Origin of the sequence: Pseudomonas sp. FP2309, from assembly GCF_030687575.1 — a bacterium.
In the GTDB taxonomy this organism is placed as follows: domain Bacteria; phylum Pseudomonadota; class Gammaproteobacteria; order Pseudomonadales; family Pseudomonadaceae; genus Aquipseudomonas.
This window is the reverse complement of record NZ_CP117439.1, coordinates 230,686-461,371: the sequence shown is the minus strand read 5'-3', so window position 1 is coordinate 461,371 and position 230,686 is coordinate 230,686. Positions and strand designations below refer to the sequence as shown.

The window sequence follows — 230,686 nt, the reverse complement described above, 5'->3', positions numbered from 1 at the left end:
TACTTGCCCTGGAGCAAATGCCCAGCGGCCGACAGGTGCGATGGTCGTTGGATGTAGACCCGGTAGATTTGTATTAAGCCTGGCCGCAGGTCCCGCGAAGGTTGGCAAGCCCGCCCTCGCCACGGATAATGCCCAGTTTTTCCACCTGCGCATCGCGCGCCGCCGCTTGCGGTCGAAAGAGAACACCATGAAAGACACCATTCGCCAGCTGATCCAACAAGCCCTCACCCAACTCGTCAACGAAGGTGTGTTGCCTGAAGGCCTGACGCCGGCGATCCAGGTGGAGAACACCCGCGACAAGACCCACGGTGACTTCGCCAGCAACATCGCGATGATGCTCTCCAAACCTGCCGGCATGAAACCGCGCGACCTGGCGGAAAAAATCATCGCCGCGCTGCCGGCCGACGAGAGCATCACCAAGGCTGAAATCGCCGGCCCCGGCTTTATCAACTTCTTCCAGAACACCCAGGCCCTGGCCTCGCGCCTGGACGCCGCCCTGGCCGATGCCAGGATCGGTGCACGCAAAGCAGGGGCTGCTCAGCGCGTGGTCGTCGACCTGTCGGCACCGAACCTGGCCAAAGAGATGCACGTGGGTCACCTGCGCTCGACCATCATCGGCGACGGCGTGGCGCGGGTGCTGGAGTTCCTCGGCGACACCGTGATCCGTCAGAACCACGTGGGCGACTGGGGCACGCAGTTCGGCATGTTGATGGCCTACCTGCAAGAGAACCCGATCACCAGCAACGAGCTGTCGGACCTGGAAAATTTCTACCGCGCCGCCAAAAAGCGTTTCGACGAGTCCGAAGCATTCGCCGATCGCGCCCGTGGCCTGGTGGTCAAGCTGCAGGCAGGCGATGCCGAATGCCTGGCGCTGTGGAACCGTTTCCGCGATATCTCGCTGTCCCACTGCCAGGAAATCTACGAGCTGCTCAACGTCAAGTTGACCATGGCTGACGTGATGGGCGAAAGCGCCTACAACGACGACCTGATCAACGTGGTCAACGACCTCAAGGCCAAGGGCCTGCTGGTGGAGAGCAACGGCGCCCAGTGCGTGTTCCTCGAAGAATTCAAGACCGCCGACGGCGAGCCGCTGCCGGTGATCATCGTCAAGGCCGATGGCGGCTACCTCTACGCCACCACCGACCTGGCCGCCGTGCGCTACCGCAGCGGCGTGCTCAAGGCTGACCGTGCGCTGTACTTCGTCGACCAGCGCCAGGCGCTGCACTTCCAGCAGGTGTTCGAAGTGGCGCATCGTGCAGGCTTCGTGACTCACCCGATGCACATGGAACACATGGGCTTCGGCACCATGAACGGCGCTGACGGCCGCCCGTTCAAGACCCGCGACGGCGGCACGGTCAAACTGATCGACCTGCTCAACGAAGCCCAGGAACGTGCCTACAACCTGGTGAAGGAAAAGAACCCGGAACTGGCCGAGGCCGACTTGCGCAACATTGCCCGCGTGGTCGGTATTGGCGCGGTGAAATACGCCGATCTGTCCAAGCATCGCACCAGCGACTACAGCTTCAACTTCGAACTGATGCTCAACTTCGAAGGCAACACCGCGCCGTACCTGCTGTACGCGTACACCCGCGTGGCCGGCGTGTTCCGCAAACTGGGCAAGGACTTCAACGAAGTCGAAGGCCGGATCATGCTGGACGCGCCCCATGAACAGGAACTGGCGGCCAAACTGGCCCAATTTGGCGAAGTGCTGAACAGCGTCGGCGAAAAGGGCACGCCGCACATCCTGTGCACCTACCTGTATGAAGTCGCCGGCCTGTTCTCCAGCTTCTACGAGAACTGCCCGATCCTCACCGCCGACGACGAAGCGCAGAAGCAAAGTCGCCTGCGCCTTGCCGCACTGGCTGGACGGACCCTCAAGCAAGGCCTGGAACTGTTGGGCCTGGAAACTCTGGAGCGTATGTAAGTTGGCTGCCAAGAAAAAACCTGCACCCAAGCGCGGCGCCAGCCGCTACCAGGCCCCGGCGAAGAAGCCGATTCCGGGCTGGTTGTGGATGGCCATCGGTCTTTCCGTCGGCGCGTTTATCGTGTTCTTGATGAAGCTGGATCCAGGCCAGGGTGATGACGTCAAACGGGTCAAACAGGAACAGCAGAAGGCCAGCAAAATCGCTGAAGCCAACAAGACTGCGCCGAGCCCGACCGCACCGGTGAAGCCGAAGTACGACTTCTACACCTTGCTGCCGGAATCGGAAGTGATCGTGCCGCCCGACGCCGTGCCGGAAAAAACCCTGCCGACCCCACAAGTGCCGACCACCCCGGTGACGCCGGCAGAAGCGGCGAAAATCGACACCGCGCGCGCCCAGGCGGCGCTGGCCGGGATTACCCCACCGCCGGCACCGCCCGTGGCCGAAACCAAAGCGGCGCCTGTGACCAAGTTCTTCCTGCAAGCGGGCTCGTTCCCGAAACAGGCGGATGCGGACCGTGTGCGGGCGCAGATCATCCTGTTGGGCCAGTCGGTGACGGTGGAGTCCGGTACGGTCAAGGACGCGACCTGGTATCGCGTGCTGGTCGGACCGTTCAGCAACCGTGAACAGCTGACCGTGGCCCAGAAACAATTGGCCGGCGCCGGGTTTAGCAACCTGTTGTTACAACAACGCCAGAGCCGCTGACCCCAGGCAACACCGGTCAAAGTGTCTGAGGGCGCTTGTGGTGGTGAGCGGGCTCGCCCCGCGCGGGTGCAAACCCGCTCATCACCGCAAGCCTGCTCAGCACATGTCCTACGCTTGAAATCACCCCCACCACCCCCATATCAGTTTCCATCAGGGCATTTTCGCCCCGCTGCGTGGAGACTCTCCCCTTGACCACCATCGTTTCAGTACGTCGCCACGGCAAAGTCGTCATGGGCGGCGACGGCCAGGTTTCCCTGGGTAATACCGTGATGAAAGGCAACGCCAAAAAAGTGCGTCGCCTGTACCACGGCCAGGTACTCGCCGGTTTCGCAGGCGCCACCGCCGACGCTTTCACCCTCTTTGAGCGTTTCGAAGGCCAACTGGAAAAACACCAGGGCCACCTCGTGCGCGCCGCCGTCGAGCTCGCCAAAGAATGGCGCACCGACCGCTCCCTGAGCCGCCTGGAAGCCATGCTGGCTGTTGCTAACAAAGACGCGTCCCTGATCATCACCGGTAACGGTGACGTGGTTGAGCCAGAGCATGGCCTGATCGCCATGGGTTCCGGCGGTGGCTACGCCCAAGCGGCGGCCAGCGCACTGCTGAAGAAAACCGATCTGTCGGCCCGTGAAATCGTCGAGACCGCCCTGGGTATCGCAGGCGATATCTGCGTGTTTACCAACCACAACCAGACCATTGAGGAGCAGGACCTCGCAGAGTAAGCCGTAGGCTTATTCCCGCTTGAGGCCGCCAAACACTATGTCCATGACTCCCCGCGAAATCGTCCACGAACTCAACCGCCATATCATCGGCCAGGACGATGCCAAGCGCGCCGTTGCCATCGCCCTGCGTAACCGCTGGCGCCGCATGCAACTGCCCGCCGAACTGCGCGTTGAAGTAACGCCCAAGAACATCCTGATGATCGGTCCGACCGGTGTCGGTAAAACCGAGATCGCCCGTCGCCTGGCCAAACTCGCCAATGCACCGTTCATCAAGGTCGAAGCGACCAAGTTCACCGAAGTCGGCTATGTGGGCCGCGATGTGGAGTCGATCATCCGTGATCTGGCCGACGCCGCCCTGAAGATGCTGCGCGAACAGGAAGTGACCAAGGTCAGCCACCGCGCCGAAGACGCCGCCGAAGAACGCATCCTCGACGCCCTTCTGCCACCGGCACGCATGGGCTTCAACGAAGACGCCGCGCCGTCGTCGGATTCCAATACCCGCCAGCTGTTCCGCAAGCGCCTGCGCGAAGGCCAGTTGGACGACAAGGAAATCGAGATCGAAGTCGCCGAAGTGTCTGGCGTAGACATCTCTGCCCCGCCTGGCATGGAAGAAATGACCAGCCAGTTGCAGAACCTGTTCGCCAACATGGGCAAGGGCAAGAAGAAGAGCCGCAAGCTCAAGGTTAAAGAGGCGCTCAAGCTGGTGCGCGATGAAGAAGCCGGGCGCCTGGTGAACGAGGAAGAGCTCAAGGCCAAGGCCCTCGAAGCGGTCGAGCAGCACGGCATCGTGTTTATCGATGAGATCGACAAAGTGGCCAAGCGCGGCAACTCCGGTGGCGTCGATGTCTCCCGCGAAGGCGTGCAGCGCGACCTGCTGCCGCTGATCGAAGGCTGCACGGTGAACACCAAGCTGGGCATGGTCAAGACCGACCACATCCTGTTCATCGCCTCCGGTGCGTTCCACTTGAGCAAGCCAAGCGATCTGGTGCCGGAGCTGCAAGGCCGTCTGCCGATTCGCGTGGAACTCAAGGCGCTGACGCCAGGAGACTTCGAACGCATCCTCAGCGAACCGCACGCGTCGCTCACCGAGCAATACCGCGAACTGCTGAAAACCGAAGGCTTGAAGATCGAGTTCCAGGCCGACGGCATCAAGCGCCTGGCGGAGATCGCCTGGCAGGTCAACGAGAAGACCGAGAACATCGGTGCCCGTCGCCTGCACACCTTGCTTGAGCGCCTGCTCGAGGAAGTGTCCTTCAGCGCGGGCGACATGGCCGGTGCGCAGAATGGCGAAGCGATCAAGATCGACGCCGACTACGTCAACAGCCACCTGGGCGAATTGGCGCAGAACGAAGACCTGTCGCGATACATTCTGTAAGCCGCAAGCTGTAAGCTACGAGCCGCAAGCTGAACACACTCAACTTGCCGCTTGTAGCGTGCAGCCCAAGGTGTCCCCCAATGCCAAAATTCCCCACCGCTGTTAATTTGCACAAAACCTCCAACACCCTCGGCCTCACCTACGGGCTCGATGAGGTCTACCAGTTGCCCGCCGAACTGCTGCGGGTGCACTCGCCTTCCGCCGAGGTCCAGGGCCACGGCAAACCCATCCTGCAATTCGGCAAGCTCAACGTTAAGTTGATCAAGATAGAACCAGCCGGTCAGTACGCACTGAAATTGACCTTCGACGACGGACATGACAGCGGACTGTTCACCTGGGACTACCTCTATCAACTCGCCGTGCGTCAGGACGCGCTGTGGGCCGATTATCTTGCCGAGCTCAAGGCCGCCGGAAAAACCCGCGACCCGAGTCAATCGGTCGTGCGGCTGATGCTCTAGCCCAGGCCTCTTGCTCATTAGTGGGCATTTTCTAATTTCATCTGCTTGAATGCCCTGTCGCGCGGCCAACGATCGGCCCGCTTGCGAAAAAATTTAAACTCGGGTAACCAATGGAACTGGCAAGTTCCCTGCATTTGACGATGCGGTATCAACGGTCACCCGAGTCGCAGTACCAGGCTTGTGTTGTGTATCGAAACTTCGTGCGCAGCGGTACCCGGTACTCGTCTTTCGGACAATGGAGCGTCGTAGATGAGTAACAAGAACAACGATGACTTGAAACGCCAGGCCTCGGAAAACACCCTGGGGCTGAACCCGATCATCGCGTTACGCAAAAAGGATTTATTGGCTTCAGCGAAGATGGTGCTGACCCAAGCCATCAAGCAACCGTTGCACAGCGTCAAACACGTCGCCCATTTCGGCGTGGAACTCAAGAACGTGATGTTCGGCAAATCGGCGCTGGCGCCGGAGAGCGACGACCGTCGCTTCCACGACCCGGCCTGGAGCCAGAACCCGCTCTATAAACGCTACCTGCAGACCTACCTGGCGTGGCGCAAGGAACTGCACGACTGGATCGGCGACAGCAACCTGTCGGAACAGGACATCAGCCGCGGCCACTTCGTGATCAACCTGATGACCGAAGCCATGGCCCCCACCAACAGCGCGGCCAACCCGGCAGCCGTCAAACGTTTCTTTGAAACCGGCGGCAAAAGCCTGCTCGACGGCCTGTCGCACTTGGCCAAGGACATGGTGCACAACGGCGGCATGCCGAGCCAGGTCAACATGGGCGCCTTTGAAGTGGGCAAGTCCCTGGGCACCACCGAAGGCGCGGTGGTGTTTCGCAATGACGTGCTGGAGCTGATCCAGTACAAGCCGATCACCGAACAGGTGCATGAGCGCCCACTGCTGGTGGTTCCGCCGCAGATCAACAAATTCTACGTATTCGACCTGAGCCCGGATAAGAGCCTGGCGCGGTTCTGCCTGCGTAATGGGCAGCAGACCTTTATCGTCAGCTGGCGTAACCCGACCAAGGCCCAGCGTGAGTGGGGCCTGTCGACCTATATCGAGGCACTCAAGGAAGCGGTGGATGTGGTCACGGCGATCACCGGCAGCAAAGACATCAACATGCTTGGCGCCTGCTCCGGCGGCATCACGTGCACGGCCCTGCTCGGTCACTACGCCGCGCTGGGGGAGAAGAAGGTCAATGCCCTGACCCTGCTGGTCAGCGTGCTCGACACCACCCTGGATACTCAGGTGGCGTTGTTCGTCGATGAGCAAACCCTGGAGGCGGCCAAGCGCCACTCCTACCAGGCCGGCGTGCTGGAAGGCCGCGACATGGCCAAGGTGTTTGCCTGGATGCGCCCCAACGACCTGATCTGGAACTACTGGGTCAATAACTACCTGCTGGGCAACGAGCCGCCGGTGTTCGACATTCTGTTCTGGAACAACGACACCACGCGCCTGCCCGCGGCGTTCCACGGCGACCTGATCGAACTGTTCAAAAACAACCCGTTGGTACGCGCCAATGCCCTGGAAGTGTGCGGCACGCCTATCGACCTCAAACAGGTCACCGCCGATATTTACTCCCTGGCCGGTACCAATGACCACATCACGCCGTGGCAGTCCTGCTACAAGTCTGCGCAACTGTTCGGTGGCAAGGTGGAGTTCGTGCTGTCGAGCAGCGGGCATATTCAGAGCATCCTCAATCCGCCCGGCAACCCCAAAGCGCGCTACCAGACCAGCGACACCCTGGCGGGAAAGCCGCTGGAATGGCAGGAGAACGCAACCAAGCACACGGATTCGTGGTGGCTGCATTGGCAGGCCTGGCAAGCGGAGCGGGCGGGAAAATTGAAGAAGGCGCCGACAATCCTGGGTAACAAAACTTACGCCGCGGCCGAGTCGGCACCGGGTACCTATGTGCATGAACGCTAGCTTCAAGCTGCAAGCCTCAAGCTGATTGAGTTCGGCTTGAGGCTTGAAGCTGCCCCTCTAACCCCAAGGGTTCCACCATGCCGCAACCGTTCATCTTCCGTACCATCGACCTGGATGGCCAAACCATCCGCACGGCGGTACGCCCAGGCAAGCCTCACTTGACGCCGCTGCTGATTTTCAACGGCATCGGCGCCAACCTTGAGTTGGTGTTTCCGTTCGTTCAAGCGCTGGACCCCGATCTGGAAGTGATCGCCTTCGATGTGCCAGGCGTGGGCGGTTCCTCAACGCCCAAGCGGCCCTACCGTTTTCCCGGCCTGGCCAAACTCACCGCGCGCATGCTCGATTACTTGGACTATGGCCAGGTGAACGTCGTCGGGGTGTCCTGGGGCGGCGCGTTGGCACAGCAATTTGCCTACGACTATCCGGAGCGCTGCAAGAAGTTGATCCTCGCGGCCACGGCGGCGGGAGCGGTGATGGTGCCGGGCAAGCCGAAGGTGCTATGGCTGATGGCCAGCCCGCGGCGTTACATCCAACCGTCCCATGTGGTGCGCATCGCGCCGATGATTTATGGCGGCTCGTTCCGCCGCGACTCAAAACTGGCTGCCGAGCATGCCAGCAAAGTGCGTTCGGCCGGCAAACTGGGCTATTACTGGCAGCTGTTCGCAGGTCTGGGCTGGACCAGCATCCACTGGCTGCACAAGATCCGCCAGCCGACCCTGGTGCTGGCCGGGGACGATGACCCGCTGATCCCGCTGATTAACATGCGCATGCTGGCCTGGCGCATTCCCAACGCCCAGTTGCACATCATCGATGACGGCCACCTGTTCCTGATCACCCGGGCCGAAGCCGTGGCGCCGATCATCATGAAATTCCTGGAGCAAGAGCGCCTGCGCGCAGTGATTCACCCAAGACCGGCGATGTAAGGACCACACCGCCGCGCAACTTGCCAGGAACCGACTATGGTTCTGAATTGGCGTGCCCGTTGATCGCTTGACGAAGGAGTGTTGGCTCATGCGAGAAAGACCCGTGACGAACCCGGCGCCCACCCCCGCCGCGTTCATTAATGCGCAAAATGCGATCACCGGTCTGCGCGGCCGGGACCTGCTGTCCACGCTGCGCAGCGTCGCCGTTCATGGCCTGCGCAACCCGGTGCATACCGCCCGTCATGCGCTGGCACTGGGCGGCCAACTGGGCCGCGTGCTGCTCGGTGAAACCGTGCATGAACCCAACCCGCGCGACAGTCGCTTCGTTGACCCGACCTGGGCCCTCAACCCGTTTTATCGGCGCAGCCTGCAGGCCTACCTGAGCTGGCAGAAGCAAACCCGCCAGTGGATCGACGACAGCACCTTGAGCGACGACGACCGGGCCCGCGCGCACTTTGCCTTTGCGCTGATCAACGACGCGGTGTCACCGTCCAACACCCTGCTCAACCCGCTGGCGATCAAGGAGTTACTCAACTCCGGCGGCAACAGCATGGTGCGCGGCGTGAGTAACCTGTTCGAAGATTTGCTGCACAACAACGGCCTGCCGCGCCAAGTGAGCAAGCACGCCTTCGAAGTGGGCAAGACCGTCGCCACCACCCCAGGCGCCGTGGTGTTTCGCAATGAGCTGCTGGAGCTGATCCAATACAAGCCCATGAGCGAAAAGCAGTACGCCAGGCCGCTGCTGATCGTGCCGCCGCAAATCAACAAGTACTACATTTTTGACCTGAGCCCGGCTAACAGCTTTGTGCAATACGCCCTCAAGAACGGCCTGCAGACGTTTATGGTCAGCTGGCGCAACCCGGATGTGCGGCACCGCGAGTGGGGCTTGTCCACCTACGTCGCCGCGTTGGAAGAAGCACTCAATGTGTGCCGGGCGATCACTGGCGCGCGCGAGGTCAACCTGATGGGCGCCTGCGCAGGCGGCCTGACCATCGCCGCCCTGCAGGGCCACCTGCAAGCCAAACGCCAGCTGCGCCGCATCTCCAGCGCCAGCTACCTGGTAAGCCTGCTGGACAGCCAGATCGACAGCCCCGCCACCTTGTTCGCCGATGAGCAAACCCTGGAAGCCGCCAAGCGCCGCTCCTATCAGCAAGGCGTGCTGGACGGCCGCGACATGGCCAAGGTGTTCGCCTGGATGCGCCCCAATGATCTGATCTGGAATTACTGGATCAATAACTACCTGCTGGGCAAAGAGCCGCCAGCCTTCGACATCCTGTACTGGAACAACGACAACACCCGTCTGCCCGCCGCGCTGCATGGCGACCTGCTGGACTTCTTCAAGCACAACCCACTGAGCCATCCCGGTGGCCTGGAAGTGTGCGGCACGCCCATCGACTTGCAGAAAGTCACGGTGGACAGCTTCAGCGTGGCCGGGATCAACGATCACATCACGCCGTGGGACGCGGTGTACCGTTCCACGCAACTGCTTGGTGGGGACCGGCGCTTCGTGCTGTCCAACAGCGGGCATATCCAGAGCATCCTCAACCCGCCGGGCAACCCCAAGGCCAACTATGTCGAGAACCCCAAACTGAGCAGCGACCCGCGCGCCTGGTACTACGACGCCAACCATGTCGAAGGCAGTTGGTGGCCGCAGTGGCTGGCGTGGATCCAGCAACGCTCGGGCGTACAACGCGAAACCCTCACCGCCCTGGGCAACCAGAATTACCCACCAATGGAAGCGGCGCCGGGCACTTACGTGCACATACGCTGAGCTCAACGATCACATTAAGAAGACTGGATGAAGACCCGCGACCGTATCCTTGAATGTGCCCTGCAGTTGTTCAACCAGAAGGGCGAGCCGAACGTGTCGACCATGGAGGTGGCCAATGAAATGGGGATCAGCCCCGGCAACCTCTACTATCACTTCCATGGCAAGGAGCCCCTGGTGCTCGGGCTGTTCGAGCATTTTCAACAGGAGTTGGCGCCGTTGCTCGACCCACCGGCCGATGCGCAATTGGTGGCTGAGGATTACTGGCTATTCCTGCACTTGATCGTCGAGCGCATGGCCCATTACCGGTTTCTGTTCCAGGACCTGTCGAACCTGGCCGGACGCCTGCCAAAACTGGCCAAGGGCATTCGCACCCTGCTCAACGCCCTCAAGCGCACACTCGCTTCGTTGCTGGCTCGACTCAAGGCGGATGGGCAATTGGTGAGCGATACCCAGGCGCTCGGGCAACTGGTGGAACAGATCACCATGACGCTGCTGTTCTCCCTGGACTATCAACGGATTCTCGGCCGCGACGGCGAAGTACGGGTGGTGGTGTACCAGATCATGATGCTGGTAGCGCCGCATCTGCTGTTACCGGCGCGGCTGGCGACGGAACGCCTGGCACTGGGCTATCTGGAGGAGCCGGCTTGAGGATCAGACACCTGACATCTGGCAGCCGGTGACGTCCATCGCGACGTTTTCGGCGCGCAAAAAAAACGCCCTGCCTTCACAGGCAGGGCGTTTGTGCGCCTGAAGAATCAGGACTGACTGGATGGCGTCGGGGTTGCCGGCGTTGCAGTCGGGGCTACAGCGGGTGCCGGTGCGGACACCGAGTTGGTTGTCGAAGCAGCCGGAGCCGGGGTGGCCGGCTTGGCGGCAACGGCAGGCTTTGGTGCAGCGGCTTTTTTCGCAACTGCCGGCTTCTTCGCCGCCGCAGGTTTAGCGGCGGCCTTGGCGGCTGGCTTGGCAGCAGGCTTAGCGGCTGCGGTTTTAGCCGCAGGCTTGGCTGCGGGTTTGGTGGCCGCCTTGGCTGCCGGCTTGGCCGCTGCTTTGGCCGCGACCGGTTTTGCAGCGGACTTGGCCGCAGGTTTGGCGGCTGCGGTTTTGGCAGCAGGCTTGGCGGCCGCTTTTGCCGGGGCCTTGGCCGCAGGTTTTGCAGCCGGTTTGGCGGCGGCTTTTACCAGAGGCTTGGCAGCAGCTTTCGCAGCGGGTTTGGCCGCGGCGGTTTTAGCGGCAGGCTTGGCCGCCGGTTTAGCTGCCGCTGCTTTCACTGGAGCCACTTTGGCACCGGTGAGTTTCTCGATTTGCTTGGTCAGGGTATCGACCTTGCCGTGCAATGCTTTCAATTCAGCCTTGCTCGGCACGCCCAAACGCGAAATAGCACTGTTGAGACGTTTATCCAGCGCCCCTTCAAGTTCGCCCCAAGTACCCAATACCTGTTTCTTCGCATCACTGATGCGCGAGCCGGCAGTCGCTTTAGCCGCACCGACTTGTTTACCCACTGCGCTCTTGGTCAACTTCTCGGCCTTCTCACCGTCTTTAACCAGAGTCTCGAAGAGTTTGCTGCCGTCACTGTCGATCTTCGAGTACACGCCTAAACCCGCGAGCCAGATCTTGCGGGAATATTCTTCAACTTTCCCGACCCACGAGCTGCCTTCTTTCTGAGTAGTCTTTTTAACAGCCATCCCGATGTCTCCTTAGTGTTTACGCGCGACACGTTCGAGCAATGCCGTCAGCTCTTCGAGCTTAGCAGAGAGTGTCTCCACGTCATGTTTAGACGCAATGCCAATTCGATTCAAGGCACTGGCAACACGAGTATCAAAAGCTTTTTCAACTTTATCCAGCTGAACGTCTACCAGACCTTTGACAGAGGAGACATTACTCTTTACTTGGTCAATCTGACTGTTGGCGGCATCCAGTTGTTCAATAGCAACTTTTTTGCCTTTACTTTCAACATGTTGACCACTCTTAACCAGCTCTTTGAAGTACTCGCCGCCCTCGCTGCCGACCTTGGCATAAGCGCCGAGGCCCGCCAGCCAGATCTTACGGGCGTAGGTTTTAACGTCAGTCAGGGCGCCGGTCTGTGCGTCGATTTTTTTCTTCAGGATAACTTTGGCCATAGTGCACCTCACGCAGAATAGGGTGGAGGAACGGCCCACAGGAGTTGAGGGCGTGGGCACAAAGTAGGAGGAAAAATTAGAATCGGCACCCTAAGAACATGCGGGTCACGCCAACGCCTTATCCAGCGCCTTCTCGATTTCGGATTTGATAGTGCCGCTCATGGCCGACATCAGCAGGCCCAATTCCACATCGATGCGCAGCGAATCATCGGCCACTAATACCGTGCCTTTTACCCCGGAGCGTTTGAGATTCAGGGTATCGCCAGACCACGACGGCTCAAGGCCATATTGCTCCTTGAGTTTATGCGCCAACTTCTCGGCCTTTGCCCGCGCCCCTTCTTTACCCAGGGAATGTGCACGTTCAACGGTTATACGGGCCATTGCAATGACTCCTCTTTATAGGGATATGAACACCGTCCATGCGTCAAAAGGTCTCGGTGGCGGCCTATCTTACCCATACGCGGTTTGTCAGGTAGACCGCGGTGGCATGTTTTAGGGCGGCTTCGCCACCCAGCGCGGGGCAAGCCCGCTCACTACAGATTGCGTCTGTGTCTTCAGCCTTGCCAAGACAAAGCAAGCCTTGGGGATTATCATGTCCCGCATTCTCTTTTGGTGACAGCGATATGACTGATCAGCGCAAAGGCAGCGATGCCGAACCCACCACTCACTTCGGCTTCAAGAACGTCCCGGAAAGCCAGAAAGCGGAAAAAGTCGCTGAGGTGTTCCACTCCGTCGCCGCCAAGTACGACCTGATGAACGACGTGCTCTCCGGCGGCATGCACCGTCTGTGGAAGCGCTTCACCATCGAGTTGTCGGGCGTACGCACCGGCAACCGCGTGCTGGACATCGCCGGCGGCACGGGCGACCTGGCGGCCAAGTTCTCCAAGCTCGTCGGCCCGACCGGCCAGGTCGTACTGGCGGACATCAACGGCTCGATGCTCAAGGTCGGTCGCGACCGCCTGCTCGACAAAGGCGTGGCGGGCAATATCGAGTTCGTCCAGGCCGACGCTGAAAAGCTGCCGTTCCCCGACAACCATTTCGACTGCGTGACCATCGCTTTCGGCCTGCGCAACGTCACCCACAAGGAAGACGCGATCCGCTCGATGCTGCGCGTGCTCAAGCCGGGTGGCCGCCTGTTGGTGCTGGAGTTCTCCAAGCCAACCAACGCGCTGATGTCCAAGGTCTACGACACCTACTCGTTCGCCTTCATGCCGTTGATGGGCAAGCTGATCACCAATGACGCCGAGAGCTACCGTTACCTGGCCGAATCGATCCGCATGCACCCCGACCAGGAAACCCTGAAGTCGATGATGGTCGAGGCGGGGTTCGACCGCGTGACCTATCACAACATGACCTCCGGCATTGTCGCCCTGCACCGCGGCATCAAGCCCTGATGTTGCTGCAAGGCCTGCTCGCCAGCGTTGAACACGGCCTCAACCGTGTGTTGCGCCTGGACAGTACCGCCCTGGCGCGGCTCGCGCACCTAAACGGCAAGGTGATTGCCGTCGATTGCACCAGCCCCGCCTTGCAGCTGTTTATTCTGCCCAGCGATGAAGGCCTGCTGCTCGCCAGCCAATGGGCCGCCGACGCCGACTGCACGTTGCGCGCACCGGCATCGAGCCTGTTGCACCTGGCCCTGAGCCGCAACAAGACCGCCATTTTGCACAGCGCCGACGTGGCGCTGGAAGGCGACAGCGCGGTGCTGATGGACCTGGCCGCAGTGCTGCAAGACCTGGAACTGGATTGGGAATACGAGCTGTCACGCTGGATCGGCCCCGTCGCCACCCAACTGATCAGCGGGCACCTGCGCAGCCGCACGCGCTGGTACCAGCAAGGGTTCGCCAGCCTCAACCAGAACCTCGCCGAATACCTGAGCGAAGAATCGCGCACCCTGGTCGGGCAGCGGGAAGCGCAAGCGCGCTTTCGCGAACTCGACAAGGCCAAAATCGACCTGGAACGTCTCGAAGCTCGCTTCGAGCGCCTGAGCCGTTCCCTTGATCCAAGCGATAACGCATGAAGCTGCTCGCCGTCCGCCGTTTGTTTCGTATCCAGCGCGTCGTAATCCGCTACCGCCTCGATGACCTGCTGTTCGCCCTGCCCTTGCCATGGTTCCTGCTGGCGGTGCGCTATGCGCTGCCATGGCGTTGGTTCCCGCGCAAGCAACTGCAGCTCAGCCGTGGCGCGCGCCTGCGCCTGGCGTTGCAGGACCTTGGGCCGATCTTTATCAAGTTCGGCCAGATCCTCTCGACGCGCCGCGATCTGCTTCCGGAAGACATCGCCGACGAACTGATGCTGTTGCAGGACCGCGTACCACCGTTCGACTCAAAGCAGTCGATGGCGTTGATCGAAGAGCAACTGGGCAAAAAGATCAGCGAGGTGTTCAGCCGCTTTGACGTCGAACCGCTGGCCTCGGCCTCGGTCGCACAAGTGCACGCGGCGCAGCTCAAGAGTGGCGAAGAGGTGGTGGTGAAGGTGATTCGCCCGGGCCTCAAGCCGATCATCGGCCAGGACCTGGCATGGCTGTTCATCCTGGCTCGCGCGGCCGAGCGGTTCTCCGCCGATGCGCGCCTGCTGCACCCGGTGGACGTGGTCGCCGACTACGAAAAAACCATCTACGACGAACTCGACCTGCTGCGTGAAGCGGCCAACGCCAGCCAGCTCAAGCGCAACTTCGAGGGCTCGCCGCTGCTGTACGTGCCGCAAGTGTATTGGGACTGGTGCCGCCCCAAGGTGCTGGTAATGGAGCGCATCTACGGCGTGCAGGTGACGGACCTGGCGACCCTCGCCGACCAGCGCACCGACATGAAGATGCTTGCCGAACGCGGCGTGGAGATCTTTTTCACCCAGGTGTTCCGCGACAGTTTCTTCCACGCCGACATGCACCCAGGCAATATATTCGTCAGCACCGTCAACCCGTGGAGCCCGCAGTACATCGCGATCGACTGCGGCATCGTCGGCAGCCTCACCCCGGAAGACCAGGACTACCTGGCGCGCAACCTGTTCGCCTTCTTCAAGCGCGACTATCGCCGCGTGGCGCAGTTGCACATCGATTCGGGCTGGGTGCCGGCAGAGACCAAGCTCAATGAATTCGAAGCGGCGATTCGCACGGTGTGCGAGCCGATCTTTGAGAAACCGTTAAAAGATATTTCATTTGGCCAGGTGCTGATGCGCCTGTTCCAGACTGCGCGACGCTTCAATATGGAAGTGCAACCGCAGTTGGTCCTGCTGCAAAAAACCCTGCTCAATATCGAAGGTCTGGGCCGCCAGCTGTACCCGGACCTGGACCTGTGGAACACCGCCCAGCCGTTCCTCGAGCGCTGGATGCGCGAGCGGATGAGCCCGAAAACCATGCTGGGCAACCTGCACAGCCAGATGGAACAGTTGCCGCATTTGGCCAACATGACCCGCGACCTGCTGGAGCGCATGTCCCAGCCCCACGCCAAAGACCCCGAACCGCCGTGGCGCAAACGCAAGGACGACTGGTTCCTGCGCCTGCTGGGCGCCGCCCATTTGGTGGGCGGGGCAATGCTGGCCATTGGCGGCCCCTTGAATCAGCTGGGCCATTGGCCCGCAGGTGTCATGGTCGCCGTGGGTGTTTATCTGATCGTGCGTCGATAACCGATCCGGTTATACACTGTCGCAAATTGCCGGAGCCGAACATGAAAGACTGGCTGGACGAGATCAAGTGGGACAGTGACGGCCTGGTGCCGGCCATTGCCCAGGACTACAAGACCGGGCGCGTGCTGATGATGGCCTGGATGAACCGCGAGGCCCTGAGCCTCACCGCCACTGAGCAGCGCGCCATTTACTGGTCACGTTCGCGTGGCAAACTGTGGCGCAAGGGCGAAGAGTCCGGGCACGTGCAGACCCTGCACGAGATGCGCATCGACTGCGACGCCGACGTGGTGATCCTCAAGGTCGAGCAGATCGGCGATATCGCCTGCCACACCGGCCGTCACAGCTGCTTCTATCGCGTGTTCGAGAACGGCGAATGGAAGGTGGTGGAACCGGTGCTCAAAGACCCGCACGCTATTTACTCGGCAGGACACTGACCATGAGCGATACCCTGAACCGCGTGGCCCAGGTGCTGGAAGACCGCAAAGGTGCGGACGCCGACAGCTCCTATGTCGCCAGCCTGTACCACAAGGGTCTGAACAAGATTCTGGAAAAGCTCGGCGAAGAATCCGTCGAGACCATCATTGCCGCCAAGGACGCACAGATCAGCGGCGACTGCAGTGATGTGATCTACGAAACCGCCGACCTGTGGTTCCACAGCCTGGTCATGCTCGCCCAACTGGGGCAGCATCCGCAGGCCGTACTGGATGAACTGGACCGTCGTTTCGGCTTGTCCGGGCATGCCGAAAAGGCCTCGCGCCCGTCAGCTTGAACAACTTAAGACTAGAGGATTTGCAGCATGGGCATTTTTGACTGGAAACACTGGATCGTCATTCTGGTGGTGGTGGTACTGGTGTTCGGCACCAAGAAACTCAAGAACCTGGGCACCGACGTCGGCGAGTCGATCAAGGGCTTTCGTAAAGCCATGAACGACGACGAAAAGCCTGCCGACCCGGCTGCCAGCCCGGTGCCACCGGCACAGCCTGTGCACCCCCAGGCCGCCCAGCCGATCACCGAGCGTCGCACCTTCGACGTGCAGGCTGAAAAAGTCGAAGAGCCGACCCGCAAAGACTCGTGAGCACTGACTAATGTTTGGTATCAGCTTCTCTGAACTGCTCCTCGTCGGCCTCGTGGCCCTGCTGGTACTGGGGCCGGAACGCCTGCCCGGTGCCGCGCGCACGGCCGGCCTGTGGATCGGGCGCCTGAAACGCAGTTTCAACGCCATCAAACAGGAAGTTGAACGGGAAATCGGCGCCGACGAGATTCGCCGGCAACTGCACAACGAACACATCCTGTCGTTGGAGCAAGAGGCACGCAAAATCCTGTCCCCCGTGAATGAACAGGCCAAGCCCGCCGAGCCTGTGGTCGCAAACAGCATCGCACCGGCTGTAGAAGCACCGCCCGCCGTTGCCACCCCCACCGAGCCTGCGCCGACGCCCGTCGCGTCGCCCGCGCCCCATGACCCTACATTGCCGCCGCGAGCCCCATGAGCGCTGATAAACCGGAAAACGACCAGCATATGCCGCTGGTCTCGCACCTCACCGAGTTGCGAACCCGCCTGCTGCGTTGCGTAGCGGCCATCTTCATCATTTTTGCCGGGTTGTTCGCCTTCACCCAGCAGATCTACACCTTCGTCTCCACGCCCCTGCGCCAGTACCTGCCGGCCGGCGCGACGATGATCGCCACCGACGTGTCATCACCGTTCCTCACGCCATTGAAGCTGACGATGATGGTCTCGCTGTTCCTGGCGATCCCGGTGATCCTGCATCAGATCTGGGGCTTCATCGCGCCGGGCCTGTACAAGCATGAGAAGCGCATCGCGGTGCCGTTGCTGGTGTCGAGCATCCTGCTGTTCTATACCGGCATGGCGTTCGCCTACTTCCTGGTGTTCCCGCTGATCTTCAAATTCTTCGCCGCCGCCACCCCGGCCGGCGTGGAGATGATGACCGACATCACCAGCTACCTCGACTTCGTGATGACGCTGTTCTTCGCCTTCGGCGTGGCATTCGAAATCCCGGTGGCCGTGGTGCTGCTGGTATGGATCGGCGTGGTCAACGTTGCGTACCTGAAGAAGATCCGCCCTTACGTGATCATCGGCTGCTTCGTGGTCGGCATGATTCTCACGCCGCCGGACATCTTCTCCCAGACCCTGCTGGCCGTGCCGATGTGGATGCTGTTCGAGATCGGCATCCTGTTCAGCGGCTTGATCAGCAAGCGTGGCGAACACCCGGATGACCAGCCCGCCGACGACGACCAGCCACCAGCGACCCAGCCGTGAACCTGTTGCTGCTCGAGGAGGCCGACTTTATCGCCGCCGACCGCGTGGTGCTGCGTGATCGGCGTCTGGTGCACATGCAGGACGTCCACCGCGCCGCCGTAGGCGACAGCCTGCGGGTGGGGCGCATTGGTGCCTTGATGGGCACCGCCCAACTGCTGCGTCTGGAAGCCGGCGAAGCCGAGCTGCAAGTGAGCTTCGACCAGGCACCGCCGACCAAACTGCCGCTGACCCTGCTGCTGGCACTGCCGCGCCCGAAGATGCTGCGCCGCGTGCTGCAAACCGTGGCGGCCATGGGCGTGCCGAAAGTGGTGCTGCTCAACAGCTACCGGGTCGAAAAAAGCTTCTGGCAAACCCCGTTCCTGGAACCCGAGGCAATTCGCGAGCAATTGATCCTCGGCCTGGAACAGGCACGGGACACGGTGCTGCCCGAGATCATTATCGAGAAACGCTTCAAGCCCTTCGTCGAAGACCGCCTGCCGGCCCTGACCCAAGGCACCCTGGGCCTGATCGGCCATCCCGGCGACTACCCGCCCTGCCCTCGCGGCCTGGATGAGGCGGTTACTCTGGCCATCGGCCCTGAGGGCGGCTGGATCCCCTACGAAGTGGACCTGCTGGCCAAGGCAGGCTTGCAACCGGTGCAACTCGGCGCGCGAATCCTGCGGGTTGAAACAGCCGTCACCGCGCTGCTCGCGCGACTGTTCTAACCTCACCACACCCACCCCTTTCACCCCAACGAGCCCATTAACTACAGATATCCCGCTGACAGCCGATAACCCTGCAATAAGTCAAAGCCTTGTTCCAGGGGAGTTCGCAGCATGTATCGTTGGTTAGCCGAAAAGCTGGGGAATGTCAGCGTCAAAACCAAGCTGGGCGTAGGCTTTGGCCTGGTGCTGGTATTGACGCTGATGATTATGCTCACCGGCTGGAGCGGCCTGGGTGAGGTGATCAGCCGCGGCGACAAACTGGGGTATATCTCCAGCCTCAACGGGTTGACCAAGGACCTGCGCCTGGCACGCCTGGACTACGAGATGCGCCGCGGCGAACAAGGCCCCGACGCGGTCAATGAATTGCTGAACAAGCTCGACAGTGGCCTCAAGACCGCGCGTACCCTGATCGAACAGCCCGCCGACGTGGCCCTGGTCGAGGAGCAGTTGGCGGCCGTGGACACCTACAAGCGCGCGTTCAACGACATGGTGCAGGCCGGTGCAAACCGTGAAAACGCACGCAGCAAGTTGGGTGATACGGCCGACAACGCCGTGGCCAACATCAAGGCAATCGAGAAATCCCTGCTGCAAGGTGACAGCGTCACCCAGTTCAACAGCGTGGTCGACCTGAGCAAGCTGATTCAACAGGCGCGTTTTCAGGTGCGCGGCTACACCTACAGCGGCAAAGTTGAAGCCGAACAGCCCGCACTGGATGCCATCGACAACGCCCTGAAAAAGGACGCCAGCCTCGCCAGTGAACTGCCTGAGCAATATTCGACCAACCTGCAACAGGCCAGCGTCTCGCTGCAGGCCTACCGCGCCGCCGTGAGCCAATATCGCGACTCCCAAGTGGCCAGCGCAGCGGCCCTGAAGATCATGGCCGCTCAAGGCGATCTGCTCCTGAGCCACAGCGACAAACTGACCATCTCCCAGACCGTCGTGCGCGACACCGATGCGGCGCAAGCCAAGTACTTCCTGCTGCTGGCCACCGCACTGGCAATGATCTTCGGCCTGGTCGCGGCCTGGGCCATCACCCGCCAGATCATCATCCCGTTGAACCAGGCACTCGAAGTGGCCCAACGCGTTGCCTCCGGCGACCTGAGCCACAACCTGACCTCCCAGCGCCAGGACGAACTGGGCCAGCTGCAGCGCGCCATGCAGAGCATGAGCGTAGGCCTGCGCGAACTGATCGGCGGCATCAGCGAAGGCGTGACCCAGATCGCCAGTGCTGCCGAGCAACTGTCCGCTGTCACCGAGCAGACCAGCGCCGGGGTTAACAGCCAGAAGGTCGAAACCGACCAGGTGGCCACCGCCATGAACGAGATGGCCGCAACCGTGCAGGAAGTGGCACGCAACGCCGAGGAGGCCTCCGAAGCTGCCGTGGCCGCTGATCAACAGGCGCGCGAAGGCGACAAAGTGGTCGGCGAAGCCATCGCCCAGATCGAACGCCTGGCCACTGAGGTGGGTAACTCGACCATCGCCATGGCCGACCTCAAGCGCGAAAGCGACAAAATTGGCAGCGTGCTCGACGTAATCAAGTCCGTGGCACAGCAAACCAACCTGCTGGCCCTCAACGCGGCGATTGAAGCCGCTCGCGCGGGTGAGGCCGGGCGTGGTTTCGCGGTCGTGGCCGACGAAGTGCGCAGCCTGGCCCAGCGCACTCAAAAATCCACCGAAGAAATCGAAGAGCTGATCGTCGGCCTGCAAAGCGGCACCCAACAGGTGGCGACCATCATGGACAACAGCCGCGGCCTCACCGACAGCAGTGTCGAACTGACCCGCCGCGCCGGCAGCGCCCTGGAAAATATCACCCGCACCGTCTCGACCATCCAGGCGATGAACTCGCAGATCGCCACCGCCGCCGAGCAGCAAAGCGCCGTGGCCGAAGAGATCAACCGCAGCGTGCTGAACGTGCGCGACGTTTCGGAACAAACCTCATCGGCCAGTGAGGAGACCGCCGCGTCCAGTGCCGAATTGGCGCGCCTGGGCGTTTACCTGCAGACCCTGGTCGGACGCTTCCGCATCTGACCTGTGCCATGCGGCGGCCGATCATGGCCGCCGCACGTTGTGAAACTTCCTACACAGTTATCAGACCGCGAACACCTCGAATCGATTTAGCGTTTACACAGCGCTTTTTCAGATTGGGAGGTGCAGCATGTTTGCTCGACTGACCCACTTACTGGCCAACGCCAGCATCCGCCTCAAACTCGCCCTGGGCTTCGGCCAAGTGCTGATCCTCAGCCTGATCATCGCCACGACCGGTTGGCAGGCCTTGAATGCTGCACTCCTGCGTTCGAGCAACCTGACGGTGCTGGGGCAACTCAATACCGTCACCGAAGCCATGAACGCCGATCGACTGCTGTATCGGACCCTGGCGGACGCCCTCAGCCTGGGCAACATGACCGCGCAGATCGACCAAATCGACCTGCACCTGAGCTACCTGACAGACCACCTGAAGGATCCGGCCGATCTGCTGCACATCCAGGCAGCGCAGGGCTTGGTGAGCCGCGTCAAAACCGAGCTTGAACAACTGCCGCCGCTGATCGAGCAGCGCGAAAATGCCCGCCCCGCCCTCAAGCAAAGTGCGCTCCAGACCAGCGATACACTGGCCCAACTGGCCAGCGATTTGCCGGATCAAGACGACCAGCAAGCACTCGATGCCATTGAGCAACTACGCCAGGCCATGGCACAGGCCGAAGATCGCGTTCAGGAGCCCGCCTGGGCGCTCGATACGTTGCAGCTCTATGCCGAGCGGGTCAGCCAGGCGCTCGATGCCCTGGACATTGCGCTGGCCGCCGTGACACGCCTGCCTGTGGATGCCTCCCAGCTCGACACCGACCTGGCGGTCTATCGCGAGCGGCTGATCCGGTTCAACGAGGCCCAAATGAGCACAGAAACCGTGCAAGAGCTGTTCAAGCAACAGCTTTCGCAACTACTGGAACACAGCGAGCGGGTGGTGCAGGGCCAGACCCTCAAGCGCGACCAAGAGGCCGATCGAACCCGCACCTGGCTGATCAGTGTCACCTCTATCGCACTGGTGTTCGGGGTACTTGCCGCCTGGTGGATTGCCCGGCAGATCGCGGTACCACTGCGTCAGGCCCTGGCATCCGCCAACCTCATCGCCAACGGTGACTTGAGTCAGGATATCCGGGTGGAGCGCACCGATGAGCTGGGCCAACTGCAGCACAGCATCAGGGAAATGGCGCGCAACCTGCGCAAGCTGATCGGCGGCATCGGTGACAGCGCCCGGCAGATCGCCAGCGCGGCCGGGCAATTATCCACGGTGACCGAGCAAACCCGCAGTGTGGTCAACCATCAGAAAGACGAGACCGACCAGGTCGCCACCGCCATGAACGAAATGCTCGCCACCGCCCAGGAGGTCGCCCGGCATGCCGAGCAGGCCTCATTGGCGGCGCGCGAGGCGGACAGACAAGCCAGCGTCGGGGACAAGGTGGTCGCACAAGCCATTGAACAAATCGGCCACTTGGCCAGTGAAATGACCTTATCCAGCCGGGCGATGCTGGCATTGCAGCAAGAGAGTCAAAAGATCGGCAGCGTATTGGACGTGATCAAGTCCGTGTCCCGGCAGACCAACCTGCTGGCACTGAACGCCGCTATCGAAGCCGCCCGCGCGGGCAGTGCAGGTGAAGGCTTCGCCGTGGTGGCCGACGAGGTGCGCAGCCTGGCCCAGCGCACCCAGGCGTCGGCCGAAGAAATCGAAGGGTTGATCCTGGGCCTGAACAACGGCACCCAGCAGGTGGCAGACACCATCGACAGCAGCCGCAACCTGACCGATGACAGCGTCGGCCTGACCCGCGATGCCGGGGATGCGCTGGCGGCGATTGCGCGTACGGTGTCGGTCATCCAGGAAATGAACCCGCAGATCGCCGCCGCCGCCGAGGAGCAAAGCGCAGTGGTCGAAGAGATCAATCGCAGCGTATTGAAGGTGCGTGACGCTGCCGAACACACCGCCAGCGCCAGCGAGGACACGGCAGCCGCCAGTGCCCAGTTGACGCAGCTGAGCCTGGATTTACAGACACTTGTCGGTAAATTCAGGCTCTGAGCGACACAGATCCGGTGGGCTTACAGCACCTGACGCAGGAACGCCTGGGCACGCGGGTCTTTCGGTGCATCGAAGAACTCGGCCGGAGCGGCGTCTTCAAGCAACTTGCCATGGTCGAAGAACAGCACCCGGTCAGCCACTTCGCGGGCAAAACCCATCTCGTGGGTGACGCAGACCATGGTCATGCCTTCAAGGGCGAGGGTTTTCATAACGTCCAGCACCTCGCCGACCATCTCCGGGTCGAGGGCCGAGGTCGGCTCGTCGAACAGCATCACCTTGGGCTCCATCGCCAGGGCGCGGGCAATGGCGACCCGCTGCTGCTGGCCACCGGACAGGCGCGAGGGGAACTCGTTGGCCTTCTGTGCAATACCGACCTTTTCCAGCAGCGCCAGGGCCTTGGCTTCGCGCTCTTGTTTACCGCGCTTGCGCACGACCTTTTGCGCCAGGCACAGGTTTTCCAGCACGGTCATATGAGGGAACAGGTTGAAATGCTGGAACACCATGCCGACTTCGCGGCGATAGGCGTTCACATCGGTTTTCGGATCAGCCAGTTGCAGGCCGTCGATGCTCACCGAGCCCGAGTCGAAGTCTTCCAGGCCATTGAGGCAGCGCAGGAAGGTGGACTTGCCGGAGCCGGACGGGCCGATCACCACCAGCACTTCGCCCTTGGCCACCTGAGTGCTCACGTGGTCCACCGCGCGCACCACCTGGCCACGGGTGTCGAAGACTTTTACCAAATCGCGCACTTCAATCACTTTGGGCGAGCCTCCGCTCAAGCCGACTGGCCATTTTCGACAGCGGCAGGTTGATCAGCAGGTACAGGCCTGCCACGCAGAACAGGATTTCAAACGGCGAAAACGAGGTGGTGATCACTTCGCGGCCACTTTTGAGCAGTTCGGTAATCGCAATCACCGACACCAGCGAGGTGTCCTTTACCAGGCTGATAAATTGCCCGGCCAACGGCGGCAGCACGCGCTTGAACGCCTGCGGCAACACCACATGCCGCATCGACTGGCTGGCACTCAGGCCCAGGGAGCGAGCGGCTTCGTTTTGACCACGGGTGATGGACTGCACGCCGGCACGCACGATTTCTGCCACATAAGCACCGGTGAACAGCGACAGCGCGGCGATCCCGGCGAACTCGCGGGACAGGTTGAGCACCGTGCCGATAAAGAAATAGAAAATGAAGATCTGCACCAACAATGGCGTGCCGCGCACCAACTCGACGTAGATCGTCGACAGGTCGCGCAAGGTCGGGTTGCTGGACAGACGGCACAGACCGGTGGCCAGACCAATCGCCAGGCCAAGGATGCCGGACACCACCGACAGCCACAGCGTGGTCCACAAGCCCCACATCAACGGTCCCAGCGCCCAGTGGCGGTTCACCCCAATCACATCGCCTTCGGCCACGTCATCGCCACGCGCCACTTGCAGGCTGTTGTCGGCGACGGTCACCCGTTGTTCGGCACCGGCGTCATTGCGCAGGGTCACTTCGGCCACTTCACCCTTGCGCACCAACTCAATGACGGTGGAGATATCCGCCGCGCGCTGGGCTTCTTCGGCCTGGTAGGCGAAGTACTGCGGTACACGGTTCCAGCGCCATTCGTAGGACATCAGCGACGTGGCGTAGTACAAGGCGCCAGCCAGACCGACCAGCACAACCACGGTCAGCAGGTGCCAGGGCCATTGGGCTTTTTTCTGTTTCATTTCACTTTCCGGGAGAGGTGTCGCCTGACAGGCCTTCATCGGGGGCAGGCCCACTCCCACAGTTGAACGCATTTCAACGTGAGAGGGGCGATGCGACGGTTCGACTTGCACCCAATGGAGTCGACTCGGTGTCAGCCCTTATTCCATGTCCTTGAGCCACTCGGAGCTCTTGAACCACTTGTCATGGATGCGATCGTAGGTGCCGTCGTTCTTGATCTGGTGCAGGAAATTGTTGATGAAGTTGATGCTGTCGTAATCGCCTTTCTTCAGGCCGAACGCCAATGGCTCAAAGGTGAAGGGTTCGTCGAGAAACACCAGCTTGCCGTTACCGACTTTCTTTTCCGCCACCACGTTGTATGGCGCGTCATACACAAAGGCATCAGCCTTGCCGTTGACCACATCCAGCACGCCTTCCTGCTCGTTGTCGTAGCCGTGGTACTTGGCTTTGGCGATCAGCTTCTTGGCAACCATTTCACCAGTGGTGCCGAGCTTGGAAGTCAGGCGGTACTTCTCGTCGTTCAGGTCTTTGTAGGACTTGATGGTGCCTTCCAACTCCTTGCGGATCAGCAGGGTCTGGCCGACCACAATGAAGGGTTCGCTGAAGTTCAGGCGCAGGTTGCGCTCCTGGGTCAGGGTCATGCCGCTGCCGATCATGTCGAACTTGCCGGTCAGGAAGGCCGGGATGATGCCGTCATAGCCGGTGGAGACCAGCTCCAGCTTGACGCCCATGGACTTGGCCATGGCCTTGAGGATGTCGACTTCAAAACCGATGATGTCACCGCGTTTGTCTGTCATTTCGAACGGCATGTAGGTCGGGTCCATGCCGACCTTGAGCGTGCCGCGCTTGACCGCATCATCGATGGCCCCAGCCTGGGCGGCATTGGCCGCCACCAGCGCGGTGACGCCCAGCAGCAGCATCGAAAGATACTTTTTCATCATCAGGTCCCCTGAACGGTTCTTATAAGGTCGGTGCGCAAAAGGGCTGCACCCAGTCGGGGTGCGATGCTAACCCACTCGTCTCCTGTCACAAAGGTTTCACGGGTAATTGTTATCGGCGTATGTCGGAAAAGCCTCGCGCCCGCGCACGCAGCAAGGGATTGATGTGTAAGCAGTTATGACTTTCAGTCGATTTCCGCCAGCCACGCGGTGTCCTTGAACCAACGGTCATGCAGGCGATCATAGGTGCCGTCCTGGGCCACCTGATTGAGAAAATGGTTGATCCAGTTGAGGCTGTCGAAATCGCCTTTTTTGACGCCGAACGCCAGGGGCTCGAAGGTGAACGGCTGCTCCAGCAACAGCAACGCACTGTTCTCCGGCCGGCTCATGGCGATCAGGTTGTACGGCGCATCGTGGATAAACGCGTCGGCCTTGCCTTGTACGACCTGGCGCACGCCCTCTTCCGGCGTGGCAAAGCTGCTCAGCCGAGCCGCCCCCAAAAACCGCTGCGCGGCGGCTTCGCCGGTGGTGCCTTCGCTGGCGACGATGCGGTAGCTGGCGTCGTCCAGGTCTTCAACACTGGTGACCTTGCCGGCCAGGCTGGGGTGCAGCAGCACGGTCTGGCCGACCACGATAAAGGCATCGCTGAAGTTCAGCTTGAGATTGCGCTCCTGGGTGACCGTCATGCCGCTGCCGATCATGTCGAATTTTTTCGCCTGCAACCCCGATAACAACTCGGTGTAGGGCACAGCAACCAGTTCAAGCTCAACCCCCAGGGCCTGGCTCATCACCTTGAGCAAGTCGATTTCGAAGCCAACGATGCGCCCCTGTTTATCGGTCATTTCGAACGGCACATAGGTCGGCGTGGTGCCGACTTTGAGCACACCCCGGCGCACCGCGTCGTCAATCGCTCCCGCGTGCGCAACCCCGGCAAGTACCCACGCCACAACGCCCATCAGCCAGGCCGAGCAATACCTTTTGATCATGAGTCCCCCAGTGATCGAGTCGAATGAGGGGGGCGATCCTACTCCAGTCGCAGGCAGGCAAAAACGCCTCGGACGAGGGTCTTTTGTTTCGAAATAACAAGGGGTCAGGGATATTCGGAAGAGGTGCGAAACGCCGTAGGACCAGCGCTTGGAACACCCCCGAGGTGAGCCCTCGGGGGTGTCTGAATCAGGCCGGCTGGGCCTGAGACGACAGCGGTTGCAGCGGCAGCAACGGCGCGTGTGGATCGGCTTTGATCGAGTCACGCCAAGCGGCCAGCCACTCGGCATGCCCCTCGCTCCAGACCTGCTCGTGGAGGCGCGCCAGGGCGACCGGGTCACTGAGCAAGGCCACGCGTTCAGCGTTGTTGAGGCCGGCAGGACCGACTTTCAACGCGTGACGAACACGTTCGGTACGCAGGTATTCAATCGGCTCGGCCTCACGGTGACGCGAGGTCGCCAGGGCACACGCCAGGGCGTTCTGCTGCGGGTCCACCACCGAACGCACGAACCCATCGTTAAGGGCATGCCAACGGTTTTCGTGGGTGTACTTCTCCGTCGACAGCAGCGCTTGCGGCGGGTTGTACTCCTCAGGGATCAGGAACAGGCTCTCGTCGCGAGACTTGAGGCCCAGGTTCACACGGCTGGAGATCACCGATACCGGGATCGACAACATCAGCGAACCGACGATCGGCACCAGCCACCACAGGAAGCTGGGGTTCAACCACACCACCAGCAAGGCCCAGAGGAAGCCCAGCAACGTCTGGGTGCCGTGACGTTTGAACGCCTCGCCCCAGGTGGTCGAGTCGTCGTCACGCTTGGGCGAGTTCCAGGTCGCGGCCCAGCCGAGGAACGCGGCGAGGACGAAACGGGTGTGGAAAATCATCCGCACAGGCGCCAGCAGCATGGAGAACAGCATCTCCAGGAGCATCGACATGGTCACCTTGAACTTGCCGCCGAACTCTTTCGCGCCCTTGGCCCAGATCAGGATGATGCTGAGCAACTTGGGCAGGAACAGCAGCACGATGGTGGTGGAGAACAGCGCCACCGCCTTGTCCGGATGCCATTGTGGCCACAGCGGGTACAACTGGCGCGGCGCCATGAAGTACTGCGGCTCCATCAGGGTGTTCACCGCCAGCAGGGCCGTGGACAGCACCAGAAACAGGAACCACAACGGCGCCGAGAGGTACGACATCACGCCGGTCAGGAACACCGCACGGTGCACCGGGTGCATGCCCTTGACCAGGAACAGGCGGAAGTTCATCAGGTTACCGTGGCACCAGCGACGGTCGCGCTTGAGTTCATCAAGCAGGTTCGGCGGCAGTTCTTCGTAGCTGCCCGGCAGGTCGTAGGCGATCCAAACGCCCCAGCCGGCACGGCGCATCAGCGCCGCTTCAACGAAGTCGTGGGACAGGATAGACCCGGCGAACGCACCTTTACCCGGCAATGGCGCCAGGGCGCAGTGCTCGATAAACGGCTTCATGCGGATGATCGCGTTGTGACCCCAGTAGTGGGATTCACCCAGTTGCCAGAAGTGCAGGCCAGCGGTGAACAGCGGGCCATACACACGGGTGGCGAACTGCTGCATGCGCGCATACAGGGTGTCCATGCCCGACGCACGCGGCGCAGTCTGGATAATCCCGGCATCCGGCGTGGCTTCCATCAAGCGCACCAGGCTGGTCAGGCATTCGCCGCTCATCACCGAGTCAGCGTCGAGCACCACCATGTACTTGTATTCACCGCCCCAACGACGGCAGAAGTCGTCGAGGTTGCCGCTCTTGCGCTTTACGCGACGACGGCGACGGCGATAGAAAATCTTGCCGAAACCACCGGCCTCACGGCACACGTCCAGCCAGGCTTGCTGTTCGGCGATGCAGATGTCGGCGTCGTTACTGTCGCTGAGCACGAAAAAGTCGAAGCGGTCCAGGTCACCTGTGGCCGCTACCGATTCAAACGTTGCGCGCAAACCGGCGAATACACGCGGCACGTCTTCGTTGCAGATCGGCATGACCAACGCGGTGCGGGCATCTTTCGGAATCGCCTCGTTGCCGGCACTTTTACCGGAGATCCGGTATTTATCGTGGCCGGTCAGCAGCTCAAGGAAGCCCATCAAGGCGGTCCAGAAGCCCGCCGAAACCCAGCAGAACAAGATACCGAACATGATCAGGATGCTGGTTTGCAGGGCGTACGGCAGCACCTGAGTGGCGGTTTGCAGCAGGGTTTGGTTGCGGATTTCGTCGAAGTCGACCAGCGACCAGCCCTGGTACGGCATGATGCCTTTCATGTACCAGCCAGCCACGATGGTCTGGCCAAGCATCAGCACCAGCAGGATGTAACGACGGATAGAACCCACGGTACGCCAGCGCGCGGCCGGCAGTACACGTTCATCCTTCGGCGGTGCCGGTGGGTTGCTGCGACCGGTGATACGGCGCCAGCCGCGCACCAGGATATTGGTGCGCCACGGCTCCGGTACCACGCGAGTGCGACGAATCGGCGGCGTGGCCTTGAGGCACACGCGACCGCCGGCGTCGAGCCCCAGCATTTCGGCGTCTTGCAGCTCTTCGGCCGTGCTGAGGTTCAACCGGCTGCCGACCGACGCCTGGGCGGCGTCGATGGGCGCATCGAAGGTCTTGGACGACAACCGTTCGTGCAACTCGCTGAAGGAGGTGCAGCCCGCCAGTTCGGCGCGCTGCTCAGCGGTCATCGGCAGGTGCGCCAGATACTCGGTCAGAGTCTCTGGCCGGGCTTGAGAATTACTCATCGGCAGGCAACTGATAGCTCCAGGTTTCGGTCAGGACTTGCTCAGTCTTGATCGGCTCCGGTGTGGCTGGGGCAGCTTCCGGCTGCTTGGCTTCCTTGTCCTTGGCGTCTTTCTTGGCCTGTTTTTCATGTTGCTTGGCCAAAACCTTGTCAGCCTTCAGCACTTGGGTCGAGACTTTCTCGGGCTCAGCCTGAGGAATGTCTTGCACCAGGGCCGCACGCATTTCGGTCGGTTTGCCCGCGTCCTTGATCTTCAGACGCAGCGTCAGGCGCCAGCCTTTGGTGTGTTCGTTGTAACGCACGCTGTTTTCTACGAGTTCAGCGTTGTCACCCACGCTCACCTGGCTGCGCACCGGGGCGTCCGGCAGCAGTTTCTTCAGGGACGGGCCCTCGAAGTCCACCAGATAAGCCACGCTGCCGTCCGGCTGACGGATCAGGTTGGATTGCTTGACGTCACCCGTGGAACGCAGGGTCTGCTTGACCCAGGCGCTGTCCGGCGAGTGGAACGCAGCGTCGTCCAGGGTCCAGTGCAGGCGGTAGGCGACTTCCAGTGGCTCACCGACTTTAGGCAGCTCGGCCGGGCTCCAGAAGGCAACGATGTTGTCGTTGGTTTCATCGGCGGTCGGGATCTCGACCAGGTCGACGGAACCCTTGCCCCAGTCGCCCTCAGGCTCGATCCAGGCGCTTGGGCGCTTGTCGTAGTTGTCGTCCAGGTCTTCGTAGTGGCTGAAGTTGCGACCTCGTTGCAGCAGGCCGAACCCCCGTGGGTTTTCCACGGTGAAGTTGCTGACCGACAGGTGTTTCGGGTTGTTCAGTGGGCGCCAGATCCACTCGCCGTTACCGGCATGGATCGACAGGCCGCTGGAGTCGTGCAGTTCACGACGGTAGTTGAGCACCTTGGACGGCTGGTTAGCGCCGAACAGGAACATGCTGGTCAGTGGGGCAACGCCCAGCTTGCTGACCTTGTCACGCAGGAACATCTGGGACTTCACATCGACGACGGTGTCGGTGCCCGGACGCAGGATCAGACGATAGGCGCCGGTCGCACGGGGCGAATCCAGCAGCGCAAAGATCACCAGGTGCTTGTCGCCCGGCTTTGGACGTTCGATCCAGAACTCGGTGAAACGCGGGAACTCTTCGCCGGACGGCAACGCCGTGTCGATCGCCATGCCACGGGCGGACAGGCCGTAAACCTGGTCCTTGCCGACGACGCGGAAATAGCTCGCGCCGAGCATGGTCATGATTTCGTCTTGCTTGTCGTTCTTGTTGATCGGGTACAGCACACGGAAACCGGCATAACCCAGTTGCTCGGTGGCTTTAGGATCAAACTTCACGTCGCCGAAGTCGAAACGCGACGGGTCGTATTTGATTTCATGCACGCTGTCGGCGGTCACTTCGTTGATTTTCACCGGTGTATCGAAATGCATACCCTGGTGATAGAAGGACAGCTTGAACGGGGTGTTCTGATCGGCCCATTCGGCTTTTTCGTTACGGAAACGAATCTTCTGGTAGTCCGCGAACTTCATCTCACGGAATTCGTTCGGCAGATTGCTGCGCGGAGCTTCGTATTTCTGCCCGGCCAGCTCTTTTGCCTTGGCCGACACATCATCCAGACTGAATGCCCACAGTTGACCCGCGCCGAACAGGCAAAACAGGGCCGAGCCCGTTACCAGTGCGTTTCGTAACCGTTTGGCAGACAATTTTGGTGCATTACAGGGACTAACAATCACGAGCAACCCTCGCCGAAAACAGATCAAAAAACCAACGGCCAGCTATCTATATGCCAGGTTGGCGAGCATTGTTCCGACTCCCCTGGGTCAAAATGATTCCCCAATGGTTGTCGGACAAGTCTCTACCTAAGTCAAAAATGGACCAAACAACGCTGATCCCCGTAGCGCGCGATTATCTAGTAGCCCGCGAGACAACGCATCAGGGGCAACGAAGTATTTGTAGCGAAATCCTGCGTTTCAGGCATTAAAAGTCGTTTTTAATACATTCATGTCTGTAACAGAAAGGTCACAGGGCCATCATTGACCAAATGTACCTGCATATCTGCGCCAAAACGTCCCGACGCCACCTTGCCATGGGATTGTTGCGCTTGTAACAGCAGGTGGTCGAAAAGCGCTGCTCCAAGGGCTGGCGGGGCTGCTGTCGAGAAGCTTGGCCGCAGACCGCTTTTGGTGTCCGCCGCCAACGTGAACTGCGACACCAGCAGCAAACCGCCGCCGATGTCCTTGAGCGACAGGTTCATCTTGCCTTCGTCGTCGCTGAATACCCGATAGTTGAGCAACTTGTGCAGCAACTTATCGGCGCTTTCAGGCGTATCTGAAGGCTCGACCGCCACCAGCACCAGCAAACCCTGATCAATCGAGCCGACAACCTCGCCCGCCACCTCGACGCGGGCGCCACGCACCCGTTGCAACAAACCCTTCATGCTTCTTCTGGCGGTAGATCAAGCAGGCGCCGTGCCATCTCGCTGGTCGCACGCACCAACGCATCGGTGATGCCCGGCTCCGAAGCCGCATGGCCTGCTTCACGAATTACCTGCAGCTCACTGTTGGGCCAGGCCTGATGCAGTTCCCAAGCGTTATCCAGCGGGCAGATCATATCGTAGCGGCCGTGGATGATTACGCCAGGCAAATGGGCAATCTTGTGCATATCGCGGATCAGTTGGTTGGGCTCCAGGAAAGAATTGTTGGTGAAGTAATGGCACTCGATACGCGCAATGGACAAGGCCCGTTGCGGCTCGGAAAAACGCTCCACGTGCTGCGGGCTCGGACACAGGCCCAGCATGCGCCCTTCCCAGCCGGACCAGGCTTTGGCCGCGTGCATCTGGGCGATCTGGTCATTGCCGGTGAGGCGCTTGTGGTAGGCCGCGATCATGTCGTGGCGCTCGTCGGCAGGGATCGGCGCGATGTAATCCTGCCAGTAATCCGGGAACAGGCGGCTGGCGCCGGCCTGGTAGAACCATTCGATATCCTGCGGGCGCGCCAGGAAAATGCCGCGCACGATCAAACCCAGCACACGCTCGGGGTGGGTCTGCGCGTAGGCCAGGGCCAGCGTCGAGCCCCAGGAACCGCCAAACAGCACCCATTTGTCGATGCCCAGATGCTCGCGAATGCGCTCCATATCGGCGACGAGGTCCCAGGTCGTGTTGTTTTCCAGGCTGGCCCGGGGGGTGGAACGCCCGCAACCGCGCTGGTCGAAGGTGACAATGTGATAGAGGTTCGGATCGAAGTAGCAGCGGCTCTGGGCATCGCACCCTGCACCAGGGCCACCGTGGATGAATACAACGGGCAAACCATCGGGGGAGCCACTTTCATCGACGTACAGCGTGTGGGTTTCATCGACGGCCAGATCGTGCCGGGCGTAGGGTTTGATCTGCGGGTACCAAGTCTGCATTGCGCGCTCCGTAGGGGTTCGGGTTCATCCCTGGGGGGACGTCTTTTATTGTGCCGTCTGGCACTATAAACCCGAATTGTGCAATGAGCATGTCCTTGCGCACTTAGACCTGTGTCAGCCCTTCGCCCTTAAGGTAATCGAGCAGGTAGTCGTAGAGTCGATCCACCTCTACCACTTGACCCCGCGCCCGCAAACAACCGTGGACCAGGCCTTTTCCTGGATAAAGCAGCGTACTCACGCCTGCCGCTTGCAGGCGCTCGGCGTAGAGCATGCCGTCGTCGCGCAGGGGATCGAACTGGGCCACGGCGATAAACGCCTGCGGCAAACCGTTGTAATCCTCCGCCAGCAGGGGCATGGCATAGGGGGACGGCCGGCCCGACTCGCCCAGGTACAGCGCCAGGTAGGTGGCCGTGTCGGCCGTGCTGAGCAGCGGCGCATCCCGGCAGTCCTGGCGTGAGGGCAGATCCGCCGGGCCACCCAGGCCTGGGTAAATCAATACCTGGGCGCGGGGCAGTGGCTGGCCGTCGTCGCGCAGGCCCAGGCACAAGGCGGCGGCCAGGTTGCCGCCGGCACTGTCGCCCATCACGACCAGACGTTGCAGGTTGATGGCATGCGGCCCCTGCCCTGCCTGGATCGCCCGCCACACAGCGCGACAATCGTCGTACGCTGCCGGGAATGGGTGTTCCGGTGCAAGGCGGTAGTCAATGGCGATCACCAGCACGTTCAGGGCACTGGCCAGTTCGAAGCAGATGAAATCGTGGGAATCCAGCCCGCCAACCACCCAACCGCCGCCGTGCATATAAACAAGGCACGGCCAGCCTTCGGCCGGGGTGGGCGATGCGGGGTGATAACTGCGCACGCCTACGCCACCGAGGGAAAAGTCCGAAACTCGCAGGCCTTCTGGTTTCGGCGGGGTGAATGCCTGGCACATGCGCGCGTAGTGTTGACGCAGCCCGGCCAGCGACACGTCGTCGCTGCTGAAGGATTCGGTCTTTTGGACGAAAGCGGCAAGCTGCGCAGAAATGGCGTACATGCACGAACACCTTGAAAAAGCGGGATATCAACGGTGGGAGTTTTCCTTTGGCTCAAGGTTTAAGGCTGGCCTGCACCGCTGCCACACCCTCTTTGCCGTCAAACGTGGTCACCCCGGCCAGCCAACGCTGCAGATCCTCGGGATGATCGCGCAACCATTGTTTGGCCACCTCCTGGGGCGATTTGCGCTCCATGATCGGCACCATCAACTGGCTTTCCTGAGCGGCGGTGAAGGTGAGATTCTCCAACAATCGATTGGCATTCGGGCAACGCTCGGCGAAGTCCGGCGCGGTGACGGTGGAGACCGTGGCGCGGCCTTCGTTGGGGCCGAACACATCTTCACTGCCGGTGAGATAGGTCATGTGCATATTGATGTTCATCGGGTGCGGGGTCCAACCGACGAACACGACGAACTCCTTGCGGTTCACCGCGCGCTGCACGGCCGCGAGCATCCCGGCTTCACCGGAGGCCACCAGCTTGAAACCACCCAGGCCGAAGTGGTTGGTGTCGATCATTTTCTGGATATCGGTATTGGCACCGCTGCCGGGCTCGATGCCATAAATCTTGCCGCCCAGTTGCTGCTTGAAGCGGGCGATGTCGGCGAAGGTCTTCAGGCCAGCGTCGGCCACGTATTGCGGCACCGCCAGGGTCGCCTGAGCGTCGGCAAGGCTCGGCGTGTCGAGCACCTTGAGTTGTTTGGCGGCGAGGAACGGCGCGATGTTGTTGTCCATGGCCGGCTTCCAGTAGCCAAGGAAGATATCCAGGCGCTTGTCGCGGATGCCGGCAAAGATGATCTGCTGCACGGCGTTGGTTTGCTTGCTGTCGTAGCCCGGGCCAGTGAGCAGCACGTCGGCCATGCCGGAGGTGGCGACCACGTCGGTCCAACTGACCACGCCCATGCGCACGGTTTTGCAGGAGGCCGGCTCGGCGGCCAGGGCTTGCGCGCTGAGCAGCGCGGCGCCGGTGAGGGTCAACAGGTAACGGTTGAACAGTCTTTTCATGAAAGAGGTCTCACTCGGCAGTTTTTATTGTGGGAGATGGCGTCTGGTGCGCCGTATCCACAACCTTACCCAGCGAGGCCCCTTCAAAAGCGACCTGTGGCGACCGGCAATTGCACTGCTGCGACTGTCCGGCCGGCAACTAGCGGTAGTGCTTTCGCCCCCAGGCCAAAAAGCCTTCCAGCAATTGCCTCAACACCACCTGCGTCGGCCCGGCCAGGTCCGGCCTATAACGGAACGGCGCAACCTCTTCCATATAGGTGCTCTGGCACAACTCCAACTGCACCGCGTGAATATCCTGCGCCGGGTTGCCGTAATGCCGGGTGATATGGCCGCCCTTGAAGCGCCCGTTGAGTACATGGCTGTACTGCGGATGGTCAGCGCAGATCGCCTCCAACTGGCTGGCCAGTTCAGGGTCGCACGCGGCACCGTTGAAGGTGCCGAGGTTGAAGTCCGGCAGCTTGCCCTCGAACAGATGCGGGATCACCGAACGGATCGAGTGTGCATCGAACAGCAACGCATAGCCGAACTCGGCCTTGAGCCGCGCCAGCTCTTCTTGCAGGGCGCGGTGATACGGGCCCCAGATCTTTTGCAGGTAGGTCACGCGCTCTTCTTCGGTCGGCACCTGACCGTCGCGAAACAGCGGGACCCCATCGAACAATGTCTCCGGGTAAAGACCGGTGGTGGCGCCTGCATAGAGCGGCTTGTTATCGGAGGGTCGGTTCAGGTCGATGACAAACCGCGAGTACTCGGCCGCAAGGGTGCTGGCGCCCAGTTCCTCGGCAAAGTCATACAGCATCGGAATGTGCCAGTCGGTATCCGGCAGGCCTTGCGCCTCGGGGATCAACCCTGCCTCGACCGCAGGTGTGAGGCGCAGGCCGGCGTGGGGCATGCTGATCAACAGCGGCGTGCTGCCTTGTTTGAAGTTCAGAACCTTATCCACAGCATTACTCCTTATACGGTGACGTCGACGCCATGGCGCACGACGCGTTTATCCAGCTCGCCGCCGAGCCAGTAAGCCAGGTCGGCGGGGCGATCGATCTGCCAGGCGACAAAATCGGCGACCTTGCCCACTTCCAGCGAGCCATGGGTGGCGCCCATGCCCAACGCGGTGGCGGCGTGTGTGGTGGCGCCCGCCAAGGCTTCTTCCGGGGTCATGCGGAACAAGGTGCACGCCATGTTCAACATCAGGCGCACCGAGAGGGCCGGCGAGGTGCCGGGGTTGAGGTCGCTGGCGATGGCGATCTTCACCCCGTGTTTGCGCAACGCGTCCATGGGCGGCAATTGGGTTTCACGCAAGAAGTAAAACGCCCCCGGCAACAGCACGGCGACGGTGCCGGCAGCGGCCATGGCGATAGCGTCTTCTTCGGTCATGAACTCCAAGTGGTCTGCCGACAGCGCCTGGTACCGCGCGGCCAGGCTGGAGCCGTGCAGCGACGACAGCTGCTCGGCATGCAGCTTCACCGGCAGGCCAAGTTGCCGCGCCACTTTAAATACCCGCTCCACCTGCTCGGTGGAGAACGCCAGGTATTCGCAGAACGCATCCACCGCATCCACCAGCCCCTCCGCCGCCAACGCCGGCAGCATCTCGTTGCAGATGTGCTCGATGTACTCGTCAGCGCGGTCCTTGTACTCGGGCGGCAACGCATGGGCCGCCAGGCAGGTGGCACGCACGCTCACCGGCAGCGCTTCGCCCAGGCGCCGGGCCACGCGCAGCATCTTGCGTTCGTTGGCCAGGTCCAGGCCATAACCGGACTTGATCTCCACGCTCGTCACACCGTCACGCAGCAGGCTGCGCAGGCGCTTTTCAGCGCTGGCAAACAGTTCATCTTCGGACGCCGCACGGGTGGCGCGCACGGTGCTGGCAATACCGCCGCCGCTAGCGGCGATCTCGGCATAGCTCACGCCTTGAAGACGTTGTTCGAACTCGCCGCTGCGGTTGCCACCAAACACCGTATGGGTGTGGCAGTCGATCAGTCCAGGCGTGACCCACGCGCCCCGCAGGTCATGCACATGGACGTAATCCGCCGTCGGCACAGCGCTGCGCGGGCCGATCCACTCGATGAGCGCACCGGTGGTCACCATGGCCGCATCCTCGATGATCGAGTAGTTGCCGCCGGCCATGGTTGCGACGTGGCAGTGTTGCCAAAGCGTTTTCATCAATGCCTCCTCAGTTACAGGCTCGGCAGCAACGTGGCCGGCACCAGTTCATTCAGGCAGCGGCTGGCGAGCAGTTCGCTGGCGGCGATGATGTCGGGGGCGAAGAAGCGGTCCTTGTCATAAAACGCCACTTTGTCGCGCAACATACCGCGGGCTTTTTCGAGGGTGGGTGAGGTCTTCAGGCCTTCGCGCAGGTCCAGGCCCTGGCACGCGGCCAGCCATTCCACGGCGAGGATGCCACGGGTGTTTTCAGCCATTTCCCACAGACGCTTGCCTGCAGCGGGGGCCATGGACACGTGGTCTTCCTGGTTGGCGGACGTGGGCAGGCTGTCGACGCTATGGGGATGGGCCAGCGCCTTGTTTTCGCTGGCGAGCGCGGCGGCGGTTACCTGGGCGATCATGAAGCCGGAGTTCACACCGCCATTGCCCACCAGGAACGGCGGTAGTTGCGACATGTGCTTGTCCATCATCAACGAGATGCGGCGCTCACTCAGGGAGCCGATTTCGGCGATGGCCAGGGCCATGTTGTCGGCGGCCATCGCCACCGGTTCGGCGTGGAAGTTGCCACCGGAAATCACGTCGCCTTCGGCGGCAAATACCAGCGGGTTGTCCGACACGGCGTTGGCCTCTACCTCCAGCACTTCAGCGGCCTGGCGGAACTGAGTCAGGCATGCGCCCATGACTTGGGGCTGGCAACGCAGCGAGTACGGGTCTTGCACCTTGTCGCAGTTCTGGTGCGACTGCGACACCTGGCTGCTTTCGCCCAGCAGGTCGCGGTAGGCCGCCGCCGCGTCGATCTGCCCACGCTGGCCGCGTGCCGCATGGATACGCGCGTCGAACGGCGAGCGCGAGCCGAGCACCGCTTCCACGGTCAGGCCACCGCAGGCCAATGCGCCGGCGAACAAGTCTTCACCTTCGAACAGGCCACGCAGGGCATAGGCCGTGGAAACCTGTGTGCCGTTGAGCAGCGCCAGGCCTTCTTTCGCGGCAAGGGTCAGCGGCGCGAGGCCGGCGATTTTCAGCGCGGCGGTCGCGTCCAGCCATTCACCTTTGTAACGCGCCTTGCCTTCGCCCAGCAGCACCAGGGACATGTGGGCCAATGGCGCCAAGTCACCGGATGCGCCCACCGAACCTTTGAGCGGAATGTGGGGGTACACCTCGGCATTGATCAGCGCGATCAGCGCGTCGATCACCTGGCGACGAATCCCCGAGAACCCACGGCTCAGGCTGTTGACCTTGAGCACCATGACCAGCCGCACCAGCGCGTCACTGATCGGCTCACCGACGCCGGCGGCGTGGGACAACACCAGGGAACGCTGGAGGTTTTCCAGGTCTTCGCTGGCGATGCGGGTCGAGGCCAGCAGGCCAAAACCGGTGTTGATGCCATAGGCGGTGCGGTTCTCGGCGAGAATCTGCTCCACACAGGCAACACTGGCGTCGATCTGCGCCGTGGCGCTGTCATCCAGACTGAGGGTCACCGGCTGCTGGTAGATGGCGCGCAGTTGGGCAAGGCTCAGTTGGCCTGGAATCAGATTTAGCGCAGTCACATTCGTACTCCTTGTGAATTATTTTCAGTGTTCAGTGCAAAGTCGGTAAGACAGTGTCTTTGAGCAATCTGGCGGCGGTCGCAATATCCGGCGCCAGCCAGCGGTCCTGCTCGTAGGCGGGAACCACATTACGCAGCAAACGCCAGGCCCTGTCGGTGCCTGCGCCGAAGCGTTGATCCTTCAAGAATTCAAATGCCTGGGCCGCCAGCAGATACTCGATGGCGAGGATCTGGGTAACGTTGGCCAGCAGCTGGTGCAGCTTGAGCGCCGCGTTGGTGCCCATGCTCAGGTGGTCTTCCTGCAGGCCCGAGGTAACGAAATTGTCGAGCACCGCCGGTTGCGCCAATTGGCGGTTCTGGCCGCACAGAGACGCCGCGACGTACTGCACGATCATCATTCCGGAATTGACCCCTGGGTTGCTCACCAGAAACGCCGGCAAGCCGCTGACGTGGGGGTTGATCAGGCGGTCCAGGCGGCGCTCGGCCACCGAGCCGATTTCGGCCATGGCGATGGCGAGCAGGTCGGCGGCCATGGCCACGGACTGGCCGTGCGGATTGGCCTGGGACACCACGCGGTATTGGTCCGGGGTGCCGAGCACCAGCGGGTTGTCGGTGGCGCTGTTGAGCTCGGTCTCGATCTGGCGCGTGGCGTGCTCCACCTGGTCGCGCGCGGCGCCGTGGATCTGCGGGATCGAGCGAATGCTCAACGCGTCTTGGGTGCGGATGCCCTTGCTGCTGGCGATCACTTCACTGCCGTCGAGCAATGCCCGCAGGTTGATGCCGACCTTCTGCATGCCCGGGTGCGGCTTGAGCGCGATGATGGCTTCGTCGAATGCGTCGATCTGACCACGCTGGGCCTCAAAACTCATGGCGCCGATCACGTCGGCCCATTGCAGCAGGTGATGGGCATCGGCCAGGGCCAGGCAGCTCAGGCCGGTCATGCACGGCGTGCCATTGACCAGACACAGGCCGTCTTTCGCGCCGAGTACCACGGGCTGCAAACCTTCGGCCTGCAGCGCCGCTTGCGCCGTCACGACCTGGCCGCGATAGCTCACGGTGCCAACGCCCAGCAGGGCCACGCCGACGTGGGCCATGTGGGTCAGGTAACCCACCGACCCCTGGGACGGCACTTGCGGGGTGATGCCATGGTTGAGCAGCGCCAGCAATGCGCGCACCACCTGCGGATGCAGGCCGGATTTGCCGTGGCTGTAGTTGATCACGGCGGCGCAGATGATTGCGCGGGTCTGCTCATCACTCAGCACCGGGCCGACGCCGCAGGCATGGCTGAGCAAGGTATTGCGCGACAGCTGGCTCAGTTGCTCACCCTCGAGCGACACATTGCACAGCGCGCCCAGGCCGGTGTTCACCCCATAGGCGCGCTCACCGCTGGTGACGATGCGCTGCACGATGGCTTGGGCATTGTCGATCCGCGCCCAGGCCTGGTCCGAGAGTTCAAGGGCTGCGCCATGGCGAGCCACGGCGACCACGTCCTGCCAGCGCAGGGGGGTGTCGGCGATGATGATTGTTGCTGCCTGGGACATCTTCATACCTTCTTGAATACGTTTACCGCATTACCGGCCACAAAACCCGGGTCAGACCACCGCCGCGCGCCGCTGAACAAACCGATCCACGTACTCATCCGCCGGCGAGTGCAGGATCTCGCGCGGCGTGCCGACCTGGATCAGCCTGCCGTCCTTGAGAATCGCAATGCGGTTGCCGATGCGCACGGCCTCGTCGAGGTCGTGGGTGATAAACACGATGGTCTTGTGCAGGGTCTTTTGCAGCTCCAGCAACTGGTCCTGCATCTCGGCGCGGATCAGCGGGTCGAGGGCGCTGAACGCTTCGTCCATCAGGATGATATCGGTATCGGCCGCCAGGGCGCGGGCCAGGCCGACGCGTTGGCGCATGCCGCCGGAGAGTTGGTGCGGGTATTTGTTTTCGTAGCCCTTCAGGCCCACGGTCTCGATCCAGTGCAGCGCACGTTCGGCGCACACTTGCTTGGTTTCGCCCCGCACCTTGAGGCCGTAGGCCACGTTGTCGAGCACGGTCTTGTGGGGCAGCAAGCCGAAGCTCTGGAACACCATGCTGATCTTGTGGCGGCGGAACTGGCGCAAGGCGTCCATGTCCAGTTGCAGTATGTCTTCGCCGTCCACCAGGATCGCGCCGCTGGTGGGGTCGATCAGCCGGTTGAAGTGACGCACCAGGGTGGATTTGCCGGAGCCCGACAGGCCCATGATCACGAAGATCTCACCGGTGGCGATGCTCAGGGACAGGTCGTTCACGCCGACCACACAACCGGTTTCGGCCAGCACCTGGTCTTTGGTCTTGCCCTGGCCAACCAGCGCCAGCGCTTCCCTGGAACGGTTGCCGAAGATCTTGAAGACGTTTTTAACTTCGATTTTGCTGACAGTAGTCATTTGCTCGCCTCATGCCGTGGACGACCGTAGGCCTGGGTAATGCGGTCGATGACCACGGCGAGAATCACGATGGCCAGCCCGGCCTCAAGGCCTCGGCCGACGTTGAGGGTCTGGATGCCGACCAGTACGTCTTCACCCAGGCCACGGGCGCCGATCATCGAGGCGATCACCACCATCGACAACGCCATCATGGTGGTCTGGTTGATACCGGCCATGATGCTGGGCAGCGCCAGAGGCAGTTGCACGCCGAACAGTTGTTGCCAGCGGTTGGCACCGAAGGCGTTGATGGCTTCCATGACTTCGCCATCGACCTGGCGAATGCCCAGGTCGGTCAGACGAATCAGCGGCGGCGCCGCGTAGATCACCGTGGCGAAAATCGCCGGCACTTTGCCCAGGCCGAACAGCATCAGCACCGGGATCAGGTACACGAAGCTGGGCATGGTCTGCATGATGTCGAGCAGTGGCATCAGCACCGAACGCAGGCGATTGCTGCGCGCCGAGAGAATGCCCAACGGAATGCCGATCAGCACCGAAATCACCGTGGCCACCATCATCAGGGCCAGGGTTTGCATCAGCTTGTCCCACAGCCCAACCGCCCCCACCAGGAACAGCAGGCCGACGATCACGACGGTGGTCACCACCTTGCGTGTGGCGTGCCAGGCAATGCCGGCGACGATAGCCAGCATCAACCACCACGGCGCTGCGCGCAGCAGGCCTTCGAGGTTGACGATGGCCCACAGCAGGGTGTCGGAAATCTGCCGGAACACATCGCCGTAGTTGGTGACCAGTGAATCCACCCAACCGTTGACCCAGTCGGCAATGGAAAACGTAAAACTCTCAGGAAACATAGCGTGCTCTCGATCCAGTGGGTTGTGGCCAAGCACCCGGCCACCCTACAGGGTAGCCGGGCGCACTTGACCTACAAGGCCGCGTCGATTTTCTTGGCGGCGTCTTCACTGACCCAGGCGTGCCAGACTTCAGGATGTTCCTTGAGGAAAATCTTCGCCAGTTTCGGCGATTCAATCCGCTCCTTGGCCATGCGCCCCAGGTTCTGGTTCAACAGGTCGATGGGCAGGTTGACCTTTTCGAACACGGTCACCAGTTCCGGCGCTTGCTCATGGAAGGCCTTGGACAGGCCGACCTTGATGCTCACGGTCTTGTCCACACCGGGCTTTTCTTCAAGCTTCACCAGGTCGACCTGGCCCATCAGCGGGGTTGGCGACCAGTAGTAGAACAGGATCGGCTCGCCACGCTTGTAGCTCGACAGCACCGCCGCATCCAGCGCCGGGCCGGTGCCTGGGCGGAAGTTGGTGTAGCTGCTTTCCAGGCCGTAGCTTTTGAGCATCTCGCTGTTGTCCAGCTCGCAGGTCCAGCCGGCCGGGCAGTTGTAGAAACGGCCCTTGGAGGGTTCTTCCGGGTCCTTGAACACGGCGGCGTACTTGGCCAGGTCGGCGATGTTTTTCAGGTCCGGCGCCTTGGCGGCCAGCTTGCGCTTGGCGTCGCCTTCGATCACGTAGCGCGGCACGTACCAGCCTTCGATAGCGCCCACCACCGGCGCGCCTACGCCGACGACTTTGCCGGCCTTCTCGGCCTTGTTCCAGACTTCGCTGCGGCCGACCCATTCTTCGGCGAACACTTGGATGTCATTGCTGCTCAGGGCGTTTTCCATGGTGATGGAGTTACCCGGCAAGCTGTCGGTTTTGCAGTCGTAGCCTTTTTCCAGAACGGTTTGCAGGATGTCGGTGAGCAGCATGCCGCTCTCCCAGTTCAGGCCTGCGAATTTCACCGGTTTACCCGACTCGCACCAGCCGGCCGCATAGGCGCCGCTGCTGGCAAGCAAGCCTGCCGAGAACAACGTGGTCAGCAGGGTCTTATTCATTTTCATTGTGTGACGCTCCCAATCATGAAATGGATTACGGCAGTCAAAAGGCATCCTGCCCTGTCCACGTCCCGTCAGGCCTGCGCCGCAGCGCGACCGGCTCTGCTTGTTTTGGTGGGTACAACGCTGTCCTGCTCGAGCGGCAGAATCAGTTGATCGGGCACGCTGGCGTGCCATTTTTTTGCGCACACGTAATACAGGGCTGCGGGTAGCACCAGGCCGATGATCCAGGAGATATCCACGCCGCCCAGCACGTCCACCAGCGGGCCGGTGTAGAACTTGGTGGAGATGAACGGCAACTGCACCAGCACGCCGAACACATACACGCTGATCCCAAGCGGGTTCCAGCGGCCGTAGCGCCCGTTTGGATCGGACAACGCCGGTACGTCATAGCGCTCACGGGTGATGCAGTAGAAGTCCACCAGATTGATCGCGCTCCAAGGCGTAAAGAACGCCAGCAGGAACAAAATGAAGGATTTGAACGCACCGAGGAACGAATGCTGGCCCAGCAGCGCGATCAGCGTTGCGGTGCCGACGATGAGCAACACAAACACCAGGCGCTGCAGGCGTGATACCTGCAAGTGCCCGCGAAAGCCGCTGATGATGGTGGCAATGCACATGAAGCTGCCGTAGGAGTTCAGCGTCGAGATGGTGACCTTGCCGAATGCGATGCTGAAATACAGCAGCGCAGCGGCGGCACCGCTCCCGCCCAACCCCACGATGTAGGCCACCTCATGGCCGGCGAATTTCCCGTTGGCCATGGCCGCGGCAAACACACCGAGGACCATCGCCACCTGCGCGCCAATCACCGAGCCGGCGCCGGCGGCGAGGAAGGTTTTCACCGACGAGGTGCTGCTCGGCAAGTAGCGTGAATAGTCAGCCACATAAGGGCCAAAGGCGATCTGCCAGGAGGCCGCGAGCGACACCGCGAGCAAAAAGCTGCCCCAACTGAAATGGCGGATTTGCAACAAGGCGCCGATGTCAGCCTGGCCCACCAGGCGCATAAACAGGTAAACGAAGGCAATCACGCCAATGACGCTGGCGACGCGGCCGATAAAGTGGATCACCCGATAACCCAACACCGTGACCAGCACGATGACACTGGCGAAGATCAGGATGCCGACGCTGTCGCTGACACTGAACAACTGGCCCAAGGCCTGGCCGGACAGGACGGTGCCCGTTGCCGTGAAGCCCAGGTACATCAGGCACACCAGCACCATCGGAATGGCCGCGCCATACACACCGAACTGCACACGGCTGGAGATCATCTGCGGCAAGCCCAGTTGCGGGCCCTGCGCGGCATGCAGCGCCATCACCGCGCCGCCCAGCAGTTGGCCGATCAACAGACCGATCAACGACCAGAACACATCACCGCCCAGCACCACGGCCAAGGCCCCGGTGACAATGGCCGTGATCTGCAGGTTGGCCCCCAGCCACAGGGTGAACTGGCTCAAGAGACGACCGTGTCTTTCCGCTTGCGGGATGTAGTCGATCGAACGTTTCTCGATCAACGGGGTGGTGCTTGCACGCGCGTCATTTGCAGCCATGTGTGTTCAACCTCTGGTGGATTGTTTTCAGGGTGGCGCAGGCTTACTTGATCATCGGCAGGTTCAGGCCCTGCTCTTTGGCACAGTCGATGGCGATCTGATAACCGGCGTCTGCGTGACGCATCACACCGGTGGCCGGGTCGTTGTGCAGCACGCGGGCAATACGCTCAGCCGCTTCGTCGGTACCGTCGCAGACGATGACCATGCCGGAGTGCTGGGAGAAGCCCATGCCGACGCCACCACCATGGTGCAACGAGACCCAGGTCGCGCCGCTGGCGGTGTTGAGCAAGGCGTTGAGCAACGGCCAATCGGACACGGCGTCGGAGCCATCCTGCATGGATTCGGTTTCGCGGTTCGGGCTGGCTACCGAGCCGGAATCAAGGTGGTCGCGACCGATGACCACGGGGGCCGACAGCTCGCCGCTGCGCACCATTTCGTTAAACGCCAGGCCCAGCTTGGCGCGCTGGCCCAGACCGACCCAGCAGATCCGCGCCGGCAGGCCCTGGAAGCTGATGCGCTCGCGCGCCATGTCCAGCCAGTTGTGCAGGTGAGCGTCGTCCGGGATCAGTTCTTTGACTTTGGCGTCGGTCTTGTAGATGTCTTGCGGGTCGCCGGACAGGGCCGCCCAACGGAACGGGCCAATGCCGCGGCAGAACAAGGGGCGGATATAGGCCGGTACAAAGCCAGGGAAGTCGAATGCGTTTTGCACGCCCTCTTCCTGGGCCATCTGACGGATGTTGTTGCCGTAGTCGAAGGTCGGGATGCCTTGTTTCTGGAATTCCAGCATGGCCTTGACGTGCACGGCCATCGACTGCTTGGCCGCCTTGATCACCGCAGCCGGTTCGGTCTTGGCGCGGGCGCGGTATTCGTCCCAGGTCCAGCCGGCCGGCAGGTAGCCGTTGAGCGGGTCGTGGGCGCTGGTCTGGTCGGTGACCATGTCCGGGCGCACGCCACGTTTGATCAGTTCCGGCAGGATTTCTGCGGCGTTACCCAACAAGGCGATGGAGATGGCCTTGCCTTCTTTTGTGTATTTATCGATGCGCGCCAGGGCGTCGTCGAGGTCGGTGGCTTGCTCGTCGACATAACGGCTGGCCAGGCGGAAATCGATGCTGACCTGCTGGCACTCGATGTTCAGCGAGCACGCACCGGCCAACGTGGCCGCCAGCGGCTGCGCGCCGCCCATGCCGCCGAGGCCGGCGGTGAGTACCCAGCGGCCTTTGAGGTTGCTGTCGTAGTGCTGGCGACCGGCTTCGACGAAGGTTTCGTATGTCCCCTGGACGATGCCTTGGCTGCCGATGTAGATCCAGCTGCCGGCGGTCATCTGGCCGTACATGGCCAGGCCCTTGGCATCCAGTTCGTTGAAGTGCTCCCAACTGGCCCAGTGCGGCACCAGGTTGGAGTTGGCGATCAGCACGCGCGGGGCGTTGCTGTGGGTCTTGAATACGCCAACCGGCTTGCCCGATTGCACCAGCAAGGTTTCGTCGTCGTTCAGGTTCGTGAGGCTTTCGACGATCTGGTCGTAGCACTCCCAGTTACGCGCGGCACGGCCGATGCCGCCGTACACCACCAGTTCCTTGGGGTTCTCGGCCACTTGCGGGTCGAGGTTGTTCATCAGCATGCGCAGCGGCGCTTCGGTCAGCCAGCTTTTGGCGGTGAGCGTGTTACCACGGGCGGCGCGGATTTCGACGTCACGGTATTTTGTAGGCTTGGTCACAACTCAGACTCCTCGGCGATCGATGCGCGAACAGGGATGGTGCGAAGAAGAGTCTTACGCACACATCTTTACTTGTATGTACAAGCATATGCAATCGAGCTGCCAACTCTAGAAGTCAGGCCTGCAGATTTTTTCCGAGGATGCGCAAAGGCCTTGAAAACACGGGCTTCGACGCTTGATGAAATTTCTTGCGCAGACGTTTTGCGACAAAGGGGATTTGTCGCGGCAGCGAAACTTTGCGTCACGCTGGGGCATTCGGTAACAAATTGGTGCGCAGGTTGGAAACAGCAAAACCAACTGTGGAGGGGTTGCCCTTCTGCCGTTTAACCGCGTGCGGTCAGCTCGATCAGGCAGCAGCGGCCGGTAACGCTGATATCCAACAAGCCGGTGTTACCGTCCACTTGCAGGCAATCGTGATGGCCGAGCGTGTGGTCCAGCACCTTCACCTCATCGGCAACACTGAACACCAGCACGGTCTGCGCCGAGCTGAAAAACCGCTGTACACCATCCACCCACTGCAAGCGCGCGTGGTAGCGCTGGGGCGAATAGATCAGGTTGAAATCGCGAATCGCCCCTGCGATCAGGCGGCACGCCACCTGACTGTCACCCTTGAAGGCGAACGGTTGCAGCGGTAACAGGCCGCGTTGCTCTTCGCCGTCCACGGTCAGCACCATGCCCGCGCCCTGGATCACGGTGATCACACGCTGGTAGCCGGCAAAACTGGAAAAACCGCCCGACTCAGCAATGTCGGCAATCGACAAACGCCAGCCAAAGCCCTCCAGGCCGATGCCGGCGTCACGACTGATTTCTTCGGTGCTGCCCCCGCCGTTTTTCCATGGCATGCGTACGTAATCGGCGGCGCGCCAGACGGTGACTGCAGTCATTTACTGAACCGTCCTTCGAGGCTGTGGCGCGAACCGGGATGGATCAAGCGTGCAGCCGTCACCGGCTGGCGGCCGGACCAGGTGCGCCGGCGAATCAACAGGCACGGCTCGGTCGGCTCGATTTGCAGCAGTTTGCACTCGGCGGCGTCGGCGAGAATCGCTTCAACCACGTGCTCGCCCTCGGTCAACGGGGCCACCTGGTTCAGGTAGGCGTAAGGGGTTTGCAGGGTGAAGTCCTGCTGCAAGTATTCCGGGGCCACCAGGGCGTTGACGAAACGGTCCTCGATTTGCACGGGAATGTCGTTTTCGTAATGCACGATCAACGAATGGAAGACCCGCCCGCCTTCACGCATCTCCAGGGCCACGGCGCGCTCGGAACCGGCGGCTTCTTCGCCCAGGGTGATGACCTGGCAGGTATGCCGATGACCGCGGGAGGCGATTTCATCAGCAATGTTGTGCACTTCAAACAGCGCAGACTGGCTCTTGGGCTCGGCGACAAATGTGCCGACGCCTTGCATGCGCACCAGCAACCCTTCGGCCGTGAGCTCGCGCAAGGCGCGGTTGATGGTCATGCGGCTGAAGCCCAGTTCGCTGACCAGTTCGCTTTCCGACGGCACGCGGTAATGGGGCGGCCAGTTGCCGTTGAGAATTTGCTGGCTGATCATTTGTTTGACGCGGGCATACAAGGGCGCCGGACTTTCGTCCATGTGGGCAGCCAGCGAAGAGTTGGCGGGCGGAGTCGGCACAGGGAATCCTTGCAGGGGGAAAAGATGCATAGATTGCCGGAGTTTACCGAGCAGGCAAACGTCTGTATATGTATATACAAATAAACACACGACCGGGGTGCTCTGATCATGTCCGCTTTCTTTGCCGAACGCGCGCTGCTGCCTAGTGGATGGGCCAATGATGTACGTCTTGAAGTCAGCGTCGATGGTCGCCTGACACAGATGGTGGCCAATGCCAGCGCAGAGGGCGCAGAACGGCTGAGAGGCCCGGTTTTGGCGGGTATGCCAAACCTGCATTCGCACGCGTTCCAGCGCGCCATGGCAGGTTTGGCCGAAGTCGCGGGCAACCCCAATGACAGTTTCTGGACCTGGCGCGAGCTGATGTACCGCATGGTCGGCAAGATCAGCCCGGAGCAACTGCAGGTGATCGCACGTCAGCTGTATATCGAGATGCTCAAGGCCGGTTACACCTCGGTCGCCGAGTTTCACTACGTGCATCACGATGTCAGCGGCCAGCCGTACGCCGACCGCACGGAGCTGTCGCGCCAGATCAGCCAGGCGGCGGCCAGCAGCGGTATCGGCCTGACGTTGTTGCCGGTGCTCTACAGCCACGCAGGGTTTGGCGGCCAGGCACCCAATGACGGCCAGCGACGGTTTATCAACAGCACCGACCACTACCTGGACTTGCAAGCACGCCTGCAACCCATCCTGGCCGCGCAACCGGCGCAACAGTTGGGCCTGTGCTTCCACTCACTGCGCGCGGTCACGCCGCAACAGATCAATGAGGTGTTGGCCGCCAGCGACAAGGCCTGCCCGGTGCATATCCACATCGCCGAACAGCAAAAAGAAGTCGCTGACTGCCTGGCCTGGAGCGGCAAGCGCCCACTGCAATGGCTGTATGACAATGTCGAGGTGGATCAACGCTGGTGCCTGGTGCACGCCACCCACGCCGATGCCGACGAGGTTACGCGTATGGCCACAAGTCGTGCGATTGCAGGTCTGTGCCTGACCACCGAGGCCAACCTGGGCGACGGAATTTTCCCGGCAGTGGATTTTCTCGCCCAGGGCGGGCGCATGGGCATCGGCTCCGACAGCCATGTGTCATTGAGTGTGGTGGAAGAATTGCGTTGGCTGGAATACGGCCAGCGCCTGCGTGATCAGCGGCGCAACCGCCTGTATCGCAGCGACCAACCGATGGTCGGCCGTACGCTGTTCGATGCCGCGCTGGACGGCGGTGCGCAGGCGCTGGGTCAGCCTGTTGGTGGATTGGAAGTGGGCAAGCGTGCGGATTGGATCGTGCTGGACGGTAACGACCCTTACCTGGCGACGGCCACCGGAGATGGCATTCTCAACCGCTGGCTGTTCGCCGGCGGTGATCGGCAAGTGCGCGATGTGTTGGTCAACGGCAAGTGGGTGGTTCGCGATGGGCATCATGCCGGCGAGGAAGAAAGCAGCCAGGCGTTTACTGAAGTGTTGAAAGACTTACTCGGTTAACAATGCGGGAAGGGGCTTGCCCCCTCCCACAATTAGATCGGTGATAAGCCCGCGTTACTGCGAAGTCTTGGCCATCTGCTTGTCCGAGGTCCGGAAGATCAACCGCGTGGTGTCGTACCCCTGCTGTCGCGCCCGGCTCAACAGGTCTTCGCGCGTGTCGGCGCTCACCGTCGGGGTACGCGACAGGATCCACATATAACGGCGGCTCGGGCTGCCCACGATAGCGGTCTTGTAGTCATCGCTCACGTACAGCACCCAGTAATCGCCCTTGGCGACGCCCGGCAGCAGCGACGTAAACCAGTTATTGAACTCCACCCAAAGCTTGTCGGTTTTGCCAGGTACCTGCGGCGTGGCCGTGCCCTTGGCTTCTTCCCACTTCCATTCGGTGGTCAGGCAGCGGTTGAAGACCGACATGTCGCCGTCGGGCAGCAAGGTGTAGCGCGCTTCGGACTGCGCACAGTTGCGCTGAAAGTACATCGGCAATCTGGCCAACTCGTACCAGGTACCCTGGTAACGCTTGAGGTTGACGCTGCCGGCGGTCTTGGGTTGCAGATCATCGCCAGAATGGCTGGCGCAGCCCGCCAAAAACAGGCTGGCGCAAAGGAACAAAACAAAACGCATCATTCTTCTTCTCCCGCAGGCTCTCGCCCCGGTTTACTTCAGGCCTTGCCCGGAAAACATCAGAACTTTGTCACCGGCATATTGAACGCTGATAAAGCTGGTTTTATCGCCCCAGGTGCAGCTGGACATGCCCAGTGCGCCGGAGCAGTCGGTTGGCTTGCCCAGCAACGATTCGACCTCAGCCTTGGGCATCCCGGCCGACAGTTTTGCGTAATTCTCTTGATTGACCTTGCTGCAGGCGGCCAACAGCACGCAGAAAGTCAGCAGGGCAAGACGGCGTAACGACATGGATAAACTCCTGGAGGGACGAAGCAGCGTGGGTATCTGCCAGAAGCTTAGAAGGGAAAAGAGGTGTCTGGTTCCCGACGAACGAAAACAAAAAAACCCCGAAAACGCTGAAACGTTTCGGGGCTTCTTTAACGGTGAACCGGCTCACAACAAAGCGGTTCACCTATCGCAGCGGCTTACTGCTTGTGGTAGGCCGTCACGCGCTCAACTTCTTCTTTTGAACCCAGGAATACCGCCACACGCTGGTGCAGGCCGTCAGGCTGGATGTCGAGGATGCGCTGGTGACCGTCGGTGGACGCGCCGCCCGCCTGTTCAACCAAAAACGACATCGGGTTGGCTTCATACATCAGGCGCAGTTTGCCCGGTTTGGAAGGCTCGCGGCTGTCGCGCGGGTACATGAACAGGCCACCACGGGTCAGGATGCGGTGCACGTCGGCCACCATCGCGGCGACCCAGCGCATGTTGAAGTTCTTCTTCAACGGGCCTTCTTCACCTTCCATCAGCTCGTTGACGTAGCGTTTGACCGGTTCTTCCCAGTGGCGCTGGTTGGACATGTTGATCGCGAATTCCTGGGTCGACGCAGGAATGGTGATGTCTTCGTGGGTCAGCACGAAGCTGCCCATTTCGCGATCGAGGGTGAAGCCTTTGACGCCATCACCCAGGGTCAGCACCAGCATGGTCTGTGGACCGTAGATCGCATAACCTGCAGCAACCTGCTCGGTGCCTGGCTGCAGGAAGGCCTTTTCGTTCAGGGCTTCGTTCTGGCTCAGGTATTCGTTGGGGCAACGCAGTACCGAGAAAATCGTGCCGACCGGTGCGTTGATGTCGATGTTGGACGAACCGTCCAGGGGATCGAACACCAGCAGGTAGGCACCTTTGGGGTATTTGCCGGGGATCTGGTAGGCATTGTCCATTTCTTCGGACGCCATGCCGGCCAGGTGACCGCCCCATTCGTTGGCTTCGAGCAGGATCTCGTTGGAGATCACGTCGAGCTTCTTCTGCACTTCACCCTGCACGTTTTCAGTGCCCATGCTGCCCAGGACACCACCCAGTGCGCCTTTGGACACGGCGTGGCTGATTTCCTTGCAAGCACGCGCCACCACTTCGATAAGGAAGCGCAGATCGGCAGGCGTGTTGTTGCTGCGGGTCTGCTCAATCAAATAGCGACTCAAGGTAACGCGGGACATGTAAGGCTCCGGAGAATGGGGGGCTTGAAAACCCGCGCAGTTTAACGCGAGTCGGGGCGTATTTCCTCCTATCAGAGGATTTAAACCCAATAGAGTTCATGGACTTTATTTAACGTGCCGCCGGCGGCTTGCGCAGCAAACTGTAGGCCATGGCCCCCAGGGCCGCCACACCCAGCAGTAACACGGCCCAGAGCCCGAGTTTTTTCCAGTTCGGCCCGCTTTCGACGGCGGCGACGGCAGCAGGTGACGTGACCGCGACCTCCCCCGCGAGCGTGGCCTGGCCCAACGTCTTGAGGTGCTCGGCGCTGGAGTCCGGGATCAGCGTCGTCAGCGGCAGGTTCGCCGCTTTCACCGAGGCATTGCCAAAGGCCAGGGTGAACGGCGGCTCACCCCGCGCCAGGAACACCAACTGAGTGGCACGCACCGCAAAACTCAGCGCCGGCGCTTCGGCGCCCAGGCCGCCACCGCGTTCGTCCACCTGCATTTTCAGCTCGCGGACCACCTGGCCCGGCAACTGCAATTGGTCCTGCACTACATCCTGGCCGTTCTGGCTCAGGCGATACAGCAAGCCATTGCTCAACGGCTGCCAGGTTTGCCTGGCATCATTGCGTCCGGCCAACGTCACCGGCGCCAGGGTATTGGGCTGCTTCATCTCGATACGCAAGCGCTCCACCCCCAAACCAGTGGGCAGTTGCCAGCTGTACTCACCGGCCTGGAGCCGCGTACCGGCCAGCGGCTGCGACCACATCAACGGCATAGGCAGACTGCTGCTGGTGGCGCTCACCAATTTGGCCGAGGTCAACAGCGGTGCGGCCTGCCCTTGCCATACCAAACGCAGGTAGCGCGCCGATTGCCCCGGTAAGCTGACGTCATGCTGCTCGACCCGCTCATCGGCAAACGACAAACGCGCCACTTGCCCATCGCCCCAGGCCTGCCAATGCTGCAAGTCATCGCTGGCCTCGATACTGAAACGCTGGAAGCCCTCTTGCTCAAGGCTCCAGTCCAGGCTCAATTGCTGCAACGGCGCCTTGATCGCGCTGGCATCCAGCACCCAGCCACGCAATACCTGCTTGCCAGGCTTGGCGGCAGTGGACGGTTTGATTTCGACCAGCGTGCCTTCGATGGTGGTTTTCATCACCACACCGGGCAGGGTTTCGCGGGTGTCGGCGGCGTACAGCGGGAACCACTTCACCTCAGTGACGGTGCGGCTTTCGGTACGCTGCGACGACTGACGCGACAGCGCATACGCCTGGGGCTCGCCGGCGGCGTTAAACACGCGCACGTCACTGAGGTCGGCCTGGGCCGCGTTCAATTGCACGGCCAGTGGCAGTTCAAGCCGATACCAGGGGCCATTACCGCTGACGCTCAGCGGCACCTGGCGGGTGAACTCCGCCGGCGTTTCCTGAGCCGACGCCGACAACGCCGCGCACAGGCCGACCACGGCCACACTCAACTTACCGATCAAGAGGATGCTCCTTCAGTTTCGGGCACAGGTTCGACACGCTTGGGTGGCAGCGGCGCAAAATAGCCCACCACCAGCAACAGCCCGCCCACGCCGATAAACGACACGATCCGCGCCAGACCGCCACGGTTGCTCAACTCGACGAAGAACAGCTTGGCCACCACCACCGCAATCAGCGCCGCACCGATCAGCCACACTTCGCGACGATGACGCAGATGCCCGCCGATCATCAGGCCGAGGGCGATCAGGGTCCAGACAATCGACAGGCCGGCTTGCACCAACATTGATTCGAGCAGCGCATCCAGATGGAACGGCACCCCGCCCCAATGGTGCGCGGTGCGCATCACCAGCGCCGTGAAGAACGCGAACAGCGAGAGGCCCGCGATACCCTGGGCAAGCCGCTCGGCACGCGGTCCACGTTGCGGCGCCACGCTGCGGCCCCACAGGTACACGCCCAGCAGCGCGAACAACAGGCCCAGGTCAAGCGGATTGAGCAACGGCACATAGGGCAATGGCTCAGCCGTGCCGTCGCTGAAGCTGTTCGCCAGCCAGAACCAGCCGAGCATCAGCACCGCCAGCGGCAACGCCGCCAGCACCCGATATTCGCGCGGGTACGCCGACACCGGCCACGGCCAATGGCGCGGCGCAGCAGCCAGCACCAGGTACAGGCTCGGCAGAATAGCCCAGCCCAGCCAGCGCCAGGCGTTGTATTCGGCCGACAGACGCAACAGGCCATAACGCAGCTCCAGCGCCAGCACGCCGATCAGCATCCAGCAGCCCAGCACATGGGCAACGCTCAACACCTTGGTCGGCACCACCGCCGCCAACCGTCGCAGCGAGACGAAATGCACCCCAAACACCGCCAACCAGGCCAACAGGCCGAACTGCGCCGCCGGGTGGTAATAGGTGTGCGCCGACGCTAGCAACACCACGCCCGCTGCCGGCATCAGCAACGTGCACAGCACGCCCAGCGACGCCCAGCGCAGGCGTGTTGCCAACAGCGTCCAGACTGCCACGCTGACCGCCGCCCCCCCCAGCAAGCAGGCACCTTGTAACTCATCGGCCACGAATCTCAGCACTTCACCGATCAGCGCCATCGTCCACCAGGCCGCGCCCCACATCAGCAGCAGGTCGGACAGACGTTGCAGCTTCAATACAGCGAATACCGGCGCATGGGGCTCACGCTGCAGACGCCAGGCGCCGATCAAGGCGGCCAGGCCCAGCACCAACGGCGTCCAGAAACCGGCGTGGGCCAATGGGCTCAAGCCCTCGCGAGACAAAGGCCCGAGCAGATCCGGCATCGCCAGCAAAAATGAGCCACCGCCGATCAGTTGCAGCAGCAACCCGAACACGAAACTGACCCGCTGTTGCAGGTACAGGCTCAACCAGATGATAAACAAGCCACTGGCCGCCCATACACCGCTGGCGCTTTCCCAGGGCAGCACGAACAGCACCGCGAGATTGATCAGCACCAAGCCGGCCAACAGCACCACCGACAACCCGCGTAACAGGCGTCTATCACTGCGCACCATATCGTCGCGGGCGGCCAGCAGCATGCCGCCGATCAAGGCCAGGCCGATCAGCGAGGCGCTGAGCAAACCACTCCAGCCCGCACTGAATACCGCCGCGCCCTCTCCGCCCTGCAAGCGCAGCAGGAACAACGCCCCGCCCAGCAACTGCACGGCAAACGCGGTGAACAGGAAGGTCCGCGAGCCAATGCGCAAACCGACAAACAGCGTCACCAGCCCGGCGATCGCCCAGCTCACGGCGGTGCCTTGGGTCAGCAACAGCAGCGGTGCGAGCAGGTACAAGAAACTCAAACCCAGGCTCGCCAGCAGCGGCAGCCCTTTGCGCTCCCACTGCGCGGCCTGCTCGCTCGGCGCCTGGCGCAAGTGATGGAAGCTCAACAGCAGCGCCGCGCCCAGAAGCATGGCGCCCAACGGCGCGCCATCAATCAATGTGTGTTCGCCGATACGCAGCTCGCTGAGAAACGCCAGCGCCGAGCCCGCTTGCAGCAACAGACCGAAGGCACGTGCCAATGGCCGTTGTTGGCGCAAGCCGAGCCAGAAGATGCCCGCGCCTTCCACCGCCCACGCCGCAGCGGTCCAGCGTGCATCAAGACCCAGTGGAATCGCCAGGCTGGCAAAAATCACTCCCAGGGCCAGACAGGTTTCGGCCAGCAACAAGGCGCGCCCACCGCTGAGCAACCGGGCCAGCCCCATATAGATAATGCCCAGGCCCAATGCACTGAACGCAGCGGCAAACTCCAGGTGCTGCACCAGCGCGAACTGCAAACCAAAGCCCACCAGCGGCGGGCCGAACAGCATGCTGCCGTCGACGTAATCGCCTTTGGCCGCAGACCAGCGCAGCAACGCATCACGGCCTTCGGGTGCATCGCCCATCTCCTGCAATTTACGACGGGCGAACAGCAGGCCGATGGCCAGGTACATCAGGAAGAACAGCACCAGGAACGGCTCGGTGCTCCACAGCAACTCCGGCGTGTAGGAACGCATGCCCCAGGCGAACCCAATGCCGAAGGTGCCGACAAAACCAATCAGGTTGAGCAAACGCCAGGCCTTGAACCAGGCGATGGCGAGAATTCCGGTATTGAGCAAGGCGAAATAACTGAACAACGCCACATGGTTACCGGCGCCAGTGGACGTGAGGATCGGTGCCGCAAAGCCGCCGAGCGCAGCCGCGCAGGCCAGGCCCAGTGCGTCCTGGGCAATCGCCAGGATCGCCGAAAACACCGTGACCGCCACCAGCAGGCCCAGGGCTGCGCCAGGATCGATCAGCGGGTGCAGGCGCATCGCCGCAAACACCGTCAGGTACAGCACCGCAATGCCGGTGCCTTGCAGCATCAGGCCATAGTTGCTGTTACGCAGCCGCAACCACCAGCCCAGACCCAACAGGCCGACCGCCGCTGCCGCCACCCCGGCGTAACGCAGCTCGATCGGCACCACCATGCCTTCGGTGGCATAGCGCAACAGGAATGCCAGGCCAAGGAACAACAGCACCACGCCCACCCGCAGCACCGTGTTGCCGCCTAACAGCCAATTGCGCGCACCGCTCATGGCGCGTTCGATCAGGTTGGGGTCACGGGGCGCGGCAGGTTCTTGAGGACGTGGCGTGGCCACCCAAACGTCGTCCGGCAGCGTCTGGCTCGGCTCGGCAACAGCGGCGACGGACGCCAATTCGGCCGGTAACTCCCACACAAGCTCGGGGGTTTGGGCAACAGCTGCGGGTGCAGGGATGAATTCTGGGGCAAGTTCCGGGCTGGGGTCTTCGACAATGACGCTGCTGGTTGGCGCGGGCACTTCCAGTTGCCGCAACCGATCACCCAGCGCAATCACGGCCTTCTGCGTGGTTTCCAGCTGAAGCGCTTGCTGTTGCGCCTGGGCGGCCAGCCTGGACAGGCGAATCGCCTGGCCAATGCCCAACCCCAGCAGCGCACCGATGCCTGCGTCATAGAACGACTCGTCGAGCGTCCAGCCGAGCACCAGGCCCATCAGCATGAAAATCCATTGCATGGTCGATATTCCCTGAGCAGCCCGAGGCGGGCAGACCGGGGCCTAGTATATCGACGCGCAACAGATGTGGGAGGGGGCTTGCACCCGATAGCGCTGTGCCAGTCGACATATCTGCAAACTGACACGCGGCCATCGGGGGGCAAGCCCCCTCCCATTTTTCTACTGCATTGGTTTAGTCGAGCGCTTTCCAGATCTCGGTGGCGTACTCGCGGATCGTGCGGTCCGAGCTGAACCACCCCATCCGCGCCGTGTTCAGCACCGCCGAACGCCACCACGCCTTGGAATCGTGCCAATGGGCCTCGACCTTGGCCTGGGCGTCCCAGTAGGAATCGAAGTCGGCGCAAACCAGGAAGCGGTCGTAGTCGATCAGGCCGTCGATCAAGCCCACGTAGCGGCCCGGATCATCCGGCGAGAACACTCCGCCACGGATCGCCTGCAGCACATCGTTGAGGCGATGGGAGGCGGCAATGTCCGGCCCTGCGCTGAACTCACCGGCCTGCTTGCGCGCTTCGACCTGCTGGGCGCTCAGACCAAAGATAAACATGTGCTCGGCGCCTACGCGTTCGTGCATCTCCACGTTGGCGCCGTCCATGGTGCCGATGGTCAGCGCGCCATTGAGGCCGAACTTCATGTTGCTGGTGCCGGACGCTTCAAAACCGGCGGTGGAGATCTGCTCCGACAAGTCCGCCGCCGGGATGATGCTTTCGGCCAGGCTGACGTTGTAGTTGGGCAGGAACACCACCTTGAGCAAACCGCGCACGGTGGGGTCGTTGTTGACGGTGCGCGCGATGTCGTTGGTCAGTTTGATGATCAACTTGGCCTGGTGATAGCTCGCCGCGGCCTTGCCGGCGAAGATCTTCACACGCGGCACCCAGTCGATCTCGGGCTCGGCACGGATCGCCTGGTACAACGCCACGGTGTGCATCAGGTTGAGCAACTGGCGCTTGTATTCGTGGATGCGCTTGACCTGCACGTCGAACATCGCCGCCGGGTTCACCGAAATGCCCAGGCGCTCGTGGATGATCTCGGCCAGGGCACGCTTGCTGTGCAGACGTTGGTCGGCGAAGGCTTTGCGGAAGGCCTGTTTCTCGGCAAAGGTTTCCAGCTCGCCCAGGCGGGTCTCCATGTTGTCGAGAATGTCCGGCCCCAGCGCATCCACCAACATCTGCGTGAGCTTGGGGTTGGCCTGGTACAGCCAGCGACGGAAGGTAATGCCGTTGGTTTTGTTGTTGATGCGCTCCGGGTACAGCTTGTGCAGTTCGGAGAACACCGTGCTGCGCATCAGTTGCGTGTGCAGGCCGGACACGCCGTTGACGCTGTGGGAGCCGAGAAACGCAAGGTTCCCCATGCGCACACGGCGGCCGTTGTCTTCTTCGATCAGCGACACGGCGCGCAGCACGTCAAAGTCATGGATGCCCTTGGCACGCAGCGAGTCGATATGCTGGGCGTTGATCAGGTAGATGATTTGCATGTGCCGCGGCAGCATGCGTTCCATCAAGCCTACAGGCCAGGTTTCCAGCGCCTCGGGCAGCAAGGTGTGGTTGGTGTAGGACAAGGTTTCGACCGTGACCTGCCAGGCCGCGTCCCAGGCAATATCGTGCAAGTCCACCAGTTGACGCATCAACTCGGCCACCGCGATCGACGGGTGGGTGTCGTTGAGCTGGATCGCCGCGTGTTCGCCCAGGCTCAATACCGAGCCGTGCATGTTTTTGTGGCGACGCAGCAAGTCTTGCAGCGACGCCGAGACGAAGAAGTATTCCTGGCGCAGGCGCAGTTCCTGCCCTGCTTCGGTGCTGTCGGCCGGGTAAAGCACTCGGGAGATGCTTTCGGCACGGGCCACTTCGGCGACGGCGCCCAGGTGGTCACCGGCGTTGAAGCGTTCCAGGTGCAAGTCTTCCACCGCCCGCGCACGCCACAGGCGCAGGGTGTTGACGCTGGCGCCGCGCCAGCCGACCACCGGGGTGTCGTAGGCGACGGCACGCACGGTCTCGCCGGGCGTCCACACTTGGATCAACTTGCCGGCGGGGTCCGGCAGGGTTTCCACGCTGCCGCCGAAACCGATCGGGTAGATCACTTCGGCGCGCTCGAACTCCCAAGGGTTGCCGAAATCCAGCCAGCGCTCGGTCTGTTCCTGTTGCCAGCCATCGACAATCGCCTGGCGGAACAAGCCGTGCTCGTAACGAATGCCATAGCCATGACCGGCAATGCCCAGGGTCGACATGCTTTCCATAAAGCACGCGGCCAGACGGCCCAAGCCACCGTTGCCGAGCGCCGCGTCGGGCTCCAGCAGGCGGATACGCTCCAGATCGACGCCCAACTCGGCCAGCGCCTCGCGCGCGATCTCCAGCACACCAAGGTTGCTGAGGCTGTCGTAGAGCAGACGGCCGATCAGGAATTCCAGGGAGAGGTAATAGACCCGCTTCTGACCTTTACGGTAGATACGCCGGGTGTGGTTCATCCAGTGGTCGACCATCTGGTCGCGCGCGGCCAGGGCAATGGCTTCGAACCAGTCATGGTCGAAGGCGTGATCCGGGTCCTTGCCCACCGCGTAGGTGAGTTTGGTCAAGACGGCATCGCGAAATGCGGCTACCTCTGCTTCTCGTGCAAGTGGTTCCTGAGACATCAATTGCGACCTCGGGCGAGATAGAAGGAGTTGCTAGAGCCTAGACGGTCTGACAGACGGTGGCCGCTCTGGTTCGGCAGTTTTTTAACGCATTTACCTTTAACAGGTTTTGATGCATTGGCCGTGCCTGCTTTTGAGCAATGCGCACCTTCGGGCCGAAACACGCAAAATATTGTTCAAAAAACCACCAATCCCGGTATGATCGCGCGCCCGGATACCGCCCCACCTTTTGGAACCCTGATGAAGCCTCAACTGATCGCCGCCGCGGAACTTGACCGTCTCGAGACCTGGCAGAAATATTCCGCGCACATGTGCGGCGGCTGCGTGTCCAGCTGCTGCACGCTGCCGGTCGAAGTGAAGATCAAGGACCTGATCCGCATCGGCATCGTCGACGAATTCGAGCGCGGCGACCCGCCGAAGAACATCGCCAAGCGGCTGCAGAAGGAAGGCATCGTCGAGCGCTACAACAACAAATCCGAAATTTTTACCCTGCAGCGCATGAGCAACAACGACTGCCTGTACCTGGATCGTAAGACGCGCTTCTGCACTATTTATGACAAGCGCCCGGACACCTGCCGCAACCACCCGAAAATCGGCCCGCGGCCGGGGTATTGCGCGTACAAGCCAAAGGAAGTGGTGCGCGAGACCAAGTTCCGTACGCTGGATAAGTTCTAAGATGATCGTTCCCACGCTCCGCGTGGGAATGCAGCCCTGGATGCTCTGCGTCCGCCCTTGAACGCGGGACGCGGAGCGTCCCAAGAGGCATTCCCACGCAGAGCGTGGGAACGATCAGGCATAAAAAAACGCCCCCGGTCTTTCGACCGGGGGCGTTTTTCATTCAGCCTGAGTTAACTCAGTTCTTGGCTTTCTTGGCAGCGCGGGTACGCTCGCCTTCGTCCAGGATCTTCTTACGCAGGCGGATCGACTTAGGCGTGACTTCGCACAGCTCGTCGTCCTGGATAAATTCCAGAGCCTGTTCCAGGGTGAAGCGAACAGGTGGAACCAGGGCGATGGTTTCGTCTTTACCCGAAGCACGCATGTTGTCGAGCTTCTTACCTTTGGTTGGGTTGACGCCCATGTCGTTGTCACGGCTGTTCAGACCAACGATCTGACCGTTGTAGATCTCTTGACCGTGTTCAACGAACAGCTTGCCACGCGCCTGGAGAGTTTCCAGGGAGTAGGTCAGTGCCTTGCCGGTTTCTACCGATACCAGAACACCGTTCTGACGGCCGGACATGTCGCCGGACTTCATGGTGTCGTAGCGATCGAAGATCGAGGTCAGGATGCCAGCACCGTTGGTCAGGGTCAGGAACTGGTTACGGAAACCGATCAGACCACGAGCAGGGATGTTGTATTCCAGACGCACACGGCCTTTACCATCCGGCACCATGTTGGTCAGGTCGCCCTTACGCAGGCCCATCTCTTCCATGACCTTGCCCTGGGATTCTTCAGGGGTGTCGATGGTGACGTTTTCGAACGGTTCCTGCTTCACGCCGTCAACCTGACGGATGATAACTTCCGGACGACCAACACCCATTTCGAAGCCTTCGCGACGCATGGTTTCGATCAGTACCGAGAGGTGCAGCTCACCACGGCCGGAGACCTTGAACTTGTCAGCCGAGTCGCCTTCTTCAACGCGCAGAGCAACGTTGTACAGCAGCTCTTTGTCCAGACGCTCCTTGATGTTACGGGAGGTCACGAACTTGCCTTCTTTACCGCAGAAAGGCGAGTCGTTTACCTGGAAGGTCATGGAAACGGTTGGCTCGTCAACGGTCAGAGGCTTCATCGCCTCGACGTTGTCCGGCTGGCACAGGGTGTCGGAGATGAACAGCGAGTCCATACCGCTGACGCACACGATGTCGCCAGCGAAGGCTTCTTCGACGTCGATGCGGTGCAGACCGTGGTGACCCATCAGCTTCAGGATACGACCGTTACGCTTCTTGCCGTCAGCGCCGATAGCGACAACCGGGGTGTTCGGCTTGACGCTGCCGCGAGCGATACGGCCAACGCCGATAACACCCAGGAAGCTGTTGTAGTCCAGTGCCGAGATTTGCATCTGGAACGGGCCTTCACGGTCAACTTTCGGTGCTGGTACGTTGTCGACGATCGACTGGTACAGCGGGGTCATGTCTTCCGCCATGTCGGTGTGGTCCAGACCGGCAATGCCGTTCAGGGCCGAGGCGTAGACGACTTTGAAGTCCAGCTGTTCTTCGGTAGCACCCAGGTTGTCGAACAAGTCGAAGATCTGGTCCAGAACCCAGTCCGGACGCGCGCCTGGACGGTCAACCTTGTTGATGCACACGATCGGACGCAGGCCGGCTTCGAAAGCCTTCTTGGTCACGAAACGGGTTTGCGGCATAGGGCCGTCTTGAGCGTCAACCAGCAGCAGAACGGAGTCAACCATCGACATTACACGTTCAACTTCGCCGCCGAAGTCGGCGTGGCCCGGGGTGTCCACGATGTTGATGTGGTAGCCGTTCCAGTTGATAGCGGTGTTTTTTGCCAGGATGGTAATACCGCGCTCTTTTTCCTGGTCGTTGGAGTCCATCACGCGCTCGTCGTTGAGCTCGTTGCGCTCCAGAGTGCCGGATTGACGCAGGAGTTTGTCTACCAGGGTGGTTTTACCATGGTCAACGTGAGCAATGATGGCGATGTTACGTAGATTTTCGATCACTTGTGTATCTCGATCAGAGGATTCGGTGTGCTGACAGGTCGTGGCAGCGATTTACAGTAGAGTCAGGCCTTGCCGTTACAGCTTGACGGCAGAGTCGGGGGGCCGGTGACGCAGGCCACAGGCAAACAGCCCCGGGCTCTTAGCTCGGTCGATAAACGCGCACATTGGCATGCCCCTCACTGAGCAAATGGTGGGCATGCAGGCGACTCATCACGCCTTTGTCGCAATACAGCAGGTACTGACGGCTGTCATCCAGTTCCTTGAAACGCGCGTTCAATGCATAGAACGGCAGCGTTTGTACGTCGATGCCGGCGATTTCCAGCGGCTCGTCTTCAGCGGCATCCGGGTGACGGATGTCGATGACGATCTGACCGGCCAGAGCTTCGCTGACTTCTTCGATCTGCACATCCTGGCCCAACTCGTCGATAACCCGATCGATCGGCACCAGTTTGGCGTTCTCGAGCGCACGCTCCAGAATCGCCATGTCGAACTGTTGTTCTTCGTACTCCACGCGGTTGCGCTTGGCGTGGGTCTTGGGATTCACCGAGATGACCCCGCAATATTCAGGCATATGCTTGGCGAAGTCGGCGGTGCCGATTTCTTCCGCCAGGTCGATGATGTCCTGCTTGTGGCTGGCGATCAGCGGGCGTAATACCAGCTTCTCGGTCACACAGTCGATCAGCGACAGGTTTGGCAGCGTCTGGCTGGAGACCTGGGAAATCGCTTCGCCGGTCACCAGCGCATCGATCTGCAACTGATCGGCAATTCGGGACGCAGCGCGCAACATCATACGCTTCAATACTACGCCCATATGACTGTTATCGACTTTGCCGAGAATTTCGCCCAGTACTTCCTCGAACGGCACGCTCACAAATAGCACGCGTTGGGAGCTGCCGTACTTCTTCCAGATAAAGTGCGCAACTTCCATCACGCCCAATTCATGTGCACGCCCGCCCAGGTTAAAGAAGCAGAAGTGGCTCATCAGGCCGCGGCGCATGATCTGGTAGGCCGCTACCGTAGAATCGAAACCGCCGGACATCAGTACCAGGGTCTGTTCCAGGGCGCCCAGCGGATAGCCGCCGATGCTGTTGTGCTGGTTGTGGATCACAAACAACCGTTGGTCGCGAATTTCCATGCGCACTTCAATTTGCGGCGCTTTCAAGGAAATTCCAGCCGCACCGCACTCGCGACGCAGCTTGCTGCCGACGTATTTCTCGACATCCATCGAGCTGAATGGGTGCTTGCCGGCCCGCTTGCAACGCACCGAAAAAATCTTGCCTTCGAGCTCGCCGCCAAAGTGCAGCTTGCACTTGTCGGTGATGTCGTCGAAGTCACCCAGCGGGTACTCATCCACTTGCAGGAAATGCGCAATGCCCGGCATGCAGCTCAGGCGCTCGGTCATATCCTTCAAGGCTTTGGCGTCGGTCAGGCGGGTTTCCAGCTCGAGGTTATCCCACACACCATTGACCACCACAGCCGGGTCCAGATCGCGGAGCACGGCACGGATGTTCTTGGCCAACTGACGGATGAAACGCATCCGTACCGGTCGGCTTTTGATGGTGATTTCAGGGAAGACTTTAACGATTAATTTCATGGAAACAGCGCGCGCCGGGCCTGCTGAAAAAGGGGGGCGCGGATTATAGCGGAAATCGCTCAAGGTTTAACCAGTTAATATGCAACGCAGTCACTGCGCACTAAAGCGGTGCATTTGTGCGCACTGACGCCACATTGCGGTGCGCTATTTTTCGGTGTTTGTCGCAATGCACCTTTATAGGGGCGTTTTTGGAGCAGAAAACCCATGTTGGCGCACTGGCATGCAATTTGCTCTCTTGTGAGGCAGGTTGCCATGGCGGACTATCCGCGCCGGCATCACCCACATTCTAAGGGCTAACTCCACTACCCCAGCCCGAAGCCACCCGGAGGACACTATGTCGAAGTCGGTTCAACTCATCAAAGATCATGACGTTAAATGGATTGATCTGCGCTTCACGGACACCAAAGGCACTCAGCACCACGTGACCATGCCGGCTCGCGATGCGCTGGATGATGCGTTCTTCGAAGAAGGCAAAATGTTCGACGGTTCCTCCATTGCCGGCTGGAAAGGCATCGAAGCCTCCGACATGATCCTGATGCCGGACGACAGCACCGCGGTCCTCGACCCGTTCACCGAAGACCCAACCCTGATCATCGTCTGCGACGTGATCGAGCCTTCGACCATGCAAGGCTACGACCGCGACCCACGAGCGATCGCCAAGCGCGCCGAGGAATACCTGAAGTCGACTGGTATCGGCGACACCGTATTCGTAGGCCCGGAGCCAGAATTCTTCATCTTTGATTCGGTCAAGTTCAAGTCCGACATCTCCGGCTCCATGTTCAAAATCTTCTCCGAACAAGGTTCCTGGATGTCCGACCAGGACGTGGAAGGCGGCAACAAAGGCCACCGTCCAGGCGTCAAAGGTGGCTACTTCCCAGTTCCGCCGTTCGACCACGACCACGAAATCCGTACCTCCATGTGCAACGCCATGGAAGAAATGGGCCTGGTCATCGAAGTTCACCACCACGAAGTGGCGACTGCCGGCCAGAACGAAATCGGTGTGAAGTTCAACACCTTGGTTGCCAAGGCTGACGAAGTTCAGACCCTGAAGTACTGCGTACACAACGTGGCAGATGCCTACGGCCGTACCGCTACCTTCATGCCTAAGCCACTGTACGGCGATAACGGTTCGGGTATGCACGTTCACCTGTCCATCGCTAAAGAAGGCAAGAACACCTTCGCTGGCGAAGGTTATGCCGGCCTGTCCGACACCGCCCTGTACTTCATCGGCGGCATCATCAAGCACGGTAAGGCCCTGAACGGCTTCACCAACCCGTCGACCAACTCCTACAAGCGTCTGGTCCCAGGTTTCGAAGCACCAGTGATGCTGGCCTACTCGGCTCGCAACCGTTCGGCATCGATCCGCATTCCTTACGTGTCCAGCCCTCGCGCTCGCCGTATCGAAGCTCGCTTCCCGGATCCGGCAGCCAACCCGTACCTGGCCTTCGCTGCACTGGTCATGGCCGGTCTGGACGGTATCCAGAACAAGATCCACCCTGGCGACGCAGCCGACAAAAACTTGTACGACCTGCCGCCTGAAGAGGCCAAAGAGATCCCACAAGTGTGCGGCAGCCTGAAAGAAGCCCTGGAAGAGCTGGACAAGGGCCGTGCGTTCCTGACCAAAGGCGGCGTATTCAGCGACGACTTCATCGATGCCTACATCGAGCTCAAAAGCGAAGAAGAAATCAAAGTACGCACCTTCGTACACCCACTGGAATACGAGCTGTACTACAGCTGCTGATCCGGTAGCGCTGCTTGACGCAGCGTGACGAAAGAGGCCTCCTTCGGGAGGTCTTTTTTTGCCTGACATAATGCCTCGGCATCCTCACCATTGGCCCTTCGCCTATCCGCTCGACAAGGAGATCAACCTTGAAACTCAGAATCGCATTCGCCCTGCTATTGACCGCTACCAACGTATCGGCAGCGCCCGCCACACTCGCCCCCTTGCTCGACAGCATCGCCGAACGCCTGAGCATCGCCGACCAAGTGGCACTGAGCAAATGGGACAGCCGCAAGGCGGTAGAAGACCGCGCACGGGAACAGGATGTTATCGCCAGCGTGAGAGCACAGGCTGCCAACTACAAACTGTCTCCCGATGCCGCCGAACAGTTTTTTGCGGCGCAGATAGAGGCCAATAAACTGGTGCAGTACACCCACCTGTCCGATTGGCATTGGCAGGGCAAGGCACCCGACGCCCCGCGTCCTGACCTGGTGGGGCAGATCCGCCCACAATTGGACCAACTGCAAAAACGCCTGCTGCAACAGCTGGCCGACTTCAGCCCCGAGCGCAGCAACCCCGCGTGCCCGCAATGGGTCGCGCAGGCTGTGCACGAGCCACTCAACGAGCCGCTGCTGCAGATCGCGATGATCCGTGCCACGGGCGAACTGTGTACCCAGACCAACCAATAACGGTTACGGACTACTCGATTTGAGGCGCCGTCCGGCATCCATCCGCCCATTGGCAGCCATAGCCTGACGGCTCACTGACCAAACAGGACGGAACCATGAATGCCCTCAAATGCCTGCTCGCCGCCGCTGCCTGCTTATCTGTCATCGGCTGCGGCAGCCCACCCAAGCAAGCTGCGCACGTCGAACAGCAAGTTCTGCTCAAGAGCCACTCATCATGGGATGGAGCGCCCTATAAAACCTACCCCGCCGGGCCGCCGGAGCTCACACTGTTGCGAATCCGGATCCCGGCAAATACACAGATGCCCTGGCACAGCCACCCAATCCCCAATGCGGCTTATGTGGTCTCGGGTCAGCTGACAGTCGAAACCCGCCAGGGAGGGCTGGCTCGCACGCTCAAACCGGGAGAAACCCTGGCCGAGATGGTCGGCACAGTGCATCGAGGCACAACCGGAAAGACACCTGTGGAATTGCTGGTGTTCTACGCAGGCACACCGGATATGCCGCTGTCGCAACCCTATTGATAGCAACCCCCTTGGATCATGCGCGCCCAAACGCCGCGCACGATCCCTGGAATGCTTGCTGAACAGCCCTTTCAAAAACGCACTATATTGGTGCCCGTCACTGCACCCTACCCACCCGCTCAACCCATTTTGGTTCGAAACTTCCCGAGCAAGCTGGCAGAACGCCACAGTTTCGCGCCTGGAACCCCTATTTCAGGCGATTAACGCTTCTTTTCGGAGCCTTGGTTTGGTTTTTGCATTTTCCTTGTATCAGCGTGTGCCTCAAGCCCGCGCCTTGCTCCAAAAGAGGTCCTGATGACCATCAGCGATGCACTGCACCGTTTGCTACTCGACAATCTGACCACCGCAACCATTCTGCTCAATGACGACCTGCGTCTTGAGTACATGAACCCGGCCGCGGAAATGCTCCTGGCCATCAGTGGTCAGCGCAGCCATGGGCAGTTCATCAGCGAATTGTTCACCGAATCGGCCGAAGCCTTGAGTTCGTTGCGCCAGGCCGTGGAGCAGGCACACCCGTTCACCAAGCGCGAAGCGATGCTCACCGCTCTCACCGGTCAGACGCTGACCGTCGACTACGCCGTAACGCCGATCCTGAGTAATGGCGCGACCCTGCTGCTGCTCGAAGTGCACCCCCGCGACCGCCTGCTGCGCATCACCAAAGAAGAAGCGCAATTGTCCAAACAGGAAACCAGCAAGATGCTGGTGCGCGGCCTGGCCCACGAGATCAAGAACCCATTGGGCGGCATTCGCGGCGCCGCGCAGTTGCTCGCGCGCGAACTGCCGGACGAGCACCTTAAGGATTACACCAACGTCATCATCGAAGAGGCCGACCGCTTGCGTAACCTGGTGGACCGCATGCTCGGCTCCAACAAATTGCCATCGCTGGCGATGACCAACGTGCACGAAGTTCTGGAGCGCGTGTGCCAGTTGGTTGAAGCGGAAAGCCAGGGCTGCATCACCTTGGTGCGCGACTATGACCCGAGCATTCCCGACGTGTTGATCGACCGCGAACAGATGATCCAGGCGGTCCTCAACATCGTGCGCAACGCCATGCAGGCCATCAGCAGCCAGAACGAACTGCGCCTGGGCCGCATCAGCCTGCGCACCCGCGCCCTGCGCCAGTTCACCATCGGCCATGTGCGCCATCGCCTGGTAACCAAGGTCGAGATCATCGACAACGGTCCGGGTATTCCTGCGGAACTGCAGGAAACCATTTTCTTTCCCATGGTCAGCGGCCGCCCGGACGGTACCGGGCTGGGCCTGGCCATTACCCAGAACATCATCAGCCAGCATCAGGGCCTGATCGAATGTGAGAGCCATCCCGGCCACACCACATTCTCGATCTTTCTGCCACTGGAACAAGGAGCCCAATCGACATGAGCCGTAGTGAAACTGTCTGGATCGTCGATGACGACCGTTCTATCCGCTGGGTCCTCGAGAAAGCCTTGCAACAGGAAGGCATGACCACCCAGAGCTTCGACAGCGCCGACGGGGTGATGAGCCGCCTGGCGCGCCAGCAGCCCGACGTGATCATCTCTGACATCCGCATGCCCGGCGCCAGTGGCCTGGACCTGCTGGCGCGGATTCGCGAGCAGCACCCGCGCCTGCCGGTGATCATCATGACCGCACACTCGGACCTGGACAGCGCTGTCGCGTCGTATCAGGGCGGCGCGTTTGAATACCTGCCCAAGCCGTTTGACGTGGACGAGGCCGTGGCGCTGGTAAAGCGCGCCAATCAGCACGCTCAGGAGCAGCAAAACCAGGAAGCCCCGCCGGCCCTGACCCGCACCCCGGAAATCATCGGTGAAGCACCGGCGATGCAGGAAGTGTTTCGCGCCATCGGGCGCTTGAGCCACTCCAACATCACCGTGCTGATCAATGGCGAATCGGGGACCGGTAAAGAGCTGGTGGCGCACGCCCTGCACCGTCACAGCCCACGGGCAGCATCGCCGTTTATTGCGCTGAACATGGCGGCGATTCCAAAAGACCTGATGGAATCCGAGCTGTTCGGCCATGAGAAAGGCGCATTTACCGGTGCAGCCAACCTGCGTCGGGGCCGCTTTGAACAAGCGGACGGCGGCACCTTGTTTCTCGATGAAATCGGCGACATGCCGGCCGACACCCAGACCCGCTTGCTGCGCGTACTGGCGGACGGCGAGTTTTACCGCGTCGGCGGGCACACGCCGGTCAAGGTCGATGTGCGCATCATTGCGGCCACGCACCAGAACCTCGAAACCCTGGTACACGCGGGCAAATTCCGCGAGGACTTGTTCCACCGCCTCAACGTGATCCGCATCCACATCCCACGCATGTCGGATCGCCGCGAAGACATCCCGACCCTCGCTCGCCACTTCCTCAGCCGCGCCGCCCAGGAGCTGGCGGTGGAGCCGAAGCTGCTCAAAAGCGAAACCGAGGAATACCTCAAAAACCTGCCGTGGCCCGGCAACGTGCGCCAGTTGGAGAACACCTGCCGCTGGATCACCGTAATGGCGTCCGGCCGCGAAGTGCATATCAGCGATCTGCCGCCGGAACTGCTGAGCCTGCCGCAGGACTCAGCACCGGTGACCAACTGGGAGCAGGCACTGCGCCAGTGGGCCGACCAGGCACTGGCGCGTGGCCAGTCGAACCTGCTGGACAGCGCGGTGCCTGCGTTCGAGCGGATCATGATCGAGACCGCCTTGAAGCACACCGCCGGCCGCCGTCGCGACGCCGCGGTGTTGCTGGGCTGGGGGCGTAATACCCTGACGCGCAAGATCAAGGAACTGGGGATGAAGGTCGATGGTGCGGATGATGATGACGGGGATGAGGGCTAAGCCTCAGATCCGCTGACAATCCCACAGGTGCATCTGTTCAAGGTTCAGGAACTGTGCACCGCTTCAAGGCACCATGAACCGGCATCGGGCATGGCGCCAACGGCAGACACCTGAACATTGCTGAAAAAAGCTGAGCTGCAAAACACCAAAGCCCCGTATTCCGGGGCTTTGTGCTTTCTAAAAGATTTTTTTGGCACTCCTGCGCCACTCTGGCACGCGCCCTGCAATAACCCTGGTACAACCCAGTTTCGGGGACCTTGGTACAGGCAGGCCGAGAATCCCCTCTTTAACACCGAAGCCTCTTGAGGCTTCACACCGTTTTGGGAGCCCTGGTACAGGCAGGCCGGGAACTCCCTTCTTTACACCGGGGCTTATGCGGCGCACCGCCCTAAGCTTCAGCCCGTTTTGGGGACCTTGGTACAGGCAGGCCGGGGATTCCCTCTTTTATTGCTCTTGGAGATGGATCTCCAGCCGCCAGCGGTCGTCGACCTCCTGGCCCTGCCATTCCCCGCGCAACGGCCGAGCCGCCACCAGGTTCAGCAGCAAACCGGCATCGGTCTTGCGAATGCGCCAGTTCACATCCTTGTCACCGACCTTGAGTTGCCCACTGGCAGCCTTGCCGCCTGCGTCGAACAGCAATGCCACCGTGCCGTCGATATGTTCACCGTGCAGCTTGGGTTCCCGGTTGAACCACACCACGACACCATCCGCCACGGTCTCGACCTGCTGCAACTCCACCGGGTCCGGCGTGGTCAGGCGACCGATCATCAGGCCCACCATCAAGCCGGCAATCGCCAATGAGCCCATGACCCTCGGCATTAGCTTCGGTCTTGGGTCCTCTTCGGGGGTAGAATGCAGCGCATCTTTGCCTTCGGAGCCGTGCATGTTTCACGTCATCCTTTTTCAACCAGAAATTCCGCCGAATACCGGCAACGTTATCAGGCTGTGCGCCAACAGTGGCTGCCACCTGCATTTGATCGAGCCCTTGGGTTTCGACATGGACGATAAACGTCTGCGCCGTGCCGGGCTGGACTACCACGAGTACGCCACCCTCCAGCGCCATGCCGACCTGGCGAGCTGCCTGGAAAGCCTGGGCAACCCCCGCCTGTTCGCGTTCACCACCAAGGGCTCGCGACCGTTCCATGATGCCAGCTTCGCCGAGGGCGACGCCTTCCTGTTCGGCCCCGAAAGTCGTGGCCTGCCGGCCGAGGTACTCGATGCACTGCCGGATGGCCATCGCCTGCGCTTACCGATGCGTGAAGGGTGCCGCAGCTTGAACCTGTCCAACACCGTAGCCGTCGCGGTTTACGAAGGTTGGCGCCAACTCGGCTTCAAATAACACACAAAACGAAATGTGGGAGGGGGCTTGTCCCCGATGGCGGAGTCTCAGTCGACACCTGGGTGACTGATCCACCGCTATCGGGGGCAGGCCCCCTCCCACATTGTTTACCGCGTCGACTTATTGAACGGTCGGCGCGCCTTCCTGTTGCATGCGCTGCAGCTCTTGAGCGTACAAGGCATCGAAGTTCACCGGTGCCAGCATCAGCGCGGGGAACGAGCCACGGGTGACCAGGCTGTCCAGGGTCTCACGGGCATACGGGAACAGGATGTTCGGGCAGAAGGCACCCAGGGTGTGGCTCATGGACGCCTCGTCCAGGCCCTGGATCAGGAAGATACCGGCCTGTTGCACTTCAGCGATGAAGGCCACTTCTTCGCCATTTTTGACGGTGACCGACAGGGTCAGCACGACTTCGTGGAAGTCGCCTTCCAGCGCCTTTTGACGGGTGTTGAGGTCCAGTGCAACGCTTGGGGTCCATTCCTGACGGAAGATGGCCGGGCTTTTCGGCGCTTCGAACGACAGGTCACGCACGTAGATCCGCTGCAGCGAGAACTGTGGGCCTTGAGCTTCTGCTGCTTCGGTGTTCTGTTGGTCAGTCATCGCGGATCCTTCTTGATCTTGGGGTCTTTTAGGGTTTGGGAGTCAGACGAGCAGCAGCGCATCGAGTTTACCGGCGCGCTCCAGGGCGAACAGGTCATCGCAACCACCGACGTGCCTGGCGCCGATCCAGATCTGCGGCACGGAGGTGCGCCCCGCCTTCTGGGCCATTTCGGCGCGCAGCTGGGGTTTGCCATCGACCTTGATCTCTTCGAAGGCAACACCCTTCTTATCCAGCAGAGCCTTGGCCCGCATGCAATAAGGGCAATAATCGCTGGAGTACACGACGACCTGGCTCATATCACTTCACCAGCGGCAGGTTATCGGCGCGCCAGCTGCTGATGCCACCGGACAGTTTGGCCGCGGTGAAACCAGTCTTGAGCATTTCGCGGGCGTGGGTGCCGGCGTGCTGGCCCTGGGCGTCGACCAGGATGATGGTCTTGGCCTTGTGCTTTTCCAGCTCGGGCAGGCGCGCGATCAGCTTGTCCTGGGGAATGTTCAGGGCCCCGACGATATGACCGGTGGCGAAGTCCTTGGCAGGGCGGATATCCACCACAATGGCCTCGTCCTTGTTAACCATCGCGGTCAGCTCGGACGTGCTCAGGCTGCGGCCACCACGGCTCAATTCGTGAGCGATCAGCAGCGCCAGCAGGATGACGAAGGCACCCACAAGCAGATAGTGGGCAGTGGCAAATGCAATCAGGTGATCAACCATCAAGGAGGTTCCAGGGCGTTAAAATGGCGGTAAGTATACACAGCCGTCAGGGGGGGCCAACCCCCGTAAAGCGGTGACGCGGTCGGAACTTCGCTTTAAACTGCCACTCCCTTTTCAATTGCCTTTCTTTATTAGCGCCGCGAGAGGATCTATGACTACCACGCCTAAACCTTTGGTCCTGATAATTCTCGATGGCTTCGGACACAGTGAAAGCCACCACGACAACGCGGTATACGCGGCCAGCAAGCCTGTGCTCGACCGCCTGACCGCCAGCGTACCCAACGGCCTGATCTCCGGCTCGGGCATGGACGTGGGCCTGCCGGACGGCCAAATGGGCAACTCGGAAGTCGGCCACATGAACCTCGGCGCCGGACGAGTGGTATATCAAGACTTCACACGCGTGACCAAAGCGATCCGCGACGGCGAGTTCTTCGAGAACCCGACTATCTGTGCGGCGGTAGATAAAGCAGTGGCCGCCGGCAAGGCCGTGCACTTCATGGGCCTGCTGTCGGACGGTGGCGTACACAGCCACCAGGACCATTTGGTGGCCATGGCCGAACTGGCCTTCAAGCGCGGCGCCGACAAGATCTACCTGCACGCCTTCCTCGACGGCCGCGACACACCACCCAAAAGCGCTCAGTCGTCCATCGAACTGCTCGACGCCACTTTTGCCGCCCTGGGCAAAGGTCGCATCGCCAGCATCATCGGCCGTTACTTCGCCATGGACCGCGACAACCGCTGGGACCGCGTTTCCCAAGCCTACAACCTGATCGTCGACGGCCAGGCCGAGTTCAACGCCGCCACCGCTCAGGAAGGTCTGGAAGCGGCCTACGCCCGTGGCGAGAGCGATGAGTTCGTCAAAGCCACCACCATCGGTGAGCCGGTAAAAGTCGAAGACGGCGACGCCGTGGTGTTCATGAACTTCCGCGCCGACCGCGCCCGCGAGCTGAGCCGCGTGTTCGTCGAGGACGACTTCAACGAGTTCCCCCGCGCACGCCAGCCAAAAGTGCAGTACGTGGGCCTGACCCAATACGCCGCCAGCATCCCGGCCCCCGCCGCTTTCGCTCCGGGCAGCCTGGACAACGTGCTGGGCGATTACCTGGCGAAAAACGGCAAGACCCAGCTGCGCATCGCCGAAACCGAAAAATACGCCCACGTGACGTTCTTCTTTTCCGGCGGGCGCGAAGAACCGTTCCCAGGTGAGGAACGCATCCTGATTCCTTCGCCAAAAGTCGCCACCTACGACCTGCAGCCGGAAATGAGCGCGCCTGAAGTCACCGACAAGATCGTCGACGCGATCGAACACCAGCGTTATGACGTGATCGTGGTCAACTACGCCAACGGTGACATGGTCGGCCACAGCGGCAACCTGGCAGCGGCGACCAAAGCCGTGGAATGCCTGGACCTGTGCGTCGGCCGCATTGTCGACGCGCTGGAGAAAGTCGGCGGCGAAGCGCTGATCACCGCAGACCATGGCAACTGCGAGCAAATGTCCGACGAATCCACCGGCCAGGCCCACACGGCCCACACCACCGAGCCGGTGCCGTTCATCTATGTCGGCAAGCGCGACTTTAAAGTGCGTGACGGCGGCGTGCTGGCCGACGTGGCCCCGACCATGTTGATGTTGATGGGGCTGGAGAAGCCGCAAGAGATGACCGGCACTTCGATCCTGATTTAATTTCAGCTCACTGCAAAACCCATGTGGGAGAGTGCACACCAGCTCCCACATGGGTTTTGCGCTATTTGATAACCACTCGGCACCTATCTTGCCCACCAGCCCGCATTGGGCGTTTTTTTTGCGGCGCTTGGCGGGCATACTAGGCCGTCCCTTTCCCTGGTGTCGCCCGCCTCTATGCTTCGCGCCTTGATTACCCTTGCTCTTGTCTGCCTGCTCCAACCGGCATTTGCCGACGAGCGCGCACAAACCCAACAACAGTTGGACGCTACGCGTCAGGACATTACCGAGCTGAAAAAACTGCTCGGCAAGCTCCAGGAAGAAAAATCCGGGGTGCAGAAAGACCTGCGCGGCACGGAAACCGAAATGGGCAAGCTGGAGAAGCAGGTCCAGGAGCTGCAAAAAGAACTAAAGAAGAGCGAGTCGGAACTGGAGCGACTCGACGCTGAGAAAAAAAAACTCCAGAGCGCACGCGTTGAACAGCAACGCCTGATCGCGATCCAGGCCCGCGCCGCCTACCAGAGCGGCCGCCAGGAATACCTCAAGTTGCTGCTCAACCAGCAGAACCCCGAGAAATTCGCGCGCACCCTGACCTACTACGACTACCTGAGCAAGGCCCGCCTGGAGCAACTTAAAAGCTTCAACGAAACCCTGCGCCAACTGGTCAACGTGGAACAGGAAATCGCCAACCAGCAGTCGCAGTTGCAAGACCAGAAAAGCGCCCTCGACACCCAGCGCGACGAACTCGACAAGGTTCGCAAGGAACGCCAACTGGCCCTGGCCAAGCTCAATGACGACGTAAAGGCCCGCGACGCCAAGCTGCAGGCCCGCGAGCAGGACCAGGCCGACCTGGCCAAAGTCCTCAAGACCATCGAAGAAACCCTGGCGCGCCAGGCACGTGAGGCAGAGGAAGCGCGGCAAAAAGCGCTGATCGCCCAGCAGGAAGCGGAAAAAAAGCGCCAGCGTGAAGCCGAGCTGGCTGCCACCACGGATGCGCCGGCACCGCGCAAACCCGCGCATCCAGCGCCTGGCCCGCTGGTTTCCAGCGCCGGCGAGTCCTTCGGCGGGCCTTTTGCTGCAGCGCGCGGCAAACTTCCATGGCCCGTTGATGGTCGATTACTGGCACGCTTTGGGGAAACCCGTGGCGACGACACCCGCGCCAAGTGGGATGGCGTGATGATCAGCGCCTCTGCCGGCAGCCAGGTCCACGCCGTCCACGGCGGGCGCGTGGTGTTTGCCGATTGGCTGCGGGGCGCCGGTTTGTTGGTGATTCTCGACCACGGCAATGGCTATTTGAGCCTTTACGGCCACAATCAGACGTTGCTCAAGTCGGCAGGTGATGTTGTAAAAGCCGGTGAATCCATCTCCACTGTCGGTAACAGTGGTGGCCAGGACACCCCGGCGCTGTACTTCGCTATTCGTCAGCAGGGTCGCCCGAGCGATCCCGCACAATGGTGCCGTTCCCAAGGATAGGGTCGCATCTACACTAGGAGTTCGTTCGACATGCTGCATTTGTCCCGCCTCACTTCGCTGGCCCTGACGATCGCCCTGGTGATCGGCGCGCCTCTGGCTTTTGCCGACCAGGCCGCTCCGGCTGCACCCGCCGCTACGGCCGCGACCACCAAGGCGCCGTTGCCGCTGGACGAGCTGCGTACCTTCGCGGAGGTCATGGACCGGATCAAGGCAGCCTATGTCGAACCCGTAGACGACAAGACCCTGTTGGAGAACGCCATCAAGGGCATGCTCAGCAACCTTGACCCCCACTCCGCTTACCTGGGCCCGGAAGATTTCGCCGAGTTGCAGGAAAGCACCAGCGGTGAATTCGGCGGTCTGGGCATTGAAGTCGGTGCCGAAGACGGCAACATCAAAGTGGTCTCGCCCATCGACGACACCCCGGCGTCCAAGGCCGGCATCCAGGCCGGCGACTTTATCGTCAAGATCAACGGCCAGCCGACCCGTGGCCAGACCATGACCGAAGCCGTCGACAAGATGCGCGGCAAGATCGGCCAGAAGATCACCCTGACCCTGGTGCGCGACGGCGGTAACCCGTTCGACGTGACGCTGACCCGCGCGACCATCACGGTCAAGAGCGTGAAGAGCCAGTTGCTGGAGTCGGGCTACGGCTACATCCGCATCACCCAATTCCAGGTCAAGACCGGCGACGAAGTGGCCAAGGCCCTGGCCAAGCTGCGCAAGGACAACGGCAAGAAGCTCAGCGGCATTGTGCTCGATCTGCGTAACAACCCAGGCGGCGTGCTGCAATCGGCGGTGGAAGTGGTCGACCACTTCATCACCAAAGGCTTGATCGTCTACACCAAAGGCCGTATCGCCAATTCCGAGCTGCGTTTCTCGGCCACCGGCAACGACCTCAGCGAGAACGTGCCGCTGGCCGTGCTGATCAACGGCGGCAGTGCCTCGGCGTCGGAGATCGTCGCCGGTGCCCTGCAAGACCAGAAGCGCGGCGTGCTGATGGGCACCACCAGCTTCGGCAAAGGCTCGGTGCAAACCGTGCTGCCGCTGAACAACGAGCGTGCGCTGAAGATCACCACCGCGCTGTACTACACGCCGAATGGCCGCTCGATCCAGGCCCAGGGCATCGTCCCGGACATTGAAGTGCGCAAGGCCAAGATCACCAACGAGGTCGACAGCGAGTACTACAAAGAGGCAGACCTGCAAGGTCACCTGGGCAACGGCAACGGCGGCGCCGACCAGCCGACCGGCAGCGCCGCGAAAGCCAAGCCGATGCCGCAGGACGACGATTACCAGTTGGCCCAGGCGCTGAGCCTGCTCAAGGGCCTGAGCATCACGCGCAGCCGTTGATATGCGTTTTGCACTGATCATCGCTGTGCTGTGCAGCCTGGCCGGGGTCGCCCATGCGACCCCGGCCGGCGAGCCGCAAAAAGCCTACCTGACCCTGATCATCGACGACCTGGGGCAAAACCTGCCCCGGGATCGGCGCGTACTGGCCCTGCCTGGGCCCGTCACCACCGCGATCATGCCCGACACCCCTCACGCCGCCGAATTCGCCCGCGAAGCCCACAAGGCGGGCAAGACCGTGATCCTGCACATGCCCATGGACCCGGCCACCGGTCCGTTCGCCTGGCACCCCGAGCTGCCCATCGAAGAACTGGGCAAACGCCTGGACGCCGCGTTCAACGCAGTGCCCTACACCGCCGGCATCAACAACCACATGGGCAGCCGTATGACGGCGCAACCCGCCGCCATGGCCTGGTTGATGGCCGAACTGCAACGGCGCAACAAGTTCTTTGTCGACAGCCGTACCAGCGCGCAAACCGTGGCGGCGGCCGAGGCACAAAAGATCGGTCTGGCGCATGTTTCGCGGGACGTGTTCCTGGATGACGAACGTACCGAAGCGGCCATTGCCACGCAGCTGCAAACGGCAATCAAGCTTGCCCATAAACAGGGTTCGGCCGTGATGATCGGCCACCCTTACCCGCAAACCCTGGCAGTGCTGGAGCGCGAATTGCCCAAGCTCAAGGCCCAGGGTGTGGAATGGATCGATATCAAGTTGATGATCAGCGTGCGCAGCAACCAAGCCATGGCGGCACATGGAAAAAACGGCGAGTATCTTCCGACACGTAGATAGTTACCGCTCACCACCGCACTCCCGGCTCGATAGTTGATACCTCAATCAACTGGAGACCTATCCATGAACCCCTTGCAATTCAACGACCTGCTCATCAGCTTCACCAGCGAGTTTTTACCTCTGTGGAACGATAAAGGCTCCGGTGCGCATAAACCTGTTGGCCTATGGCGACCCAGCACGACATCCGATGCACTGAGCTCGTTTTTTTCCCTGGGTGATATTGCGGCTGATCACTATCGCAATATCAACCAAAGCAGAATCGTTGCAGTCGTCAGCGATGCGAACAAAGCCGAAGGCACCGCCCTGCGCCCGCCGCTCGACTACGAGTTGGTGTGGCACGACAAGGGCACGGGCGCGCGCGCCGATGCGTCGATTTGGCGCCCGGTACCCCCACAGGGTTATGTAGCGATGGGACTGGTGTACGGTGTGAACTACGACAAACCCTCATACCACGCCGTGCGTTGCGTGCGAGAAGACCTGGTGGTGGCCGCTCAAGTCGGGGAACCGATCTGGAACGATAAAGGCAGCGGCGGCCCCAACGATCTAAGCCTGTGGTCCATCACCCTTCCCGATGCATCCGCCGGAGAGCTCTACCTGGCCCCCGGCACCTTTGTTGGTAACACCACCTATACCAAGCCTCGCCATGGGGTGTATTCGCTGCGTTTGACACTGACAGCGCAACTGAGCGACCTGCCCGCACCGCCCGCCTTCAGCGGGCTCGAACCCCCCTCCCAAGTCGAAACTGCATCCACCCCCCAAGTGTGCGAGTTGCCGTGGTTTTGTGTGAAAGACCCGGAAATGACCGTGATCGAACAGTCTCAGGCGTCGCCCACGTATCGACTGGAACGTACAGACCGTCATCTGCTGGCCGGCTTCGGTCACAACACCACAGCGACCAGTCAGCCGTTCATGTGGACCGCCACCAAAGGTGAGAACGGCAGAAATGCCAAGGCCCTGGCCGCCATCACCTGCGTCAACCTGTGTAGCAGGTGGCCGGATGACACACGCGGCTTCGCGCTGAAGTTCTCGGCGCATCTGGACCGAGACTTCACCCACACCCAACGCTCGGCCAAAAACTGGAGCCATTCAGCGCCGCTGGAGATCATCACGTACGCGCCGCCGCAGAAAGCCCTGGCGGCTTACCTGCTGCAAAGCGACTACCGGCTGCTACGCCAGGACGGCAGCCAGGTGTCATCCACCGTGAGCTACACCAATGGCGATCACATCTATATCAGCGAGTCCGCCGACACCCAGCCGCTGCCCGAGCAGACGCCTGCAACGCTACAACCCGCTCAAGAGGAACCGGGGCTAGAGATAGCGCGCCATGATGTCGTTGACGACACCCTCGCCCCGTAACTGGTCGAGCGCCGCCTGGAGCCTGGCGACTACCTGGTCCGGCACCTCCTTGTTCAGCGCCAGGTAAAGCTGGGCACTGTTGAAGCGCAGGACCGTCTTTAGCTGGGTCACCCCGACCTGGCGGGCCAGATAGCGGCCCGCCGGGTCGCCGGTGGCCCACAGGTCGATCTGGCCATCTACAAGCTTTTGCGCGTTGTCCTGGTCACGTAGCGCAAGGATCGGCTTGAGCCCCTGCCGCTCCAGGGTTTGAGCAATGGCGTCACCTTTATAGGCACCGATCTTGAAGCCGCGGGCGTGCTCGAGGTCGGCGACCTGGACCTTGCTGTCGGCCTTGGCCAGCAGCACCCAGTCATCCGGGCCGATGGGGCCGACCCACTTGAACAGCGCTTCGCGTTCCGGCAGACGCGCCATCACGAATACGCCGTAGCCGGGTTTCTCCAGGGCGAGTTTGTAGATGCGCTCCCAAGGAAAACGCAGGGTGAGGTTGTAGGAGATGCCGGCGCGCTTGAAGGTTTCTCGCACGATGTCCACGGCGATGCCTTCGATGTTCTCTTCCTTGGCGAAGTTCTTGCCGTTTTTCGCCATGTTGTAAGGCGGGAAGTTTTCCGTCAGCAGCACCAGGGTGTCGTCGGACGATGCTTCGGCGTGGGCGGTGCCGACCATCAGCACGAAGGTACTGGCAAGGGCGAGCAGCAGGTGTTTGAACATGAAGGTTACCGAAATCCATGGCAAGCGCAGAGAGTGCCGCGCGCCTGCCATGGTGTCCAGCAACGTTTAACGAACCACGATACCGCGCGCCGCCATGTAGGCCTTGGCCTCGGGAACGGTGTATTCACCAAAGTGGAAAATGCTCGCCGCCAGCACCGCGCTGGCGTGGCCTTCGATCACACCGTCGGCCAAATGTTGCAGGTTCCCCACGCCGCCGGAGGCGATCACCGGAATGCCCAGTGCATCGCTGATGGCGCGGGTGACGCCCAGGTCGAAGCCGTTTTTCATGCCGTCCTGGTCCATGCTGGTCAGCAGGATCTCCCCGGCGCCCAGGCCTTCCATCTTCATCGCCCACTCCACCGCATCCAGGCCGGTGGGTTTACGACCGCCATGGGTGAAGATCTCCCAGCGCGGGGTTTCGCCCGGGCCTGAGACCTTCTTGGCGTCGATGGCGACCACGATGCATTGCGAACCGAAGTGCTGCGCGGCTTCGCCGACGAACTCCGGGTTGAACACCGCGGCGGTGTTGATCGACACTTTGTCCGCGCCCGCGTTGAGCAGGTTGCGGATGTCCTGCACGGTACGCACGCCACCGCCCACGGTCAGCGGGATAAACACCTGGCTGGCCATGCGCTCGACGGTATGCAGCGTGGTGTCGCGGCCGTCGACGCTGGCGGTGATGTCGAGAAAGGTAATCTCGTCGGCACCTTGTTCATCGTAGCGACGGGCGATTTCCACCGGGTCACCGGCGTCACGAATGTTCTCGAACTTGACGCCCTTGACCACGCGACCGTTGTCGACGTCCAGGCAAGGGATGATGCGTTTGGCCAGCGCCATGGTCAGTCCTCAGCCGTTGTAGGCATCGCAGTAAGCCTGGGCCTCGGCGACGTCCAGGGTCCCTTCGTAGATCGCGCGGCCGGTGATCGCGCCGATGATCCCTGGCGCCTTGGCGTCCAGCAGCGACTTGATGTCGCCCAGGTTGTGAATACCGCCGGACGCGATCACCGGGATCCTGGTCGCGGCCGCCAGTGCGGCGGTGAACGGCACGTTGCAGCCCTGCATCATGCCGTCTTTGGCAATGTCGGTGTAAACGATCGCGGACACGCCATCGGCTTCGAACTGCTTGGCCAGGTCAATCACCTGTACGGTGCTGATTTCAGCCCAGCCATCGGTGGCGACGAAACCATCTTTAGCGTCCAGGCCGACGATGACTTTGCCGGGGAACGCACGGCACGCTTCTGCGACGAAGGCGGGGTCTTTGACGGCCTTGGTGCCGATGATGACGTAGCTCACGCCCGCCTTGACGTAATGTTCGATGGTTTCCAGGGAGCGGATACCGCCACCGATCTGGATCGGCAGGTTCGGGTAGCGCCTGGCGATCGCGGTGACCACTTCGCCATTGACCGGCTGGCCTTCAAAGGCGCCGTTCAAGTCCACCAGGTGCAGACGACGGCAGCCCCCTTCCACCCATTTGGCAGCCATGCTCACCGGGTCATCGGAGAACACAGTGGAATCTTCCATGCGGCCTTGGCGCAGACGTACGCAGGCGCCGTCCTTGAGATCGATAGCGGGGATAATCAGCATCTGGCAAACCTTATTCGAAATTCAGCAATGCTTGGGAAATCAGGGTTTCTCAAGCGACCACAGGTCGCTTTCGATGCTTTCGAACCTTTCTTTAAGGAGCGTCTGCGTATCGAAAATCGCCCTGTTGTAATAATGCGGCGCCACTTCGTGGGTGAACAGTTCGAGAATCTCGGCGACCTCGAACGAGCCCAGCTTGAGCTCGAAGCGATCTTCCATGAATCGCTTGATCTTGAGGGTGGCCTCACTCTCCTGCTCGGGCGTGAGGCTCAAGATCGGCGGCTTCGGCTTGCGGGCCATTTACCAGCGCCCGTCCCAGGCGGCGAAGTTCTGCAGCAATTGCAGGCCATGGGTATGGCTCTTCTCCGGGTGGAACTGCACGGCAAAGCGCGAACCGTCGGCCAGCGCTGCGGCGAAGTCGACGCCGTAGTGCCCGCCACCCACCACCTGGCGCGGGTTACCGGCGGCGATGTAGTAGCTGTGCACGAAGTAGAAACGCGCCATGTCCGGAATGTCGTGCCACAACGGGTGGTCCACGGTCTGGCTGACTTGGTTCCAGCCCATGTGCGGCACTTTGAGATGGGCGCCGTCCTCGTGCAGGTCTTTGCCGAAGAACTTCACCTGACCGGGGAACAGACCGATGCAGTCGACGCCGTTGTTCTCTTCACTGCGATCGAGCAAGGCTTGCATGCCCACGCAGATGCCGAGGAACGGGCGGTCCTGGCTGACTTCGCGCACCAGGCTGTCAAAGCCCAGGCGGCGGATTTCGGCCATGCAATCGCGAATTGCGCCAACACCCGGGAATACCACGCGGTCGGCTTCGCGGATCACCTTGGCATCGCTGGTGATCAGCACCTTGCCGGCTCCCACGTGCTCGAGGGCCTTGGCCACCGAGTGCAGGTTACCCATGCCGTAATCGATAACCGCGACCGTCTGCATTACAGGACGCCCTTGGTCGACGGCATTTGCCCGGCCATGCGGTCATCCAGCTCCACCGCCATGCGCAGCGCGCGACCGAAGGCCTTGAACACGGTTTCGATCTGGTGGTGGGTATTGGTACCGCGCAGGTTGTCGATGTGCAGGCTGACGAGTGCGTGGTTGACGAAACCCTGGAAAAATTCCTGGAACAGGTCAACGTCAAAGCCGCCGACGGTGGCGCGGGTATAGGGCACGTGCATCTGCAGGCCTGGGCGGCCGGAGAAGTCGATGACCACGCGCGACAGCGCTTCGTCCAACGGGACATAGGCATGGCCGTAGCGACGGATGCCTTTTTTGTCGCCGATGGCCTTGGCAAACGCCTGGCCCAGGGTGATGCCTACGTCTTCCACCGTGTGGTGGTCGTCGATATGCAGGTCGCCCTTGCTGACGATATCCAGGTCGATCAGCCCGTGACGGGCGATCTGGTCCAGCATGTGCTCAAGAAAAGGTACACCGATATCAAATCGGGCCTTTCCGGTGCCATCCAGGTTGATCGAGGCTTTGATCTGGGTTTCCAGAGTGTCGCGCTCGACGGACGCCTTACGTTCGGCCATCACCAGCTCCGCAAAATCATTGGGCGAAAAAGGCAGCCATTATAGGGGCGCGGGCGCTAAACAGAAACATCGAAGGGGATAAGACTGACGAGTTGATCAAAGCGCCCCAGCCTGGTGCGCGAAGATCATTCCCACGCTCTGCGTGGGAATGCCGCCCGGGACGCTCCGCGTCCCGCCAACTGACGCAAGACTCAGGTCCGGCGCGCTGGTGACGCGGAGCGTCAGGGGATGCATTCCCACGCATAGCGTGGGAATGATCAGGTACAGCGTTAGCGGAACAGTACCGCCGTCTTCTGCAGGGTCACCCACACACCCCACGCCAACGGAATACCCACCACCAGCCAGGCGGCAATCGCCAGAGGCTTGCTGCCGGCGGAGGCTTTCCACTCCAGCACGGTGCTGGCATCCGCGCCTTTGTCATGGCCCAGGGCCTGCTCGGCGGCCAGTTCTGCGTCGCTCATGAAGTACTTGTCGGCCACCGGACGGACCAGCAGGTTGCAGATAAAGCCCAGCACCAGCAGACCGGCGAGGATGTACAAGGTGATGTCATAAGCCGCGGCGCGCTCAACGCCGATGCTCAACTGATACTCACGCAGGTAGTTAACCAACACAGGGCCCAGCACGCCCGCCGCCGACCATGCGGTCAGCAGGCGACCGTGGATCGCGCCGACCATCTGGGTGCCGAACAGGTCCGCGAGGTATGCCGGAACGGTCGCGAAACCACCGCCGTACATCGACAGGATGATGCAGAACGCCGCCACGAACAGCGCGACGTTACCCAGGTGCCCCAGGTTCGGGATCAGCGCATACAGGGCAAAGCCCAGGGCGAAGAACACGAAGTAGGTGTTTTTACGGCCCAGGTAGTCGGAGAACGAGGCCCAGAAGAAGCGACCACCGATGTTGAACAGGCTCAACAGACCGGTGAAGCCCGCTGCGATGGCCGCGATCGATGCCAATTGCCCCGCATCCAACTGGCCAAACGGCACATCCACACCCAGCAGCTTGCCGCCGAACACTTCCTGCAGCAGCGGCGAAGCCATGCCGAGGATGCCGATACCGGCCGATACGTTCAGGCACAACACCAGCCACACCAGGCGGAATTGTGGCGTTTTCCACGCTACGTTCACGTGCACGTGGCGGTGGGTGATCATCGCGTTGCTGGCTTTTTTCGCCGGCGCGGTCCAGCCCTCTGGCTTCCAGCCGGTCGGTGGCACGCGGTAGGACAATGCGCCGCCGATCATGAACACAAAGTAGATCGCCGCCATTACCAGGAAGCTCTGCCAAACGCCCACGCTCGTTGGCGAAGCGAAGTGGCCCATCAGCGCTGCAGCCAGCGGTGCACCCACCATCGCGCCGCCGCCGAAGCCCATGATCGCCATGCCGGTGGCCATGCCGCGCTTGTCCGGGAACCACTTGATCAGGGTCGACACAGGCGAGATATAGCCCAGGCCCAGGCCGATACCGCCAATGACGCCGGAGCCGATCCACATCAGCCAGATCTGATGGGTATAGATACCCAATGCCGAAATCAGCAGGCCGCCGCACCAGCACAAGGCCGATACGACACCGGCTTTACGCGGCCCGGCATGTTCCAGCCAGCCACCCCAGATCGCTGCAGAGCAGCCCAGGAAGATAAAGAAGAGGGTGTAGATCCAGCCCAGCATGGAGATGGGCCAGTCGCATTGGGACGAGAAGACTTGGGCGATGAAGCTCATGTCCGGCGCGCAAGCCACAGGTTTGGTGATACCCAGCGCCTTGGACAACGGCAACCAGAACACCGAGAAGCCGTAGGCCATGCCGATGCAAAGGTGAATGGCCAGCGCGGCCGGTGGAACCAGCCAGCGGTTGAAGCCGGGCTTGGCGATAATGCGTTCCTTGGACAGGAACGCAGGCTGTGCGGCGGCTGAACCGGCCGCAGTACTAGTGCTCATTGGTGTTTCCCCCAGTTATTTGTAGTTGTCCGTCAGGCGCTCTCTCCCTCGGCCTTGCACGCAAAGCGTGGCCGTTTTTGTTGAGTGAAGCTCCATTTTGGCGCGACGATACGTCGCAGAAGGCGGACGAACGCGCAAAGATTAGCATTTGCGAGCGCCAGAAAAACCAAAGTGACATCACTTTTATCGGAAATTTCGCTTTTATTGACGTCAAATTCCCGTTCAACCCGGTCTGGATACAATGTAACGATCGGTGACCTGCCACCGGCCGTCGGGCGTTATACTCTGCGGCTAAATTTTGAAATCGACATACAAGGACTCGCCCATGAAAGCGTTCGGCAAAATCCTGGGTCTGGTACTTCTCGGGCTGTTGCTGATCATTGTGGCTCTCGGCTTTGCCCTGACCCACCTCTTCGATCCCAACGACTACAAAGAAGAGATTCGCCAGATTGCCCGCGACAAGGCCCACATCGAGCTGACGCTCAATGGCGATATCGGCTGGAGCCTGTTCCCCTGGCTCGGCCTTGAACTGCACGAAGCCAGCGTGGCCACCCTGACCACGCCAACCCAACCCTTCGCCGATCTGCAAATGCTCGGTCTGTCGGTGCGGGTGCTGCCGCTGCTGCGCCGTGAAGTGCAGATGAGCGATGTGCGTGTCGAAGGCCTGAACCTGCGCCTGAACCGTGACAAGCAGGGCCACGGCAACTGGGAAGACATCGGCAAGAACGTGCCCGACGCAACGACCGGCACGCCTGTTCAGGCTCCGGCGGAACCGGTCGCTGAAACCAAGCCGGAAAAACCGGCCCAGCCCATCCGCCTGGATATCGACAGCCTGACGGTCAACAACGCCCGCATCGAATACAACGATGAGCAGACCGGCAAGCAGTTCAGCGCCGAGAGCATCCAACTGAGCGCTGGCGCCATCCACGAAGGTGCGAGCATTCCGGTCAAGCTCACCGCGTTTTTCGGCAGCAACCAACCGGTCATGCGCGTCAAAACCGAACTCAACGGCAGCCTGCGCATCGAGCGCGCCCTCAAGCGCTACCAGTTCGAAGACATGCGTATCAGCGGCGAAGCCACTGGCGAGCCGCTGCAAGGCAAGACCGTGACCTTCTCCACCCAGGGTCAACTGCTGGTCGACCAGGCCGCCAACATCGCCGAATGGACCAACATGAAGCTGTCGGCCAACCAACTGCGTGCGTTGGGCGAACTCAAGGTCAACGACCTGGACAAGACGCCACAACTGAGCGGTGCACTGTCCATCGCCCAGTTCGACCTGGCCAAGTTCCTCGATAGCGTCGGCAACCCACTGCCACCAATGGCCGAGGGCAGCCTGAGCAAGGTCGAACTGGTCAGCCGCCTCAAAGGCACGCCGACCAGCCTGACGCTGGAAGACCTGAACCTGAAACTCGATGGCAGCACCTTCACCGGTCGCGTCGCCGTGGACGATTTCGCCAAGCAGGCGCTGCGCGTGCAGCTCAAGGGCGACAGCTTCAACGCCGACAACTACCTGCCGGCCAAATCCGAATCCGCCAAGGGGGCCACCGCCGCCCGCCAGGCCGAAGTACAGAACAGCGAAGCCGGCGCCATGGCCGCCGGCGGCACCACGCCGCTCCCTGACGCACCGACCAAAGGCGCCTGGAGCACCGACAAACTGCTGCCGCTGGCCCACCTGCGCAAGCTGGATATCGACGCCGACCTGGCCTTCGACCAACTGACCTTAAGCAAATTGCCGATCCAGAATGCCGTGCTCAAAGCCTCTGGCGTTGACGGTCAACTCAAGCTCAGCACGCTGAGCGGCGGTCTCTACAACGGCACCTTCCAGGCCAACGGCACGCTGGATGTGCGCCAGGACATTCCGCTGCTGGCCCTGCAAAGCCGGATCAAGCAAGTACCGGTCGAGCGCATCCTGCAAGCCCAGGGGCAAACGCCGCCGGTCAAAGGCCAGATCACCCTCGACAGCAACCTCAGCGGTCGCGGCAACAGCCAGAAGGCGCTGATCGACAGCCTCAACGGCACCGCCAGCTTTGTGATCAACAACGGAGTGCTGCTCAACGCCAACCTTGAACAGCAACTGTGCACTGGCATCGCAATGCTCAATCGCAAGACCCTGAGCGGCGAACAGCGCGGCAAAGACACGCCGTTCCAAGAGCTGAAGGGCAACCTGACTTTCCGTAACGGCGTGGCCAACAACCCCGACTTGAAAGTGCGCATCCCTGGCCTGGCGGTCAACGGCAATGGCGACGTCGACCTGCGCGTGCTGGGCATGGACTACCGCGTAGGCATCATCGTCGAGGGCGACCAGCGCGAAGTGCCGGACCCGGCCTGCGAAGTAGGCGCCAATTTCCGCGACATCGAAGTGCCGCTGCGCTGCCGTGGCCCGCTGGAACTGGGCGCCAAGGCGTGCCGTCTGGATAAGGACGGCTTGAGCCAGGTGGCGATCAAGGCGGCCGGCAACAAGCTCAGCGACAAGCTGGAAGAGAAGCTCGACAAGGTGAATCCACAGCTCAAAGATGCTTTGAAAGGCCTGTTCAAACGATGAGAAACGAGCAGTTTTCGCAGGCGGTACTCAATTGGTACGACCGCCATGGCCGTCATGACCTGCCCTGGCAACAGGGCATTACGCCCTACCGGGTGTGGGTCTCGGAAATCATGCTGCAACAGACTCAGGTGAGCACCGTACTCAATTACTTCGACCGTTTCATGGCCTCCCTGCCGACGGTCGAAGCCCTGGCCGCCGCGCCGGAAGACGAAGTGCTGCACCTGTGGACCGGGCTGGGTTACTACACCCGGGCGCGCAATCTGCAAAAGACTGCAAAGATCGTGATGGCCGAGTACGGCGGCGAGTTTCCCAGGGATGTCGAAAAGCTCACCGAGCTGCCCGGCATCGGCCTTTCCACCGCCGGCGCGATCGCCAGCCTGAGCATGGGCCTGCGCGCGCCGATTCTGGACGGCAACGTCAAACGCGTACTGGCACGCTTTACCGCGCAAGAGGGTTACCCTGGCGAGCCCAAGGTGGCCAAACAGTTGTGGGCCACCGCCGAGCGCTTCACCCCCCATGACCGCGTCAACGCTTACACCCAGGCGATGATGGACATGGGCGCCACCCTCTGCACGCGCAGCAAACCCAGCTGCCTGCTGTGCCCGCTGGAAAAAGGCTGCGAAGCCCACATGCTCGGCCTGGAGACGCGCTACCCGATCCCCAAGCCGCGCAAGACCATCCCCCAGAAGCGCACGCTGATGCCGATGCTGGCCAACGCCGAAGGTGCGATTCTGCTTTACCGGCGCCCTTCCACCGGCCTGTGGGGCGGTTTGTGGAGCTTGCCGGAGCTCGACGATCTGCAAGACCTCGAACACCTGGCCAACCAGCACGCCCTTGAGCTGGGTAAACAGCAGGAACTGCCCGGCCTGGTCCACACCTTCAGCCACTTCCAGTTGGCCATCGAACCCTGGCTGGTACAGGTCGAGGAATCCGCCCATCACGTGGCCGAGGCCGACTGGCTCTGGTATAACCTCGCCACCCCGCCGCGCCTGGGCCTTGCCGCCCCGGTCAAGAAACTGCTCAAGCGCGCGGCCGATGTATTGAATGCAGGAGTGTCGTCATGACCCGCACCGTAATGTGCCGCAAGTACAAAGAAGAACTGCCAGCCCTGGAACGCCCTCCGTACCCGGGCGCCAAGGGCCAGGACATTTACGACCACGTCTCCGCCAAAGCCTGGGGCGACTGGCTGAAACACCAGACCCTGCTGATCAACGAAAAGCGCCTGAACATGATGAACGCCGAAGACCGTAAATACCTGGCGGGCGAAATGGACAAGTTCTTTTCCGGCGAGGATTACGCCAAGGCCGACGGCTATGTTCCACCTGCTCAATAATTGAACAAAAACCGGGGTCGACACGTAAGCGACGGTAATAATTAAATTTTTTTTGAAAACTTGCTTGACGCCCCCCTGAAAAACCCGTTTAATGCGCCCCGTTGCCCAGATAGCTCAGTCGGTAGAGCAGGGGATTGAAAATCCCCGTGTCGGCGGTTCGATTCCGTCTCTGGGCACCACTCATTAGTTTCAGGTGGTGCAAACGCCATCTGAAACACACAAGAAACCCGCCCAGTGCGGGTTTTTTGTTGCCTGCGATTTATGGCGTAGATCCGCAGCACTTAACGCCACCCCGGATCTGCGCGCACGCAACCCCCTACTTGAGTAAAAACACCCACAACGGGTTGTCGTTCAAGCGCCCCTCGAACGCAGGTGCCAGCGACTCCATCGCAGTGCCGTGCAGCAACGCACCCTCCTTGCGCGACATAATTACCCAGGCGGGTCGCGGCACTGTGCCTAACCGCTCAAGCTCGTGACTGCCGATAAACACCGGCTGCTCATCGTGGTCCAGGTTCATCATGTAGCGCACCGCCCAGGTATCGCGGCCCAGATTGATAAACACCAAGGGCCCCGGCTGCGCATGACGCAACGCTTCCACCTGCCGGACAAACGCGCGGGTATCGAACTGCAGATCCTTGGCCGGCTCGATCACTGTCACCAGCAGCAGCCACTGCGCCGCCAAGGCGATCAGGCTCAGCCACACCAACCGCGCCGTCCGCCGCCAGGCGAGCAACGCCGCCACTTGCAACACCACCAGCGCACTCGTCAATAACGGCAACGAAACGTCTGGCCAGTAACCGTGCTTTTGCCAGCTGTGCCGACAGACAAAGACTACAACCGCACACAACGCCGGCAGCGCCGCGACAAGGCCTTCGTAGCAGCGGCGCACGCCAACGAGCCAGCCTTGCGCCTGGAGCAGCCCATAGGCGGCGACAGCCGCAAACATCGGCACCATGGGCAAGATGTAATAAGCCCGCTTGAAGTGCGGCACCGACAAGCCAAGCAAGATCATCAAGCCGCAGGCGCCGAGACGCACCACCAACTGCACGGTCTCGTCACCGCGTTCAGCCCAGCGATGACGCAAGGCGATCAAGGTGGCCAGCGCCAATGGCACCACCGGGAAATAGCGGTACAAGCTCAACTGAAAATAGAAATAAAACGGCTCGCCGGTTTCGTCCAGGCGCCCGCCCACTTGCATCCTGAACACCTCATCGGCGAATGCATCGCCACCGCTGATACGCGCCAGTTTCACCAGCACCCACCAACAGGCGCCCAGCAACACCAAGCCAGCGATGCCGTGGACCAACACCTGTTTGAGTCGCTCCCCAGGCCTGCCCAACGCCCAATACACGCAGGCCACACCGCACACCTCGATCAGCCCCAATGGCCCGCGTATCGCAAAACCCAGGACGAACAACGGGAACACCGCAAGCTGCCGCCAGCGCCCGCCGCTGTGCAGCAGATAGAAGCTGGCGATACAGAGCAGCGCCACCATCTGGTCCAGGCATACCGAGCGGGACTTCTCCAGCAGTTGGGTGGTGAGCAAGGTCAGCAACACCGTGAGCAACGCCCACTGCCGGTTCGACGCGACCAGCAAGCGATAGATCAGCGCCACCACCCCGGCAGACGCCAACGCGGTGGGCAGCACGTTCGCCAGGTGATTGGGCGCGCCAAACAGGCGGGCAAACACCAAGCTGAAGAAGGTCGCCGTGCCAGGGTAATCCGCGTAAGGCTGGCCGTAGGTTGTCGGGAAAAAACTCGCGCCATGGCGAAACATTTCTTGCAGGAACAACGCCCAGCGTCCGTCAAACCCTTGGGGTTGTTGATCCCAGATCCCCAAGGTGAACAGCAGCAAGGCAAACACAAAGATGCCCAGGGACTCCAGGCGAAAACGGCTGCGGTGATCCATCGGTTGACCTGTCAGGTGGGGGCGCCGACTTATGGTGCCGAGCGCGCCCCTGAATAGCGCCTGAACAGACCTGAAGATTCACGCAATCAGAGGCGCGCGGGCCACACCAGTGCGGGGATAAGGCGGATGTAGATCAACTCGGCGACCAATTCCAGCAAGGTTTGCAGGATCACCGCCGTGGCGGCCAACCCCCGCACGTCTTCGGGCAGGGCCAGCGCCAGGGGCAACACCACCAGCGAATTACGCGTCGATGCGCTGAACGTCACCGCCCGCGCCGTGAGCGCCGGTAGCCTGAACATCCATGCTGTGAGCATTCCCGCCAGCGGCGCCAAGACGATAAAGCCCAGATAGACCGGAATCACCGGCAGCAACAGGCCGATATCGCGCACCACCGAGGTCACCTGCGAGCCAATCACCACAAACAACACCGTTGCCATCGCCGGTACCGGCAGCCAGGCCCAGGCGCTGTTCCATGCATTGATCACAGAAGAGCGCCGCGCCAGGGAAGTGGTCAGCACCGCCAGCACCATCGGCACCACGATCAACCACACAAACGCCTCCACGAACGGTCCAACCGTCACCACCACCTCGGCCTGCGCGCCCAGCATGAACCCCAGGTACACCGGCAACAGCGCCAACTGCAGCAACAACAGCAGCGGTGTGGCCGCCAGCATCAATCGCGAATCGCCCTTGCCCAGGTGGGTAAACACCACCACGTAATCGATACACGGCGTCAGCAACACCAGCAACGCCCCCACCAGCAACGCCGGGCGCTCTTCCAGGCCACGGGTCAACCCCGCTACCAGCAGCGGCACCAAAATGAAGTTGGCCAGCAGCAACGCCGCCAGGAAACGCTTATTGCCCAAGCCATCACGCAGATCCAGGAAAGGGATCTGCAGGAACATGGCGTACATCAGTACCGCGATGGCGGGCGTGACCAGTGAGCCGAGAGCATGAGCCAATATGGGAGCCATCAGGCCAACGATAGCGGCCAGAAGCACAGCGACGAAGTAGAGCGGGATCTGGTGGTGTTCAAGGGCGTCGCGGGTCATGTGCAGCACTCAAGAAAATCGCAAAGGCGCCAGCCTATGCGCAAGGCGACCCAAGGTCGACCCGTGCAACCCTGGCGCCTGCGGATTTTCTGGCGAATGCGCACCAACGCCACAAGCCACCACGAAGAACCCCTTGGGATTTGCCCCGACCTGCGCTTCAATACCCCACCCAGATCCAGAACCTTAGGACGTTGAGCCCATGGCCTCGCCGAACAAGCAGCAAAAACGTGCCCAGCGGGCAAAGACCAAGGCCAAGCAAAACCGCACCCAACGTGCCGTCGCCACCAAGCCGGACGCATTCGCCGGCGATGACAGCCGCATTGATCTTGAGTCGGTGGATTTGACCGAACTGTTCGTGGAAATGCGTGAGGCCGGCGAAACCAGCCAGCAAGCGTTGTGCGCCGCATTCCTGGCCCACCCGCTGCTGGCGCTGGTGCTGGAACAGGAAGGCGAAGAAGCCGCCACCGACTTTATCCTGGCAGTGCTGATCGAATATCGGCAGTGGGCCACCGACAGCGACGATGAAGCGGCGGCGCTGGCGTGGATCGAGTCACCAGCGTTCCAGGCAGATTACGTCGCGGCGTCCCAGGCCCTCACCGACGCCCAAGACTGACGCAAAAAAAGTGGGAGGCGGCGCGTGCCCCCTCCCACATTTTTAACCGCCCTGGGTCAGTTGAGGACCGCAGCCCCTGCTCTCTGCGCCTTGCGACGGCTCGACACAATCAGCCCCGCCACCACCACCAGCAAGCTCAGCACGCCGGTCGCAAGGATCTCAACGCGGTGCGCCTCCTGGAACAGCATGATGGTCAGTGTGCCCACGATAAACACCATCACCGCGTAGGTCAGGCCAGGAAACAGCCACATTTTGAAGACGATCTTCTCGCCCGCCGCCGCGCGCTTCTGGCGCATGCGCAGTTGCGACACCGCGATCACCAGGTACACCAGCAACGCAATGGCGCCGGAGCTGGCCAGCAGAAACTCAAACACCGCCGCCGGTGCCACGTAGTTGGCAAACACCGCCAGGAACGCAGCCCCGGTGGACAGCAGCACCGCCCAATAAGGCGTACCGCTTTTATTGGTGCGCTTGGCCACGGCCGGTGCGTCACCGCGACGGCCCAGCGAGAACAGCATGCGCGACGCGGTGTACAACGCCGAGTTAAGGCAACTGGTCACAGCCACCAACACCACCAGGTCGACGATCAGCTTGGCATTCGGAATGCCCATGCGCTCCAGCACGGTCTGGTACGAACCTACGGCCGCCAGGGTCGGATCGTTCCATGGCACCAGGGACACGACGATGAAGATCGACAGCAAGTAGAACAAGCCAATCCGCCAGATCACCGAGTTAGTGGCCTTGGTGATTTGCTGGCCTGGGTTCTTCGATTCGGCCGCCGCGATGGTGACGATCTCGGTGCCCATGAACGAAAACATGGTGGTCAGAATGGCCGCCAATACGGCGCCCATGCCGTTAGGCATAAAGCCTTGGGTGTCGAACAGGTGCGACACGCCGCTGACCTGGCTGGTGGGCAGGAAGCCGAAAATCGCCGCCAGGCCAAGAATCACAAAGCCCACGATCGCCACGACTTTGATCAGCGCGAACCAAAACTCGAATTCGCCGTAGTTCTTCACACTGAACAAGTTGGTGGCGGTCAGCAACAAGGTGATGACCAAGGTAAAGGCCCAGATGGCCACATCGGGAAACCAGGCATGGAGGATGGTCGCGGCAGCGTTGGCTTCCAACGGAATTACCAATACCCAGAACCACCAGTACAACCAGCCGATGGTGAACCCGGCCCAGTGCCCGATCGCACGGTCGGCGTAGGTGGAGAACGAACCGGTGTCCGGCGATGCCACGGCCATTTCGGCCAGCATGCGCATCACCAAGACCACCAGCGTACCCGCAGCGGCATACGCCAGCAGTACGGCCGGGCCGGCGGCAGCAATCGCGTGGCCGGAGCCGACAAACAAACCGGCACCAATAACGCCGGCGATCGACAGCATGGTGACGTGACGCGGTTTGAGCCCCTGTTCGAGGTCATTGGAGCTTTGCGTACTACTCATTGACACACCTTTGCGAGGAATTGCGAAAACGGTCCGCCCGGCCTGGGTTCTGCCTCGTGAAGAGAAACCAACAGGGCGTTCTTTATTTTTTACGCAAGATTTGCGCCAAAATGTTACAAAAGCCCGGTTGACGCGGGCTGTAGAAGATTTCAAGAGTGATCGCAAGTCATTGAGAACAATGGCATTTAGCTATAGCGTTACCGTGCGACTCACATTCAAGACGAAGTTGTGCACCAAAAACGCACACACAAAGCGCGTGACGCTCCCTATAAGTGCCGATAGGTACCGTTTGCCCGTTTAATCCTTCCAACACCCGGCCAAAGCTGGCACCATCGCGCCCTTTTTTACGCGAAGCCTGCGGTTTCCCCGGTTCAAACGGTTGTTCGGTTGTTGATGGCGCGACACGCTGCTGTGCCGATGCGACACCCTGCCGCACACCGTCTGTTTACCGTCCGCAGCGCTGTTGGTGTCGTCCGGACGCTATGCTAGCTTGGCGCCTCGCCAGGAAGGCGCCCAACAGCGCAGATCGCACCGAACACAATGAGGACCGCACATGGCCCAGGCCACGCCCGCGCTTGAAATCCGCAACTTGCATAAACGCTATGGTGAGCTTGAGGTACTCAAAGGTATCTCGCTGACCGCTCGCGACGGCGATGTGATCTCGATCCTGGGTTCCTCCGGTTCCGGCAAGTCCACGTTCCTGCGCTGCATCAACCTGCTGGAAAACCCCCATCAGGGCGAGATCCTGGTGGCGGGCGAAGCCCTCAAGCTCAAGGCCGCGAAAAACGGCGAGCTGATAGCCGCCGACGGCAGGCAGATCAATCGCCTGCGCAGCGAAATCGGTTTTGTGTTTCAAAACTTTAACCTGTGGCCGCACATGAGCGTCCTCGACAACATCATCGAGGCCCCCCGCCGTGTGCTCGGCCAGAGCAAGGCCGAGGCCATAGAAGTGGCCGAAGCCCTGCTGGACAAGGTCGGCATCGCCGACAAGCGCCACGCCTATCCCGCGCAGCTGTCCGGCGGCCAGCAACAACGGGCGGCCATCGCACGCACCCTGGCGATGCAGCCCAAGGTCATCCTGTTCGATGAGCCCACTTCCGCCCTTGACCCGGAAATGGTTCAGGAAGTACTAAATGTGATCCGCGCACTGGCCGAAGAGGGCCGCACCATGCTGCTGGTCACCCACGAAATGGGCTTCGCCCGTCAGGTGTCCAGTGAGGTGGTGTTCTTGCACCAAGGCCTGATCGAAGAGCAAGGATCGCCACAGCAGGTGTTTGAAAACCCGCTTTCGGCGCGCTGCAAACAATTCATGTCCAGCAACCGCTAACGGAGCAACATGCATGCAGAACTATAAAAAATTCCTTCTGGCCGCGGCCGTCTCGATGGCGTTCAGCGCCACGGCCATGGCAGAAACCTTGAAAATGGGGATCGAAGCGGCCTACCCGCCCTTCAACAATAAAGACGCCAGCGGCAACGTTGTCGGCTTCGACAAAGACATCGGCGACGCCCTGTGCGCCAAGATGAAAGTCGAAAAATGCGAAGTGTATGTCTCCGATTGGGACGGCATCATCCCGGCCCTGAACGCCAAGAAATTCGACTTCCTGGTGTCCTCGCTGTCGATCACCGACGAGCGCAAGCAGGCCGTCGACTTCACCGACCCGTACTACTCCAACAAGCTGCAGTTCATCGCGCCTAAAGCCACCGCAGACTTCAAGACCGACGCCGGTTACCTGAAGGGCAAAGTCATCGGCGCACAGCGCGCCACGCTGGCCGGGAGCTACCTGGAAGACAAGCTGCCGGACACCGAAGCCAAGCTCTATGACACCCAGGAAAATGCCTACCTCGACCTGACGTCCGGCCGCCTGGACGGCATCCTGGCCGACAAGTACGTGCAATACGAGTGGCTCAAGAGCAAAGACGGTTCGGCCTACGAGTTCAAGGGCGACCCGGTAGTAGAAAGCGACAAGATCGGTATCGCCGTACGCAAGGGCGATCCGCTGCGCGAGCGCCTGAACAAAGCCCTGGCAGAGATCAAGGCAGACGGCACCTACAAGAAAATCAACGACAAGTACTTCCCGTTCAGCATCGAATGATCTGAGCGAAATGCCCGGCGCGCCCCCTTGGGCGCGCCGGCTTTTTGTAATGCCTGCCGCGATATGAAAACACCATGAATTTCGATCTCTACGGATTCGGCCCCGCGCTTGCCGCGGGTGCGCTGATGACCGTCAAACTGGCGCTCACGGCCCTGTGCCTGGGGCTGGTGCTGGGCCTTGCCGGTGCCTTGGCCAAGACTTCGCCGTACAAGCCGTTGCAATGGCTGGGCGGCACTTATTCGACCATCGTTCGCGGTGCGCCGGAGCTGTTGTGGGTGTTGCTGATTTACTTCGGCACCATCAACGCCATGCGCGGGCTGGGTGAGTTGTTCAATATTCCCGACCTGTCCCTGAGCGCTTTCGCCGCGGGCGTCATTGCCTTGGGGCTGTGCTTCGGCGCCTATGCCACGGAAGTGCTGCGCGGGGCGATCATCTCCATTCCCAAAGGCCACCGCGAAGCCGGTGTGGCATTGGGGCTGTCGAAATTTCGCATCTTCACCCGGCTGATCATGCCGCAGATGTGGCGCATCGCCCTGCCGGGGCTGGGCAATCTGTTCCTGATCCTGATGAAAGACACCGCACTGGTCACGGTCATCGGCCTTGAAGAAATCATGCGCCACGCGCAAATCGCCGTTACCGTCACCAAACAGCCGTTCACCTTTTATATGGTTGCCGCGCTCATTTACCTGGGCCTGACATCACTGTCGATGGTTGCCATGCACCTGCTGGAAAAACGCGCCGCCCGCGGCTTCGTGAGGACGACGTAATGGAATGGGAAGTCATCATCAAGTGGCTGCCGAAGTTTATCCAAGGTGCCACCCTCACCCTGGAGCTGGTCGGCATCGCCGTGATTCTCGGCCTGATCCTGGCCATCCCCTTGGGTATCGCGCGTTCGTCCAAGCGCTGGTACGTGCGTTCCCTGCCCTACGCCTACATCTTTTTCTTTCGCGGTACGCCGCTGCTGGTGCAGTTGTTCCTGGTCTATTACGGCCTGGCCCAATTCGACAGCATCCGCTCAAGCTTCATGTGGACCTACCTGCGCGACCCGTTCTGGTGTGCCACGGCCACCATGACGCTGCACACCGCCGCGTATATCGCCGAAATTCTGCGCGGCGCCATCCAGGCCATTCCGCCAGGTGAGATCGAAGCGGCCCGCGCACTGGGCATGTCCAAGCCCAAGACCCTGCTGTACATCATTCTGCCCCGCGCCGCGCGCATCGGGCTGCCGGCCTACAGCAACGAAGTGATCCTGATGCTCAAAGCCAGCTCGCTGGCGAGTACCGTGACCCTGCTGGAACTGACCGGCATGGCCCGCACGATCATTGCGCGCAACTACCTCACGGTAGAAATGTTCTTCACCGCCGGCGTGTTCTACCTGTTGATCTCCTACCTTCTGGTACAAGGCTTCAAACTGCTGGAACGCTGGCTGCGCGTCGATGCCTGCCAGGGACGTTGAAGCGCGTTTCCGGGCGCTGGATGCGTTCCTGATCGAGCACCAAGGGCTGTGGCGACCACGGCCCTTTACCCATCTACACCTGCCTTGGGAACGCGAGCATCCCGCGCTCGCCGGCTGGCTGCGTCAACGCTCGTTGGCCGAGGCGGAAGCCAGCCACAACAGCCCCCATGAACTGCAAGCCCCTGCGCCCTTCCCCGCGCTGGCCGCCGAAGCCCTGCGCCTGAGCGCTGTGGATAAGTTACCGACGCAGCCGCTGACACCCGCCGCGCAGCGCTTGAACGTCGACGTACCCGGGCGCAAATGGCAACAGATCGAAGCCTTCGGCGCCGCGCTGCAGTTTGCGCAAACGCCCACCCACTGGCTGGACTGGTGCGCCGGCAAGGGCCACCTTGGCCGCCGTCTGCTGCACACCGGCCAACACCTCACCTGCCTGGAATACGACCCGCGCCTGGTCGCGTCCGGCCAGGCCTTGAGCGACCACCACGGCCTGCCCGTCACCCATCGCCTGCAAGACGTGATGGCAGATGTGGCGATCAATGCCGACCACACACCGATCGCCCTGCATGCCTGCGGCGACCTGCACGTGCGCCTGCTGCAGCTGGCCAGCGCCGCCGGCTGCAAGCAATTGGCACTGGCGCCCTGCTGCTACAACCGCATCCATGCGGCCACCTACCAGGCGCTGTCCGAGACGGGCCGTGCGTCAACCTTGCAACTGTCGGTCGACGACCTTGGCCTGCCGCTGAGCGAAACCGTCACCGCAGGTAAACGCGTGCGCCTGCAACGGGACACCTCGATGGCCCGTCGCTTGGGTTTTGATCAGTTGCAGCGTCAGGTACGCGGCTGCGACGAGTACCTGCCTACGCCTTCCCTGCCCGCCGCTTGGCTGGCGAAGTCCTTCGCCGACTACTGCCGTGAGTTGGCAGACCTCAAAGGGTTATCCACAGGCGAACAGGACTGGCCTGCGCTGGAGGCACAGGGTTGGCGGCGTCTGGCCGAGGTCAGGAACCTGGAGTTGGTACGTGGTCTGTTTCGGCGCCCGCTGGAGCTTTGGCTGGTACTGGATCGGGCACTGTTCCTGGCCGAACGCGGCTATAGGGTTGAGGTCGGCAGCTTCTGCGAGATGGCCTTGACGCCGCGCAACTTGATGGTGCTTGCCGAGCGCGATTAAGGGGCAAAATTGTCGCACCCCAGCCTGTGGATAACTCTGTTGATGAATTCTTTACAGAACCCATAGCCATATGCGCTACAGACCAAAAGCCTGACTGATCATTTTTTGTTCACAAAATAAAACACACGCAAAACAGGCAGTTGCAGCGTGATGAGAACAACTCCACAAAATGGCTGTTCCGTGACTGGCCGCACCTGCCGATTGTGCATAAGCATCTGGCGTTAAGCGTATAAACCGTGCTTTACACGGTTTTTTTACGTGTGATCAATAGCCGGCAAAGCCCATTGATATCGTCCGCTGCCTGGCTTGGCGCGAGGGTATCCAGCGGGTCCGTGGCAAAGGCCAGCGCCTGGCTGATCGCCGGGTCGCGGTGCACCACCTCCAGCGGATATTTCCCCCGACGCAGCTTGAATGCATCGAGCATGTCCAGGTTGAACGCCGAATTTTCATCCAACTGATTGATCACAAAGTGACAACGGGGCGCACGCTCACGCTCAAGGTGGGGCGCCAGCAGCGCATCCAATTGGTCCAGGGTGCCGAGGCAGGCGGCATCCGGTTGAGCGACCACCAACACAATGTCGGCCACGCTCAACGCTTGATGCAGATAAACGTTGTTACCGGCCGGCGTATCGACGATCACCGTGTGGGCCTCGCTCAGCCCCAACGCCAGCAGATGCCGCACCAACCATTTGGGCTCGCGCGTGAGCCAACGCTGCAGGTTTTCCTGCTGCTGGGTGTCGGCATCGCCATACGGCAGCACTTGGCAACCTGCAAACCCCGACTGCAGGCCCGTTGCCCATGGCGCATTGAGCAGGCTGCTAAGCGCCACGCCGGGTCGCTCAGGGTCCACACCAAAGTGCCGACGCAAGGCGTTCCGGGGGTCCAGGTCCAGCGCAATCACCGACTCTCCAAGGCGCTGCAAGCCGCTGCTCAACGCAGTGGCAAGCGTGCTGCGACCCACGCCACCGTTTACGGATATCAAGGCGACCACCGTCGGACGCAGCGCGATCAAGTCATGAGTCTGGGGCAGTTCATTGACGTATGACGATGGCCCACCAAAGCGCGACCGATCTTTCCCGTTGGCGCGGGTGCCATCATCGAAAGGGACGGTGCCGAAAAAGTGCAGACGAGCTTTTTTCCCGTTGGAATCACGGGACACGCGCTTGCCGGACACGGCAAATAGGTCATCGGTGCGGCTCATGGCCGGGCTCCTTCACGACACCATTCAAAGACATGAACGTGAGCACGATAAGGCTTCACCGCAGGTCTTTTTGTAGGCGCTTGAGGGTCATCATTCTGTGACAGCCCCCGGCAAGTGTCATTATTTTGATGAATTTGCAACAACGCTTTCGGACGAGCGGAAAATAGTCAGATTTCTGACTCACGCTGAGCGCAGTTCATTGGCGGTGATTTCATCGTGCCATTGTTTTTTACCCGCTATCACCGCACCATTGCCGCACCCTCAATGCTGCACGCTCTGGTAATCGCAGTGGCGATACGCTTTAAACTCCCGCGGATTCTGTACGGCGTCGCCATCACGTTGCTGCTCGGTGGCGGCCTGCTGGGCGATTTGCTCGCCGATTGGGATTTCAGTCAGATCAGTCGCCGCGCCGAATCGCTTTACGGGCCGCTCGGCCCTGGGCGACAGCGCATCGATGCCTGGCAGCAACTGCTGTCGACCCAGAAGCAGATAAGCGAGAGCGAGCAACTCAAAGCAGTCAATTTGTTCTTCAACCGCCAGTTGCGCTACGAAGAAGACATCGACTTGTGGCACGAGATCGATTATTGGGCGACCCCCATCCAATCCCTCTGGAAAGGCGCCGGCGACTGTGAAGACTACGCCATCGCCAAATACTTCAGCCTGCGGCACTTGGGCGTGCCGGCCGAGAAGCTGCGCATAACCTACGTCAAGGCTTTGCGCCAGAACCGGGCGCATATGGTACTGACCTACTATGCAAGCCCGGAGGCCATGCCCTTGGTGCTGGACAGCCTGATGGACCCCATCCTCCCTGCCAGCCAACGTCCTGACCTGCTGCCCGTGTATGCGTTCAATGGCGAGGGGTTATGGCTTCCCGGTGCGTCGGGCAACAAAAAAGTCGGTGACACCAAGCGTCTGTCACGTTGGCAGGATGTCTTGAAAAAAATGACCGCTGAAGGGTTTCCGGCCAGTTCGGATAATTAACAGGAGCTACGATGTCACTGTTCAAACAATTGCTGATCGCTATCTGCGTGTTCCTGGTGGTCGCGTTCAGCGGTAGCTTCATCGTCAGCCTGGAAAGTTCACGTACCCAATACGTTAACCAACTGCGCTCCCACGCCCAGGACGCAGCCACCGCGTTGGCGCTGTCGCTGACTCCGAATATCGATGACCCGGCGATGACCGAACTGATGGTCAGCTCGATCTTCGACAGTGGCTACTACGCGAGCATCCGCGTGGTGGACCTGAGCAATAACCAAGTGCTGGTGGAACGCGCCGCCGAGCCGGATGCGAGCAACGTACCGGCCTGGTTCGTAAAAATGATCGGCCTGGCGCCAGCCGGTGGCGATGCCATTGTCAGCCGTGGCTGGCAACAGGCGGCACGGGTCGAGGTGGTCAGCCACCCGATGTTTGCCCTGGCCAAGCTGTGGCAGAGCGCGCTCGGCAGCCTGGGCTGGCTGCTGGTCTGCGGTGCCGTGAGCGCGGTATTGGGCGCCCTGTTGCTGCGCCGTCAGCTCAAGCCGCTGGACTATATGGTGGAGCAGTCGCACGCCATTGCTCGTCGCGAGTTCCTGAGCTTGCCCGACCTGCCCCGCACCCCTGAATTGCGCCGGGTGGTACAGGCCATGAACCAGATGGTGGAGAAGCTCAAGGCGCTGTTCCATGAGCAGACCGAGCGCAGCGAGAAGCTGCGTGTGGAGTCCTATCAGGACAGCCTGACCGGCCTGGCCAACCGTCGTTATTTCGAAATGCAGCTGCAATCGCGGGTCAGTAATCTGGAGGAGCACAGTTCAGGCTACCTGTTGATGCTGCGCGTCAACGACTTGGCCGGTCTCAACCAACGCCTTGGTGGCCAGCGTACCGACCAACTGCTGCAAGCCGTCAGCCAGCAACTGGTGCGCACCTGCGCCAAATACCCCGAAACCCAAAACCTGATCACCCGCAGCCGTGGCGGCGAGTTCGCGGTGCTTGCCCCCGGCCTGGTGCGTGACGAAGCCCTGCAACTGGCCCAGGCCCTGGAAAGCACCCTGCAAAGCCTGCACGAAACCGGGGCGACCGACATGTCGACCGTGGCCTACATCGGGCTGGCGCCGTACAACCCCGGCGATGCCTCGGCCGACCTGCTGATGCTCGCTGACCAGGCATTGGCCCAGGCTGAAGCCAGCGGCGGTCAAACCTGGGTGTGCCTGGACCACCAGACCGCAGGCACGGTCAGCGACGATCCACACAGTTGGCACACCTTGCTCGACGACGCCCTGAAGCAAGGCCGCTTCCGCTTGTTTTTCCAACCGGTGGTCAGTAGCGGCGACACGCAGCAGGTGCTGCATTACAAGGTGCTGTCACGCCTGCTCGACAGCCAGGACCAGACCATCGCGGCGGGGCGCTTCCTGCCCTGGCTGGAACGCTTCGGCTGGACCGCGCGGCTCGACCAACTGATGCTCGACCTGGTGATCAAACACCTTACCGGGCACGATCAATCGGTAGCGTTGAACCTCTCGGCCGCCACCTTGAACGACCCGCAGGCCCTGGAGCGCATATTCGAGCGTCTGGCCCAACACCCGGCGCTGGGGCCGCGCCTGATCCTGGAGATCGGCGAAGAACAAGTGCCCGAGCAAACCCAGCTGGAGCGCCTCACCCGGCGTATGCGCAGCCTGGGCTACAGCCTGGGCCTGCAACGTTTTGGCGGGCGCTTCAGCATGATCGGCAACCTGGCGAACCTGGGCCTGGCTTACCTGAAGGTCGACGGCAGCTACATCCGTGCCATTGATCAGGAAAGCCACAAGCGCTTTTTCATCGAAGCGATCCAGCGTGCCGCCCACAGCATCGATTTGCCGTTGATTGCCGAGCGCGTGGAAACCGAGGGTGAGTTGCGGGTGATCCGCGAGATGGGTATCGAAGGGGTGCAAGGCCAACTGGTCGGTGAACCAGCGCCCTGGAAGTGAAGCGTTGAATGCTCGTGCCTCCTTGACGGTCTCGCCGTGAAGGAGGTGCGCCGCGTCAGATCAGACCGGTTTCATCGTCATTGATCAGTTCGCTCAACCCGCCCAACGCCGCCCGGGCGTGGGTACGCTCCAGAAACTTGGTCTGTGCCGCCGGTGGCAAGTCAGTGATGCTCATCACGTTTTTGGTGATCAACACCTGGATCAAGTCATCGAGCACTCGAATCATCTCAAGGTCACTGCTCTTGAGCTGCTTGAGGCTGGTTTCGATCTCGTCATCGGCAAACCACGCCTGAATCTCATGGTGGTCAGCCGGTAGCGTCTCGGTGGCGCCATCGAAGGCCTGCGCCTCCACGCGGACCAAAGCGTTGTGTTGATCGCGTTGCACGTAGAACATCAGCCTTCTCCCAATAAAAAATCCCTGCAGGCGCCGCACACGGCTCCTGCAGAGATTACACACATTTCCCCGAAGCCGATGCCAAGGGGGCGCCAATCCCGAAAGATTGACGCCCCGCTGGTGATCAGTCGTGGTGCTTGACGGTCAGGTCGCCACCGGCGATCAGGTTGTTGATCGCGGTGCTGCCGCTGCCCCAGTTCGCGCCATCGACCTTGATCGTGACATCGGCCGTACCGCCACCCGACGTGGTGAACGCGCCGGTACTGCTCACGCTCAGTGTCGAGTTCCCCGCCGAATCGGTGTTCAATTGCAGGTACTTGGACAGGTTGCCGTCGTTGTTGCCTTGCAGCAAGTCAGACAGGTCCAGCTTGTCGCCTTCGCTGTGCTTGAAGTCCATGATGCGATCAGCGCCGCTGCCGGTGTTGGTGTCGCCTTTGAGCCACACAAAGGTATCGGCACCCGCGCCACCGGTGAGGATGTCATTGCCCTTGCCGCCCACCAGGATGTCGTTACCCGCACCACCGGAAAGCGAGTCGTTACCGCCCTGGCCGAACAGGATGTCATCGCCGGCGTTACCAATCAGGGTGTCGCCGCCATCCTTGGTGCCGTAGATGTTCGATGCGCTGGCCAATGCACCGATGTCCTGCACGTGCTCAGTGATGTACTGATGCAAGGTACGGTCGTCGACGTGATCGACCGTGGTGGACAGCTTCTCTGCGGCGAACGCCTTGAGCGCAGCACTGCCTTCCTGGCCTTTGTAGCTGATCAGGTCACCGAACAGGATGTCGTTGCCCGAACCGCCGGAAATGTTGTCGGCACCGGTATCGGCCGTGTGGCCGGTAATGGTGTCCGCCAGCTTCGCGGTGTCGATCGTGCTGACCGTTTTATCGCTGTCGAAGTACTTCTGGAGCATGTTGGTATCGATATCTCTGCCCAGACCGATGGCTTGTACCTCAACCCCACCCGTAACCGCTGTGATCAAACTGTTGTAGGCCCCCTTGGCGTTGGACAAGGCGGTGTTTGAGTCCTGGTAAACCGAAGCAACGTCAAAACCGCCGCTGCTATTGGCTACCACAGTGCCCACATAAGACTGACTGCCCCAGACATCGTAGGAATAGACCTTGCCTTGTCCATCGACGATTACTTCGGTGCGGCCGTAGATGGAGGCTGTCACCGGCGTGGTCTGACCCAAGACATAATTGGAGCTCTTGACCTGGCTGTCGAAGGAAACGTTCGAACCACCAATCCAACTGGTTGAGCCCAGCGAAGGGTTGCCTTGAATGGACGTGTACACATTCGGCGCACCGTCGGTAATGAAGTACGTCAGGTTTTTCGCGCCGGCATTACTGGTCGCGTCAGTGCTCTTGAACCAGGCCGTGGCAGCATCGAAGGCGTCCTGGTAGTTGGTCATGTCGGACGAATTGGAGGCCATGTTAGTCAACACCGCCTGCAAGGCAGCCTTGGCAGCAGCCTGATCGGCCAGGTTGACCGAGACCTGCGACTCAACCCTGGTATCGAAGTCCACCAGCAGCACTTTCACCACACCCGAACCGCTCAGCTTCGCGTTGGCGATCAAGGTGTCGAAAATGCTGGAGAGCTGGGTCTTGATCGAACTCATCGCCGAAGAGCCGATACTGCCCGAGGTGTCGACGATAAACGCGATGTTGTAGTTGGTACCCGGCGTCGTGATACCACCTTTGTCGCCCACTACTACGTTGTTGGCCGAGCTGGCGCCCAGGTCGATGGTGTCTGCCGCAGCGCCGCCCTCGTTCACCGGGTTGTAGACCTGGGACTTGACCGTGATGGTGGTAGTTGCCACCGACGAGCTCAGGCTGTTGCTACCTTCGTTATCCGTCACCGAGACATTGATGGTGCGATCGCCCAGGGCCGGGTACTTGCTGGTGCTGGAGTACTGGAACGACTCCAGCAACGTCTTGTAGGTGGCCGCATCCGCCGCACCCGACAGGGTCAGCACAATTTTGCCGCTGACGTCAGTCCCGACGCTGGTCACGGTGACGCCTTTATAGGTGCCGCCCACCGACACCAGGCTCGAGGTGAGCTGATCGCCCGCACTGGCGTTTTTCAGGGTGATGGTCGCGCTTTGCATCTGGTTGCTGTCGATGTCAGAGATGCCCACGCTGCCGGTAATCGCCACACCGGTGGTGCTGCGTTCGGTGTACGAGGTGCTGTAGCCGGTAGCCACACCACCATCCGCGATGCTGAGGTCCAGGGTTGGCGCGTCGTTGACCGAGGTCACGGTGATGGTGCCGTTAGCCGGGGCCGAGGTCAGCGGATTGCTGCCGTTAGCGTTGCCGCTGTCGGTCGCGGTGTAGGTGAAGTTCGCCGTGCCGTTGAAGTTCGCGTTTGGCTTGAAGTACACGGTGGCTTCGCCGTTGACCGCGTTAATAGCGCCGGTCACCGGTTTGGTCATGGCCGCGTCGGTGTAGAAGGTGCCATTAGTTGGCGTGCCGACGGTGAAGGATTTCACGTTCGCCAGGCCATCCACGTCAGTTGCGCTCAGCTTGACCGCGATACCTACGCTTGGGTCTTCAGCACCGGTCGCGGTTGTCGCCGCTGCAACCGGCGCGTCGTTGACCGCAGTCACGGTGATGGTGCCGTTGGCCGCTGGCGAGGTCAGTACGTTGCTGCCGTCAGCGTTGCCGCTGTCGGTCGCGGTGTAGGTGAAGTTCGCCGTGCCGTTGAAGTTCGCGTTTGGCTTGAAGTACACGGTGGCTTCGCCGTTGACCGCGTTAATAGCGCCGGTCACCGGTTTGGTCATGGCCGCGTCGGTGTAGAAGGTGCCATTAGTTGGCGTGCCGACGGTGAAGGATTTCACGTTCGCCAGGCCATCCACGTCAGTTGCGCTCAGCTTGACCGCGATCCCGACACTTGGGTCTTCAGCACCGGTCGCGGTAGTCGCCGCTGCAACCGGCGCGTCGTTGACCGCAGTCACGGTGATGGTGCCGTTGGCCGCTGGCGAGGTCAGTACGTTGCTGCCGTCAGCGTTGCCGCTGTCGGTGGCGGTGTAGGTGAAGTTCGCCGTGCCGTTGAAGTTCGCGTTTGGCTTGAAGTACACGGTGGCTTCGCCGTTGACCGCGTTAATAGCGCCGGTCACCGCTTTGGTCATCGCTGCGTCGGTGTAGAACGTGCCATTAGTTGGCGTGCCGACGGTGAAGGATTTCACGTTCGCCAGGCCATCCACGTCAGTTGCGCTCAGCTTGACCGCGATACCTACGCTTGGGTCTTCAGCACCGGTCGCGGTTGTCGCCGCTGCAACCGGCGCGTCGTTGACCGGAGTCACGGTGATGGTGCCGTTGGCCGCTGGCGAGGTCAGTACGTTGCTGCCGTCAGCGTTGCCGCTGTCGGTCGCGGTGTAGGTGAAGTTCGCCGTGCCGTTGAAGTTCGCGTTTGGCTTGAAGTACACGGTGGCTTCGCCGTTGACCGCGTTAATAGCGCCGGTCACCGGTTTGGTCATGGCCGCATCGGTATAGAAGGTGCCATTGCTCGACGTGCCGACGTTGAACGACTTGACGTTGGCCAGACCATCGACATCGGTGGCGGACAGCTTGACCGCGATCCCGACACTTGGGTCTTCAGCACCGCTCGCGGTGGTGACGATCGCCACTGGCGCATCGTTGACCGCAGTGACCACGACGCTCACCTTGCCAGTCGTGACTTCTTCAACCTGCGTGCTCAACTCTTTGGCTGTTGCCGTCACAGTCAGATCGAAATTGGCCGTCGCATCCTTGGCCGGAGTAACGGTCAAGGTAGCCAGGTTCCAATTGCTGACATCGTACTGGGTGGTCGCACCCGTCGAGGTATAGCTGTGGCCCGTGGCGCCGTCGGTAATTACAGCGCCTTCAGGCAGGCCGCTGATTTCTACCTTGTGCGATTCCGACTGGTCATTGTCGACAAACGTGGTCGTGATCGGGCTGATCTTGATCGCACTGTCTTCCAGGCCGTGGTTGTAAACGTAGCCGGTGTAATAGCCTTCTCCGTTGACCACGTGAGCATCGTCAAAGACCGCCCCGGCGGCTTTCAACGCGTCCAGGCTGGTATAGGTCTGCACGCCGCTGCTGCCCAACGCCATCGACGGGCCGTTGTTGATCGAGACATTGACGTCGTAGTTGCCCGGGCCGGCCTGGTTGTAGTGATAGATGTCGAGGGTGTAATAACCCGACTCTGTCGGCGTAAACGGGGTTGCGTTAATCCCGCTGCCCTGGCTCCAGGTCTCGGTCGACACCAACTTGCCGCCGACGGTAACCGCCATGCTGTCATCGGCGCTGCCGGTGAAGCTGTAGCTCTTGCCGGCTTCGAGGTAGATCAGGCCAGAGACTTTGGTCGCAGTGTGCTCCACCACATCACCGTTACTCACGTTTGCGGTCACACCCGTGGAGGCTGCGCTGCCAGGGGTTTGGGCGTTGATGACCCGGATCAAATCGCTGGACTGAACAACACCATTACCGTTCGTACCCAATGCACCAGGCAGGTTCCCGCCGGTCCAGGTTTGAATGGTCAAGCCGGTTGGCACGTCACCGAACGAGCCGACCGTCACGACAGGAACGTCCGTCACTGGGTGGATATCCACGGTGATGGTTTGAGTGTCGCTGTTGAGCTGGCCGTCGGTAGCCTGGAACTTCAGCTCGGTGTAATCACCCTGCTTGTTACCGACGCCGGTGTTGCCGAAGCTGCTATCACCCGACTCGTTGGCTGCTGGGCTGTAACGCACATTGTGATTGTCGAAGTCGGCCTGGCTGAAGGCCTTGCCCGGCGACGTATCGGTTTTCAGATCAGCTGCGTTGAGCTGGACCCAAACACCGTCGACTTTGTACTCAATGGCACCGCTGGGCAGGCTGGTGAAGACGACTTTCAGGTCCGTGGAATCGACATCATTGACCCCGAACGTCGACCATTTCAGCTCGACTGAAGTGTCTTCGCTGCTTTCTATGTGGCCATTGCTCGCAGTCGGCGCATCGTTGACCGGGGTCACGTTGATGGTGCCGTTGGCTGGAGCCGAGGTCAGCGGGTTGGTGCCGTCAGCGTTGCCGCCGTCGGTGGCGGTGTAAGTGAAGTTCGCCGTGCCGTTGAAGTCCGCGTTCGGTTTGAAGTAAACCGTGGCTTCGCCGTTGACCGCATCAATGGAACCGGTCACCGGTTTGGTCATCGCCGCGTCGGTGTAGAAGGTGCCGTTGGTTGGCGTGCCGACGGTGAACGATTTCACGTCCGTCGGGCTGTCTACGTCGGTGGCGGACAGCTTGACCGCGATGCCTACGCTTGGGTCTTCAGCACCGGTCGCAGCAGTGGCTTCAGCCACCGGAGCATCGTTGACCGCAGTCACGGTGATGGTGCCGTTAGCTGGCGCCGAAGTCAGTGGGCTACTGCCGTCAGCGTTGCCGCCGTCGGTCGCGGTGTAGGTGAAGTTCGCGGTGCCGTTGAAGTTTTCGTTTGGCTTGAAGTAAACGGTGGCTTCGCCGTTGACCGCGTCAATGGAACCAGTCACCGGTTTGGTCATCGCCGCGTCGGTGTAGAAGGTGCCGTTGGTAGGCGTGCCGACGGTGAACGATTTAACGTCCGTCGGACTGTCTACGTCGGTGGCGGACAGTTTGACCGCGATGCCTACGCTTGGGTCTTCAGCACCGGTCGCAGCAGTGGCTTCAGCCACCGGAGCATCGTTGACCGCAGTCACGGTGATGGTGCCGTTAGCTGGCGCCGAAGTCAGTGGGCTACTGCCGTCAGCGTTGCCGCCGTCGGTGGCGGTGTAAGTGAAGTCCGCAGTGCCGTGGAAGTTTTCGTTCGGTTTGAAGTAAACCGTGGCTTCGCCGTTGACCGCGTCAATGGAACCGGTCACCGGTTTGGTCATCGCCGCGTCGGTGTAGAAGGTGCCGTTGGTAGGCGTGCCGACAGTGAAGGATTTCACGTCCGTCGGGCTGTCTACGTCGGTCGCGGACAGTTTGACCGCGATGCCTACACTTGGGTCTTCAGCACCGGTCGCAGCAGTTTCCGCAGCCACCGGCGCGTCGTTGACCGCAGTCACGGTGATGGTGCCGTTGGCTGGCGCCGAAGTCAGCAGGCCGCCGTCGGTGGCGGTGTAGGTGAAATCCGCGGTGCCGTGGAAGTTTTCGTTCGGTTTGAAGTAAACCGTGGCTTCGCCGTTGACCGCGTCAATGGAACCGGTCACCGGTTTGGTCATCGCCGCGTCGGTGTAGAAGGTGCCGTTGGTAGGCGTGCCGACGGTGAACGATTTAACGTCCGTCGGACTGTCTACGTCGGTCGCGGACAGCTTGACCGCGATGCCTACGCTTGGGTCTTCAGCACCGGTCGCAGCAGTTTCCGCAGCCACCGGCGCGTCGTTGACCGCAGTCACGGTGATGGTGCCGTTGGCTGGCGCCGAAGTCAGAGGGTTGCTGCCGTCAGCGTTGCCGCTGTCGGTCGCGGTGTAGGTGAAGTCCGCGGTGCCGTGGAAGTTCGCATTTGGCTTGAAGTACACCGTGGCTTCGCCATTGGTGGCATCAATAGCGCCCGTCACTGGCTTGGTCATGGCCGCGTCGGTGTAGAACGTGCCGTTGGTCGACGTGCCGACGGTGAACGATTTCACGTTCTCCACGCCATCGATATCAGTAGCCGAAAGTTTGACCTCAATGCCCTGGGCCGGATCTTCGGAACCGGTCGCGGTAGTGGCCATGGCTTCCGGTGCATCATTCACTGCAATCACATTGATCGGCAGGTTGATCGACTCGGATTTCGGATCAGCGGTGCCGTCCTGCGCAGTCGCAGTGACAGTCAGGTTCACCAGGCCGTTGGCGTTTTCCGCCGGGTTGAAGACCAGGGTGGCCTTGTTCCAGTCGCTGATGTCGACGCTTTGATTGCCAGCTGTCGCTGTGAAGGTGTGACCCGGCGTGCCATCGGTGATGGTCGCGTTGAGCGGGACGCCACTGATTTCCAGCTTGAGCGTCTCGGAGCCATCCTTGTCGGTGGCGTAGGCGTCGATGGTCGACAGCTTGATCGCATGGTCTTCCAGGCCGGTGTTCAGCACCTGGGTGACGTTGATGTTATCCAGCACGCCGCCCAACGAGTTGTTTGCCTCGCCAGCCGGGGCTTTGAATTCGAGCTTGGCATCGCCGTCAGCGGTGACCGGCACGACGAAGGTGTAAGTCTTCATGCCAACGGTGGTGGTGTCCAGGGTGCCGACTTTGACGCCGCCCCAGAATACGTCGATCACCGAATTGTTCTCGGCACCCGCACGCGGCGAGTAGTCGACCGAGATGGTGTACGCCGTGCCAGCTTCCGCCTTGATGATGGTGTACAGGCTGGAGTCGTCGCCGGCGTTTTTCTCAAGCTCGATGACCTGGCTGTTGCCTGGGGTCTCTACGCCGTAGATGCTGCTTTGGCCGATTTCGACTTGGCCGTCGGCATTACCCGTGAGCCACGGAGTGCTCTGGGTGCCATTGACGGCCGGGTTGTTAGCATTACCTACCGCGACGTCGCCCCACGAACCATTGAGGTTGGCGCCGTCGAAGTTGATCGAGGTCACAGGGCCGCCGCCGAGCAGGCCCAGGTGCGGGGTGTCGGTAACCGGCGCGATCGTGATGTCAGTTGTGGTTACGGTGCTCGATTTACCGCCGTTGTCGACCGCGGTGAAGGTCAGTTCGGTTTTGCCGCTCCAGTCGCCGGTCGGGGCGAAGTAAACCGCGGCCTTGCCGTCGGCACCCGCTGGCACCGAATCGCCGACTTTGAGTTCGGTTTGCAGCGTGGCGTCGCTGTACAGCTTGCCGTTCTCCGGCAAGGTAGTAATGACAAAGCTGGAGACGGTACCGTCCACGTCCTTGCCGTCCAGCACGATCTTGGCCGTATGGTCTTCATCGGCGGTGGTGTTGTCGGCCGATGCAATCGGCGCGTCGTTGAACAGGTCGATAGTGACCTTGCCGGTGGCGCTGCCGGTTTCCGGTGGTTCGCGATCCAGGTTGCCGCCGCCGACGTCAGTCACATCGATGGTGACGGTACGATCAGTGCCGACAGGATTGTCGCCCGGGCTCTGGAAGGTGATGGCTTCAACCACCTTGACGAAGTCGGCGGCGCTGCTGCCGGTCGCCGAGTCGCTGGTGAGGGTGTAGACGATTTTCCCGTCGGCGGCGCTGCCGCTCTGGGTGATGGTGATGCCGGCAACGGCCAGGGCCTTGAGCACGTCGGTATTGCTGAGCACATCACCCGAAGCCAGGTTGTCGACGGTGACCACGACTTTGCTGAAGGTGGTGTTGTCGACGTCTTTGATGGTCAGGTTTTCGACCAGCGCGACCGCGTCTTTTTGTTCAGTGAACGTGGTGCTGTCGAACTTGACCTCAGGCGGATCGTTCACCGGAACCACGTTCACCACAGAGGTCACGGGTGCCGAATCCAGCTGACCGTCGTTGACGGTGATGGTCAGGGTGCGATTGGCCGGGTCCGGGTTCTCGCTTTCGCTGGCGAAGTGCACCGAACGCAGGACTTCCTGGTATTCCGCCTTGGTGGCTTCACCAGACAGGGTCAGGATGCCAGTGGCTTTGTCGTAGCTGACTGCAATTTTGGTGTTGCTGACATCTGCGATCAGCACATCGTCTGCCAGGTGGTTGACGAGTGTGACTTTGGCGCTTTGCAGGGTGCTGTTGTCGACGTCGCTGACGGTCAAGGTCGCCGCCACGTAGCCGCCTGGCTTGCCTTCAATGTAGGTGTCGCCGAATGCGTTGGTCGAAGCGTTGCCCAGTACTGGCGCGTCGTTGACCGCAGTCACCGTGATGGTGCCGTTGGCTGGGGTCGAAGTCAGCGGGCTGCCGTTGCCAGTAATACCGCCGTCGGTCGCGGTGTAGGTGAAGTTCGCGGTGCCGTTGAAGTTTTCGTTTGGCTTGAAGTAAACGGTGGCTTCGCCGTTGACCGCGTCAATGGAACCGGTCACCGGTTTGGTCATCGCCGCGTCGGTGTAGAAGGTGCCGTTGGTAGGCGTGCCGACGGTGAAGGATTTCACGTCCGCCACGCCATCTACGTCGGTGGCAGACAGCTTGACCTCGATGCCTACGCTTGGATCTTCAGCACCGCTCGCAGTCGTGGCATCAGCCACCGGCGCGTCGTTGACCGCAGTCACGGTGATGGTGCCGTTGGCTGGAGCCGAGGTCAGCGGGTTGGTGCCGTCAGCGTTGCCGCCGTCGGTCGCGGTGTAGGTGAAGTCCGCGGTGCCGTGGAAGTCCGCGTTTGGTTTGAAGTAAACCGTGGCTTCGCCGTTGACCGCGTCAATGGAACCGGTCACCGGTTTGGTCATCGCCGCGTCGGTGTAGAAGGTGCCATTGGTTGGCGTGCCGACGGTGAAGGATTTCACGTCCGCCACGCCATCTACGTCGGTGGCAGACAGCTTGACCTCGATGCCTACGCTTGGATCTTCAGCACCGCTCGCAGTCGTGGCATCAGCCACCGGCGCGTCGTTGACCGCAGTCACGGTGATGGTGCCGTTGGCTGGAGCCGAGGTCAGCGGGCTGCTGCCGTCAGCGTTGCCGCCGTCGGTCGCGGTGTAGGTGAAGTTCGCGGTGCCGTTGAAGTCCGCGTTCGGTTTGAAGTAAACCGTGGCTTCGCCGTTGACCGCATCAATGGAACCGGTCACCGGTTTGGTCATCGCCGCGTCGGTGTAGAAGGTGCCATTGGTAGGCGTGCCGACAGTGAAGGATTTCACGTCCGTCGGGCTGTCTACGTCGGTCGCGGACAGTTTGACCGCGATGCCTACGCTTGGATCTTCAGCACCGGTCGCAGCAGTTTCCGCAGCCACCGGCGCGTCGTTGACCGCAGTCACGGTGATGGTGCCGTTGGCTGGCGCCGAAGTCAGCGGGCCGCCGTCGGTGGCGGTGTAGGTGAAGTCCGCGGTGCCGTGGAAGTTTTCGTTCGGTTTGAAGTAAACGGTCGCTTCGCCGTTGACCGCGTCAATGGAACCGGTCACCGGTTTGGTCATCGCCGCATCGGTGTAGAAGGTGCCGTTGGTTGGCGTGCCGACGGTGAACGATTTCACGTCCGTCGGGCTGTCTACGTCGGTCGCGGACAGTTTGACCGCGATGCCTACGCTTGGGTCTTCAGCACCGGTCGCAGCAGTTTCCGCAGCCACCGGCGCGTCGTTGACCGCAGTCACGGTGATGGTGCCGTTGGCTGGAGCCGAGGTCAGCGGGTTGGTGCCGTCAGCGTTGCCGCCGTCGGTCGCGGTGTAGGTGAAGTCCGCGGTGCCGTGGAAGTTTTCGTTCGGTTTGAAGTAAACAGTCGCTTCGCCGTTGACCGCATCAATGGAACCAGTCACCGGTTTGGTCATCGCCGCGTCGGTGTAGAAGGTGCCGTTGGTTGGCGTGCCGACGGTGAACGATTTCACGTCCGTCGGGCTGTCTACGTCGGTGGCGGACAGTTTGACCGCGATGCCTACGCTTGGGTCTTCAGCACCGGTCGCAGCAGTTTCCGCAGCCACCGGCGCGTCGTTGACCGCAGTCACGGTGATGGTGCCGTTGGCTGGCGCCGAAGTCAGCGGGCTACTGCCGTCAGCGTTGCCGCCGTCGGTGGCGGTGTAGGTGAAGTTCGCCGTGCCGTTGAAGTCCGCGTTTGGCTTGAAGTAAACCGTGGCTTCGCCGTTGACCGCATCAATGGAACCGGTCACCGGTTTGGTCATCGCCGCGTCGGTGTAGAAGGTGCCATTGGTAGGCGTGCCGACGGTGAAGGATTTCACGTCCGCCACGCCATCTACGTCGGTGGCAGACAGCTTGACCTCGATGCCTACGCTTGGATCTTCAGCACCGCTCGCAGTCGTGGCATCAGCCACCGGCGCGTCGTTGACCGCAGTCACGGTGATGGTGCCGTTGGCTGGAGCCGAGGTCAGCGGGCTGCTGCCGTCAGCGTTGCCGCCGTCGGTCGCGGTGTAGGTGAAGTTCGCGGTGCCGTTGAAGTCCGCGTTCGGTTTGAAGTAAACCGTGGCTTCGCCGTTGACCGCATCAATGGAACCGGTCACCGGTTTGGTCATCGCCGCGTCGGTGTAGAAGGTGCCATTGGTAGGCGTGCCGACAGTGAAGGATTTCACGTCCGTCGGGCTGTCTACGTCGGTGGCGGACAGTTTGACCGCGATCCCTACGCTTGGGTCTTCAGCACCGGTCGCAGCAGTTTCCGCAGCCACCGGCGCATCGTTGACCGCAGTCACGGTGATGGTGCCGCTGGCTGGCGCCGAGGTCAGCGGGTTGGTGCCGTCAGCGTTGCCGCCGTCGGTCGCGGTGTAGGTGAAGTCCGCGGTGCCGTGGAAGTCCGCGTTCGGTTTGAAGTAAACCGTGGCTTCGCCGTTGACCGCATCAATGGAACCGGTCACCGGTTTGGTCATCGCCGCGTCGGTGTAGAAGGTGCCATTGGTAGGCGTGCCGACAGTGAAGGATTTCACGTCCGTCGGGCTGTCTACGTCGGTGGCGGACAGTTTGACCGCGATGCCTACGCTTGGGTCTTCAGCACCGGTCGCAGCAGTTTCCGCAGCCACCGGCGCATCGTTGACCGCAGTCACGGTGATGGTGCCGTTAGCTGGCGCCGAAGTCAGTGGGCTACTGCCGTCAGCGTTGCCGCCGTCGGTCGCGGTGTAGGTGAAGTCCGCGGTGCCGTGGAAGTTTTCGTTCGGTTTGAAGTAAACGGTGGCTTCGCCGTTGACCGCGTCAATGGAACCGGTCACCGGTTTGGTCATCGCCGCGTCGGTGTAGAAGGTGCCGTTGGTTGGCGTGCCGACGGTGAACGATTTCACGTCCGTCGGACTGTCCACGTCGGTGGCGGACAGTTTGACCGCGATGCCTACGCTTGGGTCTTCAGCACCGGTCGCAGTAGTGGCTTCAGCCACCGGCGCATCGTTGACCGGCGTCACCGTCACGTCCAGCGTGCTGCTCGAACCGGTATTGGTGGTGTAGCCGATCTGCGGCGCTTCACCGTTGAAATCCTTGGCCGGGTTAAACACATACGCGCCATCCGCACCGATGGTGATGGAGCCGACACCTTCGATAACGGCGACTTTGCCCGCGGCATACGTGTTGCCGTCGACGGTAAACGTCGCGACGGTCAGCACGTTGTCGATGTCGCTGTCATTGCTCAGCACGTTGCCAGTGGCGGCCTGATCCTCGACAACGGTGTTGGTGTCCGCGACCAGCACGCTCGGATCGTCGACAGCGACCACTGTGGTCGTGGCGGCTTCCGGGTTGATCGCCAGGTTTTCGTAGTTACCGCCGCTCGCACCGGTGATGGTGGCGCTGACGGTCAGGTCTTTGCCGTCGGCCAGGTTTGCCGGCGTATCGACGCTGACGGTGCCCGTGGTTTTACCGGCTTCGATGGTGATAGTGGTGTTGTTGGACAGCGTGATGGTGACGTCGGTCTGCGCGGCGTTGTTCACGGTCGCGGTGTAGACGATCTTGCCACCCTCATCCACCGATGCAGTCGCAGTCAGTGTGACGGTGGTGGTGTCGATGGTGTCGTTGACCTGCGTCACCGCCGGCGTCGGGTCGGTGGTGATGATCAGGTTGCCGCCGCCGGAGGTGCCGGCAATGGTGGCGGAAATCGAAGAGGCGTCCAGGTAAGGCGTGTCGTTACCAGCAAACGTGACGTTCAGTGCACCCGAGGTCTGGCCGGCAGCGATCACGACAGAGAGGCCGTTGGACAAGGTCACGGTGAGGTCGCTGGTCGGCGCCTGGGTGATAAACACCGTATAGACAACAACACCACCGGCTTCGGTGATGGTTGGCGTGGCAGTCAGGGTGATGGTGACGTTGCGCGGGTCGACGCCATTATTGTTGGCGCCGGTGAAGGTACTGTTCACTGCATCACCGGCATTCAAGCCGGTCGTCGGGTAGCCAATGGTGGGGTCAACCGCGCCTGCGGTGGCCTCCAGCACGACAAAGCTGTGGCCGCCACCGACGGCACCGTCGGAACCAGCAGCCGTTGGGCCTGCCGCGGTGGCTTCGAGGTCTTGGGTCGGGTCGGCACCGGCAGCGATGGCTTGCTGCAGTTCGGCGACGGACGGTGCGGCTTGAGCAGTGGCGGCGCTCAGGTCGGTGACCGAGTCAGGCGCGCTTGCGCTCCACTGGGTGTCACGCCCCAAATCGATGGTACGGCCGTCGGCCAACTCCAGAGAGACGGCGCCCGATGCGCCGGTATCGACCTGTTCCCCGGCGAATAGACGATCCCCTTCTACGAGCAGGCGACGAATCCCTTCCGGGGAAACTGCGAACACTTGACCGACAATGCTTTTGACGACCGCAACGCTGCTCATAAAAGACTCTCCGTGTATTACCGTTCGGGGGTATCCATCAAGGAGACCGGCCCGCTACCTGGTGCCGATTCAATAGCTGGAGTACTTAACTGCTGTGAAAATATTTTGGCGTCAATATTTTGTTGTTCTTTCGGGATAATTACTTTTCCGTCAAGGTATTGACCTATTGGACGCCATCCTAAACAATCCGCCCAGTAATGTCACATTGATATTTAAGCGGCCTCGCGACTTTCTGTTTGCGCCCTTCGGCGCCCTAGAAAAACGGGCATTTCGAGTTGCCACTACAATGCAATATTCCAAATGTGTTGCGTTTTTTTAAGGCAACCAATCCCCGGGGAAACATCAGAATGCGTTTGCACCTTCTTAAAGCTGTGCCGTTTGCTCTAGCCGCCAGTTTCGTCCAGGCTCAGACCCTGCCCGAAGCGATGCAAGACGCAGTGGAAAATCATCCGGAGATCCAGGCCGCTATCAATGCGCGCATTGCCGCTGACTATCAGGTTCGCGAAGCCCAGGGCGGCTACCTGCCAAAAATCGACTTGTTGGGCGGTTATGGCCGTGAAAGCTCCGACAACACCTCGACCCGCGCCGCCAGCAACAGCCATGACTGGAAGACCTTGAACCGCGGCGAGTCGAGCATCCGCCTTCAGCAAAATTTGTTCCAAGGCTTTGGCACCGTCAATGAAGTCGGCCGCCAACAAGCCACCGCCAATTCCCGTGGCTACGCGCTGCTCAATACCTCCGAGCGCACCGCACTGACGGTCGCCCAGGTTTATCTGGATGTCTTGACCCGTCGCGAGATGGTGCAACTGGCAGAAGACAACCTGAAAAGTCACGAACGCATTTTTGACCAGATCAAACTGCGCACTAGCCGTGGCGTCGGCCGAATGGCGGACATGGACCAGGCCGAAGCGCGACTGGCCCAGGCGCAAAACAACCTGATCACCGAGCAGACCAACCTGGCGGACGCGAACACCAACTTCCTGAGTGTTGTCGGCAAAGAACCCGATCAGCTTGAGAAGCCGCTGGGCATCGTGACCGCGCTGCCCGCCAGCCTGGATGAAGCACGTCGTCAGATGATTGCGGACAGCCCGGTACTGCGCTCTGCCGAGTCGGACATCGCTGCTGCCGAAAAGCAGTACGAAGCCGCCAAGTCGACCTTCTACCCGCGCTTTGACGCCGTGCTGCAACGCTCGGCGAACAACAACATCGGCGGCGAAGAAGGCCATGACAATGGTTATTCCGCCATGCTCAACATGCAGTTCAACCTGTACAACGGCGGCAGCGACAAAGCCAGCCTGCAGTCCAAGGCCTCCCAGGCCACCCAGGCGCTGGATATCCGCAACAACGCCCTGCGCCAGTTGAACGAAGAGCTGGGCCTGGCGTGGAACGCCTACAACAACGCCAGCCTGCAGGTGCCGATTGCACAGCAGTACGTGGACCGCAGCACCAAAGTGCGTACCTCGTACCAGCAGCAGTTCAGCCTGGGCGAACGTACCCTGCTTGACCTGCTCGACAGCGAGAACGAACTGTTCACCGCTCAGCAGCGTCTTGCACAGATCAAAAACCTGTACATCTATACGCAGTACCGCATCAAGGCCGACATGGGCCAACTGCTGAGAAGTCAGGGCGTTGTGGCGCCGATGGCATCAGTTGTGCAGAACGATGTTAAACCGTCGGTAAACCTGCCAGGGATGAACTGATTCTTGACGGCGTTGGACCACTCAACTGCTTAAGAGAGAGTCAGCTTGGATTCTGAAATAGGTTTGGCGCAACTCAACCACGACCCGCGCGCTCAGCATGACGACCCGTTGCTGGACGGGTTGTTGGCTCTCTGTTCCCTGCATTACAAACCCGCGAGCCGGGCGATGCTCACCACGGGCCTGCCCCTGGCTGGGCAGCGCCTGAGCGCCGATCTGCTGCCCCGTGCAGCGGCCCGCGCGGGTTTGCAGGGGCGTTTGCTGCAGCGCAAGCTGGAGCAGATCCCAACCATTGCCCTGCCGGCGTTACTGCTATTAAAGGAAGGCCGCTGTGCGGTGCTGTTGGGCTGGGAGGGTGATACCGCCCGTCTGCTGCTCAGCGAGAGCGACGGCGGCGAAGTTCAGGTCACCCGCGAACTACTGAGTCAAGATTACAGCGGCCGGGTTTTCTTCGCCCAACCGCAACATAAATTTGACGTCACCAGCGGCACGCTGATCCCGCGCGCGCGCTCGTGGTTCAAAGACACCCTCAAGCGTTCGCGCTGGCTGTACGCCGACGCCATTGCCGCCAGCCTGGTGATCAACCTGATCGCGCTGGCCGCACCGCTGTTTGTCATGAACGTGTACGACCGCGTGGTCCCGAACCAGGCCACCGCCACCCTGTGGGTGCTGGCCATCGGCATTTGCGGCGCCTACCTGTTCGACCTGTTGCTCAAGAGCATGCGCAGTCTGTGCCTGGACCTTGCGGGCAAAAAAACCGACCTGATCATTTCCGCGACGCTCTTCGAGCGCATCGTGGGCATGGCCATGAAAATGCGCCCGGCGCGCGTCGGCAGCTATGCCTCCAACATCCACGAGTTTCAGGGGATGCGCGACTTCCTCACGTCCCTGACCCTCACCAGCCTGATCGATTTGCCCTTCACCCTGATCATCCTCGGCGTGATCGCGTTGCTGGGGGGCCACCTGGTGTGGATTCCCATCGTTGCGTTCCCGCTGGCCCTGGGTATCGGCCATTTCCTGCAAAAACCGCTGACCGCGACACTTGAGCGCACCATGGCCCTGAGCGCCGAGCGGCAATCGAGCCTGATCGAAACCCTCGCCGGGCTGGATGCGGTGAAGGTCAACAACGCCGAGAGCGAACGCCAATACCAGTGGGAACAAACCATTGGCACCCTCAGCCGCCTGGAACTGCGAGTCAAAGTGCTGTCCGGCCTGGCGATGAATATCACGTTGCTGATCCAGCAAGTGGCCGGCGTAGCGATGATCATCTTTGGCGTGTACCAGATCATCGACGGCACCCTGAGCATGGGCGGCCTCGTGGCGTGCTACATGCTCAGCGGCCGCGCACTCGGCCCATTGGCCCAGTTGTCGGGCCTGCTGACCCGTTACCAGCAAGCCAAGGTGACGATGGTCTCGGTGGACCAGATGATGGAGCTGCCGCAAGAGCGCAACTTCGACGAGCGCCCGCTCAGCCGTAAAACGCTGCAAGGCGCGATGGCTTTCCGCGAGGTCGACTTCACCTACCCGAACCAGCAAAACCTGGCACTGCGCGGCATTAACCTGACTGTTCGCCCCGGCGAGAAAATCGGCATCATCGGCCGCAGCGGCTCGGGCAAAAGCTCGCTGGCCAAACTGCTGGTGGGCCTGTATCAGCCGGACTCCGGCTCGTTGCTGGTGGACGGTGTAGACATCCGCCAGATCGACGTCAGCGAATTGCGCCATAACATCGGCTACGTGGCCCAGGACATTCAACTGCTGGCCGGCACCTTGCGCGACAACCTCGTGTCGGGTGCGCGCTACGTGGATGACGAAATGGTGCTGCAAGCGGCAGAACTCGCCGGCGTGCACGAATTCGCCAGGCTGCACCCCCAAGGCTACGAACTGCAAGTGGGCGAGCGCGGGCAAAACCTTTCCGGCGGCCAACGCCAGAACGTCGCCCTCGCCCGTGCGCTGCTGCTGAACCCACCCATTCTGCTGCTGGATGAACCCACCAGCGCCATGGACAACACCGGTGAAGAGCGCCTGAAACAGCGCTTGCAGGCGGTGATCGAAAACAAGACGGTGATTCTTGTCACCCACCGTGCTTCGCTGCTGAGCCTGGTAGACCGCCTGCTGGTGATCGACCGTGGCCAGATCCTCGCAGACGGTCCAAAAGCGGCCGTGATGGAAGCGCTGAAAAAGGGGCAGATCAGTGTTGCTTAAGTCCGGCCCAGGCCGTTGGAAAGACGTCATCTTCCGCTACTTCAAAGGCAGTGCCTCGCTCGACGGCCAGCCTATGCCCGAAGTCGAAAAGGCCCTGATCGACGACGCACCGCGCATCGTGCGCCTGACCATCTGGGGCGTGATCGGCTTCTTTGTGTTCCTGGTGCTGTGGGCACATTTCGCGATCATCGACGAAGTCACCAAGGGCGAAGGCAAGGCCATTCCATCGTCACGCATCCAGAAAATCCAGAACCTGGAAGGCGGCATCGTCGCTCAGATCTATGTGCACGAAGGGCAGATCGTCGAAGCCGGTGCGCCGCTGGTGCGCCTGGACGACACGCGATTCGCCTCCAACGTCGGCGAAACCGAAGCCGACCGCGTGGCCATGGAACTGCGCGTGGAGCGCCTCAGTGCAGAAGTCGATAACCGCCCGCTGAACATCACCGAAGCCGCGCGCAAAGCCGTGCCCAACCAGGCTTCGAACGAAGAATCGCTGTACCTGAGCCGCCGCCAGCAACTGGCAGACGAAATTGGCGGGCTGCAACAGCAACTGCTGCAACGCCAGCAGGAACTGCGTGAATTCAGCTCCAAGCAGGACCAGTACCGCAACAGCCTGAACCTGCTGCGCCAGGAAATCGGCATGTCCGAACCCCTGGTACAGCAAGGTGCGATCTCGCCGGTGGAAGTGCTGCGCCTCAAACGCTCGGAAGTTGAAACCCGCGGCATGCTCGACGGCACCACCCTGGCCATCCCCCGCGCCCAGGCCGCCATCAACGAAGTGCAGCGCAAAATCGACGAGACCCGCGGCAAGTTCCGCAGCGACGCCCTGGCCCAGTTGAACGAAGCACGCACCAACCTGAGCAAGGCCCAGGCCACCTCCAAGGGCCTGGAAGACCGCGTCAGCCGCACCATGGTCACCTCCCCCGTGCGCGGCATCGTCAAGCAGATGCTGGTCAACACCGTCGGCGGCGTAATCCAGCCCGGCAGCGACATGGCCGAAGTGGTCCCACTGGACGACACCCTGCTGGTGGAAGCGCGGATCCGCCCACAAGACATCGCCTTCCTGCACCCTGGCCAGGAGGCCATGATCAAATTCACCGCCTACGACTACACCATCTACGGTGGCCTCAAAGGCAAGCTGGAAACAATCGGTGCCGACACCGTGATGGACGAAGAGAAGAAAAACACCTTCTACGTCATCAAACTGCGCACCGACCGCAGCCACCTGGGCACCGACGAGAAGCCCCTGCTGATCATCCCGGGCATGGTCGCCTCGGTGGACATCATCACCGGCAAGAAAAGCATCCTGAGCTACCTGCTCAAACCCATCATCAAATCCCGCGCCGAGGCATTGCACGAGCGTTGATTTTTCGCGCAGGACGTAGGGAAATACGGGGAGATTTGCGAAAACTTGGGTTTTCGCAAAAATAGTCAGATTTCAGGGGTTTACAGAACTCTGGCAGTCGCTATAATCGTCGCCCTAACACGCCGGTATAGCTCAGTTGGTAGAGCAACTGACTTGTAATCAGTAGGTCCCGGGTTCGACTCCTGGTGCCGGCACCATTTAAAATCAAAGGCTTGCAGCGATGCAGGCCTTTGTTTTTTGCGTAATACGTAACAAGCCACGTAACAACTCATGCGCGAAACGCTCATTCATGCCTTCGAGGCGATCGTCTAGGGAGGAGAGCAGTGAAAGGGAAAATTCTAGATTGGAAGTTCGCCCTCACTACGGTATTGGCGATCGCCGCCGTCGTAGTACCTGTTTATTTCTGGAAGGCAGACTTGTCTGCTTATTCGTTGACAGTTCGCCTCGCCGCCTCGTCCTCTCTTGAGCTCCCTTCCGATTCCAAGATTCACGATCTACAGATAGTCGTGAATGGAACCAAAGTCGAAGATCCCTACATCTACTCCTTGGCAATCATCAATACCGGTTCGAAGCCAATCCCGACCGGCAGCTTCGAAACACCGCTCCAAGTGCGCACCCTTAACGATGCGAAGCTGATCACTGCGCAGATCACAGGGTCAGAGCCACCTGATATTCCAGTGAAAATATCAATTGATGATAATCAGCTGAAGGTCATGCCCTTTCTTTCGAACCCGCTCGATGAAGTCAAAATTACCCTGGTGAGCTCCGGCCCATTAGATCTGACAGCGAAAGCTCGGATCTCCGGGGTGCGGGATATCATTTTTGAAGACGTGTCTAATGTTAAAACAAGACCGCTGGTAGCGTTTCTCTACGCTGCCATATCCGTACTGAGTCTAGGGCTCTACCTGTTTTTCCTCCCGCTACCTGGTTTTGCGAAGCCAATCAAGCTTGGGTTATCTGAGAGAATCCTAAGTACATTTACGCTTTTCAGCGCTGGTGTTTATTTCGTAGGCAAGGCCAGCGGAGAGCTTGCCTATGCTGGATTCTCATCCGTTTTCGTTATGCTTCCGTTGTTCGGGCTTGCATTCGTCATTACCGTGATTTTGGATCGAAGAAATCGTGCCTTCAACTCCCCCTCCTGAATCGCAGGCCATAAGCGTCCCAAGCTACCAATGAGATTGGACTCTTCTCATCGATTGTTCGTCAGGATCAATGGTGCAGGAAAGGCAAAACGTCGAAGTAGCGCGGTGTGAGAGTCCGAGGTTTTAAAGCCTTTGCGATGTGTACGCGTATGACCCAACACCCCTTATGCGAAGCGAAAAAAAATTAAGGTTGACCCCTTAAAAGCCTGTCAGATTTGTCAGATTTATATTCATCTCCTCTATAACCCTTGTATTTCAAGCCTTTCAGCGTTTTGCATCACTGTCAGAAAGCTGTCAGCGACCTGTCAAAACCTGACAAAACAGCAATGTCAGATTTGCTGTTTTCAAGCACTTGATTTACAAGGGCTTTTTATTTTAGAGGGAGAAACTGACACAAACATCCAACCCCGCTGTCAGAGCTGAACCCCAGTAAACACGGGGCCTGCAGGGCACTCCCTGACAGATATCCATGATCTGACAGGGATTTGGGGGTCAACCTAAATAAACATAAATGCGGACGCCTCGAAGCTAATGCTCAGAATGCTCAGCCGCGCACTGATCAAAGGAAGCAAGCATGCGTAAGCCAGCGTCCCAAGCAGCGGAACCCATCATCGAAATTAAGAAGAACAGTTCGACCTGGGAGGTTCATTGGGATTACCAGGAAGCCCCTGAAAGCTCCGTACTGTTCAAACGGCAGGAATACCTGGGCGGCTACATTGACGGTTCCATGGATGCGTTGGGCATCCTCCCCGCCAACGTCCTCTGCGCCAGCAGCGTGACCGGCTCGGTTAAAAAGTTGACCGAGGAGCAGGCAACAAAGCTGCGTGACGCGCTGGAACGCCTGCTGATCCCTGTCGTGCAGAATGAATTCACGCGCCTGCAGAAGCTGAATGAGCTGCCCCACCTTCGCTTGGCCGCCTCCGAATCGGTGTGAAACTCTATGTAATGGGGCGCATTGGCTACAGCCCACAGTATTCGGGGGCCCCAGAGCAGAAACGCGTTTCGGCCATTGATCAGCGAGGCGCCTTCAAAAGAGCCCATCCGAGAATGAAAACCAACGAATTACGGTGTTTTTCATTTTTTCGCCCAATGGGGCCGGGGACTTCAGCTTTCCGCTGTTGAAGTACACCCATCGCACTGTTGTGCAGCCGCGCTGCATTTCTCTTCAAAACTTTGCAATCTGTGAAATTGCCGATCACCCGCAGAGCCCCACGGCCCGCTTGGGCTGCAGCTTCGTTTGCATTACTTCCGACTTTGCACAAAAAAAGGACACAAACCCCGTCGGCGGGAGGGGGATAAGTGCTTTTTCATCTATTTTTTCTAGATACGCTACCCGAAACGTGCATGCCATTCGAGGAAAGGAGTTGTAATTCGGAGTCTTCACGAGAGGACTCCTAAACCCAGATACCAACGAACGAGGCAACGTCGTCTCAGGGCATAAGACCTTTGGCCATCAACGCGCGCCCTTAAGCAAGTCGAGAATCGACGCGTTCCAAATTAGACGGTACTTCTTTCCTACACAAACCAATGATATAAAGAGAAAATTTCCAAGGAGGTGCGATGAAAATCACCATTGAAGGTTACAAATCCATAGCCGAGCCGCGCTCCATACAGATAGGTGGCTTGACTATATTGGCTGGAGCTAATAGCTCAGGCAAGTCCAGCTTTATGCAGCCACTATTATTAATGAAGCAGTCGCTTGAGAATGAGTTTGACTCGGGCTCCCTTCTATTAGACGGCGCCAATGTAAGACTAACAGACTCTAGCGAAATAATTTCGAAAGTGCCAGGCTCAAACTCTTCGTTATTTAGCGTAACATTAGAGACAGATAACGAGAAAGCAGTAAAAGCCTCTTATAAATTCAGTGCTAGGCGTGGCATAACCATTGATAAGATGGCTATGAGTGGTGGAGACTTTCATCAAGGTTCCGAAATACGGGTCGGCATGAAATCTTCTGATATTGAGCCGATACTAAACATGGACAACTTCGGCCCATTTAAAAGAATAATGGAGCATTATGAAGGACTGGAATGGAAAGTCATAAGAGATAGATGCTTTCTAGGTATAAAACTACACTCAAACAAACGCACCCCTTTCTCGGCGGGCGTACTACCTGCGGAAAGTCTTAAAAAACTAACTTCCGACTTGATTCATGTCCCCGGACTGCGTGGAAACCCAGAAAGATCTTATAAGGTAGCATCTTCTGACTCTAAATTTCCCGGCTCTTTTGAACGATATGTTGCCAGCATAATTCACCGTTGGAAAAACACTAGAGGTCTTCAAAAAAAATTCAACACATTGATTCAGCAATTGAAAGATTTAGGACTGGCCACCTCGATCGACGTTTCTATAATCAATGATACGCGCCTTGAAATACTGATATCCAGACATAAAGGGTGCAACAATACCAAATCTGATTATGTAAATATCGCTGATGTTGGTTTCGGAGTATCACAAACACTTCCCGTCTTAGTCGCATTACTCACAGCTAAGCGAGGACAAGTTGTATACATAGAGCAACCTGAACTTCACCTACATCCACGCGCGCAATATGAACTTTCAAAAATCATCGCAAGCGCTGTCAACGAGAGCGGCGTGAATGTAATCATCGAGACTCACAGCTCTATACTGATAAGAGGAATTCAGATTTTAGTAGCGAGGAATTTACTTAAAGGCAATTTGGTAAACCTGAATTGGTTCATACAAGACTCCGAAACTGGACAAACACAGATAACGAAGTCAAAGCTCGATAAGTTTGGCGCTTTTGGTGATTGGCCGGAAGATTTTGACAGCGTTGCTCTGGATGTAGAGCAAGAATATCTCGACGCCGTTGAAGAGGCCGCGATTAATGAAAATTAAATGCCAGAGCTTCGTAGTAGACGCCGATGTCGCTCGAGCTGCGGGATTATCAGAGCATCCGGTATCTAAAGGTGCTCGCAGTGTTTTGCAGGCCATATTAAACTCAGACGCAAGAGCCGTGTTCTGCCCTAAACTCAAAGAAGAGTGGAAGCAACACAAATCTATTTTTTCCACTAGGTGGCAGTCCTCAATGACAGCCAAGAAAAAAATCGACCATATAATTTCCACATCAAATATATCCGAATTTATTGAAATATCTCAAGTTACAGATGCACAGAAGGCTATTGCACAGAAAGATGCGCATGTAGTTGATGCAGCGCTATCGATCAAAAGCATAATTGCATCCAACGACAATGCTGCACGTGCGGTTTTTAAAATTCTCGGTCAATTTTCAGGAAGCGTTGGCGAACTCATATGGGTATCACCAACAACAGAATGTGATCGATTATTAGACCTGATAGGTAGTACAGCTTACGTCCCCAACGAGTGGATCCTCAAAACTGACAACCATTGAAAAACGGTTAATCTTGGAATCATAAAGTGCTGCAAGTCGCTACTTCTATTCAAGCAGATATAGATTTTAGCTTATTCAGAAGACTTGCAGCTTTCAATGAACAATCAAAAAACTCATGAGAATTACTTGGTAGCGGTGTATTCCCATGCACATGGCTAGCTAGACTTTTATTCATCTGCTCTACCAAGCTCAGTAACTCACTAATAATATGTAACAAGTTAATCGCCTCGGATCCTAGCCAGGTTTTGGGCGCGATTAGACGCTGACTAACCGACGCCACACTCTTACGCAGCCCCTGAATCCTTTCCTCCATGTCGCCACCCACCGTGGAGTTGTGCTTCTGCGCCACCACCAGGTTCAAGTCCCGCCCAGTCGCTTGGTGTAGATCATCCACCGCCGCCAGACTTGCAGATCCGCCCGACAGCAGTTTGAGCGCGCCCAAGGCCTCAAGCGTCTTGATGCCGCCCACCGACTCTGTTGAGTGGTCGTCCACGGTCCTGTTATGGCTCTGGTACCGCTCAGTGTTGCCCATCGCCTCCACTTCCCGCTCGATCGCCTTATCCAGAATCTTGCCGTCCGTTTGGCGCAGCCAATTGCCATCGGCGTCGACGCGCTGCTGGCAGGCCTCACTGTGCTGCCACACCTGATCCCCCTTCGGCACTCTGGGCATGCTCAGGCCATGCGGCAAAATGGCTTGGATATATGGCTTATTCGGCAGACCGTAGGCAAAGCACACCACAACTTGGGTGCCTTCCTCGGGGAACGCATAGATACCCATCTCTTCGCCGCCAGTAGGCAGCGGCAACGGCACGCCGGCCAGGATCGGCAGCTTGGTGTCTGGCTCGCCATCTGGTCCCATGACCTCGATGTCGACCGCATAGCGCGGCCGGAAGTCGTCACAAATACCGGCGCCGGCAGGGGCGTCGGCCACGGCGACAACCCGGGCAAAGCGTGGCAGGTGATAGCCGCCAGTGAGTTCGGGGAATTGTCGTTCTACGCTGCGGCGGATTCCGGCGGTTTCTCCATACGATGCGTGATCGACACACCCTGCAGCCAAGACACCACCGGTTGTAACATCAGCTCGAACGCTGTCTGCGAACTGATGGAAACGTACGATCTGAGCAGCCTCCACGGGCGAGAGCGCACCCAACCGAGAAAGATTCGCCTGATAACCGCGGTTGTAATTTCCTGCTGCCGGAAGCTCAAACCCGTGCCGCTCAGTGTCTAAAGAATCCGGGGCGATTCACTGTACGCACCACACCTGCTCGCAATAACGATCTCAAGACCAACCGCTCAGCAACAGGCATTCAAACTTAATAGCCGCAGGCAACTCTCACTTTTGTCAGCGCGAGTTTGAGCGTTTCAACAGGTATGGACCCCAGCGCAACGCGCAGCGCGTTAGGCACATTCGATGCTGCGGAAAAGGGCTCTGCTGTCGTCACCATAATGTTGTCGCGCCGCAATGCAGCAGCAACGCTTTCGGCGCGTATGTCTTCGGGCAATGGCAGCCAAAGGAAGTAGGCGTTTGGATGCCCTACCAGGTTGATGCCGCCGAAAATGCGGCGGGCGATTCGTTGGCGATTCGCGGCGTCTTTGCGTTTCAATTCTTCCAGGTCATCCACCACGCCTTCTTCGATCCAGCGACACGCCAGTTCGACTGTGATCGATGGCGAGCTCCATGTGGAGGCTCGCACGGCCTGCTCAAGCGCGGGGATAAGCGACAGGGGCGCTGCGATAAATCCGATTCGCAAGCCCGAGGCGACGCTTTTCGAGAGGCCGGAAACGTAGATCGTGCGATGCGGTGCGAGCGTGAACAATGGCTTGGGTGCCGGCTCGGCCAGGAACGCATAGGCGCCGTCCTCGATGAGCGCAAAATCGTGTTCCTCGGCCAGCGCGATCAAACGCTTACGGTCTGCGGCCGGCATGATTGATCCCAGGGGGTTGTGCAGGGAGGGCATCGTATAAAACGCGCGTACCGGACGCTGCTTGCAACTGGCCGCGAGCGCGTCCAGGTTGGTCGTGCCATCAGCCAAAGGGATGGGCAAAAGCTCAATACAGTGGGCCACGGCTAGCGCTTTAATGCCCGGGTAGGTGAGCGCGTCGACCGCGAGCACCTCGCCCGGTTTGAGCAGCGCCATCATCGCCATCGCCAGCCCTTGTTGCGCGCCATTGACGATCAACACCTGCGATCCAGGGACTCGAATGCCACGGTTGCGAAGGTGTTTCGCAGCAGTTTCTCGTTCATGCGGACGCCCGCCATGGGGTGCGTTATGCAGCAAGGCGTCCAGATCGCCCGAGGATGCGAGGTTGCGCAGTGCCTGCCTCAGCATCTCTGCCTGCCCGGGAACCGCTGGGTTATTGAAGGTCAGGTCAATTAATCCAGCTCCGTATGCCGGTTGCAGACCGAGATCGCGTGGAAGAGAGGTGTCGCGCACGAAGGTGCCACGCCCCATTTCACCGACCACCAGGCCCATTGATTCCAACGTTCGGTAGACGCGAGCGGCGGTCGCAAGCGCAATGCCATGCTCGCGCATCAATGTGCGTACCGTCGGGAGTTGGGTTCCGGGGCGCAAACGTCCGTTGCGAATATTTTCCGCGACCTGGTCAGCTATGGTTTTGTACCGTGGCATCGTCATTGAATGTATCTAGAACAATTCTTTGTGTGTATCAAGTGGCGAGCGTAGGCTCCGATCCCACACAAAGCAAGGAGGCGAGTTCGGCGCGCAGGAGGTAACAGCTCCAGTGGCGTTGAATCGATTGAGATATGTTCAGTCACGTTACTGTGGGATGCGCCGACCTTGAAAGAGCATCGGTTTTTTATGACGCCGTGCTTGCGCCACTCGGGCTGATCCGCCGCGCGGTGACCCCGGATGGAGGCCCCGCCTCGGCTTGCTGGGTCCATCCGGTGCGCACGCTGCCCAGATTCTATGTCTACTTACCGCGTAATGGCCTTGCGGCCACGCCGGGCAATGGCAGCATGCTCGCGTTTCATGCTCAAACGCCCGACGTCGTACGCGCGGCCTACACGGCAGGGATCGAGAAGGGTGGCACTGATGAAGGCAGCCCGGGCGAGCGGCCCTGGTATGGCGAGGGCTACTACGGTGCCTACCTGCGAGACCCTGATGGCAACAAGCTTCACATCGTCTATCGCGGCGATCTGGAGCCCACATGATAGAGCCGTCGACACTCCTGCTGTTTGCCGGGGCGGTGTTGCTGTTGCTGATGTCCCCCGGCCCCAACATGGCCTTCGTGATTGCGCACGGAGCGAGCTACGGCTGGCGTGGCGGCGTCGTTGCTGCATTGGGCATTGGCGCCGCTGACCTCGTATTGACCGCGCTCACCGCTGCCGGTCTCGCAGCCGCAATCGCGCAGTGGCCACCGTCGTTCGATCTGATCCGCTGGGCCGGCGCGTTCTATCTGCTGTGGATGGCGTGGAAGGCCATTCGGGTGCGTAGCGGACTTCCACTGAACGCCGCCATCCAGGCCTCGCTCATGTCAGTGTTCATGCGCGCGATGCTGAACTCTTTACTCAACCCGAAAGCGCTGCTGTTTTTCATGGTGTTTTTGCCGCAGTTCGTCGTTCCGGGCAGTTCTGCGGTCGCACGGCAAATCGTGACGCTGGGGCTGGTGTTGACACTGATCGCGTCGATCTTCCACGTTGCGCTGGGCCTGATCGGGGGAATGATCCGGGTTTACGCGTCCCACAAAGGCGAGTCCGCGAAGTGGCAATCGCGCAGCCTGGCATTTGTCTTTGTGTTGCTTGCGGTTCGTTTGGTTTTTACGTCGCGGCCGGCATAAGTTTTGAGTCGGTCGAGATCGGGGTATTGCGCTTTGAATGTGGGGGTTAAAAGCCTGCCCAATGTGCATAGGAACGCCCCAGCGCAGAACCCGCGCATCAGAAAATGGGCTGCCGCGCCCCGGACGTTTTCGGTATAACCAACACCCCCGCGTCGCGAACGGACTTCCATGAACGCCCTGAAACTGATCTGCCTGCTGGTAATTTTCCCCCTGCTGTTGGCCACTCTCGGCGTCTGGGAGCGGCAGCGGGCTGCCGAATCCACCACCGCGATGATCGATTACCACATCACTGTGGATATCGCTAAACAGCGACTCCAAGCACTGGCGGCAAAGGACCCGGCGGCTGAGGTGCAACTGGTCGATGAAAAAATCAGCGTCTATCTGGCGCTCAGCCGGCTGGTAGTAATCGAGGCCGAACTGCCCACCGCTCACCACGTGAACCGTGCAATGCGAGCCCTGGCGCCATGGGTGATCGGTCTGGGGCTGTTGGCGGCGTTCATCGGTGTGGCGGCGTTGGCCGGCACGTACTGGGCGGCGTGGCGGGCGCTGCAGTCGCGAGAGATGTTGTTACAGGTGTTTTCCCAGGGCAGCCGTTTGTTGCCCTATGTGCTGGTGAGCCATGGCGTGGCGATGGCGGCGGCGGTCGCGTTGGCGCTGGGTTTTGAAGGCTTGGCGATGTGGCATATCGGCCGGCTGGCCAGCGGCGAAATCAAGTTGATGGCGGTGCTGTGGGTGATCGCCGCATTTTGTCTGTATTCGATCTGGCAGTTGCTTAAACAGCTGCGCCCGATGCTGCGTCTGTTCACGCCCGAACCGCTGGAGTTGTTCGGTGAAGTGGTGACGCCCGAGCAGGCGCCGGGGTTGTGGCGCCAGGTGAATGCGTTGGCGGGCTCGCTCGGTGCGCTGCCTCCGGAGCATATCGTGGTGAGCCTGGCCCAAGGTTTTTACGTGACCTCCAGCGAAGCCATTGTGCAACCGGCGAACACGCTGCTGCACGGACGCACCTTGCATGTGCCGCTGCTGTACCTGGGCCTGTTGAGCCGTGAGGAAATCGACGCAGTGATCGGCCATGAACTGGCGCACTTTGCTGGGCAGGACACCGACTACAGCCTGCGCTTTTTGCCGATCTACGAGGGGGTCAATTGCAGCCTTGGGGCGCTGCTGGATACCTCGCTGAGCAGCGGCTTTATTCAGGGGCAGTTGATGCGGCCGTTGTTCATGTTCGGTGTGTTTTTCATGCAGCGCTTTGATCACGCGGTAAACCACTGGAGCCGTGAGCGCGAATTGCTGGCGGATGCCGCCGGCGCGCGGTTGGCTGGCCATGCCGCCGCGGCATCGGCGTTGTTGCGGGTGTCCGTATTGCACCCACACATCGAGGACTCACTGCTGGCGCTGTGTGACGCCGCCACGGCGACGGACCTGCCCGCCGCGGTACTCGCCACGGTGTGCACACGTGAGTTGCAACTGCCGCCCGAAGCGCTGGAGAGTCATCAAGCGCACCCGACCGATTCCCACCCGTCCAATGACGAACGTCTGCGCGCGCTGAACGTGCCGCTGGAGGATGCCCTGCGCAGCGCCACCCGCACGGTGGATGCCGACGCGGCGAACACGCACATCGATGCCTGCTTCCGCACACCGCAGGCACTGCGCGAGCAGTTGTCTCGCGCCTTGATCGACGTGGCGGTGTCCGAAAACACTGCGCACACCCATCTGCTGGAGACCATGGCCGTATCGGCCCAGGGCGAGCAGGCGTTTCACGAAGGCGGCCGCCGACGCGCCGTGCTGATGGCGCTGCTGTCGATTCCCTTCGTGCTGCTGGGGCTGTGGGTCATGGCCCAACCCTGGCTCGCGCCGGAGCGCATGAAAGGCACGCCGTTATCCGCCATCGGCGCCGGTGCGGCGATTGCTGGTATCGCGCTGATCTTTCTCTGGCTGGGGGTGCGTCGCTTCAAACGCGCGCCACAGATCGCGTTGCGCCTGACACCGGAACATTTTGTGTTCGCCAACTTGGCGCAGCCGTTGCCCATTGAGCACATCGACAATGTCACGCTGCAGTTTATGCAAGGCGTCTGGGTGACGGTGGAGCTGACCCCTGAGGCCCCTTTGCCCGTGTTGCGCAAAACCGCATTTGGCGTGCCGGGCGCCAGGGTCAATAAGAAGAAACGCCAAGTGCTGTTGCAGATGGCGCAGTTGTGCGTCGCCGACAAAAAAATCCAGCCGTATGAGGGACTGATGCTGATGACCGACTACGTTAACGCGTTCCAGGCCCGCAAAATTCTGCAGCACCGCGAGGGCTGATTGGCGGTCATAAAAAAACCCCGAACCAGTCGGGGTTTTTTATCGCCTGGCATCAGGCGCGACCTGCGATCAATCAGAAAACGTTGATCGGGTAGTCGGCGAACAGACGCAGTTCGTTTCCGCCCACGTTGTACTTGTCGGCGTTGCTGGAAACCCGCAGCCAGGACGCACGTGCACGCAGGCTCAGGTCTTTGGCCGGGCCGCTCTGAACGACGTATTTGAACTGGTTGAAGATTTCGCGCTCGGTGCCATTGCCACGGTTGGAACCGTCGTCAATGTTGGTGCCGCGCACGTAGGCGACGTTGTAGGTCAGGCCAGGCACGCCGAAGGTGCTGAAGTCCAGGCCATAACCCGCCTGCCAGGAGCGCTCGTCCTTGCCGTTGAAGTCGGACCAGTAGGAGTTGGCCAGCAGGATGGTGTTGCCGCCGTCGCCGATGCCGCCGGCGTTGCGGTAGCCGCCGTACAGGTAGCCGGTGTCGCCGGTGCTGCGCTGGTGAGCGACGGTGAAGCTGTGCGGACCAACGGCCCACGTGGCGCCCAGGCTCCAGATCTTGTTGTCGCGGGCGTCTTCGCTGCCTTGGTTTTCCAGGGCGAAGCGCTTGTCGAGCTTGGTTTTGTAGCCGTTGAAGTCAAAGGTCAGCGATTGCTTCTCTGGCAGGGCCAGCACGTAGTTGACGTTGACGTATTGCTTTTTCAGCACGTCTTCCATGTCGGAGGCGTACAGCGCGGCGGACAGGCTTTCGGTGAACTTGTAGCTACCACCCACGTAATCGATGCTTTTCAGACGGCCGCTGTCGGTACCTTCGGCGCTCTTGCGAGCTTCCTTGGTGAAGTGACCGGCGTCCAGTTGCAGGCCGGCGATCTCTTTGGAGACGATCGAGGTACCGGTGAACGTTTCGGACAGCAGACGAGAGTTGTCGTAGGCCAGGACCGGTACGTTAGGGAACTGGTCGCCGTACTTGAGCACGGTGTTGGAGACGCGGAACTTAACAGCTGCGCCGCCTTTGGCCAGGTCGTGAGGTGCCGAGCCAGGGTTTGCCGTGCCGTCAGGGTTGGTGGTGCCATTACCCTGCTTGAAGAAGTCGATACCGCCCGCGCCGGCACGGCCTTGGCCACCGTCCAGACGAATAGCATATTGACCGATCACGTCCACACCCACACCCACGGTGCCCTGGGTGAAGCCGGATTCGAACTTGCCGATGAAGCCCTGACCCCATTCGGCTTTGTCTTGTTTGCCGTTTTTGTAGTCGCGGCTGATATAGGCGTTACGTGCAGCGATGTTCAGGTGGCTGTCTTCAACGAAACCCTTGGATTGCTCCTGGTCGTTTGCCATGGCTGTCGATGCGCTCAAAATCCCCAGAGCGATCAGACTCATCCGTTGCTTCAACATTTTCTTGTATTCCTTATTCCTGGTTGAGTACGCGCTGTGACACCAGGCTCCGTGTCGCTTTTAGGTATCGGCTTATTCCAAAAAAAAAGGCCCGCGGACGACTTAACATGCCGCGGGCCTTTTTTTATTGGATGAGTTATGGCGGTTAGCCACAGGCGTTGGGCGCAATCCTAGTCGCGCGCTGAACTATGTGTCAATTTCGTGAATCGTCTGTATTTAGGCGATTTGATTCTAAGCAATGGCTTACAGACGTCCTAAAAACGACAAAAATTCTTGTCATCCAGCGACAAAAAACACATTTAGCAACATATTCCAAAGCCGATACGTTTGGTAATAGATAACGCGCGCAAATGCAAAGCATTACCATTAACGCGCTGTTTTCCTTCTAAACCATCTGGATACATTCCTCCATGTCTGCCCCTCGCCTGACGCCCACGACCCTTGGGCTTTCTGTTTTGCTGTCTGCCGGTTTTGCCTGTGCGGCGACCACGTTGCCTGAAACCTCGATCAGCGCCGAGGCTGATGAAGACGACCCACGCGTCAAGCAAACCAGCACGGCGACGCGCACCGCCACCCCGGTGCGCTACGTGCCCCAGGCGATCGACTCGGTGAAGACCGAAAGCCTGCGCGCCTATGGCATCAATGACCTGGGCCAGGCCTTACGCGGTATTCCTAACGTGAGCAGTGGCGCCGACACCCGCTTCGACAGTTTGCGCATCCGGGGTTTTGACGCGAGCAACGACTTTTACCTGGACGGCATTCGCGACGACAGCCAGTACGTGCGGGACCTGCATAACATCGAGCGCATCGAAGTGCTCAAAGGGCCGGCAGCGGTGCTGTACGGGCGAGGCGGTCAGGGAGGTATCGTCAACCGCGTGAGCAAACTACCGACGGCCGGGCGCGCGTCGAGCATTGAAGCCCAGGGTGGCAGCAACGATTTGCGCAGCTTGTATGCCGACTTGAGCACTGACCCCACCGATAACATCAGCCTGCGCCTGAACATGGGCAACCAGGACAACAACAGTTTCCGCGATGACGTCAGTGGCAGTCGCCAACTGTTTGCGCCGTCCATGAGCTGGCAGCTCACCCCGGACCTCAACTGGCTGATGCAATACGAATACAGCCGCTACAACCGCGCGCCCGACCGTGGTATCCCTGGCGTCAACGGTCGCCCGGCCGACGTGAGCCGCAGCACCACCTACGGTGACAGCCGCGACTACATCGACGACAAAACCCAGTCGCTGCGCTCCAAGCTGGCCTATGAACTCAACGACAACTGGCAACTGCGCCAGACCCTCGGTGTGTTCAAACTCGACAGCGATTTCGACAACACCTACGTGACCGCCTACACGCCTGCGACCAACCGCGTCACGCGCCAACGCTGGCAGCAAGACCTGACCACGCTCAACGTCTTCAACAACGTCGAACTCGAAGGTGGCCTCACGACCTTCGGCCTGGAGCACCGCCTGCTCACCGGGCTTGAGCTGGGTAACCAGCGCCGCGATCCCAAGCTCTACACCGCCACCCCCGTCACCCCCGCCAACCGCGGCGGCCAGGCCGTGCCGAGCCTGGACCTCAACCAGCCGAACCGGAACCTGAGCCACACCGGACCGATGAGCGTATCGAGCAATAACCACACCGAAGTCGACAGCCGCGCGGTCTATGTACAAGACCAACTGCGCCTGAATGACCAGTGGCAAGTGCTGGCCGGCCTGCGTTACGACCGCTTCGAAGTGGACACCACCAACAAGGTGCTCAACACCCGGCAAGACGTTAAGAGCCACAGCACCAGCCCGCGCTTCGGCCTGGTCTGGACGCCGCTGGAACATCACTCGTTCTATGCGTCGTGGAGCAAGACCTTCTCCCCGGCGGGTGGCGGCTTGATCGGCATCACCCCGAACGCCGCCGGCAGCGTCAACGACCTGAGCCCCGAGCTGACCAAGCAAAAGGAAATCGGCGTGAAAAGCGATTGGTTCGACGATCGCCTGAGCACTACCCTGGCAATCTACGAACTGGAACTCTACAACCGCCGCACCAGCGACCCTTTGAACCGCACCATCACCCTGCTCAGCGGCCTGCAGCGTTCACGCGGCGTCGAGCTCACCGCCACCGGCAAGATCGTCGACAACTGGTACGTACGCGGCGGCGTCGGTCTGCAGGATGCCAAGGTCGAAAAGGACACCAACGGCTTTGAAGGCAAGCGCGTCAGCGACGTGGCCAAGCGCAATGCCAGTCTGTTCATCACCTGGAAACCCGAAATGGGCTGGTACGCCGAAACCGGCTTGACCCTGGTGGGCGACCGCTATGCCGACAGCCTCAATACCGTGGTCCTGCCGGGTTATGGCAGTTGGGATGCGTTGGTCGGGTTCCGCCATAAGGCATGGGACGTGCGGGCGGCGCTGAACAACATTGCCGATAAGACTTACTACGAATCCGCCACCAGTGTGGCGCAGATTCAGCCGGGGGAGCCGCGTAACCTGGTGGTAACGGGCACTTACAGTTTCTAGCGCCTGACTCGATTGAGTGTGGGAGCAGGCCGCTCCCACATCGTTGAGCGTCGTGCTCTTCAGGTGTGCATCAAGTCACACAAAACCTGCAGTTCGTCCTCGCTGAGCAGCCCCTGCGGGTAGCGTTCGCTCATCACACTGCGCCAATCCGGCTGTCGTCTGACCTGCCGCGACCCGTGGTCCTTCAACCAGAGCCCAAGCGCGTGGATCGCGTCGCCATTGACCCGCGTAGGGTGGAAGGCGCGCGTATACATCGGGGTGGTATTGGCATTCATTTCAGCGCTCTCTCCTACTGCTTGAGCGGCTAACTTACTCAAGGTTTATGACAAAACTGCGCAGTCATGACCCTGAACCACTGTGACCATCATCGATACAAGAGCTATGCCAACGCCCCTTGTTCACAGGCGTACACCCACAAAAAAGCCCACAACCGTGCTCGGCTGCGGGCTTGCTGTGGGCTTGCTGTGGGCGCTGAAAGCGAGTAGCGCTGCGGTTACGCGAAAGGTGCTGTTACAACTGCACTCAGTTTCTGTGGGGGGCAGGCTGCTGTTGGGTCAGACAGTGAATATTGCCGCCACCCAGTAACAGTTCGCGGCCCGGCACCATCACCACTTCGTGCTGCGGGAACAGGTTCTGCAGGATGGCCTTGGCCTCGCTGTCCAACGGGTCGTCGAAACTTGGCGCGATGATGCCACCGTTGACGATCAGGAAGTTCACGTAGGAACCGGCCAGGCGCACGCTCGGGTTACGTTCCTGGGAACCGTCCACCGGGTCGACGCCTGCGCATTCTGCTTCAGTGGCGTACAGCGGCCCCGGAATCGGCATTTTATGCACCGTGAACGCGCGTCCTTTGGCGTCGGTGCTGCTTTGCAGTACGTCCATGGCGGCGTGGCAGCGCGCGTAGTTGGGGTCTTGCGGGTCGTCGGTCCACGCCAGCAATACTTCACCTGGGCGCACGTAGCAGCAAAAGTTATCCACATGGCCGTCGGTTTCGTCGTTGAACAGGCCGTCCGGCAGCCAGATGATCTTATCCACAGCCAGATTGTCGCTCAGCACCGCTTCGATCTGCCCACGGTCCAGATGCGGGTTGCGATTGCGGTTAAGCAGGCACTCTTCGGTGGTGATCAGGGTGCCTTCGCCGTCGACGTGGATCGAACCGCCTTCCAGCACAAAACCTTCGGTGCGGTAGCGCGGCGCGCGTTCGATTTCGAGGATCTTGCCGCCCACCTGCGCGTCACGGTTCCACGGCGAGTAAAGACCACCATCAAACCCGCCCCAGGCGTTGAAATCCCAGTTCACGCCGCGCACTTCGCCGCTGTTGTTGATCACAAAGGTGGGGCCGGTATCACGTACCCAGGCGTCATCGCTGGACATCTCCACCACGCGAATATTCGGTACATCCAGGCGGGCCCGAGCGTTTTCGTATTGGCCTGCGGAAACCGCCACCGTCACCGGCTCAAAACGCGCAATGGCCTTGGCCACCGCCACATGCGCTGCCTGGGCCGGCTTGCCGCCCAGACGCCAGTTGTCCGGGCGCTCGGGCCACACCATCCAGGTCTGGGTCTGTGGCGCCCATTCGGCGGGCATGTGGAAGCCATCGGCGCGGGGGGTGCTGTGCAGGGTGGTCATGGCGATCAGGACTCCGAATGGGGTAAGGCCGACTTTATAACGGATAAAAATCGGCTTTAAAAGCGATCAACAAGAGTGATCGATAAATATGACAGGCAATAACCGATAACAATCGATTATCTACAAGTGTTCATCGAGCACCTTCGACAGCATGTCGACAAAGAAATCCACGCTGCGTTTAGACGTAACCATCGGCGGCTTAATCTTAAGGATGTTCAGATAATCGCCGGTGGGCTGCATGAAAATGCCCAGTTCACGCAGGCGATCGCACAACAATGTGGTTTCCTCGGTGGCCGGCTCCAGCGTTTGGCGGTTGCGCACCAGTTCCAGCCCCAGGTAGAACCCGGAGCCGTGCACTGCGCCGACCAAGGGGTGACGGTCGATGAGTGCTTCCAACCGCGCCTTGAAATGTCCGCCTACCACTTGGGCGTTTTCCCACAGTTTTTCTTCTTCCATCACATCCAGCACCGCCATGCCGATCCGGCAACTGACCGGGCTGCCCCCCGATGACGAGAAGAAATACCCTTCGGCTTCCAGCGCTTCGGCGATTTCACGGCGGGTAATCACCGCACCCAACGGCTGGCCGTTGCCCATGCCCTTGGCCATGGTAATGATGTCGGGCACGACGCCCTGCTCCTCAAATCCCCAGAAAAAGTGCCCCATGCGGCCGTAGCCCACTTGCACCTCGTCGGCGATACACACACCGCCCGCGGCGCGGACCAGCCCGTATACCTGCTGCAAATAACCCGGCGGCAGCGAGATGCCGCCCGCATTGCCATACACCGGCTCGCAGATGAAACCCGCCAATTGGCGTTTACTCGCGGCGATTTTCGCCAGGTTGTGTTCCACGCTGCGCACGTAGTCCGGCGCGCTGTCGTGCCCGCGAAATTCACCGCGATAGGTATTCGGCGCGGTCACCGGGTGCACCCAGTCCGGGCGGCTGCTCAGCGCCTGGGGGTTGTCGGCAATCGAGGTGGAGACCGCATCCGCCGCCACCGACCAGCCGTGGTAGGCCTCCAGCACACTGAGCATGTCGCGCCCGCCGCTGTAGGCCCAGGCCAGGCGAATGGCCAGGTCGTTGGCCTCGGTGCCGCTGTTGACCAGGAACACGCGGTCCATGCCCTCTGGCGCCAGCGCGAGCAAACGCTCGGAAAATTCGGCGATCGCCGCATAGTGAAACCGCGAGTTTGTGTTAAGCAGCGACCACTGGCGCGCCGCTACCGCCGCCATGCGCGGGTGGCCGTGGCCCAGCACTGCGACGTTGTTGAGCATGTCCAGATAGGAACGGCCCTGCATGTCGATCAAGTGATTGCGCCAGCCGCGCTCGATGCGCGGCGGGTCGACGTAATAGTGTTTCTGCGAACGCGCAAAACTGGCATCGCGGCGGGCCAACAGGGCATGCGGATCAAGTTCGGGTTCAGCATCACAGGCCAGGCCAAGCAAGTCCGCCGGCGACGGACACAGGGCCTGCCAGGCCGCCGCGCGGGACGGCGTGCAAAACAGCGGCGGTTCCAGGTCGGCGCGGCACAATTGCACCCTCAGCGGTGCGTGAACCTCACCCACGATTTGCCCTTTTACCAGCAACGCACCGGGCTTGAGCAGCGTTTTCACGCCCCACACACGCACGCTCAGCTCGACGCCCTGCACGCTCAGCAGGCCGTCGGCGTCCTGGCGCAACGTACCGGCAAACGGCGCTTCGACCGCCGTGCCATGGGGCAGATGCAGTTCGACATGAAGTGCAAACGTCTCCGGCTCAGTCGGGCTGTCCGGGCGCGTGCGCGATAAACGGTATTGCCCGTAACGGCTGGCCGCCAAGCCATGTACCGCTGCCGCCTCATCCAATAACCGGTGATCGATGCCCGGCGACTCCCAATTGCCCGCTTCAAAATGCGGGCTAAGCACACCCAAGTCGATCAGCGCGAACTCACGCCCCACCAGCCCAGGCAGCAACGGGGCGAAGTCCTGGCTGGCAATCGGTCCCAGCGCCTGCCCAACGCTGCTTAAAATGGCCGCTTCCATCAGCTCAAATGGCACCGACGTCGCCACGTGGAAAATTTCCCATTCGTGAGCCGCGTTTTTCAGCAGGTAGCCGTTGTCCGGATCCAGGCGCTGCTGCTGTTCGCTGCTCAGCACCAGCACGGCGGCACGCGCCACAATCAGCGGCCACAGCGCCTGCAATTCTTCGCGCTGCAACGAGGTAATCGCGTGGCAGGCCTGGATGGCCGGCAAGATGGCAAAGGGGTCACCCTCGGCATGGTGCAACAAGGCCGCGCAGGTCACCGACAGGTCAGCAATCCGCCAGGTGTGCACCAGATCGCCAAAATCGATCACACCCTGTACGTGCCAATGGCGCTGGGCATCGCGCTGCCACACCACGTTGTCGTCGGTGATATCCATGTGCACGGCTTGCCGCGGCAGGCGGTCGGCCAGCGGACGCACGCGCGCTTGCACCTGCTCGGCCGCGCGTTCCAGCGCGGCGCGGTGGGGCAGGTTTTCCAATGTGCTCAGCAGGTGCACGATCAGCGCCTGGGCATGGCGTGGGTCCCATTGCAGCGTGCGCTCCAGGCCAGGGTGTTCGAAATCGGCCAAGGCCTGGCTCATACGGCCGCAGAGGTCGCCAAACCCTGCAATCACGTCGCGCCCCAAGTGAGGCAGATGGGTCAACGGCTCGCCGTCGACATAGTCCAACAGCCGCAGGTGCAAGGCCTGGCCGTCAACGCTCACCGTCAACAACTCCTCGCCGCTCAGGGCCTGGATGACGTTGGGCACGCGCACGGCCTGCGAGCTGTTCAAGCTGTTAAGCGCCGCGTGCTGGGCCTGCAACTCCAACGCGGCGTATTCACCCCGGCAGATTTTCAGCACAAACCGGCCGTGTGGGCTGTCGACTTTGTAATTGAGGTCTTGCTGGCTACCCAGTGATTGCAGCGTGCCGGCGAGACCGTAATGCTGCGCCAGCCATTGAGCCGCCTGCTCGGCGCCTACTTTCGGGCAGGGTAGACTGGCGCGGTGGATCAATGTGGCGAATGGCATGGGAGTAGCCTCGATTTTTTAGGTGTGTATATCGCCATTGTTTGCGAGGGTTAAGCAACCCCCACCTACTCCGCTCTTGCGCCGCCCGGTTTCACAACTCAAGCTATGCTCCATTCGCTTGATGTCCGTCTAAAGAAAAGGCCCTCCGACATGCGCATTCTCATCACCGGTGGCGCCGGTTTTATCGGTTCTGCGTTGATCCGTCACCTGATTCAACACACCGAACACGAAGTGCTCAACCTCGACAAACTCACTTACGCCGGCAACCTGGAGTCGCTGACAGGCATCGCGTCCAACAGCCGCTATGAGTTCGTCCAGGCCGATATCGTCGACCAGGCCAGCGTCAGCGCGGTGCTGACGCGCTTCGAGCCCCACGCGATCATGCACCTGGCCGCCGAGTCCCACGTCGACCGTTCGATTGATGGTCCGTCGGACTTTATCCAGACCAATATCGTTGGTACTTATAGCTTGCTTGAGGCCACGCGCGCCTATTGGCATCAGTTGGCAGAGCCGGCCAAGAGCGCGTTTCGCTTTCATCACATCTCCACCGACGAGGTGTATGGTGACCTCCACGACGTAGACGATCTGTTCACAGAAACCACGCCCTACGCCCCCAGTTCGCCCTATTCCGCAAGTAAGGCAGCCTCTGACCACTTGGTGCGCGCATGGCAACGCACCTACGGCCTACCGGTGCTGCTGACAAATTGCTCGAACAACTACGGACCATTCCACTTCCCCGAAAAGCTGATACCGCTGGTAATCCTCAACGCCCTCGCGGGCAAGCCCCTACCCGTCTACGGTGATGGCTTGCAGGTTCGGGACTGGCTGTTCGTAGAGGACCACGCACGTGCGTTGTTGAAAGTTGTAACCGAAGGCGTTGTGGGCGAAACCTACAACATCGGCGGCCACAACGAGCAAAAGAACATTGACGTGGTACGGGGCATCTGCGGGCTGCTGGAAGAGTTGGCACCGCAACGTCCGGCGGGAGTCGAAAAATTCATCGACCTGATAACCTTCGTCAAGGACCGCCCGGGTCACGATCAGCGTTATGCGATTGATGCCAGCAAGATCGAACGCGAATTAGGTTGGGCTCCCAAAGAGACCTTCGAGACCGGCCTGCGCAAAACTGTGCAGTGGTACCTCAATAATCTGGAATGGTGCCGAAGGGTTCAGGACGGCAGTTATCAGGGTGAACGTTTGGGCAACACTGACTTGAAGGATTTGATTGCATGATGAAGGGAATCGTATTGGCAGGCGGCTCTGGCACCCGCCTGCACCCCATTACCCTGGGTGTGTCCAAGCAATTGCTGCCCGTGTATGACAAGCCGATGATCTACTATCCGATCTCGGTGCTGATGCTGGCAGGAATCAGGGACATCTTGGTGATCTCCACCCCGGTGGACTTGCCGCAATATCGAAACTTGCTGGGAGATGGCAGCCAGTTTGGCGTACGTTTCAGCTATGCCGAACAGCCATCTCCGGATGGATTGGCGCAGGCGTTTATCATCGGTGAAGAGTTTATCGGTGATGATCCTGTGTGTTTGATCCTGGGTGACAACATCTTCCATGGCCAGCATTTCGGCGACCAACTGCGTGCCGCGGCAAAACGGGCTTCGGGCGCCACGGTATTCGGCTACTGGGTCAAAGATCCCCAGCGTTTTGGTGTAATCGACTTCGATAGCGAGGGGCGTGCTCTGTCTATCGAAGAAAAGCCGTTAAAACCAAAATCGCCTTACGCAGTAACCGGCCTTTACTTCTACGACAACGACGTGATCCAGATCGCCAAAGAGGTCAAACCCTCACACCGCGGCGAGCTGGAAATTACCGACATCAACAACGCTTATCTAAAGCGTGGCGATCTGCAAGTGGAGCGATTTGGTCGAGGCTTCGCTTGGCTCGACACAGGTACCCACGACAGTCTTTTGGAAGCCTCCCTCTACGTGCAGACCATTGAGCATCGCCAAGGCCTGAAAGTGGCATGTCTGGAAGAAATTGCTTATCAGAACCGTTGGATTGACCGCGAGTACTTACTTGAACGAGCAAAATATTTTGGCAAGACCGGTTATGGTCAATACTTGCTCACCCTAGCAAGGGATAATCCATATGAATGTATCCGCCACTGAGTTGCTCGGTGTATTGATCATCGAGCCGAAGGTATTTGGCGATGAACGCGGCTTTTTCTACGAGAGTTTCAATGCCAGAGATTTTGCACAAATCGCTGGGCTGCAGCAGCCATTCGTACAAGACAACCACTCACGCTCCCAAAAAGGTGTGCTGCGTGGCCTGCACTACCAAATCGAACACCCACAAGGCAAGCTGGTTCGAGTAACAGCCGGTGAAGTGTTGGATGTGGCGGTGGATATCCGTCAGGGTTCATCCGGTTTCGGTAAATGGGCAAGCGTGCGCTTATCTGCTGGCAATAGCCGTCAACTGTGGATTCCGCCTGGCTTTGCCCATGGTTTTCTAGTGCTCAGCGACTATGCAGAGGTTCTCTATAAAACCACGGATTACTACACCCCCTCCGCAGAACGGTGCATTCGATGGGACGATTCAGAGCTCAATATCGATTGGCAGCTGGACGGCCCACCGATCTTGTCTGCCAAAGACCAGGTCGGTAAATGCCTGAAGGACGCGGACCTGTTCCCTTGATTAGGCTTTTAAGAATCCTCATCACCGGCCAACACGGCCAAGTCTCCCGCGCGCTGCAGCAGCAGCTTCATGGCCTTGGCGAATTGATCATCCTGGGCCGCGACCAACTGGACCTGGCCAACCCCGAGCACATCCGCAAGCAAATACGCACCCACCACCCGGACCTGATCATCAACGCCGCCGCCCACACGGCGGTCGATCTCGCCGAAAGCGAACCGGACGTCGCCTTCGCCATCAACGCCATCGCCCCCGGCGTGCTGGCTGAAGAGGCCAAGGCGCTGGGTATCCCGCTGATCCACTACTCCACCGACTACGTATTCGACGGCAGCAAGCCTGCGCCCTACACCGAAGCTGACATGCCCGACCCGCTGGGCGTCTACGGCAGGAGCAAGCTGGCCGGCGAGCGTGCGATTGCAGCGGTGGGCGGCGCGTACCTGATCCTGCGCACCAGTTGGGTGTATTCCAATCACGGCAAGAATTTCCTGCTGACCCTGGAGCGCCTGCTGCAGGAAAAGCCGCACCTGCGCATCGTAGCCGACCAGATCGGCGCGCCGACCTGGGCCGGGACCATTGCCCGCAGCACCCACACGTTGATCGAACGCTGGCAAGCCGGCAAGCCGGGGGAATGGGGCGTCTATCACCTGACCGCCCGAGGTGAAACCTCGTGGTTTGGTTTCGCCCAGGCGATTGCCGAGCATTTGCGCGCCGATGGCAAGGCTTGCGCTGAACTGGAAGCGATCCCCTCCAGTGCCTACCCCACACCGGCCAGGCGCCCATTGAACTCGCGCCTCAATTGCAGTCGCCTGCAACAGCAATGGCAGGTCAGCCAACCGCCGTGGCAGGACGCATTGCGCGAGTGTCTTGCCGAGCGGCACTAGGCATAATGCGTCTGTTCCCACAGGCGCACGACTCCCATGACTCCATCCCTCCCGCGAAGACCCCGCTGGCGCAGCCTCGCCCTCTTGGCGTTGTGCCTGGCACCGCTGCTGTGGCCGCTGGAGCATTTGGCCGAGCGCTACTACCGCAGCGAGCTGGCAGGGCAGAACCGCCAGACCCTCGATCTGTACGTGGCCAACCTGCTGGGCACGCTGCACCGCTATGAAGTGCTGCCGCAGATCCTCGGTGACTTGCCTGCCCTGCGCACTGCGCTGGATGCGCCCCACGTCAGCACCAACCTGACTAACGCCAACCAGTTGCTCAAGGACGTTGCCGCCCAGGCCGGGGTCGAGGTGATGTACCTGATGGACACCACCGGCAAAACCCTCGCCGCCTCGAACTGGGATAAACAGGACAGCTTTGTCGGACGCAATTTCTCGTTCCGTCCGTATTTCAGCGAAGCCATGGCCGGGCACCTGGGACGCTTTTTCGGCCTGGGCACCACGTCGGCCAAACGCGGTTACTTCTTTGCTGCCGCCGTGCGCGACGGCGATGAAATCATCGGCGTGCTGGTGGTCAAGGTCGACCTGGACCACACCGAAAGCCTGTGGGGCAACACCCCCGAACAACTGCTGGTGACCGACCACAACGGCGTGGTGATCCTCACGTCGCGCCCGCAATGGAGGTTCCGCGCCACCCGGCCGCTGACCGCCGAAGAACGCCAGGCGATCATCGCGATCCAGCCCTACCCGACCCGCGACCCGCAACCGCTGAGCCTCAGCAGTAGCGCCTGGCTGCGCCAATCGACCGCCATCGCCGAGACCGGCTGGAACGTCGAAATCCTCGCCCCGCGCTCGCTGATCAGCCGTCCGGTGCGCACGGTGGTCGCCGTGGGTGGCGCCACGCTGTTGGTGTTGATGCTGTTGCTGGGCCTGATGATGCAACGTCGCCGCCATTACCTGGACCGCATTGCCTTCGAAGCCAAGGCGCGCCGCGAACTGGAAGCCCGTGTGGTGGAACGGACCAGCGACCTGGAGGGCCTCAACCGACGCCTGAAACAGGAAGTGCTGGAACGTGAGCACGCCCAGCAGGAGCTGGTGCGCGCCCAGGACGATTTGGTACAGGCCGGAAAACTGTCGGCGCTGGGCACCATGTCGGCCAGTATCAGCCACGAACTCAACCAGCCCCTCGCGGCGATTCGTAGCTATGCGGAAAACGCCGAGATCCTGCTCGACCATGAACGCACCGCTGATGCGCGGGGCAATCTCAAGCTCATCAGTGAGCTGACCGGGCGCATGGCGTCGATCATCGCCCACCTGCGCGCCTTCGCCCGCCGCGACCGGCATGCGCCGGAAAGCGTGGCGCTGCAACCGGCCCTGGACGATGCCCTGGCGTTGCTGGCCAAGCGCCGGCGGTCGATGGAAGTGGAGCTGATCCGCGACCTGCCGGAAGCCACCCTGTGGGTACAGGCCGGCGAAACCCGTCTGCGCCAGGTGCTGGGCAACCTGCTGGCCAACGCCCTCGATGCGCTGACCGAAAAAGGCCCACCGCGCAAACTCTGGCTGAGTGCCGAAACCACCGCACACGGCGTCAACCTGTACATTCGCGACAACGGTCCGGGGTTTTGCATGGAAGCACTGGGCCGCGCCAGCGAGCCTTTCTACACCACCAAGACCCGAACCCAGGGCCTGGGGCTGGGCCTGGCGATCTGCGACACCCTGATGCGCGCCTTTGGTGGCGAACTGCTGTTTGCCAACCACAAGGAAGGCGGCGCGCTGTTAACCTTGAAATTGCGTGCCGGCTCGCCGGGCGTCAGTCTGCAACCGTCCGAGGACCGCAGTGTATGAGTATCGATAACCAGATTCAGGTGGTGTTGATCGACGACGATCCACACCTGCGTCAGGCGCTGTGCCAGACCCTGGACCTGGCCGGGCTGAAAGTGCTGCCCCTGGGCGAAGCCACCGGCCTCACCGCGCGTCTGTCGCGGGACTGGCCCGGCGTGGTCGTCAGTGATATCCGCATGCCCGGCATGGACGGCCTGGAGCTGCTGGCCGAACTCCACGGCCAGGACCCGGACCTGCCGGTGCTGCTGATCACCGGCCACGGCGACGTGCCGCTGGCAGTGCAAGCCATGCGCGCCGGCGCCTATGACTTCCTCGAAAAGCCCTTTGCCAGCGATTCGCTGCTCGACAGCGTGCGCCGCGCCCTGGCCTTGCGCCGTCTGGTGCTGGACAACCGCAGCCTGCGCCTGGCCCTCAGCGACCGCCAGCAACTGAGTACGCGCCTGGTGGGGCACTCGCCGCAAATGCTGCGCCTGCGCGAGCAGATCGGCGCCCTGGCGGCGACCAAGGCCGACGTGCTGATCCTTGGCGAAACCGGGGCCGGCAAAGAGGTGGTCGCCCGTGCCCTGCACGACCTGTCGAGCCGCCGCAGTGGCCCGTTTGTGGCGATCAACGCGGGTGCCTTGGCCGAATCGGTGGTGGAGAGCGAACTGTTCGGCCACGAACCCGGAGCGTTTACCGGCGCGCAGAAACGGCGCATCGGCAAGTTCGAGTTCGCCAACGGCGGCACGCTGTTCCTCGATGAAATCGAAAGCATGAGCCTGGACGTGCAGGTCAAGTTGCTACGGCTGTTGCAGGAGCGCGTGGTGGAGCGCCTGGGCGGTAATCAGTTGATCCCGCTGGACATCCGCATCATCGCCGCCACCAAGGAAGACCTGCGCCAGTCCGCCGATCAGGGCCGTTTTCGCGCCGACTTGTATTACCGCCTCAATGTTGCACCGCTGCGCATTCCGCCGCTGCGCGAGCGTGGCGAAGATGCGTTGATGCTGTTCCAGCACTTCGCCGACGAAGCCAGCAGCCGCCACGGCTTGCCGCTGCACGAGCTGCAGCCGGGCCAGCGCGCCTTGTTGTTGCGTTATAGCTGGCCGGGCAACGTGCGTGAACTGCAGAACGCCGCCGAGCGCTTTGCTCTGGGCCTGGAACTGGCACTGGACAGCACGCCGGACAACCCAACCAGCAGCGTGCTCACCTCCACACCGGGCGGCTTGAGTGAACAAGTCGAGCAATTCGAAAAAAGCCTGATCGCCGCCGAACTGACCCGCCCCCACAGTTCCATGCGCAGTCTTGCCGAAGCTCTGGGCGTGCCGCGTAAGACCTTGCACGACAAACTGCGCAAGCACGGCCTGAACTTCGCCAATCAAAGCGCTGACGACGAATGACCCCGCCCACCCACCCAGAGGCCCCCATGAGCCGCGACAGCCGTTACCTGGAATCCATCCTCCACCATGACATCCCGCTGACCCGTGACATGGGCCTCAAGGTGCTCGACTGGCAGAACGGGCAGTTGCGCCTGCACCTGCCGCTGGACGCCAACATCAACCACAAGAGCACCATGTTCGGCGGCAGTCTCTACTGTGGTGCGGTACTGGCGGGCTGGGGCTGGCTGCACCTGCAATTGCGCGAAGAAGGGATCGAGGACGGGCATATCGTGATTCAGGAGGGGCAGATCAGTTATCCGCTGCCGGTCACACAGGATGCAACCGCCATTTGCGCGGCGCCGGAGGAGAAGGTGTGGAAGCGTTTTCTGGCGACGTACAGGCGCTACGGGCGGGCGCGATTGGCGCTGGAGACGTGGATTGTGAATGAGGGCCGCGATGAGCGGGCAGTGACATTTACCGGCCAGTATGTGCTGCACCGCTGAAAACCCAGGCACATGGCCAGGTGTGAGAGCCGACTGGCCGGCTCCCACATTGAATCGCTAGAGAGGTCAGGACCGGGCCAGGGTCAACAGGCGTTCACGCCACGGCGCTTTAGCCGGCAACGCCAGGAAGAACGGGTTCAACAACGACGCCCGCGCCGGGTAACTGAACGGCTCACCGCTCAATTCCAGCACCTCTCCCCCCGCACCTTCCAGCACACCCTGGGCCGCAGCCGTATCCCATTGCGAGGTCGGAGCCAGGCGCGGGTAGCAATCGGCGCTGCCTTCGGCCAACAGGCAGAATTTCAGCGAACTGCCGATGTTCGCCAGCTTCAATTCGCCCAACCCTGCGCTCAAACCGCTCAACAGGCTTTCCTGCTCGGGGCTGCTGTGCCGACGGCTGGCAACCACGGTAAACGCCTCACCCGCCGCCGGCGCCTCACGCACCTGGATCTGCCTGGGCGCTTCGTTTACATCGGAGCGCCACGCGCCCAGACCTGCGCCGCCGAAATAGCAACGACCGCTGGTAGGCATCGACACCACGCCGAACACCACGCGCCCTTGTTCGATCAGGGCAATATTGACGGTGAACTCTTCACTGCCGGCAATAAATTCCTTGGTGCCATCCAGCGGGTCGACCAACCACCAACGCGTCCAACCGGCGCGCACGCTCTGGTCGATATCGGCGTCTTCTTCGGACAGTACCGGGATGCTCGGGTCAAGCGCGGTCAAGCCGGCCAGGATCAGATGGTGAGCGGCCAGGTCGGCTGCCGTCACTGGCGAATCGTCCGCCTTGGAGGTCACGGCCACATCGGCGCGCCAATACGGCAGGATAACGTCGCCTGCCTGGCGAGCCAGCTCGATCACGGGGGCGATAAACGGGTGGCCTAAAAACAGTTCACTCATGCGCTGAACGCTCCACGCTGGATCAACAGGTCTCGTACCAGGTACAACGCCGCCAGGGCACGGCCCTCACTGAATTGTTCGTTTTGTGCCAACTGCGACAGCTCACGCAGGTTGACCTTCTCCACGCGCATCGGCTCGGGCTCATCGCCCTCCAGCCGTTCTTCGTAGAGGTCGGTGGCCAGCACCACCTGGATTTTCTGGCTCATATAACCGGGGGACAGCGACAGCTCGGTGATGTGCTCCAACTGCCGCGCGCCATAACCGGCCTCTTCCTTGAGTTCGCGATCTGCCGCCGCGAGCACGTCTTCGCCAGGCTCGATCAGGCCCTTGGGCAGGGACAACTCATATTCATCGGTGCCGCCGCAATACTCTTCCACCAGCAGCGCGTGGTCTTCGTCCACCATCGCCACAATCATCACCGCGCCGTAACCGGCACCGCGCCCCACGAGGCGTTCGTAGGTCCGTTCAACGCCATTGGAAAAGCGCAATTGCACTTCCTCCACGCGGAACAAACGGCTACTGGCGACTATTTCGCGGGCGAGGACGGTGGGTTTCTGGCGCATAAGCGGCTCCTTGGCGTGATCGGGTTACTATACCGTGGCTTTTCCGATTGTCTGTGTCGGATATCTTTACTTACATGAGAACACCCCATGCCCTCTTTGCCCTGGCACGCCATCGATACTGTCCTGCTGGACATGGACGGCACCCTGCTCGACCTGCACTACGACAACCATTTCTGGATGGAACACCTGCCCCAGCGTTACGCCGAGTTGCACGGTGTGAGCCGGGCCATGGCCGAGATGGAGTTGCTGCCACTGTTCGAGCGTAACGCCGGCCAGTTGCAATGGTATTGCCTGGACTTCTGGAGTGCGGAACTGAAGATCCCGGTGCGTGAACTCAAGCTGGAAACCGCGCACTTGATCGCCTTGCGCCCGGACGCCGATACCTTCCTTGCGGCGATCAAACAGGCCGGTAAACGCGTTATTCTGATCACCAACGCCCACCGTGATTCACTGTCTTTGAAGATGGAACGCATCGAACTGGCACCGTACTTCGAACGTATGATCAGTTCCCACGACTACGGTTTCGCCAAGGAAAACCCGCAATTCTGGGATGCCTTGCAAGCCGACACGGGCTTTGAACCGTCGCGCAGCCTGTTTATCGACGACACCTTGCCGATTTTGCGCAGTGCGCGGGATTTTGGTGTGGCGCATCTGCTGGCCGTGAAAGAGCCGGACAGCAAGAAGGGGGCGAAGGAAACGGCGGAGTTTGCGGCGGTCGACAATTACCGAGATTTAATGACCGGACTCTGAACGCCATGCGGGAGCGAGCTTGCCCGCTCCCGCATTTTTTCGTTTTACTCAGGAATGCGCAGCGTCTGCCCTGGGTAGATTTTGTCCGGGTGCGACAACAGCGGCTTGTTGGCCTCGAAGATTTTGTTGTACTGGTTGGCGTTGCCATACACCGCAAGGGAAATTGCGCTCAGGGTGTCGCCCTTTTTCACCACGACGAAACGGGCAGCGACAACGGCCGGGCCGGTTACGGTGATCCGGTCATCCACGCTGGCCACCCCGGCAATATTGCCCAGCGCCAGCAGAATCTTCTCTTTCTCTTCCTGGGTGGCGACTTCACCGGTCACGGTCACCGTGTCGCCATCTACAGTGGTCTGCACATTCGGACTCCCCAGACCCACCTTGGCGACGTGTTCCTTCAACTGCTCACCCGCATTCGCATTACCCGGCGTCAACAGATCGATCAACTTCTCGCCGGCTTCCTTCACAAAGCTAAAAAGACTCATGGTGCACTCTCCTTGGTAGTTGAATTCCAGATGCCCAAGACTAGACCAGTCTCAAGGAGTCTGGTTCCGGACCGGCAAAAGACCCAAACGCGCTAGAATCCCCACGCCATTGGAATAAGCCCTGGAGCGAAGATGGACATCAAACAGCTGAAATTCCTGATCGCCCTCGACGAAACCCGCCACTTCGGCCAGGCCGCGGCGCGCTGCCATATCACCCAGCCCACGCTGTCGATGCGCCTGCGCAGCCTTGAAGAAGAGTTGGACCTGCCGCTGGTCAATCGCGGCCAGCGTTTCGAGGGTTTCACGGCCCCCGGCGAGCGCGTGCTGGCCTGGGCACGCACGGTGCTGGCGGCCTATGACGGTTTACAGGCCGAGGCGGCCGCGTGTCGCGGCAACCTGGTGGGCACCTTGCGCCTGGGCGTGGTGCCGCTGTCGAGCTTCGATCCCTTGGCGCTGATGCAACAGTTGCACAAAGAACACCCAAGCCTGCGCTTCGAGCTGTCGGCCCTCAGCTCCGAGCAGATTCTTGAGCAGTTGGCGAGTAATCGCCTGGATCTGGGCGTGTCTTACCTGGAGCGTCTGGACAACGAACGCTTCGACTCGCTGGCCTTGGGTGAAACCCGTATGGGCCTGCTCTACGATCAACGTTTTTTCAGCTTTGGCGACACGCCATTGAGCTGGGAAGCCTTGATAGAACTGCCCCTGGGCATGCTCACCAGCGGCATGCACTTTCGCCAGTCCATCGACCACAACTTCCACAGCCGTGGGCTCACCCCGCAACCGTTGCTGCAAACCGATGCCGTCCATCAGTTGTTACAAGCCGTGCACGGCGGTTTATGTTGCGCGGTGATGCCGCTTGACGGTGGCCTGGACGCGCTCACCGAGCACCTGCGCCTGCAACCGATCGAAGACGCCCACACCCTGGCGCGCCTGGGCTTGATCATGCGGCGCAGTGCGCCGCGTTCGGCGCTGGCCGAGGCGTGTTTTGCGCTGTATCAGAAATCGCAAACAGAGTCTTGATCGACGTCATCTATCGGCAGATCAGTACTGGCAATTAGACGCGACGCTTTGTCGCGCCTAGTCTAAACACTGATCAATCCGTCGGTGACTGCCCCATGAACGCCAAGCGCCCAGTCTGCGCGGCGCCCGCTCTCGAAACGCCCGCGCCCGCCGCCAGCCAGAGCTATCAGTATTGCAATCTCGAACACACGGACGTCGCCAGCACTGCGTTGGCGGAAGAGGTGGCGTTGGCGATTGCCTACAACGACATCAGCCAGGCAGTCATGTTGGTGACGCCGACGGACCTGGAAGACTTCATCGTTGGTTTCAGCATCGGCAGCGGCATCATCACCGACGTCAGCGACATTTATGATCTGAAACTCAGCGGATCTGGCTCGACCCAGTACGCTCAGGTGCAGATTTCCAGCCGCGCCTTCTGGAACCTCAAGCAGCAACGCCGCCAACTGGCCGGTACCAGCGGCTGCGGCCTGTGCGGCGTGGAGGCGGTGGAACAGGCCCTGCCCGACCTGCAAGTGCTGCCCGGCGCGCCATTGCCGCCTGCGGCGTGGCTCGACGGCCTGCGCCAGCGCATCAGCGCGTTCCAGCCCCTGGGCCAGCACAGCGGTGCGGTGCATGCGGCGGTATTTATGAACAGCCAAGGCGAATTACTGCTGGGTCGCGAAGACATCGGCCGGCATAACGCACTGGATAAATTGATCGGTGCGCTGATCCGCCAAAAGATCCCCACCGACGGTGGCTTGGCAATTGTCACCAGCCGCTGCAGCCTTGAATTGATCCAGAAAGTCCTGCGCGCGGGCATCCAGACCCTGGTCAGCCTGTCGTCGCCCACCGGCCTGGCCCTGCAATGGGCCCGCCGACATAACCTCAATCTCATCCACCTGCCGCACCGAAGTGCGCCGCGGGTCTACAGCCCTGCGATGGAGAACCAGCCGTGAGCAATCATCATCAAGCCGACCAAACCCCAACCCCGCGTTACAAGCCTTACAAAGGGGCGGCCGGCGGCTGGGGCGCGCTGATCAGCGTCGCACAGGCATGGCTGACCAGTGACAACGCGCTGAAAAACCTGCGCATGATGCTCAAGACCAACCAGAACGGCGGCTTCGACTGCCCCGGCTGCGCCTGGGGTGATTCGCCGGAAAGCGGCATGGTCAAGTTCTGCGAGAACGGCGCCAAAGCCGTGAACTGGGAAGCGACCAAGCGCCGCGTGGACGCTGCATTCTTCGCCAAGCACAGCGTCACCGCGTTGCTGGAACAGAGCGATTACTGGCTCGAATACCAGGGCCGCCTGACCGAGCCGATGCGCTACGACGCCGAGACCGACCGCTACACCCCGGTCAGTTGGGACGCGGCCTTCGAGTTGATCGGCAAGCACCTCAATGCACTGCCAAGCCCGGACATGGCCGAGTTCTATACGTCCGGCCGCGCCAGCAACGAAGCGGCCTACCTGTACCAACTGTTCGTGCGCGCCTACGGCACCAACAACTTCCCGGATTGTTCGAACATGTGCCACGAGGCCAGCGGCGTGGCCCTGGCGCAAAGCGTGGGCGTCGGTAAAGGCACCGTGACCTTTGACGATTTCGAACACGCCGATGCGATTTTCGTCTGGGGCCAGAACCCCGGCACCAACCACCCGCGCATGCTCGAACCGCTGCGCGAAGCGGTCAAACGTGGCGCCCAGGTGGTGTGTATCAACCCGCTGAAAGAGCGCGGCCTGGAACGCTTCCAGCACCCGCAACACCCGCTGGAAATGCTCACCAACGGCGACAAGCCGACCAACACGGCGTACTTCCGTCCGGCCCTGGGCGGCGACATGGCCATCCTGCGCGGCATGGCCAAGTTCCTGCTGTTGTGGGAGCGCCAGGCCCAGGCCGAAGGCAAGGAAGCGGTGTTCGACCACGACTTCCTCAATGAACACACAGCAAACGTGCTCGATTACCTGGCCAAAATCGACGACACCTCCTGGGATGAAATCGTCGCGCAGTCCGGCCTGCCCCTGGTGGAGATCGAGCAAGCCGCGCGCATGTACGCCAAAGGCAAGAACGTGATCATGTGCTGGGCGATGGGCATCACCCAGCATCGCCACTCGGTGCCGACCATCCAGGAAATCGCCAACCTGATGCTGCTGCGCGGCAACATCGGCCGTCCGGGCGCGGGCCTGTGCCCGGTGCGCGGCCACAGCAACGTGCAAGGCGACCGCACCATGGGCATCAATGAACGCCCACCCGTGGCGTTCCTGGACGCTCTGGAGCGGCGCTTCCAGTTCCAGGTGCCGCGGACCAACGGCCACAACGTGGTCGAAGCGATCCACGCCATGCTCGAAGGTCGCTCCAAAGTGTTTATCGGCCTGGGCGGCAACTTTGCTCAAGCCACCCCGGACAGCCCGCGCACTTTCGAAGCGCTGCGCAATTGCGACCTGACCGTGCAGATCAGCACCAAGCTCAACCGCAGCCACCTGATGCACGGTAAAGACGCGCTGATTTTGCCGTGCCTGGGCCGTACCGACATCGACATCCAGGCCGAGGGCCCGCAAGCGGTCACGGTGGAAGATTCATTCAGCATGGTTCACGGCTCCAACGGCCAACTGCAACCGCTGTCACCGCTGATGAAATCCGAGCCGGCCATCCTCGCCGGCATTGCCGCCGCCACCCTGGGCAGCAAACCGGTGGACTGGAACTGGCTGGTCGCCGACTACGGGCGCATTCGCGACCTGATCGCCGACACCATCCCAGGCTTCAAGGACTTCAACGAGCGCATCAAACACCCAGGCGGTTTTTATCTGGGCAACTCGGCCGGCGCGCGTCGCTGGAACACCCCATCGGGCCGCGCCAACTTCCGCCCGAACGTCCTGCCTGCCGACCTGATCCACGAACGCACCCACGCCACCGGTCGCGTGCCGGACCTGATCATGCAGTCGATGCGCTCCCACGATCAGTACAACACCACCATTTATGGCCTGGACGATCGCTATCGCGGGGTCAAGGGCCAGCGTGACGTGTTGTTCGTCAATGAGGCGGACATCATTCGCCTGGGCTTCAAGCCGGGGCAGAAAGCCGACATCGTTTCGCTGTGGGAAGATGGCCGTGAGCGCCGCGTGAAGGGCTTCACATTGCTGGCGTTTGATATTCCAGCGGGGCAGGCAGCGGCTTATTACCCGGAGGTGAATCCGCTGGTGCCGCTGGAAAGCACGGGCGATGGCAGCCATACGCCAACGTCGAAATTTGTCGCGATTCGCCTGGAAGCGGCGAGCGAGAGCGGCTTGATCATGGCGCGCTCGGCCTGATCGATCAGTTCGGACACAAAAAAGGCCGCTTTTGCATAAAAGCGGCCGTTCCGAAGTAGCTAATGACTCGCAAAAAACACTTAAGTTCCGTAGTTAAAACAGTAACTTAGAGAATTGTGTACAACTCGTGTTACTGGTCGGATTTCTATTGTCACAATGTCAATACAGCCTCAGGATCGCGCCGTCATCCCCTTGAGGTTTCCCTGAATGAAGTTCTCCTCGATTCTCTTGTTGTCCCTTGGCCTGGTCAGTGGCGCAGCCATGGCCGGCGGCACCACCGAAGCCGGTGTAGGCGGCGCATTGGGCGGGGTTCTAGGTTCCGTTGTCGGCCAGCAGCTGGGCGGCAATACCGGTTCGACGATCGGTGCGGCCCTGGGTGGCGCAGGTGGCAGTGCGGTCGGCGCCGACAAGCGCAGCCGCGGCGAAGCAGCCATAGGCGGCGCACTCGGCGCAGCCGGCGGCAACGTCGTGGGCCGCAGTGTCGGCGGCAGCACCGGTGCACTGATCGGCTCGGCCGCCGGTGGTGGCGCCGGTGGCGCGCTGGGCAACTACATGGGCAACAAGAGCGATGACGATGACCGTCGTGATCGTGGCCGTGATTACCGCCGTTATGACCGCGATGATCATCCAGGCCGCGGCCATGCCTATGGCCACCGCAAGAACAAACATCACTACCGTCACCGGTAAGCTTTAAAAACACGGCACATCAATGTGGGAGGGGCATACCCCTCCCACATTTGGTTTATGCCGCGTGTGTCGGATCGAGTCAGACCACCAACCGCTGCAACACCTCGCGCAACAACCCCGGAATCGTCACCGGCTGGTTCGTCTGCCGATCCACAAACACATGCACAAAGCGCCCCGCCGCGCAGGCCTCTTCTTCGCCTGCCTTGAATACCGCCAACTCGTATTGCACTGAGCTATTGCCCAACTTGCCTACCCGAAGGCCGATATCAATGCGCTCAGGGAACGCGACCGACGCAAAGTAATCGCACGCCGAACTCACCACAAAACCCACGACCTCACCGCCATGAATATCCAGCCCACCCTGCTCGATCAGGTAGGTATTCACTGCCGTGTCGAAAAAACTGTAATAGGTAACGTTATTCACGTGACCGTATACGTCATTGTCGTGCCAGCGCGTGATGATCGGCTGGAAGTGAGCGTAGTCGGCGCGTTGTGGCACTGAATCAGGCATGGGCACATCTCGCGGAAAATGGGTTTACAGGGTGTTCAAGTGAGCCTCGGCCCACTCACGCACTTCGGCGTATGGATAGTCCTCCAGCGCTGCAAAACCGGGAATGCCCCGCGCCTTCAACTTCGTAAACAACGGTACGCTGATGCCCCCCAGAAAGCGCGTCAGGCGTTCCGCACTCGGCAGTTGGCCGGTGTGTTGATGATGCCTGTGGATAAAATCACCGCACAGTCCCATAAAGTTTTTATCCACAAGCGGCGGCAAGGCCGGCGGCGCTGGCAGATGCGCGACGTTGCCATGGCACACCGAACAATGACCGCAGCGCTGCGGCGCGTTCTCATCACCAAAATACTGCGCCAACCTGTGCCCCAGGCAATGCTCGGTGGCGAACAGCTCAAGCATGGCGTGAATCCGCGCCACTTCCGTCACTTCATGCTGCTTGAAGCCTGTGTATAACTCGGCGCTCAACACCTGTGGATCGAACGCGATGTCCAGCAGGCTGTAGACCTCGGTCATTTGCTTGCTTTCCAGCTCGATCAGACCTCGCTCCTGGAAATAATCCAGCGCCTTCACGACCCGACCGCGCTCGGCATTGTGCTGTTGATACAGCGCGTCGAAGTCCACCGTCGCCCAGGTTTTCGCCCGCTTGCACACCTGAATGATCGCTGCGACGAACTGCTGCCGCTCCCCGGAGAACCGTGCCAGCAAAGCGTCGGGTTCGATCAGGTACTTGAAACGGTATTCGGCATAAAACGCATAGCGCGGCGCGATCACCCCTTTGAGTTCCAACTGCACCAGCAGCGTCTTGAGCGGCAGTTCACGGATATTGCTGTGGTCCGACAACGACCTCAGTAAAAACTCCCACTGTCCATCGCTGCGCGCCGCCTGCAGATCCTCCAGCACACGGCGAATACCGTCCTGCTCGGGCGTGTCGCCGTACACGAAGTTTTCCAGCACGTTGAGGCTGTCGCGGTTGGCCAACACCAGGCAGTCCGAGGGCTGACCATCACGCCCTGCACGGCCGATTTCCTGGCTGTAGTTCTCGATGGATTTGGGCAGATCGAAGTGCACCACATTGCGAATGTCACTCTTGTCGATGCCCATACCGAACGCGATAGTGGCGACAATGCAATTGGAGCGCCCGCCCATAAATCTCTGTTGGATGCCCTCGCGCTTATCGTGGGGCAAACCGGCGTGATAAGCCTCGGCCTGGATACCGTTGCGGTTCAGGTGCTCGGCGATCTGCTCGGCGGTTTTTTGCAGGGTGACGTAGACGATACTCGGCTGATCGGCTCGCTCGTTCATCCACTGCACCAGGCGACGACGCTTATCCGCACCGCTCACCGGTTCGACCAGCAAGTTGAGGTTGGGCCGGTAAAAGCCGGTGGTTACCACATCGTCCGCTGCAATGGCGAACTTCGCCTGCATATCCGCAATCACCTTGGGCGTGGCTGTAGCCGTCAGCAGCAAGGCTTGTGGGATCTTGAACTGGCGCTGGTAGTCCGGCAGCTTCAGGTAGTCCGGACGGAAGTTGTGGCCCCATTCGGAAATACAGTGCGCCTCATCGACCACCAGCAGGGAAATCTGCACGCTTTGCAGGAAGTTACGAAAGCGTTCATTTTTCAAACGCTCCACGGAAATCATCAGGATTTTCAACTCACCGGAGCGCGCCCGCGTCATGACGTCATTGGCCTCGTCACGGCTCTGGGCCGAATCGATGCTGCCCGCCGAAATACCATGGCGCTGCAAAAAACCAAGCTGGTCCTGCATCAGTGCCAGCAACGGCGATACCACCACGGTCAGGTGCGGAAGCAGCACGGCCGACAGCTGATAACACAGGGACTTGCCCGACCCGGTAGGGAAAATCGCGGCCGCCGAACGGCCGGCCAGCACTGCGCTGACGGTTTGCTCCTGACCCAAACGAAACTGTGGATAACCAAAGACCTGCTGGAGGGTGTCGTGCATAGGCTGTCACTCCATTGACCGCTGAAGGTGGCTTAAAAACGTAGTCCAGCCAGCTCAGCGGAGCGAGAAAGGTCGAAGGGAAAAAGAGACAGGATGATACACAGGGTGCAGCAATGGCCCTGGGCCCAATTCGACACGTTCGACTGCCGATGTAGGAAAACTACAAAACAAATGTGGGAGGGGCTGTCGCCGATGACGCGGTATCAGTCAGGTATCGCTGACTGGTCCACGGCCATCGGGGCAAACTCCCTCCCCCACGTTAGAACTGCCCTACAGCTGAATCAGCGGTTCTGGACCCGCTCAATCGCCGTGTCATACACCGGATTGGCCTTCTGTTCCTTGGCCAACTGGTAGTGACGCAACGCATCCGGGAACTGGCCCGCCGCTTCGTAGATCCGCGCAATGTTGTAGTAGGCACCTGCCCGCACGGTCGCTGCATTGGCGCCGGTGGCGAGGGCGATGGCCTTGCGGTTGGCCCAGATCGACTCGGCGGTGTTGCCGGCTTTCTGATAGGCCAGGCCGAGGTTGCCGTACGCTTTGCCGAAGCCGTTGTCCAAGTCGATCGCCTGACGGAACAGGTCAATGGCCTGGTCCAGGTTACCTGCCTTGTAGGCGGCTTCACCCTGCACGTTCAGACGCTTCGCATCGGTTTGTGCGGAAGTGCTGACGGCGACCGCGGTTACCGCGACGCTGTCATCCAGCAGCGGTTTAACTTCGTTGAGCACATTGGCCGCATTCACGGTAACGCCGCTGAAGGTGTTGATGTCCTGGAAGTCGCCGCTGCCGGTCATGCGGAACACTGTCCACAGGTTGCCGCTGCGGTTCTTCGGCACGTAGTACGTGCGCACCAGGGACTGGCCCATGTACACGAACACCTTGGCTTCGCTGCTGGACAGCTGGCGCGAGCCTGGATTGCCGCCGTTGCTATAGTCGTGCACAGCGTAAACGTAGCTTTCGCCGTAGTGTTTTTTCTGCAGGGTGATGGTTTCCGGGCCGTAGCTGTCAGTGTCATCCACGTCCAGTTCGGCGTCGGTGCCGGTCTTGTTCTCAAAGTAGATATTGTTGCCGGGGAAGATCATATGGGAGTCGAGATCGCTCGGCGTCTGGCCCCAGGTCAGCACCACGCGCAGGCCATCGAGGTTTTCCATGACCGGGCTGATCGCATACGTCATGCCTTTGCACGGACACTTCACCACCAGGTTGGAATAGCCAGACTTCTTGATGATCAGCAGGCTGCTGGCATCGTCCGCGGCTTCGCTGGTGAGGGTGACTTGGCCCTGGGCGTTGGTGCGCCCCACCACGTTCTGCGCGCCATTGCGCTGCAGTAGCACTTCGGCATCGGCAATTTTTTGGTCCTTGACCACCGCACTGAGCACTTCAATCGGCAGCTGGTCGGCTTGAACGGAAAAAGCCACCGCACACAATGACATCGCCGAAGCGACATGACGCAAACCCATGCTTAACTCCCTTTAAGTAGCGGGCTGAATCGCCCGACAAGATTTTGCGGTGAAACATACGCTGAATTCAGCTTGGCGGCAGACTTTTTATACAGAATGTGACGTGGTTTTTATCCCGCCTGCCCGCCGTAGCATTGCGCTACAATCAAGCCTTGCGACCCAGGAGTACGCTGCAATGAGCGAACTGACGTTTGAGCAAAAGCAGGACCATTACCACAAGATCCGCCGTTCCAACTACCTGGCCAGCCTGCGCCTGGAAGGGTTCGACACCCAACCGGCCGACGTCGACAAACCGCTGCCGACGCGCGAAGCCGTGCTTGCCAAGTACCGCAACAACCCACGCTGATGCTCGACAAATACGGGGTGGGCCAGGATCCGTACTGCTATCCCGGTAGCAGCGTCCTGCGCAACCGCCTCGATTTGCTCGACGAACACCGCCTGCACCAGGCAGAGCGGGAATTATCTGAAATCGCCGTAGGCAATCTGCCGCTCTTCCCGCCGCCTTACGATCTCGACCGTCTGCAGCACATACACCGTATGCTGTTCGGCGACATCTATGACTGGGCGGGTGAGTTGCGCAGCGTCAATATCCAGAAAGGCGACACACTGTTCTGCACCCCGGAACGCATCCCGCCGGAAGCGGCGAAGATCGTTCGGCATATGGAGCAAGCGAACTGGTTCGTCGGTGTGAGCCAGGCAGAACTGGTGACGCAGATTGCCGAGGCCTATGGCGACCTCAACGTCATCCACCCCTTCCGCGAAGGAAACGGCCGGGCGCAACGGATTTTGTTCGAACAGATCATCGTCAATGCAGGGTTTTCGGTGAACTGGTGGCTGGTCAAACATGCGGCGTGGATACCGGCGAATATCGATGCGGTGGCGTGTGATTATCGCGGGCTGGAAGCCATTTTCGAGCGCTGTATCAGCAGGCCGGTCAACTAAGAGGCTGGTTTGTCGGCGTTGCACCAGGCTGTACTTCTCCACCAGACACATCGCCATCGCCGGCAAGCCCCACTCCCTCCTTTTGACCCGCTTCACCAGCCAAAACGCTGCTAAACCGAAATGCCAGAAGCGACTGTAGGAAACAACCAAACACCGTGCAATCCCATTCCTAAACTGCAAAAAAACCCTGCTCGCCCCTCTATAGAACGCCCCTCTTTCTGACCGAAACTAGCACTCTCTCAACTTTTTCGGCAAAACCAAGTGAACGCCACTCTTTGCTGGCTGGAAGCAAAATCGTCGGCTTCAATGCTCAGGTTGGATGGAGGGCATGGATCCCCAGCGATCCCGCATCTCAATGCATGTGTACTCAGATGAATCATAGTCAGCTGTTTTACCTACAATTGGCGATATTTCTCGGTCTTTACCTTTCGCTGTACTACAAGATCACCGACTGCACGCTCAGAAAGCGCTTCGCCGTCACATTTCTTACAACAGGCCTTATATTGACGTCCCTACTACCCTATGTAGCGGTGATCCTCAGAATGCCCCTCCTACCTGTCTTCGTATGTTTGATAGGCTTGGCGCTCTTCATCACCCGAAACAAATACCGCCTCCAACGCAACCAGCCCCCTCATCCACTCCTGCGTGCCCCCACCATGAACCTCGCCCCCAACTTCCCCGAAGACCCCGCAATGCAACAGTTGCTGCAACTGCTGCACGACGAAATCGGCCTGCCGAAACACAAGACCATCCGCCTGCAAACCTCACTCAATTTCGATCTGGGCTGTGACGGCAGTGAGGCCAAGCAACTGATGGACGCGCTGGAGCAGGACTTTGGCGTCGACCTGGGCGACTACGATGCTTATCGTTATTTTCAGCCGCCGATGTTCGATGTGTTCCTCAAGCGACGTGCCAAGGGCCGTGGTGAAAAAGTGCCGCTGACCATCGGCATGCTTTACCTGGCGATCAAGACCCACAGCTGGGACACGCAGACGCTGGAAAACCTGAGCTGAATGAACGCCGATTTCAAACGCCTCGATGCCACCGGGGCGGGTAACCGGATCAATCACCCCAGTAAATCGCGACCAACCTTTGGCGCACAAAAAAGCCGCCCAACAAGAGGCGGCTTTTTCACAGCGCGCGAGTCTTACAACTTAGGGCCCGCAGCCTTGATCGCATCGCTCACTTCAAACTTCTTGAAGTTCTCAACGAACAGACCAGCCAGCGCCTTCGCCGCTTCGTCGTAAGCAGCCTTGTCAGCCCAGGTGTTACGTGGGTTCAACAGACCGGTTTCAACACCCGGTACGGCCAGTGGCACGTCGAGGTTGATGGTGTCGAGGTGTTCGGTTTCTGCACCGATCAACGCGCCGCTCTGAATCGCCGCGATCACGCCGCGAGTGGTCGGAATGTTGAAACGCTTGCCAACGCCGTAGCCACCGCCGGTCCAGCCGGTATTGACCAGGTAAACCTTGGAGCCGAAGCCGCGGATGCGCTTGATCAGCAGCTCTGCGTATTCGCCGGCAGGACGCGGGAAGAACGGCGCGCCGAAGCAGGTGGAAAAGGTCGACTTGATGCCGCTGCCCGAACCCATTTCGGTCGAGCCCACCAGAGCGGTGTAGCCGGACAGGAAGTGGTAGGCCGCTTGCTCTTCGCTGAGGATCGACACAGGCGGCAGTACGCCGGTCAGGTCGCAGGTCAGGAAGATCACCGCGTTTGGCTCGCCGCCCAGGTTCTTCTCGGAACGTTTGGCAACGTGCTCCAGCGGGTAGGCGGCACGGCTGTTCTGGGTCAGGCTCACATCGGCGTAGTCGGCGTGCTTGGCCTCGTCGATCACGACGTTTTCCAGTACCGCGCCGTGCTTGATGGCTTTCCAGATAACAGGCTCGTTCTTCTCGGACAGGTCGATGCACTTGGCATAGCAACCGCCTTCGATGTTGAACACCACGCCCTCGCCCCAGCCGTGTTCGTCGTCACCGATCAGGTAACGGCTTTCGTCGGCCGACAGGGTGGTTTTACCGGTGCCGGACAGGCCGAAGAACAGGGTCACGTCGCCTGCTTCGCCAATGTTGGCGGCGCAGTGCATCGGCAGTACGTCGGAGGCCGGCAGCAGGAAGTTCTGCACCGAGAACATGGCTTTTTTCATTTCACCGGCGTAACGCATGCCGGCGATCAGCACTTTTTTCTGTGCGAAGTTGAGGATCACGCAACCGTCGGAGTTGGTACCGTCACGCTCTGGCACGCACTCGAAGTTGGCCACGTTCAGCACCTGCCACTCATCACGGCCGGCCGGGTTGTACTGGGCCGGGTTGATGAACAGGCAACGACCGAACAGGTTCTGCCAGGCAGTCTGGGTGGTCATTTTCACGGCCAGGTAGTGGTCTTCGGAAGCCCCTACGTGAACGTGGGAAACGAAGTGCTCTTGCGCGTTATTGAAGGCCTCGACGCGAGCCCACAGGGCATCGAACTTGTCGGCCGGGAACTTGCGGTTGATCGGGCCCCAGGCGATAGCGTCCTGGGTGGAAGGCTCTTCAACGATGAAACGGTCTACCGGCGAACGACCGGTGCGGTGACCGGTTTCTACGACCAGCGCGCCGGTATCGGCAAGCACGCCTTCACCGCGCTGCAGGGCTTCTTTGACCAGATCGTCAACACTCAGATCGGTGTATACGGCGTTATTGGCTTGCGTCATGAGGTTCCCCGTCGGCCTATGGCCGAGTGCTCCAAACGTTTTGTAGTAGAAAGTTGCGCACTACTACCGCGAAAAAAGTGGGCCGGATTATGCCAGAAAAGCCCAAAAAGAGTAGGGCCCTCCCGTCAGAACACCTCTAATCCGGCATTTGTCAGGTGATTTACCTGTGCTTAAACGTTTTAGTGGCGGGTATCGGAAGGCGTGTCGATGCCCGCGCCAGCGAACAATTGAGCGACATCAGCCGCATCGAACAGGTAGCGCTCGTTGCAGAACTGGCAGTCAATCTCGATATGGCCACCGTGTTCCACGACCAATTCCTGCGCATCTTCAAGGCCCAGGCTGACCAAGGCATTGGCCGAACGCTCGCGCGAACAGCTGCAATTGAAGCGCAGGCCCTGTTCGTCGAACAGGCGCACGGCCTCTTCGTGGTACAGGCGATGCAGGATAGTTTCGTTGTCCAGGCCCAGCAGTTCTTCGGCTTTCAGGGTGTCGGCCAGGGCAATGATGTGCCGCCAGCTTTCATCACGGTCATCGTCATCCTTGATACGGTCGGCCGGCAGCTGTTGTACCAAAAGGCCGCGGGCGCGCTTGCCGTCGGCATTGAGCCAGAACTTGGTGCCCACCTGCTGGGACATGACGAAATAATTGGTGAAGCAGTCCGACAGGTTCTCACCGTCGAGGTCGACGATGCCCTGGTAACGCTGGCCTTCCGTCGGGTCGACAGTAATGGCTAATACGCCATTGACCATCAGATCGGACAGGGTAGCGTCGGGCGCGATCCGTTCGGCTTCGTAACGGGCCAGGCCACGGATTTCACGCTCGCTGGAGCATTCGATCATGAGCATCGGGACCGGGCCTTCAGACCGCGCCTGCAGGATCAGTAAACCGTCGAACTTCATGGTGCCAACCAGCAGCGCAGCGGCCGCCATCAACTCACCGAGCAGTTGCGCGACCGGCTCCGGATAGGGGTGCTTGGCAAGGACTTCTGCGTAGCTGCGCTCCAGAGAGACAAGTTCGCCGCGGACGTCGCTCTCGTCGAAGATGAAGCGTTGGGTGAAGTCGGTATCCGGTAAATCAGTCATAGGTCTGGGTATCTGAATTGATGACAAAATGATTACAAGGTTTATAAAATTAAACGCTTTAGCACCATTTTGGTGCGGCTTTCTCCTGGAAACAGAGAGCTTATATAGAGCGAAGAGGGACAGTTTATGAACAATCCGGGTTTGTTCCAAGCCAAGTGGAACCTCCGGCGATGGGCTCTTTGCAATCTACTCGCTATCGGACTGCTGTGTTTTTGGCTGTGGCCCACGGGCCAGAGGCTATGTGTCATTTTCGACGAGTGGCTGTTTCATCTACTCAATGACCCGCTGGCGACTAGCACAACCTGGCTGCATACGTGGGCCGTGGCCAGTTTGCGACCGTTTGATGCAGTGGTCGGGATCATTTTGCTGGCGCTGCTGATTCGCGGTGACTGGGTGTTCAAGGCCGTGCAGGTGCGTCAGGCGCTGTTAGGTTTTGTCGGCATTTTGTTGCTGTTGCTGTTTATCCGCATGCTGTTTTCCAAACTCGCGGCGCAGATGGGCTGGCAGCACAGCAGTCCATCGATGGTGGTTGGTGGCGCGATTCAAATGAGCGATTACTTTCCGGGCTTGGAAAAAACCTGGGAGTTAAAAGACCGCTCCAGTCAGAGTTTCCCAGGTGATCACGCTTCGGTGCTGTTGATATGGGCGATGTTTATGACGGTGTTTGCCCAGCGCATCGGCCAGGTGCTGGTGATTTGGGGCTTGGCGGTGTTGTTCATGATGCCGCGCCTGGTGGCGGGCGCGCATTGGGGGCAGGACGACTACATCGGCGGCGTGTTGCTGGCGCTGCTGGCGTTGGGCTGGGGTTATTACACGCCGTTTGCAGCGAAGGTGTCAGGGGTGCTGATGCGGGTGACTGCGCCGTTGTTCGGGCTTGCTGGGCGTCTGCCCTTGGTCGGCCGACTAACCATCCTGAGAACCTGCCGCAACAAGCCCGCCCGCTACAAAGGCCCCTTCGCTTAAGGGCTAGTCGTCATTGCCACTGCCGCGAAACTTGAACAGGTCACGGCGCTGCTTCTTGCTTGGCTTGCCGTCGGTGGTCAGGCCTGAGGCGCCCGCCTTGCGCATGGCCGCTGCGTTTTCGCGCTTGGCAATGCTGGCTTCGGTTTCCGCGTACAACGCCTGCGCTTCAGGCGCGCCACGGCGCACGATGGAAAGCGCCTGCACCACGACGGTCTTTTCATCAAAACCCGTGCGAATCTGAAACTCATCACCGACTCTCGGCTCTTTGCCCGGCTTGCAGCGCTCGCCGCGATGATGCACTTTGCCACTCTCGATCGCGGCCTTGGCCAGAGCACGGGTTTTATAAAACCGCGCTGCCCACAGCCACTTGTCCAGACGGACTTTTTCTTCCTCTTCCTGCTTTTGAGCCACTTGAATTCCTCGCTCTGAAAAATGTCGCAACTTTACCGTTGAAACCCTTCGACGCATAAACCCCAAGGCTCACCTAAGATACGCCAGGTAGCACCCTGTTTTCGCGAGGACATGCCGTGACCGACTTTCCCGTTTCACTCACCTCGCCAGGCCAGCGGTGCGTGGGTTGCCAGCAAAGCGAGCCCCTGGGCTTCGACTTCGCGTTCGCCTATCAGCCAATCGTAGACCTTCGGGACCATACGATCTTCGCCAACGAAGCCTTGGTGCGCGGGGTCAATGGTGAAGGTGCGATGTCGATACTGGAACAGGTCAACGAAAGCAATCGCTACCGCTTTGACCAACGCTGTCGCATGCAAGCCATTGCCGGTGCCGCCGCCCTGGGAATGCAGACCCACCTTTCCATCAATTTCATGCCCAATGCCGTGTACCGCCCGGAGCTCTGTATCCGCAGCACCCTGGAGGCGGCCCGCGCGCACAACTTTCCGCTGAACCGACTGATTTTCGAGACGCTCGAAAGCGAGCACGTAGATAACTATCGCCATTTGACGAATATTCTGCGTGAATACCGCGAATTCGGCTTCATGACCGCCATCGACGATTTCGGCGCGGGCTATTCGGGGCTGAATCTGCTGGCCGATTTCCAACCTGACCTGATCAAACTCGACATGGCGCTGATTCGTGATGTCGACCAGGATCGTGTCCGCCAGGTAATCGTACGGGGGATTGTCACAATCTGTGAGCAGTTGGGGGTTACTGTCATCGCCGAAGGCATCGAAACAGCCGGCGAACGAGACTTCCTGTTCGACTGCGGAATATTTCTGATGCAGGGCTACTGGTTCGCCAGGCCTGCATTCAATGCCCTGGCCGAGGTATCACCCCAGGCCTGGGCGAACTGATCGGTTACCCATATTGAAGACATTTGACCATTTGACCGTTGTGGGTCTGCGTGAGTGGGTGGCACTTCCCGACTTGGGAGTGGCCGGCCTGCGCGCGAAGATCGATACCGGGGCCAGTACCTCAAGCCTGCACGCCACCGATATCGAGCCCTTTGAGCGCGACGGTGAGAAATGGGTGCGCTTCACCGCGCACCTGGGCAGCGTTGTGCAACTGCGTCACCGCCGCTGCGAAGCGCCGCTGGTGACGATGAAAACCATCAAGAGCTCCAACGGCCATGCGCAGGTGCGTTATGTGATCAGCACCACCCTGGCGCTGGGTGATGGGGTATGGCGGGTGGAGTTCACCCTGGCCTGCCGCAAATCCATGCGTTACCGCCTGTTGCTGGGCTCCAAAGCGCTGATTGACGGCCACCTGGTGGTCAATCCCGGCGCCAAGTACGTTCAAGACAAGCCGGTGTTCCCGGTCTCTACTATTTCTGCCCCAGGTGCTGCATGAAGATTGCTGTGCTGTCGCGAAACCCGCGTCTGTATTCCACCCGCCGCCTGGTCGAGGCCGGCACCGAACGTGGCCACGAAATGGTGGTAATCGACACGTTGCGTGCCTATATGAACATTGCCAGCCACAAGCCGCAGATCCACTACCGGGGCAAACCGCTGGAAGGCTTTGACGCGGTGATCCCGCGTATCGGCGCCTCGGTAACGTTCTATGGCTGCGCCGTGTTGCGCCAGTTCGAAATGATGGGGGTGTTCCCCCTGAACGAGTCCGTGGCCATCGCCCGCTCGCGGGACAAACTGCGCTCGCTGCAATTGCTGTCGCGCCGCGGGATTGGCCTGCCGGTTACCGGGTTTGCCCATTCCCCGGATGACATCCCGGACCTGATCGAGATGGTCAACGGCGCACCGCTGGTGATCAAGGTGCTGGAAGGCACCCAAGGCATCGGTGTGGTGCTGTGTGAAACCGCGACGGCGGCAGAGTCCGTGATCGAGGCATTCATGGGCCTCAAGCAGAACATCATGGTGCAGGAATACATCAAGGAAGCCGGCGGTGCGGATATCCGCTGCTTCGTGGTGGGTGACAAAGTGATTGCGGCGATGAAACGCCAGGCCAAACCTGGGGAGTTTCGCTCCAACCTGCACCGCGGCGGCAGCGCCAGCCTGATCAAGATCACCCCGGAAGAACGCATGACTGCGCTACGAGCAGCCAAGGTGATGGGGTTGGCCGTTGCGGGTGTGGATATCTTGCGCTCCAACCACGGGCCGCTGGTGATGGAGGTGAACTCGTCTCCGGGCCTGGAAGGCATTGAGACCACAACCGGCAAAGATGTGGCGGGCATCATCATTCAGCATCTGGAGAAGAATGGTGGGCCGAATATGACCAGGACCAAGGGCAAGGGTTAACCCCCGCCCGCTGACACAACACAGAGCCACATGTGGCTCTATGTTGTTTGCTAGACCGCGTCTCTTGGCAGCATCAGCCCAAGCGGCAAACGCACCCGTGCTTCAAGGCCACCACCCTCACGATTACGCAATTCCACATTGCCGCCGTGCATCGAAGCAATCCGCCGCACAATCGCCAAGCCCAGCCCCGTGCCCTTGCCACCTCGAGCACGGTCGCCACGGGTAAACGGGTTGAAGATGCCTTCCAGCTCCGCCGGATCAATCCCCGTGCCACGGTCCATCACGCTGAGCACCACATACGGCGCAGCGCTGTCGCCAGATACGTACGCCGCCACTTCCACATCGGAACCGGCATGGTGCAATGCGTTGCCAATCAAGTTGTTCAACAGGCGTTTCATCGACACCCGCCGCAACGCAAACGGCTGGATCGGCTCCAGGCGCATGCGCACCTGCTCGCCGTTCTGGTTGTAAGGCGCAACGACCTCACGCACCAGGTCAGTCAGGTCGACCTCCTCTACCACCTCGTCACGACCATCACGAATAAATGCCAGGAACTGATCAAGGATCGCATCCATGTCTTCAATGTCACGAACCATGTCGTCGGTCAGATCAGTGTGGTCACCCATCAATTCCAGCGACAATCGCAAACGCGTCAAGGGCGTGCGCAGGTCGTGAGATACCCCCGCCAGCATCAGCTCGCGCTCACGCCCAGCCTGTTCGACGTCTTCGGCCATCTGGTTGAAAGCGCCATACACCTCGGTCATCTCACTGGGCGTATCGCTGACCGGCAAGCGCACACTGCGCCCCTGGCCCAACTGGCGGGCAGCAAACACAAGTCGTTTAAGCGGTTGGTTGAGCTGTCGCACGAAAATCCACGCCGACGCCGTGGAAAGCAACCCGATAGCGAGGAACCAGCCCAGTACGTTCCAGATCTTCTGCCCCCGCAGCGGGTGCGGGTACAACGGTACTTTCAGCCAGTCCTCACCAAGGCTCGGCGCGCGCACCCACAACGCGGGGGACACATGCATGCGCAGTCGCACCTCGGTGTCCTCACCCAGTTCAGCCTGCATCTGGCGTTGGTAGATCTCACTGTAAGGCCAATGCTGCTCGCCTTCGGGTACGCCCGCGCCCGCCACCCGCACCAGGGTGGCGGCCTTGGCGATCTTCTCGCGGTTTTCGGGGTCGGCGGCCCAGTAGGCACGCAGCGTCAAGGCCACACCGTGGCTGTATTGTCGATCCACCAGCACGTCTTCGTTCATCAACAGATAAACCAACGTAAGCGCCTTGGAAAACAGAACGACGATCAGCACCAGCCATAGGGTGCGAGAGAAGAAACTTTGTGGGAACCACAGCGGGGTTTTCATAGATGACAGCTGGACACCTTGCAGGAACGAGCGGCGCTCGCAGAATTGCAGACGCCGGGCATCCCGTCGACGCTCATGGAATCAAACGCCAGGATGCCCGCCCCTGCAAGTCATCGGTCACTTGGTTGCAGTGCCATCCGGCACAAACACATAACCCACACCCCAAACCGTCTGGATGTAACGCGGCTTGGACGGATCCGGCTCGATCATCCGGCGCAGACGGGAGATCTGCACGTCGATGGAGCGCTCCAGGGCGTCCCACTCCCGGCCACGGGCCAGGTTCATCAGCTTGTCGCGGGTCAGCGGTTGGCGAGCGTTCATCACCAGCGCCTTGAGCACCGCGAATTCGCCGGTGGTGAGCATGTGCACTTCGTCGCCACGCTTGAGTTCGCGGGTGGCCAGCGACAGTTCATAGTCGCCAAAGGTGACGCTTTCGTCCTCGCTGCCCGGTGCACCAGGGACCGGCGGCGCCTGACGACGCAATACGGCTTTGACCCGCGCCATCAGCTCATCCGGATTGAACGGCTTGGCCAGGTAATCATCGGCGCCCAGCTCGAGACCTTTGATGCGGCTCAGCTCATCGCCCTTGGCGGTGAGCATGATGATTGGAATCTGGTTGTTCGCACCGCGCAGGCGTTTGCAGGCGGTCAGACCGTCTTCGCCGGGCAGCATCAGGTCAAGGACGACCAGGTTGAACACTTCACGCCCCAGCAGGCGGTCCATCTGCTCGGTGTTAGGCACCGCGCGGGCACGATAGCCCTTGGAGTTGAAGAAACGCTCCAGCAGGCTGCTAAGCCCCGGATCGTCATCAACGATGAGAATTTTTTCGCCTTCAGCAGTGTGTGCAGTGCTGCTCATTGGATGCTCCTCTTATCTCGGCGCGCATTATGGCCTAGGTGCCGTTATACGCACCGTGTGCATTGTTAGCAGATTTTTCCTCTACTGCCAGCGAACCCGCGCCCTACAACCGTTGGCGCAGTACCCCCCAAGGGCGGAACGCTGGTTATAATGCGGCGCCCTTACGCGGGGCACTGTCAGATTTTACTGTTTACGGCCTCAGCCGTTTTTTCGGCGGCGGGCAGCAATTTCCCGATTTCGAGGGTCAACAGGCTGCCTCTTGACCCAGGTAGCGGCGCCAGTCGGGCCGCTCAACCAGCCGCGCAAGGCCTTTTTTTCCGGGCCTGCGAGCTGCTTTTCAGAATTTCAGGTGGTTTTATGGACAGCATCAACAGCCGCATCGCCGAGGAACTCGGTGTACGCCCACAACAGGTCGAAGCGGCCGTCGCTCTACTGGATGAGGGCTCCACGGTGCCCTTCATCGCCCGTTACCGTAAAGAAGTGACCGGCAGCCTCGACGACACCCAACTGCGTCACCTGGAAGAGCGCCTGCGCTACCTGCGAGAACTCGACGAACGGCGCATCAGCATCCTCGCCAGTATCGAGGAGCAGGGCAAGCTGACCCCGCAACTTGAGCGTGACATCAAGCTTGCCGACACCAAGACCCGCCTCGAAGACCTTTACCTGCCCTACAAGCAAAAGCGTCGCACCAAGGGCCAGATCGCCCTGGAAGCTGGCCTGGGCGAGTTGGCCGACGGTCTGTTCAACGACCCGTCATTGACCCCGGAAACCGAAGCCGCCCGCTTTATCGATGCCGAAAAAGGCGTCGCCGACGTCAAGGCCGCCCTCGAAGGCGCCAAGTACATCCTCATGGAGCGCTTCGCCGAAAACGCCAGCCTCCTGGAAAAACTGCGCACGTACCTCAAGCAGGAAGCCATCCTCAGCGCCCGCGTCATCGCAGGTAAAGAGGAAGAAGGCGCCAAGTTCCGCGATTATTTCGAACACGACGAACCGCTCAAAAGCATGCCGTCCCACCGCGCGCTGGCGATTTTCCGCGGTCGCAACGAAGGCATTCTCAGTTCCTCGCTCAAAGTCGGTGACGAGCTGCCGGGCACCATGCACCCGTGCGAAGGCATGATCGGTCAACAATTCGGCATCCAGAACCAGAACCGTCCTGCGGACAAGTGGCTCGGTGAAGTCGTGCGCTGGACCTGGAAGGTCAAGCTCTATACCCACCTGGAAACCGACCTGCTGGGCGAGTTGCGCGACGCCGCCGAAACCGAAGCGATCAACGTGTTCGCCCACAACCTGCACGACCTGCTGCTCGCCGCCCCCGCCGGCCCGCGCGCGACCCTGGGCCTCGACCCAGGCCTGCGCACCGGTTGCAAGGTTGCGGTGGTCGACTCCACCGGCAAGCTGCTGGACCACGCCACCGTGTACCCGCACGTACCGCACAACAAATGGGACCAGACCCTCGCGATCCTGGCCGCCCTGTGCGCCAAGCACGCCGTGGACCTGATCGCCATCGGCAACGGCACCGCCAGCCGTGAAACCGACAAGCTCGCCGCCGAACTGATCAAAAAATACCCAGCCATGAAAATGACCAAGGTCATGGTCTCCGAGGCAGGCGCTTCGGTGTATTCGGCATCGGAACTGGCCTCCAAGGAATTCCCGGACCTCGACGTGTCGATCCGTGGCGCCGTGTCCATCGCCCGTCGCCTGCAGGACCCGCTGGCCGAGCTGGTGAAGATCGACCCTAAATCCATCGGGGTCGGCCAGTATCAGCACGACGTGTCGCAGCTGAAACTGGCGCGTGGCCTGGATGCAGTGGTGGAAGACTGCGTGAACGCTGTGGGGGTGGACGTGAACACCGCTTCCGTCGCGCTGCTGGCGCGGATCTCCGGCCTCAACGCCACCCTGGCGCAGAACATCGTGACGCACCGTGACGAAAACGGCGCGTTCAAAACCCGCGCCGCGCTGAAAAAAGTCGCACGCCTGGGCGAAAAAACCTTCGAACAAGCGGCCGGCTTCCTGCGCGTAATGAACGGCGACAACCCGCTGGATTCGTCGGCCGTTCACCCGGAAGCCTACCCGCTGGTGCAACGTATCGCTGCCGAGACCGACCGAGATATTCGCTCGCTGATTGGCGACGCCGCGTTCCTCAAGCGCCTGGACCCGAAGAAGTACACCGATGAAACCTTCGGCGTGCCGACCATCACCGACATCCTGCAGGAACTCGAAAAACCAGGTCGCGACCCGCGTCCTGAGTTCAAGACCGCCGAGTTCCAGGACGGCGTCGAGGACCTTAAGGACCTGCAACTGGGCATGATCCTCGAAGGCGTGGTGACCAACGTGACCAACTTCGGCGCTTTTGTGGATATCGGCGTGCATCAGGATGGTTTGGTGCATATTTCTGCGCTTTCGGAGAAGTTCATCAAGGATCCTCGCGAAGCGGTGAAAGCCGGTGACGTGGTCAAGGTCAAGGTCATGGAAGTGGACATCCCGCGTAAACGCGTGGGTCTGTCGATGCGCATGAGCGACACCCCCGGCGAGAAAATCGACGGTGCCCGCGGCGCGCGCCCAGGCTCGGCACCACGCCAGTCGCAGAACAGCGCACCGCGCAAGGAAACCACGACCGCTGCGCCCACCAACAACGCGATGGCCTCGCTGTTCGCCAACGCCAAGCAGTTGAAGAAGCGCTGATGGAAATCCCCGCAGCGTTGACCCAGAGCGCCTTCAGCGAAACGATCGGCTGCCGCCTGCAACGCCTGGACGCAGGCGTTGCCGAGGTGGCCCTGACCCTCGAGCCGCACCTGCGCAATCGCGCGGGCAAGCTCCATGGCGGGGCGATTTTCAGCCTGGTGGACATCACCATGGGCCTGGCCTGCTCCAGCACCCATGGTTTCGACCAACAGAGCGCGACCATCGAGTGCAAGATCAACTACATTCGCGCCGTGGAAGACGGTGATGTGCTGTGCACCGGCCGAGTGATTCATGCCGGCAGGCGCACCTTGGTGGTCGAAGCCGACGTGTACCAGGACGAAAGACTCGTCGCAAAAGCACAAGGCACGTTCGCTGTCCTATAGCTCCCCACCCTCGATTTGAGTTAATTTCGGCGCTGCGATAACAGCGTCGGAATTTTCCTGCTGCGCCGTAGCCCAATTCATGGAATGAAGTAGGCTTTTTTATAGCGGGTCAAATCGACTCAAAACCAGGCGATCACGCCAGTTTTAACTTCACCCTTGTAGACCGTCCTGCCCACCCCCATATTGGGGCGACTGACGCGTGAAGGAATCCAACTTGAGCGAACTTCTCAACCGCCGCCTGGCCCTGCTCGGCAAGCGCGAACACCTCTCCCTGCTAGAGCACTGCCTGCACGGTATCGAGCGTGAATGCCTACGTGTCACCCGCGAGGGTCGTCTGGCGCAAACGCCGCACCCGGAAGCCCTGGGCGCCGCGTTGACTAACGAATTGATCACCACAGACTATTCGGAATCGCTGCTGGAGTTCATTACCCCGGCCCTGCCAAACCCGGCCGACACCCTGAGCAGCCTGGACAAGATCCACCGCTTTGCCTACACCAAGCTCGGCAGCGAATACCTGTGGAGCCCGTCGATGCCGTGCCCGTTGCCGGCCGAGGAAGATATTCCGATTGCCTACTACGGCACCTCCAATATCGGACAGCTCAAGTACGTGTACCGCAAGGGCCTGGCCCTGCGTTATGGCAAGACCATGCAGTGCATCGCCGGCATCCACTACAACTTTTCCCTGCCGGAACAGCTGTGGCCGCTGCTCAAAGAGACCGAAGGGTTTGTCGGCACCGACCGCGACTACCAGTCCAACGCCTATATTGCACTGATCCGCAACTTCCGCCGCTACAGCTGGCTGCTGATGTACCTGTTCGGTGCCTCGCCGGCGCTGGACGCTGGGTTCCTGCGCGGTCGCTCGCACCAACTGGAAGTGCTCGACGCCGACACCTTGTACCTGCCCTACGCCACCAGCCTGCGCATGAGCGACCTGGGTTACCAAAGCAACGCCCAGGCCGGCCTCACGCCGTGCTACAACGACCTGGCGAGCTACACCGACAGCCTGCGCGAAGCGGTGGCAACGCCCTACGCGCCCTACGTCGAAATCGGCACGCACAAGGACGGTGAGTGGGTCCAACTGAACACCAACATCCTGCAGATCGAAAACGAGTACTACTCCAACATCCGCCCCAAGCGGGTGACCTACACCGGCGAGCGGCCGATCCAGGCGCTGATGGCCCGTGGCATTCAGTACATCGAAGTGCGTTGCCTGGACATCAACCCGTTCCTGCCGATGGGCATCGACCTGCCGGAGTCACGCTTCCTCGACGCATTCCTGCTGTACTGCGCGCTGAACGACAGCCCGCTGTTCGCCAATAACGCCTGCAGCAATGCCACTGCCAACTTCCTCAGCGTGGTCAAGGAAGGTCGCCGTCCGGGCCTGCAATTGCAGCGCGACGGTGCGACGGTGGACCTGAAGGAATGGGCCAGCGAACTGCTGGAGAAGATCGCCCCGCTGGCCGCATTGCTCGACCAAAGCCACGGCATCACCGAGCACAGCCAGGCATTGGACGCCCAACTGGCGAAGGTCCAGGACCCGTCCCTGACCCCGTCGGCCCAGGTGCTGGCTGCCATGGCCGAACGCAAGGAGAGTTTTGCGCAGTTCTCCCTGCACCAGAGCCAACTGCACGCCGAACACTTCCGAGCGGAGCCACTGGCCGCAGAAGAACAGGCACGCTTTGAAGAACTGGCGCGCAAGTCGCTGGCGCAACAGGCGGAGCTTGAGCAAAACGAAGTGGGCGACTTTGATGTATTCGTCGGCTCGTACCAGGCGAGCATTCTGGCGATCAGTAACTAAGACCGCACTCGGCCTACTGTGGGAGGACCACCCTCCCACATAAGCTAATTCGAAAAAGTTATTTATTTTCGGATTCTTAGATCATTTAGTCTCCTCTCACGCCGACCCTCGGCCGCCTGATTGAGGAGCTTCCCCTTGAAACTGCTTACCCCTTTGCGCCTGCTGGCCGCACTGTCCCTGGCCGGTGCCTGCCTGTTTGCTCAGGCGTCGGATGTGACCATCGCCTACCAAACCACCGTAGACCCGGCCAAAGTGGCCCAGGCCGACGGTGCTTATGAGAAAGCCACCCACGCCAAAATTGACTGGCGCAAATTCGATAACGGCGCCGATATCATCGCCGCCATTGCCTCCGGCGATGTGCAGATCGGCTATCTCGGTTCCAGCCCGTTGACCGCCGCCATCACCCGTAAGGTGCCGGTGGAAACTTTCCTCGTCGCCACTCAGATCGGCGGTGCCGAGGCCCTGGTAGCGCGCGACGGTTCGGGGATCAACAGCCCACAGGACCTGATCGGCAAAAAGATCGCGGTGCCCTTCGTGTCCACCGGCCACTACAGCCTGCTGGCCGCACTGAAGCACTGGAATATCGACCCGAAGAAAGTCACCATCCTCAACCTCGCGCCGCCGGCGATCATCGCCGCCTGGAAGCGCGGTGATATCGACGCCACCTATGTGTGGGACCCGGCCCTGGGCGTAGCCAAGGAAAACGGCAAGGTGCTGATCACCTCCGGCGAGCTGGCCAAGTTCGGTGCGCCGACGTTCGATGCGTGGATCGTGCGCAAAGACTTCGCCGAAAAACACCCGGAAATCGTCACCGTCTTCGCCAAGGTCACCCTCGACGCCTACGCCGCATACCGCAAAGACCCCCAAGCCTGGCTGGCCGATAAAGGCAACGTCGACAAACTGGTGAAGCTCTCCGGCGCCAAAGCCAGCGACATTCCGCTGCTGCTGCAAGGTAACGTCTACCCGCTGGCCGCTGACCAAGTGACGCTGCTGGGCGCACCGACCACCAAGGCTGTGACCGACACCGCGGCGTTCCTCAAGGAACAAGGCAAGGTCGATGCCGTGCTGCCGGACTACAGCCCGTACGTCAGCGCCAAGTTCATCACCCGCTGAGGAGTCCATTGCCATGGCCTTGCTTCAACTGGAGCGCATCAGCGCACAGTACCCAGGCGCTCAGGCACCGGTACTGACGGATATTTCCCTCGACTTGGGGCCCCAGCAATTGCTGGTGGCCCTCGGCCCGTCCGGCAGTGGCAAAACCTCGCTGTTGAACCTGATAGCCGGCTTTGTCGAACCCTCTGCCGGGCGCATCACCCTGGACGGCGTACCGGTCAAAGGCCCGAGTGCAGAACGTGGCGTGGTGTTCCAGGACGATGCGTTGCTGCCTTGGCAGGACGTGCTGGCCAACGTCGGCTTCGGCCTGGAACTGGCCGGCGTGCCCAAGGCCCAGCGTGACGTGCGCGCCCGGCAAATGCTGGCGCTGGTGGATCTGGCCGGTTTCGACAGCCGCCGCATCTGGCAGCTCTCAGGCGGCCAGAAACAACGCGTCGGCCTGGCCCGCGCGCTGGCCGCCGACCCGCGGGTTTTGCTGATGGACGAACCCTTCGGCGCCCTTGATGCGTTCACCCGCGAACAGATGCAGGAATTGCTCCTGCAAGTCTGGCGCCGCACGGCCAAGCCTGTGTTTCTGATTACCCATGACATCGAAGAAGCCGTGTTCCTCGCCACGGATTTGATCCTGCTGGCGCCCAATCCCGGCCAGATCGTCGAGCGCCTGCACCTGGACTTCGGTCAACGCTACGCCGCCGGCGAATCGGCCCGGGCGATCAAGTCAGACCCACGTTTTATCGAAACCCGCGAACACGTGCTGAGCAAAGTGTTCTCGCAACGGCAGGTGCCCGCATGAGCAGCTACGAACTTCCCGCCACACTCGCCCAGCCCCTGTCGCAGCCGGTACGCCGCAGCGTAAGCACACGCCTGATCAGCGTACTGACGCTGTTCGCCTTGCTGGCCCTCTGGTGGGCCGTCACCGCCACGGGCCTGATCGAACCGCTGTTCCTGCCGCCGCCCGCCGACGTGTTGCAAAAGGGCTGGCTGCTGGCGACCACCGGCTACATGGGCGCCACCTTGTGGCAGCACTTGGGCGCGAGCCTCAGCCGCATCGGCCTGGGTCTGGGCTTTGCAGTGCTCACCGCCGTGCCGGTGGGAATTGCCATCGGTTCCAACCGCATCGCGCGCGGCATTCTCGACCCCTTGATCGAGTTCTACCGCCCCATTCCGCCCCTGGCCTACCTGCCGCTGATCGTGATCTGGTGCGGCATCGGCGAGCTGTCCAAGGTGTTGCTGATTTACCTGGCGATCTTTGCTCCGATCGCTATCGCCACCGCAACCGGCGTGCGCACCGTCGACCCGGCCAGGCTACGCGCGGCGCAGTCGCTGGGCGCGACCCGAGCCCAACTGATTCGCCACGTGATCCTGCCAAGCGCTCTGCCGGACATCCTCACCGGGGTGCGCATTGGCCTCGGTGTGGGCTGGTCGACGCTGGTGGCCGCCGAACTGATCGCCGCCACCAGCGGCCTGGGTTTTATGGTGCAGTCGGCGGCGCAGTTCCTGGTCACCGATGTGGTGGTACTGGGAATTCTGGTCATCGCCTTGATCGCCTTCACCATGGAAATGGGCCTGCGTGCCTTGCAGCGTAAATTAGTGCCTTGGCATGGCCAGGCACATTGAGTGATGAGAACCACATTGAGCAGCCTGACCGTTACCCCATTAAGCAGCGCCTTGGGCGCCCAGATCAGCGGCGTCAACATCAGCCAGCCGCTGAGTGCCGAGCAACGTGACGCCATCGAACAGGCGCTGCTTAGCTACTCGGTGCTGTTCTTCCGTGGCCAAGCCCTCACCCCGCAGCAACACGCGCGGTTCGCGGCAAACTTTGGTGACCTGCACATTCACCCGATCTACCCCAACGTGCCGGAACAACCCGAAGTGTTGATCCTCGACACCGCCGTCACCGATGTCCGCGACAACGCCATGTGGCACACCGACGTGACCTTCCTGCCCACCCCGGCCCTCGGCGCCGTGCTCAGCGCCAAGCGGCTGCCGGCGTTCGGCGGCGATACGTTGTGGGCCAGTGGGATTGCGGCGTATGAAGCGCTGTCCGAGCCTTTGAAAAGGCTGCTCAACGGGTTGACCGCCACCCACGACTTCACCAAATCCTTCCCGCTGGAGCGCTTCGGCAACACCGCCGACGACCTGGCGCGCTGGGAAGAAACCCGCAAGAAAAACCCGCCGCTGTCGCACCCGGTGGTGCGTACGCATCCGGTCAGCGGGCGAAAGTCGTTGTTTGTAAGCGATGGCTTCACCACCCGGATCAATGAGCTTGAAGCGGCGGAAAGTGAAGCGATTCTCAAGCTGCTGTTTGCCCATGCCACACGCCCGGAGTTCACCATCCGCTGGCGCTGGCAGGAGAATGACGTGGCGTTCTGGGATAACCGCGTGACTCAGCACTACGCGGTGGATGACTACCGGCCGCAACGGCGGGTGATGCATCGGGCGACGATTGTGGGGGATGTACCGTTCTAAACCAGGCGCATGACAGGTGGGGGAGCTTGTCCCCCCCACCGAGTTGGATCCGTTACTCAGCCGTCGATGGCTTTTCCCACAGGTTAATCCCGCCTTCCAGCGCAAACCGATCGATCTCTGCCAGTTCTTCGGCGCTGAAGCTCAAGTTCTTCAACGCACCGACGTTCTCGATAATCTGCTCGGGCCGGCTCGCGCCGATCAGCGCGCTGGTTACCCGTGGATCACGCAGCGTCCAGGCCAGTGCCAATTGCGCCAGGCTCTGGCCACGGCGCTGGGCGATTTCGTTCAGCGCGCGTACATGGGCGAGGTTGGCGTCGGACAAATGCCCGGCCTGCAACGAACCACCACCAGGGCGGTTGACCCGTGCATCGGCGGGCACACCGTTGAGGTATTTGTCGGTCAGCAAACCCTGGGCCAGCGGCGTGAACGCAATCACCCCGGCACCGAGTTCTTCAGTGGTGTCGAGCAGGTCTTTTTCCACCCAGCGGTTGAGCAGGTTGTACGCCGGTTGGTGAATCAACAGCGGCACTTTCCACTCGTTGAGCAGCGCGGCCATTTCGCGGGTCTTGACCCCGGAATAAGACGAGATGCCGATATACAACGCCTTGCCCTGTTGCACCGCCGTAGCGAGGGCGCTGGCGGTTTCTTCCAGCGGGGTGTCGGCATCAAACCGGTGGGAATAAAAAATATCCACATAGTCGACGCCCAGGCGTTGCAGGCTCTGGTCGAGGCTGGCCAGCACGTATTTGCGCGAGCCGCCACCCTGGCCATAAGGACCAGGCCACATGTCCCAACCGGCTTTGCTGGAGATGATCAATTCATCGCGGTAGTGCTTGAAGTCTTCGCGCAGCAGGCGCCCGAAATTGATCTCGGCGCTGCCGTAGGGCGGCCCGTAGTTGTTGGCCAGGTCGAAGTGGTTGATCCCCAGATCGAACGCGGTGCGCAGCAAGGCGCGCTGGGTGGTGATCGGGGTGCTGTCGCCAAAGTTGTGCCACAGCCCCAGGGACAGTGCGGGCAGCACCAGCCCACTGCGGCCTACGCGGCGATACGGAATAGATTCATAGCGGTTTTCGGCAGCAATGTACGTCATCGAATCCTCTCTGGGCTTAGGGCAAATAAGGCCTGGGAATAGGGTTATTCCCAGGCCTTTTAAGCCGCTGAATCGCTTAAGTCTGCCTCTTCCTTTTACAGCAAAGGCTTACCTGAGAGGAACGGGTTGAAGCCAAAACACGACCGTTGGCTCAGCGCACCAGATGCAGGAACTGCAGATGGCGCTCGTACTGATCGAGGATGTCGTTGATGATCTGCTCCTTGGTGTAGCCCACCAGATCGTAGTCCTGGCTGCCCTCGCTCAAGTGCACTTCCGCGCGGTAGTAGCGGCGGTTGTTGATCTCTTTGGAACCCATGCCGCCACGGGCAAACGACGGCGTGAAGTAGCCGCGCATCTGCACCTGGTAGATGAACGGATGTTCCTCGCCGTGGCCGATTTCCAGGCTGACGCTGTCGTTGGAGGGGTCGGGCTGGGTCACCACCGACAGCCCCTTCTCGACAAACACTGCCGTCACTTCTTCGATCGCCGGGCGCACCGTCGACTCGAGAAAGCGATACACCTCATCGCGCGACGGGAAGTGCACCGCCTGGCTCAAGCGCTGGCGCCAGCCGCCCTTGCCCTTGCGTGACGCCGATATCGGCGCCAGCGAATGCAACTGGGCGATCTGCTTTTGCGACTCGAGGTAAAAGGCTTTGTGCAGCCCCCACATCATCAACAGCAAGATCAGCGAGAACGGCAACGAGGTCAGCACCACCGCCGACTTGAGCGAATCGATACTGCCGGCAAACAGCAAGGCGCTGGTGACCAACGCCGTCATTGCCCCCCAGAACACCCGCAACCATTTCGGCCCGTCTTCGTCGGCGTTGCCACCTTTGGACGACAGGGTCGAGAGCACCACAGTGCCCGAGTCCGCCGAGGTGACGAAGAACACAAAGCTGATGAACACCGTCACCGCGATCACGGTTTTGCTCCACGGGTAGGTTTCCAGCAGCAGGTAGAGGCTCATCGACGGATCATCGATGGCCGACTGACCGAGCGCTGTCATGCCGTGGTTGAGCACCTGATCGATGGCGCTGTTACCGAAGATCGACATCCACGCCAGGGTGAACCCCAGCGGGATCAGGAGCACGCCGAACACGAATTCGCGGATGGTACGGCCGCGGGAAATCCGCGCGATAAACAGGCCCACGAATGGCGACCATGCAATCCACCAGGCCCAGTAGAACACCGTCCAGCCGCCCAGCCAGTCGCTGGGTTTGTCGTAGGCGTACACATCGAAGCTCTTGGTCGGCAGCGCGCCGAGGTAGTCGCCGATGTTCTGGATCAGGGTGTTGAGCAAATGCTGGGTGGGCCCGGCAAACAACACGAACAACAGCAGCGCGCAGGCCAGCAGCATGTTGATGTCGGACATCACCCGCACGCCCTTGTCGACGCCGGCCACCGCCACGAGGATCGCCGCCCCCATCATCAGAGTGATCAGGCCAACCTGGATCCACTGGGTGTGGGCAATGCCGAACAGGTAGTCCAGGCCCGAGTTGAGGTGCAGCACCCCAAAGCCCATGTCCGCGCCCAGGCCAAACACCGTGGCGATGATGCCAAAACCATCCACCGCATACCCGATAGGCCCGTTGATGCGCTTGCCGATCAGCGGGTACAGCGCCGAGCGCAAGGCCAGCGGCAGGTTATGCCGATAGGCGAAATACGCCAGCGCCATGCCGACAAAGGCGAACACGCCCCAGCCGTGCAGGCCCCAGTGCAGGAACAGCACCTGCATGGCCTGGCGTGCGGCGTCGGCGTTCAGCGGCGCGCCCTGGGGCGGCTGCACCAGGTGCGTCAGCGGCTCGGAAACGCAGAAGAAAAACAGCGTGATGCTGATACCGGCGGCGAACAGCATGCCGGCCCAGGACAAGTAACTGAATTCGGGCTCGTCGTGGTCGGCACCGAGTTTTATCTTGCCGTAGCCCGATAACGCGGTGACCACCACGAAGACCAGATACAGGGTCATCGCCAGCATGTAGTACCAGCCGACCGTGTTGGCCGCCCAGTTTTGCGCGGCCAGCAGCCAGGCACCGGCCTGTTGCGGGATGGCGATGACAGTGAGGCCGAACAGCAGAATGAAGGTGGCGGCAAAGTAGAAAACCGGCGCATTCATGCGCACCAGGCCGCTGGTTGGGGTGGACGATGCACTCATGAACGATGCACCTCGGCGTTGAAGCATGTGGCTGTAAATAACGGACTCAGCAAAGGTAAGCCTCCTGTTGTGAGCGGGCAGCGAACCACCGGGTTTAACTTGAACGAGCATTCAAGTTAAACATGAACCGGCGGTTTTGGACTAATCCCAGGGCTGAGCGGCAGACAATTCCTACGCCAGCTCAAGGGTTTGTATGACGGGTGGCGGAGAACAATCGTTCAGCGATTGCCGAGTAAATCTGGAATACGACCAAATGTAGGAGCGGGCTTGCCCTCCCGCAGGGAGTTTGTGCCGGTGCTTTACTTCTGTGTCCCGTCATCATGCTGCAAATTCGCCTGGGTGATATTTGCCTCGGCCGGCACGCTGCGGGTCAGCCACACATTGCCGCCGATGGTCGAGCCCTGGCCGATGGTGATACGCCCAAGAATCGTCGCCCCGGCGTAAATCACCACGTCGTCCTCAACGATCGGATGCCGCGGATGGCCTTTCTGCAACTGTCCATCCTCATCCGCCGGGAAACGCTTGGCGCCCAACGTCACCGCCTGATAGATGCGCACCCGCTCACCGATGATCGCGGTTTCGCCGATCACCACGCCGGTGCCGTGGTCGATAAAGAAACTCGGGCCGATCTGCGCGCCGGGGTGAATGTCGATACCGGTGGCCGAGTGCGCGATTTCGGCAATGATCCTGGCCAGCAACGGCAGGCCGGCGCGGTACAAATGGTGGGCCAGGCGATGGTGAATCACCGCCAGAATCCCCGGGTAGCACAGCAGCACTTCATCCACGCTGCGTGCGGCCGGATCACCGTGGTAGGCCGCCAGTACGTCGGTGTCCAACAGGCTGCGCAACGCCGGCAAGGCCAGGGCGAAATCCTGGATCAGGCGGATGGCTTGGGCATCGATCTGGCTGTGATCCTGAGCGCCCTGGCGCGCGGCGTAGCGCAGTTCCAGGCGCGCCTGGGCCAGCAAGGCATTGAGTGCCACGTCGAGGGTGTGGCCGACGTAGAAGTCTTCACTTTCTTCACGCAGATCCGCCGGCCCCAGGCGCATCGGGAACAGCGCACCGCACAGCGCTTCAAGAATCTGCGCCACCGCCTCGCGCGAGGGCAACTCACGGCCGCCATGCTCGCCACTCAAACGACCGTTGCGGGTTCGCCACTGGTCTCGGGCGCCGCGCAGTTGGCTGACGATGGTCTGTAATTGCCAATGACTGGAACGCTCACTCACGGTCTTCACTCCTGACGAAATGGCCATCACTTTACGGTATCCACCCTGGCCGCCCTTAAGAACCAATGGTGCGATGCTCAGAACCATCCGGCATAAGCGATTGACGGTTGCTCGATGAAAAGTGCCTGCCTATAGTCCCTGCATCCCTTAGCCACCGTGCGTAGCCATGATCAAGCAACAGCTCGACCGCTTTAACCGTCTGGAACTGCTGGGCGGCGCCACTGCCCTGGAAAAACTCGAACGGCTGTCGGCCTGGCTGGGCAGGGACGTTTACGTCAAGCGCGACGACACCACGCCCCTGGCCATGGGCGGCAACAAGCTGCGCAAGCTCGAATACCTGGCCGCCGACGCCATCGCCCAAGGCGCCGACACGCTGGTGACTGCCGGCGCCATCCAGTCCAACCACGTACGCCAGACTGCCGCGCTGGCGGCCAAACTCGGCCTGGGCTGCGTCGCCCTGCTGGAAAACCCCACCGGCACCGAAGACCCCAACTACCTGGCCAACGGCAACCGCCTGCTGCTGGAGTTGTTCGACGCCAAAGTGGAGTTGGTCGAAAACCTCGACAACGTCGACGACCAGCTCAACGCCCTTGCCGACCGCCTGCGCAGCAACGGCAAGAAGCCGTACCTGGTGCCCATCGGCGGCTCCAACGCCCTCGGCGCTCTGGGTTATGTGCGCGCCGGCCTGGAGCTGGCCGCACAGATCGAAGACAGCGGGATCGAATTCGCCGCCGTCGTACTGGCCTCCGGCAGTGCCGGAACCCACAGCGGCCTGGCCCTGGCCTTGAGTGAAGTGCTGCCGCAGCTGCCGGTGATCGGCATTACCGTATCGCGCACCGAAGAAGCGCAGTTCCCCAAAGTACAGAGCCTGGCCGAACGCACCGCCGAGTTGCTCGGCGTGGATATCCCCGACGCCTTCAAGGTAATCCTGTGGGACGAATATTTCGGCCCGCGTTATGGCGAACCGAACGCCGGTACCCTTTCGGCGGTCAAGCTATTGGCGAGCCAGGAAGGCCTGCTGCTGGACCCGGTCTACACGGGCAAGGCCATGGCCGGCCTGTTGGATGGCATCGGCCGTCAGCGGTTTGAAGAGGGGCCGATCATTTTCCTGCATACCGGAGGGGCGCCAGCGTTGTTTGCCTATGACGCTGTGTTCTGAAACTCCATCAGCAGATAGCTCAAAAAAGAATAAGAGTTTTGTTTTATATTATTTTCAAGTCTTAAAAACCGCCTTTATCATGGCGCCGAAGGCGAAGACGCGCTTCGCGCTTTAAGGCAGGATACGGCTACTGCGTCACCTGCTTCGCTCACCATAAAAAACACAGGGGCTCTTCATGACTATTTCTGTATTGCGTCGCACCTTGCTGGTCGGCACCTTGGGTCTGGCGCTCGGCGCCGGGCTGCTGGGCCAGGCGGTTGCCGGCGAGCAACTGGGCAACATCAAGAAAGCCGGCGAGATCAAGATCGGCCTGGAAGGCACTTACCCGCCCTTCAGCTTTGTCGATGAAAGCGGCAAGCTCAGCGGTTTCGAAGTCGAGCTGTCCGAAGCCCTGGCCAAAGAGCTGGGCGTGAAGGTCAAGCTGCAGGCCACGCCATGGGATGGCATCCTTGCCGCCCTGGAGTCCAAGCGTTTGGACGCGGTGGTCAACCAAGTGACCATCTCTGAAGAGCGCAAGAAGAAGTACGACTTTTCCAAGCCCTATACCGTTTCCGGTATCCAGGCGCTGGTCCTGAAAAAGAACGTCGACACTATCAAGACCGCCGACGACCTGGCCGGCAAAAAAGTCGGCGTAGGCCTTGGCACCAACTACGAACAATGGCTCAAGGACAACCAGCCTAAAGCCATCATCAAGACCTACAACGACGACCCGACCAAATTCCAGGACCTGAAAGTCGGCCGTATCGACGCCATCCTGATCGACCGCCTGGCCGCCCTGGAATACGCCAAGAAAGCCCCGGACACCGCCGCTGCCGGCGACGCCTTTTCCCGCCAGGAAGCGGGTATCGCCCTGCGCAAAGGCGAGCCAGAACTGCTGGATGCTGTAAACAAGGCCCTCGACAAGCTGCGCGCCGACGGCACCTTGAAGAAGCTGTCCGAGAAGTACTTCAACGCTGACGTCACTCAATAATGGAGGCAAGTCTCCAACTCGCGCTGGACTCCGCGCCCTTTCTGCTCAAGGGCGCGTACTACACGGTGATTCTTAGCCTTGGCGGGATGTTCTTCGGCTTGCTGCTGGGCTTCGGCCTGGCCTTGATGCGCCTGTCGCACTTCAAGCTGCTGAGCTGGACCGCCCGCGTCTACGTGTCGTTCTTTCGCGGCACGCCCTTGCTGGTACAGCTGTTTTTGATCTACTACGGCTTGCCGCAAGTGGGCATCGAGCTGGATCCGATCCCGGCGGCCATGATCGGCTTTTCGCTGAACATGGCCGCTTACGCCTGTGAAATCCTGCGGGCCGCCATCGCCTCCATCGAGCGTGGCCAGTGGGAAGCTGCCGCCAGTATCGGCATGACCCGCGCGCAGACCCTGCGCCGGGCCATCCTGCCGCAGGCGATGCGCACGGCCCTGCCGCCCTTGGGCAACAGCTTTATTTCGCTGGTCAAGGACACTGCGCTGGCCGCCACCATCCAGGTCCCGGAGCTGTTCCGTCAGGCCCAACTGGTGTCTGCGCGCACGTTCGAGATTTTCACCATGTATCTGTCCGCTGCTCTGATCTACTGGGTACTGGCGAGCATCCTGGCGCATTTTCAAAATCGTTTGGAAGACCGGGTCAACCGGCATGACCTGGAGTCTTGACGCATGATCGTGGTTGAAAAACTGACCAAACAATTCAACGGTCAGGTGGTGCTCAACGGCATCGACCTTGAGGTCAAGGAAGGCGAAGTCGTCGCCATCATCGGCCCCAGCGGTTCCGGCAAGACCACCTTCCTGCGCTGCTTGAACTTCCTTGAAGAACCCACCAGCGGCCGCATCCAGGTGGGTGACATCCAGATCGACGGCAGCCGCCCGCTCAATCAGCAACAAGGCCTGGTGCGGCGCTTGCGCCAGCATGTGGGCTTTGTGTTCCAGAACTTCAACCTGTTTCCACACCGCACGGCGCTGGAAAACGTCATCGAAGGGCCCACCGTGGTCAAGAAGATGCCGCGCGAAGACGCTATCGCCCTGGGACGCAAGCTGCTGGCCAGGGTCGGCCTGGCGGGCAAGGAAGACGCTTACCCCCGGCGCCTCTCCGGTGGGCAGCAACAGCGCGTGGCGATTGCAAGGGCGCTGGCGATGGAGCCGGAGGTGATTCTGTTCGACGAACCCACCTCGGCACTGGACCCGGAGCTGGTCGGCGAAGTGCTGGCGACCATCCGTAGCCTGGCTGAAGAAAACCGCACCATGGTCATCGTCACCCACGAAATGAGCTTTGCCCGGGATGTGGCCAACCGGGTGATCTTTTTCGACAAGGGCGTGATCGTCGAACAGGGCGAAGCCAAGGCCTTGTTCGCCAACCCCAGGGAAGAACGCACCCGACAGTTCCTGAGCAAGTTTCTGGCACATTGAGCAGCAGCCCCGCAGGTAGGCGACTGCGGGGCCGCCGCAGGTGGGCAAGACGCCCTGCCGTCCACCCCTGAAAAGACCCCTCCCCGTCAGACCCTTCTGAATATCCCCATAGCCGCCGTTTAGCCTTTTGCCGCCATTGACGCTGCCTGACCAACCCTCTTATCTAAGGCCCAGAGGATTGGATCCTATCCCGGCTACTCACTGAATCGTTCCTTTCAGCCCCCCTGCGCATCCGCGCCAATGGGCCGGAACGATGGCTGCTGGCTGCATCTAGGAGATGACATATGACGCGCACTGCAACCGGGGCAATGCTCACCGCCCCAACCCTGCCCCAGGCTAATCGACATGGCATCAAAGCGCTGGCGGCCGCACAGCTGCTGGTGGACATCGCGCCCTACCCCGGCATGGAGGAAGGCGACCTGATCGAGCTGTTCTGGAACAACTGCTTTGCCGCCTCGCGACGGGTGAGCGCAGGCAAAATCGGCACGCCGACCCAGCTGCGGGTTCCCGAAAGTTTTGTACAAGATGGCGTGGCGCGGGTTCACTACCACATCCTGCAGATCGGCCACGGCCCGGCGTGTTCAGCGGTGGCCAGGGTACACATCAAGACGAACGGCCCAGGCGGGCACACCCCGCCGCTGTACACCGATGAAAACCAGTACCTCGCCCCTGTGAGACTGCCCGAGACCATTCGCCGGTACGGCATCAACAGTCGCCAAGTGCAGCGCGGCGTTCCACTGGCCATCGAGCCCTACGTGAATATGGCCAGCGGCGATGCCATCACCTTGCGCTGGGGCGACGTGCGCATGGACTTGCCAAAAATCCAGGCCGGCACCGTCGGCCTCGCGGTGCAGGTCTGGGTGCCATCGACGGTGATTGTCGAAGCCGGTGACGACAGCCGCGTAGAGGTGACGTACTGCGTGCTGGATCGCGTCGGCAACAACTCGCGCTGGGCACCGGCGCGCACGCTGCGCATTGCCGCGTGTGCGCCGGCCTACCCCGGCACGGCCGCTCTCATCTACCAGCCCCGCCCCATCGGCTCACCCTGCGAACCGGGATGACTGCCCTTCTATGCATATTCCTAAAAGTTAGTTTATTTAAATATTTAACAAGCTTAGGGTATATGCACCGGACCACCGGACATCTCTGAATTTTTGTTTTTATTTCATTGAATGCGAGGTCGGTATGGTCAGGATTACCCCGGTGCATAACGCCAGGGCATTACGTGCAGCCAAGGAGCGGCGCTGATGTCTAACTTGGCTCTAACACCCCCCCAGAGTGATCTGGATGTCGCCCCCCTGCTGTTGCCGGCCATCGTGCTGCGCAACGATGCAGAGGCACTCGAAGCCGCCCACGCGCTGGCGCAGGCTGCGCGCCTGCAGGCCGCCAGGCGCGATCAGCACCGCACATTGCCGTGGGCGCAGATCGAGCAGTTCACCCGTAGCGGGCTGGGCAGTATTTCCATTCCCCGCGAGTACGGCGGCCCACAGGTTTCGTTCGTAACCCTGGCCGACGTATTCGCGATCATCAGCGCGGCGGACCCGGCCCTCGGGCAGATTCCGCAGAACCACTTCGGCATCCTGCACCTGTTGCAGGGCACCGCTACCGAGCGCCAGAAAAAGCAGCTGTTTCAGAGCGTGCTCGACGGTTGGCGCATCGGTAACGGCGGCCCGGAGCGCGGCACCCAAAACACCCTGGAGCTCAAGGCGCGCCTGACCGCCCAGGGCGACGGCTACGTGGTCAGCGGCCAGAAGTTCTACTCCACCGGCGCGCTGTTTGCCCATTGGGTGGCGATCAAAGCACTCAACGATGACGGCCAGCAGGTCATGGCGTTCGTACGCCGTGGCAGCCCAGGGCTGCGCATCGTGGATGACTGGTCGGGCTTTGGCCAGCGCACCACCGCCAGTGGCACGGTGCTGCTGGACCAAGTGCCGGTGGACGCCGAACAGGTGGTCGACAATTGGCGCATCAGCCAAAGCCCGAACATCCAGGGCGCCGTTTCGCAGTTGATCCAGGCTGCCATCGACGCCGGCATCGCCCGTGGCGCCCTCGATGACACCATCGCCTTTGTGCGTGAACGCTCACGCCCGTGGATCGACGCCAAGGTCGAGCGCGCCAGCGATGACCTGTATGTGATCGCCGACATCGGCAAGCTGAAGATCGAACTGCACGCCGCCGAAGCCCTGCTGCGCAAGGCCGGCCAGGTACTGGACCAGGTCAGCGCCGCACCGATCACCGCGCAATCGGCCGCCCGCGCCTCCATTGCGGTGGCCGAGGCCAAGGTGCTCACCACCGAGGTGTCGCTGCAGGTCAGCGAAAAACTCTTCGAACTGGCCGGCAGCCGGGCCACGCTCGCGCAGTTCAACCTCGACCGTCACTGGCGCAACGCGCGGGTGCACACCCTGCACGATCCCGTGCGCTGGAAGTATCACGCCATCGGCGCCTATCGCTTGAACGGCACGTTGCCGGCTCGCCATTCCTGGATTTAACCGACCAGACCCTGGAGAACACCCATGCCTTTCTCTGCAAGCGTCGCGGTTATCACCAGCGATGAACACGCCCTTATTGTCGCCAGCGACCTGGCCGAAGACTTTCGTCGCGACAGCGCTCAGCGCGACCGCGAGCGCCGCCTGCCCTGGCCCGAACTGGATGCGTTTTCCCGTTCGGGCCTGTGGGGCATCAGCGTGCCGCAAGCCTACGGGGGTGCCGGCGTGTCCAACGTCACCCTGGCCAAGGTCATCGCGCTGATCGCCGAGGCCGACGCGTCCCTGGGCCAGATCCCGCAAAACCATTTCTATGCCCTGGAAGTCCTGCGCGTGAACGGCAGCCCGGCGCAGCAACAACGCCTGTACGCCGAAGTGCTCGCCGGCCGGCGCTTCGGCAACGCCCTGGCCGAACTGGGCACCAAGACCGCACACGATCGCGTCACCCGTATCAGCCGCGACGGCGATGGGTTTCGCATCAGCGGCCGCAAGTTCTACGCCACCGGCGCACTCTATGCCCAACGCATCCCCACCTCGGTGGTGGACGAACACGGCATCCAGCAACTGGCCTTCGTGCCGCGTGACAGTGAAGGCCTGACGGTCATCGACGACTGGAGCGGCTTCGGCCAGCGCACCACCGGCAGTGGCTCGGTGGTGTTCGACAACGTGTGGGTCGCCGCCCATGACGTAGTCCCTTTCCAGAGCGCCTTTGCACGCCCGACTACCGTCGGCCCGCTGGCACAGATCCTTCACGCCGCCATCGACACCGGCATCGCGCGCGCGGCCTTTGAAGATGCGCTGCACTTTGTGCGCACCAAGACCCGCCCGTGGATTGATTCCGGTAACGACAAGGCCACCGAAGACCCGCTGACCCTGAAGAGCTTCGGTCACTTGAGCATCCGCCTGCACGCCGCCGAGGCGCTGCTGGAGCGCTCCGGTGAATACCTCGACCGCGCCCAGGCCGACCCCACCGCCGATACCGTCGCTGCCGCGTCCATTGCCGTCGCCGAAGTCCGCGCCCTGAGCACCGAAATATCCCTGGCCGCCGGCAGCACCCTGTTCGAACTCGCCGGCAGCCAGGCGACCCTGGCCGAACACGGCCTGGACCGTCACTGGCGCAACGCGCGCGTGCACACCCTGCACGACCCGGTGCGCTGGAAGTACCACGCCGTCGGCAATTACTACCTCAACGACGAAAACCCGCCGCTGCGGGGGACCCTCTGATGGCGAAGAAAAAAATCCTGCTCAATGCGTTCAACATGAACTGCATCGGGCATATCAACCACGGCCTGTGGACCCATCCACGGGACACGTCCACGCAGTACAAAACCCTCGAGTACTGGACCGACCTGGCTCAAACCCTGGAACGCGGGTTGTTCGACGGGTTATTCATCGCCGATATCGTCGGTGTGTATGACGTGTACCAAAACAGCATCGAGGTGCCGCTCAAAGAATCGATCCAACTGCCGGTCAACGACCCGCTGCTGCTGGTCTCGGCCATGGCTGCCGTCACCCGAAACCTTGGCTTCGGCCTCACCGCCAACCTCACGTATGAGCCGCCGTACCTGTTCGCCCGGCGCATGTCCACGCTCGATCACCTGAGCCGGGGTCGGGTGGGCTGGAACATCGTCACCGGTTACCTCGACAGCGCCGCCAAGGCCATGGGCCTGACCGAGCAGGTCGAGCACGACCGGCGCTACGACCAGGCCGATGAATACTTGCAGGTGCTGTACAAACTCTGGGAAGGCAGCTGGGAAGACGACGCCGTTATCAACGATCCCGCGCAACGGGTCTATGCGCAGCCGGGCAAAGTGCACAAGGTCGAGCACCACGGCGAGTTCTATCAGGTGCAGGGTTATCACCTGTGCGAACCGTCGCCGCAGCGCACGCCGGTGCTGTTCCAGGCCGGCAGCTCGGACCGGGGCTTGCTGTTCGCCGGGCAGCATGCCGAGTGTGTGTTTATCAGCGGGCAGAACAAGGCGTCGACCAAGGTTCAGGTGGACAAGGTGCGGGCCAGCGCATTGGCGGCCGGGCGCAACCCGGACGACATCAAGGTGTTCATGGGGCTGAACGTGATCGTCGGCGCTACCGAGGAACTGGCCTGGGCCAAGCATGCGGAGTATCTGAGCTACGCCAGTGCCGAGGCCGGCGTGGCGCACTTTTCGGCGTCCACGGCGATAGATTTTTCCCAGTACGCGCTGAATGAACCGATCCAATACGTGAAGAGCAACGCGATCCAGTCGGCCACCCGGCACCTGCAAAACAACGACTGGACCCGGCGCAAGTTGCTGGAGCAGCACGCCTTGGGCGGCCGCTACATCACCCTGGTCGGCTCGCCCGAGCAGGTAGCGGATGAATTGGAATCCTGGATCAGCGAAACCGGCCTGGACGGCTTCAACCTCACGCGCATCGTGACCCCGGAAAGCTACGTGGATTTTATCGACCTGGTGGTGCCGGAGTTGCAACGCCGTGGGTCGTACAAGACCGCCTATGAGCCAGGCACCTTGCGTGAAAAAGTCTTCCACGCCGGCGCCCGCCTGCCCGAACAACACACCGGATCCACCTACCGACACTGAACAAGACCTGTGGGAGGGGGCAAGCCCCCACCTGGGATCTGCATTGTTTGTCCGAATACCTTATGACTGGAAACCCACTATGAAAAAGACATTGCTCAATAACCCAGTCAAGGCACTGGCCCTGGCCCTCGGCGTATTCAGCTCAGCGGTGTTCGCCGCCGATGCGCCGCTCAAAGTCGGCACCACCGCCGCCTTCGCGATCCCCCTGGAAGCCGCCGTAGCCGAGGCCGGCAAGCAGGGCCTGAAGGTCGAGCTGGTGGAATTCACCGACTGGATCGCGCCCAACGTCAGCCTGGCGGCCGGCGATATCGACGTGAACTACTTCCAGCACATCCCGTTCCTGGAAAACGCCAAAGCCGCCGCCGGGTTTGACCTGGTGCCGTACGCGCCAGGCATCATCAACAATGTCGGGCTGTATTCGAAGCGCTACAAAAGCTTCAAAGACCTGCCTGAAGGCGCCAGCGTGGCCATCGCCAACGACCCGATCAACAGCGGGCGCGGCCTGCAACTGCTGGCCAAGGCCGGGCTGATCAGCCTCAAACCAGGCGTGGGCTACAAGGCCACCGAAGAAGACATCGTCGCCAACCCGAAGCAGCTCAAGATCCTGCAAGTGGAAGCCGTGCAACTGGTGCGCGCCTATGACGATGCCGACCTGGTGCAGGGCTACCCGGCGTATATCCGCCTGTCCAAGACCTTCGATGCCGAGTCGGCGCTGCTGTTCGACGGCCTCGACCACCCGGAGTACGTGATCCAATTCGTGATCCAGCCCAAAAGCAAAACCGATCCACGGGTGATCCAGTTCGTCGACATCTACCAGCACTCGCCGGTGGTGCGCGCCGCGCTGGATAAATCCCTGGGCAAACTCTACCAAGTCGGCTGGGAAGCAAAAAAATGAGTGCCGCCAACGCCCGACTGCGCGACCTGGGCACCGCGCCCAGAGACGCCGAGCACACAGAACTGCACCCGCAGCTGAACCGCGCCCACGTGCGTTTTATCAACCTGGGCAAGACCTACGACGGCCGCGTGCAAGCATTGCAAGGCATCGACCTGGCGATCCAACGCGGCGAGGTGTTCGGCATCATCGGCCGTAGCGGCGCCGGCAAATCGTCGCTGATCCGCACCATCAACCGCCTGGAGCAACCCAGCAGCGGGCGCGTATTGATCGATCAGGTGGACATCGGCGACTTCGACGAAGACCACTTGGTGGCGCTGCGCCGGCGCATCGGCATGATCTTCCAGCACTTCAACCTGATGTCGGCCAAGACGGTGTGGCAGAACGTCGAGTTGCCGCTGAAAGTCGCCGGCGTGCCCAAGCTGCAGCGTGAGCAAAAGGTGCGCGAGCTGCTGGAGCTGGTGGGTTTGCAGGACAAGCACACGGCCTACCCGGCGCAGCTGTCCGGCGGGCAGAAACAACGAGTGGGCATCGCCCGTTCGCTGGTGCACGACCCCGAGATTCTGCTGTGCGACGAGGCCACCTCGGCGCTGGACCCGGAAACCACCCAATCGATCCTCGGCCTGCTGCGCGAGATCAACCGGCGCCTGGGCCTGACCATCGTGCTGATCACCCATGAAATGGCGGTGATTCGCGACATCTGCGACCGCGTGGTAGTGCTGGAACACGGGCGCATCGTCGAGCAGGGCCCGGTGTGGGAAGTGTTCGGCAACCCGCGCCATGAGGTCAGCAAAACCCTGCTGGCGCCGTTGCAACACGGGCTGCCGGAAGAGCTGCAACGTCGTTTGCACGCCACCGCGCCAACGCCCGACGCCGCCGTAGTGCTGCGCTTGCAGCTCACCGGCAGCGCCAGCGATGAGCCCGACCTGGCCGCGTTGTTCAGCGCCCTCGGTGGGCGCGTGCGTTTGCTGCAAGGCGGCGTGGAGCGCATCCAGGGGCATGCCCTGGGGCAATTGCTGCTGGCGGTGAGTGGTTCGAGCCACGGCGCCGACGAGTTGCGCAACCGTGCCGCGAACTGGGCACACCAGGTGGAGGTGCTGGGTTATGTGGTTTGATCGTTTAGTACAGGGCGCCATCGACACCTTATTGATGGTCGGCGTGTCGTCGTTGATCGCGTTGCTGGTGGGGATTCCCCTGGCGGTGTTTCTGGTGACCAGCGACAAGGGCGGCATCTACCAGGCCCCGGCGTTGAACCGCGTGCTGGGAGCTTTCGTCAATCTGTTCCGCTCGATTCCGTTTTTGATTCTGATGGTGGCGCTGATCCCGTTCACCCGGCTGATCGTCGGCACCACCTACGGCGTGTGGGCGGCGGTGGTGCCGCTGACCATCGCCGCCACGCCGTTCTTTGCCCGCATCGCCGAGGTGAGCCTGCGCGAGGTCGATCACGGCCTGATCGAAGCGGCGCAGGCCATGGGCTGCCGGCGCCGGCACATCATTTGGCATGTGCTGCTGCCCGAAGCGCTGCCGGGGATTGTCGGCGGATTTACCATCACCCTGGTGACCATGATCAACTCGTCGGCCATGGCCGGCGCGATTGGCGCCGGTGGCCTGGGCGACATTGCCTACCGCTATGGCTATCAGCGCTTTGATACGCAGATCATGCTCACGGTGATCGTGTTGCTGGTGGTGCTGGTGGCGGTGATCCAACTGGGCGGTGATCGCCTGGCGCGGGTGCTGAACAAGCGGTGAGGTATAGTCGGGCCCTCTCAGCGCCCGGTATTTACCCGTCATGACCCTCAAGCCCGATGACCTCGACCAGATCACGTCCACCACCCTCGGCCACTACAACACGGTGGCCGAGGACTTCCGTGAAGGCACCCGCGACCACGATGTAACCCAGAACATCGACGCGTTATTGCGGCATATCCAGGGCACCCCTCCGTTTACCGTGCTGGATTTCGGCTGCGGACCGGGGCGGGATTTGCAAACCTTCACGCGCATGGGCCACATCGCCGTGGGGCTCGACGGCTCCGAGCGGTTTGCGCAGATGGCACGCGAAGACAGCGGTTGCGAAGTATTGCAGCAGGACTTCCTCAAACTGGATTTACCGGCGGCGCGCTTTGACGGGATCTTCGCCAATGCAGTGCTGTTTCATATTCCCAGGCAGGAACTGCCACGGGTGCTCAAGCAGTTGCACGGGGCTCTGAAAGCGGGCGGCGTGCTGTTCAGCTCCAACCCGCGTGGCGAGAACCAGGAAGGTTGGAACGGGCCGCGTTATGGCGCCTATCACGACCTGGCAGCATGGCAAGCGTTACTGACCGCCGCCGGATTTGTCGAGCTGGAACACTACTACCGGCCCGCCGGACTGCCGCGTGAGCAGCAGCCATGGCTGGCGAGCGTCTGGCGCAAATCCTAGAAACAGCTACCACCGCTTTAACCGCGTTTTTCCTGCGGGTCCTGCTTCGGTTCGCGGATCCTGTACCAGGCCACATACAGCGCCGGCAGGAACAGCAGGGTCAGCAAGGTCGCGATGATGATCCCGCCGATCATCGCGTAGGCCATCGGCCCCCAGAACACTTCTCGCGCAATCGGGATCATGCCCAGGCTCGCCGCCGCTGCGGTGAGCAGGATCGGACGACGCCGGTGCTCGGTGGCTTCCACCACCGCATCCCACGGCGTGTAGCCGGCCACTTCATACTCGTGAATCTGCGTCACCAGAATCACCGAGTTGCGGATGATGATGCCGATCAGCGCCAGAATCCCCAGGATCGCCACAAAGCCCATGGGCGTGCCGGTGGGGATCAACGCCAGCACCACGCCAATCAGTCCCAGCGGCGCGACACTCGCCACCAGAAACATCTTCTGCACGCTGTGCAACTGGATCATCAGGAAGGTTGCCATCAGGAACAGCATCAACGGCACTACGCTGGCAATCGGACCCTGGGCCTTGCCGCTTTCTTCCACGGTGCCGCCAGTGTCGACCCGGTAGCCCACCGGCAGGCCCGCGCTGAATTGGTCGATCTCGGGTTTGAGCTGCTTGACCAGGTCGGTCGGCTGCATCTCATCCCGCACCGAAGCCTTGATGGTAATGGTCGGCTTGCGGTCACGGCGCCACACCAGCGGCTGCTCCAGTTCGTAACGCACGGTGGCGAAGGCCAACAACGGGATCGAGGTGCCGTTGGGCGTAACGATCTGCAGGTTCTGCAAGGTCTCCGGCGTGCCGCGTTCGGCGTCTTCGGCGCGGCCGACCACGTTGATCAGGTAGATATCGTCATGCACCTGGGTCACCGAGGCACCGCTGACCACACTGTTCATCAACTGCGCCACGTCTTCGGACGACAACCCCAATTGCCGCGCCTTGTCCTGGGCGATGTCGATGCGCAGGACTTTGCCCGGCTCGTTCCAGTCGTAAATGATCTCGCCCAAATGGGTGTTTTTGTCCAGCAGCGTCGCCAGTTCGATCGCGTGCTTGCGCACCTGATCGGTGTCTTTACCGGACACGCGATACTGAATCGGCCGCCCCACCGGCGGCCCCATTTCCAGCGGCTGCACAAAGCTGCCGATGCCCACGAAGTCATCGCGCAGGCGTTTTTGCAGGCGCGCAATCAACGCGCCGCGCTCTTCCAGGCCTTTACTGACGATGACCAACTGCGCGTAGTAGGGGTTTTCCAACTGCTGGTCGAGGGGCAGGTAGAAACGGATCGCGCCCTGGCCGATATAGGTGCTCCAGCGCGCGATGTCCGGGTCGTCCTTGATGATCGCTTCGAGGCGGTCGACGGCCTTGCGCGTCTCGTTGATCGAGGCGTTTTGCGGCAGGTTGAGGTCGACAAGCACTTCCGGGCGGTCCGACGACGGGAAAAACTGGTTCTGTACGAACTGCATCGAGAACACCGACGCGACAAACAGCGCCACCGTGATGCCGATCGCCCACCAGCGGTTGCGCATGGCCCACAGCATGCCGCCATTGAAAGCGCGGCCGACGCGCCCCGGTTCGGCGTCGTGGGGTTTGACCTTGGCGCTGAGGATATGCACGCCCAGCACCGGCGCAAACAGCACCGCCACCACCCACGACACCAGCATCGCCACGGCAATCACCGCGAACAGGGTGAAGGTGTATTCACCCGCCGAACTGGCGTTGAGGCCGATCGGCACAAAGCCGGCCACGGTCACCAGTGTGCCGGTGAGCATCGGGAACGCGGTCGAGGTGTAGGCGTAGGTCGCCGCCTGTTCTTTGGTCTCGCCCTTTTCCAGGCGCGTGATCATCATTTCCACGGTGATCATCGCATCGTCCACCAACAGGCCGAGGGCAATGATCAATGCACCGAGCGACACGCGCTGCATGGTGATGCCGCTGTACTCCATGAACACGAACACCAAGGCCAGCACCAGTGGAATCGAACACGCCACCACCAGCCCGGCACGCATACCGAGGCTGATAAAACTCACCACCAGCACGATGATCACCGCTTCGAACAACGCGCTGGTAAAGCCGCCGACGGCCTCTTCCACCACTTCGGCCTGATCGGACACCTTGTGCACGCCAACGCCCACCGGCAGATCGGCGGTCAGTTCGTCCATGCGCGTGTGCAGCGCCTTGCCGAACGACTGGATGTTGCCGCCCTTCTGCATCGCAATCGCCAGGCCGATCGCCGGTTTGCCATTGAAACGGAACATCGGCCGCGCCGGGTCGACGTAGCCACGGCTGATCTCGGCGATGTCCGCCAGGCGATAGAAGCGGTCATTGAGGCGCAGGTTGACGTTGGCCAGGTCCTTCTCCGAGGCGAATTGCCCCGACGTGCGCACGGAAATCCGCTCCGGCCCGGCTTCGATCACCCCGGCGGGCGTCACCGCGTTCTGCGATTGCAGGCTCTGCACCACTTGACGCTGGTCGATGCCCAGGGCCGCCAGTTTGCGCGTGGAAAAATTCAGGTAAATCACTTCGTCCTGCTGGCCGATCATCTCGACCTTGCCCAACCCCGGCACCGCGCGGATCTCGGCGCGCACCTGCTCCACATAGTCACGCAGTTGGCGCATCGACAGACCATCGCCGGTAAACGCATACACCGAGCCGAACACGTCCCCGAACTCGTCGTTAAACGACGGTCCCTGCAGGCCCTGGGGGAAGGAGCCGCGAATGTCGTCGATCTTTTTGCGGACCTGATACCAGGTCTCTGGAATGGCCTTGGCGCTGGTGGTGTCCTTGAGGAACACGAACACCGTGGACTCGCCCGGCCGGGTGTAGCTTTTGACGTAGTCGAGGGCGTCGAGCTCTTCGAGTTTTTTCTCGATGCGGTCGGTGACTTGCTTAAGGGTTTCTTCCTGGGTCGCGCCCGGCCAGCGGGTCTGGATCACCATGGTTTTGATGGTGAACGAGGGGTCTTCCTCGCGCCCCAGGTTCATGTAGGAGAACACGCCCATCAGCAGGGCGACGAACATCAGGTACCACACGAAGGACTGATGCTTGAGGGCCCAGTCGGATAAGTTGAAGCGTCCTTTCATCGCGGGCTGTCCTCGTCGATTTTGACTTTTTGCCCGGGTGTCAGGCTGTTCACGCCAGCGGTCACCACCCGTTCGCCGGGCTTGACGCCGTTATCGAGCAACGCGCTGTCGGCGTCGCGGCTGACCACGCTCACTTCACGCGGTTGCACGGTCTGGGTGTGGGTGTCGAGCAGCCACAGGCGGGTTTTGCCGTCGACCTCCTGCAACGCACTGAGAGGCACTTCCAGGCGCGGCGCGATGGCAGAGCTCAAGGTCACGCTGATCGCGCTGCCCAGGCGGAACGCGGCGGGCGTGTCGCTGAGGGTCAGGCGGGCGCGGCGGGTACGGGTGGCGCTTTGGGCCTGGGGTTCGATCTCGCGCACCACGGCGGTGGTGTTGACGCCGGGATCCAGTTGCCCGGCCACCAGGAACACCACGTCGGGCGGCAGGCGCTCGGCGAGGCCGGCGGGCAGGTCGATCACCGCTTCCTTGATGTCCGGGCGGGCCAGGGTCACCACTTGCTGACCGGCGCTGACCACCTGGCCGGCCTCGGCATTCCAGGCGGTGACAATGCCGGCATGGTCGGTGCGCAGTTCGGCGTAGTTGAGCTGGTCCCTGGCCTGGTTGACCGAGGCACGGGCCTGGTCGAGGGAAGCCTGGGTGGTTTTCAGGTCGGTCTGGGCGATATCCAATTGGGCCTGAGCGCCGACGCCCCGGTTGAACAGTTCCTGCTGACGGCGGGCGTTGGCCTGGGCGTTGATAAATTGCGCCTGGACCCTGGCCAGATCGCCCTGGGCAGCGCGCAATTGGTTCTGCTGGTCGGTGGGGTCGAGCACGGCGAGCAAGGCGCCCTTCTCCACTTCGGCGCCCACATCCACAGCGCGACGGGCGATGCGCCCTGGCACGCGAAAGCCCAGGTTGCTTTCGTAGCGCGCCTGGATGGTGCCGGCGAAGCGGCCGAGGGTTTCCTGGTCTTCGGCTTTCACTTCAATGGACAACACCGGCCGCACGGGCTCGGGCGCCGGTTCTTGCTTGGAGCACGCCATCAATAACAGGCTGGCGGCGAGCACAACCGTCAGACGCTTCATGGCTGGGCTCCTTGGCTGGCGATCTCGACGATCATGCCGGGGTGCAGCAACTGCCCACCGGCTATCACCACTTTTTCGCCACCTTTCAGGCCGTCACTGATGATGACCTTGCCGGTGAGGTAGCGCGCCACGCTGACCTTGTGCAACTGCGCCTTGCCGTCGCCGTCCACCAGCCACACGGCGGGTTCGCTGAGGTCTTTGGTGAGTGCCGACCAGGGCAACTCGATGCTGGCCTTGGCCGGGCCATTGGCGGTGGCGCTGACCACCGAGCCCAAATCCATGCCTTTGGGCAGCGATTGCAGGGCGATCTTCACTTGCACGGTGCCGGTGTTGGCGGCCACGGCCGGGGTGACTTCGCGCACTTTGCCCTGGGCCTTGATGCTCGGGTTGTCGAGCAGACTGACCGTAATCGGCGCGTCGGGGGGCGGCTCCACCAACAGGGATTCGTAGACGTTGAACACCGCGTCACGCTCGCCATCACTGGCCAGGCTGAAAATCGGCACAGTGGCCTGCACCACTTGGCCGACCTCGGCCTGGCGCGCCGTGATCACGCCGGGCGCATCGGCGATCAAGGCGGTGTAGCCCAATTGTTCGCGGGCGTTGGCCAACTGAGCCTGGGCCGCGGCCAGGGCGCTCTGGCTGCTGCGCAACGCGGCCTGGGCGGCATCGTATTCACTGCGGCTGGTGTAGCCCTTGGGCAGCAGTTTCTCCTGACGCACAAAAGCCGCCGCCGTCTGCTTGACCCGCGCCTGCTCGGCCACGACCTGGGCCTGGGCGGAGTCGACGTTTGTTTGTAAATCCTTGGGATCGAGCTTGGCCAGCACTTGCCTGGCGCTCACGCGGTCGCCCACGTCCACCATGCGCTGGATGATCTTGCCACCGACACGAAACGACAAATCGGTTTGCACGCGGGCCTGGATATCCCCCGTCAGCGTCACCGCCGCCGCGAACTGCGCCGGCTGCACGGTTTGCACAAACACCCGCGAATGGGCCTTGGGCTCGGCTTTTTCCTGGCCACAACCGCTCAACAGCGCCAGTAGGCCAAGTCCGAAAATACAGGTGGAAATACGACCGCCCATGCAGGCTCCTTTTGCGTGATGCCGACTTGCCAGTGTGTATGCGACTGTGAGCTTAGTTCAGGGTTCCTTATCTGGATGGAGGCTCCCATACGCCGATGGTTCCCAAGCGACTGAAGGGCGGGTGTGTCATGCAGCCCGCTCGACTGCACCGTTGCTGCAGGGCGCAAAAAAACGCCGACGCTGTGCAAGCCGTCGGCGTTGAAACCTTGAAGGGGTTTTACCGCTCGATCAGAACGCCGGCACGACCGCGCCGTTGTACTTCTTCTCGATGAACGCTTTGACTTCGGGGCTGGTCAGCGCCTTGGCCAGTTTCTGGATAGCGTCGCTGTCCTTGTTGTCCGGGCGCGCCACCAGGAAGTTCACGTACGGCGACTTGGCGTCTTCGATGATCAGCGCGTCTTTGGCCGGGTTCAGGCCAGCTTCCAGCGCATAGTTGGTGTTGATCAAGTCCAGGTCAACCTGGTCCAGAACACGCGGCAGCAAGGCCGATTCCAGCTCTTTGAATTTCAGGTTCTTCGGGTTGCTGGCAATGTCTTTTGGCGTGGCCAGGGCATTGGTCGGGTCTTTCAGGGTGATGACACCGGCCTTTTGCAGGAGCAACAGGGCGCGGCCACTGTTGGAGCCTTCGTTCGGGATGGCCACGGTAGCGCCGTCCTTGAGCTCAGAAATATTTTTGATCTTTTTCGAGTAACCACCGAAAGGTTCAACGTGCACGCCGACCACGGTCACCAGGTTCGTGCCCTTGCCCTTGTTGAAGTTTTCCAGGTACGGCAGCGTCTGGAAGTAGTTGGCGTCCAGGCGCTTTTCGGCGACTTGCACGTTGGGCTGCACGTAGTCAGTGAAGACCTTGATCTGCAGGTCCACGCCTTCTTTGGCCAGGGTCGGCTTGATCAGCTCAAGGATCTCGGCGTGCGGGATCGGGGTGGCGGCGACCACCAGTTTCTCGTTGGCCTGAGCGAAGCCGGCAGTCAGGGCAGCCGCCAGTGCGGTAAACAACAGAACCTTTTTCATGCAGTGTCCTTATCGGAAGTCCGGGTCGTCTGTGACGGCCGCGTGTTAAGTAATGTGCCAGCGAAGTGCTATCGCGGCGTGGAACGGACAATACCTAGATTTTTTATTCCGGAACAATATCTTTTATTCACGTTGATATTCCATTTTGCTCATACAGGAAGCTACGCAGGGTTTCCCGCTGCGCGGAACTGGCATTGGCGAAGATGCGCCGTACCTGCTCCAACGGCGAACCGACCACCGGCAGGTTCAAATGCTCGGGCAAAATCTCGTCGCCGCTGCTCACCAGCAAGGCAAAGTGAATAACGTTTTCCAGCTCACGGGTATTGCCCGGCCAACTGTGGTGTTCCAGCACTTGCTGCGCCGCCTCGCTGATCAACGGCACCGGCAGGCCGAGGCGCTGACTGTAAATGCCGAGGAAGTACTCGGCCAACGGCAGGATGTCGCCGACCCGCTCACGCAGCGCCGGCAAGTCCAAGCGGCCTTCGCTCAGATAATGGAACAGCCGCTCATGAAACTTGCCCGCCGCCACGGCCTGGGCCAGGTCAATGCTGGTGGCCGCGACGAGGCGCACGTCCACCGGGCTGGGCTGGTGCGCGCCGACGCGGGTGACTTCGTGGTTCTCCAGGGCCGCGAGTAATTTCACTTGGATGGGCAGCGGCAAGTCGCCGATCTCATCCAGGTACAAGGTGCCGCCATTGGCCGAACCGAACCAGCCGGCGCGGCTGCTGGCGGCACCGCTGTGGGCGCCGGCGGCATAGCCGAACAACTCGGCATCGGCGTAGGTGGGGCTGATCGCGCCGCAGTTGACCGACACAAACAACCCCGCCCGATCGCTGCCACGGTGGATATGCCGCGCCAGCAACTCTTTACCGCTGCCGGTCTCGCCGCGAATCAACACGGGCAGTGCACGGGGCGCCAGGTTTTCCAGGTCTTGCCGTAGCTGGCGCGAGCGAGGGTCGACGAACACCAGCGCCTTGGCGCGGATGCTCAGCGGGCTTTTTTCGGCATCGGGGAAGGTCAGCAAGGGCTGGCCGAAGGTGTCATGACTCATGGCAGGCTCCCGCCCCAATCCACGCAGGGACGGGGCGTTGAAAGAAAGTTATGCGCTACGCCGGGCGTGATGCTCGAGGCGGTTTTGCAGGCGATAGAGGTACGCGAACCCCTGCTCCCAGCGCTGGTGGCCGGACTTCACATTGATATGTCCGGCGCCGGAGATGATCCCGGCTTCGGCACCCCAGTAACGCGCCAGCTCCAGCGCACGCGGGGCGCTGATGGCACTGTCGTTGTCGGAGCTGACCACCTGGCTGGGAAACGGCAGCAGGTGGGTGGGAATCGGCGCGAAATTGCGCAAGGCAGGCGCGCACGCCGGACGTTCGACATCGGCCGGCGCCACCAGCAAGGCGCCGCGCACCTGGCGCAGGCAGTGCACCGGTGCAGTGGCGGCCCAGTGGGCCACGGTGATGCAGCCCAGGCTATGGGCGATCAGGATCACCGGCGTGCTGTCGGCGGCGATGGCCTCGGCCAGGGCAGCCACCCAGTCTTCGCGGCGCGGTGTCAGCCAATCGGCCTGCTCCACGCGCGCACTGTTGGGCAGGCTGTGCTGCCAATGGGTTTGCCAATGATTTTCTGGCGATCCTTGCCAGCCCGGCACGATCAGGTAACGAATCGACTCGCTGTGCATGGGGGTGCCCTCCTGCAGCGTTTAACGTTGCTGAGCAGTATAGGGACACGACTTATGCTCGTTAAGGAATAAGAAGCTATTTATTAATAACCAAAACAAATATGAAACTCAGATGGAAAAGGCCGCACACAGACCAACACGCGAAACGCGCGCACACGCCAGTCCGGTTTTTTCGAGACTTTACGACCCTGCAAAGTTGTCAGTCGAGGCAGGGCTCGACCGGGCTGTTTGCACACAAATCGAACAGTTCAGCCTGCAGGCACTGCCCCGCAGCGCTCAGGCCGCCGCGGGCATACAATGCCAGGCGCACGCCTTGCACCGCAGGCAAACCAGTTTGCGGACCGAGCTCCACGTGCTCGGCCTGCACCACCCGGCGCGGCAATAAACTCACGCCCAACCCCGCCGCCACCGCCGAACACACACTGGCCAGACTCGCGCTGGAATAGCCGATGCGCCAGCGCCAGCCGGCCACTTCCAGATGTTGCAGCATTTCATTGCGGTACAGGCCGCCCACGGGGAAGGCCACCAACGGCAGAGGGTCGCGGCCCAGGGAGGGCGTGCTGCGGCTGTCGACCCAACACAACGGCTCGGGCCACGAGGCCAGACAGTCGTCGCTGTCGCCCATCTGCTTGACCAGCAGCACATCGAATTCGCCGTTCCGGTATTGGCGTTGCAACGCAGGGCCGAGCCCGCTGGTGACCTCCAGGCGCACCCGTGGATAGGCGCGCACAAACGCCGACAACAAGGGCATCAGGCGCTGCGCCGCAAAGTCTTCCGGCACCCCCAGGCGCAGCACGCCGTCGCTCTGCTGGTTGATCAGCACGTCGGCGGCCTCCTCGTGCAGCGCCAGAATGCGCCGTGCATACGCCAGCAAGCGTTCACCCTCAACGGTCGCGACCACGCGACGTTGGTCGCGGTCGAGCAACTGACACGCCAGAACCTGCTCCAGGCGGCGGATCTGCTGGCTGACGGTGGATTGGGTCAAGTGCAGGCGCTCGGCGGCACGGGTGAAATTGCCGCAATCGGCCACGGCGACAAAGCTTCGGAGCAACACGGGATCGAACATAGTCATTCCATTTGCCACTGGCTGGCATGTTTATATTTAATTTCAGAATACCTGTGACGCTGGCCATACTCACGCCTCATTTACTCATCGCAAGAGCGCTGCATGACCCTCAATAAATCCCTCGCCGGCTGGGGCCTGCTGGTGGTGCTGGGCCTGAACCTGCGACCAATCCTGAGCTCCATCAGCCCGCTGCTGGGCGAGATTCGCCAGGCCACCGGCCTGAGTTTCCAGAGCAGCGCCCTGCTCACCAGCCTGCCGGTGGTGTGCATGGGTCTGGTGGCATTGGTGGGCGTGCGCGTGGAAGCGCGCCTGGGCGAGCGCCGTGGCATTGCGCTGGGCTTGGTGATGATTCTGCTGGCGTGCCTGGCGCGCTGGCTGATGGGCCAGGGCGCGGCGCTGCTGGTCACGGCATTGCTCGGCGGCGCCGGCGTGGCGCTGATCCAGGCGTTGGTGCCGGCGATGATCAAGCGCGAATTCCGTCATCGCGTGCCGGTGGCGATGGGCGTGTACTCCGCCTCGCTGATGGCCGGGGGTGGTCTGGCGGCGCTGCTCAGCCCGTTGGTGGCCACCCATTTCCAGCAGTGGCAGGCAGGGTTGGGCGTGTGGCTGTTGCCGGCGCTGGGCGCCTTGTTGCTGTGGGTCTGGCTACCGCTGGGCGCGGCAAAAAACCCACAGGTTGTGCCCGCCTTCGAAGGCCTGCGCAACCGTCGCGCCTGGCTGCTGGCGCTGTATTTCGGGTTGGTGAACTGCGGCTATATGAGCCTGGTGGCGTGGCTGCCCGCGTACTATCAGCAGTTGGGTTGGGGCGTGCTGCCCAGCGGCTCACTGCTGGCATTCATGACGATCTTCCAGGTGCTTGCCGCGCTGTTGATGCCGGTGCTGGCGCAACGCGGTGTCGACCGTCGGCCGCTGCTGGGCATCAGTCTGCTGGCGCAGACCATCGGCTACCTCGGCCTGCTGCTGGCGCCGCTGCAATTTCCCCATTTGTGGGTGGCGTTGTGCGGTTTCGGCCTCGGCGCGTGTTTTGCCCTGAGCCTGCTGCTGACCCTCGACCACCACCGCGACCCTCGCCAAGCCGGGCAACTGGCGGCCTTTGTGCAAGGCGTGGGCTTTTTGATCAACGCGATTTCCCCGTGGATGACCGGCTGGCTGCGCGAACTCACCGGCAGCTTCGCCAGCGCCTGGGTGGTGCTGACGGTGACCGCGCTGGCGATGCTGGTGGTGACGCGGGTGTTCAGCCCTGTTACCTATCGCACTGCGCCTGCTCTATAGGCAGGCGCCGACCGGGCAACGTCCGGCGGCGGAAAACCCAGCCGATTGGCCCGCGCAAACGTCCCGAAATCATTGAAGCGCACGCCCATCTCAGCCATGACCTTATGCGCCACCCTGGCGCTCATCTGGCGGATGTAAAACGGCTCCTTCACCACAAAATGGTGAATCCCGTGGGTGCTGCCAAAGTTGAAGCAGAACGCTTGCAACGGCCACAGCCACCACGGGTTGAGCACCTGGGTCTGCTGGATCACATTGCCCAGCTCCACATCACCGTAGTAATGCATGTTGGAGCTGACAAAGTGCAGGCAAAACGTGCGCAGCACATTGGGACCGATGATCACCACGGCGGCGATGTCGATCACGTGCATCACCTGCAAGGTGTCGGCGGACCAGTCGATCGGCGCGCCCAGCAGGCTGGCGATGCCATTGGCGGCGTGGAAGCCGAGGAACACGTACCACGCGCCCCAGTGCAGCAGCGCCAGCGGTGCGTAAACCAGCAGCGCGCGTTTGAGGATCTTGAATTTATGGCCCCAGGTCTTGGCTCGCAGCATGCGAATGAACGCCGACATCACGTTGTCGCCCACCATCAGCAACCGTGCGAAGCCCCAGGGCTCGCCGTTGGTGATTGCGCGCTCTTCCATATCGGCCTCGGTGCCGGAGACCTTGTGGTGGTTGAGGTGCAGGTGGCGGCGGATCCACGGGTTGATCGTGCTCGGCCGCGCCAGCCACACCAGGCCCATCATCACGTTGTGGGGCAGGCGCTGTTTGCGAAAGTACATGCTGTGGATCAGGTCGTGTTCCAGCTCATGGGTCAATGAGGCCAGGAAGGCGTTAAGCAGCAGGCACGCCCACCAGGCCATGTGGCCGCCGATGTACAGCGCCGCCGAGCCGATCATGCCGATCAGCGCAAAGGCCAGGATGCCCGCGCCCAGGGCGTCCTGATGCCGCAACCACGAGTGTTGCCGGCGCAAACGCACGCCTTCGGCCAGCACCACCTCACGAATATGCGCCGAACGCTGTTGCGCGTTCATCTGCTGGGGACTTGCAGAAGTACCGTCCATGCTCCCATCCTCTTATTCATCAAGGGTTACATCCTGCCCCAGGCCATCGCGCAGGACGCTAGCCCCACACGCCAACCTGTTGACTGCAAGCGCCAATCGCCATGACCGAACCCACGTCCCTCGCCAGCTGGACCCGTGCCCTGCGCAAGCAGCTCGACGCCCTGGGCCTCGACAGCGCCACGCTGTGCCATGAGGCCGGGCTCGACCCGCAGCAGATGGACGACCCTAACGCGCGCTACCCGCTGTCGGCCACCACGCGCCTGTGGGCGCTGGCGGTGCAGGCCAGCGGCGATCCGGCGATCGGTTTGCGGGTGTCGCGGTTTGTCAGCCCCACCACCTTTCATGCGTTGGGCTATGCGCTGGTGGCCAGCGGCAGTCTGCGCGAGGTGTTCGAACGCATCGTGCGCTATCACCAGGTGGTCAGTGATGCCTTGACGCTTGAACTGACACGCGACGGCGAGCGCTACCGCTTTCGTCTGTTGCAACCCCAGGGCAGCCCGGCGCCGGCGCTGGAAGCCATCGATGCGTTTGCAGCAATCTATGTGCGCACCTGCCGTAACCGCCTGGGCCGGGATTACGCGCCACTGGCCGTGCATTTGCGCCGCCCGCAACCGGTCGACCCCACGCCGTGGCACACGGTGTTCCGCGCACCGGTCAATTTTGGCGCGGTGGAGGACTGCCTGGAATTTGCAGCGCAGGACTTCGACAGCCACCTGGACGACGCCAACCCGGAGCTGGCCGAGCACAACGAGACGGTCCTCAAACGCACCCTTGCCCAACTGCAACCGCTGACCTGGGAGCGCAAAGTGCGTGCGGCGATCGAGGCGCAATTGCCCGACGGCGAGCCGAGCGCCGAACGGGTTGCCCAGGCGCTGCATGTAAGCCTGCGCAGCGTGCAACGGCACTTGGCCGATGAGGGATGCCGGTTCGACGCGCTGCTCAATGAATGCCGACAGAACCTGGCATTGCAGCATTTGCGCGACCCGCAGTGCTCATTGGCCGAAATCAGCCATTTGCTGGGGTTTGCCGATACCAGCAGTTTTAATCGGGCGTTCAAGCGCTGGACGGGAATGACGCCGGGGCAGTTTCGGGAAGGATCGCGGTAGGCGTATGCGCAGTGGTTGGGAGGGCTTTTTCGCGAGCAAGCCCGCACATTTTGGATGCATATCCTATGGGCTTGCTCGCGAAAGCGATGGTTCAGGCAATGAACCTGTCCGGTCAATCAGCGCCCACGATCACGCCGCAATAACTTTCTCACCCGCGCCACCAGGGCCTTGGCATCAAACGGCTTGAGCAGATAGTCCTCCTCGTGCAACTCCAACCCGCGCAGGCGATCTTCGATCCCGCCCGGCGTGGTCAGGAACAGCACCGGGGTGTCCCCGCGCTGCCGAATCGCCTGCTGCAATTTCCAGGCGTTCAGGCCGGGCAGCATCACGTCCAGGATCACCAGGTCGTACTCGGTGCTTTCCACAAAGCGCTGCGCCGCCATGCCATTGGCTGCGACTTCCACGCCGAAACCGGCCTCGCTCAAGCCTTGGGCCATGAGCTGCGCCAGTTGCGGCTGGTCTTCCACTAACAACACCTGCATGGTTTACCTCTGGGTTTGATTACAAACCTGTCATCAAATTGTGCGGTTTCTGACCCCGTTCACTGGCTAGGGTAGCGGCCTGTTTTCCGGAGTCGTCACTATGCCCCGCCTTGTCTTGCTTTTAAGCCTTGCTGTCTGCACCAGCGCGCTGGCCGCACCGCCACTGCCGCGCCATGCCGACCTCGATTTAAACACCGCGCGCCAACTGGCCGATGCCAGCCTTAGCCACTGCAGTGCGGCACTGACCGTCCTGGATCGCGGCGCCAACCTGCTGCTGAGCCTGCGCGCCGACGGCGTTGGCCCGCACAACAGCATCGCGAGCCAGCGCAAAGCCTACACGGCGCTGTCGACCAAAACCCCGACACGACTGTTCGCCGAACGCGCGCGCAATAGCCCCGAGGCCGCCAACCTTAACAGCTTGCCCGAGTTGCTGTTGCTCGGCGGCGGCGTGCCGCTGTTTGCCGATGCCGAACTGGTGGGCGCGCTGGGCATTGCCGGTGCCGGCGGCGCCGCGCAGGACGAAGCCTGCGCCGTACAAGCCGCCGAGCAACTGGGCCTGAAAACCTCTCTTTGATCCCAACCGAAAGGACCTCACGATGAAAACCCTCAGCATGACCCTCGCCGCCCTGAGCCTAAGCGGCCTGTGCAACCTGGCCCTGGCCGCCGGCAACCCCTTGAGCGTACACGTGCTCAACCTGGAAAACGGCCTGCCATCGGCCGGTGTCAGTGTCACCCTGGAGCAACAGGTGGGCGATCAATGGCAGTCGCTGTCCGAAGGCGTCACCAACCAACAGGGACGCATCGCCGAACTGTTCCCCGCCAACCGCAGCATGACGCCGGGTGAGTATCGCGTGGTGTTCAAGACCGGCGACTACTACAAAAAGGCCAACCGCGAGACGTTCTTCCCCGAAGTGCCGGTGATTTTCCAGGTCAAACAGGCCGACCAGCATTACCACATCCCGTTGTTGCTCAGCCCGTACGGTTTCTCGACGTATCGCGGTTCATAGGCCCGCGGCCTGCTGCAGGCTTTTGAGATCGAGTATCTCAATCGCGCCATAGCTCAAGCCGATGATGCCCTGTTGCTCCAGCGCCTTGAGCAGACTGTTGGTGGTCTGGCGCGACAGGCCCAACATCGCCGCCAGGTCTTCCTGAGGCAGTTGCAGGGTGTGGCGCGCCTGGTCGATTTCGCCGTAGCCTCGGGCGATCATCAGCAGCCGATGGGCCAGGCGCGCCGACGCGGGCATCAGGCTCATCTGTTCGATATTGATCAACGACAGGCGCAGCTTGTGGCTCATCAACAAGGCCACATCACGCCAATACGCCGGTTGGTGTTCAAGGATGTCGAGCATGGCCGCCTGCGGCACCTGCAACAGCGTGCACGGCCCCGAGGCCTGGGCATCGTGGGTGCGCGGCAGGTTGTCGAACAGGCAAATCTCCCCGAACCAGTAGGGTGTTTCCACCAGGCTCAACACCGCTTCCTTACCCTGGGCGTTCACGGCACTGATGCGCACCGCGCCATCCAGCACCGCGTACAGCCCACAGGGCGGGTCGCCGCGCTTGAACAGGAACTGGCCCGCCGCCAGCACGCGCAACCGCGCGGCCGCCAGCAAGCGACGCTGTAGATCGACAGGCAGATGACTGAACCAATGGCCGCTGGCCAGACGGGCATGCCACTTCTCTGCATCCATGGGAACTCCGAAGATTGTCGCCCAGCTGACAGTCAGGCGCTGGCTGACAGGGCATGATCAAACATCCTACAGGAGGAACAACAATGAAAAGCCTCGTCGACCACCTCAGTCAATACGCCGCCTACCACCGCGACCCGCGCAATATCGCCAGCCACTTCATTGGCATCCCCTTGATCGTCGTCGCCGTGGCCGTGCTGCTGTCGCGCCCTGAATGGGCGATGGGTGGCCTGTGGATTTCACCGGCAGTGATCGTGGCGCTGCTGTCAGCGTGGTTTTACCTGCGCCTGGAACTGGCGCTGGGCAAGCTGATGAGCGTGCTGATGGGCTTGTCGGTATGGGCCGGGCACGTGCTGGCCGCGCAAGACACTCTGGTCTGGCTGAGCAGTGGCGTGGGGATGTTCGTGGTGGGCTGGGTGATTCAGTTTGTCGGGCACTACTACGAAGGCAAGAAACCCGCGTTTGTGGACGATGTATCTGGGTTGATCGTGGGGCCGTTGTTTGTGGTGGCGGAGCTGGCGTTTTTGCTGGGGTTGCGGCATGAACTTAAAGAGCAGATTGAGGCGCGGTCCGGCCCGGTAGAACGCCGCGATCTGAAGCCGAGCCAGCTCCCACATGATCGTTCCCACGCTCTGCGTGGGAATGCAGCCCAGGACGCTCCGCGTCCCAAAGCGTGACGCAGAGCGTCACAAGAGGCGTTCCCACGCAGAGCGTGGGAACGCTCGGAGGGTCAGGCTTTTTGCCAGACCTTGGGCTTGAAGAACAGGGTCTCGCCCCGCGCCAGGCCGGTCAGGCTGTCGTGGTCTTTCACCACTTCGGCTTCGATCAGCTCGGGCTGGCCTTCGACCTTGAGCGTCACCCGCGTGGTCGCGCCCAGTGGGCGAATATCCCGCACTTCGGCCGCGTGGTGGTCTTCCAGTTCATGGCGCGACAACGACACTTCGTGGGGGCGGAACAGCACGTGTTTGTCTTCGCCCAGGTGCAGGCGGTTGGAGTCGCCCAGGAAGTGGTACACAAAGTCACTGGCCGGGTTTTCGTAGACATCTCCCGGTGAGCCGATCTGCTCGATCACCCCTTTGTTCATCACCACGATACGGTCGGCGACTTCCATGGCCTCTTCCTGGTCGTGGGTCACGAACACCGAGGTCAGGTTGATGTCTTCGTGCAAGCGCGCCAGCCAGCGGCGCAGTTCTTTACGCACCTTGGCATCGAGCGCGCCGAACGGTTCGTCCAGCAGCAGCACTTTGGGTTCCACCGCCAGGGCGCGGGCCAGGGCGATACGTTGGCGCTGGCCGCCGGAGAGTTGTTCCGGGTAACGGTCGGACAGCCAATCGAGCTGCACCATGTTCAGCAGTTCGTGAACCTTGGTCGCGATCTGGCTCTCGGTGGGCCGCTGGTTTTTCGGTTTCATGCGCAGGCCGAAAGCGACGTTGTCGAACACGCTCATGTGGCGGAACAGCGCGTAGTGCTGAAACACAAACCCGACGTTGCGATCACGCACATCGTGGCCGGAGACGTCTTCACCGTGGAACACGATGCTGCCGTCATCCGGAGTTTCCAGGCCGGCGATGATGCGCAGCAAGGTGGTCTTGCCGCAGCCGGAAGGGCCCAGCAACGCCACCAGCTCGCCACTCTGGATGTCCAGATTGATGCTGTTCAGGGCCTTGAAGGCGTTGAAGTTCTTGCTGACATTACGGACTTCGATCGACATGACTTATTCCTCACCGGCGCTGTTGCGCAGGCGGTTGATACGGTTCTCGCTCCATTGCTTGAGCAGCAGGATAAAGAGCGCCAGGATCAGCAACAGGCTGGCCACCGCAAACGCGGCCACGTGGTTGTATTCGTTGTAGAGAATCTCGACGTGCAGCGGCAGGGTATTGGTGACGCCGCGAATGTGGCCGGACACCACCGATACCGCGCCGAATTCCCCCATGGCCCGCGCGGTACACAGCACCACGCCGTAGATCAGGCCCCACTTGATGTTCGGCACGGTCACATGCCAGAACATCTGCCAGCCATTGGCGCCGAGCAGGCGTGCGGCCTCCTCTTCCTGGGTGCCCTGCTCCTGCATCAGCGGGATCAGTTCACGGGCCACGAACGGCACGGTGACGAAGATGGTCGCCAGCACAATGCCCGGCAGGGCGAACACGATCTGAATGTCATGCTCCTGCAGCCATGGGCCGAAGAAACCTTGCGCGCCGAACATCAGCACGTACACCAGGCCCGCGATCACCGGCGACACCGAAAACGGCAGGTCGATCAGCGTCACCAGGATGCTCTTGCCACGGAACGAGTACTTGCTCACGCACCATGCAGCACTCACCCCGAACACCAGGTTGAGCGGCACCGAGATCAGCACGGCGATCACCGTGAGTTTCAGCGCCGACAACGCGTCGGGCTCAAGGATCGCGCTGAAGAAGGTACCCAGGCCGTTCTTCAGGCCCTGGGACACCACGATAAACAGCGGCAGCAACAGGAACAGAAAGAACACCAGCCAGCCAAGGCCGATCAGGATGCGTCGCGACACGGCGCTGCCACGTCGGGCGGCGTTGGCCGAGGACGCGGCGGAAATAGACGATTGGGACATGTTCCGCGCCTCCTTATGGACGTTCGATGCGCCGCTGCAGCAAGTTGATCAGCAGCAGCAATACAAAGGAAACCACCAGCATCAACACCCCAATGGAGGTGGCGCCGCGGTAGTCGTACTGGTCGAGTTTGACCATGATCAGCAACGGCAGGATCTCGGTTTTCATCGGCATGTTGCCCGCGATGAAAATCACCGAACCGTACTCGCCTACACCACGGGCAAACGCCAGGGCGAAGCCGGTCAGCCAGGCGGGCAGCAGCGCCGGCACGAGGATGTAGCGGAACACCTGCAACGGCTTGGCGCCCAGACAGGCAGCGGCTTCTTCGACTTCACGTGGGATATCGGCGAGCACCGGCTGCACCGTGCGCACCACGAACGGCAGGGTGACGAAGGTCAGCGCCAGCGTGATGCCCAGTGGCGAATAAGCGATCTTGAAGCCCAGGTCGGCGGCGAACTGGCCGACCAGGCCGTTAGGCGCATACAGCGCGGTCAAGGCAATACCGGCCACGGCGGTGGGCAGGGCGAACGGCAGGTCGATCATCGCATCGATGATCTTGCGGCCGGGGAAGGTGTAGCGCACCAGCACCCAGGCCAGCAGCGTGCCGATCACGCCGTTGATCAGCGCGGCGTACAACGCGGTGCTGAAGCTCAGTTTCAAGGCCGCCAGCACGCGCGGTGCGGAAATGATGGCCCAGAACTGATCCCAGGTGAGTTGAGCCGCGTGGACGAACATCGCCGCCAGGGGGATGAGTACGATCAGGCTGAGGTACACGACGGTGTAGCCCAGCGTCAGCCCGAAGCCGGGTATGACGGGGGAAATACGACGCGACATAAGAGTCCTTGGTTAGCGGAACTGACACACAAAACCCGCAGGTGAATGCGGGCTTCGTGGGTGTGTGTTTCTCGGCTTACTGCGCCGTATAGATCTGGTCGAACACGCCACCGTCGTTAAAGAATTTCGGTTGGGCAGTTTTCCAGCCGCCGAAGTCTTTGTCGATAGTCACCAGGTCCAGTTTGGGGAACTGCTGGGCGTATTTGGCGGCTACTTTTGCATCGCGTGGACGGTAGAAGTTTTTCGCCGCAATCTCCTGGCCAGCCGGGCTGTACAGGTGTTTCAGGTATTCGGTTGCGATCTCGGTGTTGCCCTTCTTCTCGGCGTTCTTGTCGACCACCGCCACTGGCGGCTCCGCGAGGATCGACAGGGACGGAACGACGATATCGAACTTGTCGGCGCCGCCGTCTTCCTTGAGCGCCAGGAACGCTTCGTTTTCCCAGGCCAGCAACACGTCACCCTGACCGTTGTTGACGAAGGTAATGGTCGAGCCGCGCGCGCCGGTGTCGAGGATCGGCACGTGCTTGAACAGCTCTTTCACGTACTCCTGAGCCTTGGCTTCGCTGCCGCCGGCTTTGAGGCCGTAAGCCCACGCGGCGAGGAAGTTCCAGCGCGCACCGCCGGAGGTTTTCGGGTTAGGGGTGATCACCGACACGTCCTTTTTAATCAGGTCGCCCCAGTCCTTGATGCCTTTAGGGTTGCCCTTGCGCACCAGGAACACGATGGTCGAGGTGTACGGGGTGCTCGCATCCGGCAGGCGGGTCTGCCAGTTTTCCGGCAAGGTCTTGCCCAGTTTGGCGATTTCGTCGATGTCACCAGCCAGGGCCAGGGTCACGACGTCGGCGCGCAGACCGTCGATCACCGCCCGGCCCTGCTTGCCCGAACCACCGTGGGATTGCTGGATCTTGACGTTGTCGCCAGGGTGGGACTGTTTCCAGAATTGGGTGAACTCTGCGTTGTAGTCCTGGTACAGCTCACGCGTCGGGTCGTACGAGACGTTGAGCAACTCGTAGTCCTTGGCAACGGCGGAACCGGCAAACACGGCACTGGCCAGCGCGGCCAGGGCATAACGGCGAATCGACGACATGGAAGGCTCCTGAGAATTCTTGGGTGTTGGCTTGTTCTTATCGTTACGGGTCTATCGAGTGACGGGGCTGTCGCCGTCAATGCTCAGCCCGGTTTGTTCGCCGGGTTCTGCAAACGGAATTTTTCCTTGCGCTCGATCTGCACCACTTGGGCGTTGTGCACGGTGATTTCCACCGCGCCGAAGCGCAGATCGCGCAGGGCGCTCTGGATTTCACGCAAAATGGCTGCTTCGTCCTGGCCGTCGACGCTACGTAGGGATGCGCTCATGGTCTCGCTCCTGAGATGAAGGGTGCCTCGCAGTGGTGGCACTGCTTGCGGCGTGAGAGCGATAGTAGATAAGCGCGGATATTCTTAAAAATACTATTTAAGAATGTTTATATAACCAGAATGAATTTTCTGAAGGGCATGGGGTTGCAAAGGGATAATCGCCAAGATCAGCCCTTGAGAAGATCCAATAGGGGAGCGAGCAAGCCCTCACAGTTTGCTCGTGTTTCAAGCTCAGATGGCGGGGGCTCGTGACCAATCAAGCTCTTCGGCCGGCATCGGCCGTCCAAACCAGTAGCCCTGGCCCATGTCGCAGTCCTGCTCCAACAAAAAGCGCGCCTGCTCCACCTGCTCGATGCCCTCGGCGTGCACCTGCATGCCCATGCTTTTGGCCAGGGCGATAACCACGCGCACAATCGCAGCGTCGTCTTCGTCCCACGGCAGGCCGGCGACAAAACCCTGGTCGATCTTGAGCTTTTGCACCGGCAAGCGCTTGAGGCGCAGCAACGAGGAATAGCCAGTGCCAAAATCATCGATGGCCAGGCGCAAGCCCAGTTCGCGCAGGCGATGCAGTTGCTCCAAAGCGACTTCGGGGTCTTCCATCACCGCGCTTTCGGTGACTTCCAACTCAAGGAAGGCCGGGTCCAGGCCGGTCTCGTGGAGCACCTGCGCGACTTGCTCGTAGAGTTCGCGCCGCGCGAACAGGCGGCTGGACACGTTGAGCGCAATAAACTTCAGCGGCGCGCCGTCGGCCAGCCATTGGCACATCTGCCAGCACGCCTGGTGCATGACCCACGCGTCAATATCGGCAATCAGGCCGGTACGCTCGGCGATGGGGATGAACTCGCACGGCGGCACCAGCCCGCGTTCCGGGTGCTGCCAGCGCACCAGGGCTTCGACGCCGACCAGGCGGCTGCCGTGCAGGTCGTGCACCGGCTGGTAGTAAACGCGCAGCTCCTGCTGGTCGAGGGCGCGACGCAGTTCGCTGGCGATCTCTACACGGTTCTGCGCGTGGGCCGTGAGTTCTTCGGTGTACAAGGCGAAGCCTTCGCGGCCCACACTTTTGGCTTTGAACAACGCGGAGTCGGCATTGCGCAGCAGTTGCTCGGCGCTCAGCGCATCGCTGGGGAACAGGCTGATGCCGATGCTGGCGCTGATAAACAGTTGGTGACCGTCAAAAATGAACGGCTGTTTCATCACATCCAGCATGCGCTGTGCCAGCGCGGCGGCCTGCACCACTTGTGAACAACTTTCCGCGAGCACCGCGAACTCGTCCCCACCCAGGCGCGCCAGTGTCACGCCGGGGCCAAGCAAGCCCTGGAGCCGTTCGCCCGCCAACTTGAGCAATTGGTCGCCGACGTTATGACCCAGGCTGTCATTGATGATCTTGAAGTGGTCCAGGTCCAGCAACAGCAGGGCGCAGCCGCGTTTATGCAGTTGCGCCGAAGCCAGGGCCTGCTCGGCGCGGTCGGTGAAGAGCAAGCGGTTGGGCAGGTCGGTCAGCGGGTCGTGGTGAGCCAGGTGCGCCAGTTCGTGCTCGGAATTCTTGATGGCGCTGATATCGGAAAACACCGCAACGTAATGGCTGAGGTCGCCATGATCATCGTGAATCACCCGGATGGTTTGCCACTGCGGATAAATTTCGCCGCTTTTGCGGCGGTTCCAGATTTCACCGCTCCATTCACCGTCGCGCGCCAGGGTCTGAAACATCTGCTGGTAAAAACTCGACGAATGGCGCCCGGATTTGAACAGGCTGGGCGGCTGGCCCATGACCTCCTCACCCTGGTAGCCGGTGATCGCCATAAAGGCCCGATTTACATGCACGATCAAGCCTCGGGCATCCGTGACCAGCACCCCTTCGCGCGTGCAATCGAACACAGCAGCGGCCTGACGCAGACGTTCGCGGTTTTCCTTCAGGGGTTGCTGCAGCTGGCTGGCCGCGGCAAATCGGGCGCTCATCAGGTAAATCACCAGAGCGCTGGCCATTACCCACAGATAACCGCGCACCTGCAGCCACAGGGTAAGAGCGCTCGGGTTATCGATAAACTCGATCAATAAGTAGCCTGTGAGACCCATCCAGGCCACCGAAACCAGCAGGTATACCAGCCCCGCACGCAGGGCACCTCGGTATGAAAACAGCATATGGCCAGTATTCCTTACCTAAAGAACAGAATCGTCCTACAAAGGTCGGGGATTATAGGATAAGAAACATCCAGTCACTTCTATCTGAAAGGGCGGCTGGTTTTCTCTGCAGGCTTGGTGATAATGCGTGAGCTGGTTTTTTCTTTATCTGAGGGCCATACAGCCTATGTGGTACAACGGTTTTCTTGACCTGTCAGCCTGGCAACTGGTGGCAGTCACTCTGTTGATGACCCACGTGACCATCGTTGGCGTCACGGTTTATCTGCATCGCTATTCAGCCCATCGCTCCCTGGAGCTCAATGCCGGCCTGAAACACTTCTTCCGCTTCTGGCTGTGGCTGACCACGGCGCAGAACACCCGCGAGTGGACCGCCATCCACCGCAAGCACCACGCCAAATGCGAGACCGTCGATGACCCGCACAGCCCGGTGATCAAAGGCCTGTCCACCGTGTTACGCAAAGGTGCCGAACTGTACCGCGCCGAAGCGGAAAACCCGGAAACCCTGCGCATCTACGGCAAGAACTGCCCGGACGACTGGATCGAACGCAACCTGTACACGCCCTACCCGCTGCTGGGCGTGGCGATCATGGGCGTGATCGACCTGCTGCTGTTCGGCACCATCGGCATCACCATCTGGGCCATCCAGATGATGTGGATACCGTTCTGGGCCGCCGGCGTGATCAATGGCCTGGGGCATGCCGTGGGCTATCGCAATTTCGAATGCCGTGATGCCGCCACCAACCTGGTGCCGTGGGGCATCATCGTCGGTGGCGAAGAGCTGCACAACAATCACCATACCTATCCCAACTCCGCGAAACTGTCGGTGAAAAAATGGGAATTCGACCTGGGTTGGGCGTGGATCAAACTGTTCAGCTTCCTGCGCCTGGCCAAGGTGCAGCGCGTGGCGCCGATTGCGCATCGCGTCGAGGGCAAAGGCCATCTGGACATGGATACCGCCATGGCGATTCTCAACAACCGCTTCCAGATCATGGCCCAGTACCGCAAGCTGGTGATCGGCCCACTCGTTAAGCAGGAGCTGGAAAAAGTCGATCACTCGGTGCGCCACCAGTTCCACCGCGCCAAGCGCCTGCTGTCGCGGGAAACCAGCCTGTTGGATGACCGTCATCACCTGCGCATCCAAGGCATGCTGGAGCATAGCCAGGCCCTGAAAGTGATCTATGAAAAGCGCCTGGCGCTGCAGCAGATCTGGCTCAAGACCAGCTCCAATGGCCACGACATGCTGGCGGCGATCAAGGAATGGGTACACGAGGCCGAAGCCAGTGGCATCCAGTCCCTGCGCGACTTCGCCCATCAGCTGAAAACCTATTCGCTACGCCCCGCGGCCTGACTGCGCTGTGGGAGGGTACGCCCTCCCACAGCATCTTTTTGGCGTCATTTACCGGGCGCCGCTAATCGACCCCGTTGACGGAACTTCGACGCAATTAGCCTCTCTCAAGGAACACTTCGCCATCATGGTGACCCCTTGTTGTGACCGCTGCTCCATCCTGCGGCGCGCCCAGAGAGAGTTGTGCCGATGGTTCACGAAAAACCCCACTTACCGGATCCGCCCGTCGCTGAAACTCAGCGCCCCACGGCGGCTGCAACCCTGCTGGCATTGGTGCATGCCCAGGGCGAAGTCGAGCGCCTGAGTGAGCGCGAGCAGCTCCTCAGTTCGCTGCTGGTAAGTGTGAATGCGGTGCTCTGGGCCATCGATTGGGAGACCCGCCGCGTGCTGTACGTGAGCCCGGCATACGAGCGGATATTTGGACGTGCTGCCGGCCTGCTGCTCGCCGACCATCGGGAATGGCGCAACAGCATTCACCCCGAAGACCTCGACTACGCCGAAAAAAGTCTGGCCCGCGTGCTGGAGCGAGGTGCCGTGGAAGACCGCGAGTACCGCATCATCACCGCCGACGGTCAGATCCGCTGGTTGAGCGACAAGTGCTACATCAATCAGCAGGTCGAGCCGGGCGAACCGTTGATTGTGGTCGGCATGGCCGAAGACATCACCGAAAAGAAGCAGCTCGAGCTTGAGTTGCACCGCCTGGCCACCACCGACGTGCTCACCCAGAGCAGCAACCGCCGGCACTTCTTCGAATGCGCCAACCATGCCTTCGACAGCGCGTGCGCCCAAGGCACGCCGCTGGCCTTCCTCCTGCTGGACATCGACGACTTCAAGGACATCAACGACACCTACGGCCACCTGGAGGGCGACCAGGTGCTGCGGCGCATCGCCGAGAGCGGTCGAGGGGTGCTGCGCCGTGGCGACCTGTTCGGGCGCATTGGCGGCGAAGAGTTTGCCGCGGTACTGCCAGGCTGTGCGCCGGAGATGGCCCTGCAAGTGGCTGAACGCCTGGGCAAAGAGATTCAGGCGCTGAGCTTCAGCTACGAAGGCCAGGCGTTCGGTGTGACCATCAGCCAGGGCCTGGCCAGCCTCACCGAAGCCGACGCGACCCTGGACAGCCTGTTCGCGCGCGCCGATACCGCCATGTACGAGGCCAAGCGCCTGGGCAAAAACCGCGTGGTCGCCGGCTGACGCCAGCCTTTGCAACGTGCATCAGCTCCGCCAACCCCACCGCTCAGCGTCCAACACCAACATGCGCGCCAAGCCGCCGAGTGAACAAAAAAAAACCGCATCAGCGGTTTTTTTATTCACGGGCGGTTTCTTTGAGCTGCAAGCTCGAAGCTGCAAGCGGCAAGCTCGTCACCCCTTGCAGCTTGTCGCTTGCAGCTTGTCGCTTGCAACTGCAGCCTGCCGCTTAAAGCTCTGCGAAGCACTCTTCGATGATCGCCAAGCCTTTGTCCAACTGCTCGTCCGGCGCCGTCAGCGGGACCAGTACGCGCAACACATTGCCGTAGGTGCCGCAGGACAGCAGGATCAGGCCCTTGTCACGCGCCTTGGCCACCACAGCGGCAACGGCCGCGGCGTTTGGCTTGTGGGTGTCGCCGTCGTCGAACAGCTCGACGGCGATCATCGCGCCCAGGGCACGCACGTCACCGATCACCGGGTACTTGGCCTGGATCGCCTTGAGGCCAGTCACCAGATGCTCGCCAACCGCCTTGCAGCGGTCCAGCAAGTGCTCTTCTTCGAACACCTCCATCACCGCCAGGGCCGCGGCGCAGGCGATCGGGCTACCGGCGTAGGTGCCGCCCAGGCCACCTGGGGCGATGGCGTCCATGTATTCAGCCTTGCCGCACACACCGGCCAGCGGGAAGCCGCCGGCGATGGATTTGGCGAAGGTGGTCAGGTCGGCGGCAACGCCCATCTGCTCCATGGCGAAGAACGTGCCGGTGCGGCCGGCGCCAGTCTGCACTTCGTCGGCGATCAGCAGGATGCCGTGCTTGTCGCACAGTTCGCGCAGGCGCTTCATGAACGACTTGGGCGCCACGTAGAAACCGCCCTCGCCCTGCACCGGCTCGATGATGATCGCTGCGATATCACGCGGCTCGGCATCGTTCTTGAAAATGCGTTCGATGCTGGCGATGGAGTCGTCATCGCTCACACCGTGCAGCTCGTTCGGGTACAGCGCACGGAACACGCCGCCGGGCATCAGGCCCATGCCGGCCGAGTACGGCACGACTTTACCGGTGAGACCCAGGGTCATCATGGTGCGGCCGTGGTACGCGCCGGTGAAGGCGATCACGCCGGCACGGCCAGTGGCGGCACGCGCGATTTTCACGGCGTTTTCCACCGCTTCGGAACCGGTGGTGACCAACAGGGTTTTCTTGGCGAAGTCACCTGGGACCTTGGCGTTCACCTTCTCGCACACTTCTACGTAAGGCTCGTAGGCCAATACCTGGAAGCACGTGTGGGTCAGCTTGTTCAGTTGCTCGGTCACGGCCTTGATGATTTTCGGGTGCACGTGGCCGGTGTTCAGCACGGCGATACCGCCGGCGAAGTCGATGAACTCGCGACCTTCAACGTCGGTCACGGTGGCGTTCTTCGCGGAGTCGGCGAAGATCGGGTGAATCTGGCCAACACCGCGCGGTACAGCGGCTTCGCGGCGTTTCATCAGGGAAGCGTTGGTCTTGCTCATAAAGTCCTCATTCGCCACTCATCGGGTGGCGCAGCTCAAGGAATACGTGGCGGGAGGCAACTACGGCAGCATGCGATGATCGACTGCCACAGCTTTCCCGGCCACTACGAATAACGTCTTGAAACACGCAAAGGGTCAGCGCTCTCGTGCCCTTTGCGTTTACAGCGATGCCTGACCGGGGCTTAGATGCCCAGGCAGAGGTATTTGATTTCCAGGTAATCCTCGATCCCGTACTTGGAGCCTTCACGGCCCAGGCCCGAGGCCTTGATGCCGCCGAACGGCGCCACTTCGTTGGAGATCAACCCGGTGTTGACGCCGACCATGCCGTATTCCAGGGCTTCAGCCACACGGAATACACGGCCCAGGTCGCGGGCATAGAAGTACGAGGCCAGCCCGAACTCGGTGTCGTTGGACATCGCGATCACTTCGGCTTCGTCTTTGAACCGGAACAGCGGCGCCAGTGGGCCAAAGGTTTCTTCCTTGGCCACGGCGGCGTTTTTCGGCACGTCGACTAGGATGGTCGGCTCGAAGAAGTTGCCTTCCATCACCTTGCCACCGGCCAACAACTTGGCGCCTTTGCTCAGGGCATCAGCGATGTGTTCCTGAACCTTGGCCACGGCCTTCTCGTCGATCAGCGGACCCGTGGTGGTGCCGTCTTCCAGACCGTTGCCGATCTTGAGTTTGGCCACGGCCACTTTCAGCTTCTCGGCGAACGCGTCGTACACCGAATCCTGGATGTACAGACGGTTGGCGCAAACGCAGGTCTGGCCGTTGTTGCGGTACTTGGAGATGATCGCGCCTTCGACGGCCTTATCCAGGTCGGCGTCGTCGAACACGATGAACGGCGCGTTGCCGCCCAGCTCCAGGGAGACTTTCTTGATGTCCTTGGCGCACTCGGCCATCAACTGGCGACCGATTTCGGTCGAGCCGGTAAAGGACAATTTACGCACGATAGGGTTGCTGGTCAGCTCACCGCCGATGTCGCCGGCGCTGCCGGTGACCACGCTCAGCACGCCTTTAGGGATACCGGCGCGGTGCGCCAGCTCAACCAGGGCGAGGGCCGAGAACGGGGTTTGCGACGCTGGCTTGATCACCATGGTGCAACCGGCGGCCAGGGCCGGGCCGGCCTTACGGGTGATCATCGCCGCGGGGAAGTTCCACGGCGTGATGGCCGCGGTCACGCCGATTGGCTGCTTGATCACGATCAGGCGCTTGTCGGGCTGGTGGCCGGGGATCACGTCACCGTAGATGCGCTTGGCTTCTTCGGCGAACCACTCGATAAAGGACGCGGCGTAGACGATTTCGCCCTTGGCCTCGGCCAGCGGCTTGCCTTGTTCGAGGGTCATCAAGCGACCGAGGTCGTCCTGGTTTTCGATCAGCAGTTCGAACCAACGGCGCAGCTTGTTGGCGCGCTCCTTGGCGGTAAGTGCACGCCAGGCCGGCAGGGCCTTGTCGGCGGCTTCGATGGCGCGGCGGGTTTCTGCGGCGCCCATCTTTGGCACGGTACCGAGAATTTCGCCCGTGGCCGGGTTGTTGACCTTGATGGTCTGACCATTGTCCGCATCGACCCAAGCACCATCGATAAAGGCTTGCTGGCGGAACAATTGGGCATCTTTAAGCTGCATGTCGGCTTTCCTTAACAGCACCGCGCGCACGCGGAGCGAATTAGAGTTGTTGAAAGGCGCCTTGTGGGCTGCCGTCAGGGAAATCAGCCCCAGCACGCAAGCGTAGAGTCATCGCGCACGGGAGACAGAGCGTTTGAAATCTCAAACGAATCCTAGGATCAATGGGGGTACAGGGCAATAGCCTGTTCGAAAAAAAGAACGAAAACCGTGCAATTGCCGGAACTTTCAGATCAGCGTGATTAGGGCACGTTCCACCGCCTTGACAGACGGCGCCCGACCCAGGGCCTTTGCACAGCCCATTCCTACGCGCAAACGCCCGAAGAGTGGCATGGACGCCCAGGGTCGACATGGGTATGATGTCGCCCGCACAAGCATCCGTAGCTCAGCTGGATAGAGTACTGCCCTCCGAAGGCAGGGGTCGTGGGTTCGAATCCCGCCGGGTGCACCATCTTCTTTCCCTTGTATTACAAGGGGATAGCGCTCCTGACAGAAACCTGTCCTAGTCCTGAAAGTCGTTTTTGCCACAAATTTGCCACACTCAAAAGTGGCGGGAATGGTCGAAATGGCAACAATCAGGAATCGCGGCGAGTATCAGTGGGAAGCGCAAATCCGCCGTAAGGGCTATCCAGCCCAGCGCAAAACCTTCGAAACCAAATCCGATGCCCAAGCCTGGGCGCGCATGATTGAAAGCGAAATCGACCGAGGCATTTTTGTCTCTCGCGTCGAGGCTGAGCGCACCGCCTTTCATCAACTCATTGATCGCTACATATCCGAGATCGCTCCGAAGCACAAAGGCGCCTATTCGGAAATCAAACGCCTGGAAGCGCTCAAGCGCCACCCGCTGGCGACACGCATCGTCGCTACCCTCACCTCCTCCGATTTTGCCCGCTACCGTGATGAACGCCTGAAGATCCGCAAGGGCAACACGGTTAAGCGCGAACTCGCATTGTTTCAGTGTGTGATCGAGGTTGCTCGCCGCGAGTGGGGAATTCATCTTGCCGAGAACCCCGTCAGGATGGTCAGCCGTCCCAGCTACAACGACGAGCGCTCGCGGCGGCTCGACCCAGTTGAAGAGCAATACATCCTCAACGCCCTGGAGCTTCGGGAACGCCGTGCTGACGGCACCTATGCCGACGCCTCACACAATCCATGGATACGGCCCATTGTCCAACTGGCGATTGAGACAGCCATGCGCCGTGGCGAAATTTTCGAGCTGCGCTGGAAGCATGTGAACCTAGATCGCAGGACCGCGCATCTTCCAGCGACCAAGAACGGACTGCCCAGAACCGTCCCGCTTTCACCAAGGGCTATTCAGCTGCTGAAGGACTTGCCGCGCTCGCTGTGCGGTCGCGTCTTCCCCACCACCGCCGACGCTCTCAAGAAGGCCTTTGTGCGAGGCCTGGAGCGAGCGCGGCTGAAATACCTGGGGGATTGTGGGACGGCGCAGGTAACACCTCAGGAGGACTTTCTGATCAATCTACGCTTTCACGATCTGCGGCATGAAGCGACCTGTCGGCTTGCGACCAAGCTGCCGAATTTGATCGAGCTTGCCAGCGTGACGGGCCATCGGGAGGTAAACATGCTGAAGCGTTACTACAACATCACCGCAGAAGAGCTCGCGGCAAAGCTGGCTTGATCAGACCTATGGCTACTTCTCAGTGGTCAGCTTGGAGCTGACCACTGATCTTGCAACGCGCCCGCGCGAACCCAGCATAGGTCTACGAGGCGCTGTTGCCGAGTCAACAATCGCCTCTTGTCGCGGCCCCTTCCTTCAGAAAACCTTTCATCTGTTAAAAAGCTGTCCTAGTGATTGAGCGTCTGATTGGCAAAAGCTGGCCTCACCAGATCAATCGAGCGATAAAGCGATGACAGTAGATTATGAAACCATCCAGAAAATACAGAAGCTTGGCGACGACGTTCTGATTGGCGTGGTTGAAGTTGCGGCGCTGACCGGCTTCAGCGTGCTTACGGTCCGTCAGCGCAAATTGCCGGGGCTTGAGCCTGTGCCGGGACTGTCAAGGTTGAGATGGAGACTGGGTGATCTGAGAACTTGGATGCGCACCGGCAACACCGAGAGTCGAGATTCAGCCACCGTCATCGCACCTTTTTCACATCCGAAACGCACAGGGAGGCCCACAAAGAAAGCACAGGTGGAGGCGCGACAATGACCTACCCGGGCTCGATTCATCTCCTTTGCACCGGGAGCAGTGAGCATGAGTAGACAACGAACCATTCGGGACCAGAATTTTTGGCGCTCCCCACGTTTACTGAATTGCACCACAGAGGACAAAGTTGCTTTGCTGCACCTTTTAACGGCTCCTGACAGCAACATTACGGGCGTATACCCACTTGTTCCACGCATTGCCGGAGCAGAAATTGGATGGACGGCGGATCAGTGGTTGCAGGTCATCCACCGCCTCCAGGATGAAGACCTAGCCAGGTATGACAACGTGAGACTCATCGTTTGGGTAAAAATCTGGTGGGATCACCACTCTGCTACTCAAGTGACTGGGCCAAAACTACGAGCCAGAGCGTTGGAAGAAATTCGCCGTGTCCCAAGCGAGTGGCTAGACGACTTTCTGAATGACTTCAAAGAAAGACTGAGCGACGACCAGCAGGATTTGATAGATGAATCCCTCCGGCCGCGGTCAAAGCGATACGTAGAAGAGGACTCGATATCACACGGATGCCATATCGATACCGTATCAGCCAATGTCATACCTAACACTAAACCTCAACCCAAACTCTCAACCAAAACACCAACGTCTTTGCCCACCTCTTACGAATTGGATATGTCAGGAATCCCTCCTGAACATCGGACGGATGTCCACAGAGCGCTTGTGAAGGCGAAGGTAAGCGGAAAACTCAGACATAGGCCGCAACTCGTAGTCAACGCGATGGCAGAAAATTACCGATCTGCATCAGGTAAGCCGCATAACGCCATGGCCTTAACTCTGTATCTGGCCGAGAATCTGAATGGCGGTAACGAAGTGAGCTAGGTTTGTCTGAAGCCAACTCAAACGGGGAGGATGAATGCCATGGCTAGAAGGAGTCGTACCGCCGTTGAGCGAATAATCCTCCAAGCTCGGATATGGGGGTGGGATATGTCCTGGTCGTTCAGCATGGCCACGCGGTCCGATACAAGAACAATCGGCCACCATTATTCAGAGCATACTGTGATCAAGCTTTACGGCTCCGTTCGATACCCCGAAACATTCAAATACCCGACCCTAGAATGCTACCTATACGTTGATCCACTGCTCCTAAGCGACAAGTCGGTTCCTCTCTGCATCGGCTCCATGCAGGCGACGGGTAGTAGGCTTATCGCATACGTCGCCGTTCACAATGAACGTTTCAACAGCTTGGTCACCGCTGCTAGTCGACTTGTTGCCCTGGAGATAAATGCGGAGCCGTTGAAATATCGCAAAGCTAAGGTGATGGGTATCCACCTAAGCACCGAGCTGGAGTCTGATTGGTGATGTTTTTTTGATCATTGGGGAGCTAGTGTCCGGTGCCCGTTTACTAGCCCTGCCCCGGTATAGAGAAACGTATGTCGAGCCCAAAAATCTTCATTCCTCGTCGAAGTAATCGCTATCCAATTTCGGCAGTTTGAGAAGCCGGGACGTTACCCCAACCTCATGGTCCATCATCAGGTTGACCAAGCGGATGCCGTCCACCAGTACCATGCCTTCCACTGAGCGGGCAAAGTCGATGCCTTGGGCAGTGAAGCCCGAAGTAGTGATAAAGACCCCTCGCTTGGCCTTTTGCCCAGCAAGTGCTCCATAGAACGCTTGCAACTCAGGACGGCCCACAGTGCCTTGCCAGCGCTTTGCTTGGACATAGACTTTTTCCAGTCCGAGCTTATCAAGCGAAATTACCCCGTCAATTCCGCCATCTCCGCTTCCACCAACACGCTGCAAGTCGTTTCGACTAGCCCCGTAGCCAAGGCTGTGCAACACGTCGAGAACAATGACTTCAAAGCGGTTGGGGCTGACTTGTAGCAGGTTATCCAGTAGATCTGCGGCTGTCGCATTGCGTAGCTCACGCTGAGCCTGCTCCAACCGATCGTCTGGGCTCACAGTTGCTGATATCGGTGTTTCTGCGCCGTGATCACGCCCATCTAGCGGGACGGCATCGGAAGCGCTCCTAAGCTTCACGTCCATGAAGCCGATGGCAAGTTGTTCAACCTGATCGGTAGTGAGCGGTGAAGGGTGCTGCTTGGAATAAACAACGCCAGCTTCGGTTAGCTTCCAGTAGCCTCGTTTGGCGCTGGAGGATAATCCTGCGCGTTTGAGACGGTCATGAGCCCATCCTGCACGGTTCTTATAGGTCGCTTGCCCACTCGCAATCAGCTCTTGAAGCTGTGGTTCGGATAAATTCAAAGCCCGAGCCGCAGCTTCATGCGCGTCGCGTGCTGTCGCACCTTCCGGATTAGCCGCTAGGTAACGCAAGATCGGCTCAATGAATTTGTCGTATGTAGGAACGGACATCAGGATTCCTTTCGCAAGATTGTCAGCGTGGGCAAATGTTGTAAGCCGCATGTTATTCGGAGCAATCGGTTACCTCGAGGCCTAATGAGCTTGCTAGCTCTCGCGCTTCTGAATCTACCCGTAAGCGGCTGGCCACTGCTTGCGCTCGCTCCTTCTCTTTGGCCAGATACTCCTGGGTGAAGCACTCAAAAATCTGCTCCTGAGTCAGGCTTGGCGCCGATATCTGACGCTTGAGCCTGTTCAGAATTTTGCGGGCGCTGAGTTGGGCCGCCTCCCGCAGATATGCCCCTGATAGAAGATCGCGAAAAATCCATTCAGAGATCCATCCCTTCGCGAATGCCCAAAACAACAACCGATGGAAGGTATCCCAAGCCATGCGTGAATGGCCACTCAGATAACGTCGCAGTATTCGACCGTCCGCGTCCCTAAAACCATAAATCCCAAGCTCAGTTAGCAATCGCTCCAGCTTGACCTTGGACATGCCCGACTTCAGAGCAATACCAGAGAACAGGTACTCGACCATATCCACAGGGACGCGGACAACGAAATTTTTCCTACCGGTGTCTTCATGACGCGTAATCTCGCGAAAGACGAACTGGAAGGCTTCTGTTGGGTCTATGTCTGGATGAGATAGCTGCATCTAAGTATTCTTTGGCTAATCGGCGCAGCTGTCAAAGGAGCCCCCAACAGGTTAGGCAATACAATTGTCGGCACTGGAGACGCGAAGCCCGCGAAACTTGGAAGCTCACCGAAGTGATATGTCGCACGTGATACTTTGAGTGTCCCCCAAATGAGCCCGGTAAATCATTCGGGCACGGCGTCTGAGGTGATTGGTGCAATCGCTCCACAACGATTCCTATGCGGAAAAAACATAGTGGGGTGAATCCAAAAGACAACTGCTGCCTACTACCGCCCATGCGGAGCCTGGGCAGTAGTAGCCAGCCTGATAATTAACTGATTATGACGTCGTACTACACAATGAAACGTGCGGACTCCGAAATGAAAACGACGAACCGCATGCCGATTTTTCGCGAAAATCGTTCAATACAGAGGAGCTATTTGTCGCTCACGAACGCTGGCGGGGCAATGCGCTGTCGGCGACGGCTAGGATCGACAGAGCCAAGCAAAATCACCTTGATGCGCTGGGCGGAAATCTCGAGCTCTTCAGGGGAGGCTTTTCGGATGGCACAAATCAAGCGTTCACGATTGGAGCGTTTCAAAAGCATAATCTCGGCGAAGCTACTTTCGCCGTCACTGGATTGTTCCATAACAACCTCCAAGGCATCTTGAGATGCATCACCAGATAACTAAACGGCAGCGCCAAATAGCTCTCTCAGATTCGTCACTTTAGCTTTTGTGCTTCCGCATCACCACAAGCGTCGAAAAATCGTCTCACGCTTATCAGCCTCAAGTACACACACACGCTGCTTTCTCCTTACTCTGCAGCAGAAAGCCACTCAAGGCTTATGAGTCCCAACCGTCGCTCTACCGTCTTTCACGCCGTCCAATCGTCCCATCCTCAGCTGCCTATAAGTTACGCATTTTTCGCCCATGTAATCGTCTTGAATTCGTCTTTTTTTCGTACCCCATAGCGCCCTCCTAAATACCAACGCCTCTTGCCCCCCGCTGTAAGCGGATAGTGCAAAAAATAATCTAAATTCTGAGAGGAAAGGCTAGGACAAGGTAGGGTTTGCTATACCGCCAGTACCTGGCGCCCCACAACCGGCGCGCACCAGTCGTTCCACTCCCTCTGCTTTGCCTACCTTCCCAGCTCAGGGCAAGCCCCGAGACCCCAACACCTGAAAAAGGAAAGCTCATGAGCCTTAGCGAACAACGTCGACGCACAGGATGGCTGCCGGTAATTCGTTGTTTGGAGGAAAGAAGAAGCACAACTATAGCGAGAAAGCCTACGACAGCGGAATAAGTATTGGTCAGTTCGTGCTGGCCGCCATTGAAACGACATACCAGAAAAAAATTCACTTTCACGTAATCAACACGTTGCGGCGCCAAGGAGACCTTCTAGAAGATTTTTCCCAGAGTGCGACGGCGAACTTTAAAGGAGTACGAAAATATCTTGGTTGATATAGCCGAGGCGGTTATTCGCACGCGCTAAGGCTTTGATCGATAACCGCGTGCTGTTACTGAGCATATGCGTCTCCGCCCTGCAGATCTGTAATCAATCTTGTGCCTGTGCAACTGTGCAGGACCGGAAGCCTCTTTTTTGATTCAGTTACCCAATGTGTTGATCGGGAGAGCCAGAGAGCAGCAAGGGTAGCTAGCCTCTACGTAGTACTTTCAACTTCTGCAAAGATGCCCGTTCCAAAGCCGAACGCGCCAATGTTCCTCTACGCCCCTGGGCCCAAGGCAACTTAGTATGCGCACTGATCAAACACTGACCATAACCCGATCCAGAAACTAAAACGCCTAACAACTAACGCCATCGAAACGCACTTACTAAAACTCTAATCTTACACGGCTACTCAACAGAGATTTTCTTGGGCTGACGTACACGCCGGCCGCAAATAATATAGTCGCTAAAAAATAGCACTATATCAAATATACGGCCACACTTAAAACCAATAAAATACTAAATGCATTATTAACTAGCACCGCGACATTAATATTCATAAACAACATCGTAAGAACTGCGCCGCAATTATCGCCAACGAAGAAAAAATTAATTAGCCCGAGCTTTCACCATAACAAAAAGCGCCACACCTTACGTCAACTATAAACTACAAAAAACAAGAAACCCATTTATTATCTTGATCCGAATAAGCTGACCCGTTAGAATATTCCATTTTTAATGAGCGCTTGCTGCCAAAAATAAGCGTTGAGCTCTTAATGAGTTTAGCGGGCGGTAACTGGAAAACTAGCTACATTTTATCTACGGAACAAATAAATCATGACTCTTGACGCCCGAGAAATTTCCTGGTACGCATCTAAAATTAATGAATTAACTTCAGTTGCTGGGGTGATCGCCGATACCGAGACAAGAGTAATTACCTATCCGCACAATCTAAAATCAGATGAATCCTTAGCCAAATCCTTTGAGCCAGAAGAGCTTGTACACGCACTCGCAATTAATCTGTTAGTCAGCAACGGTGAGTACACAATTGAAAAAATGTACCATGAACAGTACTTTGCACACGGCAGCAGCGGATCGCTGGCAGATGAAGTAGATCTCATCATCTACGATGAGGACGACCTTCCATATGCTGTTTGGGAGTTCAAGTCATGGGAAAAATTTAAAAGCAATGAACAAACAGCAATAAAATATCAGCTCTTCGGAACAGCTCCATTAATAGGAGCACCGAAACTTCTGGTCTATGCAAGTATTCAGCCACAGGGGGAAACTCCTGTAATCAGCTTGAAATGCATTGACTACACAAAGCACAAATCATACGAGAGCTGGCTTGCAGAGGGCTGCCCACATGCAACAGTTTTCCCTAAAGGGTATCAAGATTTAAATTTTATTCCCTACGTACTCGGAAGCAGTAAGGACCTAAAATCGGATACTACTCAAGCCGACTTTAGAGCTGTGGCCAACGGCTTTCACAATGAATTTTTTGGCGAGCATGCTGACAATGCCCTCTTCATAAATTTAGTAAAATGCCTACTCGCAAAGATCTATGATGAGCGGACTACAAAGAGCGGATGCGAATACCAATTTCAGATAAAATATAAAAATGGCAACCCTCAACCGTCTGGCGAAATATTCGATATAGTAAATAAGCTATATGCGGAAGCCTACAGCCGATACATAGAAAAAAGTGTAGTGCCTGACGAAATCGACCCAAAAGAGTTCTCTAAGGAAAAAGTTAAATCTGTTGTTTTAGCCTTGGAATCGCTGTCCTTAACAAAAGGTGCAGCTCTTCACGGAGACATCATAGGCGCTTTCTTTGAAGAAATTCTCAGAGTAGGCTTCAAGCAAGACAAAGGGATGTATTTTACCCATTCCAACCTTGTGAAATTTATAATTGAAGCTATTGACGTAGACGGCTTGACTAAAAAAATATGGTCCCAGGCAAATCACCCAGAAAATAGATTACCCTACGTCATCGATCCGGCTAGTGGGTCCGGGGCATTTCTTTTACAAGCAATGAACTGCATTACGTCTGCAATCAAACGCAACGAAAAACAATATGTTTCCGACTTTGAAGAAAAACAGTTTTACTCTGCCAGAATGAGTGATGAAACGCCAAATTACTGGGCAGAGAATTTTGTCTATGGCTTTGATCCTAAATTCATAATGGCAATAACTGCAAAAGTCAACATGGTTTTGCATGGAGATGGATCTGCGCATATGTTTAAATACGATGCGTTTAAGCCATTCACATCTTATAACGACTCGAAGCTCAGGGTCGCAGGAGATCAGGCGCGAAGTCTTACTCGAAGTCATTATCCACAAGATCTTTGTGAGACATTCGATATAGTTTTGTCAAACCCACCTTTTGGGGTGACTCTATCCAACGACACAAAGCGCACATTAAAAACCACTTTCAGTTTACCTGAGACACTGCCGTCTGAAGCTTTATTCATAGAAAGGGCTTTTCAGCTACTCAAGCCAGGTGGAAGATTAGGTGTGGTACTTCCAGAGTCTATATTTAATGCTATAGACCTAACCCCCGTAAGAATATTTCTGTACCGCATGTTTAAAATTAAGGCAATCGTATCATTACCACGAAATGTATTTATTGATACACCAACATTAACAAGCTTACTATTTGCTGAGAAGAAGCTTTCTTCCGAAATTTCTGCTTGGGACGAAGAATGGCAAAAACATTCTCTGGAGGCTCAAGAAAAAATCAGGATTGCGAAAAATCTCTTACAGAAAGCTGAGCTCCTGAAACTTTCCAACCCAACTGAATTGCAAAACAAAATCATTGACACATTAAGCGAGCTCATTGAATCAAACGACTGGGTTTACAAAAAAGGGAAAAACGCCGAAGTTTTGCCCCTCAGCATAAACGCCGCTGAAATAAGTTTAGATGATGCAGCAAATCACTACAAAAACTTTCTCAGCTCCACCGGACTTTCCAAATATATAGATAGGTATGCCTTTAAAAAGACAATCATAAGTCACGACGTATCATACCACTCTTATATGGTGAGCGAAGTCGGATATAAACTTAGTAAACGAAAAGAAAAAGCCAAGCCAAACCAACTCGCTTGCTTTAAAGATAGTACCGGGAAAATAGTTCAGAACCTGCATCTATGCGAGGACAACTACGAAGTACATTACAATATTACAGAACCGGTTACAGTTTTAGACTACATTAAGCGTGATGTACGGTGGAGCATCTAATGTTCGAAAAAACCAGCTTTCCAACTGCTATAAAGACGAGCCTTAGCAAAATATCAGAGTCGCACGCACTC

At 60.5% G+C, this 230,686-nt stretch carries 196 protein-coding genes, 3 tRNA genes and 2 pseudogenes (2 of these 201 running past the window's edge); 111 read left to right on the top strand and 90 right to left on the bottom strand.

Annotated elements, in window-relative coordinates; translation table 11 throughout:
• From PSH59_RS02015 to PSH59_RS01970, 10 genes are all read left to right on the top strand, one after another.
• Positions 1–77: the 3' portion of a primosomal protein N' gene (locus PSH59_RS02015; RefSeq protein WP_305394177.1), read on the top strand. Its footprint begins 2,143 nt before the window's first position; 77 of the gene's 2,220 nt are visible here — the last part of the coding sequence; its start codon lies beyond the left edge, outside the window; it ends in the stop codon at positions 75–77.
• Positions 78–187: 110 nt separating this feature from the next.
• The gene (argS, locus tag PSH59_RS02010) at positions 188–1,924 is read left to right on the top strand and encodes an arginine--tRNA ligase (protein ID WP_248077136.1); all 1,737 of its coding nucleotides are present in this window, start codon (positions 188–190) and stop codon (positions 1,922–1,924) included.
• Between the two features lies 1 nt (position 1,925).
• On the top strand, positions 1,926–2,627 hold the full coding sequence (locus PSH59_RS02005) for an SPOR domain-containing protein (protein ID WP_248077132.1): 702 nt from the start codon (positions 1,926–1,928) through the stop codon (positions 2,625–2,627).
• Between the two features lie 188 nt (positions 2,628–2,815).
• Positions 2,816–3,346 carry an ATP-dependent protease subunit HslV gene (hslV, locus tag PSH59_RS02000; protein WP_003171209.1) on the top strand — a complete coding sequence of 177 codons (531 nt, stop codon included), beginning with the start codon at positions 2,816–2,818 and terminating at the stop codon, positions 3,344–3,346.
• Between the two features lie 37 nt (positions 3,347–3,383).
• The gene (gene hslU, locus PSH59_RS01995; RefSeq protein ID WP_248077129.1) at positions 3,384–4,721 is read left to right on the top strand and encodes an ATP-dependent protease ATPase subunit HslU; all 1,338 of its coding nucleotides are present in this window, start codon (positions 3,384–3,386) and stop codon (positions 4,719–4,721) included.
• Positions 4,722–4,801: 80 nt separating this feature from the next.
• Positions 4,802–5,179, top strand: coding sequence for a DUF971 domain-containing protein (locus tag PSH59_RS01990; protein ID WP_305394176.1), 378 nt, complete (start codon positions 4,802–4,804; stop codon positions 5,177–5,179).
• 249 nt (positions 5,180–5,428) lie between these two features.
• A complete protein-coding gene (phaC, locus tag PSH59_RS01985; protein ID WP_248077118.1) occupies positions 5,429–7,108 on the top strand; it encodes a class II poly(R)-hydroxyalkanoic acid synthase in 1,680 nt (559 codons plus the stop codon).
• Positions 7,109–7,185: 77 nt separating this feature from the next.
• A complete protein-coding gene (phaZ, locus tag PSH59_RS01980; protein ID WP_248077115.1) occupies positions 7,186–8,031 on the top strand; it encodes a poly(3-hydroxyalkanoate) depolymerase in 846 nt (281 codons plus the stop codon).
• Positions 8,032–8,119: 88 nt separating this feature from the next.
• Positions 8,120–9,802 (top strand): class II poly(R)-hydroxyalkanoic acid synthase, encoded by a 1,683-nt coding sequence (phaC, locus tag PSH59_RS01975; protein WP_305394175.1) that lies wholly within the window; start codon positions 8,120–8,122, stop codon positions 9,800–9,802.
• Between the two features lie 27 nt (positions 9,803–9,829).
• Positions 9,830–10,450, top strand: a complete 621-nt coding sequence (locus tag PSH59_RS01970) for a TetR/AcrR family transcriptional regulator (RefSeq protein ID WP_305394174.1) — start codon at positions 9,830–9,832, stop codon at positions 10,448–10,450.
• A 107-nt stretch (positions 10,451–10,557) separates the two neighbouring features.
• On the opposite strand, the gene PSH59_RS01965 is transcribed toward PSH59_RS01970, so the two are convergent.
• The 3 genes from PSH59_RS01965 to PSH59_RS01955 all read right to left on the bottom strand — a co-directional run bounded on the left by PSH59_RS01965 (position 10,558) and on the right by PSH59_RS01955 (position 12,300).
• Positions 10,558–11,484, bottom strand: a complete 927-nt coding sequence (locus tag PSH59_RS01965) for a phasin family protein (RefSeq protein WP_305394173.1) — start codon at positions 11,482–11,484, stop codon at positions 10,558–10,560.
• A gap of 12 nt (positions 11,485–11,496) precedes the next feature.
• The gene (locus tag PSH59_RS01960) at positions 11,497–11,919 is read right to left on the bottom strand and encodes a phasin family protein (RefSeq protein ID WP_248077100.1); all 423 of its coding nucleotides are present in this window, start codon (positions 11,917–11,919) and stop codon (positions 11,497–11,499) included.
• Positions 11,920–12,024: 105 nt separating this feature from the next.
• On the bottom strand, positions 12,025–12,300 hold the full coding sequence (locus PSH59_RS01955; protein ID WP_053140503.1) for a polyhydroxyalkanoic acid system family protein: 276 nt from the start codon (positions 12,298–12,300) through the stop codon (positions 12,025–12,027).
• Positions 12,301–12,542: 242 nt separating this feature from the next.
• Here PSH59_RS01955 and ubiE point away from each other — a divergent pair, with 242 nt between their 5' ends.
• The 12 genes and pseudogenes from ubiE to PSH59_RS01900 all read left to right on the top strand — a co-directional run bounded on the left by ubiE (position 12,543) and on the right by PSH59_RS01900 (position 22,579).
• Positions 12,543–13,313, top strand: a complete 771-nt coding sequence (gene ubiE, locus PSH59_RS01950) for a bifunctional demethylmenaquinone methyltransferase/2-methoxy-6-polyprenyl-1,4-benzoquinol methylase UbiE (protein ID WP_003171186.1) — start codon at positions 12,543–12,545, stop codon at positions 13,311–13,313.
• Positions 13,313–13,936: an SCP2 domain-containing protein gene (locus tag PSH59_RS01945; RefSeq protein ID WP_248077097.1), complete on the top strand. Its 624-nt coding sequence runs from the start codon at positions 13,313–13,315 to the stop codon at positions 13,934–13,936. The genes ubiE and PSH59_RS01945 overlap by 1 nt, the downstream gene beginning before the upstream one ends.
• Positions 13,933–15,537, top strand: coding sequence for a ubiquinone biosynthesis regulatory protein kinase UbiB (gene ubiB / locus PSH59_RS01940; protein ID WP_248077095.1), 1,605 nt, complete (start codon positions 13,933–13,935; stop codon positions 15,535–15,537). Before PSH59_RS01945 ends, ubiB begins: the two co-directional genes overlap by 4 nt.
• A gap of 41 nt (positions 15,538–15,578) precedes the next feature.
• On the top strand, positions 15,579–15,971 hold the full coding sequence (gene hisI / locus PSH59_RS01935) for a phosphoribosyl-AMP cyclohydrolase (protein WP_012721796.1): 393 nt from the start codon (positions 15,579–15,581) through the stop codon (positions 15,969–15,971).
• 2 nt (positions 15,972–15,973) lie between these two features.
• Positions 15,974–16,306 carry a phosphoribosyl-ATP diphosphatase gene (locus PSH59_RS01930; RefSeq protein WP_003209299.1) on the top strand — a complete coding sequence of 111 codons (333 nt, stop codon included), beginning with the start codon at positions 15,974–15,976 and terminating at the stop codon, positions 16,304–16,306.
• 27 nt (positions 16,307–16,333) lie between these two features.
• Positions 16,334–16,612, top strand: coding sequence for a twin-arginine translocase TatA/TatE family subunit (locus PSH59_RS01925; protein WP_135289162.1), 279 nt, complete (start codon positions 16,334–16,336; stop codon positions 16,610–16,612).
• A gap of 10 nt (positions 16,613–16,622) precedes the next feature.
• Positions 16,623–17,024: a Sec-independent protein translocase protein TatB gene (gene tatB / locus PSH59_RS01920; protein ID WP_305394172.1), complete on the top strand. Its 402-nt coding sequence runs from the start codon at positions 16,623–16,625 to the stop codon at positions 17,022–17,024.
• Entirely contained in the window at positions 17,021–17,812 is a 792-nt protein-coding gene (tatC, locus tag PSH59_RS01915; RefSeq protein ID WP_049710428.1) for a twin-arginine translocase subunit TatC, read from the top strand. Before tatB ends, tatC begins: the two co-directional genes overlap by 4 nt.
• Positions 17,809–18,516 (top strand): 16S rRNA (uracil(1498)-N(3))-methyltransferase, encoded by a 708-nt coding sequence (locus PSH59_RS01910; protein WP_305394171.1) that lies wholly within the window; start codon positions 17,809–17,811, stop codon positions 18,514–18,516. Before tatC ends, PSH59_RS01910 begins: the two co-directional genes overlap by 4 nt.
• A 111-nt stretch (positions 18,517–18,627) precedes the next feature.
• A pseudogene (locus PSH59_RS26190) lies at positions 18,628–19,638 on the top strand (methyl-accepting chemotaxis protein); the annotation flags it as partial.
• A 33-nt stretch (positions 19,639–19,671) separates the two neighbouring features.
• Entirely contained in the window at positions 19,672–20,544 is an 873-nt protein-coding gene (locus PSH59_RS26185; protein ID WP_370694406.1) for a methyl-accepting chemotaxis protein, read from the top strand.
• Positions 20,545–20,671: 127 nt separating this feature from the next.
• A complete protein-coding gene (locus PSH59_RS01900; RefSeq protein ID WP_305394170.1) occupies positions 20,672–22,579 on the top strand; it encodes a methyl-accepting chemotaxis protein in 1,908 nt (635 codons plus the stop codon).
• A gap of 20 nt (positions 22,580–22,599) precedes the next feature.
• On the opposite strand, the gene PSH59_RS01895 is transcribed toward PSH59_RS01900, so the two are convergent.
• From PSH59_RS01895 to hutC, 21 genes are all read right to left on the bottom strand, one after another.
• Positions 22,600–23,334: an amino acid ABC transporter ATP-binding protein gene (locus PSH59_RS01895; RefSeq protein ID WP_248077083.1), complete on the bottom strand. Its 735-nt coding sequence runs from the start codon at positions 23,332–23,334 to the stop codon at positions 22,600–22,602.
• Entirely contained in the window at positions 23,327–24,286 is a 960-nt protein-coding gene (locus PSH59_RS01890; protein ID WP_305394169.1) for an amino acid ABC transporter permease, read from the bottom strand. The genes PSH59_RS01895 and PSH59_RS01890 overlap by 8 nt, the downstream gene beginning before the upstream one ends.
• Before the next feature lie 138 nt (positions 24,287–24,424).
• The gene (locus PSH59_RS01885) at positions 24,425–25,222 is read right to left on the bottom strand and encodes a transporter substrate-binding domain-containing protein (RefSeq protein WP_248077079.1); all 798 of its coding nucleotides are present in this window, start codon (positions 25,220–25,222) and stop codon (positions 24,425–24,427) included.
• A gap of 185 nt (positions 25,223–25,407) precedes the next feature.
• Positions 25,408–26,208 (bottom strand): transporter substrate-binding domain-containing protein, encoded by an 801-nt coding sequence (locus tag PSH59_RS01880; protein WP_305394168.1) that lies wholly within the window; start codon positions 26,206–26,208, stop codon positions 25,408–25,410.
• A gap of 187 nt (positions 26,209–26,395) precedes the next feature.
• A complete protein-coding gene (mdoH, locus tag PSH59_RS01875) occupies positions 26,396–28,966 on the bottom strand; it encodes a glucans biosynthesis glucosyltransferase MdoH (protein WP_248077075.1) in 2,571 nt (856 codons plus the stop codon).
• A complete protein-coding gene (locus tag PSH59_RS01870) occupies positions 28,959–30,638 on the bottom strand; it encodes a glucan biosynthesis protein G (protein ID WP_248077713.1) in 1,680 nt (559 codons plus the stop codon). The genes mdoH and PSH59_RS01870 overlap by 8 nt, the downstream gene beginning before the upstream one ends.
• Before the next feature lie 323 nt (positions 30,639–30,961).
• Entirely contained in the window at positions 30,962–31,399 is a 438-nt protein-coding gene (gene dtd, locus PSH59_RS01865) for a D-aminoacyl-tRNA deacylase (protein WP_248077073.1), read from the bottom strand.
• Entirely contained in the window at positions 31,396–32,367 is a 972-nt protein-coding gene (gene pip / locus PSH59_RS01860) for a prolyl aminopeptidase (RefSeq protein ID WP_305394166.1), read from the bottom strand. The genes dtd and pip overlap by 4 nt, the downstream gene beginning before the upstream one ends.
• Positions 32,368–32,470: 103 nt before the next feature.
• Positions 32,471–33,400 (bottom strand): alpha/beta hydrolase, encoded by a 930-nt coding sequence (locus tag PSH59_RS01855; RefSeq protein ID WP_305394165.1) that lies wholly within the window; start codon positions 33,398–33,400, stop codon positions 32,471–32,473.
• 52 nt (positions 33,401–33,452) lie between these two features.
• Positions 33,453–34,400: a choline ABC transporter substrate-binding protein gene (locus PSH59_RS01850; protein ID WP_305394164.1), complete on the bottom strand. Its 948-nt coding sequence runs from the start codon at positions 34,398–34,400 to the stop codon at positions 33,453–33,455.
• Between the two features lie 139 nt (positions 34,401–34,539).
• Positions 34,540–35,340, bottom strand: a complete 801-nt coding sequence (gene hutG / locus PSH59_RS01845) for an N-formylglutamate deformylase (RefSeq protein ID WP_305394163.1) — start codon at positions 35,338–35,340, stop codon at positions 34,540–34,542.
• 11 nt (positions 35,341–35,351) lie between these two features.
• Positions 35,352–36,557 carry an imidazolonepropionase gene (hutI, locus tag PSH59_RS01840; RefSeq protein ID WP_305394162.1) on the bottom strand — a complete coding sequence of 402 codons (1,206 nt, stop codon included), beginning with the start codon at positions 36,555–36,557 and terminating at the stop codon, positions 35,352–35,354.
• A 14-nt stretch (positions 36,558–36,571) separates the two neighbouring features.
• Entirely contained in the window at positions 36,572–38,104 is a 1,533-nt protein-coding gene (gene hutH / locus PSH59_RS01835; RefSeq protein ID WP_248077056.1) for a histidine ammonia-lyase, read from the bottom strand.
• A gap of 31 nt (positions 38,105–38,135) precedes the next feature.
• Complete coding sequence (gene hutH / locus PSH59_RS01830; protein ID WP_305394161.1) at positions 38,136–39,644, bottom strand: histidine ammonia-lyase; 1,509 nt, start codon at positions 39,642–39,644, stop codon at positions 38,136–38,138.
• Between the two features lie 51 nt (positions 39,645–39,695).
• The gene (locus tag PSH59_RS01825) at positions 39,696–40,520 is read right to left on the bottom strand and encodes a glycine betaine/L-proline ABC transporter ATP-binding protein (RefSeq protein WP_248077049.1); all 825 of its coding nucleotides are present in this window, start codon (positions 40,518–40,520) and stop codon (positions 39,696–39,698) included.
• The gene (locus PSH59_RS01820) at positions 40,517–41,368 is read right to left on the bottom strand and encodes a proline/glycine betaine ABC transporter permease (RefSeq protein WP_248077046.1); all 852 of its coding nucleotides are present in this window, start codon (positions 41,366–41,368) and stop codon (positions 40,517–40,519) included. The genes PSH59_RS01825 and PSH59_RS01820 overlap by 4 nt, the downstream gene beginning before the upstream one ends.
• 71 nt (positions 41,369–41,439) lie before the next feature.
• Positions 41,440–42,405 carry an ABC transporter substrate-binding protein gene (locus PSH59_RS01815; protein WP_248077041.1) on the bottom strand — a complete coding sequence of 322 codons (966 nt, stop codon included), beginning with the start codon at positions 42,403–42,405 and terminating at the stop codon, positions 41,440–41,442.
• A 68-nt stretch (positions 42,406–42,473) separates the two neighbouring features.
• Positions 42,474–43,946, bottom strand: a complete 1,473-nt coding sequence (locus tag PSH59_RS01810) for a cytosine permease (protein WP_305394160.1) — start codon at positions 43,944–43,946, stop codon at positions 42,474–42,476.
• A 43-nt stretch (positions 43,947–43,989) separates the two neighbouring features.
• Entirely contained in the window at positions 43,990–45,660 is a 1,671-nt protein-coding gene (hutU, locus tag PSH59_RS01805) for a urocanate hydratase (protein ID WP_305394159.1), read from the bottom strand.
• Positions 45,661–45,983: 323 nt separating this feature from the next.
• Positions 45,984–46,544: a HutD family protein gene (locus tag PSH59_RS01800; RefSeq protein WP_305394158.1), complete on the bottom strand. Its 561-nt coding sequence runs from the start codon at positions 46,542–46,544 to the stop codon at positions 45,984–45,986.
• The gene (gene hutC / locus PSH59_RS01795) at positions 46,541–47,251 is read right to left on the bottom strand and encodes a histidine utilization repressor (RefSeq protein WP_370694405.1); all 711 of its coding nucleotides are present in this window, start codon (positions 47,249–47,251) and stop codon (positions 46,541–46,543) included. The genes PSH59_RS01800 and hutC overlap by 4 nt, the downstream gene beginning before the upstream one ends.
• 147 nt (positions 47,252–47,398) lie before the next feature.
• Between hutC and PSH59_RS01790 the strand changes: the two genes are divergently transcribed.
• On the top strand, positions 47,399–48,763 hold the full coding sequence (locus tag PSH59_RS01790; RefSeq protein WP_305394157.1) for a formimidoylglutamate deiminase: 1,365 nt from the start codon (positions 47,399–47,401) through the stop codon (positions 48,761–48,763).
• Positions 48,764–48,817: 54 nt separating this feature from the next.
• On the opposite strand, the gene PSH59_RS01785 is transcribed toward PSH59_RS01790, so the two are convergent.
• The 6 genes from PSH59_RS01785 to PSH59_RS01760 form a co-directional block, all read right to left on the bottom strand.
• Positions 48,818–49,387, bottom strand: coding sequence for a lipocalin family protein (locus PSH59_RS01785; RefSeq protein WP_032890161.1), 570 nt, complete (start codon positions 49,385–49,387; stop codon positions 48,818–48,820).
• Positions 49,388–49,417: 30 nt separating this feature from the next.
• Complete coding sequence (locus PSH59_RS01780; protein ID WP_003171143.1) at positions 49,418–49,672, bottom strand: hypothetical protein; 255 nt, start codon at positions 49,670–49,672, stop codon at positions 49,418–49,420.
• 176 nt (positions 49,673–49,848) lie between these two features.
• Positions 49,849–50,859, bottom strand: a complete 1,011-nt coding sequence (locus tag PSH59_RS01775) for a class 1 fructose-bisphosphatase (RefSeq protein ID WP_248077023.1) — start codon at positions 50,857–50,859, stop codon at positions 49,849–49,851.
• Positions 50,860–50,968: 109 nt separating this feature from the next.
• Positions 50,969–52,321 (bottom strand): DUF3999 domain-containing protein, encoded by a 1,353-nt coding sequence (locus tag PSH59_RS01770; RefSeq protein WP_305395262.1) that lies wholly within the window; start codon positions 52,319–52,321, stop codon positions 50,969–50,971.
• Complete coding sequence (locus PSH59_RS01765; protein WP_305394156.1) at positions 52,321–55,851, bottom strand: DUF2339 domain-containing protein; 3,531 nt, start codon at positions 55,849–55,851, stop codon at positions 52,321–52,323. Before PSH59_RS01765 ends, PSH59_RS01770 begins: the two co-directional genes overlap by 1 nt.
• Positions 55,852–56,023: 172 nt before the next feature.
• Entirely contained in the window at positions 56,024–58,474 is a 2,451-nt protein-coding gene (locus PSH59_RS01760; protein WP_248077021.1) for a glycogen/starch/alpha-glucan phosphorylase, read from the bottom strand.
• A 240-nt stretch (positions 58,475–58,714) separates the two neighbouring features.
• Between PSH59_RS01760 and PSH59_RS01755 the strand changes: the two genes are divergently transcribed.
• Complete coding sequence (locus PSH59_RS01755; RefSeq protein ID WP_248077710.1) at positions 58,715–59,149, top strand: YkgJ family cysteine cluster protein; 435 nt, start codon at positions 58,715–58,717, stop codon at positions 59,147–59,149.
• A gap of 178 nt (positions 59,150–59,327) precedes the next feature.
• On the opposite strand, the gene typA is transcribed toward PSH59_RS01755, so the two are convergent.
• Both typA and thiI read right to left on the bottom strand, forming a co-directional pair.
• Positions 59,328–61,148: a translational GTPase TypA gene (gene typA / locus PSH59_RS01750; RefSeq protein ID WP_008028025.1), complete on the bottom strand. Its 1,821-nt coding sequence runs from the start codon at positions 61,146–61,148 to the stop codon at positions 59,328–59,330.
• Between the two features lie 139 nt (positions 61,149–61,287).
• The gene (gene thiI / locus PSH59_RS01745) at positions 61,288–62,742 is read right to left on the bottom strand and encodes a tRNA uracil 4-sulfurtransferase ThiI (RefSeq protein WP_305394155.1); all 1,455 of its coding nucleotides are present in this window, start codon (positions 62,740–62,742) and stop codon (positions 61,288–61,290) included.
• Between the two features lie 334 nt (positions 62,743–63,076).
• On the opposite strand from thiI, the gene glnA reads away from it, so the two are divergent.
• The 5 genes from glnA to ntrC all read left to right on the top strand — a co-directional run bounded on the left by glnA (position 63,077) and on the right by ntrC (position 68,485).
• Positions 63,077–64,483, top strand: coding sequence for a glutamate--ammonia ligase (gene glnA / locus PSH59_RS01740; RefSeq protein ID WP_017529544.1), 1,407 nt, complete (start codon positions 63,077–63,079; stop codon positions 64,481–64,483).
• Positions 64,484–64,611: 128 nt separating this feature from the next.
• The gene (locus PSH59_RS01735; RefSeq protein ID WP_305394154.1) at positions 64,612–65,151 is read left to right on the top strand and encodes a chorismate mutase; all 540 of its coding nucleotides are present in this window, start codon (positions 64,612–64,614) and stop codon (positions 65,149–65,151) included.
• A gap of 95 nt (positions 65,152–65,246) precedes the next feature.
• Entirely contained in the window at positions 65,247–65,672 is a 426-nt protein-coding gene (locus PSH59_RS01730; protein WP_305394153.1) for a cupin domain-containing protein, read from the top strand.
• A 294-nt stretch (positions 65,673–65,966) separates the two neighbouring features.
• Complete coding sequence (glnL, locus tag PSH59_RS01725) at positions 65,967–67,052, top strand: nitrogen regulation protein NR(II) (protein WP_305394152.1); 1,086 nt, start codon at positions 65,967–65,969, stop codon at positions 67,050–67,052.
• On the top strand, positions 67,049–68,485 hold the full coding sequence (gene ntrC / locus PSH59_RS01720) for a nitrogen regulation protein NR(I) (protein WP_017849926.1): 1,437 nt from the start codon (positions 67,049–67,051) through the stop codon (positions 68,483–68,485). Before glnL ends, ntrC begins: the two co-directional genes overlap by 4 nt.
• 444 nt (positions 68,486–68,929) lie before the next feature.
• Here ntrC and PSH59_RS01715 read toward each other — a convergent pair whose 3' ends face one another.
• The gene (locus PSH59_RS01715) at positions 68,930–69,370 is read right to left on the bottom strand and encodes a hypothetical protein (protein ID WP_305394151.1); all 441 of its coding nucleotides are present in this window, start codon (positions 69,368–69,370) and stop codon (positions 68,930–68,932) included.
• Here PSH59_RS01715 and PSH59_RS01710 point away from each other — a divergent pair.
• On the top strand, positions 69,369–69,824 hold the full coding sequence (locus PSH59_RS01710) for a tRNA (cytidine(34)-2'-O)-methyltransferase (RefSeq protein WP_248077008.1): 456 nt from the start codon (positions 69,369–69,371) through the stop codon (positions 69,822–69,824). The two genes, PSH59_RS01715 and PSH59_RS01710, sit on opposite strands and share 2 nt — an antisense overlap.
• 120 nt (positions 69,825–69,944) lie before the next feature.
• Here the strand turns inward: PSH59_RS01710 and secB are convergent, their stop codons facing one another.
• The 3 genes from secB to PSH59_RS01695 are packed head-to-tail and all read right to left on the bottom strand — an operon-like array spanning position 69,945 to position 71,136.
• A complete protein-coding gene (gene secB / locus PSH59_RS01705; RefSeq protein ID WP_014716520.1) occupies positions 69,945–70,424 on the bottom strand; it encodes a protein-export chaperone SecB in 480 nt (159 codons plus the stop codon).
• Between the two features lie 42 nt (positions 70,425–70,466).
• On the bottom strand, positions 70,467–70,721 hold the full coding sequence (gene grxC / locus PSH59_RS01700; RefSeq protein WP_248077006.1) for a glutaredoxin 3: 255 nt from the start codon (positions 70,719–70,721) through the stop codon (positions 70,467–70,469).
• 1 nt (position 70,722) lies between these two features.
• A complete protein-coding gene (locus PSH59_RS01695) occupies positions 70,723–71,136 on the bottom strand; it encodes a rhodanese-like domain-containing protein (RefSeq protein ID WP_248077004.1) in 414 nt (137 codons plus the stop codon).
• Between the two features lie 151 nt (positions 71,137–71,287).
• On the opposite strand from PSH59_RS01695, the gene gpmI reads away from it, so the two are divergent.
• The 5 genes from gpmI (at position 71,288) to PSH59_RS01670 (ending at position 77,774) form a co-directional block, all read left to right on the top strand.
• Positions 71,288–72,814, top strand: a complete 1,527-nt coding sequence (gene gpmI, locus PSH59_RS01690; RefSeq protein ID WP_305394150.1) for a 2,3-bisphosphoglycerate-independent phosphoglycerate mutase — start codon at positions 71,288–71,290, stop codon at positions 72,812–72,814.
• A gap of 174 nt (positions 72,815–72,988) precedes the next feature.
• Positions 72,989–74,284 carry a murein hydrolase activator EnvC gene (locus tag PSH59_RS01685; RefSeq protein ID WP_248077000.1) on the top strand — a complete coding sequence of 432 codons (1,296 nt, stop codon included), beginning with the start codon at positions 72,989–72,991 and terminating at the stop codon, positions 74,282–74,284.
• A 30-nt stretch (positions 74,285–74,314) separates the two neighbouring features.
• Complete coding sequence (locus PSH59_RS01680) at positions 74,315–75,631, top strand: S41 family peptidase (RefSeq protein WP_248076997.1); 1,317 nt, start codon at positions 74,315–74,317, stop codon at positions 75,629–75,631.
• Between the two features lies 1 nt (position 75,632).
• A complete protein-coding gene (locus tag PSH59_RS01675; RefSeq protein ID WP_305394149.1) occupies positions 75,633–76,418 on the top strand; it encodes a divergent polysaccharide deacetylase family protein in 786 nt (261 codons plus the stop codon).
• Between the two features lie 63 nt (positions 76,419–76,481).
• The gene (locus PSH59_RS01670; protein ID WP_305394148.1) at positions 76,482–77,774 is read left to right on the top strand and encodes a Vps62-related protein; all 1,293 of its coding nucleotides are present in this window, start codon (positions 76,482–76,484) and stop codon (positions 77,772–77,774) included.
• On the opposite strand, the gene PSH59_RS01665 is transcribed toward PSH59_RS01670, so the two are convergent.
• From PSH59_RS01665 to PSH59_RS01635, 7 genes are all read right to left on the bottom strand, one after another.
• Entirely contained in the window at positions 77,727–78,482 is a 756-nt protein-coding gene (locus PSH59_RS01665; RefSeq protein ID WP_305394147.1) for an ABC transporter substrate-binding protein, read from the bottom strand. The genes PSH59_RS01670 and PSH59_RS01665 overlap by 48 nt on opposite strands.
• Before the next feature lie 66 nt (positions 78,483–78,548).
• Positions 78,549–79,319 (bottom strand): imidazole glycerol phosphate synthase subunit HisF, encoded by a 771-nt coding sequence (hisF, locus tag PSH59_RS01660; protein WP_003171107.1) that lies wholly within the window; start codon positions 79,317–79,319, stop codon positions 78,549–78,551.
• Positions 79,320–79,328: 9 nt separating this feature from the next.
• Positions 79,329–80,066, bottom strand: a complete 738-nt coding sequence (hisA, locus tag PSH59_RS01655; RefSeq protein WP_057010603.1) for a 1-(5-phosphoribosyl)-5-[(5-phosphoribosylamino)methylideneamino]imidazole-4-carboxamide isomerase — start codon at positions 80,064–80,066, stop codon at positions 79,329–79,331.
• A 39-nt stretch (positions 80,067–80,105) separates the two neighbouring features.
• Positions 80,106–80,363, bottom strand: coding sequence for a DUF2164 domain-containing protein (locus tag PSH59_RS01650; protein WP_248076987.1), 258 nt, complete (start codon positions 80,361–80,363; stop codon positions 80,106–80,108).
• Positions 80,364–81,002 (bottom strand): imidazole glycerol phosphate synthase subunit HisH, encoded by a 639-nt coding sequence (gene hisH, locus PSH59_RS01645; protein WP_248076985.1) that lies wholly within the window; start codon positions 81,000–81,002, stop codon positions 80,364–80,366.
• Entirely contained in the window at positions 81,002–81,595 is a 594-nt protein-coding gene (gene hisB / locus PSH59_RS01640; RefSeq protein WP_003218037.1) for an imidazoleglycerol-phosphate dehydratase HisB, read from the bottom strand. The genes hisH and hisB overlap by 1 nt, the downstream gene beginning before the upstream one ends.
• Positions 81,596–81,864: 269 nt before the next feature.
• Complete coding sequence (locus PSH59_RS01635) at positions 81,865–83,526, bottom strand: OFA family MFS transporter (protein WP_305394146.1); 1,662 nt, start codon at positions 83,524–83,526, stop codon at positions 81,865–81,867.
• Between the two features lie 325 nt (positions 83,527–83,851).
• Here PSH59_RS01635 and PSH59_RS01630 point away from each other — a divergent pair, with 325 nt between their 5' ends.
• The 4 genes from PSH59_RS01630 to PSH59_RS01615 all read left to right on the top strand — a co-directional run bounded on the left by PSH59_RS01630 (position 83,852) and on the right by PSH59_RS01615 (position 87,580).
• Positions 83,852–86,068 carry an AsmA family protein gene (locus PSH59_RS01630; RefSeq protein WP_305394145.1) on the top strand — a complete coding sequence of 739 codons (2,217 nt, stop codon included), beginning with the start codon at positions 83,852–83,854 and terminating at the stop codon, positions 86,066–86,068.
• Entirely contained in the window at positions 86,065–87,132 is a 1,068-nt protein-coding gene (gene mutY, locus PSH59_RS01625) for an A/G-specific adenine glycosylase (RefSeq protein ID WP_305394144.1), read from the top strand. The genes PSH59_RS01630 and mutY overlap by 4 nt, the downstream gene beginning before the upstream one ends.
• Complete coding sequence (locus PSH59_RS01620; RefSeq protein WP_095186157.1) at positions 87,129–87,401, top strand: oxidative damage protection protein; 273 nt, start codon at positions 87,129–87,131, stop codon at positions 87,399–87,401. The genes mutY and PSH59_RS01620 overlap by 4 nt, the downstream gene beginning before the upstream one ends.
• A 103-nt stretch (positions 87,402–87,504) precedes the next feature.
• Positions 87,505–87,580, top strand: a tRNA-Phe gene (locus tag PSH59_RS01615).
• 137 nt (positions 87,581–87,717) lie between these two features.
• Here the strand turns inward: PSH59_RS01615 and PSH59_RS01610 are convergent.
• On the bottom strand, positions 87,718–89,310 hold the full coding sequence (locus PSH59_RS01610; protein WP_248076974.1) for a glycosyltransferase family 39 protein: 1,593 nt from the start codon (positions 89,308–89,310) through the stop codon (positions 87,718–87,720).
• A gap of 86 nt (positions 89,311–89,396) precedes the next feature.
• The gene (locus PSH59_RS01605) at positions 89,397–90,362 is read right to left on the bottom strand and encodes an arsenic resistance protein (protein WP_248076971.1); all 966 of its coding nucleotides are present in this window, start codon (positions 90,360–90,362) and stop codon (positions 89,397–89,399) included.
• Between the two features lie 199 nt (positions 90,363–90,561).
• Between PSH59_RS01605 and PSH59_RS01600 the strand changes: the two genes are divergently transcribed.
• The gene (locus PSH59_RS01600) at positions 90,562–90,975 is read left to right on the top strand and encodes a hypothetical protein (protein ID WP_305394143.1); all 414 of its coding nucleotides are present in this window, start codon (positions 90,562–90,564) and stop codon (positions 90,973–90,975) included.
• 56 nt (positions 90,976–91,031) lie between these two features.
• Here PSH59_RS01600 and gabP read toward each other — a convergent pair whose 3' ends face one another.
• Entirely contained in the window at positions 91,032–92,423 is a 1,392-nt protein-coding gene (gabP, locus tag PSH59_RS01595) for a GABA permease (RefSeq protein WP_248076964.1), read from the bottom strand.
• 553 nt (positions 92,424–92,976) lie between these two features.
• Here gabP and PSH59_RS01590 point away from each other — a divergent pair.
• The 5 genes from PSH59_RS01590 to PSH59_RS01570 all read left to right on the top strand — a co-directional run bounded on the left by PSH59_RS01590 (position 92,977) and on the right by PSH59_RS01570 (position 97,140).
• Positions 92,977–93,750: an ABC transporter ATP-binding protein gene (locus PSH59_RS01590; protein ID WP_248076962.1), complete on the top strand. Its 774-nt coding sequence runs from the start codon at positions 92,977–92,979 to the stop codon at positions 93,748–93,750.
• Between the two features lie 13 nt (positions 93,751–93,763).
• On the top strand, positions 93,764–94,516 hold the full coding sequence (locus PSH59_RS01585) for an ABC transporter substrate-binding protein (RefSeq protein ID WP_017529568.1): 753 nt from the start codon (positions 93,764–93,766) through the stop codon (positions 94,514–94,516).
• Positions 94,517–94,590: 74 nt separating this feature from the next.
• Positions 94,591–95,283, top strand: coding sequence for an ABC transporter permease (locus PSH59_RS01580; RefSeq protein ID WP_305394142.1), 693 nt, complete (start codon positions 94,591–94,593; stop codon positions 95,281–95,283).
• Positions 95,283–95,972 carry an ABC transporter permease gene (locus PSH59_RS01575; RefSeq protein WP_305394141.1) on the top strand — a complete coding sequence of 230 codons (690 nt, stop codon included), beginning with the start codon at positions 95,283–95,285 and terminating at the stop codon, positions 95,970–95,972. The genes PSH59_RS01580 and PSH59_RS01575 overlap by 1 nt, the downstream gene beginning before the upstream one ends.
• The gene (locus PSH59_RS01570; RefSeq protein WP_305394140.1) at positions 95,953–97,140 is read left to right on the top strand and encodes a methyltransferase; all 1,188 of its coding nucleotides are present in this window, start codon (positions 95,953–95,955) and stop codon (positions 97,138–97,140) included. Before PSH59_RS01575 ends, PSH59_RS01570 begins: the two co-directional genes overlap by 20 nt.
• A gap of 241 nt (positions 97,141–97,381) precedes the next feature.
• Here PSH59_RS01570 and bcsQ read toward each other — a convergent pair whose 3' ends face one another.
• Complete coding sequence (gene bcsQ / locus PSH59_RS01565) at positions 97,382–98,341, bottom strand: cellulose biosynthesis protein BcsQ (RefSeq protein WP_248076953.1); 960 nt, start codon at positions 98,339–98,341, stop codon at positions 97,382–97,384.
• Between the two features lie 264 nt (positions 98,342–98,605).
• Here bcsQ and lapG point away from each other — a divergent pair, with 264 nt between their 5' ends.
• Together lapG and lapD are read left to right on the top strand one after the other, a co-directional pair.
• Entirely contained in the window at positions 98,606–99,322 is a 717-nt protein-coding gene (gene lapG / locus PSH59_RS01560) for a cysteine protease LapG (RefSeq protein ID WP_305395261.1), read from the top strand.
• Between the two features lie 11 nt (positions 99,323–99,333).
• Complete coding sequence (gene lapD / locus PSH59_RS01555) at positions 99,334–101,280, top strand: cyclic di-GMP receptor LapD (protein ID WP_305394139.1); 1,947 nt, start codon at positions 99,334–99,336, stop codon at positions 101,278–101,280.
• Positions 101,281–101,335: 55 nt separating this feature from the next.
• On the opposite strand, the gene PSH59_RS01550 is transcribed toward lapD, so the two are convergent.
• Together PSH59_RS01550 and PSH59_RS01545 are read right to left on the bottom strand one after the other, a co-directional pair.
• Complete coding sequence (locus tag PSH59_RS01550) at positions 101,336–101,674, bottom strand: tryptophan synthase subunit beta (protein ID WP_248076947.1); 339 nt, start codon at positions 101,672–101,674, stop codon at positions 101,336–101,338.
• Between the two features lie 124 nt (positions 101,675–101,798).
• On the bottom strand, positions 101,799–114,947 hold the full coding sequence (locus PSH59_RS01545; RefSeq protein ID WP_305394138.1) for a retention module-containing protein: 13,149 nt from the start codon (positions 114,945–114,947) through the stop codon (positions 101,799–101,801).
• A gap of 347 nt (positions 114,948–115,294) precedes the next feature.
• Between PSH59_RS01545 and PSH59_RS01540 the strand changes: the two genes are divergently transcribed.
• The 8 genes from PSH59_RS01540 to PSH59_RS01505 all read left to right on the top strand — a co-directional run bounded on the left by PSH59_RS01540 (position 115,295) and on the right by PSH59_RS01505 (position 124,727).
• Entirely contained in the window at positions 115,295–116,647 is a 1,353-nt protein-coding gene (locus PSH59_RS01540) for a TolC family outer membrane protein (protein WP_248083172.1), read from the top strand.
• A gap of 45 nt (positions 116,648–116,692) precedes the next feature.
• Positions 116,693–118,846 (top strand): type I secretion system permease/ATPase, encoded by a 2,154-nt coding sequence (locus PSH59_RS01535; RefSeq protein WP_305394137.1) that lies wholly within the window; start codon positions 116,693–116,695, stop codon positions 118,844–118,846.
• The gene (locus PSH59_RS01530) at positions 118,836–120,212 is read left to right on the top strand and encodes an HlyD family type I secretion periplasmic adaptor subunit (protein WP_248083161.1); all 1,377 of its coding nucleotides are present in this window, start codon (positions 118,836–118,838) and stop codon (positions 120,210–120,212) included. The genes PSH59_RS01535 and PSH59_RS01530 overlap by 11 nt, the downstream gene beginning before the upstream one ends.
• Positions 120,213–120,333: 121 nt before the next feature.
• A tRNA-Thr gene (locus PSH59_RS01525) sits at positions 120,334–120,409 on the top strand.
• Between the two features lie 126 nt (positions 120,410–120,535).
• Entirely contained in the window at positions 120,536–121,354 is an 819-nt protein-coding gene (locus tag PSH59_RS01520; protein WP_305394136.1) for a hypothetical protein, read from the top strand.
• Between the two features lie 574 nt (positions 121,355–121,928).
• A complete protein-coding gene (locus PSH59_RS01515) occupies positions 121,929–122,288 on the top strand; it encodes a hypothetical protein (protein WP_095155773.1) in 360 nt (119 codons plus the stop codon).
• 626 nt (positions 122,289–122,914) lie between these two features.
• Complete coding sequence (locus tag PSH59_RS01510) at positions 122,915–124,213, top strand: AAA family ATPase (RefSeq protein ID WP_305394135.1); 1,299 nt, start codon at positions 122,915–122,917, stop codon at positions 124,211–124,213.
• Positions 124,203–124,727 (top strand): hypothetical protein, encoded by a 525-nt coding sequence (locus PSH59_RS01505; protein WP_305394134.1) that lies wholly within the window; start codon positions 124,203–124,205, stop codon positions 124,725–124,727. The genes PSH59_RS01510 and PSH59_RS01505 overlap by 11 nt, the downstream gene beginning before the upstream one ends.
• 49 nt (positions 124,728–124,776) lie before the next feature.
• On the opposite strand, the gene PSH59_RS01500 is transcribed toward PSH59_RS01505, so the two are convergent.
• A complete protein-coding gene (locus tag PSH59_RS01500; protein ID WP_305395260.1) occupies positions 124,777–125,736 on the bottom strand; it encodes a hypothetical protein in 960 nt (319 codons plus the stop codon).
• A 304-nt stretch (positions 125,737–126,040) separates the two neighbouring features.
• The gene (locus PSH59_RS01495) at positions 126,041–127,363 is read right to left on the bottom strand and encodes a PLP-dependent aminotransferase family protein (protein ID WP_305394133.1); all 1,323 of its coding nucleotides are present in this window, start codon (positions 127,361–127,363) and stop codon (positions 126,041–126,043) included.
• A gap of 128 nt (positions 127,364–127,491) precedes the next feature.
• Here PSH59_RS01495 and PSH59_RS01490 point away from each other — a divergent pair, with 128 nt between their 5' ends.
• The 3 genes from PSH59_RS01490 (at position 127,492) to PSH59_RS01480 (ending at position 130,823) form a co-directional block, all read left to right on the top strand.
• Positions 127,492–127,899: a VOC family protein gene (locus PSH59_RS01490; protein WP_305394132.1), complete on the top strand. Its 408-nt coding sequence runs from the start codon at positions 127,492–127,494 to the stop codon at positions 127,897–127,899.
• Positions 127,896–128,525, top strand: coding sequence for a LysE family translocator (locus PSH59_RS01485; protein ID WP_305394131.1), 630 nt, complete (start codon positions 127,896–127,898; stop codon positions 128,523–128,525). Before PSH59_RS01490 ends, PSH59_RS01485 begins: the two co-directional genes overlap by 4 nt.
• 168 nt (positions 128,526–128,693) lie before the next feature.
• The gene (locus PSH59_RS01480; RefSeq protein ID WP_305394130.1) at positions 128,694–130,823 is read left to right on the top strand and encodes a M48 family metallopeptidase; all 2,130 of its coding nucleotides are present in this window, start codon (positions 128,694–128,696) and stop codon (positions 130,821–130,823) included.
• A gap of 73 nt (positions 130,824–130,896) precedes the next feature.
• On the opposite strand, the gene PSH59_RS01475 is transcribed toward PSH59_RS01480, so the two are convergent.
• Positions 130,897–132,213 (bottom strand): OprD family porin, encoded by a 1,317-nt coding sequence (locus PSH59_RS01475; protein WP_248083144.1) that lies wholly within the window; start codon positions 132,211–132,213, stop codon positions 130,897–130,899.
• A 410-nt stretch (positions 132,214–132,623) separates the two neighbouring features.
• On the opposite strand from PSH59_RS01475, the gene PSH59_RS01470 reads away from it, so the two are divergent.
• Complete coding sequence (locus PSH59_RS01470; protein ID WP_305394129.1) at positions 132,624–134,720, top strand: TonB-dependent siderophore receptor; 2,097 nt, start codon at positions 132,624–132,626, stop codon at positions 134,718–134,720.
• Positions 134,721–134,779: 59 nt separating this feature from the next.
• Here PSH59_RS01470 and PSH59_RS01465 read toward each other — a convergent pair whose 3' ends face one another.
• The 3 genes from PSH59_RS01465 to PSH59_RS01455 form a co-directional block, all read right to left on the bottom strand.
• Positions 134,780–134,995 carry a hypothetical protein gene (locus tag PSH59_RS01465; protein ID WP_248083140.1) on the bottom strand — a complete coding sequence of 72 codons (216 nt, stop codon included), beginning with the start codon at positions 134,993–134,995 and terminating at the stop codon, positions 134,780–134,782.
• Positions 134,996–135,242: 247 nt separating this feature from the next.
• Entirely contained in the window at positions 135,243–136,349 is a 1,107-nt protein-coding gene (aguA, locus tag PSH59_RS01460) for an agmatine deiminase (RefSeq protein WP_248083137.1), read from the bottom strand.
• A 120-nt stretch (positions 136,350–136,469) separates the two neighbouring features.
• On the bottom strand, positions 136,470–139,379 hold the full coding sequence (locus tag PSH59_RS01455) for an aminotransferase (RefSeq protein WP_305394128.1): 2,910 nt from the start codon (positions 139,377–139,379) through the stop codon (positions 136,470–136,472).
• Positions 139,380–139,529: 150 nt separating this feature from the next.
• Here PSH59_RS01455 and rfbB point away from each other — a divergent pair, with 150 nt between their 5' ends.
• From rfbB to PSH59_RS01420, 7 genes are read left to right on the top strand one after another with little or no spacing between them, the layout of a single operon-like run.
• On the top strand, positions 139,530–140,612 hold the full coding sequence (rfbB, locus tag PSH59_RS01450) for a dTDP-glucose 4,6-dehydratase (protein WP_305394127.1): 1,083 nt from the start codon (positions 139,530–139,532) through the stop codon (positions 140,610–140,612).
• Positions 140,609–141,502 (top strand): glucose-1-phosphate thymidylyltransferase RfbA, encoded by an 894-nt coding sequence (gene rfbA / locus PSH59_RS01445; protein WP_305394126.1) that lies wholly within the window; start codon positions 140,609–140,611, stop codon positions 141,500–141,502. The genes rfbB and rfbA overlap by 4 nt, the downstream gene beginning before the upstream one ends.
• Entirely contained in the window at positions 141,483–142,028 is a 546-nt protein-coding gene (gene rfbC / locus PSH59_RS01440; protein ID WP_305394125.1) for a dTDP-4-dehydrorhamnose 3,5-epimerase, read from the top strand. The genes rfbA and rfbC overlap by 20 nt, the downstream gene beginning before the upstream one ends.
• Positions 142,025–142,906 carry a dTDP-4-dehydrorhamnose reductase gene (gene rfbD / locus PSH59_RS01435; RefSeq protein WP_305394124.1) on the top strand — a complete coding sequence of 294 codons (882 nt, stop codon included), beginning with the start codon at positions 142,025–142,027 and terminating at the stop codon, positions 142,904–142,906. Before rfbC ends, rfbD begins: the two co-directional genes overlap by 4 nt.
• Positions 142,907–142,942: 36 nt before the next feature.
• Positions 142,943–144,751, top strand: coding sequence for an ATP-binding protein (locus PSH59_RS01430; protein WP_305394123.1), 1,809 nt, complete (start codon positions 142,943–142,945; stop codon positions 144,749–144,751).
• Positions 144,748–146,124 (top strand): sigma-54 dependent transcriptional regulator, encoded by a 1,377-nt coding sequence (locus PSH59_RS01425; protein WP_248083119.1) that lies wholly within the window; start codon positions 144,748–144,750, stop codon positions 146,122–146,124. The genes PSH59_RS01430 and PSH59_RS01425 overlap by 4 nt, the downstream gene beginning before the upstream one ends.
• A 26-nt stretch (positions 146,125–146,150) precedes the next feature.
• The gene (locus tag PSH59_RS01420) at positions 146,151–146,606 is read left to right on the top strand and encodes a YiiD C-terminal domain-containing protein (RefSeq protein WP_248083117.1); all 456 of its coding nucleotides are present in this window, start codon (positions 146,151–146,153) and stop codon (positions 146,604–146,606) included.
• A gap of 66 nt (positions 146,607–146,672) precedes the next feature.
• Here the strand turns inward: PSH59_RS01420 and cysQ are convergent, their stop codons facing one another.
• Both cysQ and nudE read right to left on the bottom strand, forming a co-directional pair.
• Positions 146,673–147,509: a 3'(2'),5'-bisphosphate nucleotidase CysQ gene (gene cysQ / locus PSH59_RS01415; protein WP_248083115.1), complete on the bottom strand. Its 837-nt coding sequence runs from the start codon at positions 147,507–147,509 to the stop codon at positions 146,673–146,675.
• Positions 147,506–148,072: an ADP compounds hydrolase NudE gene (nudE, locus tag PSH59_RS01410; RefSeq protein WP_248083113.1), complete on the bottom strand. Its 567-nt coding sequence runs from the start codon at positions 148,070–148,072 to the stop codon at positions 147,506–147,508. Before nudE ends, cysQ begins: the two co-directional genes overlap by 4 nt.
• A gap of 87 nt (positions 148,073–148,159) precedes the next feature.
• On the opposite strand from nudE, the gene yrfG reads away from it, so the two are divergent.
• The gene (gene yrfG / locus PSH59_RS01405) at positions 148,160–148,822 is read left to right on the top strand and encodes a GMP/IMP nucleotidase (protein ID WP_305394122.1); all 663 of its coding nucleotides are present in this window, start codon (positions 148,160–148,162) and stop codon (positions 148,820–148,822) included.
• A gap of 44 nt (positions 148,823–148,866) precedes the next feature.
• Here the strand turns inward: yrfG and lysM are convergent, their stop codons facing one another.
• Positions 148,867–149,307, bottom strand: a complete 441-nt coding sequence (gene lysM / locus PSH59_RS01400) for a peptidoglycan-binding protein LysM (RefSeq protein WP_248083103.1) — start codon at positions 149,305–149,307, stop codon at positions 148,867–148,869.
• 132 nt (positions 149,308–149,439) lie between these two features.
• Here lysM and PSH59_RS01395 point away from each other — a divergent pair, with 132 nt between their 5' ends.
• From PSH59_RS01395 to PSH59_RS01380, 4 genes are all read left to right on the top strand, one after another.
• Positions 149,440–150,327 carry a LysR family transcriptional regulator gene (locus tag PSH59_RS01395; protein WP_248083102.1) on the top strand — a complete coding sequence of 296 codons (888 nt, stop codon included), beginning with the start codon at positions 149,440–149,442 and terminating at the stop codon, positions 150,325–150,327.
• A gap of 95 nt (positions 150,328–150,422) precedes the next feature.
• Positions 150,423–151,262 (top strand): formate dehydrogenase accessory sulfurtransferase FdhD, encoded by an 840-nt coding sequence (gene fdhD / locus PSH59_RS01390; protein WP_248083100.1) that lies wholly within the window; start codon positions 150,423–150,425, stop codon positions 151,260–151,262.
• Positions 151,259–153,607, top strand: a complete 2,349-nt coding sequence (locus tag PSH59_RS01385; RefSeq protein ID WP_305394121.1) for an FdhF/YdeP family oxidoreductase — start codon at positions 151,259–151,261, stop codon at positions 153,605–153,607. Before fdhD ends, PSH59_RS01385 begins: the two co-directional genes overlap by 4 nt.
• Positions 153,608–153,814: 207 nt before the next feature.
• On the top strand, positions 153,815–154,294 hold the full coding sequence (locus tag PSH59_RS01380; RefSeq protein WP_099584415.1) for a glycine zipper domain-containing protein: 480 nt from the start codon (positions 153,815–153,817) through the stop codon (positions 154,292–154,294).
• Positions 154,295–154,373: 79 nt separating this feature from the next.
• On the opposite strand, the gene PSH59_RS01375 is transcribed toward PSH59_RS01380, so the two are convergent.
• From PSH59_RS01375 to PSH59_RS01365, 3 genes are all read right to left on the bottom strand, one after another.
• Positions 154,374–154,805: a thioesterase family protein gene (locus PSH59_RS01375; RefSeq protein WP_305394120.1), complete on the bottom strand. Its 432-nt coding sequence runs from the start codon at positions 154,803–154,805 to the stop codon at positions 154,374–154,376.
• 24 nt (positions 154,806–154,829) lie between these two features.
• Positions 154,830–156,767 (bottom strand): ATP-dependent DNA helicase RecQ, encoded by a 1,938-nt coding sequence (locus PSH59_RS01370; RefSeq protein WP_305394119.1) that lies wholly within the window; start codon positions 156,765–156,767, stop codon positions 154,830–154,832.
• Between the two features lie 281 nt (positions 156,768–157,048).
• On the bottom strand, positions 157,049–158,224 hold the full coding sequence (locus PSH59_RS01365; RefSeq protein ID WP_305394118.1) for a tetratricopeptide repeat protein: 1,176 nt from the start codon (positions 158,222–158,224) through the stop codon (positions 157,049–157,051).
• A gap of 175 nt (positions 158,225–158,399) precedes the next feature.
• On the opposite strand from PSH59_RS01365, the gene PSH59_RS01360 reads away from it, so the two are divergent.
• The 3 genes from PSH59_RS01360 (at position 158,400) to PSH59_RS01350 (ending at position 160,179) form a co-directional block, all read left to right on the top strand.
• A complete protein-coding gene (locus PSH59_RS01360) occupies positions 158,400–158,570 on the top strand; it encodes a YhfG family protein (protein WP_139136830.1) in 171 nt (56 codons plus the stop codon).
• Positions 158,570–159,166 (top strand): putative adenosine monophosphate-protein transferase Fic, encoded by a 597-nt coding sequence (locus tag PSH59_RS01355; protein ID WP_305394117.1) that lies wholly within the window; start codon positions 158,570–158,572, stop codon positions 159,164–159,166. Before PSH59_RS01360 ends, PSH59_RS01355 begins: the two co-directional genes overlap by 1 nt.
• A 656-nt stretch (positions 159,167–159,822) precedes the next feature.
• Positions 159,823–160,179: a DUF1493 family protein gene (locus PSH59_RS01350; RefSeq protein ID WP_248083085.1), complete on the top strand. Its 357-nt coding sequence runs from the start codon at positions 159,823–159,825 to the stop codon at positions 160,177–160,179.
• 134 nt (positions 160,180–160,313) lie between these two features.
• On the opposite strand, the gene PSH59_RS01345 is transcribed toward PSH59_RS01350, so the two are convergent.
• Together PSH59_RS01345 and hslO are read right to left on the bottom strand one after the other, a co-directional pair.
• Entirely contained in the window at positions 160,314–161,855 is a 1,542-nt protein-coding gene (locus PSH59_RS01345; RefSeq protein WP_305394116.1) for a phosphoenolpyruvate carboxykinase, read from the bottom strand.
• 179 nt (positions 161,856–162,034) lie between these two features.
• Positions 162,035–162,937: an Hsp33 family molecular chaperone HslO gene (gene hslO / locus PSH59_RS01340; RefSeq protein WP_305394115.1), complete on the bottom strand. Its 903-nt coding sequence runs from the start codon at positions 162,935–162,937 to the stop codon at positions 162,035–162,037.
• A 126-nt stretch (positions 162,938–163,063) separates the two neighbouring features.
• Here hslO and PSH59_RS01335 point away from each other — a divergent pair, with 126 nt between their 5' ends.
• On the top strand, positions 163,064–163,900 hold the full coding sequence (locus PSH59_RS01335; protein WP_248083079.1) for a phosphatase PAP2 family protein: 837 nt from the start codon (positions 163,064–163,066) through the stop codon (positions 163,898–163,900).
• A 3-nt stretch (positions 163,901–163,903) separates the two neighbouring features.
• Here PSH59_RS01335 and PSH59_RS01330 read toward each other — a convergent pair whose 3' ends face one another.
• Entirely contained in the window at positions 163,904–164,311 is a 408-nt protein-coding gene (locus PSH59_RS01330; RefSeq protein WP_065933413.1) for an RNA-binding S4 domain-containing protein, read from the bottom strand.
• Between the two features lie 116 nt (positions 164,312–164,427).
• Here PSH59_RS01330 and PSH59_RS01325 point away from each other — a divergent pair, with 116 nt between their 5' ends.
• From PSH59_RS01325 to rimK, 3 genes are all read left to right on the top strand, one after another.
• Positions 164,428–165,207, top strand: a complete 780-nt coding sequence (locus PSH59_RS01325; protein WP_248083077.1) for an EAL domain-containing protein — start codon at positions 164,428–164,430, stop codon at positions 165,205–165,207.
• A gap of 79 nt (positions 165,208–165,286) precedes the next feature.
• Positions 165,287–165,703, top strand: coding sequence for an ATP-dependent zinc protease (locus tag PSH59_RS01320; protein WP_248083188.1), 417 nt, complete (start codon positions 165,287–165,289; stop codon positions 165,701–165,703).
• On the top strand, positions 165,700–166,605 hold the full coding sequence (rimK, locus tag PSH59_RS01315) for a 30S ribosomal protein S6--L-glutamate ligase (RefSeq protein ID WP_003171022.1): 906 nt from the start codon (positions 165,700–165,702) through the stop codon (positions 166,603–166,605). Before PSH59_RS01320 ends, rimK begins: the two co-directional genes overlap by 4 nt.
• Positions 166,606–166,655: 50 nt before the next feature.
• On the opposite strand, the gene PSH59_RS01310 is transcribed toward rimK, so the two are convergent.
• Together PSH59_RS01310 and ompR are read right to left on the bottom strand one after the other, a co-directional pair.
• Positions 166,656–167,969, bottom strand: a complete 1,314-nt coding sequence (locus PSH59_RS01310; protein WP_248083075.1) for an ATP-binding protein — start codon at positions 167,967–167,969, stop codon at positions 166,656–166,658.
• A 117-nt stretch (positions 167,970–168,086) separates the two neighbouring features.
• A complete protein-coding gene (gene ompR / locus PSH59_RS01305) occupies positions 168,087–168,827 on the bottom strand; it encodes a two-component system response regulator OmpR (protein ID WP_248083073.1) in 741 nt (246 codons plus the stop codon).
• Between the two features lie 357 nt (positions 168,828–169,184).
• Between ompR and PSH59_RS01300 the strand changes: the two genes are divergently transcribed.
• The 7 genes from PSH59_RS01300 (at position 169,185) to tauD (ending at position 177,272) form a co-directional block, all read left to right on the top strand.
• Entirely contained in the window at positions 169,185–171,509 is a 2,325-nt protein-coding gene (locus PSH59_RS01300; protein ID WP_305394114.1) for a Tex family protein, read from the top strand.
• Positions 171,509–171,892: a PaaI family thioesterase gene (locus PSH59_RS01295; protein ID WP_305394113.1), complete on the top strand. Its 384-nt coding sequence runs from the start codon at positions 171,509–171,511 to the stop codon at positions 171,890–171,892. Before PSH59_RS01300 ends, PSH59_RS01295 begins: the two co-directional genes overlap by 1 nt.
• Before the next feature lie 214 nt (positions 171,893–172,106).
• Positions 172,107–173,690, top strand: a complete 1,584-nt coding sequence (gshA, locus tag PSH59_RS01290; protein WP_248083054.1) for a glutamate--cysteine ligase — start codon at positions 172,107–172,109, stop codon at positions 173,688–173,690.
• Between the two features lie 135 nt (positions 173,691–173,825).
• A complete protein-coding gene (gene tauA / locus PSH59_RS01285; RefSeq protein ID WP_305394112.1) occupies positions 173,826–174,803 on the top strand; it encodes a taurine ABC transporter substrate-binding protein in 978 nt (325 codons plus the stop codon).
• 13 nt (positions 174,804–174,816) lie between these two features.
• The gene (gene tauB, locus PSH59_RS01280; protein WP_248083049.1) at positions 174,817–175,596 is read left to right on the top strand and encodes a taurine ABC transporter ATP-binding subunit; all 780 of its coding nucleotides are present in this window, start codon (positions 174,817–174,819) and stop codon (positions 175,594–175,596) included.
• Positions 175,593–176,420: a taurine ABC transporter permease TauC gene (tauC, locus tag PSH59_RS01275; protein ID WP_305394111.1), complete on the top strand. Its 828-nt coding sequence runs from the start codon at positions 175,593–175,595 to the stop codon at positions 176,418–176,420. The genes tauB and tauC overlap by 4 nt, the downstream gene beginning before the upstream one ends.
• 3 nt (positions 176,421–176,423) lie before the next feature.
• A complete protein-coding gene (gene tauD, locus PSH59_RS01270) occupies positions 176,424–177,272 on the top strand; it encodes a taurine dioxygenase (protein ID WP_248083043.1) in 849 nt (282 codons plus the stop codon).
• Positions 177,273–177,324: 52 nt separating this feature from the next.
• Here tauD and mgrA read toward each other — a convergent pair whose 3' ends face one another.
• From mgrA to epsC, 3 genes are all read right to left on the bottom strand, one after another.
• Positions 177,325–178,362 (bottom strand): L-glyceraldehyde 3-phosphate reductase, encoded by a 1,038-nt coding sequence (mgrA, locus tag PSH59_RS01265; RefSeq protein ID WP_248083038.1) that lies wholly within the window; start codon positions 178,360–178,362, stop codon positions 177,325–177,327.
• Positions 178,363–178,513: 151 nt separating this feature from the next.
• On the bottom strand, positions 178,514–180,475 hold the full coding sequence (gene betT, locus PSH59_RS01260; RefSeq protein ID WP_248083186.1) for a choline BCCT transporter BetT: 1,962 nt from the start codon (positions 180,473–180,475) through the stop codon (positions 178,514–178,516).
• A 338-nt stretch (positions 180,476–180,813) separates the two neighbouring features.
• Positions 180,814–181,740 (bottom strand): serine O-acetyltransferase EpsC, encoded by a 927-nt coding sequence (gene epsC / locus PSH59_RS01255; protein WP_305394110.1) that lies wholly within the window; start codon positions 181,738–181,740, stop codon positions 180,814–180,816.
• A gap of 166 nt (positions 181,741–181,906) precedes the next feature.
• On the opposite strand from epsC, the gene PSH59_RS01250 reads away from it, so the two are divergent.
• From PSH59_RS01250 to PSH59_RS01195, 12 genes are all read left to right on the top strand, one after another.
• Positions 181,907–182,899 carry a D-cysteine desulfhydrase gene (locus PSH59_RS01250; protein WP_248083033.1) on the top strand — a complete coding sequence of 331 codons (993 nt, stop codon included), beginning with the start codon at positions 181,907–181,909 and terminating at the stop codon, positions 182,897–182,899.
• Positions 182,900–183,074: 175 nt separating this feature from the next.
• On the top strand, positions 183,075–183,869 hold the full coding sequence (tcyJ, locus tag PSH59_RS01245) for a cystine ABC transporter substrate-binding protein (RefSeq protein WP_248083031.1): 795 nt from the start codon (positions 183,075–183,077) through the stop codon (positions 183,867–183,869).
• Positions 183,869–184,534: a cystine ABC transporter permease gene (gene tcyL, locus PSH59_RS01240; protein WP_191947053.1), complete on the top strand. Its 666-nt coding sequence runs from the start codon at positions 183,869–183,871 to the stop codon at positions 184,532–184,534. Before tcyJ ends, tcyL begins: the two co-directional genes overlap by 1 nt.
• A gap of 3 nt (positions 184,535–184,537) precedes the next feature.
• On the top strand, positions 184,538–185,284 hold the full coding sequence (gene tcyN, locus PSH59_RS01235) for an L-cystine ABC transporter ATP-binding protein TcyN (RefSeq protein WP_248083029.1): 747 nt from the start codon (positions 184,538–184,540) through the stop codon (positions 185,282–185,284).
• Positions 185,285–185,568: 284 nt separating this feature from the next.
• Positions 185,569–186,345 carry a hypothetical protein gene (locus PSH59_RS01230; protein ID WP_305394109.1) on the top strand — a complete coding sequence of 259 codons (777 nt, stop codon included), beginning with the start codon at positions 185,569–185,571 and terminating at the stop codon, positions 186,343–186,345.
• 186 nt (positions 186,346–186,531) lie between these two features.
• Positions 186,532–187,773: an SfnB family sulfur acquisition oxidoreductase gene (locus PSH59_RS01225; protein ID WP_305394108.1), complete on the top strand. Its 1,242-nt coding sequence runs from the start codon at positions 186,532–186,534 to the stop codon at positions 187,771–187,773.
• 24 nt (positions 187,774–187,797) lie between these two features.
• Complete coding sequence (locus PSH59_RS01220; protein ID WP_305394107.1) at positions 187,798–188,991, top strand: SfnB family sulfur acquisition oxidoreductase; 1,194 nt, start codon at positions 187,798–187,800, stop codon at positions 188,989–188,991.
• The gene (locus PSH59_RS01215) at positions 188,991–190,343 is read left to right on the top strand and encodes an LLM class flavin-dependent oxidoreductase (protein ID WP_305394106.1); all 1,353 of its coding nucleotides are present in this window, start codon (positions 188,991–188,993) and stop codon (positions 190,341–190,343) included. The genes PSH59_RS01220 and PSH59_RS01215 overlap by 1 nt, the downstream gene beginning before the upstream one ends.
• Before the next feature lie 79 nt (positions 190,344–190,422).
• Positions 190,423–191,238: a MetQ/NlpA family ABC transporter substrate-binding protein gene (locus PSH59_RS01210; protein ID WP_305394105.1), complete on the top strand. Its 816-nt coding sequence runs from the start codon at positions 190,423–190,425 to the stop codon at positions 191,236–191,238.
• Positions 191,235–192,350: a methionine ABC transporter ATP-binding protein gene (locus tag PSH59_RS01205; RefSeq protein ID WP_305394104.1), complete on the top strand. Its 1,116-nt coding sequence runs from the start codon at positions 191,235–191,237 to the stop codon at positions 192,348–192,350. Before PSH59_RS01210 ends, PSH59_RS01205 begins: the two co-directional genes overlap by 4 nt.
• The gene (locus PSH59_RS01200) at positions 192,340–192,984 is read left to right on the top strand and encodes a methionine ABC transporter permease (protein ID WP_248083015.1); all 645 of its coding nucleotides are present in this window, start codon (positions 192,340–192,342) and stop codon (positions 192,982–192,984) included. Before PSH59_RS01205 ends, PSH59_RS01200 begins: the two co-directional genes overlap by 11 nt.
• A 40-nt stretch (positions 192,985–193,024) precedes the next feature.
• On the top strand, positions 193,025–193,651 hold the full coding sequence (locus PSH59_RS01195; protein ID WP_248083013.1) for a bifunctional 2-polyprenyl-6-hydroxyphenol methylase/3-demethylubiquinol 3-O-methyltransferase UbiG: 627 nt from the start codon (positions 193,025–193,027) through the stop codon (positions 193,649–193,651).
• Positions 193,652–193,668: 17 nt separating this feature from the next.
• Here the strand turns inward: PSH59_RS01195 and PSH59_RS01190 are convergent, their stop codons facing one another.
• From PSH59_RS01190 to PSH59_RS01160, 7 genes are all read right to left on the bottom strand, one after another.
• Entirely contained in the window at positions 193,669–196,734 is a 3,066-nt protein-coding gene (locus PSH59_RS01190) for an efflux RND transporter permease subunit (RefSeq protein WP_305394103.1), read from the bottom strand.
• Entirely contained in the window at positions 196,731–197,801 is a 1,071-nt protein-coding gene (locus tag PSH59_RS01185) for an efflux RND transporter periplasmic adaptor subunit (protein WP_248083009.1), read from the bottom strand. Before PSH59_RS01185 ends, PSH59_RS01190 begins: the two co-directional genes overlap by 4 nt.
• On the bottom strand, positions 197,798–198,880 hold the full coding sequence (locus PSH59_RS01180; RefSeq protein ID WP_305394102.1) for an efflux RND transporter periplasmic adaptor subunit: 1,083 nt from the start codon (positions 198,878–198,880) through the stop codon (positions 197,798–197,800). The genes PSH59_RS01185 and PSH59_RS01180 overlap by 4 nt, the downstream gene beginning before the upstream one ends.
• Before the next feature lie 228 nt (positions 198,881–199,108).
• A complete protein-coding gene (locus tag PSH59_RS01175) occupies positions 199,109–199,891 on the bottom strand; it encodes a MetQ/NlpA family ABC transporter substrate-binding protein (RefSeq protein ID WP_248083005.1) in 783 nt (260 codons plus the stop codon).
• Between the two features lie 127 nt (positions 199,892–200,018).
• On the bottom strand, positions 200,019–200,942 hold the full coding sequence (locus PSH59_RS01170; protein WP_305394101.1) for a sigma 54-interacting transcriptional regulator: 924 nt from the start codon (positions 200,940–200,942) through the stop codon (positions 200,019–200,021).
• Positions 200,943–200,990: 48 nt separating this feature from the next.
• A complete protein-coding gene (locus PSH59_RS01165) occupies positions 200,991–201,572 on the bottom strand; it encodes an alpha/beta hydrolase (protein ID WP_248082994.1) in 582 nt (193 codons plus the stop codon).
• 199 nt (positions 201,573–201,771) lie between these two features.
• Positions 201,772–202,638, bottom strand: coding sequence for a LysR family transcriptional regulator (locus PSH59_RS01160; RefSeq protein WP_305394100.1), 867 nt, complete (start codon positions 202,636–202,638; stop codon positions 201,772–201,774).
• 102 nt (positions 202,639–202,740) lie between these two features.
• Here PSH59_RS01160 and PSH59_RS01155 point away from each other — a divergent pair, with 102 nt between their 5' ends.
• Positions 202,741–203,910, top strand: coding sequence for a CynX/NimT family MFS transporter (locus PSH59_RS01155; RefSeq protein WP_305394099.1), 1,170 nt, complete (start codon positions 202,741–202,743; stop codon positions 203,908–203,910).
• Here PSH59_RS01155 and PSH59_RS01150 read toward each other — a convergent pair.
• On the bottom strand, positions 203,886–204,971 hold the full coding sequence (locus PSH59_RS01150; RefSeq protein WP_305394098.1) for a fatty acid desaturase: 1,086 nt from the start codon (positions 204,969–204,971) through the stop codon (positions 203,886–203,888). The two genes, PSH59_RS01155 and PSH59_RS01150, sit on opposite strands and share 25 nt — an antisense overlap.
• 101 nt (positions 204,972–205,072) lie before the next feature.
• On the opposite strand from PSH59_RS01150, the gene PSH59_RS01145 reads away from it, so the two are divergent.
• On the top strand, positions 205,073–206,077 hold the full coding sequence (locus PSH59_RS01145; protein ID WP_305394097.1) for an AraC family transcriptional regulator: 1,005 nt from the start codon (positions 205,073–205,075) through the stop codon (positions 206,075–206,077).
• Between the two features lie 116 nt (positions 206,078–206,193).
• Here PSH59_RS01145 and PSH59_RS01140 read toward each other — a convergent pair whose 3' ends face one another.
• A complete protein-coding gene (locus PSH59_RS01140) occupies positions 206,194–206,559 on the bottom strand; it encodes a response regulator transcription factor (RefSeq protein ID WP_248082959.1) in 366 nt (121 codons plus the stop codon).
• 100 nt (positions 206,560–206,659) lie between these two features.
• Between PSH59_RS01140 and PSH59_RS01135 the strand changes: the two genes are divergently transcribed.
• Positions 206,660–207,133, top strand: coding sequence for a heme-binding protein (locus tag PSH59_RS01135; protein WP_305394096.1), 474 nt, complete (start codon positions 206,660–206,662; stop codon positions 207,131–207,133).
• 22 nt (positions 207,134–207,155) lie between these two features.
• On the top strand, positions 207,156–207,566 hold the full coding sequence (gene uraH, locus PSH59_RS01130) for a hydroxyisourate hydrolase (RefSeq protein WP_248082955.1): 411 nt from the start codon (positions 207,156–207,158) through the stop codon (positions 207,564–207,566).
• On the opposite strand, the gene PSH59_RS01125 is transcribed toward uraH, so the two are convergent.
• On the bottom strand, positions 207,561–208,247 hold the full coding sequence (locus PSH59_RS01125) for a Crp/Fnr family transcriptional regulator (RefSeq protein WP_305394095.1): 687 nt from the start codon (positions 208,245–208,247) through the stop codon (positions 207,561–207,563). The genes uraH and PSH59_RS01125 overlap by 6 nt on opposite strands.
• Positions 208,248–208,330: 83 nt before the next feature.
• Here PSH59_RS01125 and PSH59_RS01120 point away from each other — a divergent pair.
• A pseudogene (locus tag PSH59_RS01120) lies at positions 208,331–208,834 on the top strand (DUF962 domain-containing protein); the annotation flags it as partial.
• A gap of 140 nt (positions 208,835–208,974) precedes the next feature.
• Here the strand turns inward: PSH59_RS01120 and PSH59_RS01115 are convergent.
• The 6 genes from PSH59_RS01115 to dibA all read right to left on the bottom strand — a co-directional run bounded on the left by PSH59_RS01115 (position 208,975) and on the right by dibA (position 215,155).
• Positions 208,975–209,955 carry a sulfate/molybdate ABC transporter ATP-binding protein gene (locus tag PSH59_RS01115; protein WP_248082951.1) on the bottom strand — a complete coding sequence of 327 codons (981 nt, stop codon included), beginning with the start codon at positions 209,953–209,955 and terminating at the stop codon, positions 208,975–208,977.
• 3 nt (positions 209,956–209,958) lie between these two features.
• The gene (cysW, locus tag PSH59_RS01110) at positions 209,959–210,831 is read right to left on the bottom strand and encodes a sulfate ABC transporter permease subunit CysW (protein ID WP_248082949.1); all 873 of its coding nucleotides are present in this window, start codon (positions 210,829–210,831) and stop codon (positions 209,959–209,961) included.
• A 13-nt stretch (positions 210,832–210,844) separates the two neighbouring features.
• Positions 210,845–211,663: a sulfate ABC transporter permease subunit CysT gene (gene cysT, locus PSH59_RS01105; protein ID WP_248082947.1), complete on the bottom strand. Its 819-nt coding sequence runs from the start codon at positions 211,661–211,663 to the stop codon at positions 210,845–210,847.
• A 76-nt stretch (positions 211,664–211,739) separates the two neighbouring features.
• Positions 211,740–212,750: a sulfate ABC transporter substrate-binding protein gene (locus tag PSH59_RS01100; protein WP_248082945.1), complete on the bottom strand. Its 1,011-nt coding sequence runs from the start codon at positions 212,748–212,750 to the stop codon at positions 211,740–211,742.
• Positions 212,751–212,833: 83 nt separating this feature from the next.
• Positions 212,834–213,016, bottom strand: a complete 183-nt coding sequence (gene oscA, locus PSH59_RS01095) for a sulfur starvation response protein OscA (RefSeq protein WP_248082943.1) — start codon at positions 213,014–213,016, stop codon at positions 212,834–212,836.
• Between the two features lie 231 nt (positions 213,017–213,247).
• Entirely contained in the window at positions 213,248–215,155 is a 1,908-nt protein-coding gene (dibA, locus tag PSH59_RS01090; protein ID WP_248082941.1) for a phosphodiesterase DibA, read from the bottom strand.
• Positions 215,156–215,321: 166 nt separating this feature from the next.
• Here dibA and desA point away from each other — a divergent pair, with 166 nt between their 5' ends.
• Together desA and PSH59_RS01080 are read left to right on the top strand one after the other, a co-directional pair.
• Complete coding sequence (desA, locus tag PSH59_RS01085; protein ID WP_248082940.1) at positions 215,322–216,503, top strand: delta-9 fatty acid desaturase DesA; 1,182 nt, start codon at positions 215,322–215,324, stop codon at positions 216,501–216,503.
• A 186-nt stretch (positions 216,504–216,689) separates the two neighbouring features.
• The gene (locus tag PSH59_RS01080) at positions 216,690–217,691 is read left to right on the top strand and encodes a sensor domain-containing diguanylate cyclase (protein WP_248082939.1); all 1,002 of its coding nucleotides are present in this window, start codon (positions 216,690–216,692) and stop codon (positions 217,689–217,691) included.
• Positions 217,692–217,914: 223 nt separating this feature from the next.
• Here the strand turns inward: PSH59_RS01080 and gabT are convergent, their stop codons facing one another.
• Entirely contained in the window at positions 217,915–219,192 is a 1,278-nt protein-coding gene (gene gabT, locus PSH59_RS01075) for a 4-aminobutyrate--2-oxoglutarate transaminase (protein WP_248082938.1), read from the bottom strand.
• A 182-nt stretch (positions 219,193–219,374) separates the two neighbouring features.
• Positions 219,375–220,817, bottom strand: a complete 1,443-nt coding sequence (gabD, locus tag PSH59_RS01070) for an NADP-dependent succinate-semialdehyde dehydrogenase (RefSeq protein ID WP_122513108.1) — start codon at positions 220,815–220,817, stop codon at positions 219,375–219,377.
• A 371-nt stretch (positions 220,818–221,188) separates the two neighbouring features.
• On the opposite strand from gabD, the gene PSH59_RS01065 reads away from it, so the two are divergent.
• The 4 genes from PSH59_RS01065 (at position 221,189) to PSH59_RS01050 (ending at position 223,816) form a co-directional block, all read left to right on the top strand.
• Positions 221,189–221,265, top strand: a tRNA-Arg gene (locus tag PSH59_RS01065).
• Between the two features lie 105 nt (positions 221,266–221,370).
• On the top strand, positions 221,371–222,453 hold the full coding sequence (locus tag PSH59_RS01060) for a site-specific integrase (protein ID WP_305394094.1): 1,083 nt from the start codon (positions 221,371–221,373) through the stop codon (positions 222,451–222,453).
• Positions 222,454–222,682: 229 nt separating this feature from the next.
• The gene (locus PSH59_RS01055) at positions 222,683–222,985 is read left to right on the top strand and encodes a hypothetical protein (protein WP_122774964.1); all 303 of its coding nucleotides are present in this window, start codon (positions 222,683–222,685) and stop codon (positions 222,983–222,985) included.
• Between the two features lie 45 nt (positions 222,986–223,030).
• Positions 223,031–223,816: a hypothetical protein gene (locus PSH59_RS01050; RefSeq protein WP_305394093.1), complete on the top strand. Its 786-nt coding sequence runs from the start codon at positions 223,031–223,033 to the stop codon at positions 223,814–223,816.
• A gap of 570 nt (positions 223,817–224,386) precedes the next feature.
• Here the strand turns inward: PSH59_RS01050 and PSH59_RS01045 are convergent.
• From PSH59_RS01045 to PSH59_RS01035, 3 genes are all read right to left on the bottom strand, one after another.
• Entirely contained in the window at positions 224,387–225,307 is a 921-nt protein-coding gene (locus PSH59_RS01045) for a restriction endonuclease (protein ID WP_305394092.1), read from the bottom strand.
• 52 nt (positions 225,308–225,359) lie between these two features.
• Positions 225,360–225,947 (bottom strand): hypothetical protein, encoded by a 588-nt coding sequence (locus PSH59_RS01040; protein ID WP_305394091.1) that lies wholly within the window; start codon positions 225,945–225,947, stop codon positions 225,360–225,362.
• A 415-nt stretch (positions 225,948–226,362) separates the two neighbouring features.
• Positions 226,363–226,575 carry a hypothetical protein gene (locus PSH59_RS01035; protein ID WP_169367969.1) on the bottom strand — a complete coding sequence of 71 codons (213 nt, stop codon included), beginning with the start codon at positions 226,573–226,575 and terminating at the stop codon, positions 226,363–226,365.
• Between the two features lie 580 nt (positions 226,576–227,155).
• On the opposite strand from PSH59_RS01035, the gene PSH59_RS01030 reads away from it, so the two are divergent.
• The 3 genes from PSH59_RS01030 to PSH59_RS01020 form a co-directional block, all read left to right on the top strand.
• Positions 227,156–227,389 (top strand): hypothetical protein, encoded by a 234-nt coding sequence (locus PSH59_RS01030; RefSeq protein ID WP_305394090.1) that lies wholly within the window; start codon positions 227,156–227,158, stop codon positions 227,387–227,389.
• A gap of 823 nt (positions 227,390–228,212) precedes the next feature.
• Positions 228,213–230,615, top strand: coding sequence for a class I SAM-dependent DNA methyltransferase (locus PSH59_RS01025; RefSeq protein ID WP_305394089.1), 2,403 nt, complete (start codon positions 228,213–228,215; stop codon positions 230,613–230,615).
• Positions 230,615–230,686 carry the 5' portion of a hypothetical protein gene (locus tag PSH59_RS01020; RefSeq protein WP_305394088.1) on the top strand. Its footprint extends 639 nt past the window's final position, so the window shows 72 of its 711 coding nt (coding positions 1–72); it begins with the start codon at positions 230,615–230,617; the stop codon falls past the right edge of the window. Before PSH59_RS01025 ends, PSH59_RS01020 begins: the two co-directional genes overlap by 1 nt.

What these genes read in the sequence shown, in the direction of transcription:
- argS (WP_248077136.1), top strand. Translation starts at nt 188, where the DNA reads ATGAAAGACACCATTCGCCAGCTGATCCAACAAGCCCTCACCCAACTC.
- hslU (WP_248077129.1), top strand. Translation starts at nt 3,384, where the DNA reads ATGTCCATGACTCCCCGCGAAATCGTCCACGAACTCAACCGCCATATC.
- PSH59_RS01990 (WP_305394176.1), top strand. Translation starts at nt 4,802, where the DNA reads ATGCCAAAATTCCCCACCGCTGTTAATTTGCACAAAACCTCCAACACC.
- phaC (WP_248077118.1), top strand. Translation starts at nt 5,429, where the DNA reads ATGAGTAACAAGAACAACGATGACTTGAAACGCCAGGCCTCGGAAAAC.
- phaZ (WP_248077115.1), top strand. Translation starts at nt 7,186, where the DNA reads ATGCCGCAACCGTTCATCTTCCGTACCATCGACCTGGATGGCCAAACC.
- phaC (WP_305394175.1), top strand. Translation starts at nt 8,120, where the DNA reads ATGCGAGAAAGACCCGTGACGAACCCGGCGCCCACCCCCGCCGCGTTC.
- PSH59_RS01970 (WP_305394174.1), top strand. Translation starts at nt 9,830, where the DNA reads ATGAAGACCCGCGACCGTATCCTTGAATGTGCCCTGCAGTTGTTCAAC.
- PSH59_RS01965 (WP_305394173.1), bottom strand. Translation starts at nt 11,484, where the DNA reads ATGGCTGTTAAAAAGACTACTCAGAAAGAAGGCAGCTCGTGGGTCGGG.
- PSH59_RS01960 (WP_248077100.1), bottom strand. Translation starts at nt 11,919, where the DNA reads ATGGCCAAAGTTATCCTGAAGAAAAAAATCGACGCACAGACCGGCGCC.
- PSH59_RS01955 (WP_053140503.1), bottom strand. Translation starts at nt 12,300, where the DNA reads ATGGCCCGTATAACCGTTGAACGTGCACATTCCCTGGGTAAAGAAGGG.
- ubiE (WP_003171186.1), top strand. Translation starts at nt 12,543, where the DNA reads ATGACTGATCAGCGCAAAGGCAGCGATGCCGAACCCACCACTCACTTC.
- PSH59_RS01945 (WP_248077097.1), top strand. Translation starts at nt 13,313, where the DNA reads ATGTTGCTGCAAGGCCTGCTCGCCAGCGTTGAACACGGCCTCAACCGT.
- ubiB (WP_248077095.1), top strand. Translation starts at nt 13,933, where the DNA reads ATGAAGCTGCTCGCCGTCCGCCGTTTGTTTCGTATCCAGCGCGTCGTA.
- hisI (WP_012721796.1), top strand. Translation starts at nt 15,579, where the DNA reads ATGAAAGACTGGCTGGACGAGATCAAGTGGGACAGTGACGGCCTGGTG.
- PSH59_RS01930 (WP_003209299.1), top strand. Translation starts at nt 15,974, where the DNA reads ATGAGCGATACCCTGAACCGCGTGGCCCAGGTGCTGGAAGACCGCAAA.
- PSH59_RS01925 (WP_135289162.1), top strand. Translation starts at nt 16,334, where the DNA reads ATGGGCATTTTTGACTGGAAACACTGGATCGTCATTCTGGTGGTGGTG.
- tatB (WP_305394172.1), top strand. Translation starts at nt 16,623, where the DNA reads ATGTTTGGTATCAGCTTCTCTGAACTGCTCCTCGTCGGCCTCGTGGCC.
- tatC (WP_049710428.1), top strand. Translation starts at nt 17,021, where the DNA reads ATGAGCGCTGATAAACCGGAAAACGACCAGCATATGCCGCTGGTCTCG.
- PSH59_RS26185 (WP_370694406.1), top strand. Translation starts at nt 19,672, where the DNA reads ATGCAGAGCATGAGCGTAGGCCTGCGCGAACTGATCGGCGGCATCAGC.
- PSH59_RS01900 (WP_305394170.1), top strand. Translation starts at nt 20,672, where the DNA reads ATGTTTGCTCGACTGACCCACTTACTGGCCAACGCCAGCATCCGCCTC.
- PSH59_RS01890 (WP_305394169.1), bottom strand. Translation starts at nt 24,286, where the DNA reads ATGAAACAGAAAAAAGCCCAATGGCCCTGGCACCTGCTGACCGTGGTT.
- PSH59_RS01885 (WP_248077079.1), bottom strand. Translation starts at nt 25,222, where the DNA reads ATGAAAAAGTATCTTTCGATGCTGCTGCTGGGCGTCACCGCGCTGGTG.
- PSH59_RS01880 (WP_305394168.1), bottom strand. Translation starts at nt 26,208, where the DNA reads ATGATCAAAAGGTATTGCTCGGCCTGGCTGATGGGCGTTGTGGCGTGG.
- mdoH (WP_248077075.1), bottom strand. Translation starts at nt 28,966, where the DNA reads ATGAGTAATTCTCAAGCCCGGCCAGAGACTCTGACCGAGTATCTGGCG.
- dtd (WP_248077073.1), bottom strand. Translation starts at nt 31,399, where the DNA reads ATGAAGGGTTTGTTGCAACGGGTGCGTGGCGCCCGCGTCGAGGTGGCG.
- pip (WP_305394166.1), bottom strand. Translation starts at nt 32,367, where the DNA reads ATGCAGACTTGGTACCCGCAGATCAAACCCTACGCCCGGCACGATCTG.
- PSH59_RS01855 (WP_305394165.1), bottom strand. Translation starts at nt 33,400, where the DNA reads ATGTACGCCATTTCTGCGCAGCTTGCCGCTTTCGTCCAAAAGACCGAA.
- PSH59_RS01850 (WP_305394164.1), bottom strand. Translation starts at nt 34,400, where the DNA reads ATGAAAAGACTGTTCAACCGTTACCTGTTGACCCTCACCGGCGCCGCG.
- hutI (WP_305394162.1), bottom strand. Translation starts at nt 36,557, where the DNA reads ATGAAAACGCTTTGGCAACACTGCCACGTCGCAACCATGGCCGGCGGC.
- hutH (WP_305394161.1), bottom strand. Translation starts at nt 39,644, where the DNA reads ATGTCCCAGGCAGCAACAATCATCATCGCCGACACCCCCCTGCGCTGG.
- PSH59_RS01825 (WP_248077049.1), bottom strand. Translation starts at nt 40,520, where the DNA reads ATGACTACTGTCAGCAAAATCGAAGTTAAAAACGTCTTCAAGATCTTC.
- PSH59_RS01820 (WP_248077046.1), bottom strand. Translation starts at nt 41,368, where the DNA reads ATGTTTCCTGAGAGTTTTACGTTTTCCATTGCCGACTGGGTCAACGGT.
- PSH59_RS01815 (WP_248077041.1), bottom strand. Translation starts at nt 42,405, where the DNA reads ATGAAAATGAATAAGACCCTGCTGACCACGTTGTTCTCGGCAGGCTTG.
- PSH59_RS01810 (WP_305394160.1), bottom strand. Translation starts at nt 43,946, where the DNA reads ATGGCTGCAAATGACGCGCGTGCAAGCACCACCCCGTTGATCGAGAAA.
- PSH59_RS01800 (WP_305394158.1), bottom strand. Translation starts at nt 46,544, where the DNA reads ATGACTGCAGTCACCGTCTGGCGCGCCGCCGATTACGTACGCATGCCA.
- hutC (WP_370694405.1), bottom strand. Translation starts at nt 47,251, where the DNA reads ATGGACGAAAGTCCGGCGCCCTTGTATGCCCGCGTCAAACAAATGATC.
- PSH59_RS01790 (WP_305394157.1), top strand. Translation starts at nt 47,399, where the DNA reads ATGTCCGCTTTCTTTGCCGAACGCGCGCTGCTGCCTAGTGGATGGGCC.
- PSH59_RS01785 (WP_032890161.1), bottom strand. Translation starts at nt 49,387, where the DNA reads ATGATGCGTTTTGTTTTGTTCCTTTGCGCCAGCCTGTTTTTGGCGGGC.
- PSH59_RS01780 (WP_003171143.1), bottom strand. Translation starts at nt 49,672, where the DNA reads ATGTCGTTACGCCGTCTTGCCCTGCTGACTTTCTGCGTGCTGTTGGCC.
- PSH59_RS01775 (WP_248077023.1), bottom strand. Translation starts at nt 50,859, where the DNA reads ATGTCCCGCGTTACCTTGAGTCGCTATTTGATTGAGCAGACCCGCAGC.
- PSH59_RS01765 (WP_305394156.1), bottom strand. Translation starts at nt 55,851, where the DNA reads ATGCAATGGATTTTCATGCTGATGGGCCTGGTGCTCGGCTGGACGCTC.
- PSH59_RS01760 (WP_248077021.1), bottom strand. Translation starts at nt 58,474, where the DNA reads ATGTCTCAGGAACCACTTGCACGAGAAGCAGAGGTAGCCGCATTTCGC.
- PSH59_RS01755 (WP_248077710.1), top strand. Translation starts at nt 58,715, where the DNA reads ATGAAGCCTCAACTGATCGCCGCCGCGGAACTTGACCGTCTCGAGACC.
- thiI (WP_305394155.1), bottom strand. Translation starts at nt 62,742, where the DNA reads ATGAAATTAATCGTTAAAGTCTTCCCTGAAATCACCATCAAAAGCCGA.
- glnA (WP_017529544.1), top strand. Translation starts at nt 63,077, where the DNA reads ATGTCGAAGTCGGTTCAACTCATCAAAGATCATGACGTTAAATGGATT.
- PSH59_RS01730 (WP_305394153.1), top strand. Translation starts at nt 65,247, where the DNA reads ATGAATGCCCTCAAATGCCTGCTCGCCGCCGCTGCCTGCTTATCTGTC.
- glnL (WP_305394152.1), top strand. Translation starts at nt 65,967, where the DNA reads ATGACCATCAGCGATGCACTGCACCGTTTGCTACTCGACAATCTGACC.
- ntrC (WP_017849926.1), top strand. Translation starts at nt 67,049, where the DNA reads ATGAGCCGTAGTGAAACTGTCTGGATCGTCGATGACGACCGTTCTATC.
- PSH59_RS01710 (WP_248077008.1), top strand. Translation starts at nt 69,369, where the DNA reads ATGTTTCACGTCATCCTTTTTCAACCAGAAATTCCGCCGAATACCGGC.
- PSH59_RS01715 (WP_305394151.1), bottom strand. Translation starts at nt 69,370, where the DNA reads ATGCACGGCTCCGAAGGCAAAGATGCGCTGCATTCTACCCCCGAAGAG.
- secB (WP_014716520.1), bottom strand. Translation starts at nt 70,424, where the DNA reads ATGACTGACCAACAGAACACCGAAGCAGCAGAAGCTCAAGGCCCACAG.
- grxC (WP_248077006.1), bottom strand. Translation starts at nt 70,721, where the DNA reads ATGAGCCAGGTCGTCGTGTACTCCAGCGATTATTGCCCTTATTGCATG.
- PSH59_RS01695 (WP_248077004.1), bottom strand. Translation starts at nt 71,136, where the DNA reads ATGGTTGATCACCTGATTGCATTTGCCACTGCCCACTATCTGCTTGTG.
- gpmI (WP_305394150.1), top strand. Translation starts at nt 71,288, where the DNA reads ATGACTACCACGCCTAAACCTTTGGTCCTGATAATTCTCGATGGCTTC.
- PSH59_RS01685 (WP_248077000.1), top strand. Translation starts at nt 72,989, where the DNA reads ATGCTTCGCGCCTTGATTACCCTTGCTCTTGTCTGCCTGCTCCAACCG.
- PSH59_RS01680 (WP_248076997.1), top strand. Translation starts at nt 74,315, where the DNA reads ATGCTGCATTTGTCCCGCCTCACTTCGCTGGCCCTGACGATCGCCCTG.
- PSH59_RS01675 (WP_305394149.1), top strand. Translation starts at nt 75,633, where the DNA reads ATGCGTTTTGCACTGATCATCGCTGTGCTGTGCAGCCTGGCCGGGGTC.
- PSH59_RS01670 (WP_305394148.1), top strand. Translation starts at nt 76,482, where the DNA reads ATGAACCCCTTGCAATTCAACGACCTGCTCATCAGCTTCACCAGCGAG.
- PSH59_RS01665 (WP_305394147.1), bottom strand. Translation starts at nt 78,482, where the DNA reads ATGTTCAAACACCTGCTGCTCGCCCTTGCCAGTACCTTCGTGCTGATG.
- hisF (WP_003171107.1), bottom strand. Translation starts at nt 79,319, where the DNA reads ATGGCGCTGGCCAAACGCATCATCCCTTGCCTGGACGTCGACAACGGT.
- hisA (WP_057010603.1), bottom strand. Translation starts at nt 80,066, where the DNA reads ATGCTGATTATCCCCGCTATCGATCTCAAGGACGGCGCCTGCGTACGT.
- PSH59_RS01650 (WP_248076987.1), bottom strand. Translation starts at nt 80,363, where the DNA reads ATGGCCCGCAAGCCGAAGCCGCCGATCTTGAGCCTCACGCCCGAGCAG.
- hisH (WP_248076985.1), bottom strand. Translation starts at nt 81,002, where the DNA reads ATGCAGACGGTCGCGGTTATCGATTACGGCATGGGTAACCTGCACTCG.
- hisB (WP_003218037.1), bottom strand. Translation starts at nt 81,595, where the DNA reads ATGGCCGAACGTAAGGCGTCCGTCGAGCGCGACACTCTGGAAACCCAG.
- PSH59_RS01635 (WP_305394146.1), bottom strand. Translation starts at nt 83,526, where the DNA reads ATGAGCACTAGTACTGCGGCCGGTTCAGCCGCCGCACAGCCTGCGTTC.
- PSH59_RS01630 (WP_305394145.1), top strand. Translation starts at nt 83,852, where the DNA reads ATGAAAGCGTTCGGCAAAATCCTGGGTCTGGTACTTCTCGGGCTGTTG.
- mutY (WP_305394144.1), top strand. Translation starts at nt 86,065, where the DNA reads ATGAGAAACGAGCAGTTTTCGCAGGCGGTACTCAATTGGTACGACCGC.
- PSH59_RS01620 (WP_095186157.1), top strand. Translation starts at nt 87,129, where the DNA reads ATGACCCGCACCGTAATGTGCCGCAAGTACAAAGAAGAACTGCCAGCC.
- PSH59_RS01610 (WP_248076974.1), bottom strand. Translation starts at nt 89,310, where the DNA reads ATGGATCACCGCAGCCGTTTTCGCCTGGAGTCCCTGGGCATCTTTGTG.
- PSH59_RS01605 (WP_248076971.1), bottom strand. Translation starts at nt 90,362, where the DNA reads ATGACCCGCGACGCCCTTGAACACCACCAGATCCCGCTCTACTTCGTC.
- PSH59_RS01600 (WP_305394143.1), top strand. Translation starts at nt 90,562, where the DNA reads ATGGCCTCGCCGAACAAGCAGCAAAAACGTGCCCAGCGGGCAAAGACC.
- gabP (WP_248076964.1), bottom strand. Translation starts at nt 92,423, where the DNA reads ATGAGTAGTACGCAAAGCTCCAATGACCTCGAACAGGGGCTCAAACCG.
- PSH59_RS01590 (WP_248076962.1), top strand. Translation starts at nt 92,977, where the DNA reads ATGGCCCAGGCCACGCCCGCGCTTGAAATCCGCAACTTGCATAAACGC.
- PSH59_RS01585 (WP_017529568.1), top strand. Translation starts at nt 93,764, where the DNA reads ATGCAGAACTATAAAAAATTCCTTCTGGCCGCGGCCGTCTCGATGGCG.
- PSH59_RS01580 (WP_305394142.1), top strand. Translation starts at nt 94,591, where the DNA reads ATGAATTTCGATCTCTACGGATTCGGCCCCGCGCTTGCCGCGGGTGCG.
- PSH59_RS01575 (WP_305394141.1), top strand. Translation starts at nt 95,283, where the DNA reads ATGGAATGGGAAGTCATCATCAAGTGGCTGCCGAAGTTTATCCAAGGT.
- PSH59_RS01570 (WP_305394140.1), top strand. Translation starts at nt 95,953, where the DNA reads ATGCCTGCCAGGGACGTTGAAGCGCGTTTCCGGGCGCTGGATGCGTTC.
- bcsQ (WP_248076953.1), bottom strand. Translation starts at nt 98,341, where the DNA reads ATGAGCCGCACCGATGACCTATTTGCCGTGTCCGGCAAGCGCGTGTCC.
- lapG (WP_305395261.1), top strand. Translation starts at nt 98,606, where the DNA reads ATGCTGCACGCTCTGGTAATCGCAGTGGCGATACGCTTTAAACTCCCG.
- lapD (WP_305394139.1), top strand. Translation starts at nt 99,334, where the DNA reads ATGTCACTGTTCAAACAATTGCTGATCGCTATCTGCGTGTTCCTGGTG.
- PSH59_RS01550 (WP_248076947.1), bottom strand. Translation starts at nt 101,674, where the DNA reads ATGTTCTACGTGCAACGCGATCAACACAACGCTTTGGTCCGCGTGGAG.
- PSH59_RS01545 (WP_305394138.1), bottom strand. Translation starts at nt 114,947, where the DNA reads ATGAGCAGCGTTGCGGTCGTCAAAAGCATTGTCGGTCAAGTGTTCGCA.
- PSH59_RS01540 (WP_248083172.1), top strand. Translation starts at nt 115,295, where the DNA reads ATGCGTTTGCACCTTCTTAAAGCTGTGCCGTTTGCTCTAGCCGCCAGT.
- PSH59_RS01515 (WP_095155773.1), top strand. Translation starts at nt 121,929, where the DNA reads ATGCGTAAGCCAGCGTCCCAAGCAGCGGAACCCATCATCGAAATTAAG.
- PSH59_RS01510 (WP_305394135.1), top strand. Translation starts at nt 122,915, where the DNA reads ATGAAAATCACCATTGAAGGTTACAAATCCATAGCCGAGCCGCGCTCC.
- PSH59_RS01505 (WP_305394134.1), top strand. Translation starts at nt 124,203, where the DNA reads ATGAAAATTAAATGCCAGAGCTTCGTAGTAGACGCCGATGTCGCTCGA.
- PSH59_RS01495 (WP_305394133.1), bottom strand. Translation starts at nt 127,363, where the DNA reads ATGACGATGCCACGGTACAAAACCATAGCTGACCAGGTCGCGGAAAAT.
- PSH59_RS01490 (WP_305394132.1), top strand. Translation starts at nt 127,492, where the DNA reads ATGTTCAGTCACGTTACTGTGGGATGCGCCGACCTTGAAAGAGCATCG.
- PSH59_RS01485 (WP_305394131.1), top strand. Translation starts at nt 127,896, where the DNA reads ATGATAGAGCCGTCGACACTCCTGCTGTTTGCCGGGGCGGTGTTGCTG.
- PSH59_RS01480 (WP_305394130.1), top strand. Translation starts at nt 128,694, where the DNA reads ATGAACGCCCTGAAACTGATCTGCCTGCTGGTAATTTTCCCCCTGCTG.
- PSH59_RS01475 (WP_248083144.1), bottom strand. Translation starts at nt 132,213, where the DNA reads ATGTTGAAGCAACGGATGAGTCTGATCGCTCTGGGGATTTTGAGCGCA.
- PSH59_RS01470 (WP_305394129.1), top strand. Translation starts at nt 132,624, where the DNA reads ATGTCTGCCCCTCGCCTGACGCCCACGACCCTTGGGCTTTCTGTTTTG.
- PSH59_RS01465 (WP_248083140.1), bottom strand. Translation starts at nt 134,995, where the DNA reads ATGAATGCCAATACCACCCCGATGTATACGCGCGCCTTCCACCCTACG.
- aguA (WP_248083137.1), bottom strand. Translation starts at nt 136,349, where the DNA reads ATGACCACCCTGCACAGCACCCCCCGCGCCGATGGCTTCCACATGCCC.
- PSH59_RS01455 (WP_305394128.1), bottom strand. Translation starts at nt 139,379, where the DNA reads ATGCCATTCGCCACATTGATCCACCGCGCCAGTCTACCCTGCCCGAAA.
- rfbB (WP_305394127.1), top strand. Translation starts at nt 139,530, where the DNA reads ATGCGCATTCTCATCACCGGTGGCGCCGGTTTTATCGGTTCTGCGTTG.
- rfbA (WP_305394126.1), top strand. Translation starts at nt 140,609, where the DNA reads ATGATGAAGGGAATCGTATTGGCAGGCGGCTCTGGCACCCGCCTGCAC.
- rfbC (WP_305394125.1), top strand. Translation starts at nt 141,483, where the DNA reads ATGAATGTATCCGCCACTGAGTTGCTCGGTGTATTGATCATCGAGCCG.
- PSH59_RS01430 (WP_305394123.1), top strand. Translation starts at nt 142,943, where the DNA reads ATGACTCCATCCCTCCCGCGAAGACCCCGCTGGCGCAGCCTCGCCCTC.
- PSH59_RS01425 (WP_248083119.1), top strand. Translation starts at nt 144,748, where the DNA reads ATGAGTATCGATAACCAGATTCAGGTGGTGTTGATCGACGACGATCCA.
- PSH59_RS01420 (WP_248083117.1), top strand. Translation starts at nt 146,151, where the DNA reads ATGAGCCGCGACAGCCGTTACCTGGAATCCATCCTCCACCATGACATC.
- cysQ (WP_248083115.1), bottom strand. Translation starts at nt 147,509, where the DNA reads ATGAGTGAACTGTTTTTAGGCCACCCGTTTATCGCCCCCGTGATCGAG.
- nudE (WP_248083113.1), bottom strand. Translation starts at nt 148,072, where the DNA reads ATGCGCCAGAAACCCACCGTCCTCGCCCGCGAAATAGTCGCCAGTAGC.
- yrfG (WP_305394122.1), top strand. Translation starts at nt 148,160, where the DNA reads ATGCCCTCTTTGCCCTGGCACGCCATCGATACTGTCCTGCTGGACATG.
- lysM (WP_248083103.1), bottom strand. Translation starts at nt 149,307, where the DNA reads ATGAGTCTTTTTAGCTTTGTGAAGGAAGCCGGCGAGAAGTTGATCGAT.
- PSH59_RS01395 (WP_248083102.1), top strand. Translation starts at nt 149,440, where the DNA reads ATGGACATCAAACAGCTGAAATTCCTGATCGCCCTCGACGAAACCCGC.
- fdhD (WP_248083100.1), top strand. Translation starts at nt 150,423, where the DNA reads ATGAACGCCAAGCGCCCAGTCTGCGCGGCGCCCGCTCTCGAAACGCCC.
- PSH59_RS01380 (WP_099584415.1), top strand. Translation starts at nt 153,815, where the DNA reads ATGAAGTTCTCCTCGATTCTCTTGTTGTCCCTTGGCCTGGTCAGTGGC.
- PSH59_RS01375 (WP_305394120.1), bottom strand. Translation starts at nt 154,805, where the DNA reads ATGCCTGATTCAGTGCCACAACGCGCCGACTACGCTCACTTCCAGCCG.
- PSH59_RS01370 (WP_305394119.1), bottom strand. Translation starts at nt 156,767, where the DNA reads ATGCACGACACCCTCCAGCAGGTCTTTGGTTATCCACAGTTTCGTTTG.
- PSH59_RS01365 (WP_305394118.1), bottom strand. Translation starts at nt 158,224, where the DNA reads ATGGGTTTGCGTCATGTCGCTTCGGCGATGTCATTGTGTGCGGTGGCT.
- PSH59_RS01360 (WP_139136830.1), top strand. Translation starts at nt 158,400, where the DNA reads ATGAGCGAACTGACGTTTGAGCAAAAGCAGGACCATTACCACAAGATC.
- PSH59_RS01355 (WP_305394117.1), top strand. Translation starts at nt 158,570, where the DNA reads ATGCTCGACAAATACGGGGTGGGCCAGGATCCGTACTGCTATCCCGGT.
- PSH59_RS01350 (WP_248083085.1), top strand. Translation starts at nt 159,823, where the DNA reads ATGAACCTCGCCCCCAACTTCCCCGAAGACCCCGCAATGCAACAGTTG.
- PSH59_RS01345 (WP_305394116.1), bottom strand. Translation starts at nt 161,855, where the DNA reads ATGACGCAAGCCAATAACGCCGTATACACCGATCTGAGTGTTGACGAT.
- hslO (WP_305394115.1), bottom strand. Translation starts at nt 162,937, where the DNA reads ATGACTGATTTACCGGATACCGACTTCACCCAACGCTTCATCTTCGAC.
- PSH59_RS01335 (WP_248083079.1), top strand. Translation starts at nt 163,064, where the DNA reads ATGAACAATCCGGGTTTGTTCCAAGCCAAGTGGAACCTCCGGCGATGG.
- rimK (WP_003171022.1), top strand. Translation starts at nt 165,700, where the DNA reads ATGAAGATTGCTGTGCTGTCGCGAAACCCGCGTCTGTATTCCACCCGC.
- PSH59_RS01310 (WP_248083075.1), bottom strand. Translation starts at nt 167,969, where the DNA reads ATGAAAACCCCGCTGTGGTTCCCACAAAGTTTCTTCTCTCGCACCCTA.
- ompR (WP_248083073.1), bottom strand. Translation starts at nt 168,827, where the DNA reads ATGAGCAGCACTGCACACACTGCTGAAGGCGAAAAAATTCTCATCGTT.
- PSH59_RS01300 (WP_305394114.1), top strand. Translation starts at nt 169,185, where the DNA reads ATGGACAGCATCAACAGCCGCATCGCCGAGGAACTCGGTGTACGCCCA.
- PSH59_RS01295 (WP_305394113.1), top strand. Translation starts at nt 171,509, where the DNA reads ATGGAAATCCCCGCAGCGTTGACCCAGAGCGCCTTCAGCGAAACGATC.
- tauB (WP_248083049.1), top strand. Translation starts at nt 174,817, where the DNA reads ATGGCCTTGCTTCAACTGGAGCGCATCAGCGCACAGTACCCAGGCGCT.
- tauC (WP_305394111.1), top strand. Translation starts at nt 175,593, where the DNA reads ATGAGCAGCTACGAACTTCCCGCCACACTCGCCCAGCCCCTGTCGCAG.
- tauD (WP_248083043.1), top strand. Translation starts at nt 176,424, where the DNA reads ATGAGAACCACATTGAGCAGCCTGACCGTTACCCCATTAAGCAGCGCC.
- mgrA (WP_248083038.1), bottom strand. Translation starts at nt 178,362, where the DNA reads ATGACGTACATTGCTGCCGAAAACCGCTATGAATCTATTCCGTATCGC.
- betT (WP_248083186.1), bottom strand. Translation starts at nt 180,475, where the DNA reads ATGAATGCGCCGGTTTTCTACTTTGCCGCCACCTTCATTCTGCTGTTC.
- PSH59_RS01250 (WP_248083033.1), top strand. Translation starts at nt 181,907, where the DNA reads ATGATCAAGCAACAGCTCGACCGCTTTAACCGTCTGGAACTGCTGGGC.
- tcyJ (WP_248083031.1), top strand. Translation starts at nt 183,075, where the DNA reads ATGACTATTTCTGTATTGCGTCGCACCTTGCTGGTCGGCACCTTGGGT.
- tcyL (WP_191947053.1), top strand. Translation starts at nt 183,869, where the DNA reads ATGGAGGCAAGTCTCCAACTCGCGCTGGACTCCGCGCCCTTTCTGCTC.
- tcyN (WP_248083029.1), top strand. Translation starts at nt 184,538, where the DNA reads ATGATCGTGGTTGAAAAACTGACCAAACAATTCAACGGTCAGGTGGTG.
- PSH59_RS01230 (WP_305394109.1), top strand. Translation starts at nt 185,569, where the DNA reads ATGACGCGCACTGCAACCGGGGCAATGCTCACCGCCCCAACCCTGCCC.
- PSH59_RS01225 (WP_305394108.1), top strand. Translation starts at nt 186,532, where the DNA reads ATGTCTAACTTGGCTCTAACACCCCCCCAGAGTGATCTGGATGTCGCC.
- PSH59_RS01220 (WP_305394107.1), top strand. Translation starts at nt 187,798, where the DNA reads ATGCCTTTCTCTGCAAGCGTCGCGGTTATCACCAGCGATGAACACGCC.
- PSH59_RS01215 (WP_305394106.1), top strand. Translation starts at nt 188,991, where the DNA reads ATGGCGAAGAAAAAAATCCTGCTCAATGCGTTCAACATGAACTGCATC.
- PSH59_RS01210 (WP_305394105.1), top strand. Translation starts at nt 190,423, where the DNA reads ATGAAAAAGACATTGCTCAATAACCCAGTCAAGGCACTGGCCCTGGCC.
- PSH59_RS01205 (WP_305394104.1), top strand. Translation starts at nt 191,235, where the DNA reads ATGAGTGCCGCCAACGCCCGACTGCGCGACCTGGGCACCGCGCCCAGA.
- PSH59_RS01200 (WP_248083015.1), top strand. Translation starts at nt 192,340, where the DNA reads ATGTGGTTTGATCGTTTAGTACAGGGCGCCATCGACACCTTATTGATG.
- PSH59_RS01195 (WP_248083013.1), top strand. Translation starts at nt 193,025, where the DNA reads ATGACCCTCAAGCCCGATGACCTCGACCAGATCACGTCCACCACCCTC.
- PSH59_RS01190 (WP_305394103.1), bottom strand. Translation starts at nt 196,734, where the DNA reads ATGAAAGGACGCTTCAACTTATCCGACTGGGCCCTCAAGCATCAGTCC.
- PSH59_RS01185 (WP_248083009.1), bottom strand. Translation starts at nt 197,801, where the DNA reads ATGAAGCGTCTGACGGTTGTGCTCGCCGCCAGCCTGTTATTGATGGCG.
- PSH59_RS01180 (WP_305394102.1), bottom strand. Translation starts at nt 198,880, where the DNA reads ATGGGCGGTCGTATTTCCACCTGTATTTTCGGACTTGGCCTACTGGCG.
- PSH59_RS01175 (WP_248083005.1), bottom strand. Translation starts at nt 199,891, where the DNA reads ATGAAAAAGGTTCTGTTGTTTACCGCACTGGCGGCTGCCCTGACTGCC.
- PSH59_RS01170 (WP_305394101.1), bottom strand. Translation starts at nt 200,942, where the DNA reads ATGAGTCATGACACCTTCGGCCAGCCCTTGCTGACCTTCCCCGATGCC.
- PSH59_RS01165 (WP_248082994.1), bottom strand. Translation starts at nt 201,572, where the DNA reads ATGCACAGCGAGTCGATTCGTTACCTGATCGTGCCGGGCTGGCAAGGA.
- PSH59_RS01160 (WP_305394100.1), bottom strand. Translation starts at nt 202,638, where the DNA reads ATGTTCGATCCCGTGTTGCTCCGAAGCTTTGTCGCCGTGGCCGATTGC.
- PSH59_RS01155 (WP_305394099.1), top strand. Translation starts at nt 202,741, where the DNA reads ATGACCCTCAATAAATCCCTCGCCGGCTGGGGCCTGCTGGTGGTGCTG.
- PSH59_RS01150 (WP_305394098.1), bottom strand. Translation starts at nt 204,971, where the DNA reads ATGGACGGTACTTCTGCAAGTCCCCAGCAGATGAACGCGCAACAGCGT.
- PSH59_RS01145 (WP_305394097.1), top strand. Translation starts at nt 205,073, where the DNA reads ATGACCGAACCCACGTCCCTCGCCAGCTGGACCCGTGCCCTGCGCAAG.
- PSH59_RS01140 (WP_248082959.1), bottom strand. Translation starts at nt 206,559, where the DNA reads ATGCAGGTGTTGTTAGTGGAAGACCAGCCGCAACTGGCGCAGCTCATG.
- PSH59_RS01135 (WP_305394096.1), top strand. Translation starts at nt 206,660, where the DNA reads ATGCCCCGCCTTGTCTTGCTTTTAAGCCTTGCTGTCTGCACCAGCGCG.
- uraH (WP_248082955.1), top strand. Translation starts at nt 207,156, where the DNA reads ATGAAAACCCTCAGCATGACCCTCGCCGCCCTGAGCCTAAGCGGCCTG.
- PSH59_RS01125 (WP_305394095.1), bottom strand. Translation starts at nt 208,247, where the DNA reads ATGGATGCAGAGAAGTGGCATGCCCGTCTGGCCAGCGGCCATTGGTTC.
- PSH59_RS01115 (WP_248082951.1), bottom strand. Translation starts at nt 209,955, where the DNA reads ATGTCGATCGAAGTCCGTAATGTCAGCAAGAACTTCAACGCCTTCAAG.
- cysW (WP_248082949.1), bottom strand. Translation starts at nt 210,831, where the DNA reads ATGTCCCAATCGTCTATTTCCGCCGCGTCCTCGGCCAACGCCGCCCGA.
- cysT (WP_248082947.1), bottom strand. Translation starts at nt 211,663, where the DNA reads ATGTCGCGTCGTATTTCCCCCGTCATACCCGGCTTCGGGCTGACGCTG.
- PSH59_RS01100 (WP_248082945.1), bottom strand. Translation starts at nt 212,750, where the DNA reads ATGTCGTCGATTCGCCGTTATGCCCTGGCCGCGCTGGCCAGTGCCGTG.
- oscA (WP_248082943.1), bottom strand. Translation starts at nt 213,016, where the DNA reads ATGAGCGCATCCCTACGTAGCGTCGACGGCCAGGACGAAGCAGCCATT.
- dibA (WP_248082941.1), bottom strand. Translation starts at nt 215,155, where the DNA reads ATGCTGTTTTCATACCGAGGTGCCCTGCGTGCGGGGCTGGTATACCTG.
- desA (WP_248082940.1), top strand. Translation starts at nt 215,322, where the DNA reads ATGTGGTACAACGGTTTTCTTGACCTGTCAGCCTGGCAACTGGTGGCA.
- PSH59_RS01080 (WP_248082939.1), top strand. Translation starts at nt 216,690, where the DNA reads ATGGTTCACGAAAAACCCCACTTACCGGATCCGCCCGTCGCTGAAACT.
- gabT (WP_248082938.1), bottom strand. Translation starts at nt 219,192, where the DNA reads ATGAGCAAGACCAACGCTTCCCTGATGAAACGCCGCGAAGCCGCTGTA.
- gabD (WP_122513108.1), bottom strand. Translation starts at nt 220,817, where the DNA reads ATGCAGCTTAAAGATGCCCAATTGTTCCGCCAGCAAGCCTTTATCGAT.
- PSH59_RS01060 (WP_305394094.1), top strand. Translation starts at nt 221,371, where the DNA reads ATGGTCGAAATGGCAACAATCAGGAATCGCGGCGAGTATCAGTGGGAA.
- PSH59_RS01055 (WP_122774964.1), top strand. Translation starts at nt 222,683, where the DNA reads ATGACAGTAGATTATGAAACCATCCAGAAAATACAGAAGCTTGGCGAC.
- PSH59_RS01050 (WP_305394093.1), top strand. Translation starts at nt 223,031, where the DNA reads ATGAGTAGACAACGAACCATTCGGGACCAGAATTTTTGGCGCTCCCCA.
- PSH59_RS01045 (WP_305394092.1), bottom strand. Translation starts at nt 225,307, where the DNA reads ATGTCCGTTCCTACATACGACAAATTCATTGAGCCGATCTTGCGTTAC.
- PSH59_RS01040 (WP_305394091.1), bottom strand. Translation starts at nt 225,947, where the DNA reads ATGCAGCTATCTCATCCAGACATAGACCCAACAGAAGCCTTCCAGTTC.
- PSH59_RS01035 (WP_169367969.1), bottom strand. Translation starts at nt 226,575, where the DNA reads ATGGAACAATCCAGTGACGGCGAAAGTAGCTTCGCCGAGATTATGCTT.
- PSH59_RS01030 (WP_305394090.1), top strand. Translation starts at nt 227,156, where the DNA reads ATGGCTGCCGGTAATTCGTTGTTTGGAGGAAAGAAGAAGCACAACTAT.
- PSH59_RS01025 (WP_305394089.1), top strand. Translation starts at nt 228,213, where the DNA reads ATGACTCTTGACGCCCGAGAAATTTCCTGGTACGCATCTAAAATTAAT.